General features: G+C 70.0%; 213 protein-coding genes, 7 pseudogenes and 1 riboswitch (2 of these 221 only partly in view). Of the genes and pseudogenes, 107 read left to right on the forward strand and 113 right to left on the reverse strand.

Annotated elements, in window-relative coordinates; all coding sequences use genetic code 11:
* The 3 genes in view from MTAB308_RS10175 to MTAB308_RS10185 are tightly spaced (at most 10 nt apart) and all read left to right on the forward strand, a layout consistent with a single transcriptional unit that may run on beyond the window.
* Positions 1–423: the 3' portion of a coenzyme F420-0:L-glutamate ligase gene (locus MTAB308_RS10175; protein WP_108637304.1), read on the forward strand. Its footprint begins 930 nt before the window's first position; 423 of the gene's 1,353 nt are visible here — the last part of the coding sequence; its start codon lies off the left edge, out of view; it ends in the stop codon at positions 421–423.
* Between the two features lie 10 nt (positions 424–433).
* Positions 434–2,008 carry an Eco57I restriction-modification methylase domain-containing protein gene (locus tag MTAB308_RS10180; protein WP_077099334.1) on the forward strand — a complete coding sequence of 525 codons (1,575 nt, stop codon included), beginning with the start codon at positions 434–436 and terminating at the stop codon, positions 2,006–2,008.
* Positions 2,005–2,565 (forward strand): NUDIX hydrolase, encoded by a 561-nt coding sequence (locus MTAB308_RS10185; RefSeq protein WP_077100106.1) that lies wholly within the window; start codon positions 2,005–2,007, stop codon positions 2,563–2,565. Before MTAB308_RS10180 ends, MTAB308_RS10185 begins: the two co-directional genes overlap by 4 nt.
* A gap of 8 nt (positions 2,566–2,573) precedes the next feature.
* On the opposite strand, the gene MTAB308_RS10190 is transcribed toward MTAB308_RS10185, so the two are convergent.
* From MTAB308_RS10190 to rfbD, 4 genes are all read right to left on the reverse strand, one after another.
* Positions 2,574–3,428, reverse strand: coding sequence for a hypothetical protein (locus MTAB308_RS10190; RefSeq protein WP_077099335.1), 855 nt, complete (start codon positions 3,426–3,428; stop codon positions 2,574–2,576).
* Positions 3,429–3,534: 106 nt separating this feature from the next.
* The gene (gene manB / locus MTAB308_RS10195; RefSeq protein ID WP_077099336.1) at positions 3,535–4,614 is read right to left on the reverse strand and encodes a mannose-1-phosphate guanylyltransferase; all 1,080 of its coding nucleotides are present in this window, start codon (positions 4,612–4,614) and stop codon (positions 3,535–3,537) included.
* A gap of 1 nt (position 4,615) precedes the next feature.
* Positions 4,616–5,515, reverse strand: a complete 900-nt coding sequence (locus tag MTAB308_RS10200) for a glycosyltransferase family 2 protein (RefSeq protein WP_077099337.1) — start codon at positions 5,513–5,515, stop codon at positions 4,616–4,618.
* Complete coding sequence (gene rfbD, locus MTAB308_RS10205; RefSeq protein WP_077099338.1) at positions 5,508–6,410, reverse strand: dTDP-4-dehydrorhamnose reductase; 903 nt, start codon at positions 6,408–6,410, stop codon at positions 5,508–5,510. Before rfbD ends, MTAB308_RS10200 begins: the two co-directional genes overlap by 8 nt.
* A 75-nt stretch (positions 6,411–6,485) precedes the next feature.
* Here rfbD and MTAB308_RS10210 point away from each other — a divergent pair, with 75 nt between their 5' ends.
* From MTAB308_RS10210 to MTAB308_RS10235, 6 genes are all read left to right on the forward strand, one after another.
* Positions 6,486–7,964: an LCP family protein gene (locus MTAB308_RS10210; RefSeq protein ID WP_425436232.1), complete on the forward strand. Its 1,479-nt coding sequence runs from the start codon at positions 6,486–6,488 to the stop codon at positions 7,962–7,964.
* Positions 7,952–8,668: a TIGR03089 family protein gene (locus MTAB308_RS10215; protein WP_216823658.1), complete on the forward strand. Its 717-nt coding sequence runs from the start codon at positions 7,952–7,954 to the stop codon at positions 8,666–8,668. The genes MTAB308_RS10210 and MTAB308_RS10215 overlap by 13 nt, the downstream gene beginning before the upstream one ends.
* A 98-nt stretch (positions 8,669–8,766) precedes the next feature.
* Positions 8,767–9,048, forward strand: a complete 282-nt coding sequence (locus tag MTAB308_RS10220) for a DUF1490 family protein (protein ID WP_077099340.1) — start codon at positions 8,767–8,769, stop codon at positions 9,046–9,048.
* A gap of 58 nt (positions 9,049–9,106) precedes the next feature.
* Positions 9,107–11,203 carry a manganese-exporting P-type ATPase CtpC gene (ctpC, locus tag MTAB308_RS10225; RefSeq protein ID WP_108637305.1) on the forward strand — a complete coding sequence of 699 codons (2,097 nt, stop codon included), beginning with the start codon at positions 9,107–9,109 and terminating at the stop codon, positions 11,201–11,203.
* A 149-nt stretch (positions 11,204–11,352) separates the two neighbouring features.
* Positions 11,353–12,060 carry a hypothetical protein gene (locus tag MTAB308_RS10230; protein WP_157900935.1) on the forward strand — a complete coding sequence of 236 codons (708 nt, stop codon included), beginning with the start codon at positions 11,353–11,355 and terminating at the stop codon, positions 12,058–12,060.
* A gap of 12 nt (positions 12,061–12,072) precedes the next feature.
* The gene (locus MTAB308_RS10235; RefSeq protein WP_077099343.1) at positions 12,073–13,941 is read left to right on the forward strand and encodes an ABC transporter ATP-binding protein; all 1,869 of its coding nucleotides are present in this window, start codon (positions 12,073–12,075) and stop codon (positions 13,939–13,941) included.
* An 8-nt stretch (positions 13,942–13,949) separates the two neighbouring features.
* Here MTAB308_RS10235 and MTAB308_RS10240 read toward each other — a convergent pair whose 3' ends face one another.
* Positions 13,950–14,606, reverse strand: a complete 657-nt coding sequence (locus MTAB308_RS10240; protein ID WP_077099344.1) for a cation efflux transmembrane domain-containing protein — start codon at positions 14,604–14,606, stop codon at positions 13,950–13,952.
* Between the two features lie 73 nt (positions 14,607–14,679).
* The gene (locus MTAB308_RS10245; RefSeq protein ID WP_077099345.1) at positions 14,680–16,284 is read right to left on the reverse strand and encodes an AMP-binding protein; all 1,605 of its coding nucleotides are present in this window, start codon (positions 16,282–16,284) and stop codon (positions 14,680–14,682) included.
* Positions 16,285–16,395: 111 nt separating this feature from the next.
* Here MTAB308_RS10245 and MTAB308_RS10250 point away from each other — a divergent pair, with 111 nt between their 5' ends.
* A complete protein-coding gene (locus MTAB308_RS10250; protein WP_077099346.1) occupies positions 16,396–17,310 on the forward strand; it encodes a class I SAM-dependent methyltransferase in 915 nt (304 codons plus the stop codon).
* A gap of 11 nt (positions 17,311–17,321) precedes the next feature.
* Positions 17,322–18,515 carry a CoA transferase gene (locus tag MTAB308_RS10255; RefSeq protein ID WP_077099347.1) on the forward strand — a complete coding sequence of 398 codons (1,194 nt, stop codon included), beginning with the start codon at positions 17,322–17,324 and terminating at the stop codon, positions 18,513–18,515.
* Between the two features lie 8 nt (positions 18,516–18,523).
* On the opposite strand, the gene MTAB308_RS10260 is transcribed toward MTAB308_RS10255, so the two are convergent.
* The 6 genes from MTAB308_RS10260 to MTAB308_RS10285 form a co-directional block, all read right to left on the reverse strand.
* Positions 18,524–18,973 (reverse strand): response regulator, encoded by a 450-nt coding sequence (locus tag MTAB308_RS10260; RefSeq protein WP_077099348.1) that lies wholly within the window; start codon positions 18,971–18,973, stop codon positions 18,524–18,526.
* On the reverse strand, positions 18,948–20,504 hold the full coding sequence (locus MTAB308_RS10265) for a sensor histidine kinase (protein WP_083746539.1): 1,557 nt from the start codon (positions 20,502–20,504) through the stop codon (positions 18,948–18,950). Before MTAB308_RS10265 ends, MTAB308_RS10260 begins: the two co-directional genes overlap by 26 nt.
* A gap of 71 nt (positions 20,505–20,575) precedes the next feature.
* A complete protein-coding gene (locus tag MTAB308_RS10270) occupies positions 20,576–21,772 on the reverse strand; it encodes a PP2C family protein-serine/threonine phosphatase (protein ID WP_077099349.1) in 1,197 nt (398 codons plus the stop codon).
* Between the two features lie 246 nt (positions 21,773–22,018).
* Positions 22,019–23,185 (reverse strand): acyl-CoA dehydrogenase, encoded by a 1,167-nt coding sequence (locus MTAB308_RS10275; protein ID WP_077099350.1) that lies wholly within the window; start codon positions 23,183–23,185, stop codon positions 22,019–22,021.
* A gap of 14 nt (positions 23,186–23,199) precedes the next feature.
* On the reverse strand, positions 23,200–23,715 hold the full coding sequence (gene purE, locus MTAB308_RS10280) for a 5-(carboxyamino)imidazole ribonucleotide mutase (protein ID WP_077099351.1): 516 nt from the start codon (positions 23,713–23,715) through the stop codon (positions 23,200–23,202).
* Entirely contained in the window at positions 23,708–24,925 is a 1,218-nt protein-coding gene (locus MTAB308_RS10285) for a 5-(carboxyamino)imidazole ribonucleotide synthase (protein WP_083746496.1), read from the reverse strand. The genes purE and MTAB308_RS10285 overlap by 8 nt, the downstream gene beginning before the upstream one ends.
* 108 nt (positions 24,926–25,033) lie before the next feature.
* Between MTAB308_RS10285 and MTAB308_RS10290 the strand changes: the two genes are divergently transcribed.
* Positions 25,034–25,693: a GtrA family protein gene (locus MTAB308_RS10290; protein ID WP_077099352.1), complete on the forward strand. Its 660-nt coding sequence runs from the start codon at positions 25,034–25,036 to the stop codon at positions 25,691–25,693.
* Here the strand turns inward: MTAB308_RS10290 and MTAB308_RS10295 are convergent.
* Both MTAB308_RS10295 and MTAB308_RS10300 read right to left on the reverse strand, forming a co-directional pair.
* Positions 25,648–26,166 (reverse strand): PH domain-containing protein, encoded by a 519-nt coding sequence (locus MTAB308_RS10295; RefSeq protein WP_077099353.1) that lies wholly within the window; start codon positions 26,164–26,166, stop codon positions 25,648–25,650. The genes MTAB308_RS10290 and MTAB308_RS10295 overlap by 46 nt on opposite strands.
* Positions 26,167–26,185: 19 nt before the next feature.
* A complete protein-coding gene (locus MTAB308_RS10300; RefSeq protein WP_077099354.1) occupies positions 26,186–26,989 on the reverse strand; it encodes a biotin--[acetyl-CoA-carboxylase] ligase in 804 nt (267 codons plus the stop codon).
* 51 nt (positions 26,990–27,040) lie between these two features.
* Here MTAB308_RS10300 and MTAB308_RS10305 point away from each other — a divergent pair, with 51 nt between their 5' ends.
* The 7 genes from MTAB308_RS10305 (at position 27,041) to MTAB308_RS10335 (ending at position 33,473) form a co-directional block, all read left to right on the forward strand.
* Positions 27,041–28,681 (forward strand): acyl-CoA carboxylase subunit beta, encoded by a 1,641-nt coding sequence (locus MTAB308_RS10305; RefSeq protein ID WP_077099355.1) that lies wholly within the window; start codon positions 27,041–27,043, stop codon positions 28,679–28,681.
* Positions 28,678–28,917: an acyl-CoA carboxylase subunit epsilon gene (locus MTAB308_RS10310; protein ID WP_077099356.1), complete on the forward strand. Its 240-nt coding sequence runs from the start codon at positions 28,678–28,680 to the stop codon at positions 28,915–28,917. The genes MTAB308_RS10305 and MTAB308_RS10310 overlap by 4 nt, the downstream gene beginning before the upstream one ends.
* Positions 28,914–29,567 carry a Maf family protein gene (locus tag MTAB308_RS10315; protein ID WP_077099357.1) on the forward strand — a complete coding sequence of 218 codons (654 nt, stop codon included), beginning with the start codon at positions 28,914–28,916 and terminating at the stop codon, positions 29,565–29,567. The genes MTAB308_RS10310 and MTAB308_RS10315 overlap by 4 nt, the downstream gene beginning before the upstream one ends.
* An 85-nt stretch (positions 29,568–29,652) precedes the next feature.
* Entirely contained in the window at positions 29,653–30,546 is an 894-nt protein-coding gene (locus tag MTAB308_RS10320; RefSeq protein ID WP_077099358.1) for a sulfurtransferase, read from the forward strand.
* The gene (locus MTAB308_RS10325) at positions 30,543–30,962 is read left to right on the forward strand and encodes a SufE family protein (protein WP_077099359.1); all 420 of its coding nucleotides are present in this window, start codon (positions 30,543–30,545) and stop codon (positions 30,960–30,962) included. The genes MTAB308_RS10320 and MTAB308_RS10325 overlap by 4 nt, the downstream gene beginning before the upstream one ends.
* A gap of 118 nt (positions 30,963–31,080) precedes the next feature.
* Positions 31,081–32,874, forward strand: a complete 1,794-nt coding sequence (locus MTAB308_RS10330) for an acetyl/propionyl/methylcrotonyl-CoA carboxylase subunit alpha (protein WP_077099360.1) — start codon at positions 31,081–31,083, stop codon at positions 32,872–32,874.
* Between the two features lie 179 nt (positions 32,875–33,053).
* The gene (locus tag MTAB308_RS10335) at positions 33,054–33,473 is read left to right on the forward strand and encodes an STAS domain-containing protein (RefSeq protein ID WP_077100109.1); all 420 of its coding nucleotides are present in this window, start codon (positions 33,054–33,056) and stop codon (positions 33,471–33,473) included.
* Here the strand turns inward: MTAB308_RS10335 and MTAB308_RS10340 are convergent.
* Positions 33,444–34,232, reverse strand: coding sequence for an RNA polymerase sigma factor SigF (locus tag MTAB308_RS10340; protein WP_077099361.1), 789 nt, complete (start codon positions 34,230–34,232; stop codon positions 33,444–33,446). The two genes, MTAB308_RS10335 and MTAB308_RS10340, sit on opposite strands and share 30 nt — an antisense overlap.
* Complete coding sequence (locus MTAB308_RS10345) at positions 34,229–34,666, reverse strand: ATP-binding protein (protein ID WP_077099362.1); 438 nt, start codon at positions 34,664–34,666, stop codon at positions 34,229–34,231. The genes MTAB308_RS10340 and MTAB308_RS10345 overlap by 4 nt, the downstream gene beginning before the upstream one ends.
* Positions 34,667–34,911: 245 nt before the next feature.
* Between MTAB308_RS10345 and MTAB308_RS10350 the strand changes: the two genes are divergently transcribed.
* Entirely contained in the window at positions 34,912–35,292 is a 381-nt protein-coding gene (locus MTAB308_RS10350) for a hypothetical protein (RefSeq protein WP_077099363.1), read from the forward strand.
* Positions 35,293–35,314: 22 nt separating this feature from the next.
* On the forward strand, positions 35,315–35,650 hold the full coding sequence (gene usfY / locus MTAB308_RS10355) for a protein UsfY (protein WP_077099364.1): 336 nt from the start codon (positions 35,315–35,317) through the stop codon (positions 35,648–35,650).
* Between the two features lies 1 nt (position 35,651).
* Here the strand turns inward: usfY and MTAB308_RS10360 are convergent, their stop codons facing one another.
* Positions 35,652–36,035, reverse strand: coding sequence for a hypothetical protein (locus MTAB308_RS10360; RefSeq protein WP_077099365.1), 384 nt, complete (start codon positions 36,033–36,035; stop codon positions 35,652–35,654).
* Positions 36,036–36,286: 251 nt separating this feature from the next.
* Between MTAB308_RS10360 and MTAB308_RS10365 the strand changes: the two genes are divergently transcribed.
* Genes MTAB308_RS10365 through MTAB308_RS10380 form a run of 4 tightly spaced genes read left to right on the forward strand, consistent with a single transcriptional unit; the run spans position 36,287 to position 42,723 of the window.
* Positions 36,287–36,952 carry a TetR/AcrR family transcriptional regulator gene (locus tag MTAB308_RS10365; RefSeq protein WP_077099366.1) on the forward strand — a complete coding sequence of 222 codons (666 nt, stop codon included), beginning with the start codon at positions 36,287–36,289 and terminating at the stop codon, positions 36,950–36,952.
* A gap of 45 nt (positions 36,953–36,997) precedes the next feature.
* Positions 36,998–41,599, forward strand: coding sequence for an ATP-dependent helicase (locus tag MTAB308_RS10370; RefSeq protein WP_077099367.1), 4,602 nt, complete (start codon positions 36,998–37,000; stop codon positions 41,597–41,599).
* 13 nt (positions 41,600–41,612) lie between these two features.
* Positions 41,613–42,368 (forward strand): endonuclease VIII Nei2, encoded by a 756-nt coding sequence (nei2, locus tag MTAB308_RS10375; RefSeq protein ID WP_077099368.1) that lies wholly within the window; start codon positions 41,613–41,615, stop codon positions 42,366–42,368.
* 31 nt (positions 42,369–42,399) lie between these two features.
* Positions 42,400–42,723: a DUF732 domain-containing protein gene (locus tag MTAB308_RS10380; RefSeq protein ID WP_077099369.1), complete on the forward strand. Its 324-nt coding sequence runs from the start codon at positions 42,400–42,402 to the stop codon at positions 42,721–42,723.
* Here MTAB308_RS10380 and pstS read toward each other — a convergent pair.
* Both pstS and MTAB308_RS10390 read right to left on the reverse strand, forming a co-directional pair.
* A complete protein-coding gene (gene pstS, locus MTAB308_RS10385) occupies positions 42,718–43,830 on the reverse strand; it encodes a phosphate ABC transporter substrate-binding protein PstS (RefSeq protein WP_077100110.1) in 1,113 nt (370 codons plus the stop codon). The genes MTAB308_RS10380 and pstS overlap by 6 nt on opposite strands.
* Positions 43,831–43,911: 81 nt before the next feature.
* The gene (locus MTAB308_RS10390) at positions 43,912–44,838 is read right to left on the reverse strand and encodes an extracellular catalytic domain type 1 short-chain-length polyhydroxyalkanoate depolymerase (protein ID WP_077099370.1); all 927 of its coding nucleotides are present in this window, start codon (positions 44,836–44,838) and stop codon (positions 43,912–43,914) included.
* A gap of 162 nt (positions 44,839–45,000) precedes the next feature.
* On the opposite strand from MTAB308_RS10390, the gene MTAB308_RS10395 reads away from it, so the two are divergent.
* Positions 45,001–45,357: a DUF732 domain-containing protein gene (locus MTAB308_RS10395; RefSeq protein ID WP_077099371.1), complete on the forward strand. Its 357-nt coding sequence runs from the start codon at positions 45,001–45,003 to the stop codon at positions 45,355–45,357.
* 114 nt (positions 45,358–45,471) lie between these two features.
* Entirely contained in the window at positions 45,472–45,780 is a 309-nt protein-coding gene (locus tag MTAB308_RS10400) for a DUF732 domain-containing protein (protein ID WP_077099372.1), read from the forward strand.
* Between the two features lie 308 nt (positions 45,781–46,088).
* Here MTAB308_RS10400 and MTAB308_RS10410 read toward each other — a convergent pair whose 3' ends face one another.
* The 3 genes from MTAB308_RS10410 to phoU are packed head-to-tail and all read right to left on the reverse strand — an operon-like array spanning position 46,089 to position 52,347.
* Complete coding sequence (locus MTAB308_RS10410) at positions 46,089–49,004, reverse strand: arylsulfatase (protein ID WP_108637306.1); 2,916 nt, start codon at positions 49,002–49,004, stop codon at positions 46,089–46,091.
* Complete coding sequence (gene mgtA, locus MTAB308_RS10415) at positions 48,998–51,622, reverse strand: magnesium-translocating P-type ATPase (RefSeq protein ID WP_083746540.1); 2,625 nt, start codon at positions 51,620–51,622, stop codon at positions 48,998–49,000. The genes MTAB308_RS10410 and mgtA overlap by 7 nt, the downstream gene beginning before the upstream one ends.
* A 59-nt stretch (positions 51,623–51,681) precedes the next feature.
* Positions 51,682–52,347 (reverse strand): phosphate signaling complex protein PhoU, encoded by a 666-nt coding sequence (gene phoU / locus MTAB308_RS10420; protein ID WP_077099375.1) that lies wholly within the window; start codon positions 52,345–52,347, stop codon positions 51,682–51,684.
* Positions 52,348–52,610: 263 nt separating this feature from the next.
* Between phoU and MTAB308_RS10425 the strand changes: the two genes are divergently transcribed.
* Positions 52,611–53,216 carry a DUF5994 family protein gene (locus tag MTAB308_RS10425; RefSeq protein ID WP_077100112.1) on the forward strand — a complete coding sequence of 202 codons (606 nt, stop codon included), beginning with the start codon at positions 52,611–52,613 and terminating at the stop codon, positions 53,214–53,216.
* Between the two features lie 12 nt (positions 53,217–53,228).
* On the opposite strand, the gene MTAB308_RS10430 is transcribed toward MTAB308_RS10425, so the two are convergent.
* Together MTAB308_RS10430 and MTAB308_RS10435 are read right to left on the reverse strand one after the other, a co-directional pair.
* Positions 53,229–54,755 (reverse strand): FMN-binding glutamate synthase family protein, encoded by a 1,527-nt coding sequence (locus MTAB308_RS10430; RefSeq protein ID WP_077099376.1) that lies wholly within the window; start codon positions 54,753–54,755, stop codon positions 53,229–53,231.
* Complete coding sequence (locus MTAB308_RS10435; RefSeq protein ID WP_077099377.1) at positions 54,752–55,183, reverse strand: CBS domain-containing protein; 432 nt, start codon at positions 55,181–55,183, stop codon at positions 54,752–54,754. The genes MTAB308_RS10430 and MTAB308_RS10435 overlap by 4 nt, the downstream gene beginning before the upstream one ends.
* Before the next feature lie 181 nt (positions 55,184–55,364).
* On the opposite strand from MTAB308_RS10435, the gene MTAB308_RS10440 reads away from it, so the two are divergent.
* Positions 55,365–57,683, forward strand: coding sequence for a heavy metal translocating P-type ATPase (locus MTAB308_RS10440; protein ID WP_077099378.1), 2,319 nt, complete (start codon positions 55,365–55,367; stop codon positions 57,681–57,683).
* Here MTAB308_RS10440 and MTAB308_RS10445 read toward each other — a convergent pair.
* The 3 genes and pseudogenes from MTAB308_RS10445 to MTAB308_RS10455 all read right to left on the reverse strand — a co-directional run.
* Entirely contained in the window at positions 57,672–58,805 is a 1,134-nt protein-coding gene (locus tag MTAB308_RS10445; protein WP_077099379.1) for a PPE family protein, read from the reverse strand. The genes MTAB308_RS10440 and MTAB308_RS10445 overlap by 12 nt on opposite strands.
* A gap of 69 nt (positions 58,806–58,874) precedes the next feature.
* Positions 58,875–60,011, reverse strand: coding sequence for a PPE family protein (locus MTAB308_RS10450; protein ID WP_077099380.1), 1,137 nt, complete (start codon positions 60,009–60,011; stop codon positions 58,875–58,877).
* A 198-nt stretch (positions 60,012–60,209) separates the two neighbouring features.
* A pseudogene (locus MTAB308_RS10455) lies at positions 60,210–60,468 on the reverse strand (MBL fold metallo-hydrolase); the annotation flags it as partial.
* Between the two features lie 10 nt (positions 60,469–60,478).
* Between MTAB308_RS10455 and MTAB308_RS29265 the strand changes: the two are divergent.
* Complete coding sequence (locus MTAB308_RS29265; protein ID WP_173842135.1) at positions 60,479–60,646, forward strand: hypothetical protein; 168 nt, start codon at positions 60,479–60,481, stop codon at positions 60,644–60,646.
* On the opposite strand, the gene MTAB308_RS10460 is transcribed toward MTAB308_RS29265, so the two are convergent.
* From MTAB308_RS10460 to MTAB308_RS10470, 3 genes are read right to left on the reverse strand one after another with little or no spacing between them, the layout of a single operon-like run.
* A complete protein-coding gene (locus tag MTAB308_RS10460; RefSeq protein ID WP_077099381.1) occupies positions 60,643–61,503 on the reverse strand; it encodes a pseudouridine synthase in 861 nt (286 codons plus the stop codon). The genes MTAB308_RS29265 and MTAB308_RS10460 overlap by 4 nt on opposite strands.
* Entirely contained in the window at positions 61,500–63,224 is a 1,725-nt protein-coding gene (locus MTAB308_RS10465) for a glycerol-3-phosphate dehydrogenase/oxidase (protein ID WP_077099382.1), read from the reverse strand. Before MTAB308_RS10465 ends, MTAB308_RS10460 begins: the two co-directional genes overlap by 4 nt.
* Positions 63,225–63,275: 51 nt before the next feature.
* Entirely contained in the window at positions 63,276–64,691 is a 1,416-nt protein-coding gene (locus tag MTAB308_RS10470; RefSeq protein ID WP_077099383.1) for an NAD(P)H-quinone dehydrogenase, read from the reverse strand.
* Between the two features lie 84 nt (positions 64,692–64,775).
* On the opposite strand from MTAB308_RS10470, the gene MTAB308_RS10475 reads away from it, so the two are divergent.
* Together MTAB308_RS10475 and MTAB308_RS10480 are read left to right on the forward strand one after the other, a co-directional pair.
* A complete protein-coding gene (locus MTAB308_RS10475; RefSeq protein ID WP_077099384.1) occupies positions 64,776–65,255 on the forward strand; it encodes a gamma-glutamylcyclotransferase family protein in 480 nt (159 codons plus the stop codon).
* Between the two features lie 11 nt (positions 65,256–65,266).
* Positions 65,267–65,908: pseudogene (locus MTAB308_RS10480) on the forward strand (PE family protein); the annotation flags it as partial.
* A gap of 88 nt (positions 65,909–65,996) precedes the next feature.
* On the opposite strand, the gene MTAB308_RS10485 reads toward MTAB308_RS10480, so the two are convergent.
* The 3 genes from MTAB308_RS10485 to MTAB308_RS10495 all read right to left on the reverse strand — a co-directional run bounded on the left by MTAB308_RS10485 (position 65,997) and on the right by MTAB308_RS10495 (position 69,366).
* A complete protein-coding gene (locus MTAB308_RS10485) occupies positions 65,997–66,878 on the reverse strand; it encodes an endonuclease domain-containing protein (protein ID WP_077099386.1) in 882 nt (293 codons plus the stop codon).
* A 119-nt stretch (positions 66,879–66,997) separates the two neighbouring features.
* A complete protein-coding gene (locus MTAB308_RS10490) occupies positions 66,998–68,167 on the reverse strand; it encodes a M20 family metallopeptidase (RefSeq protein ID WP_077099387.1) in 1,170 nt (389 codons plus the stop codon).
* Positions 68,164–69,366 (reverse strand): amidohydrolase, encoded by a 1,203-nt coding sequence (locus MTAB308_RS10495; RefSeq protein WP_077099388.1) that lies wholly within the window; start codon positions 69,364–69,366, stop codon positions 68,164–68,166. The genes MTAB308_RS10490 and MTAB308_RS10495 overlap by 4 nt, the downstream gene beginning before the upstream one ends.
* A gap of 174 nt (positions 69,367–69,540) precedes the next feature.
* Here MTAB308_RS10495 and MTAB308_RS10500 point away from each other — a divergent pair, with 174 nt between their 5' ends.
* Positions 69,541–71,007: a PPE family protein gene (locus tag MTAB308_RS10500; protein ID WP_083746498.1), complete on the forward strand. Its 1,467-nt coding sequence runs from the start codon at positions 69,541–69,543 to the stop codon at positions 71,005–71,007.
* Here MTAB308_RS10500 and MTAB308_RS10505 read toward each other — a convergent pair.
* Positions 71,004–71,621: a cutinase family protein gene (locus MTAB308_RS10505; protein ID WP_216823664.1), complete on the reverse strand. Its 618-nt coding sequence runs from the start codon at positions 71,619–71,621 to the stop codon at positions 71,004–71,006. The two genes, MTAB308_RS10500 and MTAB308_RS10505, sit on opposite strands and share 4 nt — an antisense overlap.
* 88 nt (positions 71,622–71,709) lie before the next feature.
* Here MTAB308_RS10505 and MTAB308_RS10510 point away from each other — a divergent pair, with 88 nt between their 5' ends.
* On the forward strand, positions 71,710–72,516 hold the full coding sequence (locus MTAB308_RS10510) for a purine-nucleoside phosphorylase (protein WP_077099390.1): 807 nt from the start codon (positions 71,710–71,712) through the stop codon (positions 72,514–72,516).
* Positions 72,437–74,032 (forward strand): annotated as a pseudogene (locus MTAB308_RS10515) (phospho-sugar mutase); the annotation flags it as partial. The gene MTAB308_RS10510 and the pseudogene MTAB308_RS10515, both read left to right, overlap by 80 nt.
* A 1-nt stretch (position 74,033) precedes the next feature.
* On the opposite strand, the gene upp reads toward MTAB308_RS10515, so the two are convergent.
* On the reverse strand, positions 74,034–74,657 hold the full coding sequence (gene upp / locus MTAB308_RS10520; protein WP_077099391.1) for a uracil phosphoribosyltransferase: 624 nt from the start codon (positions 74,655–74,657) through the stop codon (positions 74,034–74,036).
* A 95-nt stretch (positions 74,658–74,752) separates the two neighbouring features.
* Here upp and MTAB308_RS10525 point away from each other — a divergent pair, with 95 nt between their 5' ends.
* The 3 genes from MTAB308_RS10525 (at position 74,753) to MTAB308_RS10540 (ending at position 78,424) form a co-directional block, all read left to right on the forward strand.
* A complete protein-coding gene (locus MTAB308_RS10525; protein WP_483869902.1) occupies positions 74,753–75,604 on the forward strand; it encodes an alkaline phosphatase family protein in 852 nt (283 codons plus the stop codon).
* 424 nt (positions 75,605–76,028) lie between these two features.
* Positions 76,029–77,375, forward strand: a complete 1,347-nt coding sequence (satS, locus tag MTAB308_RS10535; protein ID WP_077099392.1) for a protein export chaperone SatS — start codon at positions 76,029–76,031, stop codon at positions 77,373–77,375.
* 65 nt (positions 77,376–77,440) lie between these two features.
* Positions 77,441–78,424 carry a VWA domain-containing protein gene (locus tag MTAB308_RS10540; protein ID WP_077099393.1) on the forward strand — a complete coding sequence of 328 codons (984 nt, stop codon included), beginning with the start codon at positions 77,441–77,443 and terminating at the stop codon, positions 78,422–78,424.
* A 13-nt stretch (positions 78,425–78,437) separates the two neighbouring features.
* Here MTAB308_RS10540 and MTAB308_RS10545 read toward each other — a convergent pair whose 3' ends face one another.
* On the reverse strand, positions 78,438–79,445 hold the full coding sequence (locus tag MTAB308_RS10545; RefSeq protein WP_077099394.1) for a VWA domain-containing protein: 1,008 nt from the start codon (positions 79,443–79,445) through the stop codon (positions 78,438–78,440).
* Positions 79,446–79,527: 82 nt separating this feature from the next.
* On the opposite strand from MTAB308_RS10545, the gene MTAB308_RS10550 reads away from it, so the two are divergent.
* Both MTAB308_RS10550 and MTAB308_RS10555 read left to right on the forward strand, forming a co-directional pair.
* Complete coding sequence (locus MTAB308_RS10550; RefSeq protein ID WP_077099395.1) at positions 79,528–80,673, forward strand: amidohydrolase family protein; 1,146 nt, start codon at positions 79,528–79,530, stop codon at positions 80,671–80,673.
* 81 nt (positions 80,674–80,754) lie between these two features.
* Positions 80,755–81,156, forward strand: a complete 402-nt coding sequence (locus MTAB308_RS10555) for a DUF4189 domain-containing protein (RefSeq protein ID WP_157900937.1) — start codon at positions 80,755–80,757, stop codon at positions 81,154–81,156.
* A gap of 20 nt (positions 81,157–81,176) precedes the next feature.
* On the opposite strand, the gene MTAB308_RS30270 is transcribed toward MTAB308_RS10555, so the two are convergent.
* Both MTAB308_RS30270 and MTAB308_RS29740 read right to left on the reverse strand, forming a co-directional pair.
* Positions 81,177–81,452, reverse strand: coding sequence for a DivIVA domain-containing protein (locus MTAB308_RS30270; RefSeq protein ID WP_281253106.1), 276 nt, complete (start codon positions 81,450–81,452; stop codon positions 81,177–81,179).
* Positions 81,429–81,554: pseudogene (locus MTAB308_RS29740) on the reverse strand (DivIVA domain-containing protein); the annotation flags it as partial. The gene MTAB308_RS30270 and the pseudogene MTAB308_RS29740, both read right to left, overlap by 24 nt.
* A gap of 133 nt (positions 81,555–81,687) precedes the next feature.
* Between MTAB308_RS29740 and MTAB308_RS10565 the strand changes: the two are divergent.
* Positions 81,688–81,972, forward strand: coding sequence for a GlsB/YeaQ/YmgE family stress response membrane protein (locus MTAB308_RS10565; RefSeq protein ID WP_077099398.1), 285 nt, complete (start codon positions 81,688–81,690; stop codon positions 81,970–81,972).
* Between the two features lie 34 nt (positions 81,973–82,006).
* On the opposite strand, the gene MTAB308_RS10570 is transcribed toward MTAB308_RS10565, so the two are convergent.
* From MTAB308_RS10570 to MTAB308_RS10580, 3 genes are read right to left on the reverse strand one after another with little or no spacing between them, the layout of a single operon-like run.
* On the reverse strand, positions 82,007–83,089 hold the full coding sequence (locus MTAB308_RS10570) for an adenosine deaminase (protein WP_077099399.1): 1,083 nt from the start codon (positions 83,087–83,089) through the stop codon (positions 82,007–82,009).
* Entirely contained in the window at positions 83,086–84,384 is a 1,299-nt protein-coding gene (locus tag MTAB308_RS10575) for a thymidine phosphorylase (RefSeq protein ID WP_077099400.1), read from the reverse strand. Before MTAB308_RS10575 ends, MTAB308_RS10570 begins: the two co-directional genes overlap by 4 nt.
* Positions 84,381–84,779: a cytidine deaminase gene (locus MTAB308_RS10580; protein WP_077099401.1), complete on the reverse strand. Its 399-nt coding sequence runs from the start codon at positions 84,777–84,779 to the stop codon at positions 84,381–84,383. The genes MTAB308_RS10575 and MTAB308_RS10580 overlap by 4 nt, the downstream gene beginning before the upstream one ends.
* A 231-nt stretch (positions 84,780–85,010) precedes the next feature.
* Between MTAB308_RS10580 and sdhC the strand changes: the two genes are divergently transcribed.
* From sdhC to MTAB308_RS10600, 4 genes are read left to right on the forward strand one after another with little or no spacing between them, the layout of a single operon-like run.
* Positions 85,011–85,349, forward strand: a complete 339-nt coding sequence (sdhC, locus tag MTAB308_RS10585; RefSeq protein WP_245831403.1) for a succinate dehydrogenase, cytochrome b556 subunit — start codon at positions 85,011–85,013, stop codon at positions 85,347–85,349.
* The gene (locus tag MTAB308_RS10590) at positions 85,346–85,813 is read left to right on the forward strand and encodes a succinate dehydrogenase hydrophobic membrane anchor subunit (protein WP_077099403.1); all 468 of its coding nucleotides are present in this window, start codon (positions 85,346–85,348) and stop codon (positions 85,811–85,813) included. Before sdhC ends, MTAB308_RS10590 begins: the two co-directional genes overlap by 4 nt.
* Positions 85,814–85,823: 10 nt before the next feature.
* Positions 85,824–87,578, forward strand: coding sequence for a succinate dehydrogenase flavoprotein subunit (sdhA, locus tag MTAB308_RS10595; RefSeq protein WP_077099404.1), 1,755 nt, complete (start codon positions 85,824–85,826; stop codon positions 87,576–87,578).
* On the forward strand, positions 87,578–88,378 hold the full coding sequence (locus MTAB308_RS10600; RefSeq protein ID WP_077099405.1) for a succinate dehydrogenase iron-sulfur subunit: 801 nt from the start codon (positions 87,578–87,580) through the stop codon (positions 88,376–88,378). Before sdhA ends, MTAB308_RS10600 begins: the two co-directional genes overlap by 1 nt.
* Positions 88,379–88,426: 48 nt before the next feature.
* On the opposite strand, the gene MTAB308_RS10605 is transcribed toward MTAB308_RS10600, so the two are convergent.
* Both MTAB308_RS10605 and MTAB308_RS10610 read right to left on the reverse strand, forming a co-directional pair.
* Entirely contained in the window at positions 88,427–88,684 is a 258-nt protein-coding gene (locus MTAB308_RS10605; protein WP_077099406.1) for a hypothetical protein, read from the reverse strand.
* Between the two features lie 128 nt (positions 88,685–88,812).
* Complete coding sequence (locus tag MTAB308_RS10610; RefSeq protein ID WP_077099407.1) at positions 88,813–89,877, reverse strand: GGDEF domain-containing protein; 1,065 nt, start codon at positions 89,875–89,877, stop codon at positions 88,813–88,815.
* 100 nt (positions 89,878–89,977) lie between these two features.
* Here MTAB308_RS10610 and MTAB308_RS10615 point away from each other — a divergent pair.
* The 3 genes and pseudogenes from MTAB308_RS10615 to MTAB308_RS10625 all read left to right on the forward strand — a co-directional run.
* Positions 89,978–90,571 (forward strand): annotated as a pseudogene (locus MTAB308_RS10615) (carboxymuconolactone decarboxylase family protein); the annotation flags it as partial.
* Positions 90,572–90,590: 19 nt separating this feature from the next.
* Positions 90,591–91,322, forward strand: a complete 732-nt coding sequence (locus tag MTAB308_RS10620) for a helix-turn-helix domain-containing protein (RefSeq protein ID WP_077099409.1) — start codon at positions 90,591–90,593, stop codon at positions 91,320–91,322.
* Between the two features lie 46 nt (positions 91,323–91,368).
* Positions 91,369–92,460, forward strand: a complete 1,092-nt coding sequence (locus MTAB308_RS10625; protein WP_077099410.1) for an alpha/beta hydrolase — start codon at positions 91,369–91,371, stop codon at positions 92,458–92,460.
* On the opposite strand, the gene MTAB308_RS10630 is transcribed toward MTAB308_RS10625, so the two are convergent.
* Positions 92,404–93,306, reverse strand: coding sequence for a sigma-70 family RNA polymerase sigma factor (locus tag MTAB308_RS10630; protein ID WP_077099411.1), 903 nt, complete (start codon positions 93,304–93,306; stop codon positions 92,404–92,406). The genes MTAB308_RS10625 and MTAB308_RS10630 overlap by 57 nt on opposite strands.
* 26 nt (positions 93,307–93,332) lie before the next feature.
* Here MTAB308_RS10630 and MTAB308_RS10635 point away from each other — a divergent pair, with 26 nt between their 5' ends.
* Positions 93,333–94,664: an aspartate aminotransferase family protein gene (locus MTAB308_RS10635; protein WP_108637263.1), complete on the forward strand. Its 1,332-nt coding sequence runs from the start codon at positions 93,333–93,335 to the stop codon at positions 94,662–94,664.
* Here the strand turns inward: MTAB308_RS10635 and MTAB308_RS10640 are convergent.
* Positions 94,639–94,890, reverse strand: coding sequence for a hypothetical protein (locus MTAB308_RS10640; RefSeq protein WP_077099413.1), 252 nt, complete (start codon positions 94,888–94,890; stop codon positions 94,639–94,641). The genes MTAB308_RS10635 and MTAB308_RS10640 overlap by 26 nt on opposite strands.
* Positions 94,891–95,125: 235 nt before the next feature.
* On the opposite strand from MTAB308_RS10640, the gene dacB1 reads away from it, so the two are divergent.
* From dacB1 to nagA, 3 genes are read left to right on the forward strand one after another with little or no spacing between them, the layout of a single operon-like run.
* Positions 95,126–96,367: a D-alanyl-D-alanine carboxypeptidase DacB1 gene (gene dacB1, locus MTAB308_RS10645; protein ID WP_077100115.1), complete on the forward strand. Its 1,242-nt coding sequence runs from the start codon at positions 95,126–95,128 to the stop codon at positions 96,365–96,367.
* Positions 96,364–97,725: a sugar porter family MFS transporter gene (locus MTAB308_RS10650; RefSeq protein WP_077099414.1), complete on the forward strand. Its 1,362-nt coding sequence runs from the start codon at positions 96,364–96,366 to the stop codon at positions 97,723–97,725. The genes dacB1 and MTAB308_RS10650 overlap by 4 nt, the downstream gene beginning before the upstream one ends.
* Positions 97,716–98,837, forward strand: coding sequence for an N-acetylglucosamine-6-phosphate deacetylase (gene nagA, locus MTAB308_RS10655; RefSeq protein WP_077099415.1), 1,122 nt, complete (start codon positions 97,716–97,718; stop codon positions 98,835–98,837). Before MTAB308_RS10650 ends, nagA begins: the two co-directional genes overlap by 10 nt.
* Positions 98,838–98,843: 6 nt before the next feature.
* On the opposite strand, the gene MTAB308_RS10660 is transcribed toward nagA, so the two are convergent.
* Positions 98,844–99,320 carry a nitroreductase family deazaflavin-dependent oxidoreductase gene (locus tag MTAB308_RS10660; protein WP_077099416.1) on the reverse strand — a complete coding sequence of 159 codons (477 nt, stop codon included), beginning with the start codon at positions 99,318–99,320 and terminating at the stop codon, positions 98,844–98,846.
* Positions 99,321–99,332: 12 nt separating this feature from the next.
* A complete protein-coding gene (locus tag MTAB308_RS10665) occupies positions 99,333–99,962 on the reverse strand; it encodes a TetR/AcrR family transcriptional regulator (RefSeq protein WP_342744149.1) in 630 nt (209 codons plus the stop codon).
* A 124-nt stretch (positions 99,963–100,086) separates the two neighbouring features.
* On the opposite strand from MTAB308_RS10665, the gene MTAB308_RS10670 reads away from it, so the two are divergent.
* A complete protein-coding gene (locus MTAB308_RS10670) occupies positions 100,087–100,974 on the forward strand; it encodes an alpha/beta fold hydrolase (RefSeq protein WP_077099417.1) in 888 nt (295 codons plus the stop codon).
* The gene (locus MTAB308_RS10675) at positions 100,949–101,812 is read left to right on the forward strand and encodes an alpha/beta fold hydrolase (protein ID WP_077099418.1); all 864 of its coding nucleotides are present in this window, start codon (positions 100,949–100,951) and stop codon (positions 101,810–101,812) included. The genes MTAB308_RS10670 and MTAB308_RS10675 overlap by 26 nt, the downstream gene beginning before the upstream one ends.
* Positions 101,813–101,829: 17 nt before the next feature.
* Here MTAB308_RS10675 and yhjD read toward each other — a convergent pair whose 3' ends face one another.
* Both yhjD and trpS read right to left on the reverse strand, forming a co-directional pair.
* A complete protein-coding gene (gene yhjD / locus MTAB308_RS10680; RefSeq protein ID WP_077099419.1) occupies positions 101,830–102,858 on the reverse strand; it encodes an inner membrane protein YhjD in 1,029 nt (342 codons plus the stop codon).
* Positions 102,859–102,866: 8 nt separating this feature from the next.
* A complete protein-coding gene (gene trpS, locus MTAB308_RS10685) occupies positions 102,867–103,886 on the reverse strand; it encodes a tryptophan--tRNA ligase (protein ID WP_077099420.1) in 1,020 nt (339 codons plus the stop codon).
* Between the two features lie 74 nt (positions 103,887–103,960).
* On the opposite strand from trpS, the gene MTAB308_RS10690 reads away from it, so the two are divergent.
* Complete coding sequence (locus tag MTAB308_RS10690) at positions 103,961–104,815, forward strand: alpha/beta fold hydrolase (protein ID WP_083746500.1); 855 nt, start codon at positions 103,961–103,963, stop codon at positions 104,813–104,815.
* Here MTAB308_RS10690 and MTAB308_RS10695 read toward each other — a convergent pair.
* Both MTAB308_RS10695 and MTAB308_RS10700 read right to left on the reverse strand, forming a co-directional pair.
* Positions 104,804–106,033 carry an NADP-dependent isocitrate dehydrogenase gene (locus MTAB308_RS10695; RefSeq protein ID WP_077099421.1) on the reverse strand — a complete coding sequence of 410 codons (1,230 nt, stop codon included), beginning with the start codon at positions 106,031–106,033 and terminating at the stop codon, positions 104,804–104,806. The genes MTAB308_RS10690 and MTAB308_RS10695 overlap by 12 nt on opposite strands.
* 28 nt (positions 106,034–106,061) lie before the next feature.
* Entirely contained in the window at positions 106,062–108,299 is a 2,238-nt protein-coding gene (locus MTAB308_RS10700; protein ID WP_077099422.1) for an NADP-dependent isocitrate dehydrogenase, read from the reverse strand.
* 179 nt (positions 108,300–108,478) lie between these two features.
* Positions 108,479–108,596, forward strand: a riboswitch (SAM riboswitch).
* 143 nt (positions 108,597–108,739) lie between these two features.
* Here MTAB308_RS10700 and MTAB308_RS10705 point away from each other — a divergent pair.
* From MTAB308_RS10705 to MTAB308_RS10715, 3 genes are read left to right on the forward strand one after another with little or no spacing between them, the layout of a single operon-like run.
* A complete protein-coding gene (locus MTAB308_RS10705) occupies positions 108,740–110,128 on the forward strand; it encodes a bifunctional o-acetylhomoserine/o-acetylserine sulfhydrylase (protein WP_077099423.1) in 1,389 nt (462 codons plus the stop codon).
* Positions 110,129–110,138: 10 nt separating this feature from the next.
* Complete coding sequence (metX, locus tag MTAB308_RS10710) at positions 110,139–111,287, forward strand: homoserine O-acetyltransferase MetX (protein ID WP_077099424.1); 1,149 nt, start codon at positions 110,139–110,141, stop codon at positions 111,285–111,287.
* Positions 111,284–112,015 (forward strand): class I SAM-dependent methyltransferase, encoded by a 732-nt coding sequence (locus tag MTAB308_RS10715; protein WP_077100118.1) that lies wholly within the window; start codon positions 111,284–111,286, stop codon positions 112,013–112,015. The genes metX and MTAB308_RS10715 overlap by 4 nt, the downstream gene beginning before the upstream one ends.
* On the opposite strand, the gene MTAB308_RS10720 is transcribed toward MTAB308_RS10715, so the two are convergent.
* The 4 genes from MTAB308_RS10720 to MTAB308_RS10735 form a co-directional block, all read right to left on the reverse strand.
* Complete coding sequence (locus MTAB308_RS10720) at positions 112,012–112,863, reverse strand: SDR family oxidoreductase (protein ID WP_077099425.1); 852 nt, start codon at positions 112,861–112,863, stop codon at positions 112,012–112,014. The two genes, MTAB308_RS10715 and MTAB308_RS10720, sit on opposite strands and share 4 nt — an antisense overlap.
* Positions 112,860–114,113, reverse strand: a complete 1,254-nt coding sequence (locus MTAB308_RS30275) for a PE-PPE domain-containing protein (protein WP_083746501.1) — start codon at positions 114,111–114,113, stop codon at positions 112,860–112,862. Before MTAB308_RS30275 ends, MTAB308_RS10720 begins: the two co-directional genes overlap by 4 nt.
* A 112-nt stretch (positions 114,114–114,225) precedes the next feature.
* Positions 114,226–115,611, reverse strand: a complete 1,386-nt coding sequence (locus MTAB308_RS10730) for an HNH endonuclease signature motif containing protein (RefSeq protein WP_083746502.1) — start codon at positions 115,609–115,611, stop codon at positions 114,226–114,228.
* A 76-nt stretch (positions 115,612–115,687) separates the two neighbouring features.
* On the reverse strand, positions 115,688–117,121 hold the full coding sequence (locus MTAB308_RS10735) for an FAD-dependent oxidoreductase (protein ID WP_216823665.1): 1,434 nt from the start codon (positions 117,119–117,121) through the stop codon (positions 115,688–115,690).
* Between the two features lie 278 nt (positions 117,122–117,399).
* Between MTAB308_RS10735 and MTAB308_RS10740 the strand changes: the two genes are divergently transcribed.
* Positions 117,400–117,876 carry a DUF732 domain-containing protein gene (locus MTAB308_RS10740; RefSeq protein ID WP_077099428.1) on the forward strand — a complete coding sequence of 159 codons (477 nt, stop codon included), beginning with the start codon at positions 117,400–117,402 and terminating at the stop codon, positions 117,874–117,876.
* A 19-nt stretch (positions 117,877–117,895) separates the two neighbouring features.
* Here MTAB308_RS10740 and MTAB308_RS10745 read toward each other — a convergent pair whose 3' ends face one another.
* Both MTAB308_RS10745 and MTAB308_RS10750 read right to left on the reverse strand, forming a co-directional pair.
* The gene (locus MTAB308_RS10745) at positions 117,896–118,171 is read right to left on the reverse strand and encodes a DUF3017 domain-containing protein (protein WP_077099429.1); all 276 of its coding nucleotides are present in this window, start codon (positions 118,169–118,171) and stop codon (positions 117,896–117,898) included.
* Between the two features lie 3 nt (positions 118,172–118,174).
* Positions 118,175–119,023, reverse strand: coding sequence for a bifunctional methylenetetrahydrofolate dehydrogenase/methenyltetrahydrofolate cyclohydrolase (locus MTAB308_RS10750; RefSeq protein WP_077099430.1), 849 nt, complete (start codon positions 119,021–119,023; stop codon positions 118,175–118,177).
* Positions 119,024–119,062: 39 nt separating this feature from the next.
* On the opposite strand from MTAB308_RS10750, the gene MTAB308_RS10755 reads away from it, so the two are divergent.
* The 3 genes from MTAB308_RS10755 to MTAB308_RS10765 are packed head-to-tail and all read left to right on the forward strand — an operon-like array spanning position 119,063 to position 125,495.
* Entirely contained in the window at positions 119,063–120,280 is a 1,218-nt protein-coding gene (locus MTAB308_RS10755; RefSeq protein WP_077099431.1) for an NADH:flavin oxidoreductase, read from the forward strand.
* 29 nt (positions 120,281–120,309) lie between these two features.
* On the forward strand, positions 120,310–122,994 hold the full coding sequence (locus MTAB308_RS10760; RefSeq protein WP_077099432.1) for an ATP-binding cassette domain-containing protein: 2,685 nt from the start codon (positions 120,310–120,312) through the stop codon (positions 122,992–122,994).
* A complete protein-coding gene (locus tag MTAB308_RS10765) occupies positions 122,994–125,495 on the forward strand; it encodes an ATP-binding cassette domain-containing protein (RefSeq protein WP_077099433.1) in 2,502 nt (833 codons plus the stop codon). Before MTAB308_RS10760 ends, MTAB308_RS10765 begins: the two co-directional genes overlap by 1 nt.
* On the opposite strand, the gene MTAB308_RS10770 is transcribed toward MTAB308_RS10765, so the two are convergent.
* Genes MTAB308_RS10770 through MTAB308_RS10790 form a run of 5 tightly spaced genes read right to left on the reverse strand, consistent with a single transcriptional unit; the run spans position 125,492 to position 130,256 of the window.
* Positions 125,492–126,046, reverse strand: a complete 555-nt coding sequence (locus MTAB308_RS10770) for a pentapeptide repeat-containing protein (protein ID WP_077099434.1) — start codon at positions 126,044–126,046, stop codon at positions 125,492–125,494. The two genes, MTAB308_RS10765 and MTAB308_RS10770, sit on opposite strands and share 4 nt — an antisense overlap.
* A 7-nt stretch (positions 126,047–126,053) precedes the next feature.
* Positions 126,054–126,629, reverse strand: coding sequence for a GTP-binding protein (locus tag MTAB308_RS10775; RefSeq protein ID WP_077099435.1), 576 nt, complete (start codon positions 126,627–126,629; stop codon positions 126,054–126,056).
* Positions 126,610–126,984, reverse strand: a complete 375-nt coding sequence (locus tag MTAB308_RS10780; protein WP_077099436.1) for a DUF742 domain-containing protein — start codon at positions 126,982–126,984, stop codon at positions 126,610–126,612. Before MTAB308_RS10780 ends, MTAB308_RS10775 begins: the two co-directional genes overlap by 20 nt.
* 6 nt (positions 126,985–126,990) lie before the next feature.
* Positions 126,991–127,416 (reverse strand): roadblock/LC7 domain-containing protein, encoded by a 426-nt coding sequence (locus MTAB308_RS10785; protein ID WP_077099437.1) that lies wholly within the window; start codon positions 127,414–127,416, stop codon positions 126,991–126,993.
* The gene (locus MTAB308_RS10790; protein ID WP_077100120.1) at positions 127,413–130,256 is read right to left on the reverse strand and encodes a sensor histidine kinase; all 2,844 of its coding nucleotides are present in this window, start codon (positions 130,254–130,256) and stop codon (positions 127,413–127,415) included. Before MTAB308_RS10790 ends, MTAB308_RS10785 begins: the two co-directional genes overlap by 4 nt.
* Positions 130,257–130,517: 261 nt before the next feature.
* On the opposite strand from MTAB308_RS10790, the gene MTAB308_RS10795 reads away from it, so the two are divergent.
* Both MTAB308_RS10795 and MTAB308_RS10800 read left to right on the forward strand, forming a co-directional pair.
* A complete protein-coding gene (locus MTAB308_RS10795) occupies positions 130,518–130,982 on the forward strand; it encodes a tRNA (cytidine(34)-2'-O)-methyltransferase (RefSeq protein ID WP_077099438.1) in 465 nt (154 codons plus the stop codon).
* Positions 130,983–131,021: 39 nt separating this feature from the next.
* Positions 131,022–131,348 carry a YciI family protein gene (locus tag MTAB308_RS10800; RefSeq protein ID WP_077099439.1) on the forward strand — a complete coding sequence of 109 codons (327 nt, stop codon included), beginning with the start codon at positions 131,022–131,024 and terminating at the stop codon, positions 131,346–131,348.
* 1 nt (position 131,349) lies between these two features.
* Here MTAB308_RS10800 and MTAB308_RS10805 read toward each other — a convergent pair whose 3' ends face one another.
* Positions 131,350–131,994 carry a nitroreductase family protein gene (locus MTAB308_RS10805; protein WP_077099440.1) on the reverse strand — a complete coding sequence of 215 codons (645 nt, stop codon included), beginning with the start codon at positions 131,992–131,994 and terminating at the stop codon, positions 131,350–131,352.
* Positions 131,995–132,017: 23 nt separating this feature from the next.
* On the opposite strand from MTAB308_RS10805, the gene MTAB308_RS10810 reads away from it, so the two are divergent.
* Positions 132,018–132,428 (forward strand): TIGR03667 family PPOX class F420-dependent oxidoreductase, encoded by a 411-nt coding sequence (locus MTAB308_RS10810; RefSeq protein WP_077099441.1) that lies wholly within the window; start codon positions 132,018–132,020, stop codon positions 132,426–132,428.
* A gap of 20 nt (positions 132,429–132,448) precedes the next feature.
* Here MTAB308_RS10810 and MTAB308_RS10815 read toward each other — a convergent pair whose 3' ends face one another.
* Complete coding sequence (locus tag MTAB308_RS10815; protein ID WP_077099442.1) at positions 132,449–135,742, reverse strand: error-prone DNA polymerase; 3,294 nt, start codon at positions 135,740–135,742, stop codon at positions 132,449–132,451.
* A 144-nt stretch (positions 135,743–135,886) separates the two neighbouring features.
* Between MTAB308_RS10815 and MTAB308_RS10820 the strand changes: the two genes are divergently transcribed.
* The 3 genes and pseudogenes from MTAB308_RS10820 to MTAB308_RS10830 form a co-directional block, all read left to right on the forward strand.
* Positions 135,887–137,194 (forward strand): wax ester/triacylglycerol synthase domain-containing protein, encoded by a 1,308-nt coding sequence (locus MTAB308_RS10820; RefSeq protein ID WP_077099443.1) that lies wholly within the window; start codon positions 135,887–135,889, stop codon positions 137,192–137,194.
* Positions 137,195–137,235: 41 nt separating this feature from the next.
* Positions 137,236–138,381 carry a trehalose-phosphatase gene (gene otsB, locus MTAB308_RS10825; RefSeq protein ID WP_077099444.1) on the forward strand — a complete coding sequence of 382 codons (1,146 nt, stop codon included), beginning with the start codon at positions 137,236–137,238 and terminating at the stop codon, positions 138,379–138,381.
* A 120-nt stretch (positions 138,382–138,501) separates the two neighbouring features.
* A pseudogene (locus MTAB308_RS10830) lies at positions 138,502–139,214 on the forward strand (PE family protein); the annotation flags it as partial.
* A 14-nt stretch (positions 139,215–139,228) separates the two neighbouring features.
* Here the strand turns inward: MTAB308_RS10830 and MTAB308_RS10835 are convergent.
* Positions 139,229–140,101, reverse strand: coding sequence for a MaoC family dehydratase (locus MTAB308_RS10835; protein WP_077099446.1), 873 nt, complete (start codon positions 140,099–140,101; stop codon positions 139,229–139,231).
* 102 nt (positions 140,102–140,203) lie between these two features.
* Between MTAB308_RS10835 and MTAB308_RS10840 the strand changes: the two genes are divergently transcribed.
* Genes MTAB308_RS10840 through MTAB308_RS10865 form a run of 6 tightly spaced genes read left to right on the forward strand, consistent with a single transcriptional unit; the run spans position 140,204 to position 146,351 of the window.
* Positions 140,204–140,908, forward strand: a complete 705-nt coding sequence (locus tag MTAB308_RS10840; RefSeq protein WP_077099447.1) for a histidine phosphatase family protein — start codon at positions 140,204–140,206, stop codon at positions 140,906–140,908.
* A gap of 16 nt (positions 140,909–140,924) precedes the next feature.
* The gene (locus MTAB308_RS10845) at positions 140,925–142,928 is read left to right on the forward strand and encodes an SDR family oxidoreductase (RefSeq protein WP_077099448.1); all 2,004 of its coding nucleotides are present in this window, start codon (positions 140,925–140,927) and stop codon (positions 142,926–142,928) included.
* A 45-nt stretch (positions 142,929–142,973) separates the two neighbouring features.
* Positions 142,974–143,405, forward strand: a complete 432-nt coding sequence (locus MTAB308_RS10850; protein WP_077099449.1) for a VOC family protein — start codon at positions 142,974–142,976, stop codon at positions 143,403–143,405.
* A 41-nt stretch (positions 143,406–143,446) separates the two neighbouring features.
* Positions 143,447–144,187: a 2OG-Fe dioxygenase family protein gene (locus MTAB308_RS10855; protein ID WP_077100121.1), complete on the forward strand. Its 741-nt coding sequence runs from the start codon at positions 143,447–143,449 to the stop codon at positions 144,185–144,187.
* 1 nt (position 144,188) lies between these two features.
* Entirely contained in the window at positions 144,189–145,157 is a 969-nt protein-coding gene (locus MTAB308_RS10860) for a nucleoside hydrolase (RefSeq protein WP_108637265.1), read from the forward strand.
* Positions 145,158–145,196: 39 nt separating this feature from the next.
* Positions 145,197–146,351 (forward strand): alpha-hydroxy-acid oxidizing protein, encoded by a 1,155-nt coding sequence (locus MTAB308_RS10865; protein WP_077099451.1) that lies wholly within the window; start codon positions 145,197–145,199, stop codon positions 146,349–146,351.
* Positions 146,352–146,357: 6 nt separating this feature from the next.
* Here MTAB308_RS10865 and MTAB308_RS10870 read toward each other — a convergent pair whose 3' ends face one another.
* Both MTAB308_RS10870 and MTAB308_RS10875 read right to left on the reverse strand, forming a co-directional pair.
* Positions 146,358–147,899, reverse strand: a complete 1,542-nt coding sequence (locus tag MTAB308_RS10870) for a DNA polymerase Y family protein (RefSeq protein ID WP_077100122.1) — start codon at positions 147,897–147,899, stop codon at positions 146,358–146,360.
* A 39-nt stretch (positions 147,900–147,938) separates the two neighbouring features.
* Positions 147,939–148,613: a hypothetical protein gene (locus tag MTAB308_RS10875; RefSeq protein ID WP_077099452.1), complete on the reverse strand. Its 675-nt coding sequence runs from the start codon at positions 148,611–148,613 to the stop codon at positions 147,939–147,941.
* A gap of 100 nt (positions 148,614–148,713) precedes the next feature.
* Between MTAB308_RS10875 and MTAB308_RS10880 the strand changes: the two genes are divergently transcribed.
* On the forward strand, positions 148,714–149,301 hold the full coding sequence (locus MTAB308_RS10880) for a hypothetical protein (protein WP_108637266.1): 588 nt from the start codon (positions 148,714–148,716) through the stop codon (positions 149,299–149,301).
* A gap of 63 nt (positions 149,302–149,364) precedes the next feature.
* Here MTAB308_RS10880 and guaA read toward each other — a convergent pair whose 3' ends face one another.
* Genes guaA through MTAB308_RS10900 form a run of 4 tightly spaced genes read right to left on the reverse strand, consistent with a single transcriptional unit; the run spans position 149,365 to position 154,609 of the window.
* On the reverse strand, positions 149,365–150,957 hold the full coding sequence (gene guaA, locus MTAB308_RS10885) for a glutamine-hydrolyzing GMP synthase (RefSeq protein ID WP_108637267.1): 1,593 nt from the start codon (positions 150,955–150,957) through the stop codon (positions 149,365–149,367).
* Positions 150,958–150,966: 9 nt separating this feature from the next.
* Entirely contained in the window at positions 150,967–151,356 is a 390-nt protein-coding gene (locus MTAB308_RS10890) for an SRPBCC family protein (RefSeq protein ID WP_077099454.1), read from the reverse strand.
* On the reverse strand, positions 151,353–154,184 hold the full coding sequence (locus MTAB308_RS10895) for an MMPL/RND family transporter (RefSeq protein ID WP_077099455.1): 2,832 nt from the start codon (positions 154,182–154,184) through the stop codon (positions 151,353–151,355). The genes MTAB308_RS10890 and MTAB308_RS10895 overlap by 4 nt, the downstream gene beginning before the upstream one ends.
* On the reverse strand, positions 154,181–154,609 hold the full coding sequence (locus MTAB308_RS10900; protein WP_077099456.1) for an MmpS family transport accessory protein: 429 nt from the start codon (positions 154,607–154,609) through the stop codon (positions 154,181–154,183). Before MTAB308_RS10900 ends, MTAB308_RS10895 begins: the two co-directional genes overlap by 4 nt.
* 194 nt (positions 154,610–154,803) lie before the next feature.
* Here MTAB308_RS10900 and MTAB308_RS10905 point away from each other — a divergent pair, with 194 nt between their 5' ends.
* The 4 genes from MTAB308_RS10905 (at position 154,804) to MTAB308_RS28865 (ending at position 157,274) form a co-directional block, all read left to right on the forward strand.
* A complete protein-coding gene (locus MTAB308_RS10905; RefSeq protein WP_077099457.1) occupies positions 154,804–155,607 on the forward strand; it encodes an SDR family NAD(P)-dependent oxidoreductase in 804 nt (267 codons plus the stop codon).
* Between the two features lie 12 nt (positions 155,608–155,619).
* The gene (locus MTAB308_RS10910) at positions 155,620–156,456 is read left to right on the forward strand and encodes an SDR family oxidoreductase (RefSeq protein ID WP_077099458.1); all 837 of its coding nucleotides are present in this window, start codon (positions 155,620–155,622) and stop codon (positions 156,454–156,456) included.
* Positions 156,457–156,468: 12 nt separating this feature from the next.
* The gene (locus MTAB308_RS10915) at positions 156,469–157,035 is read left to right on the forward strand and encodes a TetR/AcrR family transcriptional regulator (protein ID WP_077099459.1); all 567 of its coding nucleotides are present in this window, start codon (positions 156,469–156,471) and stop codon (positions 157,033–157,035) included.
* Between the two features lie 86 nt (positions 157,036–157,121).
* Positions 157,122–157,274: a hypothetical protein gene (locus tag MTAB308_RS28865; RefSeq protein ID WP_157900938.1), complete on the forward strand. Its 153-nt coding sequence runs from the start codon at positions 157,122–157,124 to the stop codon at positions 157,272–157,274.
* An 8-nt stretch (positions 157,275–157,282) separates the two neighbouring features.
* On the opposite strand, the gene MTAB308_RS10920 is transcribed toward MTAB308_RS28865, so the two are convergent.
* The gene (locus MTAB308_RS10920; protein WP_077100124.1) at positions 157,283–157,828 is read right to left on the reverse strand and encodes a TetR/AcrR family transcriptional regulator; all 546 of its coding nucleotides are present in this window, start codon (positions 157,826–157,828) and stop codon (positions 157,283–157,285) included.
* A gap of 106 nt (positions 157,829–157,934) precedes the next feature.
* Here MTAB308_RS10920 and MTAB308_RS10925 point away from each other — a divergent pair, with 106 nt between their 5' ends.
* Both MTAB308_RS10925 and MTAB308_RS10930 read left to right on the forward strand, forming a co-directional pair.
* Positions 157,935–159,038, forward strand: coding sequence for a cytochrome P450 (locus MTAB308_RS10925; protein WP_245831369.1), 1,104 nt, complete (start codon positions 157,935–157,937; stop codon positions 159,036–159,038).
* Complete coding sequence (locus MTAB308_RS10930; RefSeq protein ID WP_077099461.1) at positions 159,035–159,547, forward strand: peroxiredoxin-like family protein; 513 nt, start codon at positions 159,035–159,037, stop codon at positions 159,545–159,547. The genes MTAB308_RS10925 and MTAB308_RS10930 overlap by 4 nt, the downstream gene beginning before the upstream one ends.
* Here MTAB308_RS10930 and MTAB308_RS10935 read toward each other — a convergent pair.
* Positions 159,523–160,170, reverse strand: coding sequence for a winged helix-turn-helix transcriptional regulator (locus MTAB308_RS10935; protein ID WP_077099462.1), 648 nt, complete (start codon positions 160,168–160,170; stop codon positions 159,523–159,525). The two genes, MTAB308_RS10930 and MTAB308_RS10935, sit on opposite strands and share 25 nt — an antisense overlap.
* 79 nt (positions 160,171–160,249) lie before the next feature.
* On the opposite strand from MTAB308_RS10935, the gene MTAB308_RS10940 reads away from it, so the two are divergent.
* The 4 genes from MTAB308_RS10940 to MTAB308_RS10955 are packed head-to-tail and all read left to right on the forward strand — an operon-like array spanning position 160,250 to position 164,359.
* On the forward strand, positions 160,250–161,785 hold the full coding sequence (locus MTAB308_RS10940) for an MFS transporter (protein ID WP_077099463.1): 1,536 nt from the start codon (positions 160,250–160,252) through the stop codon (positions 161,783–161,785).
* Positions 161,786–161,814: 29 nt separating this feature from the next.
* Complete coding sequence (locus MTAB308_RS10945; protein WP_077099464.1) at positions 161,815–162,651, forward strand: class I SAM-dependent methyltransferase; 837 nt, start codon at positions 161,815–161,817, stop codon at positions 162,649–162,651.
* Entirely contained in the window at positions 162,648–163,469 is an 822-nt protein-coding gene (locus MTAB308_RS10950) for a class I SAM-dependent methyltransferase (RefSeq protein WP_077099465.1), read from the forward strand. Before MTAB308_RS10945 ends, MTAB308_RS10950 begins: the two co-directional genes overlap by 4 nt.
* Positions 163,470–163,474: 5 nt before the next feature.
* Complete coding sequence (locus MTAB308_RS10955; RefSeq protein ID WP_077099466.1) at positions 163,475–164,359, forward strand: alpha/beta fold hydrolase; 885 nt, start codon at positions 163,475–163,477, stop codon at positions 164,357–164,359.
* A 328-nt stretch (positions 164,360–164,687) separates the two neighbouring features.
* On the opposite strand, the gene MTAB308_RS10960 is transcribed toward MTAB308_RS10955, so the two are convergent.
* Positions 164,688–165,803 carry an NmrA family NAD(P)-binding protein gene (locus MTAB308_RS10960; protein WP_077099467.1) on the reverse strand — a complete coding sequence of 372 codons (1,116 nt, stop codon included), beginning with the start codon at positions 165,801–165,803 and terminating at the stop codon, positions 164,688–164,690.
* 110 nt (positions 165,804–165,913) lie between these two features.
* On the opposite strand from MTAB308_RS10960, the gene MTAB308_RS10965 reads away from it, so the two are divergent.
* The 3 genes from MTAB308_RS10965 to MTAB308_RS10975 all read left to right on the forward strand — a co-directional run bounded on the left by MTAB308_RS10965 (position 165,914) and on the right by MTAB308_RS10975 (position 169,745).
* Entirely contained in the window at positions 165,914–166,537 is a 624-nt protein-coding gene (locus tag MTAB308_RS10965; RefSeq protein WP_077099468.1) for a TetR/AcrR family transcriptional regulator, read from the forward strand.
* Between the two features lie 104 nt (positions 166,538–166,641).
* Positions 166,642–167,382 (forward strand): beta-phosphoglucomutase family hydrolase, encoded by a 741-nt coding sequence (locus MTAB308_RS10970; RefSeq protein ID WP_077100125.1) that lies wholly within the window; start codon positions 166,642–166,644, stop codon positions 167,380–167,382.
* Entirely contained in the window at positions 167,379–169,745 is a 2,367-nt protein-coding gene (locus MTAB308_RS10975) for a glycoside hydrolase family 65 protein (RefSeq protein WP_077099469.1), read from the forward strand. The genes MTAB308_RS10970 and MTAB308_RS10975 overlap by 4 nt, the downstream gene beginning before the upstream one ends.
* Here the strand turns inward: MTAB308_RS10975 and MTAB308_RS10980 are convergent.
* Complete coding sequence (locus MTAB308_RS10980) at positions 169,739–170,317, reverse strand: TetR/AcrR family transcriptional regulator (protein ID WP_077099470.1); 579 nt, start codon at positions 170,315–170,317, stop codon at positions 169,739–169,741. The two genes, MTAB308_RS10975 and MTAB308_RS10980, sit on opposite strands and share 7 nt — an antisense overlap.
* A gap of 62 nt (positions 170,318–170,379) precedes the next feature.
* Between MTAB308_RS10980 and MTAB308_RS10985 the strand changes: the two genes are divergently transcribed.
* Complete coding sequence (locus tag MTAB308_RS10985) at positions 170,380–171,288, forward strand: TauD/TfdA dioxygenase family protein (protein ID WP_077099471.1); 909 nt, start codon at positions 170,380–170,382, stop codon at positions 171,286–171,288.
* A 20-nt stretch (positions 171,289–171,308) separates the two neighbouring features.
* Here the strand turns inward: MTAB308_RS10985 and MTAB308_RS10990 are convergent, their stop codons facing one another.
* The 3 genes from MTAB308_RS10990 to guaB form a co-directional block, all read right to left on the reverse strand.
* A complete protein-coding gene (locus tag MTAB308_RS10990; protein WP_077099472.1) occupies positions 171,309–173,045 on the reverse strand; it encodes a GMC oxidoreductase in 1,737 nt (578 codons plus the stop codon).
* A 132-nt stretch (positions 173,046–173,177) separates the two neighbouring features.
* Positions 173,178–174,305 (reverse strand): GuaB3 family IMP dehydrogenase-related protein, encoded by a 1,128-nt coding sequence (locus MTAB308_RS10995; RefSeq protein WP_077100126.1) that lies wholly within the window; start codon positions 174,303–174,305, stop codon positions 173,178–173,180.
* Between the two features lie 14 nt (positions 174,306–174,319).
* Positions 174,320–175,927, reverse strand: a complete 1,608-nt coding sequence (guaB, locus tag MTAB308_RS11000) for an IMP dehydrogenase (RefSeq protein WP_077100127.1) — start codon at positions 175,925–175,927, stop codon at positions 174,320–174,322.
* Positions 175,928–176,078: 151 nt separating this feature from the next.
* On the opposite strand from guaB, the gene MTAB308_RS11005 reads away from it, so the two are divergent.
* Complete coding sequence (locus MTAB308_RS11005) at positions 176,079–176,492, forward strand: DUF5319 domain-containing protein (protein WP_066907738.1); 414 nt, start codon at positions 176,079–176,081, stop codon at positions 176,490–176,492.
* 106 nt (positions 176,493–176,598) lie between these two features.
* Here the strand turns inward: MTAB308_RS11005 and MTAB308_RS11015 are convergent, their stop codons facing one another.
* From MTAB308_RS11015 to MTAB308_RS11025, 3 genes are all read right to left on the reverse strand, one after another.
* Positions 176,599–177,411, reverse strand: a complete 813-nt coding sequence (locus tag MTAB308_RS11015) for an anti-sigma-D factor RsdA (protein ID WP_083746503.1) — start codon at positions 177,409–177,411, stop codon at positions 176,599–176,601.
* A complete protein-coding gene (gene sigD / locus MTAB308_RS11020; protein WP_066907839.1) occupies positions 177,404–177,979 on the reverse strand; it encodes an ECF RNA polymerase sigma factor SigD in 576 nt (191 codons plus the stop codon). The genes MTAB308_RS11015 and sigD overlap by 8 nt, the downstream gene beginning before the upstream one ends.
* Positions 177,980–178,060: 81 nt before the next feature.
* The gene (locus MTAB308_RS11025; protein ID WP_077099474.1) at positions 178,061–178,873 is read right to left on the reverse strand and encodes a hypothetical protein; all 813 of its coding nucleotides are present in this window, start codon (positions 178,871–178,873) and stop codon (positions 178,061–178,063) included.
* A 365-nt stretch (positions 178,874–179,238) separates the two neighbouring features.
* Here MTAB308_RS11025 and MTAB308_RS11030 point away from each other — a divergent pair, with 365 nt between their 5' ends.
* Positions 179,239–179,547, forward strand: coding sequence for a WhiB family transcriptional regulator (locus MTAB308_RS11030; protein ID WP_077099475.1), 309 nt, complete (start codon positions 179,239–179,241; stop codon positions 179,545–179,547).
* Positions 179,548–179,636: 89 nt separating this feature from the next.
* Here the strand turns inward: MTAB308_RS11030 and MTAB308_RS11035 are convergent, their stop codons facing one another.
* Positions 179,637–180,056 carry a nuclear transport factor 2 family protein gene (locus MTAB308_RS11035; protein ID WP_077099476.1) on the reverse strand — a complete coding sequence of 140 codons (420 nt, stop codon included), beginning with the start codon at positions 180,054–180,056 and terminating at the stop codon, positions 179,637–179,639.
* A 110-nt stretch (positions 180,057–180,166) separates the two neighbouring features.
* Here MTAB308_RS11035 and MTAB308_RS11040 point away from each other — a divergent pair, with 110 nt between their 5' ends.
* Together MTAB308_RS11040 and MTAB308_RS11045 are read left to right on the forward strand one after the other, a co-directional pair.
* On the forward strand, positions 180,167–180,895 hold the full coding sequence (locus MTAB308_RS11040) for a superoxide dismutase family protein (RefSeq protein ID WP_077099477.1): 729 nt from the start codon (positions 180,167–180,169) through the stop codon (positions 180,893–180,895).
* 14 nt (positions 180,896–180,909) lie between these two features.
* Positions 180,910–181,275, forward strand: coding sequence for a hypothetical protein (locus MTAB308_RS11045; RefSeq protein WP_083746504.1), 366 nt, complete (start codon positions 180,910–180,912; stop codon positions 181,273–181,275).
* A gap of 14 nt (positions 181,276–181,289) precedes the next feature.
* Here the strand turns inward: MTAB308_RS11045 and MTAB308_RS11050 are convergent, their stop codons facing one another.
* Positions 181,290–181,568 (reverse strand): hypothetical protein, encoded by a 279-nt coding sequence (locus MTAB308_RS11050; RefSeq protein ID WP_157900939.1) that lies wholly within the window; start codon positions 181,566–181,568, stop codon positions 181,290–181,292.
* Between the two features lie 118 nt (positions 181,569–181,686).
* Here MTAB308_RS11050 and MTAB308_RS11055 point away from each other — a divergent pair, with 118 nt between their 5' ends.
* Positions 181,687–182,088 (forward strand): hydrogenase, encoded by a 402-nt coding sequence (locus tag MTAB308_RS11055; RefSeq protein ID WP_077099479.1) that lies wholly within the window; start codon positions 181,687–181,689, stop codon positions 182,086–182,088.
* A 13-nt stretch (positions 182,089–182,101) separates the two neighbouring features.
* On the opposite strand, the gene MTAB308_RS11060 is transcribed toward MTAB308_RS11055, so the two are convergent.
* Complete coding sequence (locus tag MTAB308_RS11060) at positions 182,102–183,202, reverse strand: ferritin-like domain-containing protein (protein WP_077099480.1); 1,101 nt, start codon at positions 183,200–183,202, stop codon at positions 182,102–182,104.
* A 516-nt stretch (positions 183,203–183,718) separates the two neighbouring features.
* Here MTAB308_RS11060 and MTAB308_RS11065 point away from each other — a divergent pair.
* The gene (locus MTAB308_RS11065; RefSeq protein WP_077099481.1) at positions 183,719–185,014 is read left to right on the forward strand and encodes a fatty acid desaturase family protein; all 1,296 of its coding nucleotides are present in this window, start codon (positions 183,719–183,721) and stop codon (positions 185,012–185,014) included.
* A 337-nt stretch (positions 185,015–185,351) separates the two neighbouring features.
* Positions 185,352–185,999, forward strand: coding sequence for a trimeric intracellular cation channel family protein (locus tag MTAB308_RS11070; RefSeq protein ID WP_077100129.1), 648 nt, complete (start codon positions 185,352–185,354; stop codon positions 185,997–185,999).
* Between the two features lie 61 nt (positions 186,000–186,060).
* Here MTAB308_RS11070 and MTAB308_RS11075 read toward each other — a convergent pair whose 3' ends face one another.
* The gene (locus MTAB308_RS11075; RefSeq protein WP_077099482.1) at positions 186,061–186,633 is read right to left on the reverse strand and encodes an NADPH-dependent FMN reductase; all 573 of its coding nucleotides are present in this window, start codon (positions 186,631–186,633) and stop codon (positions 186,061–186,063) included.
* A gap of 204 nt (positions 186,634–186,837) precedes the next feature.
* Here MTAB308_RS11075 and MTAB308_RS11080 point away from each other — a divergent pair, with 204 nt between their 5' ends.
* Together MTAB308_RS11080 and MTAB308_RS11085 are read left to right on the forward strand one after the other, a co-directional pair.
* Positions 186,838–187,293 (forward strand): lipocalin-like domain-containing protein, encoded by a 456-nt coding sequence (locus MTAB308_RS11080; protein WP_216823659.1) that lies wholly within the window; start codon positions 186,838–186,840, stop codon positions 187,291–187,293.
* 91 nt (positions 187,294–187,384) lie between these two features.
* Positions 187,385–188,128 (forward strand): SDR family oxidoreductase, encoded by a 744-nt coding sequence (locus MTAB308_RS11085; protein ID WP_216823660.1) that lies wholly within the window; start codon positions 187,385–187,387, stop codon positions 188,126–188,128.
* A 139-nt stretch (positions 188,129–188,267) separates the two neighbouring features.
* On the opposite strand, the gene MTAB308_RS11090 is transcribed toward MTAB308_RS11085, so the two are convergent.
* Positions 188,268–188,612, reverse strand: a complete 345-nt coding sequence (locus MTAB308_RS11090) for a UBP-type zinc finger domain-containing protein (RefSeq protein ID WP_077100130.1) — start codon at positions 188,610–188,612, stop codon at positions 188,268–188,270.
* An 87-nt stretch (positions 188,613–188,699) separates the two neighbouring features.
* Here MTAB308_RS11090 and MTAB308_RS11095 point away from each other — a divergent pair, with 87 nt between their 5' ends.
* Entirely contained in the window at positions 188,700–190,397 is a 1,698-nt protein-coding gene (locus tag MTAB308_RS11095) for an FAD-dependent oxidoreductase (protein WP_077099485.1), read from the forward strand.
* 117 nt (positions 190,398–190,514) lie between these two features.
* Positions 190,515–191,774: an amidohydrolase gene (locus MTAB308_RS11100; protein ID WP_077099486.1), complete on the forward strand. Its 1,260-nt coding sequence runs from the start codon at positions 190,515–190,517 to the stop codon at positions 191,772–191,774.
* A gap of 59 nt (positions 191,775–191,833) precedes the next feature.
* Here MTAB308_RS11100 and MTAB308_RS11105 read toward each other — a convergent pair whose 3' ends face one another.
* From MTAB308_RS11105 to glmS, 14 genes are all read right to left on the reverse strand, one after another.
* Positions 191,834–192,301 (reverse strand): cupin domain-containing protein, encoded by a 468-nt coding sequence (locus tag MTAB308_RS11105; RefSeq protein ID WP_066907668.1) that lies wholly within the window; start codon positions 192,299–192,301, stop codon positions 191,834–191,836.
* Positions 192,302–192,585: 284 nt separating this feature from the next.
* Positions 192,586–194,214, reverse strand: a complete 1,629-nt coding sequence (gene groL / locus MTAB308_RS11110; RefSeq protein WP_077099487.1) for a chaperonin GroEL — start codon at positions 194,212–194,214, stop codon at positions 192,586–192,588.
* A gap of 85 nt (positions 194,215–194,299) precedes the next feature.
* Complete coding sequence (gene groES / locus MTAB308_RS11115; RefSeq protein ID WP_007167930.1) at positions 194,300–194,602, reverse strand: co-chaperone GroES; 303 nt, start codon at positions 194,600–194,602, stop codon at positions 194,300–194,302.
* A gap of 288 nt (positions 194,603–194,890) precedes the next feature.
* The gene (gene tsaD, locus MTAB308_RS11120) at positions 194,891–195,934 is read right to left on the reverse strand and encodes a tRNA (adenosine(37)-N6)-threonylcarbamoyltransferase complex transferase subunit TsaD (RefSeq protein WP_077099488.1); all 1,044 of its coding nucleotides are present in this window, start codon (positions 195,932–195,934) and stop codon (positions 194,891–194,893) included.
* The gene (gene rimI / locus MTAB308_RS11125) at positions 195,931–196,428 is read right to left on the reverse strand and encodes a ribosomal protein S18-alanine N-acetyltransferase (RefSeq protein ID WP_077099489.1); all 498 of its coding nucleotides are present in this window, start codon (positions 196,426–196,428) and stop codon (positions 195,931–195,933) included. Before rimI ends, tsaD begins: the two co-directional genes overlap by 4 nt.
* Complete coding sequence (gene tsaB / locus MTAB308_RS11130) at positions 196,425–197,054, reverse strand: tRNA (adenosine(37)-N6)-threonylcarbamoyltransferase complex dimerization subunit type 1 TsaB (RefSeq protein WP_077100132.1); 630 nt, start codon at positions 197,052–197,054, stop codon at positions 196,425–196,427. Before tsaB ends, rimI begins: the two co-directional genes overlap by 4 nt.
* Positions 197,051–197,521: a tRNA (adenosine(37)-N6)-threonylcarbamoyltransferase complex ATPase subunit type 1 TsaE gene (tsaE, locus tag MTAB308_RS11135; RefSeq protein WP_077099490.1), complete on the reverse strand. Its 471-nt coding sequence runs from the start codon at positions 197,519–197,521 to the stop codon at positions 197,051–197,053. The genes tsaB and tsaE overlap by 4 nt, the downstream gene beginning before the upstream one ends.
* On the reverse strand, positions 197,514–198,566 hold the full coding sequence (locus MTAB308_RS11140; RefSeq protein ID WP_173842152.1) for an alpha/beta fold hydrolase: 1,053 nt from the start codon (positions 198,564–198,566) through the stop codon (positions 197,514–197,516). The genes tsaE and MTAB308_RS11140 overlap by 8 nt, the downstream gene beginning before the upstream one ends.
* A gap of 52 nt (positions 198,567–198,618) precedes the next feature.
* On the reverse strand, positions 198,619–199,785 hold the full coding sequence (gene alr / locus MTAB308_RS11145) for an alanine racemase (protein WP_216823661.1): 1,167 nt from the start codon (positions 199,783–199,785) through the stop codon (positions 198,619–198,621).
* Positions 199,786–199,887: 102 nt separating this feature from the next.
* On the reverse strand, positions 199,888–201,270 hold the full coding sequence (gene gad / locus MTAB308_RS11150) for a glutamate decarboxylase (RefSeq protein WP_077099492.1): 1,383 nt from the start codon (positions 201,268–201,270) through the stop codon (positions 199,888–199,890).
* Positions 201,271–201,283: 13 nt separating this feature from the next.
* Positions 201,284–202,705 (reverse strand): bifunctional ADP-dependent NAD(P)H-hydrate dehydratase/NAD(P)H-hydrate epimerase, encoded by a 1,422-nt coding sequence (locus MTAB308_RS11155; protein ID WP_077100133.1) that lies wholly within the window; start codon positions 202,703–202,705, stop codon positions 201,284–201,286.
* A gap of 20 nt (positions 202,706–202,725) precedes the next feature.
* A complete protein-coding gene (locus MTAB308_RS11160; RefSeq protein ID WP_077099493.1) occupies positions 202,726–204,576 on the reverse strand; it encodes an alpha/beta hydrolase family protein in 1,851 nt (616 codons plus the stop codon).
* Positions 204,577–204,578: 2 nt separating this feature from the next.
* Positions 204,579–205,286 carry a rhomboid-like protein gene (locus MTAB308_RS11165; RefSeq protein WP_108637270.1) on the reverse strand — a complete coding sequence of 236 codons (708 nt, stop codon included), beginning with the start codon at positions 205,284–205,286 and terminating at the stop codon, positions 204,579–204,581.
* A 90-nt stretch (positions 205,287–205,376) separates the two neighbouring features.
* Positions 205,377–207,242 (reverse strand): glutamine--fructose-6-phosphate transaminase (isomerizing), encoded by a 1,866-nt coding sequence (gene glmS, locus MTAB308_RS11170; protein WP_077099494.1) that lies wholly within the window; start codon positions 207,240–207,242, stop codon positions 205,377–205,379.
* Positions 207,243–207,783: 541 nt separating this feature from the next.
* Here glmS and MTAB308_RS11175 point away from each other — a divergent pair.
* The 3 genes from MTAB308_RS11175 to MTAB308_RS11185 all read left to right on the forward strand — a co-directional run bounded on the left by MTAB308_RS11175 (position 207,784) and on the right by MTAB308_RS11185 (position 210,326).
* Positions 207,784–207,987 carry an Rv1535 family protein gene (locus tag MTAB308_RS11175; protein WP_077099495.1) on the forward strand — a complete coding sequence of 68 codons (204 nt, stop codon included), beginning with the start codon at positions 207,784–207,786 and terminating at the stop codon, positions 207,985–207,987.
* Between the two features lie 25 nt (positions 207,988–208,012).
* Positions 208,013–208,852, forward strand: coding sequence for a dienelactone hydrolase family protein (locus MTAB308_RS11180; RefSeq protein ID WP_077099496.1), 840 nt, complete (start codon positions 208,013–208,015; stop codon positions 208,850–208,852).
* 430 nt (positions 208,853–209,282) lie between these two features.
* Positions 209,283–210,326 carry an LLM class F420-dependent oxidoreductase gene (locus tag MTAB308_RS11185; protein WP_077100135.1) on the forward strand — a complete coding sequence of 348 codons (1,044 nt, stop codon included), beginning with the start codon at positions 209,283–209,285 and terminating at the stop codon, positions 210,324–210,326.
* 4 nt (positions 210,327–210,330) lie between these two features.
* On the opposite strand, the gene MTAB308_RS11190 is transcribed toward MTAB308_RS11185, so the two are convergent.
* The 9 genes from MTAB308_RS11190 to eccCa all read right to left on the reverse strand — a co-directional run bounded on the left by MTAB308_RS11190 (position 210,331) and on the right by eccCa (position 220,232).
* Positions 210,331–211,671: a hypothetical protein gene (locus tag MTAB308_RS11190; RefSeq protein ID WP_077099497.1), complete on the reverse strand. Its 1,341-nt coding sequence runs from the start codon at positions 211,669–211,671 to the stop codon at positions 210,331–210,333.
* 2 nt (positions 211,672–211,673) lie between these two features.
* Positions 211,674–211,961: a hypothetical protein gene (locus MTAB308_RS11195; RefSeq protein ID WP_077099498.1), complete on the reverse strand. Its 288-nt coding sequence runs from the start codon at positions 211,959–211,961 to the stop codon at positions 211,674–211,676.
* A gap of 47 nt (positions 211,962–212,008) precedes the next feature.
* A complete protein-coding gene (gene glmM / locus MTAB308_RS11200) occupies positions 212,009–213,346 on the reverse strand; it encodes a phosphoglucosamine mutase (RefSeq protein WP_077099499.1) in 1,338 nt (445 codons plus the stop codon).
* A 138-nt stretch (positions 213,347–213,484) separates the two neighbouring features.
* Complete coding sequence (gene rpsI / locus MTAB308_RS11205) at positions 213,485–214,009, reverse strand: 30S ribosomal protein S9 (protein ID WP_077099500.1); 525 nt, start codon at positions 214,007–214,009, stop codon at positions 213,485–213,487.
* Positions 214,006–214,449, reverse strand: coding sequence for a 50S ribosomal protein L13 (gene rplM / locus MTAB308_RS11210; RefSeq protein WP_066907613.1), 444 nt, complete (start codon positions 214,447–214,449; stop codon positions 214,006–214,008). Before rplM ends, rpsI begins: the two co-directional genes overlap by 4 nt.
* Positions 214,450–214,686: 237 nt before the next feature.
* Positions 214,687–214,983 carry a WXG100 family type VII secretion target gene (locus MTAB308_RS11215; protein ID WP_077099501.1) on the reverse strand — a complete coding sequence of 99 codons (297 nt, stop codon included), beginning with the start codon at positions 214,981–214,983 and terminating at the stop codon, positions 214,687–214,689.
* Positions 214,984–214,994: 11 nt separating this feature from the next.
* Entirely contained in the window at positions 214,995–215,306 is a 312-nt protein-coding gene (locus tag MTAB308_RS11220) for a WXG100 family type VII secretion target (protein ID WP_216823662.1), read from the reverse strand.
* Between the two features lie 49 nt (positions 215,307–215,355).
* The gene (locus MTAB308_RS11225) at positions 215,356–216,597 is read right to left on the reverse strand and encodes a type VII secretion-associated protein (RefSeq protein ID WP_077099503.1); all 1,242 of its coding nucleotides are present in this window, start codon (positions 216,595–216,597) and stop codon (positions 215,356–215,358) included.
* A complete protein-coding gene (gene eccCa, locus MTAB308_RS11230; protein WP_077099504.1) occupies positions 216,594–220,232 on the reverse strand; it encodes a type VII secretion protein EccCa in 3,639 nt (1,212 codons plus the stop codon). The genes MTAB308_RS11225 and eccCa overlap by 4 nt, the downstream gene beginning before the upstream one ends.
* Before the next feature lie 129 nt (positions 220,233–220,361).
* Between eccCa and eccD the strand changes: the two genes are divergently transcribed.
* Together eccD and mycP are read left to right on the forward strand one after the other, a co-directional pair.
* Entirely contained in the window at positions 220,362–221,714 is a 1,353-nt protein-coding gene (gene eccD / locus MTAB308_RS29755; RefSeq protein WP_077100136.1) for a type VII secretion integral membrane protein EccD, read from the forward strand.
* Positions 221,711–223,009 (forward strand): type VII secretion-associated serine protease mycosin, encoded by a 1,299-nt coding sequence (gene mycP / locus MTAB308_RS11240; protein ID WP_077099505.1) that lies wholly within the window; start codon positions 221,711–221,713, stop codon positions 223,007–223,009. The genes eccD and mycP overlap by 4 nt, the downstream gene beginning before the upstream one ends.
* Here mycP and eccB read toward each other — a convergent pair.
* Entirely contained in the window at positions 222,974–224,365 is a 1,392-nt protein-coding gene (gene eccB, locus MTAB308_RS11245) for a type VII secretion protein EccB (protein ID WP_077099507.1), read from the reverse strand. The two genes, mycP and eccB, sit on opposite strands and share 36 nt — an antisense overlap.
* Positions 224,366–224,492: 127 nt before the next feature.
* Here eccB and MTAB308_RS11250 point away from each other — a divergent pair, with 127 nt between their 5' ends.
* Positions 224,493–225,332, forward strand: a complete 840-nt coding sequence (locus MTAB308_RS11250; RefSeq protein ID WP_077099508.1) for a cutinase family protein — start codon at positions 224,493–224,495, stop codon at positions 225,330–225,332.
* Positions 225,333–225,382: 50 nt separating this feature from the next.
* Positions 225,383–226,009, forward strand: a complete 627-nt coding sequence (locus MTAB308_RS11255; protein WP_245831406.1) for a cutinase family protein — start codon at positions 225,383–225,385, stop codon at positions 226,007–226,009.
* Here MTAB308_RS11255 and truA read toward each other — a convergent pair.
* From truA to MTAB308_RS11270, 3 genes and pseudogenes are all read right to left on the reverse strand, one after another.
* Positions 226,006–226,926, reverse strand: a complete 921-nt coding sequence (gene truA / locus MTAB308_RS11260; protein ID WP_083746506.1) for a tRNA pseudouridine(38-40) synthase TruA — start codon at positions 226,924–226,926, stop codon at positions 226,006–226,008. The two genes, MTAB308_RS11255 and truA, sit on opposite strands and share 4 nt — an antisense overlap.
* An 85-nt stretch (positions 226,927–227,011) precedes the next feature.
* Positions 227,012–227,572: pseudogene (rplQ, locus tag MTAB308_RS11265) on the reverse strand (50S ribosomal protein L17); the annotation flags it as partial.
* Positions 227,573–227,689: 117 nt separating this feature from the next.
* Positions 227,690–228,044: the final stretch of a DNA-directed RNA polymerase subunit alpha gene (locus MTAB308_RS11270; protein ID WP_068227101.1), read on the reverse strand. The gene runs 689 nt beyond the window's last position; only the last 355 of its 1,044 coding nucleotides appear in the window; the start codon falls outside the window, past its right edge; the stop codon is at positions 227,690–227,692.

Genomic DNA, 228,044 nt, shown 5'->3' on the forward strand with positions numbered 1-228,044 from the left:
CTGCTGGACCGCATGAAGGACCAGTGGCGCTCCGACCTCGCCGGGGACGGCCGGCCCGCCGACGCGATAGAGCGCCGGGTGGCGCGCGGCCAGATCCTCTACGACGCACCCGAAATGGTGATCCCCTTCCTCGTCCCCGAGGGCGCGCACGCCTACCCCGACGCGGCCCGCACCGACGCCGAGCACACCATGTTCACGGTCGCGGTCGGCGCGGCCGTGCAGGCCCTGCTGGTGGCGCTGGCGGTGCGGGGGGTGGGCAGCTGCTGGATCGGGTCGACGATCTTCGCCGCCGACCTCGTGCGCGCCGAGCTGCAGCTGCCCGCCGACTGGGAGCCCCTGGGCGCCGTCGCGATCGGCTACGCCGAGGACCCGCCCGGGCCGCGCGACGCGCCGGACCCCGGGGATCTGCTGCTGCGCAAGTAATACTGAGCCCATGCATTTCGCGGGCAAGGCCGCGGCGTCGGCCGCCAAGGTCCGCGGCGGCTACTACACCCCCGCCCCGGTGGCGCGATTCCTGGCCGGCTGGGTCCGCGGGGCCGGCCCGCGCATCGTCGAGCCGTCCTGCGGCGACGGCCGGATCCTGCGCGAGCTGGCCGCCCTCGGCGGCCGGGCGCGCGGCGTGGAGCTGATGCCGGACGAAGCGGCCAAGGCCCGGCAATTCGCGCCCGTCGACGCCGAGAACCTGTTCACGTGGCTGGCGCGGGCCGAGCCCGGCGGCTTCGACGGCGTCGCGGGCAACCCGCCCTACATCCGCTTCGGCAACTGGGCATCCGATCAGCGGGACCCGGCCCTGGAGCTGATGCGCCGCGCGGGCCTGCGCCCCAGCCGGCTGACCAACGCCTGGGTCCCCTTCGTCGTCGCGAGCGCGGTCCTGGCACGCGACGGCGGACGGGTCGGGCTGGTGCTGCCGGCCGAGTTGCCCCAGGTCGGCTACGCCGCCCAACTGCGCGAGTATCTGCTCGGCCGGTTCCGCGAGATCACGCTCGTGACGTTCGAGCGGTTGGTGTTCGACGGCATCCTGCAGGAGGTCGTGCTGTTCTGCGGTGTGGTCGGGGCGGGCCCGGCGCGCATGCGCACCGTCCACCTCACCGACGCCGGCGCGCTGGCGGGCGCCGACCTCGACGCCGAGTGGGCGCCGGCGCTGCTGCACGAGAAGGAGAAGTGGACCAAGTACTTCCTGGACCCCGCCGCGATCCGGCTGCTGCGCACGCTCAAGGGATCGCCGGCCATGACCCGGCTCGGGTCGCTCGCCGGCGTGGACGTCGGGATCGTGACGGGCCGCAACAGCTTCTTCACGTTCACCGACGCGGACGCCGACGCGCTGGGGCTGCGGCCGCACTGCGTCCCGCTCGTCTCGCGCAGCGCGCAGTTGTCCGGACTGGTCTACGACACCGACTGCCGGGCGAGCGATGTCGCGGCGGGCCAGCGGACCTGGCTGCTCAACGCGCCGCCCGAACCGACCGGCGCCGCGCTGCTCGCGCACGTCCGCGCCGGTGAGGCCGCGGGCGTGCACAACGGCTACAAGTGCTCGATCCGCAAGCCGTGGTGGACCACCCCGTCGTTGTGGGTTCCCGATCTGTTCCTGCTGCGCCAGATCCACCGGGCCCCGCGGCTGACCGTCAACGGCGCCGCGGCGACGAGCACCGACACCGTGCACCGGGTCCGCGTGGCGCCCGGCGTCGATCCGACGGCGCTGGCCGCGGTGTTCCACAACAGCGTGACGTTCGCGTTCGCCGAGATCCTGGGCCGCAGTTACGGTGGGGGCATCTTGGAGCTGGAACCCAAAGAAGCCGAACAGCTTCCGATCCCCGCGCCGGCGCGCGCCGGCGCCGAACTCGCCTGCGACGTCGACCTGTTGTTGAAGGCGGGCGAGGTCGACAAGGCGCTCGACCTCGTCGACCGGCGCGTGCTGATCGACGGGCTCGGGTTGTCTCCCGAGGTGGTCGCGGGGTGCCGCGCGGCCTGGGTTTCGCTGCGGGACCGCCGGACCAGGCGCGGATCCCGTTGAGCCTGCGCGAATCCGCGATCTCGCTCCTGAGCGACTGGCGGCCCACGGATCCGGCGCAGGATTCGCTGCGGCACGCCGTGCTGGCCTTCGTGCACGCCCGCCCCGACGCCTGCCGCCGCGCGTGCGCGGCCGGCCACGTCACCGCCTCGGCGCTGGTGCTCGACCACACCGGTGCCCAGGTGCTGCTGACGCTGCACCCGCGGCTGGGCCGCTGGGTGCAGCTGGGCGGGCACTGCGACGAGGACGACGCCGACGTCGTCGCGGCCGCGTTGCGCGAGGCCACCGAGGAGTCTGGCATCGCCGGCCTGCGCATCGATCCCGAGCTGGCCGCCGTGCACGTCCACCCGGTCACCTGCTCGCTCGGCGTGCCGACCCGCCACCTGGACCTGCAGTTCGTGGCGCACGCGCCGCCCGGCGCCCGGATCGCCATCAGCGACGAGTCCGACGATTTGCGGTGGTGGCCGGCCGACGCGCTGCCAGAGGGCACCGACCACGCCCTGGCCTATTTGGTGGCTCGCGGCATCGAAATCGACGCCGCCGCGCAGAAGTGCGAGTAACTCGCGCGCTAACGTCGATCTCGGCGATAACCACGGTGGACGAGAGCCTCATGCGCACGGCGGACGATCTCGTCGGGTCGATGCTCGGCGACGACCCGGATCACGGTCCAGCCCAATTCGGAGAGCTTCCTGAGCCGGTCGATGTCCTTGACGAATTGCCTTCGATCCGTGCGGTGTTGGTCGCCGTCATACTCCAGCGCGACCATGTAGTCCTCCCAGCCCATGTCCAGCAATCCGACCAATCGCCAACCCTCGCTGACCGGTATCTGCGTAGTCGGTGTGGGCAGGCCGGCGTCGATGAGAAGCAGCCGCAGCCAGCTTTCCTTCGGCGAGGCCGCGCCCCCGTCCACCAGCGGCAGCACCTCCGCCAGCCGTCGCAGGCCACGGGCGCCTTTGTACCGCTTCGTCAAGACGGAGACGTCTTCGAATGAGTACGGCTTTGCTCGCATCAGCGCGTCGAGGCGCGCCAGCGCGCGACCCCGCGGCAGATGGCGGCCAAGGTCGAAGGCGGTGCGGGCAACAGATGTCACCGGCAGCCGCTTGACGACGGTCACTTCGTCGTCAGCCACCGTCTCGTTGCGAACGATCAGCCCGCGCTGGGGCCGGGCGCTCTTCGAGATGAGCTCGACGGGCGCATCCGCGTCAACCCACCGCGCGCCGTGCAGCGCGGAGGCCGACGCGCCCGCGATCACCGCTCGCCGTCGCGACCACAGCCAGGCGCCGAGGATGCGGTCATCCAGCGACTGCTCGTGCCGCTTCGGGACGTAGACGCCGCGAAAGATCGGCCGATACCACCGGCGCAGCTGGTGTTCGGTCAGCGTCGCGGCCGCGACCGCGTCGCTGCCCAAGAACACCTCCGCCATGCAGAGATGGTGGACGAGACCACCGACACGCCCCGCCGAGATCGACGCCGGCGCGGAGAAGTTCGAGTGGGCGTCACGTTAACGTCGATCTCGACGCAAAAACGCCCTACACGTCGCTCGAGTAGCGGATCCCGCCGTCGGGAATGGCGACGCCGGGCCACACGCGGGCGCCGCGCAGCAACTCGCAGCGCGCGCCGATGTCGGCGCCGTCGCCGATCACCCCATCGCGGATCAGCGCCCGCGGGCCGATCCGCACGCCGAACCCGACGATCGAGCGCTCGATCACGCTGCCGGCCTCGACCTTGGCGCCGTCGAAGATCACCGCGCCGTCCAGCCGCACGCCGGGGCCGATCTCGGCGCCGCGCCCGACGACGGTGCCGCCGATCAGCACCGCGCCCGGGGACACCGCCGCGCCGTCGTGCACCAACTGCTCGCCGCGGTGGCCGCGCAGCGCCGGGGACGGTGCGATCCCGCGGACCAGGTCGGCCGATCCGCGGACGAAGTCGTCCGGGGTGCCCATGTCGCGCCAGTAGGTGGCGTCGACGTAGCCGCAGACCTTGACTTTCGCGTCGGACAGCAGGGCCGGGAACACCTCGCGCTCCACCGAGACCTCGCGGCCCCGCGGGATCCGGTCGATGATCGCGCGCTGGAAGACATAACAGCCGGCGTTGATCTGGTCGGTCGGCGGATCCTGCGTCTTCTCCAAAAACGCTGTGACCCTGCCCGTTTCGTCGGTCGTCACGCAGCCGAAGGCCCGCGGGTCGCCCACCCGCACCAGGTGCAGGGTGACGTCGGCGGAGTTGGTCCGGTGGAACTCCAGCAGCTGGCCCAGGTCGGCGCCGGAGAGCACGTCGCCGTTGAACACCATCACGGTGTCGTGGCGCAGGTGCCCGGCGACGTTGGCGATGCCGCCGCCGGTTCCCAGCGGCGAGTCCTCGGTCACGTACTGGATCTGCAGGCCCATCTTGGAGCCGTCGCCGAACTCGGCCTCGAACACCTGGGCCTGATACGACGTGCTCAGGATGACGTGCTCGATGCCCGCCGCGGCGATCCGCGACAGCAGGTGGGTCAGGAACGGCAGCCCGGCGGTGGGCAGCATCGGCTTGGGCGCCGAGAGCGTCAGCGGCCGCAACCGGGTGCCCTTGCCGCCGACCAGGATGACGGCGTCGACCTCGGGGCGCGCCACCTCAGCGCCGCCCTTCCGCCAGGTTGCGCCTGCGGCTGCGCAGCGAACTGCGCACCATCAGGCGCGATCGCACCGCCAGCGAGGCGCGCAGCGTCCAGCGCAGCGGCGCACGCCGCCAACCGGAATTCCGGTCGGCCAGGAAGAGATAGGTGCTCCTGTGGTGGGCCGCCAGGTGGCTCGCCGGGTCGTGCCCGGTGGAGTGGCCCTTGTGGTGCAGGACCTCGGAGGAGGGCACGTAGACGCTCAGCCAGCCGGCCTTGCCCAGCCGGTCGCCGAGGTCGACGTCCTCCATGTACATGAAGTAGCGCTCGTCGAAGCCGCCGACCTGGCGAAAGGCCGACCGCCGCACCAGCAGGCACGACCCCGACAGCCAGCCCACCGCGCGTTCGCTGGGCTCCAGCCGCTCCTGGCGGTAGGCCGCCGTCCACGGGTTGCGCTTCCAGAACGGGCCGATCACCGCGTGCATGCCGCCGCGGATCAGGCTGGGCAGGTGGCGCGCCGACGGATACACCGACCCGTCGGGGTCCCGGATGAGCGGGCCCAGCGCGCCGGCGTGCGGCCAGCGGGCGGCGGCGTCCAGCAGGGCGTCGATGCTGCCCGGCCCCCACTGCACGTCGGGGTTGGCCACGATCACCCAGTCCCCGTTCTCGTCCAGGCTTTCGTCCAGCTGCGCGACCGCGCGATTCACCGCGGTCCCATACCCGAGGTTCGCGCCGGTGTCGAAGAGCCGCACGTTCGGATAGCGCTCGATGGCGGCCTGCGGGGTTCCGTCGGTGGAGCCGTTGTCGGCCAGCAGCACGCTGACCGGACGCTCGGTGGCCAGCGACAGGGAGGCCAGGAACCGCTCCAGGTGCGGGCCCGGCGAGTAGGTCACCGTCACGACCGGCAGGATGTCAGTCACGCGTAGAGGGTAACGGTCGGTCGCTGCCCGATGCGGCCAGCGCCGCGACAAGCGCAGCGCGCCAGGGCCTTAGCGGTGTCAGGCCCGCCGCCGCGGACTCCCGGCCGCCCAGCGCGGAGTAGGTCGGCCGCGGCGCCGGGCGCGGGAACTCGTCGGTTTTGACGGGCCGCACCCGGTGGGGGTCGGCGCCGCACTCGGAGAACACCGCGCGGGCCTGCTCGAAGCGCGACACCGCTCCCTCGTTGGCGGCGTGCAGGATCGGACCCGGCACGCGATCGTCGGCGACCTGCAGCAGCGCGACGGCCAGGTCGGCGACGTAGGTCGGCGACCCGGCCTGGTCGTCGACCACGTTCACCGGCCCGTCCCCGGCGGCCAGCCGGCGCATGACCGCGACGAAGTCCTTGCCCGTTCCGCCGGTGTAGAGCCAGGCGGTCCGCACCACGACGGCCGACGGCAGCGCGTCCAGGACCGCCTCCTCGCCGGCGAGCTTGGACAGCGCGTACACGCCCTTCGCGTCGGTCTTGTCGCTGGGCTCGTAGGGACGCGGCTCGCCCGGACCGGGGTCGCCGGTGAACATGTAATCGGTGGAGACGTGGATCAGGCGGGCACCCTCTCGCGCGCAGGCCCGCGCGAGGATTTCCGGACCGGTGGCGTTGACCGCGTAGGCGCGCGCCTCGTCGCTCTCGGCGCCGTCGACGTCGGTGTAGGCCGCGCAGTTGATCACCACGTCGCCGGGGCGGATGATCCGGTCCGCCGCCGCCGGGTCGGTGATGTCCCACTGCGACGACGTCAGCGCCAGGACCTCGCGCCCCCGCTCGGTCGCCAGCGCCGCCAAACAGCTGCCCAGTTGCCCCCCGGCTCCAGTGATCACGATTCGTTCCGAGCTGCCCGACATGTCGTCGAGTCTGGCACGGCCCGGGCGCGCCGCCCCCGGCTACCCGTGAAGCCGCTGTGTCGCAAGTAACCTATTGTGATGCCTGTGCAACGTGTGGTTCGTGTGGTTGCCGCTGTGCTGACCGTCGCGGTCGTTGTCGGCACCGGAATGGCCTGGGGCAACGTGCGCGCCTTCGAGGACGGCATCTTCCACATGTCCGCGCCCTCGCTGGGCAAGGGCGGCGACGACGGCGCGATCGACATCCTGCTGGTCGGCCTGGACAGCCGCACCGATGCGCACGGCAATCCCCTGTCTCAGGAGGAGCTGGCCACCCTGCGGGCCGGTGACGAGGAAGCGACCAACACCGACACGATCATCCTGATCCGGATACCGAACAACGGGAAGTCGGCGACGGCGATCTCGATCCCCCGCGACTCCTACGTCGCGGCCCCCGGGCTGGGCAAGACCAAGATCAACGGCGTCTACGGCCAGACCAGGGAGGCCAAGCGCGCCACCCTCGTCAAGGCCGGCGCCTCCGCGGCCGAGGCGGCCGCCCAGGGCACCGAGGCCGGCCGCGAGGCGCTGATCAAGACCGTCGCCGACCTCACCGGCGTCACCGTCGACCACTACGCCGAGATCGGCCTGCTCGGATTCTCGCTGATCACCGACGCGCTCGGCGGCGTCGACGTGTGCCTCAAACAGCCCGTGTTCGAACCGCTTTCGGGCGCCGACTTCCCCGCCGGGCAACAAAAACTCGACGGCCCCGAGGCGCTGAGCTTCGTGCGCCAGCGCCACGACCTGCCGCGCGGCGACCTGGACCGGGTGGTGCGCCAGCAGGTGGTGATGGCGTCGCTGGCCCACCGGGTCATCTCCGGCAAGACGCTGTCCAGCCCCACCACGCTGCGGCGCCTCGAGGCGGCCGTCCAGCGCTCGGTGGTGATCTCCTCGGGTTGGGACGTCATGGATTTCGTCCAGCAGATGCAGAAGCTGGCCGGCGGCAACGTCGCCTTCGCCACCATCCCGGTGCTCGACGGGGCCGGCTGGAGCGACGACGGCATGCAGAGCGTGGTGCGGGTGGACCCGCACCAGGTCGCCGACTGGGTCGCCGGCCTGCTGCACGACCAGGACCAGGGCAAGACCGAGGAGCTGGCCTACACCCCGGCGAAGACGACCGCGAGCGTGGTCAACGACACCGACATCAACGGCCTGGCGGCCGCGGTGTCGCAGGTGTTGAGCGCCAAGGGATTTGCCACCGGCGCCGTCGGCAACAACGATGGCGGCCACGTGAAGAGCAGTCAGGTTCGCGCCGCCAAGACCGACGATCTGGGCGCCCAGCAGGTCGCCAAGGAGCTGGGCGGCTTGCCCGTCGTCGCCGACCCGGCCCTCGCCGCCGGATCGGTGCGGGTGGTGCTGGCCAACGACTACACCGGGCCGGGATCGGGCCTGTCCGGCGGCCCGAACAGCCAGGTGGTGCCGGCGGGCGCCTCGGGACCGGGGTCGGCCCCTGACCCGAACGTGCCGCCGCCGTCGCCGATCCTGACCGCCGGGTCCGACAAGCCCGAGTGCATCAACTGAGCACGCTGGCCGGGGCCGTCCTGGATCCGATGTTGCGGGCCGACCCGGTCGGCCCGCGCATCACCTACTACGACGACGCGAGCGGCGAGCGCATCGAGTTGTCCGCGGCCACACTGGCCAACTGGGCCGCCAAGACCGGCAACCTGTTGCGCGACGAGATGGGCGCCGGGCCGGCGAGCCGGGTCGCGATCCTGTTGCCGGCGCACTGGCAGACGGCGGCGGTGCTGTTCGGGGTGTGGTGGATCGGGGCCGAGGCGGCGCTCGAACCGGGGGCCGCCGACGTGGCGCTGTGCACCGCGGAGCGGCTGGACGAGGCCGACGGCACGGGCGCCGGCGAGGTGGCCGTGCTGTCGCTGGACCCCTTCGGCCGCCCGGTGCCCGACCTGCCGCTCGGCGTCACCGACTACGCCACCGCCGTGCGGGTCCACGGCGACCAGATCGTCGGCGAAGCCCGGCCCGGTCCGGCGCTGGCCGGGCGATCGGTCGAGGAGGTCCTGGCCGACTGCGAAAGATCGGCCGCCGCAAGGGGATTGACGGCCGCCGACCGGGTACTGTCCAGCGCTTCCTGGGCGGGACCCGCCGAAGTGGTGGACGGCCTGCTGGCGATCCTGGCCGTCGGCGCGTCGCTGGTGCAGGTGGCCAATCCGGACCCGGGGGCGGTGGCGCGCAGGATCGACACGGAAAAGGTGACCCGGGTCCTCTAGATCGGACCGGCGCCCCCGACACATGTTGATATCGCAATATTTCGATGTTAACGTCGTGCGAGAATGGGCTGACGCGGCGACGACGGGAAGGCGAGGCGATGGCGGTGTACGGGCTCTTGGCGAAGGCGGCGGGCACGGTGGTCACCGGCCTGGTCGGCGTGACGGCCTACGAGGTGGTGCGCAAGGCCATGGCCAAGGCGCCGCTGCACGAGACGGCGGTGTCGGCGGCGGAGTTGGGCTTGCGCGGCACCCGCAAGGCCGAGGAGGCCGCCGAGTCGGCGCGCCTCAAGCTGGCCGACGTGATGGCCGAGGCCCGCGAACGCATCGGCGAAGAGGCGCCCACGCCCGCGGTCGCCGACGCCCACGAGCACGAGCACTGATCGCTTGACGCCGGCGGAAAGCCCCGCGCTGCATGTGGTTTCGGATGCGGCGGGGCGCATGCGGGTGTCGGTCGACTGGGTGCGGGGCGACTCGCGTCGTGCGGTGGCGGTCGAGGAGGCCGTAGCTCAGCAGCAGGGGGTGCGCGCCGTGCACGCGTACCCACGCACCGGCTCGGTGGTGGTCTGGTATTCGCCCCGGCGCGCCGATCGCCCCGCGGTGCTGGACGCGATCGGCGGCGCCGCCCACGTCGCCGCCGAGCTGATCCCGGCGCGCGCGCCGCATTCGTCGGAGATCCGCAACACCGACGTGCTGCGCATGGTGATCGGCGGCGCGGCGCTGGCCCTGCTCGGCGTGCGCCGCTACGTGTTCGCCCGGCCGCCGCTGCTTCCCCCGAGCGGCCGGCTGTTCGCCACCGGCGTCACCGTCTTCACCGGCTATCCGTTCCTGCGCGGGGCGCTGCGCTCGCTGCGCTCCGGCCGGGCCGGCACCGATGCCCTGGTGTCGGCGGCCACCGTGGCGAGCCTGGTGTTGCGGGAGAATGTCGTCGCCCTGACCGTGCTGTGGCTGCTCAACATCGGCGAGTACCTGCAGGACCTGACGCTGCGGCGCACCCGGCGGGCCATCTCGGAGCTGCTGCGCGGAACCCAGGACACCGCGTGGATCCGCCTGCCCGACGGGCAAGAGATCCAGGTCCCCATCGACAGCCTGCAGATCGGCGACGAGGTGGTGATCCACGACCACGTCGCGATACCCGTGGACGGCGAGGTGGTCGACGGCGAGGCGATCGTCGACCAGTCCGCGATCACCGGCGAAAACCTGCCCGTCAGCGTCACGGTCGCTTCGCGGGTGCACGCCGGCTCGGTCCTGGTGCGCGGACGGCTGGTGGTGCGCGCCCGGGCCGTCGGGAACCAGACCACCATCGGCCGCATCATCACCCGGGTCGAGGAGGCCCAGCACGACCGGGCGCCGATCCAGACCGTCGGCGAAAACTTCTCCCGCCGTTTCGTTCCCACGTCGTTCATCGTGTCCGCGATCACCCTGGCCGTCACCGGCGACGTGCGCCGGGCGATGACCATGCTGCTGATCGCGTGCCCGTGCGCGGTGGGACTGGCCACCCCGACCGCGATCAGCGCCGCGATCGGCAACGGCGCGCGCCGCGGCATCCTGATCAAGGGCGGCTCCCACCTCGAACAGGCGGGCCAGGTGGACGCGATCGTGTTCGACAAGACCGGCACCCTGACCGTCGGACGACCGGTGGTCACCAACATCGTTGCGATGCATAAGGATTGGCAGCCCGAACAAGTGCTCGCCTATGCGGCCAGCTCGGAGATCCACTCCCGGCACCCGCTGGCCGAGGCGGTGATCCGCTCCACCGAGGAACGCCACATCAGCATCCCGCCGCACGAGGAGTGCGAGGTGCTGGTGGGGCTGGGCATGCGGACCTGGGCCGACGGCCGGACCCTGCTGCTGGGCAGCCCGTCGCTGTTGCGCGCCGAAAAGGTGAAGGTGTCGAAGAAGGCCTCCGAGTGGGTGGACAAGCTGCGGCGCCGGGCCGAGACGCCGCTGCTGCTCGCCGTGGACGGCATTCTGGTCGGCCTGATCAGCCTGCGCGACGAGGTGCGCCCGGAGGCGGCCGACGTGCTGAATGAGTTGCGGGCCAACGGGATTCGCCGCATCGTGATGCTCACGGGCGACCACCCCGACATCGCCGAGGTGGTCGCCGCCGAGCTCGGCATCGACGAGTGGCGCGCCGAGGTGATGCCGGAGGACAAACTCACCACGGTGCGCGAGCTGCAGGACGAGGGCTTCGTCGTCGGCATGGTCGGCGACGGCATCAACGACGCCCCGGCGCTGGCCGCCGCCGACATCGGGATCGCCATGGGCCTGGCCGGTACCGATGTGGCCGTCGAGACCGCCGACGTGGCGTTGGCCAACGACGACCTGCATCGCCTGCTCGACGTGCGGGACCTGGGCGCGCGCGCCGTCGACGTCATCCGCGAGAACTATGGCATGTCCATCGCCGTCAACGCCGCCGGGCTGATCATCGGCGCGGGCGGCGCGCTCTCCCCCGTGCTGGCCGCGATCCTGCACAACGCGTCGTCGGTGGCGGTGGTGGCCAACAGCTCACGGTTGATCCGCTACCGCCTGGACTGAAATTCAAATAACAAACCCATAGCTTTTCACAGCGCCCCATAATTGTTCGCGCCGAATTTCGTCGGTAGTGTCCGGTGGCAGCTACGGAATTCCCTGCCGCGGAATGCCTTCCGTAATTGCTTTTCGGCCGGATTGGAACGGAGAAAATGATGCTCACCTTGCGCGACCATGATGTCGATGATTATGCGGCGTTACGCGACATGGACAGCACCGATGTGGGTGTGCTGGACCAGGCCGACCGCGCCTGTCTCGACGAATTGGGAGAATATCTCGTCTCCAGCGACACTTGGCGGCGATTCTCGATCTGGCTGCTGCACAAACACTTTGAACCGGACTCCGGAGAAGTCTTCGCGGAAAGGGTCGTCACGGCGCCCCGCGGAACGCGAACCGCGCCCGTCGCGCGGTGCACCGCGCCGGACTTGAGCGCGACATCGATGCGGTTCGACGCCGACGTCAGCGCCGGCCTCGGGATCACCGGCATGGAGTTCGCCGCCCCGGCCGACTTCGGCTCCTCCGCGGCGGTGAGTGCCGACGACGAGCCCGTCCTGGCCGGCATCGCCGAACGGCTGCGGGCCCATGGCAAAACGGAACGATTTGGCGTGCGGCTCATCCGCAACCCGCTCGGCCTGTCCGACGACGAAGTGCTCCTCGAAACCTGCGACATCGCGCAGCGCACCCTGCACTGCAGGGTCGGCGCGCGGGGCGCCACCGCCAACGCCGTCGAGACGACCTGGCAATGGCGGCCGGGCCCCGGCAAGTTCGGGCCCGCGGTGCATCGGTACTGCCTCAATCAGTGCACCATGGACGCGGGCAACAACCATTTCATCACGGGCCACACCAACTACCCGGACTCCTAACCGCCGCGCGCCGTGACGGCCCCGCTGCAGTCCCACGATTTCACCGGCTCCGCGATCAGGCTGCTGAAACGGCTTGGCCCGCAACGCGAGCGCGTCGGCGCCGTCCTCGTGCTGGCGGTGATCGCGGTGGCGACCGCGGCGGCTGGCCCGCGGGTCCTGGGGCACGCCACCGACCTGATCTTCGAGGGCGTCATCGGCCGCCGGCTGCCCGCGGGAATCACGAAGGATCAGGCCGTCGCGGCCGCTCGCGCCCGCGGTGAATCCACCTACGCCGACTTGTTGTCCGGCATGAACGTCGTGCCCGGCAGGGGCGTCGACTTCGGCGCGGTCGGCCGCACGCTGGCGCTCGCGATGGTCCTGTATCTGTCTGCGGCACTGCTGGTTTGGCTTCAGGCCCGGCAGCTGAACGCGATCGTGCAGCGCACCATGAAGGCGCTGCGTTGCGATGCCGAGGACAAGGTGCACCGGTTGCCGCTGTCCTACTTCGACGGCCGGCAGCGCGGCGAATTGTTGAGCCGGGTCACTAACGACATCGACAACGTGCAGACGTCCCTGTCGACCATCCTCGGCCAGGCGGTGTCCGCGGTGCTGACGGCGGTGGCCGCCGTCGCGATGATGGCCGCGATCGCGCCGCTGCTGGCCGGCATCGTCCTGTTGACCGTGCCGCTTTCCCTCGCCGCGACCCGGGCGATCGTCCGGCGGTCGCGGCGGCTGTTCGTCGACCAGTGGATCAACACCGGACGGCTCAGCGCCCACCTCGAGGAAACCTACAGCGGTTTCACCGTGGTCAAGACGTTCGGGCACCGCGCCGAGGCGCTACGGCGGTTCCGCGAGCTCAACGACGAGTTATACCGGACCAGTTTCGGCGCCCAGTTCTTCTCGGGCCTGGTATCGCCGGCGATGACGTTCGTCGGCAACCTCGGCTACGTGGCGGTGGCGGTCGTCGGTGGCGTGCAGGTGGCGACCGGCCGGATCACTCTCGGCAGCATCCAGGCCTTCGTGCAATACGCGCGTCAGTTCAACCAGCCGCTCGCCGCGGTCGCCGCCATGTACAACACGGTGCAGTCCGGGATGGCCAGCGCCGAGCGGGTTTTCGAGCTGCTCGACGAGCCCGAGGAAGCACCGGATGGTGGGCCGGCACTGGCGCAGTCCGGCGGGGAGCCGCGCGGGCGGGTCGAGTTCCGGCATGTGAGTTTCTCCTACCGCCCGGGCACCCCGGTGATCAACGACCTGTCCCTGGTCGCCGAACCGGGCAGCACGATCGCGATCGTCGGGCCGACGGGGGCGGGCAAGACCACGCTGGTGAACCTGCTCATGCGCTTCTACGAGGTCGATTCGGGCGAGATCCTGGTCGACGGTGTCGACATCGCGTCGGTGAGCCGGCGCTCGTTGCGGTCGCGGATCGGCATGGTGCTGCAGGACGCCTGGTTGTTCGACGGGACGATCGCGGAAAACATCGCCTACGGGCGACCGGGCGCGAGCGAAGCGGACGTGGTCGCGGCCGCCGGGGCGGCCCACCTGGACCAGTTGGTGCGCACCCTGCCCGACGGTTACCAGACCCAGCTGCACAACAACGGCGACAACGTCAGCGCCGGCGAGCGGCAGCTCATCACCATTGCGCGAGCCGTTCTCGCCCGCCCGCAGCTGCTGATCCTCGACGAGGCAACCAGTTCGGTCGACAGCCGCACCGAACTGCTCATTGCGCGCGCGATATCGGCGCTTCGTCACAACCGCACGAGTTTCGTCGTCGCCCACCGGCTTTCGACCATCCGCGGTGCCGACCACATCCTGGTGGTGGAGGCGGGCCAGGTCGTCGAGCAGGGCAACCACACCGAGCTGCTGGCCCGCCGGGGCGCCTACTACCGGATGACGCGAGCCTGACCCCCCGATCAGCAGCCGCAGTCCTGGCCGCGCCAGGCCCGGACGCCCTGCCAGGCCGCGACGCCGGCGATACCGAGTCCCACGGCGGGGTCGACCCACCAACCGCCCGGCCAAAACCCCGTCAGCGCAAGGGTGATCAGGACCCCGGCGGCCTGCGCGCCGCACAGGTAGTTCTGCATCCCTTCGGCCTCCGTGGCCCCGGAATCCAGCCGCGCGCCGAGCCGGCGGTTGGCCCGGCCGAGAATCGGCATCAGCAGCAACCCGAAGGCCGTCAACCCGATGCCGATGACCGACACCTCGGCGTGGTGCGCAGCGGCCAGGTCATGCAGGGATTCGGCGGCGATGTACGGCGCGGTGAGCCAGAACGACACGGCGACGCCGCGTTGTGCGCGCCGCTCGGCGACCGGCGAGGAGGCGCGCGCGCCGCTGAACCGCCACACCACCATCGCGCTGGCGAGGGCCTCCGACGCCCCGCCCAGGGCCCATCCGGTCAGCGCGACGGAGCCGACGGCCAGTCCCTGCCACAAGCCGATGGCGCCCTCGACGAGCACCACCGCCAGGCCGATCCAGGCCAGCCGCCGGGCCCACCCGGCGCTGCGCTGCCACCCGGCGTCGCGCGCCGCGACGACGCCGCATTCGTCGGCGATGAGGGGAAAAGTGGTCATGGCGCGAGGCTAGCGACGGCGGGGCGGGGACGCGCCCTGCACACGCCGCCGTAACACAACCGTGTCTAGGCGGTCACACGGGCAGCAGCCGTTTGAGCACCTTCCCGCCGGCGTTGCGCGGCAGCGCGTCGACGAACACCACGTCCCGCGGAACCTTGAAGCGGGCCAGGCGATTTCGGATGTACTCCTTGACGTCGCGCTCGGTCAGGGAGGCGTCCGGGCGCGCCACGACGTAGGCGCGCAGCCGCTGCCCGAACTCCTCGTCGCTGACGCCGAGGACCGCGGCGTCGAGGATGCCGGGGTGCTGCACCAGCGCCTCTTCGACCTCGCCGGGGTAGACGTTCTCCCCGCCGGAGACGATCATCTCGTCGTCGCGCCCGTCGATGAACAGCCGGCCGGCGGCGTCGAAGTGGCCGACGTCGCCGGTGGCCATCAGGCCCCGGATCGACTCCTTGGTGCCGCCGCCGGTGTAGCCCTCGAAGGCCAGCACGTTGCCGACGAAGATGCGCCCGGGCGTCCCGGCGGGGACCTCGCGCCCGTCGGCGGCGAAAACCTTGACCACCGAGCCGGGCACCACCGCGCCCACACATCCCGGCGCGACGGCCAGGTCGGCGGGCGTGGCGATGGTGGCGTAGGCGACCTCGGTGGAGCCGTACATGTTGTAGACGACGGGCCCCAGGTCCCGCAGGGCCCGGGTGGCGAGCGCGGCACCCAGCTGGGATCCGCCGACGAACACGATGCGCAGCGACGACAGGTCACGCTCGGCCAGGGCCGCCCAGCCCAGGTCGAGGATGCGCCGCAGCATGACCGGCACGACGATCATGGCGCTGGCCCGATGCGCGGCCACGCTGTCCAGGGCCTGTTCGGCATCGAAGTGGCGATGCAGCACCAGCGTCGAGCCCAGCACCATCGCGTACATCGCGTGGCTGAATCCCATCGAATGAAACAGCGGCACGCAGCATTCGGTGACTTCCCGCCCCCGGAACGGCACCTTGCCGAGCAGGCCGCCGACCGGTATCAGCGAGTAGGGCTCCGAGCGCAGGGCGCCCTTGGGGACCCCGGTCGTCCCGCTGGTGGAGATGACGATCTTGGGCCGGCCACCGGAGCGGGGCGGCGGGCCCGGATCGCCGCGCTCGATCAGGGTGTCCAGGGTGTCGGTACCCGGCGCGTCGGCCCAGGCCCGAAAGCGACCCAACCGCGGACGGACTTCGGCGACCGCGGCGGCGTACTCGTCGTCGTACACCAGGAGGTCGGCGCCCTCGCGGGCCAGCATCTCGGCGAGCTGCGTGGGGCCGAAGCCGGTGTTGAGCAGCAGGATCTCGGCGCCGCACTTGGCGGCCGCGTACACCGCGTCCAGGAAGCCCCGGTGATTGCCCGTCAGGATGGCCACGCTCGCGCCCGGGCCCAGCCCGAGCCGGCGCCACTCGTTGGCCAGCGCGTTGGTCCGCGCGTCCAACTCGCCGAAAGTCGTCGGACCGCGCTCATCGATGAGCGCCAGGCCGTCGCGGTCTCGGGCGGCGGCGATCACCGTCGCCGCGCCCATCAGGCCGTAGCGGTCGAGCGCCCGCAGCACCGCCGCGATCCGGCCGGGCGGGATCAATCGCAACCCCCCCGACCGGGCGTACATCAGCAGCGACGCGGTTTCCAATTCGAGACGCCGGAGCGTGTGCGCGGTCATAGACCCGACTCTGCCGATCGGTCGCGGCGCCGTTTAGGGCGCAACGCCACCGGCGGCGGGGCCTTTGGTCACCGTTATTGTGGCTAACGAGTAGACCGGGGAAGGGATGAGATGGCGCGCACCGACAACGACACCTGGGACCTGGCGACCAGCGTGGGAGCCACCGCGACCATGGTGGCCGCGGGCAGGGCCCGGGCCACCCGGGACGCGCTGATCGACGACCCGTTCGCCGAGCCGCTGGTGCGGGCGGTGGGGGTGGACTTCATGACCCGCTGGGCCACCGGCGAATTGAGCTCCGCGGACGTCGACGTTCCCGGCGCCCCGTGGGGCATGCAGCGCATGACCGACATGATGGCCGCCCGCACCCGCTTCATCGACGCGTTCTTCGCCGAGGCCGGCGAAGCGGGCATCCGTCAGGTCGTCATCCTGGCTTCGGGCCTGGACGCCCGCGCCTACCGGCTGCCCTGGGCGGCGGGCACGACGGTGTTCGAGGTCGACCAACCCGAAGTCATCGCGTTCAAGTCCGCCACCATCTCCGAGCTCGGCGCCACGCCCGCGGCCGACCTGCGGGCCGTGCCGATCGACCTGCGCCACGACTGGCCGTCGGCGCTGCGGCGGGCCGGATTCGACACCGGGCGGCCGGCCGCCTGGGCCGCCGAGGGCCTGCTCGGGTTCCTGCCGGCCGAGGCCCAGGACCGGCTGCTCGATCAGGTCACGCAGCTCAGCGCCGACGACAGCCGGCTGGTGGCCGAGGTGTTCTGGAACACCGGGGTCAGCGGGGATGCGCTGAACGCCGCGAGCGAGAAGTGGCGGGAGAACGGCCTCGACATCGCCCTGGGCGAGCTGGGCTTCCCCGGCGAGCGCAACGACGTGGCGGCCTACCTGGCCGACCGCGGCTGGCGGCCGGTCCGCACGCCGTTGAATCGGCTGTTGGCCGACAACGGATTACCGTTGCAGCCCGAGGGCCCCGACGCGCCGTTCGCCAGGAACTACTACTGCACCGCGGTGCTGCACAAGGCGGGTTAAGGAAGGCCGACATGCCAAACGCCACGCCCCCCAAGCCCCTGGACGGCTACCGGGTGCTCGACTTCACCCAGAACATCGCCGGGCCGCTGGCCGGGCAGGTGCTGGCCGACCTGGGTGCCGAGGTGATCAAGGTCGAGGCCCCCGGCGGCGAGGCGGCCCGGCAGATCACCGTGGTGTTGCCCGGGCGCCCGCCGCTGCCCACGCTGTTCTGGCCGCACAACCGGGGCAAGAAATCGCTGGCGGTCGATTTGACCTCGGACGACAACAGGCAGCAGATACTGCGGCTGGCCGACACGGCCGACGTCGTCCTGGAGGGGTTTCGCCCCGGCGTGATGGAGCGCCTGGGGCTGGGGCCCGACGACCTGCGGTCGCGCAATCCCAGGCTGATCTACGCGCGCCTGTCGGCCTACGGCGGCAACGGCCCGCACGGCAGCAGGCCGGGCGTCGACCTGATGGTCGCCGCCGAATCGGGCATGACCACCGGGATGCCCACGCCGACGGGCAAGCCGCAGATCATCCCGTTCCAACTCGTCGACGCCGCCAGCGGCCACGTGCTGGCCCAGGCGGTGCTGGCCGCGCTGCTCAACCGGGAGCGGCACGGGGTGGCCGAGATCGTCCGGGTCGCGATGTACGACGTCGCGGTCGCGCTGCAGGCCAGTCAGCTCACCATCCACCTGAACAAGCCGAGCGAGGCGCCCAAGCCCGACCCGGAGCCAAAAGCGAAGAAGCGCAAGGGGGTTGGGTTCGCCACCCAGCCGTCGGACGCCTTCAAAGCCGCGGACGGCTACCTGGTGATCAGCGCCTACGTGCCCAAGCACTGGGCGAAGCTGTGCCAGATCATCGGCCGCCCGGATTTGGCGGAGGACGAGCGGTTCATCGATCAGCGGTCGCGCGCAATGAATTACCCGGAACTGACCGAGGAACTCGAGTCGGCGCTGGCGGCCAAGACCGCCGCCGAATGGGTTGAGCTGCTGCAGGAGGGCGGCCTGATGGCCTGCCTGGCCTACACCTGGAAGCAGGTGGTCGACACCCCCCTGTTCGCCGAGAACGAGCTGGCCCTTCGGCTCGGCAGCGGTGAGGGGGCCATCACCGTGGTCCGCATGCCCGCGCGCTACTCGAGCTTCGACGCCGCGGCCACCGATCCGCCGCCCGCCCCCGGGCAGCACAACGAGGAGTTCCTCACCGCGCCGGAACCCGCCTCCTAGCCCGGGTCTTACATGCCCGGGAGCCGCACCACCTGAACGAAGAACTCGTCGATCTGGCGGACCGCGCTCATGAACTGGTCGAGGTCGACCGGCTTGGTGACATAGGCGTTGGCGTGCAGTTCGTAGCTGCGCAGGATGTCCTCCTCGGCCGAGGAGGTCGTCAGCACTACCACCGGGATGCGGGCCAGGTCCGGGTCGGACTTGACCTTCTCCAGCAGCTGCCGGCCGTCGTATTTCGGCAGGTTCAGGTCGAGCAGAATCAGGTCGGGCCGCGGCGCACCCTCGAATCGGCCGCGGCGGTAGAGGAAGTCCAAGCCCTCCTCCCCGTCGTGCGCGACGTGCAGGTTGTTCTTGAGCTTGTTGTGCTCGAACGCCTCCCGGGTGATGAGCTCGTCGCCCGGATCGTCTTCGACGAGCAGGATTTCGATCGCCCTACCGGCCGACGTCGTTGATGACAACGTGGTTTCCTTCCGAGGTGACTGGTCTTGCCGCGCCCGCACCCACCGGCGCGGGAATCGGCAGGGTGAACTGGAATCGGGTTCCGTCCTGATAGGACGTGTCGACCCAGATCGTGCCGCCGTGGTGCTCGACGATCTTCTTGCACAGCGCAAGGCCGACACCGGTCCCGGAGTACACCTCGCGGCCATGCAGGCGCTGGAAGATCACGAAGACCTTCTCAATGAACTCCTCGGCGATGCCAATGCCGTTGTCCGACACCGACAATAACCACTCGTCACCGTGTTCGCCGGTGCGGCGTTCGCAGTCGATGACGACGCGGGGCCGGCGATCCTTGTGCCGGAACTTGATCGCATTGCCGATCAGGTTCTGCCACAGCATCGTCAGCAGGGTGGGATCCCCGATGACCTGCGGAAGGGGCTGAGGTGGCCGCACGATCTCGGCGCCGGTTTCCTCGATCGCGGCGGCGAGGTTGGCGACGCCGGCGTCCAGCGCCGCGTCTAGTTCGACTTCGGTTTCCGACGTGCCCAGCCGGCCGACGCGCGAGAAGGTGAGCAGGTCGTTGATCAGCACCTGCATGCGCTTGGCCCCGTCGACGGCGAATCCGATGTATTCGAGTCCGCGGCCGTCGAGCTGGTCGCCGTATCGCTTTTCGAGCAGCTGGCAGAACGAGGCGACCTTGCGCAGCGGTTCCTGCAGATCATGCGACGCGACGTAGGCGAACTGCTCCAGTTCGGCGTTCGAGCGCCGCAATTCGGCCGCCTGTTCGTCCAGAAGCGTTCGGGCCGAGCGGGATACCTCGAGCTCTTCGACGAGCCGTTCCCGCATGTTCTCCACGTCGATGGCCATGTCGCGGATGTCCCGGGGACGCTGCGGGGGCGTAATGGTTTCGTCGAAGCTGCCCCGGGTGATCCGCCGGCATGCGGCGGCCAGGGCGGCGATCGGGCGCGTGACGGCGTCGCGCATCAAAATCCCCAGCGCCGCGGCGGTGCCGAAGAACACCAGCACCATCGCCCCCAGCACCCTGTCCCGCCAGGCGTCGGTGTGCCGGAGGTCGTCGACCGCGCGGTCGCGCGCCGCGGCGAGGTTCGCGTTTTGCGTGTCGAAAAGGGCACGCAGGTGGTCGAATTCGGCCTTGCCGCGCTCGGCCGCCGGGCGGTTGGTGACATTCCGGCCATTCGGGGCCACGCTGTCGATCGACGGCTCGGCATAGCTGGCCCGCCAGTTAGCGGCCGCCTTCTCGACCCCGTCGAGATCCGCGATCAGGTCGGGCCGCTGGCTCAGCCGGCGCCGCATTTCCGCGGCGGCCGCCTGCTCCTCGTGTTGCCCGTCGTAGTACGGGGTGAGGAACTGGCGATCGTCGGTGATCACGTAACCGCGAATCCCCGTTTCCTGGTCCCGCAGCGCCGCCTGCAGCTGGCCGGCGGCCACCCGCGCCGGTGCAATGCCGTCGATCACGGCACGGGTCATCTGGTCGGTGCGCTGCAGCAACGCCCAACCGATGATCGCGCCGGCGAGCACCATCACGCCCATCGTCAAGAGGACCAGGAACTGCCAGCCGCGCACGGTGAGCTGCGCCAGGCGCGGCGCCCGCCGGGCGGCGCTCACGCCGTCGTCCGCTCGACGCGCACCACGGCGATGTCATCGGTGAGCCCGCCGCGCGGCTCGGCGAGGAGCTGGGCCCCGTCGATCAACGCGTCGACGAACGCCGGGCCGGGCAGGTGCGCGTGCCCGCGCGCCAGCCCGAGCAAGCCGTCCTCGCCCAGCCGCTGGTTGCCCTCGCCGGAGTAGCCCTCGAAGAGCCCGTCGGTCAGCAGGAGCAGGCCCTGGCCCGCCGGTAGGTCCAGGTCGTGCCGCGGCCAGTCGTCGGCGCGCAGGCCCAGCGCCGGCCCGGCCGGGGGCTCGACCCATTCGACCGAGCCGGCGACCGCGTTCTGCAGCAGCATCCCCGGATGACCGGCGCGCACCACGGTGACGCGCGGGCCGTCGGGGTGAATCGCCAGGCTGAGCACCGTCGCGAAGATGCCCGTCCCGGTTCGTTCCGAGTGCAGCACCCGTTCGAGCTGCCGCATCGCCTCCACGCCGTGCACGCCGGCAAAGGTGAGCGCACGAAACGCGATGCGCAGCGCCGCGCCCAGGGCCGCCTCGTGCGGTCCGTGGCCGGCGACGTCGCCGATGAGGACGTGCACCACCCGGTCGGGCGTCTGCACGACGTCGTAGAAGTCGCCGCACAACAACGCGTCCTCGCGGCTGGGGCGGTACCGGGCGACGATGTCGACGCCGGGCTCCTCCAGCAGCAGCGGCGAGGGCAGCAGGCCGCGTTCCAGCAGCGCGTTTTCGCGGGCGCGTAGCCGGCTGGCATGCAGGTCGGCGGAAATGAGCTCGGCCCGTTTGCGCTCGATCGCGTAAAGCAGCGCGCGCCGCAGCATTTCGGGCTCGACGCGCCCCTTGACCAGGTAGTCCTGCGCTCCGGCCGCGACCGCGGAAGCCCCGAAGTATTCGTCGTTGAGCCCGGTCAGCACGACGATCGGCACGGTGGCGTCGCGCTTGGCGATGCGGTCCAGCGCGTCCATCCCGCTGGCGTCGGGCAGGTGCAGGTCGAGCAGCACGCAGTCGGGCCGGGCCGTCGCGAGCTCGCGCTCCGCGTGCGCCATCGACTGCGCCCAGGTCACCCGGATATCGGCGACCGCGTCCGCGATCAGATCTTCGACGAGCACCGCGTCGGCGCGGTCGTCCTCAACCAACAACAACGACAATGACCGCCAATGGGCGGCCGGGGCGACTGGAGCACGCACGGGCATCAATTTCCGGTCATCCGAGATGCGCCTGGGTGGCCGCGTTTTTCACATAGACCCCCTGGCCGCGGTAAGACCCTTTGCTGTCTAACGAAGGTCGATGGATGTCGGTGCCTGCTTACCGACTCTGGGTTCGGTCTCACCAGTCCAAATGGTTGCCGACGGCGATCCTATTCGGTGCGCCCGTGAGTTCCCAAGAGGGCCTCGGGTTTGTCGGGCCCACGCGCATAAACCAGGCGTCGGCACGGTTTGTCAGCGCAACAGCGCCCGCGACATCACCACGCGCTGAATCTGATTGGTGCCCTCGTAGATCTGGGTGATCTTGGCGTCGCGCATCATCCGCTCGACCGGGAAGTCGGTGGTGTAGCCCGCGCCGCCGAACAGCTGGACCGCATCGGTGGTCACCTCCATCGCCACGTCGGAGGCGAAGCACTTCGAGGCCGCCGAGATGAAGCCGAGGTTGGATTCGCCCCGCTCGGCGCGCGCGGCCGCCTGGTAGACCATCATCCGCGCGGCCTCCACCTTCATCGCCATGTCGGCCAGCATGAACTGCACCGCCTGGAAGCTGCTGATCGACTCGCCGAACTGCTTGCGGTCCTTGGTGTAGGCGATCGCGGCGTCCACCGCGCCCTGGGCGATGCCCACGGCCTGGGCGCCGATGGTGGGGCGGGTGTGGTCCAGCGTGGCCAGCGCCGTCTTGAAGCCGGTGCCCGGCTCGCCGATGATGCGGTCGCCGGGGATGCGGCAGTTCTCGAAGTAGAGTTCGGTGGTCGGGGAGCCCTTGATGCCGAGCTTGCGCTCCTTCGGCCCGACGGTGAACCCCTCGTCGTCGCGGTGCACCATGAACGCCGAGATGCCGTTGGCGCCCTTGTCCGGGTCGGTCACCGCCATCACGGTGTACCAGCTCGACTCGCCGCCGTTGGTGATCCAGCACTTGGCGCCGTTGAGGATCCAGTCGTCGCCGTCGGCCTTGGCCCGGGTCCGCATCGATCCCGCGTCGCTGCCGGCCTCGCGCTCGCTCAAGGCGTAGGACGCCATCGTCCCGCCGGCGATGGCCGGCAGGACCTGCTTCTTCAACTCGTCGGAGCCCCGCAGGATCAGGCCCATGGTGCCCAGCTTGTTCACCGCCGGGATCAACGACGCCGAGGCGTCCACCCGGGCGACCTCTTCGATCACGATGCACGCCGCCACCGAGTCCGCGCCCTGCCCGCCGTACTCCTCGGGCACGTGCACGGCGTTGAACCCCGAGGCGTTCAGCGCCTCCAGTGCCTCCCGCGGGAACCGCGCGTTCTCGTCGACGTCGGCCGCGTGCGGAGCGATCTCCTTCTCCGCCAGCGCGCGAATCGCCGCCCGCAACTCCTGGTGTTCCTCGGGCAACTGGAACAAATCGAACGACGGGTTTCCGGCCCATCCAGCCATGACATTCTCCTTAACTACTGGCCGGTAACTTTACCCTGGCGCTCCTGCAGCGCCGCGTCCTTGGCCCGCACGGTCTCGGCAAGGCCCTCCTGGAACGCCACCATCCGCGCCCGCAGTGCCGGGTCGGAGGACGCCAGGATGCGCACGGCCAGCAGCCCCGCGTTGCGGGCGCCGCCGATGGAAACCGTGGCCACGGGAACGCCGGCGGGCATCTGCACGATCGACAGCAGGGAGTCCAACCCGTCCAGGCGGGCCAGCGGCACCGGCACCCCGATCACCGGCAGCGGCGTGGCGGAGGCGACCATCCCGGGCAGGTGGGCGGCGCCCCCGGCGCCGGCGATGATCACCTGCAGGCCGCGGTCGGCCGCGCCGCGGGCGTAGTCGAACATCGCCTGGGGCGTGCGATGCGCCGAGACCACCCGGACCTCGGCGGGTATGCCGAACTCGGCGAGCGCCTCGGCGGCGTCGGACATCACCGACCAGTCGCTGTCGCTGCCCATGATCACCCCGACGCGAGGAGCGTTAGCCATGCGGATCCCATCCGTCCGTCCACTGCCCGTGTGACAACCAGTGTGCCGCCAACTCGGCGCGCTCACGCAGCCTGGGGAGTTCCGCCGGGTCGGCACCCAGGAAGTTGACGTGCCCGACCTTGCGTCCGGGCCGTTCGGCCTTGCCATAAAGGTGGACGCGGGCGTCGGGCATCCGCGCGAACAGGTGGTGCAGCCGCTCGTCGGCGGACATCGCGGGCTGCTCCGCGGCGCCGAGGACGTTGGCCATCACCGTCACCGGCGCGATGGCGTCGGTGTCGCCGAGCGGATAGTCCAGCACCGCGCGCAGGTGCTGCTCGAACTGGCTGGTGCGCGCGCCGTCCATGGTCCAGTGCCCGGAATTGTGCGGCCGCATCGCGAGCTCGTTGACGAGCAGGCCGCCGCCCGCCGTCTCGAACAGCTCGACCGCCAGCACACCGACCACGCCCAGCTCGGCGGCCAACCGCAGCGCGAGCCGCTGGGCCGCCGAGGCGACGTCGCCGGGCAGGTCCGGCGCCGGCGCGATCACCTGCACGCAGATCCCGTCCCGCTGCACCGTCTCCACGACCGGCCACGCGGCGCCCTGCCCGAACGGCGAGCGCGCCACCAGCGCCGACAGCTCGCGGCGCATGTCCACCTGCTCCTCGGCCATCACCGGCACCCCCTCGGCGAGGAAGCTCTCGGCGATTTCGCGGGCGTGCGACGGGTCGCGGGCCATCCGCACCCCGCGCCCGTCGTAACCGCCACGGACCGCTTTGACGACCACGGGGCCGCCCATCGAGCGCGCGAAGGCATCGAGTTCGTCGACGCTGCGGATCTCGGCATACCGCGGCACGGGCGCGCCGAGGGCCTCCAGGCGCCGCCGCATCACCAGCTTGTCCTGGGCGTGCACCAGGGCCTGCGGCGGCGGCGCGACGTTGACGCCCTCGGCGACCAGCTTCTCCAGCAGCTCGGCGGGGACGTGCTCGTGGTCGAACGTGAGCACGTCGGCCCCGGCGGCGACCCGGCGCAGGTCCTCGAGATCGGTGTGCGAACCGATCACCACGTCGGGGGTGACCTGCGCGGCCGATTCGTCGGGGGCGGTGGCCAGCACCCGCAGCGTCTGGCCCAGCGCGATCGCGGCCTGGTGGGTCATCCGCGCCAGCTGCCCGCCGCCGACCATCGCCACGGAAGGGGTTCGGGAAGGACGGCGTCTGCTCGGCACGGCCATCATCGTGTCACGGCCCGCGGTGTCGGCTTAAGGCGTGGTGACCGGCCGGTAAGCCCGATCGTTAGGTAACATTTTGCGTCGATTTCGAGTCCGTCCGTACACTGACGTGTTGTGTCCTTCGCCGATGCCGCAATCTCGCGCTTGCCCGAGGCCTTTCAGCCGTATTTGCTGCGCCATCACGAGCTGATCAAATTCGCGATCGTCGGCGGCACCACGTTCATCATCGACTCGGCGATTTTCTACACGCTGAAGCTGACGGTTCTCGAGCCCAAGCCGGTCACCGCCAAGGTCATCGCGGGCATCGTCGCGGTGATCGCGTCCTACGTCCTGAACCGGGAGTGGAGCTTCCGCGACCGCGGCGGCCGCGAGCGCCACCACGAGGCGCTGCTGTTCTTCGCGTTCAGCGGCGTGGGCGTGCTGCTTTCCATGGCGCCGCTGTGGGTCTCGAGCTACGTCCTGCAGCTGCGGGTGCCGACGGTGTCGCTGACCGTGGAGAACATCGCGGACTTCATCTCGGCCTACATCATCGGCAACCTGCTGCAGATGGCGTTCCGCTTCTGGGCGTTCCGGCGCTGGGTGTTCCCCGATGAATTCGCCCGCAACCCCGACAAGGCGCTGGAATCCGCGCTGACCGCCGGGGGTTTCGCGGAGGTGCTCGAGGACGAGCTCGAGGTCGGGAACGTGACGCTGCTGCGGTCGTGGCGGAAAAGGGCGAGCCGGTTCGGTCAGCTCGGCGACTCCTCAGAACCCAGGGTGTCGAAAACCTCGTGATATAGCAGCGAGTGCACCTCGCGCAGCCGCGGAATGTCGTAGAACTCCAACGGATCCTGTGACGCCGACTCGATGATCAGCGTGCCGGTGCGAAACATCCGCTCGGTGAGCTTGTCCCGGAATTCCACGCTGTTGATCCGCGCCAACGGGATGTCGATGCCGCTGCGGGTCAGCACCCCGTGCCGGAACATCACGCGCCGGCTGGTGACGACGAAATGCGTTGTCAGCCAATCCAGGAACGGCCACAGCGTCAGCCAGCCGACGATCACCAGCCAGATCCCCCAGATGACCCCGTAGATGATGTTCTTGGCGAGCTGCTCCCAGTGCGTCGAGTTGAGATAGCCGGATCCGAACGCGGCCAGCGCCGTCGCCAGCACCAGGACCACGACGGGGGTGATCAGGCGCTTCCAGTGCGGGTGGCGGTGCAGGACGACCTGCTCGCCGGCGGCCAGGGCGTTGTCCGGATAGCTCACGTGAGCGAAGCTACCGCCGCTAGCGCAGATGCACCACGTCACCGGCCGAAACGACGACCGTTTGGCCCCCGGCCTCGAGACACAGCCTGCCCTGGTCGTCGACGGCGGTCGCGGTGCCGACGACCTCCTTGCCGCCGGGCAGCTGGGCGCGCACGGCGTGGCCGATGGTCAGGCTGCGGGCCCGGTAGTCGGCCGCCAGCGCCCAGTCGGCGCCGCGCGCGGCCCGCCAGCCCACGATCCGCCTGCCGAGTTCGGTCAGCACCGCGCACACCAGCCGGTGGCGGTCGGGCGCGGTGACGCCGAGGTCGAAAAGCGACGTCGCCCCGGGGCCGTCGATTTCGTCGGGGGCCTGAGTCACGTTGAGCCCCAAGCCAATTACCACGACCGGCCGCGCGACCTCGGCGAGGATGCCCGCCAGCTTCCCCCCGTCCGCCAAGACGTCGTTGGGCCACTTGAGGCCCGCCAGCACCCCGGTCACCTGCCGGATGGCGTCGACGATCGCCACGCCCGTGGCCAGCGACAGCCAGCCCCACCCCTCGGTGGGCACGTCGACGATGCTGACGCCCATCGACATCGTGATCTGGGCTCGCGGGGTGGCCGACCAGCCGCGGCCGTGCCGCCCGCGTCCGGCCGTCTGGTGCTCGGCGATCAGCACCGCCCCGGCGACGTCGGTCCCGGCGGCCGCGCGCGCCAGCAGGTCGGCGTTCGTGGATCCGGTCCGCTCCACGACGTCGAGCTGCCGCCAGCCCAGGCCGGTCCCGATCAGCTCGGCGCGCAGCGCGGCCTGATCCAACGGTTGCCGAAGCGAATCGCGATCCGTCACTCCACCCAGCCTAAAACTGCGGCGTCGGGCCTGCCGATACCATCGAGTCCCATGACAAGCACTACCGACCACACCGCCGAGCCCGCCGCCGAGCACACCATCGACATCCACACCACCGCGGGCAAGCTGGCCGAGCTGCACAAGCGGCGCGAAGAGTCGCTGCACCCGGTGGGCGAAGAGGCCGTCGAGAAGGTGCACGCCAAGGGCAAGCTGACCGCCCGCGAGCGCATCTACGCCCTGCTGGACGAGGACTCCTTCGTCGAGCTCGACGCGCTGGCCCGGCACCGCAGCAGCAACTTCGGCCTGGAGGCCAACCGCCCGCTCGGTGACGGCGTGGTCACCGGGTACGGCACCATCGACGGCCGCGACGTGTGCATCTTCAGCCAGGACGCCACGGTGTTCGGCGGCAGCCTGGGCGAGGTCTACGGCGAGAAGATCGTCAAGGTCCAGGAGCTGGCCCTCAAGACCGGCCGCCCGCTGATCGGCATCAACGACGGCGCCGGCGCGCGGATCCAGGAGGGCGTCGTCTCGCTGGGCCTGTACAGCCGGATCTTCCGCAACAACATCATCGCGTCCGGGGTCATCCCGCAGATCTCGCTGATCATGGGCGCCGCCGCGGGCGGGCACGTCTACTCGCCCGCGCTGACCGACTTCGTGGTCATGGTCGACCAGACCAGCCAGATGTTCATCACCGGGCCCGACGTCATCAAGACGGTCACCGGCGAGGACGTCACCATGGAGGAGCTCGGCGGCGCCCACACGCACATGGCCAAGTCGGGCACCCTGCACTACGTCGCGTCCGGCGAGCAGGACGCCTTCGACTGGGTGCGCGATTTGCTGAGCTACCTGCCGCCCAACAACGCCACCGACCCGCCGCGCTACGCCGTGCCCGCCCCCGACGGCGCCATCGAAGAGAACCTCACCGACGAGGACCTCGAGCTGGACACGCTGATCCCGGACTCCCCCAACCAGCCCTACGACATGCACGAGGTGATCACCCGGATCCTCGACGACGACGAGTTCCTGGAGATCCAGGGCGGTTACGCGCAGAACATCGTCGTCGGGTTCGGCCGCATCGAGGGCCGGCCGGTCGGGATCGTGGCCAACCAGCCCACGCAGTTCGCCGGCTGCCTGGACATCAACGCCTCGGAGAAGGCGGCCCGCTTCGTGCGGACCTGCGACTGCTTCAACATCCCGATCATCATGCTGGTGGACGTCCCGGGCTTCCTGCCGGGCACCGGCCAGGAATACAACGGCATCATCCGCCGCGGCGCCAAGCTGCTGTTCGCCTACGGCGAGGCCACGGTGCCCAAGATCACCGTCATCACCCGCAAGGCCTACGGCGGCGCCTACTGCGTGATGGGCTCCAAGGACATGGGCTGCGACGTCAACCTGGCCTGGCCGAGCGCCCAGATCGCCGTGATGGGCGCCTCGGGCGCGGTGGGCTTCGTCTACCGCAAGCAGCTGGCCGAGGCCGCCCGCAACGGCGAGGACGTCGACACGCTGCGGCTGCGGTTGCAGCAGGAGTACGAGGACACCCTGGTCAACCCCTACGTCGCGGCCGAGCGCGGCTACGTCGACGCGGTGATCCCGCCGTCGTACACCCGCGGGTACATCGGCACGGCGCTGCGCCTGCTGGAACGCAAGATCGCCCACCTGCCGCCCAAGAAGCACGGGAACATTCCGCTATGACAGACGACACCTCGCACCCCCACGCGCACGAGCCGCACATCCAGGTCCTCAAGGGCAAGCCGACCGACGAGGAGCTGGCCGCGCTGGTCGCCGTGCTGGGCGGCGTCGGCGGCGGCGTCCCCGAGCCCGCCGAGCCGGAGCGCACCCGCTGGGGGCTCCCCGTCGACCGGCTGCGGTATGCGATGTCCAACTACCAGCGCCTCACCATGCAGCAGATGACGCACATGAAGCTGTGACCCGCCTGGTGCTGGGGTCAGCCTCTTCGGGTCGCCTGAAGGTGCTGCGCCAGGCCGGCGTCGATCCGCTGGTCGTGGTGTCCGGCGTCGACGAGGATGCGATCACCGCGAGTCTGGGACCGGGCGCCTCGCCCGCCGAGGTGGTGTGCGCCCTGGCGGCCGCCAAGGCCGAGCGGGTGACCGGCGACCTGGACGCCGCCGTCGCGGCGGATTGCGTTGTGCTCGGCTGTGATTCGATGCTCTCGGTCGACGAGCGGCTGTGCGGCAAGCCCGGCTCGGCCGAGGCCGCCTTACGCCAGTGGCGCCTGATGGGCGGCCGGTCCGGGCGGTTGCACACCGGGCACTGCCTGCTGCGGCTGAGCGACGGCACCATCACCGGCCGCGAGGTCGAATCCGCTTGCACCACGGTGCATTTCGCGTCTCCGACCGAGGCGGACCTGCGGGCCTACGTCGCGGCCGGCGAGCCGCTGGGCGTGGCGGGCGGATTCACCCTGGACGGGCTGGGCGGCTGGTTCGTCGACGGGATCGACGGGGACCCGTCGAACGTGATCGGCGTGAGCCTGCCGCTGCTGCGCGCACTGCTGGGCCGGGTGGGCGTGTCGGTGGCCGCGCTGTGGGCGGCCGGGCCCTCCCATCTCCGCGAGACATAATCCATTGCGACGCGCCGCGGCGTGTCGTCGCAAACGTTTATGTGTCGCTGCATGGGCTTTCGGCGCCAGCGGTAGGCTCGGAGACGTGTCATTACCCGCCGATCCACACCCCTCCCTGACGGAATACGCCCACCCCGAACGGCTCGTCACGGCCGACTGGCTGTCGGCCAACATGGGCGCCCCCGGCCTGGTGATCGTCGAGTCCGACGAGGACGTGTTGCTCTACGACGTCGGCCACATCCCCGGCGCGGTCAAGATCGACTGGCACACCGACCTCAACGACCCGAGGGTCCGCGACTACATCGACGGCGAGCAGTTCGCGGAATTGATGGACCGCAAGGGCATCGCCCGCGACGACACCGTGGTGATCTACGGCGACAAGAGCAACTGGTGGGCGGCCTACGCGCTGTGGGTCTTCACGCTGTTCGGCCACCCCGACGTCCGCCTCCTCAACGGCGGGCGCGACCTGTGGCTGGCCGAGCGCCGCGAGACCACCCTGGACGTCCCGACCAGGACGTCGACCGGCTACCCCGTGGTGCAGCGCAACGACGAGCCCATCCGCGCCTACAAGGACGACGTGCTGGCCATCCTGGGCAGCGAGCCGCTGATCGACGTGCGCTCGCCCGACGAGTACACGGGCAAGCGCACCCACATGCCCGAGTACCCCGAGGAGGGCGTGCTGCGCGGCGGGCACATCCCCACCGCCCGGTCGATCCCGTGGGCCAAGGCCGTCGACGAGAGCGGCCGGTTCCGCAGCCGCGCGGAGCTCGAAGAGCTCTACGGCTTCCTGCAGCCGGACGACAGGACCGTCGTCTATTGCCGCATCGGCGAGCGTTCCAGCCACACCTGGTTCGTGCTCACGCATCTGCTGGGCAAGCCCGGGGTCCGCAACTACGACGGATCGTGGACCGAGTGGGGCAACACGGTGCGCGTGCCGATCGTCGCGGGCCCCGAACCGGGGGCCGTGCCGGTCCCATGAGCATGCCCGCGCCCCTGGCCGAGGTGGTGTCCGACTTCGCCGAGGTCCAGGGCCAGGACAAGCTGCGGCTGCTGCTGGAGTTCGCCAACGAGCTGCCCGCGCTGCCCCCGGAGTTGGCGGAGGCCGCGATGGAGCCGGTGCCCGAATGCCAGTCGCCGCTGTTCCTGCACGTCGACGCCAGCGACCCGGACCGGGTGCGGCTGCACTTCAGCGCGCCCGCCGAGGCGCCGACCACACGGGGGTTCGCGTCGATCCTGGCCGCCGGTCTCGACGAACAACCCGCAGCCGACATCCTGGCGGTGCCCGAGGATTTCTACACCGATCTGGGCCTGGCCGCTCTGATCAGCCCGCTGCGGCTGCGCGGCATGTCAGCGATGCTGGCCCGGATCAAGCGCCGCCTGCGCGAGGCGGCCTGACCACAAACGGATTGGAGACCGGGTTTCAGGGCGCACGGCGCGCCGCATAAACTTCCCCGGACAAGACTTGTAAGAAAATCTCTTAGAGACGAAGACGTCCAGCCAAACAGGAGGCGCAGTGGCCAGTCACGCCAGCTCGAGGATTGCCAAGGTGCTCGTCGCCAACCGCGGTGAGATCGCCGTCCGGGTGATCCGCGCGGCCCGCGATGCGGGCCTGCCCAGCGTGGCGGTGTATGCCGAGCCCGACGCGGACGCGCCGCACGTGCGCCTGGCGGACGAGGCGTTCGCCCTCGGCGGCCAGACCTCGGCCGAGTCCTACCTCGACTTCGGCAAGCTGCTCGACGCCGCGGCGAAGTCCGGCGCCAACGCCGTCCACCCCGGCTACGGCTTCCTGTCCGAGAACGCCGACTTCGCCCAGGCGGTGATCGACGCCGGCCTGATCTGGATCGGGCCGAGCCCGCAGTCCATCCGCGACCTGGGTGACAAGGTCACCGCGCGCCACATCGCGGCCCGCGCCCAGGCCCCGCTGGTGCCCGGCACGCCCGACCCCGTCAAGGACGCCGACGAGGTGGTGGCCTTCGCCAAGGAGTACGGCGTGCCCATCGCGATCAAGGCCGCGTTCGGCGGCGGCGGCAAGGGCATGAAGGTCGCCCGCACCCTCGAGGAAATCCCCGAGCTGTACGAGTCGGCCGTCCGCGAGGCCGTGTCGGCGTTCGGCCGCGGCGAATGCTTCGTGGAGCGCTACCTGGACAAGCCGCGCCACGTCGAGGCGCAGGTGATCGCCGACCAGCACGGCAACGTCGTCGTCGCCGGCACCCGCGACTGCTCGCTGCAGCGCCGCTTCCAGAAGCTGGTGGAGGAGGCGCCCGCGCCGTTCCTCACCGACGCCCAGCGCAAGGAGATCCACGAGTCGGCCAAGCGGATCTGCAAGGAGGCCCACTACTACGGCGCCGGGACCGTCGAATACCTGGTCGGCCAGGACGGGCTGATCTCCTTCCTGGAGGTCAACACCCGCCTGCAGGTCGAGCACCCCGTCACCGAGGAGACCGCGGGCATCGACCTGGTGCTGCAGCAGTTCAAGATCGCCAACGGCGAGAAGCTGGACATCACGGAGGACCCGACGCCGCGCGGGCACGCGATCGAGTTCCGGATCAACGGCGAGGACGCCGGTCGCGGGTTCCTGCCCGCGCCCGGGCCGGTCAGCAAGTTCCACCCGCCCACCGGCCCCGGCGTGCGGCTGGACTCCGGGGTGGAGACGGGCTCGGTGATCGGCGGCCAGTTCGACTCGATGCTGGCCAAGCTGATCGTGTACGGCGCCGACCGGCACGAAGCGCTGGCGCGCGCCCGGCGGGCCCTGGACGAGTTCGAGGTCGAGGGCCTGGCGACGGTGATCCCGTTCCACCGCGCCGTGGTGTCCGACCCGGCGTTCATCGGCGACGACAACGGCTTTTCGGTGCACACCCGCTGGATCGAGACCGAGTGGGACAACACCGTCGAACCGTTCACGGGCGGCGAACCCCTCGACGAGGAGGACACGAGGCCCCGCCAGAAGGTGGTCGTCGAGGTGGGCGGCCGCCGGCTCGAGGTGTCGCTGCCCGGTGACCTGGCAATGTCCAACGGCGCCGCGGACCCGGCCGGGGTCATCCGGAAGAAGCCCAAGCCCCGCAAGCGCGGGTCGCACGCGGGCGCGGCGGCCTCCGGCGACGCGGTGACCGCGCCCATGCAGGGCACCGTGGTCAAGGTCGCCGTCGAGGAAGGCCAGGAGGTGGCAACCGGCGACCTGGTGGTGGTCCTCGAGGCGATGAAAATGGAAAACCCGGTCACCGCGCACAAGGACGGCACCATCACCGGGCTCGCGGTGGAGGCCGGCGCGGCCATCACCCAGGGCACGGTCCTCGCCGAGATCAAGTAACCGTTCGGTCACCAAACGTTGTAGGCCCGCCCCGCCACGGGTAGGGTTCAGATGAGGTTGAGTTCACAGCCGCCCGGATGACGTTGGGGGCCGCCGCGCATGCGAACTCCCGGGTCTTGAACCATCACCGACCGCCTGACGTCATCCACAGCAGGATCCTCCTAATGACGGAGACAAGCATGTCTGTGGCCCAATCTTGGCAACAAAGCCGCACGGCCCAATTCACCGCTCGCTGGAGCGCGGTGGGCACCGTGATCACCGCCGATGGCGAGCTCGACGCCGCCAACGCCGATCAGCTCGCGGCCTACGTGCAACGCAGCGTCCGGCGTTCGCGGCGCATCATCCTGGATCTGCGCGGGCTGGAATTCATTGGCACAGCTGGCTTTTCGGCGATACACCGGATCAATGTCGCGTGCTCGGCGGCCCAGGTGCACTGGGCCATGGTGCCCAGCCCGGTGGTGGAGCGGTTGCTGCGCATCTGCGACCCCGACGGCACCCTGCCGGTGACGACGCCCCACGCCGAGCAGCTGTTGAAGCCGACCCGGGCCGACGGGTCGGGGTCGCGACCGCTACTGCAACTGGTCCCGCAGCCGCGTTAGCGACTTGGCCAGCAGCCGGGACACGTGCATCTGGGAGATGCCCACCCGCTCGGCGATCTGAGTCTGCGTCATCGATTCAAAGAACCTGAGCACCAACACCATTCGTTCCCGCTCGGGCAGCGCCTCGAGCAAGGGGCGCAACGCCTCCCGATCCTCGATGCGGTCGAGGCCGGCGTCCACGTCGCCCAGGGTGTCCGCGATGGCACGGGCGTCGTCGTCGTCGCTGCCGCCACCGGTGTCGATGGACAACGTGTTGTAGGAGCTGCCCGCCACCAAGCCCTCGACGACCTCGTCGCGTTCCATCCCGAGTTCCACGGCGAGTTCGGTCGCCGTCGGCGCCCGGCCCAGCCGCTGCGACAGATCGGCGGTGGCGGTGCCCAGCCGCAGATGCAGTTCCTTGAGCCGCCGCGGAACCTTGACCGACCAGCTGTTGTCCCGGAAGTGCCGGCGGACCTCCCCCATGATGGTGGGCACCGCGAAGGAGACGAAGTCCGATCCGGTCTCGACGTCGAAGCGGACCACGGCGTTGACCAGGCCGACCCGGGCCACCTGAACCAGGTCGTCGCGGGGTTCGCCCCGGCCCTCGAACCGCCGGGCGATGTGATCGGCCAGCGGCAGGCACCGCTCCACGATCTTGTCGCGCCGGCGCTGGAATTCCATCGAGTCGGCGGCGACGCCGGCCAGTTCACGGAACATGTCCGGAACGTCGGCGTACTCGTTCGGCCGCGAGACCGAACCGCCTGCAGCTCGCGCTGTCACCTGCTAGAGGCCGCCCGTCGCGCGGTCAGCGTGATCCCGAAAACGCTGCCCGTTTCGTTGGGCTCGCGACCATCGTGGAAAGTCTGGACGTCGTCGGCCAGGGACGTCAGGACGTGCCAGCTGAAGCTGCCGGGCGCCACCACGTCGTGGGTGTCGCACGCCGCGGACGCCTCCACCACCAATTCGTCGTCGTGCGGGTCCACCACGACGATCAGCGTGGCGTCCGGTGTGGCCGAGCGGATCAGGCGGGTGCACACTTCGTCCACCGCGAGGCGCAGGTCGGCGACCGCATCGAAATCCAGGTCCTCGAAGGTGCCGATGGCACCGACGAGCGTGCGCAACATCGCCAGGTTCTCCAGGCGTGCCGCGACGTGCAATTCGACGGCGCGATGGCCGCGTTGACGCGCGTGAGCGCGCGATCCCGCATCGGTCATATGGTCTCCCGGCAATGTCGGCTCGACACTACTACTGCTGCGCAGCCCGCCGTCGACCGTCGGTTCCAACCGGTTGGTCATGCGGCACGACCGGGATCGCTCGGGTGCTGGTGATCGCTGTGGCGGTAAGCGGGAACGGTTCCGGCATTCATGGTCTAGAGCTGATACCCACTTGCGGCGGCGAATAACCCGGCGAGACGCGTTAGCTGCTTAACAGTCGCAACGCCGGGAACTACACTTGTCGCATGAAGCAGGCTCTGCTTCGCGCGATTGTGCTTCTTGCGTCATGGTCGATCGGACTGCTGGTGGCGGCCCGGGTCGTGCCCAACGTTTCGGTGTCGGTTTCGGGGTTCGTCGTCGCCGTCGTGTTGTTCACCGCCGCTCAGGCCACGCTGTCGCTGGCGATCGTCAGGCTGCCGCGCGCGTACGCGTCGCTGCTCCTCGGGGGCACCGGCCTGGTGCTGACGCTCGTCGCGCTGGCGCTGGCCGCGGTCTTCACCGACGGCCTCACCATTCGCGGCGCCGCGTCCTGGGCCGCCGCAATCGTGGTGGTCTGGCTGATCACCACCATCGGGGCGATATCGCTGCCCGAGGTGCTCGCTCGCGATCGGGCCGTCCCGGCCTGACCGGACGACGAAGGGAGGCGTTATGGGCGACAGGCATCGCGATCCGACGGATCATTTCCGGACCACGCAACCGCACGCCGGTTTCTCGATGAAGGACAACCTTTACTGGCCGGGGTTCATCCTGCTGATCGTCGCGTTGGGCGGGATGATCAGCACGACGGCCGCCGCCGCCTACGGGCACTACGAGTGGCTCGCCACGACGAGCCTGGTCGCCGTGCTCGGAGTGGTCGCGGCGGCGTTGTGGTTCGTCGTGGAGCATCGCCGGGTGGCCCGCATCGACGAGCAGTGGCAGCCCCTCGCCGAAGCCAACGCCGCACAACGCCGGCGCGCCGTCAGCCAGGAGCCCGCCGGGTCCTGAGCTACAGCGCCAGCACCGGTCCCGTGATGGGCGAAACGCCCAGGCCGAGCGCCACCACCATCAGCGTGAACAAGAACCAGCCGGCACCGTGCCACCCCCACCAGGTGCCCTGCGCCTTCCACACCCGGTAGGTGCGCACGAACGCCCACAGGCCACCGGCAAACAGAATCAGCGGCCCACCGAATGCCAGCATCGTCCGCTGCGGCGCGCCGCAGGCCACCGTGTCGACGCCCGTCCCCGGGCAGGTGCTGACCCACAGGGCCGCAAGGACCACGAAGCCGACCCCGGCGGCGGCGGCCAGGACGGCAAACCGGATGGCGGCGTGCACCTCGCCGTCCTCTTGCCCCAAGCGGTCGCCGGGTGACCGCTCACCCGCTTTGTGCATCGCTGCCCCTCGTGTCCCGCTGCCAGCCTGCCACTAGTCCATCGTTCGCCGCGCCGAATTAGTTACCCAGGCCCCGCCGCCACACCCACCCCGGGCGACGGAATCGCATGGGAGCAAATACCCGGTGGCGGACCCCGGCAAACGGCCGCGTCGCCCTCACGAGACCGCCCTGAGCAGGGCAATCGGGTCGGATGAGCCGCAAACGCGCTGGTGTGGCGGTCGTCTCATTTCATTTGAGTACTATCTGACACATGCCGACAGCCAGGAGGCGGTTATCCCCCGAGGATCGACGCGCCGAGCTGCTCGCTTTGGGGGCAGAAGTCTTTGGGAAGCGACCCTACGACGAGGTCCGCATCGACGAGATAGCCGAGCGCGCGGGGGTGTCGCGTGCGCTGATGTATCACTACTTCCCCGACAAGCGGGCGTTCTTCGCCGCCGTCGTCAAGGACGAGGCCGACCGGCTGTACGAGGCGACCAACAACCCGCCGCCCGCCGGCCTGACGATGTTCGAAGAGATTCGGATGGGTGTGCTGGCCTACATGGCCTATCACCAGCAGAATCCGGAGGCCGCGTGGGCCGCCTACGTGGGCCTGGGCCGGTCCGACCCGGTTCTGCTCGGCATCGACGACGAGGCCAAGAACCGCCAGATGGAACACATCATGTCCCGCATCGGCGAGGTCGTCAGCGGCATGCCGGACACCAGCGCGCTGCAGCCCGAAGTCGAGCGGGACCTGCGGGTGATCATCCAGGGCTGGCTGGCCCTCACCTTCGAGATCTGCCGGCAGCGCATCATGGACCCCACGACCGACGCCGACCGGCTGGCCGACGCCTGCGCGCACGCGCTGCTCGACGCCATCGCCCGGGTGCCCGAGATTCCGAAAGAGCTGTCGGAGGCCATGGCCACCGCGAGGCTCTGACAAGGCCCGCACTATCTTGTCGGTGCGCGTTGGCACCATGGTGAGGTGAACACTCGCGCCGGCCCCGGGCCGGACCCGCTGGGCCGGTTCAGCGCGATCACTCGCGAGTGGTTCCAGGCCACCTTCGCCGCGCCGACCAGCGCCCAGGCGCAGGCCTGGGACGCCATCGCGCGGGGCGACAACACCCTGGTGATCGCGCCGACCGGATCCGGCAAGACGCTCGCGGCGTTCCTGTGGGCCCTGGATAGTCTCGCCGGGTCGGCCGAACGGCCGGCCGGCACCGGGGTGCTGTACGTGTCCCCGCTCAAGGCGCTCGCGGTCGACGTCGAGCGCAACCTGCGCACCCCGCTGGCGGGGCTCACCCGGATCGCCGAGCGCCACGGGCTGCCGGCCCCCGACATCAGCGTCGGCGTCCGCTCCGGCGACACCCCGCCGGCCGCGCGCCGCCAGCTCATCGCGCACCCGCCCGACGTGCTGATCACCACCCCGGAGTCGCTGTTCTTGATGCTGACCTCGGCCGCGCGCGACACCCTGGCCGGCGTGCAGACGGTGATCGTGGACGAGATCCACGCCATCGCGGGCGGCAAGCGCGGCGCGCACCTGGCGGTGTCGCTGGAGCGGCTGGACGACCTGCGCCACGCCTCGTCCGGGGAGCGGCCCGCGCAGCGCATCGGGTTGTCGGCGACCGTGCGCCCGCCCGAGGAGCTGGCGCGGTTTTTGTCCGGGGGCGGCCCCACCGCTCGGACGACCATCGTCGCCCCGCCGTCGGCCAAGACCATCGAGCTCACCGTGCAGGTGCCGGTGCCCGACATGGCCAACCTGGCGAACACTCCCCCGCAAGCGGGAGGTGCCCCCAGCATCTGGCCCGACGTCGAGGCGCGCCTGGTCGACCTGATCGAATCGCACTCCTCGACCATCGTGTTCGCCAACTCCAGGCGACTCGCCGAACGGCTTACCGCGCGGCTCAACGAGATTCACGCGGAGCGCTGCGGGATCGCGCTCGGAACCGACCTCAACGCTCAGGTGCCCGGCGGCGCGCCGGCCCACATCATGGGCAGCGGCCAGACGCTGGGCGCCGACGCCGTGCTCGCGCGCGCCCACCACGGTTCGGTCAGCAAGGAGCAGCGCGCCCTGGTGGAAGAGGACCTCAAGCGCGGGCTGCTCAAGGCGGTGGTGGCGACGTCGAGCCTGGAGCTGGGCATCGACATGGGCGCCGTCGACCTGGTGATCCAGGTGGAGGCGCCGCCGTCGGTGGCCAGCGGCCTGCAGCGCATCGGGCGGGCCGGCCACCAGGTCGGCGAGGTGTCCCGGGGCGTGCTGTTCCCCAAGCACCGCACCGACCTGATCGGCTGCGCGGTGACGGTGCAGCGGATGCTCGCCGGCCAGATCGAGACGATGCGCGTGCCCGCCAACCCGCTGGACATCCTGGCCCAACAGACCGTGGCGGCCGCCGCGCTGGAGCCGCTGGACGCCGACCGGTGGTTCGACACCGTGCGGCGCGCCGCCCCGTTCGCGACGCTGCCGCGCAGCGTGTACGAGGCCACCCTGGACCTGTTGTCCGGCAAGTACCCGTCCACCGAATTCGCCGAGCTGCGCCCGCGCCTGGTCTACGACCGCGACGCCGGAACCCTGACCGCGCGCCCGGGCGCGCAGCGGCTGGCGGTCACCTCCGGCGGCGCCATCCCCGACCGGGGGCTGTTCACCGTCTACCTGGCCTCGGAGGCCGAAAAACCCTCGCGGGTGGGCGAACTCGACGAGGAGATGGTCTACGAGTCGCGCCCCGGCGACGTCATCTCGCTGGGTGCCACCAGCTGGCGGATCACCGAGATCACGCACGACCGGGTGCTGGTGATTCCCGCGCCCGGCCAGCCGGCCCGGCTGCCGTTCTGGCGCGGCGACGACGCCGGCCGCCCGGCCGAGCTCGGCGCCGCGCTCGGCGCGTTCACCGGCGAGCTGGCCGGACTGAAGCGCGCGGCGTTCGACAAGCGTTGCGCCGCTTTGGGTTTCGACGCGTACGCGACCGACAACCTGTGGGGACTGCTGGACGAGCAGCGGACCGCGGCGGGGGTGGTGCCCACCGACACCACCCTGCTGGTCGAGCGGTTCCGCGACGAGCTGGGCGATTGGCGGGTGATCCTGCATTCGCCGTACGGGCTGCGGGTGCACGGACCGCTCGCGCTGGCGGTGGGGCGGCGGCTGCGCGACCGCTACGGGCTCGACGAGAAGCCGACCGCCTCCGACGACGGGATCGTGGTGCGCCTGCCCGACACCGGGTTTTCCGGCGGCGACGACGCACCGCCCGGCGCCGAGCTGTTCGTCTTCGACGCCGACGAGATCGACCCGATCGTCACGGCCGAGGTGGGCGGCTCGGCGCTGTTCGCCGCGCGGTTCCGGGAATGCGCGGCCCGCGCGCTGTTGCTGCCGCGCCGGCACCCCGGCCGCCGCTCGCCGCTGTGGCACCAGCGCCAGCGCGCGGCCCAGTTGCTGGACGTGGCGCGCAAGTACCCCGACTTCCCCGTGGTGCTGGAGACCATCCGCGAATGCCTGCAGGACGTCTACGACGTGCCCGCCCTCGTCGGGCTGATGACGGGCATCGCCCAGCGCAAGGTGCGGGTGCTCGAAGCCGAAACGATGAAGCCCTCACCATTCGCGGCGTCCCTGTTGTTCGGCTACGTCGGCGCGTTCATGTACGAGGGGGACACGCCGCTGGCCGAGCGCCGGGCCGCGGCGCTGTCGCTGGACAGCACGCTGCTGGCCGAGCTGCTCGGCCGCGTCGAGCTGCGCGAGCTGCTCGATCCCGACGTCATCGCCGCGACCGGCCGGCAGTTGCAGCACCTGTCGGCCGACCGGGCCGCCCGCGACGCCGAGGGCGCCGCGGACCTGCTGCGACTGCTGGGGCCGCTGACCGAGGCCGAGCTCTCGGCGCGGGCCGGTGGCGCCGACGTCGGGGGCTGGCTGGAGGGGTTGCGCGGCGCCCGGCGCGCCCTGACGGTGTCCTTCGCCGGGCGCAGCTGGTGGGTGGCCATCGAGGACATCGGGCGGTTGCGTGACGGGGTGGGCGCCGCGGTCCCGCTGGGCGTGCCGACCGCCTTCACCGAGGCGGTGGCGGACCCGCTGGGCGAGTTGCTGGGCCGCTACGCGCGCACGCACACCCCGTTCACCACGAGCGAGGCCGCCGCCCGGTTCGGCCTGGGGCTGCGGGTCACGGCCGACGTGCTGGGGCGGCTGGCCGCGGACGGCAAGCTGGTGCGCGGCGACTTCGTCACCGCGACCGAGGTGTCCGGCGCCGCCGGGGGCGGCGAGCAGTGGTGCGACGCCGACGTCCTGCGCATCCTGCGGCGGCGCTCGCTGGCGGCGCTGCGCGCGCAGGTGGAGCCGGTGAGCACCGCCGCCTACGGGCGGTTCCTGCCGGCCTGGCACCACGTGTCGTCGCCCCAGACGGGCATCGACGGGCTGGTCTCGGTGATCGATCAGCTGGCCGGTGCCCGGGTGCCGGCCTCGGCGCTGGAACCGCTGATCCTGGCGCCCCGCATCCGGGACTACTCGCCTGCGCTGCTCGACGAGCTGCTCGCCACCGGCGAGGTCACCTGGTCGGGCGCCGGCTCGATCTCGGGCAGCGACGGCTGGATCGCGCTGCACGCGAGCGATTCCGCGCCGCTGACGCTGTCCGCACCCGCCCCGCTCGACCTCACCGACGCCCATCGCGCGATCCTGGACACGCTGGCCGGCGGCGGCGCGTACTTCTTCCGCCAGCTCGCCGAGACGCCGATCCCCGACCCCGAGCTCAAAGAGGCGCTGTGGGAATTGATCTGGGCCGGCTGGGTCACCGGGGACACGTTCGCGCCGGTCCGCGCCGTCCTCGGCGGCGCGGGAGCCCGCAAGCGGTCCGCGCCTGCGCACCGCACGCAACGCCCGCCACGGCTGAGCCGCTACAGCGTCGCGCACGCGCAGCACCGCAGCACCGACCCGACCGTGGCCGGGCGCTGGTCGATCGTGGCGGCCCCGGAACCGGATTCCACGGTGCGGGCCCACTATCAGGCCGAGCTGCTGCTGAACCGCCACGGCGTGCTCACCCGGGGCGCGGTCGCGGCCGAGGGAGTGCCGGGCGGCTTCGCGACGATCTACAAGGTGCTGAGCACGTTCGAGGACGCCGGCCGGTGCCAGCGCGGCTACTTCGTCGAGTCGCTGGGCGGCGCCCAGTTCGCCGTCGCGTCCACCGTCGACCGGCTGCGCAGCTACACCGACGGAATCGACCCCGAACGGCCCGAATATCGGGCCGTCGCGCTGGCCGCCGCCGACCCGGCCAACCCCTACGGCGCCGCGCTGGCCTGGCCCGCCGCGGGCGCCGAAGGCGCGCGGCCCGGGCGCAAGGCGGGCGCGCTGGTCGTGCTGGTCGACGGCGAGCTGGCGTGGTTCCTGGAGCGCGGCGGGCGGTCGCTGCTGACGTTCACCGACGACCCGGCGGCCGACCACGCGGCCGCCGCGGCGCTGGCCGACCTGGTCGCCGCCCGGCGGGTCGCGTCCATCCTCGTCGAACGCATCGACGGGACGCCGGCGCTGCAGCCGCACGACGGGCCCGCGCGGGTAGCGGACGCCTTGCACGAGGCGGGATTCGCCCGGACCCCACGCGGAATGCGGCTGCGATGACCCCCGCCGAGTAATGCCCGAGGGCGACACCGTCTGGCATACCGCGGCCCTGCTGCGCGAGCACCTGGCCGGTCGCACGCTGACGCGTTGCGATGTCCGGGTGCCGCGGTTTGCCACCGTCGAGTTGACCGGGCAGGTCGTCGACGAGGTGCTCAGCCGCGGCAAGCACCTGTTCATCCGGGTCGGGCGGTCCAGCATTCACTCGCATCTGAAGATGGACGGCAGCTGGCGCGTCGGTAACCGGCCGGTGCGGGTTGACCACCGGGCGCGAATCATCCTGGAGGCCAACGATATTCGCGCTGTCGGCGTCGACCTGGGCGTGCTGGAGATCTTGGAGCGTGACCGCGACGGCGAGGTGGTGGCGCACCTGGGACCCGACCTGCTGGGCCCCGACTGGGACCCGGTGCGCGCCGCCGCCAACCTGGCGGCGCGCCCAGACCGGCCGATCGGCGAGGCCCTGCTGGATCAGCGGGTGCTGGCCGGCATCGGCAATGTCTATTGCAACGAACTGTGTTTCGTCAGCGGCCACCTGCCGACCGCACCGGTGAGCGCGCTGGCCGACCCGCGCCGGCTGGTCAGCCGCGCCCGGGACATGCTGTGGACCAACCGCTTCCGCTGGAACCGCTGCACCACCGGCGACACGCGGGCGGGCCGGCAGCTGTGGGTCTACGGGCGCGCCGGGCAGCCCTGCCGCCGCTGCGGCACCCTCGTCCGCTTCGACGACCGCGGCGAGCGGGTGGCGTACTGGTGTCCCTCCTGCCAGCGCTGAACTTCCGATCGCGCCATGCAATGATCTTTCGGTGTCAGCAACCACCGGGACATTGCGCGGCCTGGGCGCGGTCGTCACGCTGCTCGGCCTGGCGGCGCTAGCCTGCCCGGCCGCATACGCCGACGCGGTCGACAACGCGTTCGTGACGGCGGTGAAGAACAAGGGCATTCAATTCGCGTCACCGGAAGCCGCGATCGTCGCCGGTCACGAGGTCTGCGACGAACTCGATCTCGGTAAGCAGAAGTCCGACATCGCCTCCGAAGTGATGACCAACAGCAACCTGGACGGCTACCGCGCCGGGTACTTCATCGGCGCGAGCGTGGCGGCGTACTGCCCGCGCTACCGCGTGTCATGAGATCGCGTCGATCGCGGCCGACAGCCGCGGCTTGAACTCCTGCGGGATGGGGATGTACCCGTTGCCCGCCAGGCCGTCCTGCCCGGCACCGATCGTGCTGCGCAGGAAGGCCTTCACGGCCGCAGCGACCTGCGGGTCGGGATACTTCGAGCACACGATCTCGTAGGTCGCCAGCACGATCGGGTAGGCGTCGGGCTGGTTCGGCCGGTAGAAGGAGATGGTGTCGAGGGCCAGGTCGTTGCCCTGCTTGATGAACCACGCGGCGGAGATCGTCTTGCCCACCGAGTCCGCGCCGATCGCCACCGGGTCCGGGCCGGCCGACGTGATGACCTTGGCCATGTTCAGCTGCTGCGCCTGGGCGAACGACCATTCGTTGTAGGTGATCGACCCCTCGGTGCCCTTGACGGCGGCGGCGGCCCCGTCGTTGCCCTTGGCGCCCTCGCCGACCCCGCCCTTGAAGGCCTTCCCGGCGCCCTTGCCCCAGGCGCCGTTGGACGCGGTGTCGAGGTAGCGCTGGAAGTTGTCCGTGGTGCCGGACTCGTCGCTGCGGAACACCACCCGGATCGGCTCGGCGGGCAGGGGGACGCCGGGGTTCAGCGCCTGGATAGCGGGATCGTTCCAGGTCGCGATGCCGCCGTTGAAAATCCTGGCCGCGGTGGCACCGTCGAGGCTCAACCCCGTCACGCCGTTGACGTTGAAGGCGATCGCGATGGGGCCGAACACCACCGGCAGGTTCCACGCGGGCGACCCGCATCGTTGCTGCGCCCTGGCATACTCGTCCTGGCTCAGCGGCGAGTCCGAACCGGCGAAATCCGTCTGTTTGCCCAGGAATTCGCTGATCCCCGCGCCGGAACCGTTGGGCGTGTAGTCCAGCGACTGCCCGGCGCAGGCCTGTTCGAAGGCCTTGACGAAGCGGGTCATCGCGTTCTGCTGGGCGGTGGAGCCGCTGGCCCGCAGCGTCGGCTTGCCACCGCAGGCGACCTTCGCCGGGGACGCGCTCGTCGTCGCCCCGGCACCGGTGGTGTGATGGTTACCACCGCAGGCCGACAACAGCGCGGCAGCGGTGGCCAGAATGCTCGTAGCGACGCCGAATCGATTGAGCTTCAAGCGAATTCCCGTCAAGAGATCCGATGAGACGATCGCCGCCATGAGGCATAGTAACAAGATCGGCCCGCGGCCGCCTCCGGGCTAATCGCGCGCGTGGGCGAGGAAAAACTGCGCGATGACCTCCGAGGCGTCCAGCGCGCGCGAGGTGCGCCCGATGATCGCCTGGGGCAGATACTGTTTGCCTCCCGGCCAGGTGTGCCCGCCGTTGTCGATCTGGTAGAAGATCACCTCGCTCGACGCAGCGCACGGCGCGGAGTCGTAGCGGTGCACGACGGTGCCGTCGCCGACGTTGGGCAAAACCTGCGTCGACGGATCGCCTTGGCAGCCATCGGCCGAGCGCCACGTGTTCATCATGTTGGTCGCCGCCACCGAGTGACTGACGCCCCCGCGGCCCCGCACGTCCCCGCCGTTGAACGGCACCAGCGGGTCGGCGGTGCCGTGTGCCGCGAGCACCGACACCGGCCGCGACGGATGGCAGGCCACGCCCGTGCCCAGCGTGCCCGCCACCGGCGCGATCGCGGCGAAGACGTCGGCGCGTTCGCACGCCAGCTTGTTGGTCATGAACCCCCCGTTGGACATGCCGGTGGCGAAGACGTGCCCAGGCGCGATGTTGTAGTCGCGTTGCAGCTTTCCGGCCAGCGCGACCAGAAACCCGACGTCGTCGATGTGGTGGCGATCCGCCGGTGACGCCCCCCGCCCGTCGGCCCAGCTCTTGTCGAAACCGTCGGGATAGGCCACCAGCAGGTGGTTGGCGTCGGCAATCGTGTCGAAATCGGTCAGGCCCTGCTGCCCCGTTCCGGTGCCGCCGCCACCGTGCAGGCTGAGCACCAGGCCGACGGGATCGCCGGGCGGCACGTGCAACGTGTACGTGCGGTCCATGCCGCCGGAACGCAACGTGGCGGACAGGTCTCGGGCGCTGGCCGCCGACACGGGCCGCTCACCGCAGCCCGCCGCGCACACCGCGCATGCCGTCAGGACGGCGAGCGTCAGCCAGCGCGCGTACGGCATGCCGTCAAGTTACCGAGCGCGCTCGGACGACATAACCAATGTTGCGATGTTCGCAAGATCTACGATGATTGGAGGATGCCTGGCTGTAACCTACCTGCAACGTTTTAGGTCGAACCTTCAGTCGTCGAACACCGGATCTTAGGACCCTTGGGGGTATCAAAAATGACGCGCACCCGCAGCCGCAAGGCCCGCCTGCTGCTCCCGCTGCTGGCGGCCGGCTTCGTGCCCGCCGTCGCGCTGCTTGGCCCGCTGGTCACGGCCCCGACCGCGCAGGCCGACGGTAACGACGACGCGTTCATCGCGGCGCTGCACGCCCACGGCATCGCCCACGAATCGCCCAAGTCCGCGATCGCGGCAGGCCATCTGGTCTGTCACCAGCTCGACATGGGCAAGACGCAGGAACAGATCGCGACGGACGTGATGAACAGCAGCACCCTGGATGGCGACAATGCCGGGTTCTTCGTCGCCCTGGCCGAACGCGCGTACTGCCCGCAGTACGCGGATGTCCCAGCGGCATAACGCACGGCGTCTCGCGCAACGTCGTCAGGTTTGCCTCGCCCTGATTGCAATTTGCGGTCGTTGCACTGTGCGAAGCTGTAACGTGCAACATTCGCGGCTAAGGGAGGACGGGACATGTCACGCGTGTGGGCCGCCCTCGTGCTCGTGCTGGCCGCGCCCGCGCCCTTCGCGTCGGCCCCCGTCGCCCATGCCGACGCGGTCGACGACGCCTTCCTGGGGGCCCTGACCGCCAAGGGCATCCACTTCGGGACGCCGGAGAAGGCCATCATCGCCGGTCATGAGGTCTGTGACGAGCTCGACAACGGCAAGACACCGGCCCAGGTCGCGTCCACCGTGCAGGCCAACAGCGGCCTGGACGGCTATCACGCCGGCTACTTCGTCGGCGCGGCCATCCGGGCTTACTGCCCCGTGCATTCTTCTTAACGCGATCGCAACGCGGCGCTTGCAGGGAATCGACTTTTGGCAACCTAGAGTTTCCGGTACCAACTAGTGCGGAGACCAACGAGTGGTATCGAGAATCATTGCCTGCGCCGCCCTTGCTGTCGGGGCTGCGGTGGCGATCGCGGCGCCCGCGGGCGCCGACCCCAGCGTTTTCAACGACCTGAGCTGCAGCTGCCCGCAGACCGTCTCCAACGGCGGGTCCTCCGTGGCGGACCAGATCGATCGGGGCATTCGATCCGGTCTTGGCGGCGCGAATGTCGTTCGGGCCCAACAGTAGTTGACCCGCGGCATCAGCCCGCGGCGCCCCGTCCCACGGATTGGACCGCCGCGTGCTCGTGCAGCGCCCGCTCGGCTTCGGGCGCAACGGGTTTGAGGTCGAAGACGACCTCCTTGACCGTTCCGGTGAACGCGTACGGCGCCTTGTCCTCGTAGTGGCGGTCGACGACCAGGCCGTTGTCGCGGCTGATGTCCATCCCGGCGTAGGACGTGAAGGCCAGCGGCACCGTCTGGGGCATCTCGCCCTCGCCGATCAGCCGATCGCCGGCCCACAGCGTCACCCGGCCGCCGGAGCCGGGCACCGGCTGGTCGGATTCGAACAACATCCGCACGGTCACCTCGCCCGTCGGGACCGGCTCGGAGGACACCTGGCGGTAGGTGTCCACGCCGAGCAGCGAATAGGTGTGGCGCAACCGCCGTTCCTCGTCCACCCACAGGGCGAATCCGCCGATGAAGTCGCCGTTGGCGACGATCACGCCCTGCGCGCGCTCGTCGGGGACCACCAGCCGCGCCTCGATGGCATAGGAGCGGCCGAAGATGCGTGGCCCCGTGCCGCGCTGGATGTTCTGCACGTCGCCCTTGAAGGCGAACCGGGTGGTGGTGGGCAGCGGCGGCAGGCTGCCGAACATCACCGCCAGGCCGCCCAGCAGCGGCAGCACCCGGTTGCGTTCGGCTTCGGCCCACCACAGCCGGGTGAGTTCGGCGACCCGGTCCGGATGCTCGGCCGCAACGTTTTTCGCCTGCGAGAAATCGTCGGGCAGGTAGTACAGCTCCCACACGTCGTCGTCGGGGTCGTAGCGGCCGGGCGCGAACCGCTGCAGTGTCTCCGGCGACAGATCCCAGGGCGCCTTGTCGAGTCGGGTGCACGCCCACCAGCCGTCCTTGTAAATGGCGCGGCTGCCGAACATTTCGAAGTACTGCACGGTGTGACGCTCTTCGGCCGCGGAGTCGTCGAAGGTGTGGACGAAGCTGACGCCGTCCATGCCTTCCTGCTCGAAGCCGTCGACGTGGGTCGGCGCGGGCAACCCGATGGCCTCCAACACGGTCGGCACCACGTCGATGCAGTGGGTGAACTGAGATCGCAGCGCGGTGTCGGGCCGGATCCGGGCCGGCCAGGCGACCACCATCGGATCGCGGGCGCCACCGAGGTGGCTGGCCATCTGCTTGCCCCACTGAAACGGGGTGTTGTTGGCGTGCGCCCAGGCGCTGGCGAAGTGCGGCGCGGTGTGCTCGTCGCCCAGGGCCTCGATGCCGCCGTACTGGTCGATGAGCTCGAGTTGATGGTCGGCGTCGAGCAGCAGCCCGTTCAGGAACGTCATCTCGTTGAAGGAGCCGGTGACGGTGCCCTCCATGCTGGCGCCGTTGTCGCCCCAGATGTAGAAGACCAGCGTGTTGTCGGACTCGCCGAGGTCCTCGATCGCGTCGAGCAGCCGGCCCACGTTCCAGTCGGCGTTTTCCGAGAACCCGGCGAACACCTCCATCTGGCGCGCATAGAGCCTTTTCTCGTTGTCCGACAGGCTGTCCCACGCGGGGAACAGGTCGGGCCGCTCGGTGAGCTCGGTGTCGGGCGGAATGACCCCGAGCTCCTTCTGCCGTTCGAATGTCTTGCGCCGGTAGACGTCCCAGCCCTCGTCGAACTCGCCGCGGTACTTGTCGGCCCATTCTTTGAACACGTGGTGCGGGGCGTGGGTCGCCCCGGTGGAGTAGTACATCAGCCACGGCTTCTCGGCGTCCTGGGCCCGCACGCCGTGCAGCCACTCGACGGCCTTGTCGGTGAGGTCGTCGGGGAAGTAATAAGGTCGGCCGCCTTGAAGGGCCGAGCCCTGCGGCACCCCGATCACCGTGTTGTCTCCGGTGATGATGGGGTCGTACTGACCCGCGGCGCCGGTCAGAAAGCCCCAGAAGTGGTCGAAGCCCCAGCCCAGCGGCCAGTTGTCGAACGGTCCCGCCGCCCCCTGGACGTTGTCGGGGGTCAGGTGCCACTTGCCGAAACCGCCTGTGACGTAACCGTTGTCGCGCAGGATGCGGGGCAGAGCCGCGCAGCTGCGCGGCTTGACCGACGAATACCCCGGGAAGGGTCCCGGGAACTCGCAGACCGAGCCGAAGCCGACCCGGTGGTGGTTGCGCCCGGTCAGCAGCGCCGCCCGGGTCGGCGAACACACCGCCGTGACATGAAAGCGGTTGTAGCTCAGCCCACGTTGCGCCACCCGGGTCAGCGTCGGGGTGCGAATGGCACCGCCGAAGGTGTCCGGGCCGCCGAACCCGGCGTCGTCGATGAGCACGATCAGCACGTTCGGCGCGGAGTCCGGCGCCTTCGCCCCGGGAACGATCGTCCAGTCTCCGACCGAGTCCGCCATGGTGCGACCGATGGTGCCGCCGAAGCCGCGCTGCGGCAACGGCAGCCGGGTGCGGTCGGGGTTGAACTTCCCCATCGCCTCTTCCAGCGCCGCACCCAGGCTCCGCAGCGTCGAATGGCTCAGCTCGGCAACCGATTTCATCGGCGAACCACCCAACGCCTGTTCGACACCCAGCCGGCCGCCCGCGGGCGTCACGGCGATGACGAGGCCGCTGCCGGCGGCCAGCGCCTGGCCGATCTTGTCGGCCAGCCCGCTCTTGATCCGCTGCTGGGCGAAGGTGCCGGCCAAGGCCCCCGCGGCCGCGCCGACCGCCGCGGAGGCCAGCAGCGCCGGCGAGAACAGTCCGACGGCCAAACCCGCCCCGGCGCCCCACGCGGCGCCCCGGCGGCCGAGCCGATTGCCCGTGTCCACCAGGACGGGGTTGCCGTCGGCGTCCTTGCCGACCAGCACCGCGCCCCGCAGCGGGACGTCCTTGGCTTTGGTCGCTGCGTTGAGGGCTTCGAAATCCCGGCGAGCCGAGTCGAGGTCCTGATAACCGGCGACAATGACCAGCGCGTGCTCTTCACTCATGATCCCGGAGCGTAGTGGAAGCGCGCGGCGCGGCGTCGGATGCGATGGGCGTCCCCGCGGGTGCGCCGCGGCTGCCCGGTGTGGTTCGTCGGCTCGGCGTAGAACATCAGCTTGGCGAGCTCCACCAGGACCAGGTAGACGGCGACGAAGCCGCCGAGCACCGCGAAGAACTGCCACGGCAGCGTCGTGAACCCCAGCATGTGGGCCAGCGGCGAGACCGTGAGTAGGGCTCCGATGGCGACCACAGTGAGGCTGGTTATGGTCAGCGGGACGCTCGCCCGACTGCGGAAGAACGGCACCTTGCGGGTGCGGATCGCGAAGATGATCAGCGTTTGCGTCGCAAGCGATTCCACGAACCAGCCGGTGCGGAACTCGATGGCGCCGGCGTGCAGCACGCCCAGCATCAACCCGAAGGTCAAGAAGTCGAACAGCGAGCTGATCGGCCCGAAGATCAGCATGAACCGGCGGATGAACGCGACGTCCCAGTGCGACGGCGCGTGCAGCTGTTCCTCGTCGACCCGGTCGGTCGGGATCGCCAGTTGCGAGCTGTCGTAGAGCAGGTTGTTCAGCAGGATCTGGCTGGGCAGCATCGGCAGGAACGGCAGCAGCGCCGAGGCGGCGGCGGCGCTGAACATGTTGCCGAAGTTGCTCGAGGTGCCCATCAGCACGTACTTGATGGTGTTGGCGAAGATCCGCCGGCCCTCGGCGACGCCCGTGGCCAGCACGCCCAGGTCCTTCTCCAGCAGCACCACGTCGGCCGCGTCCTTGGCGACGTCGGTGGCGCTGTCGACCGAGATCCCCACGTCGGCGGCGTGCAGGGCCAGCGCGTCGTTGACGCCGTCGCCGAGGAAGCCGACCGAGCGCCCGTTGCGGCGCAGCGAGACGATCAGCCGCGCCTTCTGCTCGGGCGAGATGCGGGCGAAGATGGTGTGGTTTTGCGCGGCGTCCACGAACCCCTCGTCGTCGAGGGGCTCGAGCTCGGCGCCGGTGACGGTGCCCTTGGACGCCAAACCGAGGTCCGCGCAGACCTTTTCGGCGACCCGCGCATTGTCTCCGGTCGCGATCTTGAGTTCGATGCCCAGCGCCGCCAGCTGCGACAGGGATTGGCGCGCCGCCTCTTTGGGTTCGTCGGCGAAGACCAGGAAGCCGGCCAGCGTCAGGTCACGTTCGTCGGAGGCGGTGATGCCGGTACGCTCCGTCAGATCCGCGGCGGGCCGGCTGGCGACGGCGACCACCCGGCGCCCGGCGGCGAACAGACCCGCGAGGGTCTCCTGCGCGACGGCGGCCGTCGCCTGGCAGCGATCAAGCACCTGCTCGGGCGCGCCCTTGACGACGAGCAGGCGCGTTCCGTTGTCGTCGACCAACACCGACGACGCGCGGCGCTCGTGGTCGAACGGCAGCGTCGCGACCCGGTCCACCGCGTCGCCCACCAACTGTCGTGGCAGGGGCGACTCCCAGAGCGCGGCATCGAGCGGATTGGCGCTCATGCCACCGGATTCCAGGTCGACGTCGGTGGCCAGCAGTCCGAGCCGCCGGACAGGTTCGGCGGGGGTGCCGGCGGGATCGATCGCCTCGACCAGGCGGATCCGGCCCTCCGTCAGGGTTCCGGTCTTGTCGGTGATGAGGATGTCGATGTCGCCCAGGTCTTCGATGCACACCAGGCGTTTGACGAGGACCTTGGCCTTGGCCAGCTGCCGCGACCCCGTCGCCAGGCTGGTGCTGACCACGGCGGGCAGCAGCTGCGGCGTGATGCCGACCGCGATCGCCAGGGAGAACAGCACCGAATCGATGATCGGCTTGTGCAGCAGCAGGTTGCTGGCCAGGATGACGACCATCAGCGCGATCGCGACCTGCAGCAGCAGATAGGAGAACCGGCGCAGGCCGACCTGGAAGTCGGTCTCCGGTTGCCGTTTGTCCAAACCCGCTGCGATGCGGCCGAATTCGGCGTCCTTGCCGGTGGCGTACACCACGCCGGTGCCCTCCCCGGCGCTGACGATGGTGCCCATGAACGCCAGGTCCGTCGATTCCGCCAGCTCCGCACCGGCGGGCACCGCCTCCGGCGATTTCTCCGAGCCCATCGACTCCCCGGTCAGGATGCTCTCGTTGCATTCCAGGCCGGTGACCTCGATCAGCCGGACGTCGGCGGGCACGGCCTCACCCAGCGAGAGGCGGATCACGTCACCGCGCACCAGGTCGGTGACGGGGACCGTGACGAATTTCGAGTCGCGCCGCGCCAGGGCGTTGTGGTGCACACCCGCGTGCAGGTCGGCCGCGGCGCGCTCGGCGCGATATTCGTTGACGAAGCCCAAACCTATGCTCGCCGCGAGGATTATGCCGATGATGACGGCCTGCATGCTGTCGCCCAGAAAGTACGAGACGATCGCGGTGCCGGCCAACAGGATCAGCACCGCGTTGCGCAGTTGACGGCCCAGCACCGCGAGCGCGTTGACGTGGTGGGTGCGCACCGCGTTCGGCCCATACCGCGCCAGCCGGTCGGCCGCCTCAGCGCTCGAGAGCCCGGCGGACGAACTGTCCAGCCATTGCAGGACCTGCTCGGCCGGGGCCGCGGCGACGCGGCCGGCGGTCAGCGCCGCCGCGTCGGGCGCGTCGCTCGTTGTCAGAGACACTGCCGGGCTCCCCTAGGTCGATCGCACGAAACCGGTTGTTCAACTGCCGTCAATCAGTAGGTCGATATCTCGTCCTCGGCCGGCAGCTCGCCGGTGACCGCGAAGACGACGCGGCGGCCGACTTCCACGGCGTGGTCGGCGAAGCGCTCGTAAAAGCGGCCCAGCAATGCCGTTTCGACGCCCACCGAGATGTCGTGCCGCCAATCGTCGTCGATCAGCAAGCCGAACAATCCGCGATACAGGTCGTCCATCGCGTCGTCTTGTTCGTGAAGTCGGGCCGCGCCCTGCGGATCACGGGACACCAGCACCTGTTTTGCGCTGTCACCCAAGGCTATTGCCACCTTGCCCATGTCGGCGAAGCATTGGCGGACTTCCTCGGGAAGTACTCGCTTCGGGTGCTCCCGTTCGGCGATCTTGGCCACGTGCACGGCCAACGCACCCATTCGCTCCACGTCGGCGATGATCTGGATAGCGGCGAAGACCTCCCGCAGCTCACCGGCCACCGGCTGTTGTAAGGCCAAGAGCGCGAACGCCTCTCGCTCGGCCTGCGCTCGCATCGCCGCGAGCCGATCGTGGTCACCGATCACCTGCTGCGCGGCCGCATTGTCGGCCTCCAGCAAAGCCTGGGTCGCGCGCTTCATGGCGATCCCGGCCAGTCCGCACATCTCCCCCAGTTGCGCGGCCAAGTGGTCTAGCTGCCCGTGATACGCGGTTCGCATGGATCAAAGCCTTTCCTCCTCTCGGCACTTTTCGCAAGTGACAAAAGCCATCCGAACGGTGTCTAAATGGCTCCTCTCAGCGCGCCACCGCCGGTCTAGCGTTCGACACATGCCGCGAACCCGCCTGCTGACAGCGCCGCCGCGCGCGGTCGCTGGTCACGGCCGCTCGTGTCGCGGGTTGGCCCGCAACCCCTTACCGTTGGACGCAGCATGCCCGGCGCTGTGCGCGACGGTCTGACGACTCAGCGAATCAGGTGATGGAGATGGAGCACGAAAGTCGGGTGCAGCTCAAGCCCTTTCGGCGTGCGGCTGAGCACATCGACGGGGCCTGGTGGCCACGGTCGAGGCACCTGGTGGAGGAGCTGCCGGACCTGGTGGCGTCGGTGTCCGACCGGCTGGGGCAGGTCGTCATGATCGGTTACCGCCGCAACGGCTGGGACGAGACGCCGGCCCTGGTCGAAATCGGCGGTCACACCGTCGAATTGCTGGGATTCACCAGTGACGAGCCGGCCAGCGTCATCCTGATCGGCGCGGACGGCCGCCACCTCACGCTGCGCGTCATCCGGCCGGACACCGGCGAACAGGCCGCACGACGAGCGCTGGACGAGGCGCGGGGAACCGCCGACGCCGCCGACGCCCCGGCCGGTGTGCCCGCGGCGTCGAAGTCGGTGGCCGACGTCGCCACCAAGCTGGCCCGCCACGAGGGGCGCGATGAACCGGAGCGCACCGCTGAGATCCTGCGCTGGTGCGAGGAGGCCGCGCGACAATTCGTCGACGCACCGGTGCAGGCCTTCGTTCCCATCCTCGTCGAGCACATCGTTCGCAACCGCATGATCGAGTCCCGCGCGGCGACCGCGGCCACTGGCTGAGCCGGCCGCCGGCTACGCCATCGCGGCGCTGATCGCCGCGATGTCGGCGGGGCCGGGCATGCCCCAGCCGGGCTCATAGCCGAGCAACTCATCGGCCCGCACCGTCTTCAGGTCGACGTCGAGCAGCTCGATCGCGTCCAGCGGCACCAGTGCGGGATGGACATGCCCGCAGGCGCGGGCCAAGGACACCAGCTCGAAGCGCAGGCTGGCGAGGTAGTTCGCGCAGCGCACCGACTTCAGGGCCGGGTCCAGGCCGTGCTGCAGCCACGGTGACTGGGTGGCGACGCCGGAGGGGCAGCGGCCGGTGTGGCAGCGCTGGGCCTGGATGCACCCGATGGAGAACATGGCGGTCCGCGCGACGTTGACCATGTCGCAGCCCGCCGCCAGGGCCAGCAGGGCGTTCTCCGGGATGCCCAGCTTGCCCGAGCCGATGAACACCACGTCGTGGTGCAGGCCCGCCTCGGCGAACGCCCGGTAGACACGCGGGAAGGCCCACTTGAAGGGCAGCGCGACGTGGTCGCTGAAGACCAGCGGCGCCGCGCCGGTGCCGCCCTCGCCGCCGTCGACGGTCACAAAGTCGACCCCGGTGCCGGTGCGGGCCATGCGGTCGGCCAGCTGTAGCCAGAACGGCTCCTCCCCGACCGCCGACTTGATGCCCACCGGCAGGCCCGTCTCGGCGGCGATGGTCTCCACCAGCTCGAGCAGCCCGTCGACGTCGTGGAAGGCGGAGTGGCCGGCGGGGCTCTTGCAATCCACCCCGACCGGAATGCCGCGGATAGCGGCGATCTCGGGCGTGACCTTCGCCCCGGGCAGCATGCCGCCCAGCCCGGGCTTGGCGCCCTGGCTCAGCTTGATCTCGATGGCCCGGATGGACGTCGTCGCGGCCACCCGGTCGATCAGGCGGGGCAGGCTGAAGCTGCCGTCGTCGTTGCGGCAGCCGAAGTAGCCGGTGCCGATCTGCCAGACGAGGTCGCCGCCGCCCAGGTGATACGGCGACACCCCACCCTCGCCGGTGGTGTGCAGGGCGCCCGCCAGGGCCGCGCCCTTGTTGAGCGCCGTGACGGCCGAGCCGGACAGCGAGCCGAAGCTCATCGCCGAGACGTTGACCAGCGACGCGGGCCGGAAGGCCTTGGCACGACGGCGCGCGCCGCCGAGCACCTTGGCCGCCGGCAACGGCACTGCCGGGTCGGGATGCTCGGGTTCGCCGGCGGGGGTGGGCGCGGGGAACGCCGCGTGCTTGATGACGGGGTAGTTGTGGACCCGTTCCAGGTCGTTGTCGGTGCCGAACCCGAAGTACCGGTTGGACAGCTTCGCCGACGTGTACACCCAGCGCCGCTGGTCGCGGCTGAAGGGCCGCTCGGCGTCGTTGTCGGTGACGATGTACTGGCGCAGCTCCGGGCCGACCGCTTCGAGCAGGAACCGCAGGTGCCCGATGACCGGGTAGTTGCGCAGGATGGTGTGGCGGCGCTGCAGCAGGTCCCATCCGGTCAGGCCGGCCACGCCGCCTCCGACGACGTAGGCCAGCCGACGCCGCTTCACGCCGAATCGAGATCGGCGTCGGCGTAGGCGCTGTACACGCCGAGCAGGTCGCGGGCCGAGACGATGCCGGCCAGCACCCCGTCGTGCTCCACCAGGACGTGGCGGATGTAGTGATCCATCATCCGGGCCGACACCTGATCGACCGTCGCGGCGGCGTCGCACCACACCAGCTTGGTGCTGGCCACGTCGGCGGCCGCGACCCGACCGGGATTCTGCCCGCGGGCCACCACCCGAACGACGTCGCGCTCGCTCACCAGCGCCGCGGGCCGGGTGTCGTCGCCCACCACGACCGCCCCGGCGTCGACGGCCACCAGGGCCTTGGCGACGTCGGCAACCGTGGCGTCGGCGGCGACGCGCGCCACCGGCTCGCCGATGAGGGTGGAGATCGGGATGGCTCCCGCGGAAGTCGGGGCAGGCAAATCGGTCACGCCAGCAATGTTCACCGGAACTTGCCCGCCCTTTCTAGTGACCTCAGTCCCCAATTCAAGTGGCGGTGGTACTCGCAATTGCTGGCCTCAAGATCTGCCAGTCATGTGACACCCGGCCCTAGTCGGCGCGGCGAATGCCGTTCACGCTGGCGAAAGGCCTGTATTTCCCGGAGGGAACGGTGTGGGCGGCAAGGGATTTGCGGTTTTACTGGCGCTGAGCGTCGGCGCGTTGGCATCCGGCGGTATCGCCTGGCTGGCCGGCGCGCGCGACGTCGCCGACGCGTGCTGGATCGCGGGGACGGTGGCGGCCCTGGTTCCGGCGACGGCGTGGGTGCTGGCGGCGCTGCGCCACGGCCGGTTCGGGGTCGACCTCATCGCGATGCTGGCGCTGGTCGGCACCCTGCTGGTCGGCGAGCACCTCGCCGGCGCGTTGATCGCGGTGATGCTGGCCGGTGGCCGGGCGCTGGAGGCCGCGGCCGAGCGCCGCGCGTCGCACGACCTGCGGGCCCTGCTCGAACACGCCCCGCGGTTCGCCCGCCGCCGAATCGGTTCGACGGTGACCACGATCGAGGCGGCCGACGTGGCCATCGACGACCTGCTGGTCGTCGGCCCCGGCGAAGTGGTGCCCGTGGACGGGCGCGTCGCCAGCGCGGCGGCGGTGCTCGACGAGTCGGTGCTGACCGGCGAGCCGCTGCAGGTCGAGCGCGCTTTCGGCGAGCCGGTGCGCAGCGGGGTCATCAACGCCGGCGGTGCGCTCGACATGCGTGCCACCGCCACGGCCGAAGACAGCACGTACGCCCAGATCGTGCGGCTGGCCGCGCAGGCCGGGGCCCAGAACGCGCCGGTGGTGCGGCTGGCCGACCGGTTTGCGGCGTGGTTCTTGCCGTTGGCCCTGTTGGTCGCCGGCGGGGCGTGGCTGGCCGGCGGGTCGGCGGTGCGGGCCGTCGCCGTGCTGGTGGTGGCAACGCCGTGCCCGCTGCTGCTCGCCGCCCCGGTGGCGATCGTGTCCGGGCTGTCGCGGGCGTCGCGGCGGGGCGTGCTGGTCCGCGGCGGTGCCGCGCTCGAGAACCTCGGGCACGCAACGACTTTGGTGATGGACAAGACGGGCACGCTGACCATGGGACGCCCGGTCGTCATCGACGTCGCGGCCGCGCCGGGGCGCGATGCCATCGACATCCTGCGGCTGGCGGCTTCGGTGGACCAGCTGTCCCCACACGTGCTCGCCGAGGCGATCGTCACCGAGGCGCTCGCCCGCGGCCTGCGGCTGTCGCTACCCACCGAGGTGGTCGAGCAACCGGGGCGCGGCGTCACCGCGACCGTCGGCGACCAGCTCATCTACGTCGGCAAACTCCGCGGCGACACGCCCACGGAGTGGGCCCGCGCGGCGGTGAACCGCGCGCTGCTGGACACCGCCGCGATCGCCTGGGTCTGTGTCGACGGGCGACCGGCCGGCGCGGTGCTGTTGCGCGACCCGCTGCGCCGCCACGCACCGCGCACCGTGCGCCGGTTGCGCGGCGCCGGGCTGCGCCGACTGGTGATGCTCACCGGCGACCGCGCCGAGCCGGCCCGCGAGGTCGCCGCCGTCTTGGGGCTCGACGACGTCTACGCCGAGCAGAGCCCGGCCGACAAGGTCGCCGCCGTGCGCGCCGAACAGGACCGCGCGGTCACCGTGATGGTCGGCGACGGGGTGAACGACGCCCCCGCGCTGGCCGCCGCCGGCGTCGGCGTCGCGATGGGCGCGCGCGGTGCCACCGCCTCCTCGGAGGCCGCCGACATCGTGTTGACCACCGATCGGCTGGAGCGCCTCGCGGACGCGATGGACATCGCGCGGTGGTCGCGGCGCATCGCCGTGCAGAGCGCGGTCGTCGGCATGGGCCTGTCGCTGGCCGCGATGGCTGTCGCCGCCCTCGGGTGGCTGCCGCCGGCCGCCGGCGCGCTGCTGCAGGAGGGTATCGACGTGGCCGTGATCGGTAACGCGCTGCGGGCCCTGCGCGGCGACCCGTCCCTCGAGGTCGACCTGCCCGCGCGAACCGAACGGATGCTGCGCCGCTTCGACGCCGAACACGACGAACTGCGCGACACCGTCGGCCTCCTGCGGGAGGCGGCCGACCGACTGGCCGACGCGCCGGATCAGGCTGCGCTGCAAGCGATTACACGCGCCCACGGTTTGCTCGTGGACCGCATTCTTCCCCACGAACGCGCCGAGGAAACCCAGCTCTACCCGGCCCTGGCCCATCCGCTGGGCACGGGTGAGGCCACCGCCACGATGAGCCGGACCCACGCCGAGATACAACGGCTGTCGGACCGGATCGGCGCGCACCTGGCCCTGGCCCAAAGCGGCGGCTGCATCGCCCCGGACCAGGTCGACGACCTGCTCGCCTGCCTGTACGGGCTGTACGCGTTGCTGCGCCTGCACTTTCTGCAGGAGGAGGAAAACTACTTCACCCTGGCCACCGCCGAGTCCGCCGAGTCCGCCGAACCGGGGGCGTCAGCCCGCTGAGGGCGGCCGGGTCATGAAGGTGCCCTTGATCTCCAGCCCGATTTCGATGTCGTCGTATTTGCCCCCCTCGCGCTTGCCCTTGTTGCGCGGCGCGACCGGCGGCATCATGGGCGGCGGCATGAAGGGGAAGCCGGATTCCCCGGCCGGGAGCGGGGACACCGCCGCGGCCAGCTGCACCGGCGTCTTCGCGGCGGCCAACATTCCGACGGCGGCGGGCGGCATGGTCAGCCTTCCCATCGACACCCCCACGCCGATCGCCCCCGCGGGCGCCGCCGCCGACCCGACGCCCCTGACCGCGGCGGCCAGATCCGCCCCGGCCGCCGACAGGGCCGACTCGCCCTCGGCCAGGCCCTGGCCGACGTCCCCGCCCACGCTCTGCAGCGCCTGCGCGGTGTTCAGCTGCGCCAGATAGCTGAGCAGGTTGATCGGGATCCCGCCCGCGATGAACTGGTTCGCGTAGGTGTTGGCCAGCCCGAACCAACCGGTCTGGGGGTTGAATCCGAACGGGGTGCCGACGATTGACTCCAGGATTTGGCCGATCGATTGCGCCGGGGCGGCAGCGGCGGGCGCGGCGGCGGCCTGCGCGGCGGCGGCCGCCGGATTGGCTATTGCCGGGGGCGAGGAGAACTGGGGCAGCCGGGTGGCCTGGGCCGTGGTTGCCGCATAGCGATACATCGCCGCCGCGTTGTTCACCCACATGCCCTCGTACTGGGCGTCGGTCTCGGCGATCGCCACCGAGTTGGTGCCGAGCCAGTTGGTCGCGATCAGCTGGGCCAGCCGGGTCCGGTTGGCGGTCACCTGGACCGGGAAGACCACCGTGCGGCAGGCCAATTCGAACGCCGCCGCCGCGGCCTGCATCGAGGAGGCGACCCGTTCGCACTGTTGCGCGGTGGTGCCCAACCAAACGAGATAGGGCTCGACGGCCTGCACCGTCGCCGCGGAGGACGGACCCTGCCAGGTTTCGGTCATCGTGGACAGCACCGAGGCGTAGTTGGGCAGGGATTCCTCCAGCTCGGTGCCGAGCCGATCCCATGCGGCGGCGGCCTCGATCAGCGAACCCGCACCGGGTCCGGAGTGGATCAGCGCCGCGCTGATCTCTGGGGGCAACGTCGCGAAGTCCATGACGTCTCAACCCGCCAACTCTGTGGCAGTTCTCAACTGCCTTGTGCGGCAGGACATTTCGGTCGTCCCTTATCCCGCCGACGGCGGTGGGCGCATCACTTTCCCCTTGACCTCCGCGCCAACCTGGAGATCCTCGGGAGTGGGTTGTTTGCGCTTGCGCCAGCCGCTGCCCGCCGAGATGGGCGGCGGCATCAACGGCGGCAGCATGGGGAACCCGGCGTCCGCGCCGTCCAACGGGGATGCCGCCGAGGCCAGTTGGACCGGCGTTTGCGAGGCGGGCAGCAGCCCCACCACCGCGGGCGGCGCGGTCAGCTTGCCGATCGACACTCCCACGCCCATCGCCCCGGCGGGCGCCGCCGACCCGGCCGCCCTGACGGCGCCGGCCAGGTTTGCCCCCGCCGCTCCCAGCGCCGACTCGCCCTCCGAGAGGCCCTGGCCGATGTCGCCGCCCACGCTTTGCAGCGCCTGGGCCGAGTTGCTCTGCGCGACGTAGCTCAGCAGGTTGATGGGGAAGCCGGACGAGATGAACTGGTTCGCGTAGGTGTTGGCCAGCCCGAACCACCCCACGTTGGGGTCGAATCCGAACGGCGTCCCGACGATCGACTCCAAGAACTGGCCGATTGACTGCGCCGGGGCGGCCGCGGCGGCGGACGTGGCGGTGGCCTGGGCGGCCGTCCCCGCCGGATCGGTGATCGACGGCGGCGACAGGAACTGTTGCAGGTCGAGCGCCTGGGTCGTGGCCGCCTGGTAGCGGCTCAGCGCCGCGGAGTTGGTCGCCCACATGGCCTGGTACTGGTCTTCGGTCGCGGCGATGGCCGGAAGGTTGCGGCCGAACCCGTTGGTGGCGATCAATTGCGCCAGCCGCGTCCTGTTGGCGGTGACCGCCGCGGGCTGCACCACCGTCGCTTGCGCGGCGTTGAACGCCGCCGCGGCGGCCTGGGTCGATTCGGCCAGCTGCTGGGATTGCTGCGCGGTGTTGCGCAGCCAGGCGACGTAGGGCTGGACGGCCTCGACCATCGCGGCCGACGACGGCCCCTTCCACGACTCACTCAGCGCGGACAACGCCGACGTGTACGTGGCGGCCGAGTTCTCCAATTCGGTGGTCAGGCGCTGCCACGCGGCGGAGGCTTCAATCAGCGAGCCCGCTCCGGGTCCGGAGTGGATGAGCGCCGAGGTCACCTCGGGAGGCAGCGCTAGAAGATCCATGACATCTCACATTCCGTATGCGGGCAACCACCCGGCAAAGTCGCGTTGACCGCGCCGCGACCGGCGCTGAAACACTGCACGTCGACACCACACGCCGGGCCCCCAGATCTGTGTTCGTTCGAGTACCGGATGAGACGAACGATATACCGACGAGGTTAGCCAGCGAAGTAAATCAGCAGCTAGGCGGCCCCGCGGCGATCACAGGGTCGTTGCGGCGCCGCGGTCCAATTCGACGATTCGATCGCCCATGCCGCGGCGCCGCATCTCCGCGACGAAGTCCGCCGGCGGCGAGGCGAACACGCCGTAATCGTCGAAGCGGACGGGGATCATTTTGGGCAGCGCGAGCTTTGCCACCAGCTCCGCGCCCTGGCGGCCGTCCATTGGTTACCGTCAGCCCGAACGGAAGCCGCCCGCCGGCCGGCAGCCGCGTCCCGCCCAGGTGCAGGAAGTTCGGATCGGTCACCAGCGTGAGCCCGCCGGCGCTGATCAACGTGGTGGCTTTGCCGACGAAGGTGACGGTGATGTCCATGACCGCGGGCTACCCGGCCCCGCGATATTCGCGCGGTTGGTTGGTGGGTAAAGGCGATTGCGACATGGGGTGCCGCCGCGACGACGCCGGGCGCGCGACGGGCTAGGGGCCGGGGCGCCGGCTGACGAACTCGCGGCGCACACCGGTGAGCGGGTCGTCGAACTCGATGCGCTGCGCCAGCAACCGCAGCGGGGTGCTGAAGTCGTCGGCGGCGACGTCAATCACGTTGGGATACAACGGGTCACCCTCGATCGGCAGCCCCAGCGAGGCCATGTGCACCCGCAGCTGATGGGTGCGCCCGGTGCGCGGGCTCAGCCGGTACAGGCCGTCCGGGGAGACCAGTTCCACCAACGTCTCCGCGTTCGCCGTGCCCGGCTCGCAGAACGCCTGCAAAACGCCGCGGCGCTTGACGATCCGGCTGCGCACCACCCGCGGAAAAACCAGAGCGGGGTCGACGGCCGCACGCGCCAGGTAGGTCTTGCGCACCGCCCCCGCCGAAAACAGCGTCTGGTAGGCGCCGCGCACCTCGCGGCGGGTGGTGAGCAGCAGCACCCCGGCCGTCAGCCGGTCGAGCCGGTGCGCAGGGCTCAGCTCGGGCAACCCCAGGTCGCGGCGCAGCCGCACCAGCGCGGTCTGCGCGACGTGCCGGCCGCGCGGCATGGTCGCCAGGAAGTGCGGCTTGTCGACGACGACGATGTCGTCGTCGCGATGCAGCACGGGAAGCTCGAAAGGCACCGGGACCTCGTCGGGCAGCTCGCGGTAGAGGTACACGAACGACCCGCCGCGCAGCACCGTCGCGTCGTCGACCACCGCGCCGTCGGCGTCGACCACCTCCCCGGCCAGCACCTTCGCGCGGGCCGGCGCGCCGAACCGTTCGGTCAGCTCGGCCAGCACCGGGCCGCCGCGCAGCCGCACCCGCGCCGGGCCGAGCCCGTCGCGCACGGGGAGCGGCGCGGGCCTCAACTGAGCGGCACCGGCTCGAGGAGCTCGGCGCGCGCCTCGGGCGCGCTGGCCCGCAGTTCGTCGGCCGACACGTCGTCGGGCTGGGCCTGCGACAGCACCTCGGCCTCCACCCGCGCGGTGTAGTTGGCCACCTCGCGGTCGACGTCCTCGGCGGTCCAGCCCAGCACCGGCGCCACCACCTCGGCCACCTCGCGGGCGCAGTCGACGCCGCGGTGCGGGTACTCGATGGAAATGCGCGTCCGGCGCGCCAGGATGTCCTCCAGATGCAGGGCACCCTCGGTGGTGACGGCGTAGAGGGCCTCGACCCGCAGGTAGCCCGGCGCCTCCTTGATCGGGCTGAGCAGGTCGGGGGTTTCGGCCGCCAGCTCCAGGACCTCGCCGATCAGCGAACCGTAGCGGTCCAGCAGGTGGCGCACGCGGTACGGGTGCAGGCCCTTCAGCGTCCCGACGTGTTCGACCTGGTTGACCAGCGCGAAGTACCCGTCGGCGCCCAGCAGACTCACCTTCTCGGTGATCGACGGCGCCACCCGGGCCGGAATGAACTGGGCCGCGGCGTCGATCGCGTCGGCGGCCATCACCCGGTAGGTGGTGTACTTCCCGCCGGCGATCGCGACCAGCCCGGGCGCGGGCACCGCCACGGCGTGCTCGCGGGACAGCTTGGAGGTTTCCTCGCTCTCCCCCGCCAGCAGCGGGCGCAGCCCGGCGTAGACGCCGTCGATGTCGGCGTGCGTCAGCGGGGTGGCCAGCACGGTGTTGACGGTCCCCAGGATGTAGTCGATGTCGGCCTTGGTGGCCGCCGGGTGGGCCAGGTCCAGGTTCCAGTCGGTGTCGGTGGTGCCGATGATCCAGTGGCTGCCCCACGGTATGACGAACATCACCGACTTCTCGGTGCGCAGGATGATCGCGACGTCGCTGACGATGCGGTCCCGCGGCACCACCACGTGCACGCCCTTGGACGCGCGGACCTGAAACCGCCCGCGCTGCTTGGACAGCGACTGGATCTCGTCGGTCCACACCCCGGTGGCGTTGACCACGACGTGGCCGCGGACCTCGGTGATCGCGCCGTCCTCGGAATCACGGACCCGCACACCGGTCACCCGATCGCCCTCGCGCAGCAGCGCGACCACCTGCGTGGAGGACCGCACCACCGCGCCGTAGTGCGCCGCGGTGCGCGCGACCGTCATCGTGTGGCGCGCGTCGTCGACGACGGTGTCGTAGTAGCGAATCCCGCCGATCAGCGACGTGCGCTTGAGGCCCGGGCTCAAGCGCAGGGCGCCCGCCCGGGTCAAATGCTTTTGCGCGGGAACGGATTTCGCGCCGCCGAGGCGGTCGTAGAGGAAGATGCCGGCCGCGGTGTAGGGGCGCTCCCAGACCCGATGCGTCAGCGGGAACAGGAAGGGCATCGGCTTGACCAGATGCGGCGCCAGCTTGGTCAGCGACAGCTCGCGCTCGTACAGCGCCTCGCGGACCAGTCCGAACTCCAGCTGCTCGAGGTAGCGCAGGCCGCCGTGGAACATCTTCGACGACCGGCTCGACGTGCCGGACGCGAAGTCGCGCGCCTCGACCAGCGCCACCTTCAGCCCGCGCGTGGCGGCGTCCAGGGCGCACCCGGATCCCACCACGCCGCCGCCGATGACCACCACGTCGAACTGCTCGGCGCTCAGCCGCTCCCAGGCCAGCGTGCGTTGCTGCGGTCCCAGCGCATCGATCGGGTCGCTCACTGCGGGGGCTCCTGTCCGGTTACTCGTCGGTAGCGCTACCCAGGCTAGGCCCTAATCGAGATCGTCGTGGGCCATCAGCCGGCGCGCGGCCTCGGTGATCGAACCGGACAGCGACGGATAAACGGCCAGCGTCTGCGCCAGTTCGTTGACGGTGATGCGGTTTTGCACGGCCACGGCGATCGGCAGGATCAGCTCGGAGGCGATCGGCGCCACCACCACGCCGCCGATCACCACGCCGGTGGACTTGCGGCAGAACATCTTGACGAACCCTTGCCGCAGGCCCGACATTTTCGCGCGCGCGTTGGTGCGCAGCGGCAGCATGATCGTCCGGGCCGGCACCGAACCGTCGTCGATCATCGACTGCGGCACCCCGACGGCGGCGATCTCGGGCCTGGTGAACACCGTCGCCGCCACCGTGCGCAGCCGGATCGGGCTGACGCCCTCGCCCAGCGCGTGATACATCGCGATCCGGCCCTGCATGGCCGCGACAGACGCCAACAGCAGCAGCCCCGTGCAGTCCCCCGCGGCGTAGATGCCGGGCACCGAGGTCCGCGACACCCGGTCGACCCGCAGGTAGTCCCCGCGCCCCAGCTCGATGCCGACCCGTTCCAGCCCGAGGTTGCCGGTGTTGGGAACCGACCCGATGGTCATCAGGGCGTGGCTGCCCTCGACCGTGCGCCCGTCGGTCATGGTGACCAGCACCCCGGCGTCGGTGCGGGTGACCGACTCGGCGCGGGCGTTCTTGACCAGCTGGACGCCCCGTTCGGAGAACGACTCCTCCAGGACCAGCGCGGCGTCGGCGTCCTCGTACGGCAGCACCCGGTCGCGGCTGGCCGCCACGGTCACCGGGACGCCCAGCTCGGTGTAGGCGCTGACGAACTCGGCGCCGGTCACCCCGGAGCCCACCACGATCAGGTGCTCGGGCAGGGCCTCCAGGTCGTAGAGCTGCCGCCAGGTCAGGATGCGTTCGCCGTCGGGCTGAGCCGACGGCAGGATCCGCGGGCTCGCGCCGGTGGCGATCAGCACGACGTCGGCCTCGTGCTCACTGGTCGTCCCGTCCGCGGCGGTGGCCCTGATGCGGTGCTTGGCCAGCCCGGGCGTCGGGTCGATCAGCTCGCCCCGGCCCGCGACCACTTGCACACCCACGGCGAGCAGCTGGGCGGTGATGTCGGCCGACTGCTCGGCGGCCAGCGTCCGCACCCGCGCGTGGATCTGCGGCAACGAGATCTTGGCGTCTTCGATGTCGATGTCGAAGCCCAGCCGCGGGGCGCGGCGCAGTTCGGTGCGCAGCCCGGTGGAGGCGATGAACGTCTTGGACGGCACGCAATCATCCAGCACGGCCGCCCCGCCGACCCCGTCGGAGTCGATCACGGTGACGTGGGTTGTGTCGGGGTGTGAGGTGGCGGCGACCAGAGCGGCTTCGTAACCGGCCGGCCCCCCACCCAGGATCACGATGCGGGTCACCACATGGCCCAACCTATCTGCGCGGCGGGAAGCCCGCTAAACGCTCGGGTGAATACCGCGCGAGCGTGCGACGTTTAAGCTTTCCCCGTGCCGCTCTACGCCGCGTACGGATCGAACATGGATCCCGAGCAGATGCTCAAGCGCGCGCCGCACTCGCCGATGGCCGGAACCGGCTGGCTGCATGGGTGGCGGTTGACGTTCGGCGGCGAGGACATCGGCTGGGAAGGCGCCCTGGCGACGATCGTCGAGGACCCCGGTTCCAAGGTGTTCGTCGTGCTCTACGACATGACGCCGGCCGACGAGGTCAACCTCGACCACTGGGAGGGCTCCGAGTTCGGGGTGCACAAGAAGATCCGGTGCCGGGTGGAGCGCATTTCGTCGGACACCACCACCGATCCCGTACTGGCGTGGTTGTACGTGCTCGACGCGTGGGAGGGCGGGCTGCCGTCGGCGCGATACCTCGGTGTGATGGCCGACGCCGCCGAAATCGCCGGTGCGCCAGCGGATTACGTGCACGACCTGCGCACCCGCCCGGCCAGCAACGTCGGCCCGGGGACCAGCGCCTAGGGAGGTGCGGCATGTCGTTCGTCATCGCCGCGCCAGACATGGTCGAGTCCGCGGCGGCAGACCTGGCGGGCATCGGTTCGACAGTCGCGGCGGCCAGCGCGGCCGCCGCGGCTCCCACGACGGGGGTGCTGGCCGCGGCGGCCGATGAGGTCTCCAAGGACATCGCGGCGTTGCTGGGCGCGCACGGCGCCGCATACCAGGCACTCAGCGCCCAGGTGGCGGCGCTGCACGGCGAATTCGCGCAGGCCGTGGCCGCGGGCGGTGCCTCCTATGCCCTGGCCGAGGCCGCCAACGCCTCGCCGCTGCAGACCCTGCAGCAGGACCTGCTGGGCGCGGTGAACGCGCCCACCCGGGCGCTGCTGGGGCGCCCGCTGATCGGCAATGGCGCCAACGGGACGACCATCGCCGGGGTGGGCCAGCCGGGCGGTCCGGGGGGCCTGCTCTACGGCGACGGCGGCAACGGTGGGCCGAGCACGCTCGCCGGGGTCCCCGGCGGCGCGGGAGGGGCCGGCGGCCTGTTCGGCAACGGCGGTGCCGGCGGCGCAGGCGGAATCGGCGCGACGGGAGGCGCCGGCGGGGCCGGCGGGCTGCTGTTCGGCCGGTCAAGCAGCAGGCCGGGCGGCGCCGGGGGCCTGCTGCTCGGCGCGAACGGCCTGCCCTAGCGAGTCCGCCTCGCGAGCGTGCGTGTTGGTACGGCGACACGCCGCAGTGGCCGGCAACCTGCGCACCCTCGTCGCGGCGTCACGCGGCCTTTCGGAGCTGCGTCTCGAGCCGGCGGACAAGTTCGCGCGGCCGGTATCTGACGTCCTCGGCGACGATGGGCACTATCAACCACCCCAGCTCTTGGAGTGCCGAAGCCCGGCGGCGGTCTCGGAAAAAAGCCTCCGGCCCGCTGTGCCAGTCGATGCCGTCGTATTCAGCGGCGACCCGAAGTACCGGCCACGCGAAGTCGAGGCGCCAGAGGCGTCCCTGCGGGTCCAGGACCTCGTACTGCAGCACGGGCTCGGGCAGGCCGCCGTCGATCATGACCAGCCGTGCCTCGCTCTCCATCGGCGACTCCGCCTGCGGGGACGCCAGGACAACCAGCTCGCGCACGGTCACGATCCCGCGCCGCCCGGCCTGCTGCTTGACCGCCCGCTCCAGGTCTTCGCGGCTACAGGTGCCGCTGCGCAGCGCGGCATCCAGCGTCGCGAGGGCTCTGGGGCGGCGCAGGCCACGGGCGACTTCGATCGCCGTCCATGCGGGTGTGGTGGCGGGTCTTCCGCCGACCAGTGCCTGCGGCGCGCCCTGACGCCGGTGCACGACGAGGCCCTCGCACGACCGCAGTTGCCGGCCGGGCGGATTGAGCACGTGCAGATCCGCCGTTCGTTCGGTGTCGAACCCGTATACCGCCGCAGCGGTGCCCAGGCACGCGACGATCGTCGTATCGGCGGCCAGATCCAGCCCGCGCAGTCGCAACGCCGTGGTGACCTGGCCACGGCCGTAAACGCCGTGCCAAACCTTCTGCAGCGCACCGCTATTCACGTGGGCCTCCAGCCCGCGGCGGGTGAGGAACCTCAGCGCCTGCGCGGACGTCACCACTTCGCCTTGCGCGTCGAGCAGTCGACATAGGTCTGCGTGCATGCCGGCTATCGTGTGGGCGCCGCGGATTCCCCACAATTCACTGCGCCGAGCGTGCGCAGAATGCCGGCTGCGGCGGCGTGTCGCTGTACAAACACGCACGCTCGCGCGGGATTTCTGCCCTAGAAGAGTGCGGCCTGCTCGACGATGTTGACCATCACGCGCAGCCCGATCGCCAGGGCGCGCTCGTCGAGATCGAAGTTGGGCTGGTGCAGATCGAGCTGCGGGCCCTCGCCGGACCACACGCCCAGGCGCGCCATCGCGCCGGGGATCTCCTCCAGATACCAGGAGAAGTCCTCACCGCCGCCGGACTGCCGGGTGTCGGCGAGCGCGTCGGGGCCGACGGCTTCGATGGCATGGGTGAGGATGCGCGTCGAGACGTCCTCGTTGACCACAGGGGGCACCCCGCGCCGGTACTGCAGTGTGTGTTCGATCGCCAGCGGGGCCAGCAGCGCGGACACCGTCTCGCGGATGATGTCTTGCATGGCGACCCAGGTCTGGCGGCTGGCGGTGCGCACGGTGCCGGCCAACACGCCCGTCTGCGGGATCGCGTTGGGGGCCACCCCGGCATTGACGGCGCCCCACACCAGCACCGTCCCGTTGCGCGGGTCGATGCGGCGCGACAGCACCCCCGGCAGGCCGGTGATCAGGGTGCCGAGGCCATAGACCAGGTCGGCGGTCAGGTGCGGCCGCGAGGTGTGCCCGCCCGGGGAATACAGCGTGATCTCCAGCTGGTCGGCCGCCGAGGTGATCGGGCCTTGCCGCACCGCGATCTTGCCGACCTCCAGCCGGGGATCGCAGTGCAGGGCGAAGATCCGCGACACCCCCGACAGCGCCCCGGCCGCGATCGCGTCGATCGCCCCGCCGGGCATCAGCTCCTCGGCGGCCTGGAAGATCAACCGCACCCCGATCGGCAGCTCCGGCACCGACGCCAGCGCGAGCGCCGTGCCCAGCAGGATGGCGGTGTGCGCGTCGTGCCCGCAGGCGTGCGCGACGTTGGGCATCGTCGAGGTGTACGGCGCGTCGGTCCGCTCGGCCATAGGCAGCGCGTCCATGTCGGCCCGCAGCGCGATCCTCGGCTCGTGCTCGGGCCCCAGGTCGCAGACCAGCCCGGTCCCGCCGGGCAACACCTTGGGGTTCAGCCCCGCGTCGGCCAACCGTTCGGCGACGAACTGGGTGGTCGCGTACTCCTGGCGGCCCAACTCCGGATAGCGGTGGATGTGCCGGCGCCACGAGACCAGGTCGTCGTGGTGCGCGGCCAGCCACGACTCGGCGGTGTCGACGAGGCTCATGCTCGGGCCCCGCTCGCCCTGCGCTCCTGCGCCGCCAGTACCCGGTCTCGTTCTTCGCGGGTCTGGGCGAGGTGAACGACGGTGCGCGCCAACATGATCGCCCCGTCGACGACCGCGCGGTCGGCGCTGGGGCCCGCCGCGGCGGCGGCGAAGGCGCGTTGGTGAACCGTGGCACCGCCGGCGTCGACGCCGATCACCGGGTGAATGCCGGGCAGCACCTTGGTCACGTTGCCCATGTCCGTGCTGCCCATCGGCAGCGCCGCCTCGACTTCGGCCGCCACCGGCTCGCGTCCGAGTCGGCGCATCTCGTCCCGGACGACGTCGGCCAGCCAGGGATCGGGGTCGAGCTCGGCGTATGGCGGTGAGGGGCTGTCGATCTCGTACTCGCAGCCGGCGGCCAGCGCGCCCGCGGCAAAGCACGCGTACATCCTGCCCTCGAGCTGGCGCAGCGATTCGGCGTCGAGCGCCCGCATCGCGTACTGCAGCGTGGTGTGCCCGGGGATGACGTTGACCGCCTGCCCGCCGTTGGTGACGATCCCGTGCACCAGTTGTCCCGGCGCCAACTGCTGGCGCAGCAGCCCGACGGCCACCTGCGCGACGGTCAGGGCGTCGGCGGCGTTGAGCCCGAGGAACGGCGCGACGGCCGCGTGCGATTCCTTGCCCCGGTAGTCCACCGTCGCTTCCGACAACGCCAGCGAGCGCGCCGCGGCGATATCGGTCGGCCCGGGATGCACCATCACCGCCACCGCGACGTCGTCGAACGTCCCGGCCTCGAGCAGCAGCGCCTTGCCGCCGCCGGCCTCCTCGGCGGGAGTGCCCAGCAGCGCGACCCGCAACCCCAGGTCGTCGGCCACCTCGGCCAGCGCCAGCGCCGCCCCCACCGCCGATGCGGCGATGATGTTGTGGCCGCAGGCGTGCCCGATCTCGGGCAGCGCGTCGTACTCGGCGCACACCCCGACGACCAGGGGTCCGCTGCCGAAGTCGGCGCGGAACGCGGTGTCCAGACCGCCCGCGCGCGCGGTGATCTCGAAACCGCGCTCGGCGACCAGCGCCTGGACCTTGGCGCAGCTGCGGTGCTCGTCGAACGCGAGCTCGGGCTCGGCGTGGATGGCGTGGGACAACGCGACGAGGTCGGGGCCACGTCGCCGCGCGACATCCTCAACGCGACCTAGCGGGTGGTCTGACGAGCGAGCGGGCACCCTCGCAGTATCCCACCGCCGCGATTCGGTCCCGACACGCGAAGTCCTTCCGGAACCCGGCGCGCGCTTACCAAACCGATTACTATGTTGTTCGCCACTCCTGTGGACTAAAAGTATGAAACTCTGCTATCTATATGACATCCGTTTAAGACAGTCTCGGCCGAAGGATTCGCGATGAGCTTTTTGGTGCTGCCCCCGGAGATCAACTCGCTGCGGATGTTCGTCGGCGCGGGGTCGGCACCAATGCTAGAGGCCGCGGCGGCGTGGGACGGCCTGGCCTCCGAGCTGTCCTCGGCGGCATCGTCTTTCGCGTCGGTGACCTCCGGGCTCACGCAGCAGGCCTGGCAGGGCCCGGCGTCGGCGGCGATGATGGCGGCGGCCACCCCCTACGCGGGTTTCCTGAACGCGGCCGCGGCCCACGCCCAGAACGCGTCCGCGCAGGCCCAGTCCGTCGCGGCGGTGTTCGAGTCCACGTTGGCGGCGACGGTGCACCCGGCCGTGGTTGCCGCCAATCGCACCGACCTGGTTTCGCTGGTGATGTCGAACCTGTTCGGCCAGAACGCCCCCGCGATCGCGGCCACCGAGGCCGAGTACGAACAGATGTGGGCCCAGGACGTCGCCGCGATGGTCGACTATCACGCCGGCGCGTCGGCGGCGGCCGACCAGCTGCCTTCGGCGCTTCAGCCCCTGGACGGCATCGTCGGGTTCCTGGACAACATCCCGGGATTCAACGTCCTCGGAATCGGCAACTCGAAGCTGCTGACCCTGGGGATCGGAAACCAACTCGCGTGGAACCTGGGCAGCGGCAACAACGGCCAGATCAACCTGCTGGGCAGCGGCAACATCGGCGACGTCAACCTCGGCAGCGGCAACTTCGGCTTCTGGAACCTGGGCAGCGGCAACATCGGCAGCGCCAACTTCGGCAGCGGCAACAACGGCAGCTGGAACCTGGGCAGCGGCAACATCGGCGGCTTCAACCTCGGCTTCGGCAACAGTGGCAGCAACAACTTCGGCTTCGGCAACTTCGGCTCCGGGAATTTCGGCTTCGGCAACAGCGGCAACGGAAACATCGGCATCGGGCTCACCGGCGACCATCAGATCGGGTTCGGCGGGCTGAACTCGGGCACCGGCAACGTCGGCTTCGGCAACTCGGGCACCAACAACGTCGGGTTCTTCAACTCGGGCAACGGCAACATCGGCGTCGGCAACTCGGGTCAGTTCAACTCCGGCCTCGCCAACTCCGGAGCGTTCGCCACCGGGCTGTTCAACTCCGGATCGACCGACACCGGGATCTTCAACTCCGGCGACTACAACACCGGTGGCTTCAACGCCGGCAACTACAACACGGGTTTCTTCAACTCGGGCAGCATCAACACCGGCGTCTTCAACTCCGGCGACCTCAACACCGGAGTGGGCAACCTGTTCACCGGGTCCGGCGCCAGTTCGGGTTTCGGAAACTCGGGCGTCGACAGCTCGGGCTTCAACAACTCCGGCGACAACGCCTCCGGGATAGGCAACGCCGGCGACTACGTCTCGGGCCTGTTCAACTCCGGCGTCGCCGAGATCAGCGGCATCCTGAACAACGCGCCGACGGGCTTCACCTCGGGCATCTCCAACCTGCGCAACATCCTGGCGGGTTAGACCAGCCCGGCGATGAAACCCGCCGCCTGGCCGGGGTAGGGCGGTGCCTCGTAGTCGTGGTGCGCGTCGCGGTCGCGGCCGCCGACGACGCACACGGGATCACCGGGGCTGCACAAGTCGATGGCGCGACCGGCGAACGCACCGGTCGTCGACAGGGGCGTGTCGAAGCGGTTGCCGGGATTGCCGAACACCGCCACCGCCCGGACCTTGTCGGCCAGACCGGGATCCAGCGCGGGAGCCGATCCGAAGTTGCCGATGCGCTGCCCGATCGGCGGGACCCCCGCCAGCATCGACACCGCGGCGGCGCCCTGCGAGAAGCCACCGAGCACCAGCCGCGTCGCCGGGCACTGGTCGACCATCGCGGCGATGTGATCGCGCGCGTCGTTGGCGCCGTCGGCGGTCGTCAGAAAGTTATAGCTGGCCGGATAGTTCACCGGATAGGCATCGACGCTGCGCGCGCCGAGGGCGGGCCGCAGCGCGGCGAACAGCGCATCGCCCACCGCCCCCAGGCCGGGCGGCTCGGCGGTGCCGCGGGCGAAGATCAGTTGGACATCCGGACACCCGTCGGCCCCTGCCGCCGGTGCCGGTCCGCTCGTGAGCGTGGCGACCGACACCGCGACGGCGACGACCCGACCAAAAAACGACCACCTAGGACGACGCATACGGCAGATCCTCACATACGCCGGGCTAAGCTCGCCGACTGTGGCCGAACCCCCGCTCGATCCCGACGAACTCGCCAGGCAGGCGGCGCGGGCCATCGCCGAGCGGACCGGGGTAGCCGAGCACGACGTCGCCATCGTGCTCGGATCGGGTTGGCGGCCCGCCGCGGCGGCGCTGGGCACCCCGACCGCCACGCTGCCTCAGGCCGAACTGCCGGGGTTCGCCCCGCCGACCGCCATCGGGCACACCGGCGAGCTGTTGTCGATGCGCATCGGTGCGCAGCGGGTGCTGGTGATGGTCGGTCGCGTGCACGCCTACGAGGGGCACGACCTGTGCCACGTCGTGCACCCGGTGCGGGCGGCCTGCGCGGCGGGCGCGCGCGTCGTCGTGCTCACCAACGCGGCCGGCGGGCTGCGCCCGGACATGGCCGCGGGCCAGCCCGTGCTGATCAGTGACCACCTGAACCTCACCGGCCGCTCCCCGCTGGTCGGCCCGCGCTTCGTCGACCTCACCGACGCCTACGCGCCGCGGCTGCGCGAGCTGGCCCGCCGGGGCGATCCGGCGCTGACCGAGGGCGTCTACGCCGGGCTGCCCGGGCCGCACTACGAGACCCCCGCGGAGGTCCGGATGCTGCAGACGCTGGGGGCCGACCTGGTCGGCATGTCGACGGTGCACGAGACGATCGCGGCCCGCGAGGCCGGCGCCGAGGTGCTGGGCGTGTCGCTGGTGACCAACCTGGCCGCCGGGATCAGCGGCGCGCCGCTCAGCCACGCCGAGGTGCTGGCCGCCGGCGCCGCGGCGGCCGGCCGGATGGGCGCCCTGCTGGCCGACGTCGTGGCGCGGTTGTAGCGCCGTGGCACCGGCCCGCCCACTCCGATTCGGCACCGCGGGGCTGCGCGGCCCGGTGCGCGACGGGCCCGACGCCATGAACGCCGCGGTGGTCGCGCGCGCGACCTGGGCGGTGGCGCGCGTGCTCACCGAGGGGGGCGCGGCCGGCTCGCTGGTGATCGTCGGCCGCGACGCCCGGCACGGCTCGGCGGCGTTCGCCACCGTGACCGCCGAAGTGCTTGCCGCCCAGGGCTTTTCGGTGCTGCTGCTGCCCGGGCCGGTGCCCACCCCGGTGGTCGCCTTCGCGGTGCGCCACACCGGCGCCGCCGCCGGGGTGCAGATCACGGCGTCGCACAACCCGCCGACCGACAACGGCTACAAGGTGTACTTCTCCGGCGGCATCCAGATCGTCTCCCCCGTCGATCGCCGGATAGAAGCGGCGATGGCCGCCGCTCCCCCGCCCGCCGAAATCGCCCGGCAACCCGTGGCTCCCGCGGCGACCGACCTGGTCGAGCGCTACGTCGAGCGCGCGGCGCGGGTGCGGCGCGGCACCGGTTCGGTGCGGGTGGCGCTGACGCCGCTGCACGGGGTCGGGGGCGCGGTGGCCGTCGAAGCCCTGCGGCGCGCGGGATTTCACGAGGTGCACACCGTCGGGGCGCAGTTCGCGCCCGACCCCGACTTCCCGACCGTCGCGTTCCCCAACCCCGAGGAGCCCGGCGCCAGCGACGCGCTGCTCGCCCTGGCCGCCGAGACGACGGCCGACGTCGCGATCGCCCTGGACCCCGACGCCGACCGGTGCGCGGTGGGCATCCCCTTGGAGAAATCCGGCGCCTCCGGCTGGCGGATGCTGTCCGGCGACGAAACCGGTTGGCTGCTGGGCGATTACATCCTGTCCCGCGAACCCGCCGCCGACACCGCGGTGGTGGCCAGCACCGTGGTGTCATCGCGGATGCTGGCGGCGATCGCCGCGCGCTACGGCGCGACGCACGTCGAGACCCTCACCGGCTTCAAGTGGCTGGCGCGCGCCGACTCCGACGCGCCGGGCAAAACGCTGGTGTACGCCTACGAGGAGGCGATCGGCCACTGCGTCGATCCGGATGCCGTGCGCGACAAGGACGGCATCAGCGCCGCGGTGCTGGCGTGCGACCTCGTGGCCGCGCTGCAGGCGCAGGGTCGTTCGGTGCCCGACCTGCTCGACGACCTGGCCCGCCGCCACGGCGTGCACGACGTCGCGGCGGTGTCGCGCCGCGTCGCCGACGCCGACGAGGCCGCCGGCCTGATGCGGCGGCTGCGCGCGGACCCGCCCCGCCGGCTGGCCGGCTTCGCCGCCGACCTCACCGACATCACCGACGCGCTGATCTTCGCCGGCGGCGACGACGCGACGTCGGCCCGGGTGGTGGTGCGACCGTCGGGCACCGAGCCGAAGTTGAAGTGCTACATCGAGATTCGCTGCGCGCCGACCGATGACCTGCGGTCCGCCCGGCATCGCGCGCGGGCGCTGCGCGACGCGCTGGTCTCAGACGTTCGCACCTGGTGAACTAGCGGGGCCCGAACTGACGATCGCCCGCGTCGCCCAGGCCGGGCACGATGTAGGCGATCTCGTTGAGCCCGTCGTCGACGGCCACCGTGAAGAGCCGCGTTCCGGGTGCCGCTTTATCCAGCGCCGCAACGCCTTCCGGCGCGGCCACCACGCACAGCACGGCGATGTCCGACGCGCCGCGGCGCTGCAGCAGGCCGATCGTGTGCGTCAGGGACCCGCCGGTGGCCAGCATCGGATCGAGCACCAGCACCGGGGTTCCGCTCAGGTCGTCGGGCAGCGACTCCATGTACCCGCTCGGCAGGTGGGTTTGCTCGTCGCGGGCCACGCCGACGAACCCCACCCGCGCCTCGGGCAGCAGCGCGAGCGCCTGGTCGACCATGCCCAGCCCGGCCCGCAGCACGGGCACCAGCAGCGGCGGGTTGGCCAGCCGCACCCCGAGCGTGTCGGCCAGCGGCGTGCGGATCGGGAAGGTCTCGCGGCCGGCGTCCCGGGTGGCCTCGTACACCAGCATCGCGGTCAGGTCGCGCAAGGCCGCGCGGAAGTGGGCGTTGTCGGTGCGTTCGTCGCGCAGGGCCGTCAGCCGCGCCAGGGCCAGCGGGTGATCGACGACGCGCACGTCCACGGGAAGTGACCCTATATAACGATTGCGACCGGTAACGCTGACACGCTCGCGCGACGCCGTCCGCGGGCCAAGTCCGCTCATATACTCCCGACGTGCTGAGCGCAATCAAGAGCCTCGCCGGCGCGGCCGCGCTGGCGGCCCTGGTGGTCATCCCGGCGGTCCCCCGGGTCAGCCTCGCGGCGGCAGCGATGCCGCAGCCGTCGCACGTGGTGATCGTCATCGAAGAGAACCGCGCCCAGGCCCACATCATCGGCAACTCCTCGGCGCCGTTCATCAACGCGCTGGCCGCCGGCGGAGCCAACATGGCCCAGTCGTTCGCCGAAACGCACCCCAGCGAGCCGAACTACCTGGCGCTGTTTGCCGGCAGCACACTCGGGGTGACCAGCGACTCGTGCCCGGTCAACGGCGGCGCGACTCCGAACCTGGCCTCCGAATTGCTTTCCGCCGGTTACACATTCGCCGGTTACGCCGAGGGCCTGCCCGCCGCGGGCTCGACGGTGTGCAGCGCCGGCAAGTACGCACGCAAGCACGTGCCGTGGGCGAACTTCACCAACGTGCCGGCTGCCAGCTCGCTGCCGTTCTCCGCCTTTCCGATGGGCAATTACGCGGCGCTGCCGACCGTGTCGTTCGTCATCCCCAACAACGACGACAACATGCACGACGGCTCGATCGCGCAGGGCGACGCCTGGCTCAGCCGTGAGCTGTCGGGCTACGCCAACTGGGCGGTGGCCAACAACAGCCTGCTCATCGTGACGTGGGACGAGGACGACGGCGGGCCGCGCAACCAGATCCCGACGGTCATCTACGGCGGGCACGTGCAGCCCGGCACCTACACCGAGCAGATCAACCACTACAGCGTGCTTGCCACGCTCGAACAGATGTACGGGCTGCCCAAGATCGGCTACGCCGCCGGCGCCGCGCCGATCGCCACCATCTGGGCCGCCTAGCCCGACGGCCCGCTCCTTACTCGCGCCGTTCCGGCGCTCGCCGTCGCCGGGCTGGCCCGACGGCCCGCTCCTTACCCGCGCCGTTCCGGCGCTCGCCGTCGCCGGGCTGGCCCGACGGCCCGCTCCTTACTCGCGCCGTTCCGGCGCTCGCCGTCGCCGGGCTGGCCCGACGGCCCGCTCCTTACTCGCGCCGTTCCGGCGCTCGCCGTCGCCGGGCTGGCCCGACGGCCCGCTCCTTACCCGCGCCGTTCCGGCGCTCGCCGTCGCCCTGGCCCGACGGCCCGCTCCTTACCCGCGCCGTCCCGGCGCTCGCCGTCGCCCTGGCCCGACGGCCCGCTCCTTAACCCGCGCCGTCCCGGCGCTCGCCGTCGCCGGGCTGGCCCGATGGCCCGCTGCTGACCCGCCCGTCGCTATTGTGTGCCGCATGGCTGCTGACCTCGTGCCCATCCGCCTGAGCCTGTCCGAGGGCGACCGCTACACCGTGTGGGCGCCCCGCTGGCGCGACGCCGGCGACGAGTGGGAGGCGTTTCTCGGCAAGGACGAGGACCTCTACGCGTTCGAGACCGTTGCCGACCTGGTCGCCTTCGTGCGCACCAACACCGACAACGATCTGGTGGACCACCCGGCATGGCAGGAGCTGACCTCGGCGCACGCGCGCACCTTCGAACCCGCCGCTGACAGGCAGTTCGATCTGGTCGCCGTCGAGGAGCTGGTGGCGGAGAAGCCCACCGAGGAGTCGGTGACCGCGCTGGCGGGCACGCTGGCGATCGTGTCGTCCATCGGATCGGTGTGCGAGCTGCCGGCGGTGGCGAAATTCTTCAACGGCAACCCCACCCTGGGCACGGTGGCCGGCGGTATCGACACCTTCGCCGGGAAGGCGGGTCAGAAGCGCTGGAATTCGATCGCCGAGGTCATCGCGGGCGGCTGGGACGACGTGCTCGGCGCGATCGACGAGATCGTCAGCGCTCCCGACGTCGACGTCGAGTACGCGGCCAAGGCCGCCGAGGAACTGGCCGAGGAGCCCGAGGAACCGGAGATCGAAGAGGACACCGAGGAGGGCGACGAGGCCACCGTCGACGCGGCCAACGTCGACGCGGCGGCCGAGTCCGCGGCGGAGGACGACTCGGGGGCCGACGAGGAGCCCGCGGACGAAGACGATGAAGATGACGGCGAAGAGGACGAGCAGGACCGCGCCGCCGGTGACACCGTCGTGCTGGGCGGCGCCGAGGACTTCTGGGTCCAGGTGGGCATCGACCCGATCCGGATCATCACGAGCGCCGGCACCTTCTACACGCTGCGCTGCTATTTGGACGACCGCCCGATCTTCCTGGGCCGCAACGGCCGCATCAGCGTGTTCACCTCCGAGCGGGCGCTGGCCCGCTACCTCGCCGACGAGCACGACCACGACTTGTCGGACCTGAGCACGTACGACGACATCCGCACCGCCGCGACCGACGGCTCGCTGTCGGTCGACATCACCGACGACAACGTTTACGTGCTGAGCGGGCTGGCCGACGACTTCGGCGACGGGCCGGACGCGGTGGATCGGGATCAGCTCGATTTGGCCGTGGAGCTGCTCCGGGACATCGGCGACTACTCCGAGGACCCCGCGGTGGAAAAGGCGCTCGACACCGGCCGGCCCCTGGGCAGGCTGGTGGCCTCCGTGCTGGAGCCGGAGACGGTCACCAAGCCCGGCCCGCCCTACGCCGCGGCGGTGCGCGAATGGGAGAAGCTGGAGCAATTCGTCGAGGGGCGGCTGCGGCGGGAATAGCCGGCGAATAGGCGCGCGAGCCGCCCCGTTTGACGGGCCCCCAAGACTGCTCTTTACTGGCGCAGGTGTCACTTCCCGGCATCGGCCCGCTGCCCCTGTACGGGTTGCAGCGTCCGGTCATGCTGCTGTTTGCCTTGGTCCCGCTGGCGCTGCTCGCCGTCTACGTCCTGGCGCAGGCCCGGCGCCGGCGGCGCCTGCGCCGGTTCACCGAGTCCGAGGTTCCGCAATCGTGGTGGCGGCACCTGCCGATCGCGGTTGCGCTGCTTTCCCTGCTGCTGTTGACCGTCGCCCTGGCCACGCCGACCCACGACATGCGCATCCCGCGCAACCGCGCCTGCGTCGTGCTCGTCATCGACATGTCGAACTCCATGCGCGCCACCGACGTCGACCCCAACCGGCTCAAAGCGGCCGAGCAGGCGGCCAGCCAGTTCGCCAGCCAGCTGACGCCGGGCATCAATCTCGGCCTGGTCGGGTTTGCCGGGACGCCCTACCTGCTGGTGCCCCCGACCCCGCAGCACCAGGCGACCCTCGACGCGCTGAAGAAGCTCGAGTTCGGCGACGGGACGGCCACCGGCGAGGCGATCTTCACCGCGCTGCACGCGGTCGGGGCCGCGGCCATCACCGGCGGGGACACCCCGCCGCCGGCCCGCATCGTGCTGCTGTCCGACGGCGGCGAGAACAAGCCGACCGATCCCGGCGACCCCCACGACGGCGCCTACACCGCCGCGCGGCTGGCCAAGGACCAGGGCGTGCCCATCTCGACGATCTCGTTCGGCACCAAGGGCGGCGAGATCGAGATGAACGGGCAGCGGGTCGCCGTTCCCGTCTCGACCGACCAGATGCGCACCATCGCACGGCTGTCGGGCGGGCAGTCCTATACCGCGACCAACATCGCCGAGCTCAACAAGAGCTACAACGCCATCGAGAACGATATCGGGTTTCGCACCGTGGCCGGCCCCGGCAGCTCCGGGTGGCTGCGCCTGGGCGTCCTCGCCGCCCTGATCGCCACGGCGCTGGCCCTGCTGATCAACCGGCGATTGCCGATCTGATCGACGACCTGAGTCAGGAAGGCAACCTGCTGTTGAGGGCCACACCGGCCAGGATGGCGCCGGCCAGGACCACCGCGCCGAGCAGCATCCACGCGAGGCTGGCGTCGCCCTTCACCGTCTCGTAGCCGATCTGGCGCTGCAGCGTCGAATAGACCTGCTCCAGCGATTCCAGACTGTCGGCGTGGAACGCCTGGCCGTCGGTGATCTTGGTGATCTCCTGCAGCGTCTGGTCGTCGACGGGGACCGGGATGGTGGCGCCCTCGTAGTCGACGGTGCCGTAGGGCGTGCCGAAGGAAATCGTCGAGATCTGCACCTCCTCGGCCTTGGCCGCGCGCGCCGCGGTGAACGCGCCCTGCGGGGCGTTGGGGTCCAACGGCACGTTCTCGGCGCCGTCGGACTCCAGCACGATGCGCGCCGGGGGCGGCCCGTCGCCGCCGCCCATCACCGAGCCGACGGTCGCGATCGCCTGCAGCGCGGTGAAGATGCCCTCCCCGGTCGCGGTTTTCGGCGCCGGCTTGAGGCCGTCGATCGCCGCCTTGACGGCCTGGCGGTTCGTCGTCGGCGACACCAGCAGCGACGCGTTGGCCGCGAACTCCACCAGGCCCAGGTTGATGGCCGGAGTCAGCTCGTCGGCGAATTTCTTGCCGGCCTCCTGCGCGGCGGCCAGCCGGGTTGGGGCGACGTCGGTGGAGGCCATCGATTCCGACACGTCGATGACCAACACCACGACGGCGCGGTTGAGCGGAATCCGGATGTCGGACGTCGGCCCGGCCATCGCGGTGGTCAGCAGCGCCAACGCCGCGGCCAGCAGGATCGTCGGCACGTGCCGCCACCGGCCGGAGCGCAGCGGCGCGACTCGCTCCAGCACCTCCATGTTGGCGAACCGCAGCACCCGGCGCCGCCGGGCGAATTGCACCGCCACGTAGATCCCTATCACCAGCAGGACGACCAGCAGGACCAGGAAGAACCAGGCGTTCTGGAAGCCCGTCAGGGACACCGGGCCCAGCAGCGGCAGCTTCATGTCCAGCCACAATATGCGGCGAACGTCGACCCTGCACGGGGGTCCCTTGACGCGGCGGGGTGCCGGTGGGACAACTGGCGGTGTGACCCGCATCGTCGACTCGGACCAGCACCTCTACGAGAGCCGTTCGCTGTGGGCAGAGCACATCGACCCGGCGGCGCGCGCGGACGCGCTGGGCCTGGCCGACGACGAGCTCGGCTACACCTGGCTGAGCTGGCGCGGCGAACGCCTCGCCCTGGCGGACGTCCACCTGCCCGGCGACACCGCGTCCTGCGGGGAGCACCGCAAGCGGCAACGCGCGGGCGAGCCCGCCTCCTACCGGTACGACGAGGCGTTGCCGGCCGCGTACTGGGAGCCGGCGGCGCGCCTGGGATGGCTCGACGGCGCCGGTCTCGACGAGGCGGTCCTGTTCCCCAACTTCGGCCTGCTCTGGGAGCGGCGCCTGTCGCCGTCGCTTCCGGCGATGACCGCGAACATGACGGCGTGGAACCGATGGTGCGCAATCGTGCGGGCGGAGGGCGGCGGCCGGCTGCACCCGGTCGCGCACCTGACGTTGCGCGACCCGGAGTGGCTCGAGGCCGAGCTCGACGCGCTGGCGGGCGCCGGGGTCACGCTGGCCATGATCGGCGCCGGGCCGGTGGACGGCCGGGCGCTGTCGCACCCCGGGCACGACCGGATCTGGGCCGCCCTCGCCGACCACGCCGTCACGCCGGTGTTCCACGTCGCCGATCAGGTGCGGGTCTTCGACGACTGCTGGTATTCCGACGATCCGGGCGACGATCTGGTGCCGGCCACCGAGGCGGTGTTCCTGTGGGTGCCGCCGGCGCTGGCGCTGTCCGACCTGATCCTGCACGGCGTGTTCGACCGGCATCCGCGGCTGCGCTTCGGCGTGGTCGAGCTCAGCTCCGCCTGGGTGCCGCAGTTTCTGCTGATGCTGGACGGCGCGGCCGCCTTCACCACGCAGCTCAACGGCAAGCCGGTGACCCCGCTGGCCCGGCGGCCGAGCGAGTATTTCCTCGACCACGTGCGGGTGTCCTCCTTCTCCTACGAGAACCCCAAGCAGCTGGCCGCCCTGAGCGGCGACGTGTTCATGTTCTGCAGCGACTACCCCCACTCCGAGGGGACCGCGACCCCACTGGACGACTACCGGCGGATGGGCTGCGCGGAGCCCGACATGCCCGGGCTTTTTCACGCCAACGCCGACGCGCTGCTCAACCCGGCGTTCTAACGGGCCTCAGGGCGCCTTCTCATCGCGCTCCGAGCTACGGCTGCGATGGTGATCCGGGGGGCCGTACACGAGGTCGTGACCATGAGGAACGTTGCGCTGCCCGCCGTGATCGGTCTTTTCATCGCCGCCGCACCGGCGGTGGGGGCCCCGCCGGTGGCCCGGGCCGACGTCGACTTTTACTGCAGGCCCGGTTGCTGGGGGGCGATCGCGGCGTCGACCTCGACCGGGCAAGTGGCGATCCGACAGAACTATCGCACCAGAAACCAGGCCGAAGACGCGGCCGTCTTGTGGTGCGACGTCACCGGTAAGACGAACGACTGCGAGGTGATCATCTCGGGGCTGGGCTGTCTTTCGGTCGCGGAGAGCGGCGACGGAAAAACGTTGGCGGGACGCCAAGCGTTCTTCCAAGACGCGGCCGACGCGGCGGCCCTGGAAGGTGCGGGAGCCGGCTCGAAGATCGACCTCAACGGCTGCAGCGGCTGACGCCGCCGCGGCGGCCGCCGTCAGTCGACGATCCACCGGACGAGGCCGGCGACACCGTTGAGCAACCGGCGGCCCCTCGACTCGCGGGCGGGACCGCGTGCGTGCGACCACCCGACGGACGCCGCGCCGGATCCCGGCTGCAGCTGCGCCGCAACGGCTTCGAGGAATCGGTCGACCTCGTCTTCGTGATAGCCACGCATGCCGATCGGCGGCTTGGAGAAGGCCACGTTGCGAACCTGGTCCGCGGTCAGCGCGCGGCCGGCCGGATCTCGCAGCGCCGCCTCGACGACATCCAAAAACGCGTCGACCTCGTCTTCGTTATAGCCACGCATGCCGATGGGCGGCTTGGAGAAGGCCACGTTGTGGACCTGCTCGGGGGTGAGGCGGCCTGGCTCCATCACCACATGGTCTCACCGGAAAAGCCCGGGCGACAGAGATCGTTCGGGGGCACAAGGGGTTACAAGCCCGGCCGTTCGGGGAACCCGCAATCAGACGGCGCCCACTCGGGGAGCCGCTAGGACAGGAGCTGCAATGATCGGATCAATCATCCTGGCGATCATCGTGGGCGCGATCATCGGTGTGGTGGCCCGCCTCGTGATGCCGGGCAAGCAAAGCATCGGCATGATCATGACGGTGGTGCTGGGCGCCGTGGGCGGCCTGATCGGCTCGGCCGTGGCCGGGCAGTTCGGATACCACAACGCCAACGGCGGAATCGCCTGGATTCCGTTCTTCGTCGGCGTCGGCGCCGCGATCGTCCTCATCGCCATCTACGAGGCCGTGACGGGCCGCCGCAGCCACACCGGGATGCCCCGCTAGGTCTCCGTTTTCGACGACGGCTGGCGGTCGACGACTAACCGATCAGCACCGCGTACCGCGGCTTGATCACCTCGTCGATGATCGCCAGCCGTTCGTCGAACGGGATGAACGCCGACTTCATCGCGTTGATGGTGAACCTCTCGAGGTCGCTCCACCCGTAGCCGAAAGCCTCGACCAGCCGGTGCATTTCGAGGCTCATCGTGGTGTCGCTCATCAGGCGGTTGTCGGTGTTGACGGTCACCCGGAACCGGGCGCGGGCCAGCAGGTCGAACGGGTGCTCGGCGATGCTGTTGACCGCGCCGGTCTGCACGTTCGAACTCGGGCACAGCTCCAGCGGAATTCGCTTGTCCCGCAAGATCGATGCCTGCTGGCCCAGCCGGACGCCCCCGCCCTCGAGAACCTCGATGTCGTCGACGATGCGCACCCCGTGCCCCAGCCGGTCGGCCCCACAGAACGCGATCGCCTCGTGGATGGACGGCAGCCCGAACGCCTCGCCGGCGTGAATGGTGAAGCGCGCGTTGTGGTCTCGCATGTACTCGAAGGCGTCCAGGTGACGCGTCGGCGGGTTGCCGGCCTCCGCCCCGGCGATGTCGAACCCGACCACTCCCTTGTCGCGGAAGCGAATTGCCAGCTCGGCGATCTCGCGGGACACCGCGGCGTGCCGCATGGCGGTGACCAACAGCCGCACCTTGATCGGGCGCCCCGCGGCAGCGCAAGCCTTCTCACCGGCGGCGAACCCCTCCAGCACGGCGTCGACGATCTCGTCGAAGGACAGCCCGCGGTCGATGTGCAGCTCCGGGGCGAAACGCACCTCGGCGTAGACCACGGCGTCGGCGGCCAGGTCCTCGACGCACTCGTAGGCGACGCGGTACAGCGCGTCGGGCGTCTGCATCACCGCCACGGTGTGCGAAAACGGCTCCAGGTAGCGCTCCAGCGAGCCGCTGTGCGAGCGGGTGCGAAACCACGTGGCCAGCTCGTCGACGTCGGTGGCGGGCAGGCCGTCGTAGCCGGTCTGACCGGCGATGTCGATCACGGTCGACGGGCGCAGCCCGCCGTCGAGGTGGTCGTGCAGCAGGGCCTTGGGCGCCTTCTTGATCTGCTCTAGATCCAGTTTCACGTGGCGATCCGATCGATGATCAGCGGCCGGCGAGCCGGTGGCGTGTCACCGACGCTGAAGCCACCGTCCAGCTCGGCCAGCGCGGCGCCGAACCGCTCGGGGGTGTCGGTGTAGAGGGTGAACAGCGGCTCGCCGGCCGCGACGGGCTCCCCGGGGCGGCGGTGAATCCGGACGCCCGCGCCCGGCTGCACCGCTTGGCCCGGGCGGGATCGCCCCGCGCCCAGCCGCCATGCCGCCTGCCCCACTGCCATCGCGTCGATATCGCCCATTGTGCCGCCCCGGCCGGCGGTCACGGTCTCCGAACACGAACCGACGGGCAACGGGACCGACAGGTCGCCGCCCTGGGCCGCGACGAGCCGGCGGAACCGGTCCATCGCCGTGCCGTCGCGCAGCGCCCGGGCGGGATCGCGGTCGTCGATCCCGGCGAGCTCGAGCATCTCGGTGGCCAGCCGCACCGTCAGCTCCACCACGTCGGGCGGCCCGCCGCCGGCCAGCACCTCCAGCGACTCGGCGACCTCGAGCGCGTTGCCCACCGTGGCCCCCAGCGGGCGGTTCATGTCGGTCAGCAGCGCCCGGGTGGGCACGCCGTGCGCCGCGCCGAGCCCCACCATGGCGTGCGCCAGCTCGCGGCTGGCCGCCTCCGAGGGCATCAGCGCCCCGGACCCGACCTTCACGTCGAGCACCAGCGCGCCCGCCCCCTCGGCCAGCTTCTTGCTCATCACCGAGCTCGCGATCAGCGGCAGCGACTCGACGGTGGCGGTGACGTCGCGCAGCGCGTACAGCTTGGCGTCGGCCGGCGCCAGGTCGCCGGCGGCGAAGATGGCCGCGCCGACGTCGCTGAGCTGCTCGCGCCCCCGCCGGCCGGACAGCGCGGCGGAAAAGCCGGCAATGGCCTCCAGCTTGTCCAGCGTGCCGCCGGTATGCCCGAGCCCGCGGCCCGACGCCTGGGGCACGGCCGCGCCGCACGCGGCGACGAGCGGGACCAGCGGCAGGGGGATCTTGTCCCCGACGCCGCCGGTGGAGTGCTTGTCCACGGTCGGTAGGGGCAGGTCGCGGAAGTCCAGGCGCTCGCCGGAGGCCAGCATCGCCGCCGTCCACCGCGCGAGCTCGCCGGGGTCCATGCCGCGCCAAAAGATCGCCATCAGCAGCGCCGACATTTGTTCGTCGGCGACCAGGCCGCGGGTGTACGCGCCGACGACCCAGTCGATGGCCGCGTCGGACAACCGGCCGCCGTCGCGCTTGGTCCGGATCACCGTGGGCGCGTCGAAAGCCGCGTCGGATTCGACGCCGGTCAAGGGCGTTCCCGGGGCAACTCGGCGGTGAAGGCTTCCGGCAGCAGCTCGCCCAGCCGGCGGGGCCGCACCGGGTGGTCGATCAGCAGCTCGGGGCCGCCGTGCTCCAGGAGCACCTGACGGCACCGCCCGCACGGCATCAGCGGGGCGCCCTGGGCGTCGACGCAGGCGAGCGCGACCAGCCGGCCCCCACCGGTGGCATGCAGGGCGCACACCACACCGCACTCGGCACAGAGAGCAAGGCCATATGAGACGTTCTCCACATTGCAGCCGGTGACCACGCGGCCGTCGTCGACCAGCGCCGCCGCCCCGACCGCGAATCGCGAGTAGGGCGCGTAGGCCCCCGTTGCGGCCTGGATTGCCTTGTCGCGCAGCGCATTCCAATCGATGTCGGGCATCCTCACCTCCCTGGAATCCCCCTGTCGACGGCCGGCTCGAGACCGTCACCCTAACTCTGACACGACAGTTCGCCCGGCGGACTGTTCGGCACGACCCTCTAGCTGGCAGGGTTAGGCTGAATTGCCCGGCTTGACTGTCGTTTCAACGTTAAGGGCGGTGAGGACTTGGTGAGTGCTGCCACCGCGCGCAAGCGGCGAGCGCCCCGGACCCTGTATCGGGGCGACCCCGGCATGTGGTCGTGGGTGCTGCATCGCATCAGCGGCGCGACGGTCTTCTTCTTCCTGTTCGTCCACGTCCTGGACGCCGCCATGCTGCGGGTCAGCCCGCAGACCTACAACGCGGTGATCCACGACTACCAGACGCCGGTCGTCGGCCTGATGGAGTACGGCCTGATCGCCGCGGTGCTCTTCCACGGCCTGAACGGCATCCGGGTCATCCTGATCGACTTCTGGTCGCAGGGCCCCCGCTACCAGCGGCTGATGTTCTGGATCGTCGGCATCGTCTTTTTGCTGCTCATGGTTCCCGCCGGCGTGGTGACCGCCATCCACATCCTGGAGCACTTCCGATGAGCAGCCCCGACCTCCAGCTCGGCCGCGGCCAGGCGGCGCCGGTCAAGCAGCGCTTCTACGACCGCCCCGCCAGCCTGGACAATCCCCGATCGCCGCGCCGGCGCGCGGGCATCCCCAACTTCGAGAAATTCGCGTGGCTGTTCATGCGGTTCTCCGGGATCGCGCTGGTGTTCCTGGCGATCGGGCACTTGTTCATCATGCTGATGTGGGACGACGGCGTGTACCGCATCGATTTCAACTACGTGGCGCAGCGCTGGCATTCGCCGTTCTGGCAGATCTGGGACATGGCGCTGCTGTGGCTGGCCGAGCTGCACGGCGGCAACGGGCTGCGCACCATCATCGACGACTACAGCCGCAAGAACTCCACCCGGTTCTGGCTCAACAGCCTGCTGCTGTTGTCGATCGGGTTCACGCTGGTGCTGGGCACCTACGTGCTGGTGACCTTCGACCCGAACATCTCGTGAAAGGCGAGCCGTGATCTCCCAACACCGATACGACGTGGTGATCGTCGGCGCCGGGGGCGCCGGGATGCGCGCCGCCGTCGAGGCCGGGCCCCGGGTGCGGACCGCGGTGCTGACCAAGCTCTACCCCACCCGCAGCCACACCGGCGCCGCCCAGGGCGGCATGTGCGCCGCGCTGGCCAACGTCGAAGACGACAACTGGGAATGGCACACGTTCGACACCGTCAAGGGCGGTGACTACCTCGCGGACCAGGACGCCGTCGAGATCATGTGCAAGGAAGCCATCGACGCGGTGCTCGACCTGGAGAAGATGGGGATGCCGTTCAACCGCACCCCCGAGGGCCGCATCGACCAGCGCCGCTTCGGCGGTCACACCCGCGACCACGGCAAGGCGCCGGTGCGCCGGGCCTGCTACGCCGCGGACCGCACCGGCCACATGATCCTGCAGACGCTGTACCAGAACTGCGTCCGCCACGACGTGCAGTTCTTCAACGAGTTCTACGCGCTGGACCTGGTGCTCACGCAGACCCCGAGCGGGCCGGTGGCCACCGGCGTGGTCGCCTACGAGCTCGCGACGGGCGAGATCCACGTCTTCCACGCCAAGGCCGTCGTGATCGCCACCGGCGGCTCCGGCCGGATGTACAAGACGACCTCCAACGCGCACACGCTGACCGGCGACGGCATCGGCATCGTCTTCCGCAAGGGACTTCCGTTGGAGGACATGGAGTTTCATCAGTTCCACCCGACGGGACTGGCCGGCCTGGGCATCCTGATCTCCGAGGCGGTGCGCGGCGAGGGCGGCCGGCTGCTCAACGCCGAGGGCGAGCGGTTCATGGAGCGCTACGCCCCGACGATCGTCGACCTGGCGCCCCGCGACATCGTCGCGCGCTCGATGGTGCTCGAGGTCCTTCAGGGCCGCGGCGCCGGCCCCAACAAGGATTACGTCTACATCGACGTCCGCCACCTCGGCGCCGACGTGCTCGAGGCCAAGCTGCCCGACATCACCGAGTTCGCCCGCACCTATCTGGGCGTGGACCCCGTGCACGAGCTGGTGCCGGTCTACCCGACGTGTCACTACGTGATGGGCGGCATTCCGACCACCGTCACCGGACAGGTGTTGCGGGACAACACCTCCACCGTCCCCGGGCTGTACGCCGCGGGCGAGTGCGCGTGCGTGTCGGTGCACGGCGCCAACCGGCTGGGCACCAACTCGCTGCTGGACATCAACGTCTTTGGCCGCCGGGCCGGCATCGCCGCGGCGAGCTACGCCCGGGGACACGACTTCGTCGACATGCCGCCCGACCCGGCGGCCATGGTCGTCGGCTGGGTGGGCGACATCCTCTCCGAGCACGGCAACGAGCGCGTCGCCGACATCCGCAACGCGCTGCAGCAGTCGATGGACAACAACGCCGCGGTGTTCCGCACCGAGGAGACGCTGAAGCAGGCGCTCACCGACATCCACGCGCTCAAGGAGCGCTATTCGCGAATCACCGTGCACGACAAGGGAAAGCGCTTCAACAGCGACCTGTTGGAGGCCATCGAGCTGGGCTTCCTGCTGGAGCTGGCCGAGGTCACCGTGGTCGGCGCGCTGAACCGCAAGGAGTCCCGCGGCGGGCATGCCCGCGAGGACTACCCGAACCGCGACGACGTCAACTACATGCGCCACACCATGGCGTACAAGCAGGGCACCGATCTGCTCAGCGACATCGCGCTGGACTTCAAGCCCGTCGTGCAGACCCGCTACGAACCCAAGGAACGGAAGTACTGATGGCCGCAGACGTCGAGCCCGGCCTGGAGCCTCCCCCGCCGCCGATCCCCGAGGGCGCGGTGATGGTGACCGTGAAGATCGCCCGGTTCAACCCCGACCAGCCCGAGGCCTTCGCGAAAACCGGTGGCTGGCAAAGCTTTCGGGTGCCATGCCTGCCCAGCGACCGGATGCTCAACCTGCTGATCTACATCAAGAGCTACCTGGACGGCACGCTGACCTTCCGGCGGTCCTGCGCGCACGGGGTGTGCGGCTCGGACGCCATGCGCATCAACGGCGTCAACCGGCTGGCCTGCAAGGTGCTGATGCGCGACCTGCTGCCCACGCCGAAGAAGGGCAAGCCGGCCAAGCCGCTGACCATCACGGTCGAACCGATCCGCGGGCTGCCGGTGGAGAAGGACCTGGTGGTCGACATGGAGCCGTTCTTCGACGCCTACCGGGCGGTGAAGCCGTACCTGATCACCAGCGGCAACCCCCCGACGCGGGAACGCATCCAGAGCCCGACCGACCGCGCCCGCTACGACGACACCACCAAGTGCATCCTGTGCGCGTGCTGCACCACCAGCTGCCCGATCTTCTGGCACGAGGGCAGCTACTACGGGCCGGCGGCGATCGTCAACGCCCACCGCTTCATCTTCGACAGCCGCGACGAGGCCGCCGCCCAGCGCCTCGACATCCTCAACGAGGTCGACGGGGTGTGGCGGTGCCGGACCACGTTCAACTGCACCGAATCCTGCCCGCGCGGCATCGAGGTCACCAAGGCGATCCAGGAGGTCAAGCGCGCGATCATGTTCTCGCGCTGAACGCTTCAGGTCTTTGATTCCCCGCCCCGGGCGTCGACGGTTGCGCCCCTACTGGCGTCCCTCGTACGGCGGGACGGCGCTCCCCGTGTCCTGCGGCGGCAACTCGCCGGTGCCGCCGTAGGTGTCCGACGCGGCGGGATCGCTCATCGGCGGGTTCGCGTCCTCGTCAACGGTCCCGACGGGCCGGTCCCCGCGGCCCTGCTCGGGCGTGTCGGGGCCGGTGTCCCGCGCGCCGCTGCCCGGCTGCGGATCGTCGAAATGCTCCAGCCGCCCGTTTTCCGATCCTTGATCATTTTGAGAGGTCATCACTGTCTCCTCACCCTCTCCCACCCTGCCGCACTGGATGGCGGCGCGGGTAAGACACGGGTACCCGAACTCCGCGCGCCGAACACGTCGTGCCCCGGCCGGTCGATCGCCGGAGCTCGCGGGCGCGGTCAGCAAAGTTCGTGGTGGTGACTTCGGTTGCCCCCCAACCGTTTGGCCTGATACATCGCGGCATCCGACGCGCTGATCAACTCGCCCAGCAGTGCGTGCGGTTCGGGTGCGGTGTCGTCCAGACGAGCGCAGGCGGTGCCGATGCTGGCGGTGACCCCCGCGGCCGAGTCCGCGATGGCCCGGCACATCCGCGCGGCCAACGATTCGGCGTTGCAGCCCGCCGAAGTGCCCGCCAAGAGGAATTCCTCACCCCCGCTTCGCGACACCACCGCCTGGTTGTCGGCCGCGGCCAGCAGCGCCTGGGCGACCTGCACCAGCGCGTGGTCCCCCGCGGCGTGGCCACACCGGTCGTTGAGGGCTTTGAAGTTGTCCAGATCGATCAGCATCACGACCAGGTGGGAATCGATGCCGCGTCGCGCCAGGATCATGCCCAGCGCCTCGTGCTGGAACGCGCGCCTGTTCAGCAGGCCCGTCAACGGGTCGCGGTCGGCGCGCAGCAGGTCCCCGGACAAGGCGCGCACCAGGACGCGGATGGCCAGCGGCAGGGCGATGTTGACCTCGATCACCAGCCACAGATCCACGCCCGCGAGGCTGGGGTGGCCCGATCTCGCCAGCGACAAGGCCTCCCACGAGCCGACGGCGGCGGCCAGCGCGAAGTTGTACAGCACGAACCCCGTGGTGTGAAAGAACGCGAGGTAGGCGCCGAAGGTCGCGAAGGCGACGCACCCGATCAGTGCGGCCAGCGGGTTCGGGTGCGCCAGGCACGCCAACGCGACGGCGGTGTTGCACGTCATGGCGAACACCAGCGATTGCGGGCGCGTCGGCCAGCGCCATATCCACAACAACATTCCCGCCACCCCGCCGGCGACGGCGACCCACATCATCGCCACCGGCACCGGGCCGCGGGGACCGTCCGCACCGGCCAGCAGCGCGACGAGGCACAACACCATCGACGCGGAGATCAGCGCCATCACGGCCCGGGTGGCGCCGCTGATGCCGCGCGAAGCCAGGTAGCCGGAGAGCCAGTCATACTGATCGGCCCCCCGGCTAAACAGCGCGGTCATCGTCGACTCTCACTCGCTCCCCATCGCCACCGCCCGTCCAGCGGCTAGCCGCATCCTACGGCCCTATCGCGGCAGCCCGTCACACTTTCGCACCCCGTCCCGTCAGAGGGATATGACTCAGAAAACCCGCATCGAGCCCCTATCCCCCAGGCGCGCCGGGCTGCTGACCCGGGCCATGTATCGCGTCGCCAAGCGGCGCTACGGCCAGGTTCCCGAGCCGTTCGCCGTGTCCGCGCACCATCGCAAGCTGATGCTCGCCGGCGCCGTGCACGAAACGATGGTCGACCGGGCGTCCAGGACGCTCCCGGTCGGCGTGCGCGAACTCGCGGTGCTGTGGGCCGCGCGGGCGATCGGCTGCTCGTGGTGTGTCGACTTCGGGTCCATGCTGCAGCGGCTGGACGGCCTGGACACAGAGCGGCTCAGGGACATCGACAACTACGCAACCTCGCCGCTGTTCAGCGACGACGAGCGCGCCGCCATCGCCTACGCCGACGCGATGACCGCCGACCCGCACACCGTCAGCGACGAGCAGGTCGCCGACCTGCGCGCCCGCTTCGGCGACGCCGGCGTGTACGAGCTGACCTATCAGATCGGGCTGGAGAACATGCGGGCGCGGGTCAACTCCGCGCTGGGCATCACCGAGCAGGGCTTCAATTCCGGTGACGCCTGCCGCATCCCGTGGTCGAGCCCGTAACCGGCGCTAGAGTGGCGGCATGCGCGTCTGGGACTTGGGCCCGGGTCGGCTCATGGTGGCCGGCGCATTCTCCGATCTCGCGCCGCACCACCACCCCGCCGTTCAGGTCACGGTTGGCGCCGGGGGTCCGTTGACGGTGACCCGGGCGGGCGGCCGGCGCGACGTGTGCCGGCTTGTCGTGGTCGGCAGCGGGGTGCGGCATGCGGTGCGCTCGGACGCGAAATCCGGGGCGGTGACGCTGTACTTCGGGCTGCAGACGCCGCAGGGCGTCGCGCTGAACGGCCTGGCGCGCCAGCGCGTCTGGGTCGTCGACGACGGACGACCGCTGGCCGAGGCGGCGGCCGCGCTGCTGGGCGACGAGGGCCCGCACGCCGCCGCTGATTTCCTGGTCGCCCGGCTGTGCGGACAGCACGACGGGCCGCGGTCGGTGCACCCGCAACTGCGGCAGGCGATCGAAGTCGTGTCGAGCCGGGTGCCGAGCCACGTCGACGTGGCCGCGGTCGCGAATACCGTTGCGCTGTCACCGGATTACCTCGGTCGGCTGTGCAAGCAGCAGACCGGGGCGTCGTTGTCGGCCACGATCCGCTGGGTGCGATTGGTGGCCGCGATCGGACACGTGATCGAGGGCCGCTCCGTCACCGACGCCGCCCACCTGGCCGGGTTCGCCGACGGCTCGCACGCCACCAGGGTGTGCTGGGAGATGACCGGGTCGGCCCCGCGCGACCTCGCGCGGGCGGTCCACGAATCCTGACGGATCCGTACAAGCGTTCCCGGCGCGATCGACCCACGCTTGGGATATGTCAGCACTAGGCATCCGGGCGGCGGCCGTCCGCGCGGTGTTCGGCTTGCCCCGGCCGGTCCGGCGGCAGTTGGCGGGTCCGCCGGTCCGCATCGACGGCCAGGAGCTGGACCTGGACGCCCAGCTGTTCATCCGTCTCAAAAACCGCTCGGGCTCCGACGTTTTCACCGATCCCGTGGACGAGGCGAGGGCGCGGTATGAACAGCTGCCGCGGCTCATCGCCTACGAGTCACCCGTGCGTGTCGCGGCGAGCGAAATCGGGGTGCCAGCCGAGCACGGCGGCATCGCGGCCACCCTGTACACCCCGGCCGGCCTGCCCGCGCCGTCGGGGCTGCTGGTGTATTTCCACGGCGGCGGCTTCTCCGTCGGCTCCCGAATCAGCCACGACCCGGTCGCCCGTTACCTGGCCGGCCGCGCGGGCGCGCGCGTGCTGTCGGTCGAGTACCGGCGCGCGCCCGAGCACCCGTTCCCCGCCGCCGTGCAGGACGCGATCGCCGCGTTCGATTACGCGCACCGCCACGCCGCCGAGCTGGGCGCGGATCCCGACCGCATCGCGGTCGGGGGCGACAGCGCCGGCGGGAACCTGGCGGCCGTGACGGCCCAACAGGCGGTGCGGCGGGGCGGCGCCATACCCGCGTTTCAGCTGCTGATGTATCCGCCGACCGATCTCGGCACGCGGCGGGCATCGCACGACCTGTTCAACCGGGCGTCCACGTTCACGGACGCGAATCTTCGCTGGGCGCTGGCCAACTACATACCGGACGGAACCGACCCGAGCGATCCCAGGCTGTCACCGCTGCGCGGCGACGTCACGGGCCTGCCGCCCGCGTACGTCGGCAGCGCCGGCTTCGACCCGATCCGCGACGACGGGATCGCATACGCCGAAAAGCTGTGCGCGGGTGGGGTTTCGGTGGCGCTGAGCCGCCAGTCCGACCTGCCGCATGCGTACCTCAACTTCGTCGGGCTGGGCGGCCGGTTCGCCGAGGCCGCCGCCGAGGCCGCCGGCGCCTTGCGGCTCGGCCTCGCGCTGGCTTCAGGGACGGCCCAAGGGAGAGCCGGTGAACTTGTCCGGGTTGGCGACATCCCATAGGGCGCAGACCTTTCCGTCGCGCACCGTGATCGCGAGGATCCGCGGCCGCATCGCCCAGTGACCGTCGTCGCCGGGCCCGCCCGCCGTGTAGGCGCCCAGTTCGCCGTTGACCAGCGCCAGTTGGTTGGCCGTGAAGAACGCCGGCCCGTAGCGGCGGGCCAGGCCGAACATGAAGCGAGCCACCTTGTCCGCCCCGCGAATGACGTGAACCGCGGTGGGCGCCTTGCCGTTTGAATCGCCGGTGAAGACCACGTCGGGATGCAGCAGCGCCACCACGGCCGCCAGGTCGCCGGTGGCCATGGCGGCCATCAGCCGGCCGACCACCTCGTTGTGGGAGGGATCGGGTTCCGGCGGCGGCTGCGCGCTGAGGGCCTTGCGGGCCCGCGACGCCAGCTGCCGCGCGGCGGCCTCGCTGGTTCCCAGCACCTCGGCCACGTCCGCGAACGGCACGGCGAAGCCGTCGTGCAGCACGAACGCGACCCGCTGGTCGGGCGACAGGCGCTCCAGCACCACCATCGCCGCGAACCGGGCGTCCTCGCTGGCCACCACGGCCGACAGCGGGTCGCCCCGGTCGAAGCCCGTGACCACCGGCTCGGGCAGCCAGTTGCCGGTGTAGGTCTCGCGGCGATGCGCGGCCGAGCGCAACCGGTCCAGGCCCAGCCTGCTCACCACGGTGGTCAGCCACGCCCGCAAGTCCGAGATGTCCTGGTGCTGCCCGTGCCAGCGCAGCCAGGCCTCCTGAACGATGTCCTCGGCGTCGGCCACGGTGCCGGTCAGCCGGTAGGCGACGGACATGAGATGTGGCCGCAGGGCCTCGAACTGGCTGACCTGCTGCGCTGCGGTCATACCGCGAGGCTACGCTCGCGAACGAGATGGCTGACAACCTGTGGCTCCACTTCGCCCGGCACGGACCCGACATCACCCCGCCGATCATCACGCGCGGCGAAGGGGTCAGCATCTTCGACGACCGCGGCCGCAGCTACCTCGACGGGTTGTCGGGGCTGTTCACCGTGCAGGTCGGCCACGGCCGCGCCGAACTCGCCGAGGTCGCCGCGAGGCAGGCCGCCACGCTGGCGTACTTCCCGCTGTGGGGGTATGCCACCCCGACCGCGATCGAGCTGGCCGGGCGCCTCGCACGCTACGCGCCGGGCGACCTGAACCGGGTCTTCTTCACCACCGGCGGCACCGAGGCCGTCGAGACCGCGTGGAAGGTGGCCAAGCAATACTTCAAGCTCACCGGCAAACCCGGTAAGCACAAGGTGATTTCGCGGTCGGTCGCCTACCACGGCACCACGCAGGGCGCGTTGGCGATCACCGGGCTGCCGCGGTACAAGGCGCCGTTCGAGCCGGTGACCCCGGGCGGCTTCCGGGTGCCCAACACCAACCTCTACCGCGCGCCCGAACCTTTCGATTCCGACGCCAAGGCCTTCGGCCGCTGGGCCGCCGACCGCATCGCCGAGGCGATCGAGTTCGAGGGGCCCGACACCGTCGCCGCGGTCTTCTTGGAGCCGGTGCAGAACGCGGGCGGCTCGATCCCGCCTCCCCCAGGCTATTTCGAACGGGTGCGCCAGATCTGCGATTCCTACGACGTGCTGCTGGTCTCCGACGAGGTGATCTGCGCGTTCGGCCGGATCGGGTCGATGTTCGCCTGCACCGACTTCGGCTACGTGCCCGACATGATCACCTGCGCCAAGGGCATGACGTCCGGCTACTCGCCGCTGGGCGCGATGATCGCCAGCGAGCGGTTGTTCGAGCCGTTCAACGACGGCAAAACCATGTTCCCGCACGGCTATACGTTCGGCGGTCACCCCGTGTCGGCCGCCGTGGCGCTGGCCAACCTCGACATCTTCGAGCGCGAGCGCCTCAACGAGCGGGTCAAACACCACGCCCCGCTGTTCCGCGCCACCCTGGAGAAGCTGTACGACCTGCCGATCGTCGGCGACGTGCGCGGCGAGGGCTATTTCTACGGCGTGGAACTGGTCAAGGACCAGGCGAGCAAGCAGACCTTCACCGACGACGAACGGCGGCCGCTGCTCGGCCGCGTCTCCTCGGCGCTGTTCGACGCCGGGTTGTACTGCCGCACCGACGACCGCGGCGATTCCGTCATCCAGCTGGCCCCGCCGCTGATCAGCGGGCAGGCCGAGTTCGACACCATCGAGGCCGCCCTGCGCGGCGTGCTCAGCGAGGAGTGTCGGCGCCTGTAGCGAGGACCCGGTTGACCTCGTACGAGGCCAGCAAGACCTCCCGCGAATGCGCGGTGCTCGGGCTGCTCAGCAGCCGCGTTTGCGCGTTGCAGAGCCAGGTGAGCGCCGACCGCAAGTCGGCATCGGTGGCGCTGTCGCGATGCAGCTTCAGCTCGTCCAGCACGCGCTCACCCCCCGAGTGCCGCACCTGGGTGCCCTTCTCGACCTGCTTGAGCAGTTGGTCCAGCGATCGCGGACCGTCACCGTCGCGCCGCCGCCCGGAGAATGTTCGAGACCAAAATCCGTTGTTCTGAATGGGCAGACCCTTCGGTGGAGGTAGTCAAGCCGACCGGATGACAGCGTAATGCCTCGACGTTCGCGGCTCTATCAGGGGATTTGCAACATCTGCCCCACCAGTCACAGCGCGGCTCCCGAAAATCGGGCGCCCGATCGCCTAGTCTGCACACACGATGCCCCGCTCAATCGCTCTCGTACGCTCCGCGTCGTGCCTGGCAGCGGCCGTTTTCTTGGTCGTTGGGCCCGCCGCGTGGGGCGTGCCGACCGCGTTCGCCGAACCGGCCCCCGGCCCCAACGCCGGTCCGGGAAACTGCCCGTATCAGGTGAACACCCCGCCCGCGGTGGATTCCTCGGAGGTCCCGGCCGCCGGCGACCCGCCGATGCCGCTGGCGGTCCCGCCCAAGCCGGTCGGGGGCGAGGCGCTGAGCAGCTGCGGCATCGTCGCGGCGCCCGACACCGCCCCGCTGCCCGGCGACGTGTCCGCCGACGCGTGGCTGGTGGCCGACCTGGACAGCGGCGCCGTCATCGCCGCCAAGGATCCGCACGGGCGGCACCGCCCCGCGAGCATCATCAAGGTGCTGGTCGCGATGGCATCCATCAACGCGTTGCCGCTCAACAAGTCCGTCCAGGGCACCGCCGACGACGCGGCGGCCGAGGGCACCAAGGTCGGGGTGCAGGAGGGCGGCGTTTTCACCGTCAACCAACTGCTGCACGGGTTGCTGATGCACTCCGGCAACGACGCCGCCCACGCGCTGGCCATGCAACTCGGCGGCATGCAGCAGGCGCTGGACAAGATCAACGTGCTGGCCGCCAAGCTCGGCGGCCGGGACACCCGGGTGGCGACGCCGTCGGGCCTGGACGGACCGGGCATGAGCACGTCGGCCTACGACATCGGCCTGTTCTACCGCTACGCCTGGCAGAACCCCACCTTCGCCGACATCGTCGCGACGCGGACCTTCGACTTCCCCGGCCACGGCGACCACCCCGGCTACGAGCTGGAGAACGACAACCAGCTGCTCTACAAGTATCCCGGCGCGATGGGTGGCAAGACCGGCTACACCGACGACGCCGGCCAGACCTTCGTGGGCGCGGCCAACCACGACGGACGACGGCTGATGGCGGTGCTGCTGCACGGCACGCGGCAACCGATCGCGCCGTGGGAACAGGCGGCGCACCTGCTGGACTACGGGTTTTCCACGCCGCGCGGCACCCAGGTGGGCACGTTGATCGAGCCGGATCCTTCGCTGCTGCCGGCCCACCACGACGCCGCCGCCGACCGGCCGGGCGCCGGCGCCCAGGCCGCCGGGTTCATGCCGTCGGCCGACGCGCTGCCGGTGCGGGTGGGCGTCGCGGTGATCGGAACGATCATCGTGTTTAGTTTGATCATGGTCGCACGCTCGATGAACCGCCGACCGCAACACCGTTGAGCGCCGCCTCGCGGCGGGGCCTGAGCGTCGGGCTCACCGCCGCCAGCGTCGGCGTCATCTACGGGTACGACCTGTCCATCATCGCGGCCGCGCAGTTGTTCGTCACCGAGGACTTCGGCCTCACCACCCGCCAGCAGGAACTGCTGACGACGATGGTGGTGATCGGTCAGATCGCCGGGGCGCTCGGCGCCGGCGTGCTCGCCAACGCCATCGGGCGCAAGAAGTCGATGGTGCTGATCGCGGTCAGCTACGCGGTGTTCGCGGTGCTGGCCGCGCTGTCGGTGTCGCTGCCGATGCTGTTGGCGGCGCGGTTTTTGCTCGGCCTGACCATCGGCGTGACGGTGGTCGTCGTCCCGGTGTACGTGGCGGAATCGTCCCCGGCGGCGGTGCGCGGCTCGCTGCTCACGGCCTATCAACTGGCGATCGTCAGCGCGCTGATCCTCGGCTACCTGACCGGTTACCTGTTGGCCGGCACCCACAGCTGGCGCTGGATGCTGGGGCTGGCCGCGGTGCCCGCAACCCTGCTGCTGCCCTTGCTGATTCGGATGCCCGACACGGCCCGGTGGTACCTGCTGAAGGGCCGGGTCGACGACGCCCGGCGGGCCTTGTTGCGCATCGAGCCGGACGCGCAGGTCGACGAGGAACTCGCCGAGATCGGCCGCGCCCTGAGCGAAGGGAGCGGCGGCTTCTCCGAGATGCTGCGCGGGCCGTATCTGCGGGCCACCGTCTTCGTGGTCACGCTCGGTTTCCTGATCCAGATCACCGGCATCAACGCGATCATCTACTACAGCCCGCGGATATTCGAAGCGATGGGCTTCACGGGCAATTTCGCGCTGCTGGGGTTGCCGGCGCTGGTTCAGGTCGCCGGCCTGGCGGCCGTGTTCACCGCGTTGCTCCTCGTCGACCGGGTGGGCCGGCGCCCGATCCTGTTGTGCGGCATCGCCATGATGATCGTCGCCGACGTCGTGCTGCTGGCCGTGTTCGCCCAGGATCGTCTCGGCGGCGCGGGCCTGGCTTTCGGCTTCGCCGGCATCCTGCTGTTCATCGTCGGCTACACCATGGGTTTCGGCTCGCTGGGCTGGGTGTACGCCAGCGAGAGCTTCCCGTCGCGGCTGCGGTCCATCGGGTCGAGCGCGATGCTGACGTCCAACCTGGTCGGCAACGCGATCGTCGCCGCCGTTTTCCTGACGATGCTGCATACCCTGGGCGGCGCGGGGACTTACGCGGTGTTCGCGGGTCTCGCGGTGGCGGCGTTCGGCTTCGTCTACCGGTACGCCCCGGAGACCAAGGGGCGCCCGCTCGAGGAGATCAGCCGCTTCTGGGAAAACGGCGGCCACTGGGAGACCCAGTGCGAGTGATCTCGGCGGGCACCGCCGTCATCGACGGTCAGGTCCGCCGGCCCGGGTGGCTGCAGGTCTCCGACGGGCGGATCCTGGACTGCGGGGGCGGCCCGTCGCCGTCTCCGGCCGACGAGGATTTCCCCCATTGCATTGTGGTTCCCGGCTTTATCGATATGCACGTGCACGGCGGGGGTGGCGCGTCGTATACCGACGCCGACGGCGTCGGCGTCGCCGCCGGATTCCACCTGCGGCACGGCACCACCACGACGCTGGCCAGCCTGGTCACCGCCTCCCCGGCGGAGCTGATCGGCGGCGTGCGGGCGCTCGCCGCGGCCACCCGGCGCGGCACCCTCGCGGGCATCCACCTGGAGGGGCCGTGGCTGAGCCGGGCGCGCTGCGGCGCCCACGACCCCGCCCGGATGCGCGACCCGGATCCCGCCGAGATCGACGCCGTGCTCACCGCCGGCGGCGGCGCGATCCGGATGGTGACGCTGGCGCCCGAACTGCCGGGGGCCGACGACGCGATCCGGCGCTTCCTGGACGCGGATGTCGTTGTGGCCGTGGGCCATACCGATGCGACCTACGAGCAGACGAAGCGGGCCATCGCCGCGGGCGCGACGGTCGGCACCCATCTGTTCAACGCGATGCCGCCGCTGCACCACCGCGAACCGGGGCCCGCGCTCGCCCTGCTGCAGGACGCGGGGGTGACCGTCGAACTGATCGCCGACGGGGTGCACGTGCACCCGGAGGCGGTGCGGGCCGTGGTCCGGGCCGCGGGTCCCGACCGGGTCGCCCTGGTGACCGACGCGATCGCCGCGGCCGGCCGCGCCGACGGGACGTTTCGGCTCGGCGCGGTGCCCGTCGACGTCGAATCGGGAGTGGCGCGGGTACATGGCACGTCGACGATCGCCGGCAGCACCGCCACGATGGACGCGATCTTCCGCAGCGTCGCAGCGGACGTGGGACTGGCCGACGCGGCGCGGATGACCGCCGCGACGCCCGCGCGGGCCCTCGGGCTGCACCGGGTGGGCGCCCTGCGGGCGGGCTACGACGCGAATCTGGTTGTGCTGAACGGCGATTGGGAAGTCTTCGCCGTCATGGCCCGCGGCGAGTGGGTGGTGAACGGGTAGCCAGGCCTACCGCGGCTCGAGAACGACAACGGGGATCTCGCGGTCGGTCCAGCTCTGGTACGAGTCGAAATCGGCGTAGCCGTCCACCAGGCGGGGCCACAGTCGCGCCCGTTCCTCGGAGTCGGCCCGATGCGCCGTGACGGCGCGGCGCTCGGCACCGATCGTGACGTCGGTATCGGGATGGGCCAGCAAGTTGCGATACCACTGCGGGTTCTCGTCGCGTCCTGCCGCCGAGGCGACGACGATGACGTTGCGACCGTCGTTCATGTACAGCAGCGGCGTGGTGAAGCGCTTGCCGGAGGTGCGCCCCAGATGGTCCAGCAGCAACGTCGGCGCCGGATTGCGGAAGCCGGCCCCGACGCGGAAGTTGCCGCCCAAACGCCCGCGGCTGATGCGGTAGGTGAAAGCGTGGGCCCGGCTGAGGTAGCGCGACGCCACTAGGACGAATCGCGAGTTGAGCTGTTTCGGTTTCTGCAAAGCCATTGGGTGTCCTCTCTAAGACCGGCTTTTCACGCTCAGGAGGTCGAGCGCGGCGCTGATGCCCGCGGCGAGCACGTCGCCCGACAGTGTCGGGTCGGTGACGGCCCGCGCGAGTTGCAGGCTGCCGACGAGAACGGTGAATAGCCCGGTCGCCCTGCTCAGTGCGGCCGCCGGGTCGTCCGGCGACAGGTGGGTCGCCACCGCGTCGATGATGGCCCGCGCGCCCTCGGTGTAGGAATCGCGAATCTGCCGGTCGCAGCGGCCGATTTCGTCCAGCAGCGCCGCCGACGGACAACCGGTCGCGGGGTGGTCGCGGTGATCCGGGGAGAGGTATTCGCGGATGAACTGCTCGAGGGACTCCCGCCCGGGCGGGAGCGCCGCCATCGTGGCCGCTTGGGTTGCCAGTTGGTCAGCCACCACGCGGGCCACCAGGTCGTTCTTCGATCCGAAGTGAGCGTAGAAGGCGCCGTTGGTGAGCCCGGCGTCCGACATCAGCGCCGCAATGCCGGCACCGTCGATACCGTCGCGCTTCAGCCGTTGACCGGCCCGCTCGATGATCCGGCGGCGCGTCTCGCCCTTGTGCGTCTTGTCGTATCTCGCCACCGTCGTCCTCTCCGCCGAGTAGCTCGTCGCTTGACTCACCATACCCTATTAGCTTACGGTCATAATATTATGATCGACAGCCAAAGGATGCAGGGTCGGCGATTCACCGCACGCCCGACGTCCGTCCCGCCACGTCGTACGCGGACACCACGCCAAAGGGGATGACATGACCACGTGGAAAGACGCGCCGACGCGCAGGATTCGCGCCGCCGGTGTGGACTTCGCCTACCGCGAGCTCGGAACCGACACCGGTGTTCCCGTGGTATTCCTGCACCACCTGACGGCGGTGCTCGACGACTGGGATCCGCGGGTCGTCGACGGCATCGCGGCGCACCGCCGCGTCATCGCCTTCGACAATCGTGGCGTAGGCGCGACGAGCTCCAAAGTGCCCGGCAACATCGACCAGATGGGCGCGGACGCGATCGCGTTCATCCGGGCGCTGGGCCTGTCGAAGGTCGATCTGCTGGGGTTCTCACTCGGCGGCGGCGTCGCCCAAGTGGTCGCCCTCCAAGCGCCGGACCTGGTGCGACGAATGATCCTGGCCGGCACCGGGCCGCGCGGCGGAGGAGGCATCGAGCGGATCACCAGGATCTTCGTCATCGCCTACCTCAAAGCCGCGCTCACCCGCAGCGATCCCAGAAACTTCCTCTTCTTCCCCCGGACCCCGGAAGGCAGGCGCGCCGCGTCCGACTACCTCGGCCGCCTCAAAGAACGCACGCACCAACGCGACACGCCGATATCGATCCAAGCCCGCGTCGCACAACTCAGGGCGATTCGGCGGGCCGGCCTGAGTGCTCCCGACGACCTGTCGGCGATCACCCAACCGGTCCTCGTCGCCAACGGCGACCGTGACCTGATGGTCGACAGCAGCCTGTCCGACGACATCGCGCGCCGAATTCCCAACGCGGAGTTGAAGATTTACCCCCGCTCGGGCCACGGCGGGGTGTTCCAGCACCATGAGACCTTCGTCGCCGATGTGCTGCGCTTTCTCGGCGGCGAATCAATCAGCGAAGATAAGGGAGTGTCCAATGAGCAATACGCACCACAAAGATGACCTGATCCTGTCCTACCGCGATGCCCCGGCGCGCTCGTTCAGCGCCGGAGGTGTGAACTTCGCCTATCGCGAACTGGGCCCCAAAGGTGGTGTGCCCGTGGTGTTCCTCGTCCATCTCGCCGCGGTCCTCGACAACTGGGACCCCCGCATCATCGATGCCATCGCCGCGCATCACCACGTCATCGCCTTCGACAACCGCGGCGTCGGCGCCTCCAGCGGCGAGGCGCCGCTGAGCGTGGAGGAAATGGCCGACGACGCCTACACGTTCATCACCGCGCTGGGCCATCGCAAGGTCGACATCTTCTCGTTCTCCCTCGGGGGGATGGTCGCCCAGGCGCTCGTGCTCAAGCACCCGGAGCTCGTCCGCAAGCTGATCCTGACCGGCACCGGACCCGCCGGCGGCAAGGGGATCGACAAGGTGGCCGGGGTTACGTACTACGACTTGGTTCGCGCCACTCTGCGGCGGGTCGATCCCAAGGAGTTTCTGTTCTTCAATCGCGACGCCACCGGCCGCCGGGCGGGCCGCGAGTTCGTCGAACGACTCGAGGAACGCACCGAGGACCGCGATATCCCGATCAAGATCAAAGCGCTGCGGCGCCAACTCAAAGCGATCAAACGATGGGGGCGCTCGACACCGGCCGACTTGTCCAGGATCACCCAACCGACCCTCATCGCCAACGGCGACCACGACCGGATGGTGCCCACCACCCTCTCCGACGACATGCACCGCAGAATCCCCGGCTCGCAACTCATCATCTACCCGAACTCCGGCCATGGCGGCATCTTCCAGTACCACGAGGACTTTTCGTCGAGGGCGGTCGCGTTCCTGGCCGACTGAACGGGTCCCGGATCCGCCTACCGCAGCCGGCGGGCCAGCCGCGAAAACGCCAGCGCCCCAGCGGCTCCCAGGCCCATCGCGGTCAGCGTCTGCCGGTTGGACAACCCCTCGTCCACGTGCACCCGCGGGGCGATGATCGCCGCCGGCGGGGGATCGACGGGCTTGGCCCGGGGATCGGTCGACGCGGTGGCGGCCCAGGCGGCGGCGAACAGCACCAGGTAGGCGGTGATGTAGGAGAACACCATCAGGCCCAGCACCGGCCCGAAGGTGGCCCCCGCCGGGCTGCGCAGCACCACCTTCAGATAGATCGACGCCACCTGCTTGAACAGCTCGAAGCCGACGGCCGCCAGCAGCCCGCCCCGCGCCGAGTGCACCAGGCTGACTTTCTGGCGCGGCAGCCGGGCGATCATCCAGGTGAACAGCAGCCACGACACCAACACCGCGATCAGTATCGAGACCAGCCAAAAAAGCCAGTCGAGCACCGAAAACTGCGGTATACCCAGCCATTTCAGCACGGCGGCCAGCGGCGCCTCGTGACCGAAAGTGGTGATGGCGATGGTCGCCATGGTCACCCCGAAGGTCCCCAGCAACGCCAACAGATCGGAAAGCTTGTTGCGCACAAAGCCCGGCGACTCGATGCGCTGATCCCACCACATCTCGGTCAAGGCCGCCCGCAGGTGCGATATCCACCCCAAACCCGCCCAGGCGGCGGTGGCCAGGCCGATGACGCCGACCGAGGTCCGCGCGTCGATCGCCGAGTTCATCAGGTCGATCAGCTGCTGCCCCAAGGCTCCGGAGACCGACGACCGGATGTGGTCGTCGATCGTGGCCAGCAGCTGTGGCCGGCGCGACAGCACGAACCCGAACGCCGCGAAACCGACCATCAGCAACGGGAATAGCGCGAAGATCGTGTAGTACGAGAGGCCGGCCGCGTAGAAGCCGCCGTTGCGTTCGTCGAAGCGCCCGTAGGCGCGCATGACGTGGTCGAACCATCCGAACCGGGCCCGCAACCGATCCAGGACCCCGGGCTTGGCCGGCTCGCTCATGGTGAAACCTATCCCCGTTGCGGAAGAAACCCTAACCGATCGTAAACCCGCCGAACGGTTTTCCCGGCCACCTCCTCGGCGCGCTGCGCCCCGGCCGCGAGCACCGACTCCAATTCGGCGCGGTCGGCCATCAATTCGTCGACGCGCGCCTTGATCGGGCCGACGAACTCGACGACGGCCTCCGCGGTGTCCTTCTTCAGGTCGCCGTAGCCGCGCCCGGCGTAGCCGTCGACGAGCTTGTCGATGCCGACCCCGCTCACCGCCGACTGGATCGTGAGCAGGTTCGACACCCCCGGTTTGGCCTCGGTGTCATACCGGATCTCACGCTCGCTGTCGGTCACGGCCGAACGAATCTTCTTGGCCGACAGGGCCGGATCATCGAGCAGGTTGATCAACCCGGCGTCGGTGGACGCCGATTTGCTCATCTTCGCCGTCGGCAGTTGCAGGTCGTAGATCTTGGCGGTGGCCTTGGGGATGAGCACGTCGGGAACCACGAAGGTGTCCGGGAAGCGGGCGTTGAACCGCTGCGCGACGTCGCGGGCCAGCTCGAGGTGCTGGCGCTGATCCTCGCCCACCGGCACCAGGTCGGAGTCGTAGGCGAGCACGTCGGCGGCCTGCAGCACCGGGTAGGTGAACAGGCCGACGGTGGTCGCGTCGCTGCCCTGGCGCGCCGACTTGTCCTTGAACTGCGTCATCCGCGACGCCTGCCCGAAACCGGTGAAGCAGCCGAGCACCCACGCCAGCTGCGTGTGGGCGGGCACGTGGCTCTGCACGAAGACGGTGCTGCGGCGGGGGTCGATGCCCAGCGCCAGGTACTGGGCGGCGGTGACCAGGGTGCGGCGCCGCAGTGCCTCGGGGTCCTGCGCGACGGTGATGGCGTGCAGGTCGACGACGCAGAAGAACGAGTCGTGGCCGTCCTGCAGCGTGACCCACTGGGTGATGGCGCCCAGCGCGTTACCCAGGTGAAGCGAGTCGGATGTGGGCTGCACGCCGGAGAAAAGCCGGCGCGATCCGGTAGCGGTGCTCATGATGCCCCGATCTTTTCACGCGCGGACCGGCCGTTGTTTGCAGTACCGGCGGTACCGCCATTACTGTCGGATCCATGGGGAGCAACGTGGGGACCCGTCCGCCGATCCACCTCGGTTCCGGAGAACCGATCCTGCTGCTGCATCCGTTCCTGCTGTCGCAGGCGGTGTGGGAGGACGTCGCGCAGCGCCTGGCCGACACCGGGCGCTACGAGGTCTTCGCCCCGACGATGGCCGGCCACAACGGCGGGCCCAAGGCCGGAACCTGGTTCCTGTCGTCCGAGGTGCTCGCCGATCACGTGGAGCGCCAGTTGGACGAACTGGGCTGGAAGACCGCCCACATCGTCGGCAACTCACTGGGCGGCTGGGTGGCCTTCGAGCTGGAGCGGCGCGGCCGGGCCCGCAGCGTCACCGGGATCGCCCCGGCCGGCGGGTGGACGCGCTGGACCCCGGCGAAGTTCGAGGTGATCGCCAAGTTCATCCTCGGCATCCCGCTGCTGCTGGCGGCCTGGGCGTTCGGGCCGCGCGTGCTGCACCTGCCGTTCAGCCGCCATCTGGCCACCTACGCGATCAGCGCCAAGCCGGACGGCGTCAGCGATCGCCAGCTGTCGGGCATCATCGACGACGTCGCGCACTGCCCCGCCTACTTCCAGCTGCTGGTCAAGGCCACGCTGCTGCACGGCCTGCGGGAGGTCGCCCAGAACGCCGTTCCGGCCCACCTGGTGATCTGCGAAAAGGACCGGATCCTGCCCGCACCCAGGTTCAGCCGGCATTTCACCGACCACCTGCCCAAGGACAGCCACCAGGTCACCAAGCTCGACGGCGTGGGGCACATACCGATGTACGAGGCGCCCGAGCGCATCACCCGGGTGATCACCGAGTTCATCGAGGAATGCTGCCCGGCCCCGGGCCGGGAGGAATCAACCGGCTAGGGCCTTCTCCAGGTTCTCGGCGATGGAGTTCAAGAACTCCTCGCTTTGCTGCCACTCCTGGTCGGGACCGATGAGGATGGCGAGGTCCTTGGTCATCTTGCCGCCCTCGACGGTGGCGATGACGACCTCTTCCAGCTTCTGGGCGAACTCGATCACCTCGGGGGTGTCGTCCAGCTTGCCGCGGTGCTGCAGCCCCCGGGTCCAGGCGAAGATCGACGCGATCGGGTTCGTCGAGGTCGGCTTGCCCGCCTGGTACTGGCGGAAGTGGCGCGTGACGGTGCCGTGCGCCGCCTCGGCCTCGACCGTCTTGCCGTCGGCCGTCATCAGCACCGACGTCATCAACCCCAGCGAGCCGTAGCCCTGCGCGACGGTGTCGGACTGCACGTCGCCGTCGTAGTTCTTGCAGGCCCAGACGTAGCCGCCCTCCCACTTGAGGCAGGCCGCCACCATGTCGTCGATGAGCCGATGCTCGTAGGTCAGGCCCTCGGCTTCGAACCGCTCCTTGAATTCCTCGTCGTAGATGCGTTGGAACTCGTCTTTGAACATGCCGTCGTAGGCCTTGAGGATGGTGTTCTTGGTGGACAGGTACACCGGCCACTTGGCGTTGAGGCCGTAGGCGAACGAGGCGCGCGCGAAGTCTCGGATGGAATCCTTGAAGTTGTACATCCCCATCACGACGCCGCCGTCCTCGGGGATGGATACCACCTCGTGCACCATCGGCTCGCTGCCGTCGGCGGGCGTGAAGGTCAGCGTGACGGTGCCCGGCTTGTCGACCTTGAAGTTCGTCGCCCGGTACTGGTCACCAAAAGCGTGACGGCCGATGACGATCGGCTTGGTCCAGCCCGGAACCAGGCGCGGCACATTGGAGATCACGATCGGCTCGCGGAAGATGGTGCCGCCCAAGATGTTACGGATGGTGCCGTTGGGCGACAGCCACATCTTCTTCAGGTTGAATTCGTGGACCCGCGCCTCGTCGGGGGTGATGGTGGCGCACTTGACGCCCACGCCGTGCTTCTTGATCGCATAGGCCGCGTCGATCGTCACCTGGTCGTCGGTGCGATCGCGGTGCTCGATGCCCAGGTCGTAGTACTCCAGGTTGATGTCGAGGTGGGGAAGGATCAGCATTTCCTTGATCATCTTCCAGATGACGCGGGTCATCTCGTCGCCGTCGAGCTCGACGACCGGGCCCTTGACCTTGATCTTGGCTTCGCCTGTCATATCGAGCTCGACTTTCCTCTCGCGGCGCTCAACCCTGCGAAGCTGCCAGCGCTTCGTTGAACGTTTTGCTCGGCCGCATCACTGCAGTCGTCTTCTCTGTGTCCGGGCGATAGTAGCCGCCGATGTCGACCGCCTCGCCCTGCGCCTCCGCGAGCTCGGCCACGATGGCTTCCTCGTTGCGGCTCAACTCCTCGGCCAGCGTGGCGAAGTGCGCGCGCAACTCCTCGTCGTCGGATTGCGCGGCGAGTTGCTCGGCCCAGTACAGCGCCAAGTAGAACTGGCTGCCGCGGTTGTCGAGTTCGCCGGTCCTGCGCGACGGGCTCTTGTTGTTCTCCAACAGTTTGCCGATCGCCGCATCCAGCGTCTTGCTCAGGATCTTGGCGCGCTCGTTGTCGGTCTTGATACCGATGTCCTCGAAACACGCTCCCAGAGCCAGGAATTCACCGAGGGAATCCCAGCGCAGGTGGTTTTCTTCGACGAGCTGGTGGACGTGCTTGGGTGCCGAGCCGCCCGCGCCGGTTTCATACATTCCGCCGCCGGACATCAGCGGCACGATGGACAGCATCTTGGCGCTGGTGCCCAGCTCCAGGATCGGGAACAGGTCGGTGAGGTAGTCGCGCAGGATGTTTCCGGTCGCGGCGATGGTGTCCTGTCCGCGCATCGCGCGCTCCAGCGTGTACCGCATGGCCCACACCTGCGGCATGATCTGGATTTCGAGGCCCTCGGTGTCGTGCTCCTTCAGGTACGCCTTGACCTTCTTGCGCAGCTCGACCTCGTGCGGCCGTTCGGTGTCCAGCCAGAACACCACGGTCATGCCCGAATTGCGGGCCCGGGTGACGGCCAGCTTGACCCAGTCGCGGATCGCTTCGTCGGTGACGACGGGCATCCGCCAGATGTCGCCTTCTTCCACGTTCTGGGTGAGCAGGACTTCCCCGGTGTCGAGGTCGACGATGTTGGCGACCCCGTCCTCGGGGATCTCGAACGTCTTGTCGTGCGAGCCGTACTCCTCGGCCTGCTGCGCCATCAGCCCGACGTTGGGAACCGTGCCCATCGTCCGCGGATCGAACTGCCCGTGGGTCTTACAGAAGTTGATGATCTCTTGATAGATGCGGGAGAAGGTGGACTCCGGGTTGACGGCCTTGGTGTCCTTCTGCCGCCCGTCGGCGCCCCACATCTTGCCGCCCGCGCGGATCATCGCCGGCATGGACGCATCCACGATCACGTCGCTGGGCGAATGAAAGTTGGTGATGCCCTTGGCCGAATCGACCATGGCCAGCTCGGGGCGGTGTTCGTGGCAGGCGTGCAGGTCGCGGATGACCTCCTCGTGCAGCGAGGCGGGCAGCGACTCGATCTTGTTGTAGAGATCGACCAGCCCGTTGTTGACGTCGACGCCGAGCTCGTCGAACAGCTCCTGGTGCTTGGCGAAGGCGTCCTTGTAGAAGACCTTCACCGCGTGGCCGAAGACGATGGGGTGCGACACCTTCATCATGGTCGCCTTGACGTGCAGCGAGAACATCACGCCGGTCTCGTAGGCGTCCTGCATCTGCTCCTCGTAGAACTCGACGAGGGCCTTTTTGCTCATGAACATGGAATCGATGACGTCGCCCTCGCGCAGCTCGACCTTGGGCTTCAGCTCCAGGGTCTGCCCGCTCTTGGTCTCCAGCACCATCTTGACGTTGCGCGCGCGGTCCAGCGTCATCGACTTCTCGCCGTGGTAGAAGTCGCCGTGCCGCATGGTCGCGACGTGCGTGCGCGACGCCGGCGACCAGTCCGCCATGCTGTGCGGGTGCTTGCGGGCGTACTCCTTGACGGCCTTGGGGGCGCGCCGGTCCGAATTGCCCTGCCGCAGTACCGGGTTGACGGCGCTGCCGAGGCATTTGGCGTAGCGCGCGCGGATTTTCTTGTCCTCGTCCGTCTTTGGGCTCTGCGGAAAGTCCGGGATCTTGTACCCCTTGCCCTGCAGCTCCTTGACGGCGGCGATCAGCTGGGGAACCGAGGCGCTGATGTTCGGCAGCTTGATGATGTTGGTGTCGGCCAGCTCTGTCAGCCGGCCCAGTTCTGCCAGGTCGTCGGGCACCCGCTGCTCGTCGGTCAGCTGATCGGGGAACTCGGCGAGGATCCGGGCGGCCAGCGAGATGTCACGCGCCTCGACCTTGATGCCCGCCGGTTCGGCGAAGGTTCGCAAGATCGGCAGGAACGCGTACGTCGCCAGCAGCGGCGCTTCGTCGGTCAGCGTGTAGATGACGGTCGGCTGTTCGGCGCACACGGTCCATCTCCCGGCGTCATTGGTCAGTTATTTGAGGGGGCTCAGCGTTCTGGTTGCCACGTTATCAAGGGTGTTTGGACACCTGTCGACCTGCAGGCCAGGGCGCTGAACTGCGGCGTCGACGGCTCCCGGATCGGCCCGGTGGCATCGACTCGCCGCAATGAGATAGGCTTCACATCGGTCATGAGCGCCAGCGCTAAGCCCCGGCTTGCTGGCCGGCAACCCTCCAACCGCGGTGGGGTGCCCCGGGTGAAAGACCAGGTCTAGTAGCCACAGGCTGCGCGGCAAGCGCGGGTCCGCCATACCGGACCCCTGACTAGAGGGGAAACGTGATGCGCATCCATCAAGCTCATTCGCGTCGCTTTGCCTGCCGTCGTTAGTTCGACCGCGCACTTCCCGATACCGAATTCATGCCCTTCTGAGAAGAAAGCACACCGCACGTGAGCTCCCAAAACAACGAATCCAGTCCCGAGGCCGATCCCACCGCGCATCCGCCGTTCGAAACGTGGTCCTTCGAGACGAAGCAGGTCCACGCGGGTCAGAGTCCTGACCCCGCGACCCACGCCCGCGCCCTGCCGATTTACCAGACCACGTCCTACGTCTTCGACGACACCGCGCACGCCGCCGCCCTGTTCGGGCTCGAGGTTCCGGGCAACATCTACACCCGGATCGGCAACCCGACCACCGACGTCGTCGAGCAACGCATCGCCGCGCTCGAGGGCGGAGTGGCCGCGCTGTTCCTGTCCTCCGGACAGGCCGCTGAGACATTCGCCATATTGAACCTCGCAAGTGCCGGAGATCACATCGTCTCCAGCCCGCGGCTCTACGGCGGGACGTACAACCTGTTCCACTATTCGCTGCCGAAGCTCGGCATCGAGGTCAGCTTCGTCGAGGACCCCGACGACCTCGATTCGTGGCAGGCGGCGGTGCGGCCGAACACCAAGGCGTTCTTCGGCGAGACCATCTCCAACCCGCAGATCGACATCCTGGACATCCCGGGGGTCGCCGGGGTCGCCCACGCCAACGGCGTCCCGCTGATCGTCGACAACACCATCGCGACGCCCTACCTGATCCAGCCGTTCAAGCACGGCGCCGACATCGTGGTGCACTCGGCCACCAAATACCTGGGGGGGCACGGCTCCGCGATCGCCGGCGTCATCGTCGACGGCGGCACCTTCGACTGGACCCAAGGCCGGTTCCCCGGATTCACCACGCCCGACCCCAGCTACCACGGCGTGGTGTTCGCCGAGCTGGGGCCGCCGGCGTACGCGCTCAAGGCCCGCGTGCAATTGCTGCGTGACCTGGGCTCGGCCGCCGCGCCGTTCAACGCGTTCCTGGTGGCGCAGGGCCTGGAGACGCTCAGCCTGCGCGTCGAGCGGCACGTCGCCAACGCGCAACGGGTCGCCGAGTTCCTGGCCGGCCACGACGGGGTGCTGTCGGTGAACTACGCGGGGCTGCCCAGCTCGCCGTGGTACGAGCGGGGAAAGAAGCTGGCGCCCAAGGGAACCGGGGCCGTGCTGGCGTTCGAGCTGGCCGGCGGCGTCGAGGCCGGCAAGGCGTTCGTGAATGCGCTGCAGCTGCACAGCCACGTCGCCAACATCGGCGACGTGCGCTCGCTGGTGATTCACCCGGCGTCGACCACGCACGCCCAGCTTTCGGCCGAGGAGCAGCTGGCGACCGGCGTCACCCCCGGGCTGGTGCGGCTGGCGGTCGGCATCGAGGGCATCGACGACATCCTGGCCGACCTGGAACTCGGCTTCGCGGCGGCCCGCAAGTTCGGCGCCGGAGCCGACGGGGCGGCGGACCCGCAGGCCGTGGCGGCGTTCTGAGGGCCCTGACATGACGATCTCCGACGTTCCGACGCAGACGCTGCCCGCCGAGGGCGAGGTCGGGTATGTCCACATCGGCTCGCTGGTCACCGAAAGCGGCGCGGTGATCGACGATGTCTGCATCGCCGTCCAGCGCTGGGGCGAGCTGTCGCCCACGCGCGACAACGTGGTGGTGGTGCTGCACGCGCTGACCGGGGACTCACACATCACCGGGCCCGCCGGCGCCGGGCATCCCACTCCCGGCTGGTGGGACGGCGTGGCCGGCCCGGGCGCGCCGATCGACACCAACCGCTGGTGCGCGGTGGCCACCAACGTGCTCGGCGGCTGCCGGGGGTCCACCGGCCCGAGCTCGCTCGCCCGGGACGGGAAACCGTGGGGCTCGAGGTTTCCGTTGATCTCGGTGCGCGACCAGGTGCAGGCCGACGTCGCCGCGCTGGCCGCGCTGGGCATCGACCGGGTGGCCGCGGTGGTCGGCGGATCCATGGGCGGCGCAAGGGCTTTGGAGTGGATCGTCGGCCATCCCGACCGGGTGCGGGCCGGCCTGCTGCTCGCCGTGGGCGCGCGCGCGACCGCCGACCAGATCGGCACCCAGGCCACCCAGATCGCGGCGATCAAGGCCGACCCGAACTGGCAGGGCGGCGACTACCACGGCACCGGACGCAAACCCGATGCCGGTCTGACGATCGCCCGCCGCTTCGCGCACCTGACCTACCGGGGCGAGGTGGAGCTCGACACCCGGTTCGCCAACCACGCCCAGGGCGGGAAGGATCCGGCCCCCCCATTTGGCGGCGGGCGCTACGCCGTGCAGAGCTACCTGGAGCACCAGGGCGACAAGCTGCTGGCCCGCTTCGACGCCGGCAGCTACGTCATCCTGACCGAGGCGCTCAGCAGCCACGACGTTGGCCGCGGGCGCGGCGGGGTGGACAACGCGCTGCGCGGGTGCCCGGTGCCCGTGGTGGTCGGCGGCATCACCTCCGACCGGCTCTACCCGCTGCGCCTGCAGGAGGAGCTGGCCGAGCTGCTGCCCGGCTGCAACGAGCTGCACGTCGTCGACTCCGTCTGCGGGCACGACGGCTTCCTGGTGGAATCCGAGGCCGTCGGCGAATTGATCCGCAAGGCACTGGATTTGGCGGACTCGGCTGATAGGGGTTGGCGGTGATCCGCTCCGGACAGGACCGCTCGCTTTCGTTTGGCTCGGCGGCTGCCGCCTACGAGCGCGGCCGGCCCTCCTATCCGCCGGAGGCGATCGACTGGCTGTTGCCGCGCGGCGCTCGCCGGGTGCTCGACCTCGGCGCGGGCACCGGCAAGCTCACTACCCGGCTGGTGGAACGCGGCCTGGACGTCGTCGCCGTCGACCCGATTCCCGACATGCTGGAGGTGTTGCGCAGCTCGCTGCCGGAGACCCGCGCCCTGCTGGGCACGGCGGAAGAGATTCCGTTGGAGGACAACAGCGTTGACGCCGTGCTGGTCGCCCAGGCGTGGCACTGGGTGGATCCCGAGCGGGCGATTCCCGAGGTGGCCCGCGTGCTGCGGCCGGGCGGGCGGCTCGGGCTGGTGTGGAACACCCGCGACGAGCGGCTGGGCTGGGTGCGCGAGCTGGGCGAGATCATCGGCTCCGACGGCGACCGGGGGCGCTTCGACGTGACGCTGTCGGAGTCGTTCACCGAGCCCGAGCGCCATCAGGTCGAGTGGACGAATTACGTTACGCCGCAAGCCCTGATCGACCTGGTCGCGTCCCGCAGCTACTGCATCACGTCGCCGACCGAGGTCCGCACCCAAACGCTGGACCAGGTGCGCCAGTTGCTGGCCACCCATCCGGCGTTGGCGAACTCGAACGGCCTGGCGCTGCCGTATGTCACCGTGTGCATCCGGGCGGCGCTGGGCTAGGACTCGGCGACCGGCAGGCCGGAGGGATCCCGCCCCTCGTAGAGCATCGGCAGGTAGGCCGCGAGGAAGCCCTCGACGTCCCGGCCGTGGTTGACCACCCACTCCTCGTTCTCCGGGTGCGTGAGGATGAGGAAACGTTCCTGCCGGATGGCGGCGACGACCCGCTCGGCGGCGGCGTCGGGCTGGATGGGGCGCAACAGGTGGGGCGGAAAGTTGATCCATCGGGGGTCGTCGATCCCGATCATGCGTGCGCTCTCGCCGATGTTGGTGGCCACCAGCTCCGGGCACAGGACCGAAACCCCAATGCCTTTGGGCCGCAGGTAGAGATACAGGCCCTCGGTGATCCCGACCACGGCATGCTTGGCGCCGATGTAGGGGATGTTGTCGTAGCCGTGGGCGTACAGGCCCGCGATGGACGCCGTGTTGATGATCCAGCCGTGGCCCTGTTCGAGCAGGATGGGTACGAACGCGCGGATGCCCCGCACGACGCCGAACACGTTGATGTCGAACAGCCGCTGCCAGTCGGCCATCGGGACCCGTTCCGGCGGGCCGAGCAGCGCCACGCCGGCGTTGTTCATGACGATGTCCACTTTGCCGAATTCGGAGAGCACCACCCGCGCCAGGCCGTCGACATCGGCATCGGAGGTGACGTCGCAGCGAACCGCCAGTGCCCGTCGCCCGAACTCGCCGATGGCCGCCACCGTCTCGTCCATCCGCTGCTGGTGGATGTCGCCGACCACCACGTCGGCCCCGGCCCGCGCCAGCGCGAGCGCCGTGGCCCGGCCGATGCCGGAAGCACCGCCGGTGATGACTGCGACCGCGCCGGAAATCTCCACCGTTCGCGTCACCAGAAGAGGTTCGGCAAGGGGGGCAGGCCGATCAACGACCCCTGTGAAAAGTACGGCCCGGCACCGGGCGTCAGGGACGAATAGCCGTCGTTGACGACCGGCTGCAGAAACGAGTTGAGGCCGTTGACGATTGGCTGCGGGACGCCGAGCTGCTCGAGCGGGAACAACATCGGCAGAGTCGGCGACGGGACCATGTACGTGGTGACCGTGCCGCCCAAGGACGTGGTCGTGCTGGAGACCTGCACGGCGTCCGACATCGAGACCAGTGATGTGGTGTTGTGGTTGTAGATCCCGGCGAACAGCGAGTTCACCCACGCCGGGAGATCCCACGGCCGGTCGGGCGGATTGCCGAAAAAGTCGTATTGGCCGAACACCACGCTGACGTCGTACTGGGTGTTCGGCAGGCCCTGCGCGGTGTAGTTAACCAAAGGCACGGTCAACCCATTCGGCAGGTAGATGTGCAGCAAGCCGGTCTCGGGGCCGTTGAACATGGCGAACTGCAGGGCGCTGGACGGTGGGGCGGTCGGGTCGGCCGCCAGGTACGCCAATTCGCGGTTGACGACGAGGGTTCCCTCCGACAGCGCGGCGATGCGCACCGGAGAACCGTTGCCGTTGGCGAACGCATTCATGATTTGGTCGTTGAGCGCTCGCTGCCCCATGGCGACGGCTTGGTTGACGCCGGGAGCGGCCAGGCTGCCGCTCACGAGGCCGATGCTGGCCGGGTAGTCGACCACCTGAGGGGTGGTGCCGGGAAACCAGTTCTGCCCGATGGCGTGGTTCAGGAGGTCGTACCCCTGCAGGATTGATACGGAGGCGGGGCCGGGGATGCTGCCCGCGTATACCAGCTGCCCCAGGTAGGGCAGTTCGGTGAGGAAGTTTGGGAAGTAAAGCGGTCCCGCGCCGGGAACCGTGATCCGCGTACCCGCCGCTGCTGCCGGGATCGGCTGGCGCCCCAACAGCGTCTGGGCCGCCGCGGTCTCGGTGGTCAGATACGTGTTCGCGTTCCCCGCCAAGGTGAGCGCGAAGCTCCCCTGCAATTGCGCCACTTGGGCGGTGGCCGCCTGGAATTCCAAGGCGTGCGCGCCGAACAACCCGGCAATGCACGTCGACACCTCGTCGGCGCCCGCGGCCAACAACGACGTGGTGGAGTTCGCGGCCGCCGCGTTCGCCGCGTTGACCGCGGACCCGATCCGGACCAAATCCTCAGCAGCGCTCGACAACAACTCAGGCGTTGCGAGGACATACGACACTGGCGCCTCTTTGCGGAGCGAACACGGTCGCTGTGGAGGGTACTCGCAGCCGCGCGGCCAGGCGTGGCTTTCGTCTTCGTCGGCGCCGGTTCATGCTCGCCACCCGGGCGCGCTAGGACGCTGCCCGCTCGCCCTCGCCGTCTTCGTCGTCGTCTTCGGGATGGAGGAGTTTCTCGGGGTGATGGAAGGTGTTGGTTCGGGGTTGCCCGCGGTCGAGGTGGGGTGGGGGTATCCATTCGGTTTCGCCGCGGGCGTTGGTGCGGGTGGTCCAGCCTTGTTCGGCGAGTCGGTTGTCGGGACCGCACGCCAGGGCGAGGTCGTCGATGTCGGTGCGGCGCGTGGCCGCCCATCCCCGGATGTGATGGACCTGGCTGTGATAGGCGGGGGCGTCGCAGCCGGGCTTGGTGCAGCCGCGGTCCCTGGCGTACAGCATGATGCGCTGCGCGGGGGAGGCCAGCCGCTTGGTGTGATACAGCGCCAGCGACTTGGCTTGATCGAAGATGGCCAGATAGTGGTGGGCGTGGCCGGCCCAGCGGATCACATCGGAGATGGGGACCAGGGTGCCGCCGGCGGTGAGGGCTTTGCCGGTGGCGGCCTCGAGATCGGTGAGCGTGGTGGTCACCACGATCGACACCGGCAAGCCGTTGTGTTGGCCCAGCTCCCCGGAGGCGAACAGGGCACGCAGCCCGGCCAGGAAGGCGTCGTGGTTGCGCTGGGATTGGGAGCGGTGATCGCGCCGTGCCGCTTCCTCGTCTGGGGTGGCGTCGACGACCGGGATTTCGTCGTCGGGGTTGCAGGCCCCGGGGGCGGCCAGCTTGGCCACCAAGGCCTCGATGGCGGCCCGCAGCTCCGGCGTGATGAGCCCGCTGAGGCGCGACATGCCGTCAAATTGCTGGGCGCCCAAGATGATGCCGCGCTGGCGGGCGCGCTCGTCCTCGCTGAAGTCCCCATCGGGATGCAGCACGCCCATGAGTCGCTGGGAGTATTTGGCCAACTCGTCGGGGCGATACCCGCGGGCCTTGCCCGCCAGGTCGGCTTCGGCGGCCAGCCGTGTAAACACGTCGACCTCGGCGGGCAGATGGGCAAAAAAGCTGCGGATGATCTTGATGTGCCCCTCACCGATCAGCCCCTGGCGTTGGCCGGCGGCGGTCGCGGCCAGTTGCGGGGCCAGCGGCTCACCGGTCAGCGCCCGACGCACGCCCAAGTCCTCGGCTTCGTCGATGCGCCGGCTCGCCTCCGTCTTGGTGATGCGCAACCGGTCGGCCAACGCCGACCGCAGCGTGCCGCCCAATTCTTGCGCGCTGGCCTGCGCCCCGAGCTGATTGATCAAGCCGTGTTGGGCGGACCGCAGCCGGCGTGCCTCGCATTCAAGGCGCTCCAGGGCCCGCAACCGTTCGGGGGTGGTGAACACGTCGAAAGACAAGCCGCACAAGCGGTCCAGGTCCGCGCGCAGCGCGTCGAAGACCTCGACGATCTCGTCACGACTGCTCGCATCCATGACCCAGACAATACGAACGCCCACCGACAAAACCGGCCGCCTTGGGACCAGTGGAACCACAGTGGCTTAAGTTGACTCAGAAGTTCAGCCCCGAGTACATCACCCGGTTGGGATCGTACTTCTGCCGCGCCGCCGTGAGCTGTGACAGGTTCGAGCCGAAGTAGCGCGCCGCCGAGCTGTTGGCCTCCAGGTAGTTGACGTATCCACCGACCGAAAACTGTTGCACGGCTTGGTGCGCGGAGTTCAGCCACTGGGTTGCGGCGGACACCTGGTTGCCGGCGGGCTCGACGTACCACTGCAGCAGCGCGGACTGCTTGCGCCACGGAAACGCGGTGTCCCCGGGCGCCACGTCGCCGGCGGCGCCGTCCAGGGGGTCGACGAGCACCGACGCTTTGCCGCCGGAGGCCGGCCACTGCCCGATGGCCGTCGCGATGGCCTTCGCCGCAGCGGAATTCAGCGTCGAGAGCACGTCGGAGCCCGCCACGAATCCGACGGGTGAGCCCGTCGAACTGCCGCCGGCCAGGTAGGTCACCAGGTCCATGTGACTCAGGGTCTTGTTCACCACCGCGGTCGGGGCCACGCCCACCGCGGACTTGATGGCGTCGACGACGCCGGCACCGGCGCCCGCGGGGCAGGTGGCCAGCACGTGGCAGTTCGGCTGGCTGCCGACCGAGAGATCGACTATCCCCCAGGTGTTTCGGTCCGCGGCGCTCAACCAGGACTGCCAACCCACGAGCACCTGCACCGCCGACGCCGGCGGGAAGTCGAGCCGCACGACGTCGTTGTCAGCGGTCGGGAACGTGGCGAAGGTCATCGACGTCGTCACCCCGAAATTGCCCCCGCCGCCACCGCGCAGCGCCCAGAACAGATCCGGATGGTCGTTGGCCGACGCGGTGACGACGTCGCCGCTCGGCAACACCACCGTGGCCGACTGCAGCGCGTCACAGGTCAGGCCCGCGTGGCGGCAATCGGCCCCCACCCCACCGCCGAGGGCCAGGCCGCCGATCCCGATGCTGGGGTAGGTCGCGGTGGGGATCGCGCGCCCCGCACCGGCCAACGCTTGGTGCACCGCGTAGACGGTGGTCGCGGGCGTGACCGTAGCGTTGCCGGCGCCGTCGACGTTCACCCCGCCGGGCAGCTTGCGCAGGTCGATGACCATCGCGCCGTTGGCGCTCGACGCGCCGATATACGAATGCCCACCCCCGCGCGGGGCGATCTTGAGCCCGTTCGCCGTCGCGAACGAGACGGCCTTCTGCACGTCGGACTGCGACGACACCGTGACGACCGCCGCCGGATTGGAGTTGTTGTAGAACGAATTGAAAACCTGTTTGCCCGAGGAGAATTGGGCGCCGTTGCCGGGCAACGCGACGCTCCCGCCGATGGAGGAGGCGAGGCCGCCCCAGCCGGCGGTGGGGTCGGCGGCCGCCCGCGCGGTGCCGAACACCGCCCCGGTCGCCAGCATCCCGACGGCCCCGCGAAGAAAGGTCTGGCGCGAAACCTCATGGTCCAGCGGACGGCTGCGATTCGTCGTCATGAGCCGGATTCTGGTCCAATCGACACTCGAAAATCCGGCCCCGGCGCGAGTGTCGGGTCACAGTGTGGCCTCGATCCGCCGGCGCGGCGGCGGGCGGCTTTCGGCCCAATAAGCCACGTCGGGCGCCCGATGCCCTTACAAAACACTTATTGTGCAAAGCTTTATCGCACCGTGTTGTAAACGTGACAGTCGTAGACCAGAGTTCCCTATGTGACTGGAGTGCCGTCGGCGCATTCCGAGACAGGGAGGCTGGCATGAAGGCACTGGCGGAAACTCAGCGATGGATCTGGCTGTTTCGTCACCAGCCCCTGACCATTCGCCTTTTGGCCGGTGCCGCCGGCCTCCTCACGGTGGCCGCGGCGTTCGCGGCGCCGGCCGAGGCGGACCCGGCGACCGACGATGCCTTCATCGACGCGCTGAACCACGCCGGCATCGACTTCGGCGAGCCGGGCAACGCGATGTCCGTGGGCGAGTCCATCTGCCCGATGCTCGCCCAGCCGGGCGGGAACTTCGCCGCGGCCGCGGCGAGCGTCACCAACCGCGGCCTGTCACCGGGGATGGCCAAGATGTTCACCACCATCGCCATTCAGATGTACTGCCCGCAGGAGATGGCCAACATTGCCAGCGGCAACCCGACCGCCGGCATTCCCGGGGGCCTGCCGGGGCTTGCCGGCGGCCTGCCCGGCGGGATCCCCGGCATCCACCAAATACCCGGAATGCCCGGCGCGTAGATAGTTGGATGGCGACCCGCTAGCGCGTCCCCAGCGGGTCGATGGTCGAGGCGATATAGACCATCGCCGCCGCGACAGTCGCGGTCGTGATGAAGTCGGTTCCCTTGCCGCGGACGACCAACAGGCCGGCCCGGTCCTCGGACAGCACCAGCCGCAAAACCGCCGCCACGCCCACCCCGATGCCGATCAGCAGGGCACCGCGACGCCAGAAGTTGGCCCCCGCCAACACAAATGCCGCGGCGAAGATCATGCCGACCACCAGGATCGGCCATTGGGCCCGCAGCGTCGCGCGCACCGGTTATTGCCGTCCCTCGGCCAATTCGACGACATTGCTCAGCAGGAACGCGCGGGTGAGGGGGCCCACGCCGCCCGGATTCGGTGACACGTGGCCGGCCACCTCCCAGACGTCCGGATGCACATCGCCGACGAGGCCGTCCTCGGTGCGGCTGACCCCCACGTCGACGACCGCGGCGCCGGGACGCACCATCTCGGCGGTCAGCAGGTGCGGCACCCCGACCGCGGCCACGACGATGTCGGCCTGCCTGGTCAGCTCGGGCAGGTCGCGAGTTCCGGTGTGGCACAAGGTAACCGTGGCGTTCTCCGAGCGGCGGGTCATCAGCAGCCCCAGCGGCCGGCCGACCGTCACGCCGCGGCCGATGATGACCACGTGCGCCCCGGCGATCTCGACGTCGTAGCGCCGCAACAGGTGCACGATGCCGCGCGCGGTGCAGGGCAGCGGGGCGGGGGTGGACAGCACCAGGCGGCCCAGGTTCGTCGGGTGCAGCCCGTCGGCGTCCTTGGCGGGGTCGACGCGCTCGAGCGCGGCGTTCTCATCCAGGTGCTTGGGCAACGGCAGCTGGACGATGTAACCGGTGCACTCGGGGTTGGCGTTGAGTTCGTCGATGGTCTCGTCGAGCTGGGCGGTGCTGATGTCGGCGGGCAGGTCGCGGCGGATCGACGTGATGCCGACCTTGGCGCAGTCCGCGTGCTTGCCGCGAACGTAGGCCTGCGACCCGGGGTCGTCGCCGACCAGGATGGTGCCCAGCCCGGGCGTGCGACCCGATGCCGTCAGTGCGGCGACTCGTTGCTTGAGGTCGACGAAGATTTCGTCCCGGGTGGCCTTGCCGTCCAGCGTGATTGCGCCCACGCCTGACAGTCTGGCACGCGACACGATTAAGCTCCTGGCATGTCTACCCCTCCAGACGTGTTGTCGCCGGCCAAGCTGGGCCCGATCGCGCTGCGTAACCGCACCATCAAATCCGCCACCTTCGAGGCGCGCACGCCCAACGCCCTGGTGAGCGACGACCTGATCGAATACCACCGGCTGCCGGCGGCCGGCGGGGTCGGGATGACGACCGTCGCGTATTGCGCGGTGTCCCCCGGCGGCCGCACGGAGGGCAACGGGATCTGGATGCGCCCGGAGGCGGTGCCCGGGTTCCGGCGCCTCACCGACGCGATCCACGCCGAGGGCGCCGCGGTGAGCGCGCAGATCGGGCACGCCGGCCCGGTCGCCAACGCCAAGTCCAACAAGGCCACCGCCCTGGCGCCGGTGCGGTTCTTCAACCCGATCGGGATGCGCTTCGCCAAGAAGGCCACCCGCGACGACATCGACGACGTCATCGAGGGGCACGTCAACGCGGTCCGGCTCGCCATCGAAGCCGGCTTCGACGCGGTCGAAATCCATTTGGGCCACAACTATCTGGCGAGCGCGTTCCTGTCTCCGCTGATCAACCGCCGCACCGACGAGTTCGGCGGATCGCTGGAGAACCGGGCCAAGGTCGCCCGAGGGATCGTCATGGCGGTGCGGCGCGCGGTGGACAAGGAGGGCACGCCGATCGCGGTCACCGCCAAGCTCAACATGTCCGACGGGGTGCGCGGCGGCATCAGCACCGAGGAATCGCTGATCACCGCCAAGTGGCTGCAGGACGACGGCGGGCTGGACGCGATCGAGCTCACGGCGGGCAGCTCGCTGGTCAACCCGATGTACCTGTTCCGCGGCGACGCGCCGCTCAAGGAATTCGCCGGTGCCTTCAAGCCGCCGCTGCGCTGGGGCATGCTGATGACGGGCAAGAAGTTCCTCCGCGAGTACCCCTACCGCGAGGCCTACTTATTGCGCGACGCCAAGCTGTTCCGCGCCGAGCTCACGCTGCCGCTGATCCTGCTCGGCGGCATCACCAACCGGGAAACGATGGACCTCGCGATGGCGGAGGGATTCGATTTCGTCGCGATGGGCCGGGCGCTGCTGGCCGAACCGGACCTGATCAACCGGATCGCGGCCGACGGCGCCGCGCACACCGTGCTTTCGGCGTGCACGCACTGCAATCGGTGCATGCCGACGATCTACACCCGCACCCGCTGCGTGGTCACCGGCGCCCCCGACGCGGTCACTCAGCCCACAGGGTGAAAACAGGTGCACCCGCTACAGTTGTGGCGATGAGTGCACCAGCCCCGCCAGCGCTGACCGTTCGCCATGACGGGTCGGAACGCACGTTCGCGGCGGGCCACGACGTGGTGGTCGGGCGCGATCTGCGGGCCGACATGCGCATCACGCACCCGCTGATCTCGCGCGCCCATTTGTTGCTGCGCTTCGACCAGGGCCGGTGGCTGGCGATCGACAACGGCTCGCTCAACGGAACTTTCGTCAACGGCCGCCGGGTGCCGGTGGTGGACATCCACGACGGCCAAACCCTCAACATCGGAAATCCGGACGGGCCGCAGCTGACCTTCGAGGTGGGTCGCCACCAAGGGATGGCCGGGCGCCCGCCCCGCACCGAATCGATGGGCATCCCGGTGGCCGCGCACGCGGGAACGGCGTGGCCGGCCTCGCAGCCGGGGGGTCCTCCCGTCGCCGCGCCGCCCGCTCCACGCCGGACCCCGAACTGGGCCCAACCGGCGACGCGGCGCCCGCATCCGGGCCCGCCGCCGCCGGCGTACCCGCCGAGCGGAGGGGGGCGGCCCCCCGCCTACCCGACCAGCGCGCCGCCGCCGGCGAATTTCCAGCCGCACCCCCAGATGTCCGCGCCGGCGGGGCCGCACACGAATTCGCCGCACACCGAGATGTCGCCGAACCTCGCCAAGCCGCCGGAGGTCGCCAACCTGGCGACCAAGATGTTCCAGGCGCTGATGCCCGGCCGGTCCGGCGCGATGCCGAAGCCGAGCGGCGCGCTCACGATCGGCCGCGCCACCGACAACGACATCGTCATCCAGGACGTCCTGGCCTCGCGCCACCACGCGTTTTTGACCCAGACCCCGCTGGGCACCGAGATCCGCGACGCGCACAGCGTCAACGGGACCTTCGTCAACGGCGTGCGCGTCGGCTCGGCGGTGCTGACCGAGGGCGACGTGGTCACGATCGGCAACGTCGACCTGGTCTTCACCCGCGACACCCTCGTCCGTCGCACCGAGGCCGCGACCCGCACCGGCGGCCTGGAGGTCAAAGGCGTCTGCTTCGAGGTCGACCACGGCAAGCAGCTCCTCGACCACATCTCGCTCACCGCCCGCCCCGGGACGCTGACCGCCATCATCGGCGGGTCCGGCGCCGGCAAGACCACGCTGTCGCGGCTGATCGCCGGCTACACCAGCCCCACGTCCGGCTCGGTGACCTTCGAGGGCCACAACATTCACGCCGAATACGCGTCCATGCGCAGCAGGATCGGGATGGTCCCGCAGGACGACGTCGTGCACCGCCAGCTGACCGTCAGCCAGGCGCTGGGCTACGCCGCCGAGCTGCGGCTGCCGCCCGACACGAGCAAGGCCGACCGCGAACAGGTCGTCGCCCAGGTGCTCGAGGAACTCGAGCTGACCAAGCACGCCGACACCCGCGTCGACAAGCTGTCGGGCGGCCAGCGCAAGCGCGCGTCGGTCGCGCTCGAGCTGCTGACCGGGCCGTCGCTGCTGATCCTCGACGAGCCCACCACCGGCCTCGACCCGGCGCTGGACCGTCAGGTGATGATGATGCTGCGCCAGCTCGCCGACGCCGGCCGCGTGGTGCTGGTGGTCACCCACTCGGTGGCCTACCTGGACGTCTGCGACCAGCTGCTGCTGGTGGCGCCCGGTGGCAAGACCGCGTTTCTGGGGCCGCCCAGCCAGATCGGCGCGGCCATGGGCACCACCAACTGGGCCGACATCTTCGCCAACGTGGGCGCCGACCCCGACGAGGCCAACCGCCGCTTCCTGGCCGAGAACCGGCAGCCGGAGATGCAGGCCCCGTCCGAGGCCAGCCCGGGCGACTTGGGCGAACCGGTGCACACCGACGTGCTGCGCCAGTTCTCCACGGTGGCGCGCCGCCAGGTGCGGCTGGTCATCTCCGACCGCGGCTACACGGTGTTCCTGGCGCTGCTGCCGTTCCTCATCGGTGTGCTCACCCTGACCGTTCGCGGCAAGACCGGGTACGGCATGGGGGACCCGACGAGCAACTCGCCCAACCAGCCCGACCAGATTCTGGTCATGCTCACCGTCGGCGCCGTGTTCATGGGCACCGCGCTGACCATTCGCGACCTGGTCGGCGAGCGCCCCATCTTCAAACGCGAGCAGGCCGTCGGGCTGTCGACCGCGTCATACCTGGCCGCCAAGGTGGTCGTGTTCAGCGCGTTCGCCGTCATGCAGGCGGGCATCGCGACCGTGATCTCGGTGATCGGCTGGGGCCAGCCGATCGCCAACGCCGTGGTGCTGGGCAACGTCAGCTTCGAGCTGTTCGTCGACGTGGCGCTGACCTGCGTCGCCTCCGCGCTGCTGGGGATGGCGCTGTCGGCGATCGCCAAGTCCCAGGACCAGATCATGCCGCTGCTGGTGGTCGCCATCATGTCGCAGCTGGTGTTCTGCGGCGGGTTGATCTGGGTGACCAACCGGCCCGTGCTCGACCAGTTGTCCTGGCTCACGCCGGCCCGGTGGGGCTACGCGTCGGCGGCGTCGACGATCGACACCCACCGCCTGGTGGTGGGCCCGACCGACCCGAAGGATCAGCACTTCGACCACAAGGCGAGCGCCTGGCTGTTCGACATCGGGATGCTCCTGGCGCTGTGCGTGGCCTATAGCACCATCGTGTGGTGGAAGATCCGGCTCAAGGGGCACTCCGGGGCCGGCCGCACTCGCCTGTCGAGGAATCGATCGAAGCGCTGATGAATCAGCCCGTGCAGCCAGTGCTGACGGTGCGGTCGCAGCGATGGGAAGGGAACTTCGCGCCGGGACGCGACGTGGTCGTCGGCAGCGACGTGCGCGCCGACCTGCGCGTGGCGCACCCACTGGTCGCGCGCGCGCACCTGCTGCTGCGCTTCGACAACGGCCGGTGGGTCGCCGTCGACAACCATTCGCTGAACGGGGTCTTCCTCAACGGCCAGCGGGTTCCCGCGGTCGACATCCGGGACGGCCAGAGCGTCAACATCGGCAAGCCCGACGGGCCCCTGATCACGTTCCACGTCGGGCAGCACCGGGGCACCGTCGGGCTGTTGCCGCCGACGGAAACGGTCCCGACGATCGCGGCGCCCACCGGTCCCCTGCCGGTGCGTCCCAGGAGCCCCGCGCCGCGACCGCCGGGCCCGCCCCCGCGCGACGAAACGCCGCGTACCACCGCCATTCCGATCGTCCCGCCGGCCGCGCCCCCCGACGATGAGAACCCGCCCACGCAGATCGGCGTGAGCGGCGAGCTCGCCGAATTCCCGACCACCAAGGTCAAGGCCCTGGGGTCGGGCAGGCTCGAGCGACCGGTCACCGGCGCCGCCTGGATCGGTCGCTCGCTCGACAACGACGTCGTCGTCCACGACGTGCTGGCCTCGCGCCACCACGCGTTCTTGACCGCGACTCCGGTCGGCACCGAGATCCGCGACGCCCACAGCATCAACGGCACCTTCGTCAACGGGATCCGGGTGGGGTCGGCGGTGCTCGCCGAGGGCGACGTCGTCACGATCGGCAACGTCGACCTGGTGTTCACCGGCGGCGTCCTGGTGCGCCGCCAGGAGGTGGCGGCGCGCACCGGCGGCCTGGAGGTGCGCGAGGTCAACTTCAGCATCGGCGAGAAGAACCTGCTGGAGCGGGTGTCGCTGACCGCCCGGCCCGGGACCCTGACCGCGATCATCGGCGGGTCCGGCGCCGGCAAGACCACGCTGTCGCGGCTGATCGCGGGGTACGCCACCCCGACCACGGGGTCGGTCACGTTCGAGGGCCACAACATCCACACCGAGTACGGGTCGTTGCGCACCAGGATCGGGATGGTCCCCCAGGACGACGTCGTGCACCGCCAGCTGACGGTCAATCAGGCGCTGGGCTACGCCGCGGAGTTGCGGCTGCCGCCCGACACCAGCAAGCCCGACCGCGCGCTGGTCGTCGCGCAGGTGCTCGACGAGCTGGGGCTGACCGGGCACGCCGACACCCGCGTCGACAAGCTCTCCGGCGGGCAGCGCAAGCGCGCGTCGGTCGCGCTCGAGCTGCTGACCGGGCCGTCGCTGCTGATCCTCGACGAGCCCACCTCCGGCCTGGACCCGGCGCTGGACCTGCAGGTGATGACCATGCTGCGCCAACTCGCCGACGCCGGCCGGGTCGTGCTGGTGGTCACCCACTCGCTGACCTACCTCGACGTGTGCGACCAGGTGCTGCTGATGGCGCCCGGCGGCAAGACGGCCTACCTGGGCCCGCCCGACCAGATCGGCGGCGCCATGGGGACCACCAACTGGGCCCAGATCTTCGCGAAGGTCGGCGCCGACCCCGACGAGGCCAACCGCCGCTTTCTGGCGCAGAACAAACCCCCGCCACCGGTGGCGTCGGCGCCGGCCGACCTCGGCGCCCCGGCGCACACCAGCGTGCGCCGCCAGTTCTCCACGATCGCCCGGCGCCAGGTCCGGCTGGTCGTCTCCGACCGCGCCTACTTCGTGTTCCTGGCGCTGCTGCCGTTCGTCCTGGGCGCGCTGTCGCTGACCGTCCCCGGCAACACCGGGTTCGGCATCGCCCCACCGACCGGCGGGACGCCCGACGAAGCCGCTCAGATCCTGACCCTGACGTCGGTCGCCGCCGTCTTCATGGGCACCGCGCTGACGATCCGCGACCTGATCGGCGAGCGCGCCATCTTCCGGCGCGAACAGGCGGTGGGCCTGTCGACGGGCGCCTACCTCGCCGCGAAGCTCGCGGTGTTCTGCGCGTTCGCGATCGTGCAGGCCGCCATCGTGACGGCCATCGTGCTGGTGGGCAAGGGTGCGCCGACGCGGCCGGCGGTGCTGTTCGGCTCCTCCAAATACGCGGCGAGCTTCGAGCTGTTCGTGACCATCGCGGCGATGTGCGTGGCCGCCGCGGTCCTCGGGTTGGTGCTGTCGTCGCTCGCGCGCTCCAGCGAGCAGATCATGCCGCTGCTGGTGGTGTCGCTGATGCTGCAGCTGGTGCTCGCCGGCGGCATGGTCCCGGTGACCGGCCGGATCTTCCTCGACCAGCTGTCCTGGCTGCTGCCCTCCCGCTGGGGCTACGCCGCGTCGGCGTCCACGGTCGACGTGCGGCTGCTGGTGCCCGGCTCGCTGGTGCAACAAGACAGCCACTGGGCCCACACGCCCGGGGCGTGGCTGCTCGACATGGGGATGCTCGTCGCGCTGTCGGCGATCTATGCCGCGATCGTGCGCTGGCGCATCCGGCTCAAACGCTAATCGCTTGCGCCCAGGCGCAGCCCGTGCGCCAGCGCGAAGGCCACCGCGTGGTCGACGTCCACGCGGGCGCCCGCCAGCGCGGCGGTGCGCCACACCGACGGGTCCACCGTGGCGCCGCGCAGGTCGGCGTCGTCCAGCCGGGTGCCCGTGGTCCGCACGCCGGACAGGTCGGCACCGCGCAGCACGGCCTTGCGCAGGTCGGTCTCGACCAGGCTGGTCTCCCGCAGCCGGCACCCGCTCAGGTCGACACCGCGCAGGTCGTTGCCGCCGAGCACGGCGAGCGTGAAATCCACCTCGTCGAAGGTCATCGGGCGCATCCGGCATCCCACGAAGACCGAGCCCAGCATGCTGCACTGCGCAAACGTACTGTGCCACAACAGCGTTCGCTCGAACGTGCAGTTGCGAAACGCCGAACCGTTGTGGTGGGACTCGGCCAGGTTGACGCCGCTGAAGTTGCACTCGCTGAACACCACCCGCTCGGTGCGCAGCCGGCTGAGGTCGTCGTCGCGAAAGTCGGTGCCGGTGAACTCGCGGTCGACCCAGTGCTGCAACGCGGGATCAGCTCGCGGCCAGGGTTTCCAGGGCGTACTCGCTGACGGCGATGAGCGCGTCGGTCGCCGAGCGGCGATCGCGGGCGTCGACCGTGATCACCGGGATGTGCCGGGGCAGCGTCAGCGCCTCACGCACCGCCTCGACGGGATAGCGTGGGGCGCCGTCGAATTCGTTGACCGCGATCAAAAACGGCAGGTTGCGGTGCTCGAAGAAGTCGACCGCGGCGAAGCTGTCCTGCAGGCGCCGGCAGTCGACCAGGACGATCGCGCCGATCGCGCCGCGCACCAGGTCGTCCCACATGAACCAGAACCGGCGCTGACCCGGGGTCCCGAACAGGTAGAGCACCAGCTCCTCGTCCAGGGTGATGCGGCCGAAGTCCATCGCGACCGTGGTGGTCTTCTTGTCCGGGGTGGCCTCCAGCGCGTCGACGCCGGTCGACGCGTCGGTCAGCATCGCCTCGGTGCGCAACGGCATGATTTCCGAGACCGCCCCGACGAACGTGGTCTTGCCGACACCGAACCCGCCCGCGACGACGATCTTCGTCGAAGCGTGCGCTCCGCGTTCAGAGTGCTCGAAGACCACGCAGTGTCCTTCCTATGAGTTCGTGGCGCTCATCGGTGGTGGAGCGCTCGGTCAGCGTCCTATGCACCCGAAGGTAGCCGGACAGCACGAGATCGCCGACCAGGACGCGCGCGACACCGACCGGTAAATCCAGCCGGGCCGAGATTTCCGCGACCGACGGGCTTTGAACGCACAGTTGGATGATTTTGCCTCTCGTGTCGTTGGGTGGCCACCGGTGGGCCAGGCCGTCCGGCAGCGTCTGGATCGGCGCTTCCAGCGGAAGGTCGACGTTGGTGTCCGTCCGGCCCGACGTCAGGGTGTACGGACGGACCAGGTTCGCCTCACGGGAGGCTGGCCAGGGTTCGCGTCGGTCCATCGCGGCTCACGAGTGCGTGGCGGATCGGCGGCTGGACTGCACCACGCCCCCCACCCGTTCGACGAGGATGGCCATCTCGTAGCCGATCTGGCCGATGTCGCAGGACGTCACGGCCAGCGTGGCCAGATGCGAGCCGTCGCCCACCCGCATCAGCAGCAGGTAGCCGTTTTGCATCTCGACCACGGACTGCAGCACCTGGCCGCCCTCGAACAGCTGCGCGGCGCCGGTCGCGAGGCTGGCCAGCCCCGAGGCGACCGCGGCCAGCTGATCGGCCCGTTCCCGCGGAAGGTGCTCGCTGGCGGCGACGGGCAGCCCGTCGACGGACACCAGCAGCGCGTGCGCCACCCCGGGAACCTCGCGGGCGAACTTTGTCACCAGCCAGTCCAGCGTGGGGGCACCGCCCGCTTGCGGGGGATTGCCGGCAGACGTCATTGCTGATCGGATCCTTCACTCGTCTCGCGGGCGTGCGACCGTCCCGTGCGCACGCCACCGAAATGGCTACTGAACGAGGCCCGCACCGCCTCGGGGTCCCGCGCCGCCGCGTGGGACCCGACGAGGGAACCCTGGCCCTCATCCTGCTCGTCGTTCTCGGCGACGCTCTTCCCGTTGGCCGTGCCGGGCACCAGCCGGGCGCCCGGCGTGCGCACGGGCAGGCCGTGCTCGGTTTGCGACTCGACGGGCTTGTCCTCGGCCGCCGCGGCGAGCGACCAGCCGCGGTCCCACACCGACTGCCAATCCAGGTCTGGGCTGTTGACCAGGTCGTGCGGGTCGCCCAGCATCTCCGCCAGCATCCGACGGTAGATGACGTCGTCATCGGGCGGGGCCTGGGGAGCCCCGGCGGCCTTCGGGACCCTGGGGGCCTCCGGGGCCTTCGGAACCATGGGGGCCTCCGGGGCCTTCGGAACGGTCGGGATCGACGGGGCTTCCGGCGCGCGGGTCTCGGCGCCTTGGGCGCCCTGGGAACGCGCGGCGAAGAACGCCGAGGTGTCCGACGCCGCCGCGGGTTTGGCCGGCGGCGGTTTCGGCGCCTGGTCCGGCGGGGACTGCGCCTCGGCCCGTTGCCCGGCCTCCCACCACGGGGTGGCGAGCTCGCGGCGGTGTCGCCGGGGCAGCTGCGCGGCGGGCGCCTCGGGAATCTCGGGAACTTCGGGTGGGCTCGCCGCCACATCCGCGATGCCGCTGGAACCGGGGTTGCGGCGCGGCAGCAGGGTGACCGACGGTCCCGACGCCTCGGCACCGTTCTGGTTCGCCGGCCGGTGTCCGGCGGGCTCCCCCGCGGGGTCCGTCGTCGCGATGGCGTTGGCGAGTTTGGTGCTCGGCGATGCCACGGCGCCGGCCCGGCCCCGTGGCTCGGCCGCCGGGGCCGCCCCCGCGAGCAGCGCCGGCGGGAGGTAGATCTCGGCGGTCGTCCCGGCGCCGGCCTCGTTGGCCGCCGGGCCGCGCAGCCCTACCCGGATGCCGTGCCGGGCGGCGATGCGGCCCACCACGAAAAGGCCCATGTGGCGGGCGTTATCGGGGGTGACGTCGCCGCCGGCATGCAGCCGCATGTTGGCCATGCGGCGGTCGGCGTCGTTCATGCCCAGGCCGGAGTCGGAGATCCGCAGCATGACGCCGCCGTCCCCGCCGCGCGCCGCCGAGACCCGGACGGTCGTGGTCGGCGGCGAGTAGCGCAGGGCGTTGTCGATAAGCTCCGCGAACAGGTGAATGGCGCCGCCCGCCGCCGCCCCGATCAGCATGCAGTCGGGCAGGCCGGTCACCTCGACCCGCCGGTAGTCCTCGACCTCGGACACCGCGGCGTTGATCACCGTCGTCAGCGGCACCGGCTCACGCTGATCGCGCGCCAGCTGCGCGCCCGCGAGCACCAGCAGGTTGGCGCTGTTGCGGCGCAGCCTCGCCGCGAGGTGGTCCAGCCGGAACAGGCTGTCGAGGCGCTCGGGATCCTCCTCGTTGCGCTCCAGCCGGTCGATCAGCGTCAGCTGCTGGTCGACCAGCGAACGGCTGCGCCGCGACATGGTCTCGAACATGTCGTTGACCAGCAGGCGCAACCGCGCCTCGTCGCCGGCCAGCAGCAGGGCCCGCGTGTGCAGTTCGTCGACGGCGTGGGCGACCTGGCCGATCTCCTCGGTGGTGTGCACCGGCAGCGGCTGCGGGATGGGTTCGGCGCCACCGGCCTTGACGCGGGCCACCTCCTCCTCGAGGTCTTGGTGGGCGACCTTGAGCGCGCCGTCGCGCAGGACGCGCAGCGGCCGCACCAGCGCTCGCGCGACCAGCAACACGACCAGCAGCGCGATCACGATGGCGGCCAGCACCAGCACGGTGTCGGTGATCGCGGCGTTGCGGCGCTCGGTGGCCTCGGCGTGCACCGACTTGGTCACCGACGCGGTGGCGTCGGCGACGACCTGTTCGGCGATCCCGTCGGTGGTCTGGATCGAGCGCAGCAGCTCGGGGTTGTCGACGAGCACGCTGGCCGGATCCGACATGATCGCCATCCGGGTGACCATCTGCTGCTGCAGCGTCTTGGCTTCGGGCGACCCGGCGCCCAGCACCTCGCTCATGCCGAACAGCGTCGACGGTTCGGTGCCGGCCAGCGCCATCATCGAGGTCCGCAGCTGCGGCTCGGGCAGGTCGGACCCGCGGGTCACCAGGATCTCCTGCATCGTCATCTGCCCGCGGGCGCCGACGGCCCGGCTCAGGCCCTGCGCCTCGGCGCGGATCCGCTCGTTGCCGACGCGGACCGACGCGTTGATCACGTCCTCGGCGGTCAACAGGAGCGGGGCGTAGGTGGTCACCCGGTCCCGCAAACCGATGCTGTTGTCGGCCACCTTGTCCAGCAGCCCCTGCCCGCCGTTGAGCAGCGTGCTCACCCCGGACCGGACGTCGGGGGTGACATCGGTGTCCGCCAGCCGCTGCGCAAGCTCGTGCTTGCGCGCCTCGTAGTTTTTCCTGGCGCCGTCGACGTCGCGTCCGGTGGAGCTGGCCAGCAGCGCGACATCCAGCGCCGACATGTACTTGGTGATCGCCGGCAGCACGTCGGCGCGCGCGGCGGCCAGCTTGAGGCCGCCGGCGTTGGCCATCGCGTCCTTGATGCGCAACCCGCCGAACGCCGTCGCCAAAATCAGCGGTACCAGCACGATCGCCAGGACCTTGTAGCGAACGGGCCAGTTGCTCGGCGACCAGGTCGGCGGGCGCTTGGCCCGCGACGCCCCGGTGGCGGGGGCGTCATCGAACCCGGGTGTGCCCGCCTCGGCCGCGTGGGCCGGGCGGGTGAACATGGTCACGTGCCGGCGGCCGCGCGGCCGGCCGCTGCGCCGATCGTGGGCGCTCGGTGAAACGAGAGACTCATGAGACTTCCTGATTTATTCGCCTGCCACGCGCAGAGGGACGCGAGAGTTAAACGCCTGGCAATCCGACGAGTATGACAGCCCGCGGCCGAGGTCTCCACAATTCCTACTGAGTACGCAGAGCCCTCCAAGGTAAGCCGGTGCGCGGGGATGCAAGTCTGGCAAACAAATTGGCTTTGTCATGATCGGCAGATGTTCCGGCTGCTGTTCGTCACTCCGCGCATCGCGCCCAACACCGGCAACGCCATTCGGACGGCGGCCGCGACAGGCGCCGAATTGCATCTGGTCGAGCCGCTCGGCTTCGATCTGTCCGAACCCAAACTGCGGCGGGCCGGCCTGGACTATCACGACCTCGCGTCGGTCACGGTGCACCCGTCGCTGCCGGCCGCCTGGGACGCGCTGGCGCCGGCGCGGGTGGTCGCGTTCACCGCGCACGCGACCACGCCGTTCGCCGACGTCGACTACCGGGCCGGGGACGTGTTGATGTTCGGGCCCGAGCCCGACGGATTGGACGAGGCCACCCTGGCCGACGCGCACGTCACCGCCCAGGTGCGCATCCCGATGCTGGCGGGCCGGCGCTCGCTGAACCTGTCCAACGCCGCCGCGATCGCCGTCTACGAGGCCTGGCGCCAGCACGGGTACGCCGGCGCGGTGTAGCCGCGATGACTTCCCGGCGTTGCGCGGGTCAGCACCGATATGGCTACCTTCATCACGATCGGATACGGGGCCGCGGCCGGATACCACCGCGTGAGCGACGAATGCAGAGCGGCCGCGCACGCGCGCGACGACGCTTTACGCGCGGCCGGGGCGCTCATCGGCATCGCCGAAGGCCCCGTTCAGGTGCGCAATCCGGAGAGCGCCGGCGTGCGGATCGAGCACGGGCAGTACCTGCGGTCGGCGCTGCCGATCGCAGGGTTCGCGGTGTTCGAGGCCGACGATCTCGACGCGGCGATCGAACGCGTCAGCCAAACCCCGTGCGCGGTCGCGCACGGGGTGGTCGAGGTGTGGCCGCTGACGACCTGACCTACCAGGCGTTCCAGTGCGTCAACTGCTCGGCGGGCAGCCGCTTGGCCGGCCGGAAGTCGGTGCCCTTGGTGTAGGCGATCGGGAACAGCCCGGCCTGGCTGTATTTCTCGTAGGGAATGCCGAGCACGTCGGCGGCCCGCTGCTCGCCGTCGCGCAGGAGGTGCAGCGTCGTCCAGCAGGAGCCAAGGCCCCGCGAGCGCAGCGCCAAACAGAAGCTCCAGACGGCCGGGAACAGCGACGCCCAAAACGACACCCCGCCCAGCGGGGTCTTGTCCTCGCGGCCCTCGATGCACGGGATCATCAGCACGGGCGCCTCGTGCATGTGCTCGGCGAGGTAGGTGGCGGAGTCGCGCACCTTGCCCATCCGCTCCCCACGGGTGTCGCCCTCGGCGTATTGGGCCCCGGGGGCGCTGAGGTAGCCGCGCGCGTTGGACAGGTAGATGTCGCCGAGCGCCTTCTTCTTGTCGGCGTCCTCGACGAACACCCATTGCCAGCCCTGCGAATTCGAACCCGTCGGCGCCTGCAGCGCCAGGTTCAGGCATTCCATCAGCACGTCGCGGCCCACCGGCTTGTCGAAGTCGAGTCGCTTGCGGACCGAGCGGGTGGTGGTGAGGACTTCGTCGACGGACAGGTTGAGGGTCATGTGTGGAGACTACATTCGGCCCCATGAGCGTCGAACTGACACAAGAGGTTTCCAGCAGGCTTATCTCGGACCACTACGGGTGGCTGACGACGGTCGCGAAGTCGGGACAACCCGTCCCGCGGTTGATCTGGTTCTACTTCGACGGGGCCAGGCTGACGGTGTACTCCATGCCGCAGGCCGCGAAGGTTGCCCACATCAAGGCACACCCCAAGGTGAGCCTGAACCTGGATTCCGACGGCAACGGCGGCGGCATCATCGTCATCGGCGGGATCGCCACGGTGGACGCGACGGGCGTCGACTGCCGCGACGACGAGCCGTACTGGGGGAAGTACAGCGAGGACGCGGCGAACTTCGGCTTGACCGAGGCGATGGGCTCTTACAGCACCCGGCTGACGATCACCCCGACCAAGGTGTGGACCACGCCGACGGGCTAGGGCCCGCGTGGTGGAACGGGTCAGCGGAAGTCGCGCGACTTCGATCCCACCGCCAGCGTGATGCGGCCCAGGCGCTCGGCCACGACGGTGACGGCGCCGCTGGCGTTTTGCACCTGGCCGCGCACCAGCAGCGCCGGCGCCGTGTTCGCCAGCTTGCGGTGGCGCGTCCACACCCCCGGCGTGCAGAGGACGTTGACCATCCCGGTCTCGTCCTCGAGGTTGAGAAACGTCACCCCCTGGGCCGTCCCGGGCCGCTGCCGGTGGGTCACCGCGCCGGCGATCAGCACGCGGTCGCCGTCGGGCACGTCCAGCAGGGCCTCGGCGGGCACCACTCCCATCGCGTCCAGGTGCTCGCGGAGGAACTGAGTCGGATAGCTGTCCGGGGAGATGCCGGTGGCCCACACGTCGGCGGCGGCCAGCTCCAGCTCGCTCATCCCCGGCAGCGCCGGGATGTGCGATGACGAGCCCACGCCGGGCAACCGGTCCGGGCGCTGGGTGGCGGCCGCCCCGGCCGCCCACAACCCCTCGCGCCGGGACATGGAAAAGCAGCCCAGCGCCCCGGCCGTGGCCAGCGCCTCGGTCTGCGGCACGCTCAATTGCAGCCGGGTCGTCAGGTCCAGCAATGATGCGAAGGGGCCGTTGGCCTTTCGCTCGTCGACCAGCCGCTCTGCGAGGTCGTCGCCGATGTGGCGGACGGCGCCCAGACCGAGCCGCACCTGGGTCCCGGCGTTCTCGAGCGTGGCGTGCGCCAGGCTCGCGTTGACGTCCGGGCCGTGTACCGTCACGCCATGCCGGCGCGCGTCGGCCACCAGCGACTGCGGCGAATAGAAGCCCATCGGCTGCGCGCGCAGCAGCGCCGCACAGAACGCCGCGGGGTGGTGCAGCTTGAACCACGACGAGTAGAACACCAGCGACGCGAAGGACAGCGCGTGGCTTTCGGGGAAGCCGAAATTGGCGAAGGCCTCCAGCTTTTCGTAGGTGCGGTCGATCACCTCGTCGGTGGCGCCGTGCAGCGCGCGCATGCCGTCGTAGAACCGGCCGCGCAGCCGCCGCATGCGTTCGGTCGAACGCTTGGAGCCCATGGCCCGGCGCAGCTGGTCGGCCTCGGCGGCGGAAAAGCCGGCGCAGTCGACCGCGAGCTGCATCAGCTGCTCCTGAAAAAGCGGCACCCCCAGCGTCTTTCGCAGGGCGGATTCCATGGACGGGTGATCGTAGACGACCGGGTCGACGCCGTTGCGCCGCCGGATGTAGGGATGCACCGACCCGCCCTGGATGGGCCCGGGCCGGATCAGCGCGACCTCCACCACCAGGTCGTAGAACACCCGCGGCCGCAGCCTCGGCAGGGTGGCCATCTGTGCGCGGGATTCCACCTGGAACACGCCGACCGAATCGGCGCGGCACAGCATCTCGTAGACCGCCGGCTCGGAGAGGTCGAGGCGAGCCAGGTCCACCCGCAGGCCCTTGTGCTCGGCCACCAGGTCGATGGCGTAGTGCAGCGCCGAGAGCATGCCGAGGCCGAGCAGGTCGAACTTCACCAAACCGATTGCGGCGCAGTCGTCTTTGTCCCACTGCAGCACGCTGCGGTTCTCCATGCGCGCCCACTCCACCGGGCACACGTCGGCGATCGGCCGGTCGCAGATCACCATGCCGCCTGAATGGATGCCCATGTGCCGCGGCAGGTTCCGGATCTGGGTGGCCAGGTCGATCACCTGCTCGGGAATGTCCTCGATGTCGGGCGCTGGGTCATTTGAATTGGGGCCAAGCCCGTTCCAGTGGCCGATCTGCTTGCTCCACGCGTCCTGCTGCCCCTGCGAAAAGCCCAGGGCGCGGGCCATGTCGCGGACCGCGATCCGGCCCCGGTAGGTGATGACGTTGGCGACCTGGGCGGCGTAGTCGCGGCCGTATTTGTCGTAGACGTACTGGATCACCTTCTCGCGCTGGTCGGACTCGATGTCCATGTCGATGTCGGGCGGCCCGTCGCGGGCCGGCGACAGGAAGCGCTCGAACAAAAGCTCGTTGGCCACCGGGTCCACCGCGGTGACACCCAGGGCGTAACAGACCGCGGAATTGGCCGCCGATCCCCTGCCCTGGCACAGGATGTTGTTCTGACGGCAGAACCGGGCGATGTCGTGCACCACCAGGAAATAGCCCGGAAATGTCAGCTGCGCGATGACTTTCAACTCGTGCTCGATCTGGGCGTAGGCGCGGGGCGCGGCATCGGCGGGCCCGTACCGCTCGCGCGCCCCGGCCATCGTCAGCTGCCGCAGCCAGCTGTCCTCGGTGTGCCCGTCGGGCACGTCGAACGGCGGCAGCTGCGGCGCGATGAGCGCCAGCCCGAACGCGCACTGCTCGCCGAGCTCGGCGGCGGCGCTCACCACCTCGGGGCGCCACGCGAACAGCCGGGCCATCTCCTCCCCGGACCGCAGGTGCTCACCGCCCAGCGGGGCCAGCCACCCGGCGGCGGTATCCAGCGACTGCCGGGCCCGGATGGCGCCCATCGCCATGGCCAGCCGGCCGCGCGACGGGTGGGCGAAATGCGCCCCCGTGGTGGCGACGACGCCGACGCCGAAGCGCGGCGCGAGGGCGGCCAGCGCGGCGTTGCGTTCGTCGTCGAGCGGGTGACCGTGCCGGGTCAGCTCGACGCTGACCCGGTTCGCCCCGAACCGGTCCACCAGGTCGGCCAGCGCCCGCTCGGCCGCGTCCGGTCCTTGCGACAACGCCTGGCGCACATGGCCTTTGCGGCACCCGGTCAGGATATGCCAGTGCCCGCCTGCGGCCTCGGCCAGCGCGTCGAAGTCGTAGCGCGGCTTGCCCTTCTCCCCGCCGGCCAGATGCGCCGCGGCCAGTTGCCGCGACAGCCGCCGGTAACCTTCCGGACCGCGGGCCAGCACCAGCAGGTGCGGGCCGGGCGGATCCGGCGTCTCGGTGCGCGCGCCCGGCCCCAGCGACAGCTCGGCGCCGAACACGGTGCGCAGGTCGAGTTCGGCGGCGGCTTCGGCGAACCGCACCGCCCCGTACAGGCCGTCGTGGTCGGTGAGCGCCAGGGCGCGCAGGCCCAGCCGGGAAGCCTCCTCGACCATCTCCTCCGGGGTGCTGGCGCCGTCGAGGAAGCTGAACGCCGAATGCGCGTGCAACTCGGCGTACGGAACGGCCGAGCGGGCCGGCCGGGTGTCGCCCGGCGGCTGGTACGTCCCGCGCTTGCGTGACAGCGGGGCGTCCTCGTGGGGTTCCGCCGGCGCGCCGGCGTGGCGCGGCTTGCCGTCGAGCACCCGCTCCATCTCCGCCCAGCTCGGCGGCCCGTTAAACCAGCCCACGTTGCCAGCTTACTCGAATATATGTTCGAATATGAGCGGCCCTGTTAAACGGGTCTAAACACGTTCTTAACGCCGCCGGACTACCGCCCGGCAGGCGCCGCGCAGATACTGGTACGAGGGAGAAAAACGACGGCGGGACTGAGCATGGCGCAAGCGAAGGCACTGGACACGGCGTACCTCAAGGCTCAGGATCCCGAACAGCACGCGAGCCTGGCCATCGGTGCGGTCGCCATTGTCGACGGCCCGGCCCCCGATCCCGGCCTGCTGAAAGCGCTTCTGGTGGAACGGTTCCGGTCGGTACCGCGCTGCACACAGTTGCTACGGGCGCAGAACTTCGAGTGGATCGACTGTCCGGAATTCGACGTCGCCCATCATGTGCGGCGGGTGGCGATTCCGCGCCCGGGTGACGACACTCAGCTGTCCCGGGCCATCGCCTTCGCCCTGGAGCGTCCCCTCGACTTGAACCGCCCGCCGTGGGAGTGCTGGGTCATCGAGGGCCTGACGGGCGACCGGTGGGCGATTCTGATGAAGACCCACCACGACGTCGCCGATGCCGCCCACCTGCTCACCAGGCTCTGCGACGACGCCGCCGCGGGCGACTTCCCGAGCGACGTTGGCGCCGCGCAGGTTTCGTCGGCACCGCGACCCGGCTGGGCCGGCGCCCTGGGCCGGGCCGCCGCGCTGGCCGGCACCCTCGTCGAGGCGATGTGGCCCGCCGAACGGCTGTCGGTCGACCCGGTCATGCGGCGCTACGGCACGGTGCGGGTGCCCGCCGTCGACGTCGACAAGGTGTGCCGCAAATTCGGTGTGACGGTCAACGACGTTGCGCTGGCGGCCATCACCGAGGGCTTCCGGCGCGTCCTGCTGCGCCGCGGCGAGGAGCCGCGCGAGGACTCGCTGCGGACCCTGGTGCCGACGCCGGTCCGTTCGGCCATGCTGCCGTATCTGCCCGTCGAGCACGAGGACCCGGTCCAGCAGCTACGCACGGTGCATAGCCGGTGGAGGGTCCAAAAGCGCGAACCCGGCATCGTGGAGGCGGCGCTCAACTGCCTCCCGGCGCTGTTGCGCAGCAACGTATTACAGCTGCTGGCCCGGTTGCCGCACGCCGGCATCGTGACGCTGGGAACGCACACGCCGGGGCCACGCCATCAGCTGCGGCTGATGGGCCGGACGATGGAGCGGCTGTTGCCGATCCCCCCGACCGGCGTGCGCCTGAGCACGGGGGTCGCGGTGCTCAGCTACGGCGACGACGTGGTGTTCGGGATCACGGCCGAATACGACGCCGCGGCCGACGTCAAGGAGTTGGCGGCCGGCATCGAACTGGGCATGGCGCGGATGGTGGCGCTCAGCGGAGATTCGGTGCTGCTGTTCGGCAAGGACCACCGACGCAGGCGCGCGGCCCGCAGGCACCCGAGCCAGGCGTATCGCGCGCGCCCGTCGGCGCGTTCCTGACCCGGGCCCGGCGGCGCCGGGCACCGTGAGAAGGTTGGTGCATGCCGGTCAGCATCGACCCGCGCCGCCACGACGCGGTGCTGTTCGACACCGGGTTGGGCGACGCGCAGGCGCTGGTCGGGCGGCTGCGTGACGCGGGCGTCGGCGCCGGCGCGTTCTCGTCGGGCGGCACCCTGCGCGCGGCGGCCGACGAGCTCTCGGTGCGCCCGGGCCGATGCGCCGTCATCACCGACGACCCGGCGGCCGTCCAGGCCGCGCGCGAGGGCGGTTTCGCGTTGGTCGTCGGTGTCGAGGGCACCGGGGCCCCGGAGGTGCTGGAGCGTTCGGGCGCCGACGAGGTGGTCGCCGACATGCGTGAGCTCGGCGTGCGGACCGGGGACCGCCGGATGTCCGAGCTGCCCGACGCGTCGGAGGCTTTGGGCGCGCTGACCGAGCGCGGGCCGGCGGTGTTCTACGACTTCGACGGAACCCTGTCGGACATCGTCGACGATCCCGACGCGGCCCGGCCCGTCGCCGGCGCGGTGCAGGCGCTGCAGGAGCTCGCCGCGCAATGTCCGGTGGCGGTGCTGTCCGGCCGCGACCTGGCCGACGTGCGGAAGCGCCTCGGCGTGCCCGGCATCTGGTACGCCGGCAGCCACGGTTTCGAGCTGACCGCGCCCGACGGGACACACCACCAGAACGAGGACGCGGCGGCTGCCATACCGGTGCTGGAACAGGCGGCGGGCGAACTACGCGACGCGCTGGGCCCGATTCCCGGCGTGGTGGTGGAGCACAAGCGTTTTGGCGTGGCGGTGCACTACCGCAACGCCGCACGGGATCGCGTCGGCGAGGTGGCCGCCGCGGTGCGCGCGGCGGGCCGGCGCGACGCGCTTCGGGTGACCACCGGCCGCGAGGTCATCGAGCTGCGCCCCGACATGGACTGGGACAAGGGCAAGACCCTGCGCTGGGTGATCGACCACCTGGACCGGGCCACCGCCGGTCCCCTGCTGCCGATCTACCTCGGCGACGACATCACCGACGAGGACGCGTTCGACGCGATCCGCGCCGACGGGATCCCGATCCTGGTGCGGCACAACGAGGACGGCGACCGCGCCACCGCCGCGCGGTTCGCGCTGGACAGTCCGGCAGGCGTCGCGGAGTTCACCGCCGGGCTGGCGCGGCGGTTGAGTGACGCCCGCCTGAATTGACTTACGACCGTTGGTCATTGAATCGAGGACTTTGCCTGCGAAGGCCCTGAAAAGTCCCCCGATTCTATGACACCCGGTATCCGGCCGCGTTAATATTTTCGCCGACTCGGGAGGTCAGACATGTCTTTTGTGATCGCATCGCCGGACACGATGGTGGCCGCCGCAACGGATTTGGCGGCGATTCGCTCGTCGATCGCGACGGCAAGCGCCGCCGCGGCGGGCCCGACGGTCCAGATCCAAGTGGCCGCCGCCGACGAGGTGTCGACGGCCATCTCGAAACTGTTCGGCCAGTACGCCCAGGCGTATCAAGCGTTCAGCGCCCAGGCGACCGCGTTTCACGACCAGTTCGCCGTGGCCCTGAGCGGCGCCGGAGCGTCGTACGCGCGCACCGAGGCCGCCAGCGCGCAGCAGAACGTGCTCGACGCGATCAACGCGCCGACCCAGACGCTGCTGGGGCGCCCGCTGATCGGCAACGGCGCCGACGGGACGGCGGCCAGCCCGAACGGCGGGGCCGGCGGGCTGCTGTACGGCAACGGCGGCAACGGCTACTCCCAACCGGCCGCGTCCGGCCTGCCCGGCGGCAACGGCGGCGCGGCCGGGCTGATCGGCAACGGCGGCGTCGGCGGCAACGGCGGCGCGGCGGCCAACGGCGGCGCCGGCGGCCGCGGCGGCTGGCTGTCGGGCAGCGGCGGCGCCGGCGGGGCACTGGCGGTGCTGGAGGCAACGGCGGCAACGGCGGCACCGGCGCCACCCCCGGAGCCGGTGGGCTCGGCGCGGCCGGCGGCACCCGCGGGGCGCTGTTCGGCACTCCCGGCACCAACGGCACCGACGGGACCTAGCCCGTCAGCTAGGCCTGCGCGTACTCGGCGGCGCCGTCGTCGAGCACCACCCGGGCGGGGCTGCCCTCGGCACCCGACGCCTCGGTCCGGAAGACGGCCTTGCCGGGCTCGGTCCGCCAGATCAGCGTCGTCAGCGTCTCGCCGGGGAACACCGGCGAGCTGAACCGCGCGTCGATCGAGGTGACGTTGGCGGCCACGCCCTTGCCCAGCTCGGCCACCAGCGCCCGGCCCGCCACGCCGTAGCTGCACAGCCCGTGCAGGATCGGCCTGGGGAACCCGGCCAGCTCCCGGGCGAACCACGGGTCGCTGTGCAGTGGGTTGCGGTCACCGGAGAGCCGATAGATCAGCGCCTGGTCCTCGCGGGTGGGCAGCGGGATCCGGGCGTCCGGCTCGCGGTCCGGGATCTCCGGCGCTATCGGCCGCTGCCCCGGCGCTCCCCCGAACCCGCCCGCACCCCGGACGACGAAGGTCGTCGACGTTTCGGCGATCAGCGTGCCCGAGTCCGGGTCGGTGCCGCGGCCGCGCAGCATCACGACCGCGTTCTTGCCCTCGCCCTTGTCCTGAATGTCGGTGACCTCGGAGACCACGGACAGCTTCCCCGCCGGGGGCAGCGGTGCATGCAACCGGACACCCTGCGATCCGTGTAAGAGCATGGCCCAGTTGAACGTGCCGATCTTGCCGGCCGCCCCGAAGGCCGGGGAGCAGATCACCGCGTAGGTGGGCAGCACTTGCTGGGCGATGTCGTGGCTGTTCTCGGTCGTGAAGGACAGGTCGTCGATGCCGCACCCGACGCCGAGCGCATACAGCATCGTGTCCTTGTCGGTCCATTCGAACAGCATCGGATCGCTCACCGCGCCGACGGCGCTCGGGTCAATGGCCATACGAGTCTCCTCATTGATGGAATCGCGCTTTTTCGTACCTGAACCATTTCAGACCATCGCAAACCCTTCCCCCCGGCACCCCCGGCAGGGCAGGCTATCGGCATGCGCAAGGGGAGCGTGATCGCAAAGGCCATAGCAGTGCTCGCCGCGGCGGTGATCGTCGGTGCGTGCGGCGGCCCGCCGCAGCCGCGCAGCATCACCCTGACGTTCATCCGCCACGCGCAGTCGGAGGCCAACGCCAGCGGGATCATCGACACCTCGGTGCCGGGCCCCGGCCTCAGCCCCGAAGGCAAGGGGCAGGCCGAACAGGTCGCCCACCAGCTCGCCCACAACAAGTACGACGCCGTCTACGCCTCGACGATGGCGCGCGCCCAGCAAACCGCCGAGCCGCTGGCGTCCGAACTGCACAAGCAGGTCGAGGTGCTGCAGGGCATCCAGGAGATCGGCGCCGGGTGGTTCGAGGGCAAGCCGGTCTCGATGGATCCCTCGACCTACCTGCTGGCGCCGGCCGATTGGCTCAACGGCGACGTGCAAAACAGCATCCCCGGCTCGATCACCGGCAAGGAGTTCAACGACCGGTTCACCGCCGCCGTCCAGAAGGTCTACGACAGCGGACACGACAACCCGGTGGTGTTCGCGCACCTGTACTCCATCGAGTACTGGGTGCTGATGAACGTGAAGAACGCCAAGGACAGCCTCCGGACCACCCACCCCCTGCCCAACACCGGCCGCGTGGTGATCACCGGCAACCCGATGACGGGTTGGACGCTGCAGGAATGGGACGGCATCCGCGACTTCAGCGGCTGACGGCTACCATGTCCGCATGCGGTATGTCGTTACCGGCGGTACCGGGGTTATCGGGCGCCGCGTCGTGTCTCGTCTCCTGGAAACGCGCCCCGACGCGCAGGTGTGGGTGGTGGTGCGCCGCGGATCGCTGGGGCGCTTCGAACGCCTCGCCGTCGGGTGGGGGGAGCGGGCGAAGCCGCTGGTCGGCGAGCTGCCCGGGCTGAGCCTGACCGACGAGACCCTGGCGGATCTCGGCCGGGTCGATCACCTCGTGCACTGCGCGGCGATCTACGACATCACCGCCGGCGAGGCCGAGCAGCGGGCCGTCAACGTCGAGGGCACCCGGGCCGTGATCGAGCTGTCGCGGCGGCTGGACGCCACGCTGCACCACGTGTCGTCGATCGCCGTGGCGGGCGAGTTTGCCGGCGAATACACCGAGGACGACTTCGACGTCGGGCAGCGGCTGCCCACCGCCTACCACCAGACGAAGTTCGAGGCGGAGGCGCTGGTCCGGTCGACGGCCGGGCTGCGCTACCGCGTCTACCGGCCCGCGGTCGTGGTCGGCGATTCGGTCACCGGCGAGATGGACAAGGTCGACGGGCCGTACTACTTCTTCGGCGTGCTGGCCAAGTTGGCGGTGTTGCCCAAGCTGACGCCGATCCTGCTGCCCGACACCGGTCGCACCAACATCGTCCCGGTCGACTACGTCGTCGACGCGCTGGTCGCACTGATGCACGGCGACGGCTACGACGGCCGCACCTTCCACCTCACGTCACCCAAAACCATTGGGCTGCGCGGCATTTACCGCGGCGTGGCCAAGGCGGCCGGGTTGCCGCCGCTGCGCGGGTCGCTGCCCCGCGCGGTGGCGGCGCCGGTGCTCAAGGTGCGCGGGCGCGCCCGGGTGGTGCGCAACATGGCGGCCACCCAGCTCGGGATTCCGGCCGAGATTTTCGACGTCGTCGACTTGAAACCCACCTTCGTCAGCGACGAGACCCGAAAGGCGTTGCACGGCACCGGTATCGAAGTGCCCGAATTCGCGAGCTACGCGCCCGAGCTGTGGTGGTACTGGGCCGAGCACCTCGACCCCGACCGGGCGCGGCGCGACGACCCGTCAGCGCCGCTGCGGGGCCGACACGTCATCATCACCGGCGCGTCCAGCGGGATCGGGCGGGCGGCCGCGATCGCCGTCGCCGAGCGGGGCGCGACGGTGTTCGCGCTGGCCCGCAACGCCGACGCGCTGGACGCGCTGGTCACCGAGATCCGCGCGGGCGGCGGGCAGGCGCACGCGTTCACCTGCGACGTCACCGACTCCACCTCGGTGGAGCACACCGTCAAGGACATCCTGGGCCGCTTCGACCACGTCGACTACCTGGTGAACAACGCCGGCCGGTCCATCCGCCGCTCGGTGGTCAACTCGACCGACCGGCTGCACGACTACGAGCGGGTGATGGCGGTCAACTACTTCGGCGCGGTGCGGATGGTGCTGGCGCTGCTGCCGCACTGGCGCGAGCGCCGGTTCGGCCACGTGGTCAACGTCTCCAGCGCGGGCGTGCAGGCCCGCAACCCCAAATACAGCTCCTACCTCCCCACCAAGGCGGCCCTCGATGCGTTCGCCGACGTGGTCGGCTCCGAGACGCTCTCCGACCACATCACGTTCACCAACATCCACATGCCGCTGGTCCGCACGCCGATGATCGCGCCGTCGCACCGGCTCAACCCGGTGCCCGCGATCAGCCCCGAGCGGGCGGCGGCGATGGTGGTGCGCGGCCTGGTCGAGAAGCCGGCGCGCATCGACACCCCGCTGGGCACCCTCGCCGAGGCCGGCAACTACTTCGCGCCGCGGACGTCGCGGCGCATCCTGCACCAGCTCTACCTGGGCTACCCCGATTCCGCCGCGGCGCGCGGCGTGCCCACCGAACCGGCCGCGGTCAGCGCGGCGCCGCGCAAGCCGCGGCGGCCCGCCCGCGCGGTCACGGGCGGCATCCGGACACCGCGCCCGGTCAAGCGGCTGGTGCGGCTGGTGCCCGGGGTGCACTGGTAAACATGAATCGCTTTGTCTAGCCGACCATCTGAGGAAGAAAGCGGCATGGTTGCCATGCACCTCGAGGTCCACGTCGTCCCCGTGTCAGACGTCGACCGCGCGAGGCAGTTCTACGAAAACTGGGGGTGGCGGTTTGACGGCGACACCGCGCCCGCAGAGGGCGTGCGCGTCGTCCAATTCACGCCGCCGGGCTCCGCCTGCTCGGTCACCTTCGGCGAGGGTGTCACGCCGTCGGCGCCCGGGACGGCGCAGGCGGTGCTGACCGTCCCCGACATCGAGGCGGCCCACGAGGACCTCCTCGGCCGCGGCGTCCGCGCGAGCGACATGTGGCATGGCGTGCCGTTCCCGCCGGAAGCACGGCTGCCCGGGCCCGACCCCGGGCGCGCCAGTTACCAGTCTTACTTCTCCTTCACCGATCCGGACGGCGATACCTGGCTGGTCCAGGAGGTCACGGCGCGGCTTCCCGGCCGGGACTGACACTCCGTTTCAGGGCGGCCCGATTGCGGTATCCCGGCGCGATGGTCCTGTGCGAAAAGTGGAAGGACGCCGATCCGGTGGCCGCCGCGGCCCGGCTGGTCACGAAGACGGGGGTCGCGGTGCTGCCCTCGCTCGACGTGACGCGCAGCCTTGGGGTGGGCCGCGAAGAATGGACCCGGTTCGCGCGCCACTGGCGGGATCTGGCGCCGGACCCCTATGCGGCGGAGCTGGGGGTGCGGCGGCTGCGCCGGTACGGCCGGTACTCGTTTCGCGACGGGGTGCTGCGCCCGCTGCCCAAGCTCGCGTTCGTGCAGCCGGAGGACTCCAATCCCCTCTACATCGGCAAGGACCGTGAGTTCGCGTCGCTGACCGATGCGTTCACCGCGGATCCGTTGCTGCACAAGGTGATCACTCTGCTGGCCCGGGTGGCCGCGGCCCTCGACGGCGACGTGGCCGACTGGAACGTCAAGGTGCATCCGTTCCGGATTCGATGCTGCGGGGACCAGGACGGCCATCCGACGCCCGAAGGCCTGCACCGCGACGGCGTCACCCTGGTCAGCTCGCTGCTGATCGGGCGGCGCAACGCCATCGGCGGCGAGAGCACGGTGTGCGACCTTGAGGGCCGGCGGTTGCTGGCGACGACGCTGGCCGAGCCGGGGACGCTCATGCTGGGCGACGACCGCCGCACCCTGCACCGCGTCTCGCCGATCCGGCCGATCGACGCCTCCGGGCCGGCGCAGCGCGACGTCCTGGTGATCACCTTCGCGTCGGCTTGGCCGTAAAATCACCGCGGTGAACCCCGTTTTCGTCGACGTCGACACCGGCATCGACGACGCGATGGCGTTGATCTACCTGCTGGCCAGCGCCGACGCCGACGTCGTCGGCATCGCCTCGACCGGCGGCAACATCCACGTCGACCAGGTCTGCGCCAACAACCTGGCCCTGCTCGAATTGTGCCGGGCCCCAGCCATACCCGTGTCCAGGGGCGCCGACGAGCCGCTGTGCGGGCACTGGCCGCACCATTCGAAGTTCCACGGCCCCAAGGGTTTAGGCTATGCCGACCTTCCCCGCGCCGGACGCGTGCTCACCGGTCACGACGCCACCGCGGCGTGGGTGTCCGCGGCGCACGCACATCCCGGCGAACTGGTCGGCCTGGTCACCGGACCGCTGACCAACCTGGCGCTGGCGTTGCGCGCCGAACCCGCGCTGCCGAGGATGCTGCGCCGGCTGGTGATCATGGGCGGCGCGTTCGGCGGCGACGGCGTCGAGGTCAACCCGATGGCCGAGTGGAACATCCGGGTCGACCCCGAGGCCGCCGGCGAGGTCTTCGCCGGCTGGGCCGGGCAGCAACAACTTCCGATCGTGTGCGGCCTGGATCTCACCCGGCGCGTCGCGATGACGCCGCAGATCCTGGCCCGGCTCGCCGCCGCCTCGGGCCCGTCGCCGTTGCTACCGGTGATCGAGGACGCGATGCGGTTCTACTTCGAGTCGCACGAGGCCCGCGGGCACGGCTACGTCGCGTTCATGCACGACCCGCTGGCCGCGGCGGCGGCGCTGGAACCGCGGCTGATCGCGACTCGGGCGGCGACGGTGGACATCGAACTGGCGGACACCCCGACCCGGGGCGTGACGACACCCGATTGGTCGGGCGAGCGAAAAGCCAACGCCCTGATCGGCGTTGACGTGGACCCCGCGGCGTTCTTCGAGGAGTTCATCGAGCGGGTCGGGGCGTTCGCGCGCGGCCTCGGCTAGCGCCCGTTTGGCGACCCGGTCGCCGGGTATGCGCGAGCCATGCCTTTCGCCGACTATCAAACCGAGCTCTATGACCAGGGGCAGGCCGGCCGGCAGCCGCCCTACCCCATCACATTCGCCGACCTGGAGGCCAAGGCGGCCGCGGCGATGCCACCGAAAGTGTTAGGTTACGTCGCCGGTGGGGCCGGTGACGAGCACACCCAGCGGGCCAACTGCGACGCCTTCAAGCGCTGGGGCCTGTTCCCCCGCATGGGAATCGCCCCCGAGCAGCGCGACATGTCCGTCGAGCTGTTCGGGATCTCGCTGCCGTCCCCGATCTTCATGGCCCCCATCGGCGTCATCGGCGTGTGCGCCCAGGACGGCCACGGCGACCTGGCCGCGGCGCGGGCCTCCGCCCGCACCGGCGTGCCGTTCTTCGTGGGCACGCTCACCTCCGACCCGATGGAAGAGGTCGCCCCGGAACTCGGCGACACCCCCGGCTTTTTCCAGCTGTACACGCCGCCGGACCGCGAGATGGCCGCCAGCCTGGTGCACCGCGCCGAGGCGTGCGGTTTCAAGGCCATCGCGGTCACCCTCGACACGTGGGTCACCGGCTGGCGCCCGCGCGACCTGAGCGCCGGGAACTACCCGCAGGTGCCCAGCGGATGCCTGAGCAACTACACCTCCGACCCGGTCTTCCGCGCGAGCCTGCAACCGGGCGAGGACGCCACCGAGGCGGCGGTGCGCAAGTTGCCCATCTTCGGCGGCCCGTTCCGGTGGAGCGACCTGGAGTGGCTGCGGGCGGAGACCAGCCTGCCGCTGCTGGTGAAGGGCGTCTGCCACCCCGACGACGTGCGCCGCGCCAAAGACATTGGCGTGGACGGCATTTACTGTTCCAACCACGGCGGCCGGCAGGCCAACGGGGGGCTGGCCTGCCTGGACTGCCTGCCCGGGGTGGTGGAGGCCGCCGACGGGATGCCGGTGCTGTTCGACTCGGGGGTCCGCAGCGGCGCCGACATCATCAAGGCGCTGGCGATGGGCGCGACGGCGGTGGGGATCGGCCGCCCCTACGCCTACGGCCTGGCGCTCGGCGGTGTCGAGGGCATCGTGCACGTGCTGCGCTCCCTGCTGGCCGAGGCGGACCTGATCATGGCCGTGGACGGCTACCCCTCGCTCAAGGACCTGACGCCCGAGGCGCTGCGGCCCACGGGATAAGCACCGTCACTCGTAGCTCCCCTCCAAATACCAGCGCCGCTGGCGGTAGCACACCAGAAACGCCCGCTCGTCCTCCAGCAGGACCTGCGCGCGGGCGGTGCGGCTCCCCCCTTGACCGCCCGGCCGGTCGTCCCACCACCGCTCGTCGACCGGCCAGGGCCCGGCCCACCAGCGCAGCCGCTCGTCCCGGCCGCGCATGGTCAGCCGGGAGGGGTCGGCCGAGAACATCCCCCGGCCGGTCACCCGTATCGAATCCCCCTTGGCGTCAAGCAATTCCACCGGGTCGTCGAGCAGCACCGCCGGCGACGGCTGGGGCAGTTGCCCGGGCCACGGCGGGCCCGGGTCGGCATGCGGCACCGGCTCGTCGCCCAGGGGGATCAACGTGATGCGTTCGGCGGGGCCGCGGCCGCCGGCCAGCACCGGCACCCGCACCGCCTCCGGCCCGAGCAGGCCCTGGACCCGCACCAGCGCCCGGCGGGCCCGCAGCCTGTCCTCCTCGCCCAGGCCACCCCAGAGCGGCAACTGCAACGCCCCGGCCGACACCACCTCCACGGCCTGCAGCCGCAACAGCGTCACCGCCGCCGTCGGGCGGGGATTGCGGCCGGTCCGGTTGCTCAACCACCCGTCGAGCTGCCAGCGCACCCGGTCGGCGGTGGCGTCCTCGGTCAACGGCTCGGCGCCCCGCCACACCCGTTGCAGCTCTTCGCCGTTGGCGGTGACGGCGTGGATGGCCAGCCGGGTGCAGCCCACCCCGGCGGCCATCAGCGCCTGGTGCAGCTCGCCGGCCAGCGAGCGCCCGGCGAAGGCCGCGGCATCGACGCGCTCGATCGGCGGGTCGCAGTCCAGCACGGCCTCGAGTTCGGGCGGCGGCTCGCGCCCGGACGGCCCCCGCTCGGGTTCGCCGCGGGCGAACCGGTGCGCGGTCACCCCGTCGGCGCCGAACCGGGAGGCCACGTCGGTGCGCGACAGCGCGGCGAACTGCCCGATGGTGCGAATCCCCATCCGCCACAACAGGTCCGTCAGCTCCTCTCGCCCCGGACCGGACAGGCTCGGCTCGGTGGCCAGCTGCCGGATCGACAGCGCCGACAGGAACCTCGCGTCGCCCCCCGGCGGGACGATCCGGCCCGCCCGCGCGGCGAAGACCGAGGTGGACAACTGGTCGGCGATGCCCGCCTGGCACTCGGCACCGGCGGCGGCCACCGCGTCGATCAGCCGCTCGGCGGCCTGCTCCTCGGACCCGAAATAGCGGGCCGCCCCGCGCACCGGCAACACCAGCAGGCCGGGCCGCAGCACCTCGGCGCGGGGCACCAGGTCGTCCACCGCGGCGATCACCGGTTCGAAGAAGCGGGCGTCGCGGTCGGCGTCGGCGGTCGCGACGTGCAGCTGCGGGCACCGCGCCGCCGCCTCCCGTCGCCGCAGCCCCCGCCGCACCCCCGCCGCGCGGGCGCCCGACGAGCAGGCGATCACCCGGTTGGCCAAGGTGATCGCGATCGGGGCCGTCACGGGCAGGCCCGCCGCTGCCGCCGCCGCGACCGCGGGCCAGTCCATGCACCAGATCGCCAGCGCGCGTGAGGAAGCCACCCGAATTCACCCGGCTCGCGACCGGCCGATCACCCGCCTGCCCGCGCACACCCCACCGATCCGCAGCCGCACCCTGCTGATGCGCCCGAAGCCAGGGGCGGGCGTTCCCCGATGAGCCGGGGTGATTTCATAGCCGCAGACCCGCGCCTCCAGCCGCGTCGGCGCCCCTTGCCAGTCGCCGTCGGTGACCAGCAGGGTGCATCCCTTGTTGCGGGCCCGCGCCACCACCGCCCGCGCCCGGGTGTGCGGCACCTGGCGCCCGCCCAGGCCGAGCACCACCAGATCCATGCCGTCGACGAGCACCGCGGCCACCTCGACCGGATCGGTTCCGGGGTCCGGTATCACCGCGACCCGACTCAGGTCCGCCCCCATCTCCACGGCGGCCAGCAGCCCGATGTCGGGCTGACCGACGATGGCGACGTTGCCCCCGGCCGCCGTCACCGCGGCCACCACGCCCAGCACCAGCGACCGGGCCCCGGACAGCACCGCCACCGTTCCCCGCGGCAACGGCACCGGCAGCGCCTCCGCGAGCCATCGCGGGAGCGCCAGCCCGGATTCCGAATCCGGCAGCAGGTCGTCGGCGGGGGCGCCGCCGGGGGCCTTGCCGGAGATCTCAGCCATCCGTCGGCGCAGCGATTCCAGCTGCTCAGCGCGGTGATCGGAGGCCAAAGCCGCAGTCATACCCGCCTCCCAGCGCCGCTCTTTTCGAAAGTATGTTCGATACATTGGCGAGTAAACACCCACCCTCCGACAACCGTCAAGCGACGTGAGAGGCTGCTTTATGCGGTCGGTGCTGGTGTGGCTGGTGGTGCTTTTTTGCACCACTTTTCCGGCGCCGGCCCACGCCGAGCCCTGTCAGCAGGCCGAGCTGTTCGCCGCCGACACCGATCCCCTGTTCGAGGCGCGGGCCACCGTGACGATCGCGCTCAGCGGCGCGGCGGTGACGGGATCGACCCCGCTCGACGGGGTGTACTGGTCGGACGCGCTGCAGCGCAACACCCGTGAGCGCTCGCTCGAATTTCACCTGTGCGGCGCCGACGGCGCGTCGCACTCCGCCGCCGAGGCGCTGCGCCGCCAGTTCGACCAGGAAGCGGTGCTGGCCTTCGACTACCTTCCGCAGCGCGCGGGGGACGCGATCATCGTCGCGGTGCCCGGTGTCGACATCGCGCGCTTCGGCGACGCGCTGGCGGCCGATCCGGCCGCCCGCGATCGCATCCGGGGCGGGTCCGTCACCACCACCGACCACACCCTGATCCTGGTCGCCGGGGGCGACGACCGAGACGTCGCCCGCCGGCTCGTCGCCGAGGCCGGCGGGAACTGGGATGCGGCCACGATCGCCTACGGGAGGCGCGAATTCGTCGAGACATAAACCAGTGCGAGGTTTTCCGGCGTGTCTTCGCAACTGGTTATGTGTCGCGAAAACGGCGAGGGGCTACTCCCACTCGATGGTGCCGGGCGGCTTGCTGGTGACGTCCAGCACCACGCGGTTGACCTCGGGCACCTCGTTGGTGATCCGGGTCGAGATGCGCTCCAGCACCTCGTAAGGCACCCGGGTCCAGTCGGCGGTCATCGCGTCCTCGCTGGACACCGGCCGCAGCACGATCGGGTGCCCGTAGGTGCGGTTGTCGCCCTGCACCCCGACCGAGCGCACGTCGGCCAGCAGCACCACCGGGCACTGCCAGATCTGGTTGTCCAGGGCGGCGGCGGTCAACTCCTCGCGCGCGATCGAGTCGGCGCGCCGCAACGTGTCCAGCCGCTGCGCCGTGACCTCGCCGACGATCCGGATTCCCAGCCCCGGCCCCGGAAAGGGCTGGCGCCCAACGATTTCCTCCGGTAGGCCCAGCTCGCGCCCGACGGCGCGCACCTCGTCCTTGAACAGCAGCCGCAGCGGCTCGACGAGCTTGAACTTCAGATCGCCCGGCAGCCCGCCGACGTTGTGGTGGCTCTTGATGTTCGCGGTGCCGCTGCCCCCGCCCGACTCCACCACGTCGGGATACAGCGTGCCCTGCACCAGGAACTCGACCCCGTTTTCAGCGGACCCGTTGTCGCCCAGGATGTCTCGCACCGCGCCCTCGAACGCCCGGATGAATTGCCGCCCGATGATCTTGCGCTTGCCCTCGGGGTTGGTCACCCCCGACAGCGCCTGCAGGAAGGTCTCCGCCGCGTCGACGGTGACAAGGTTGGCGCCGGTGGCGGCCACGAAGTCGCGCTGCACCTGGTCGCGCTCGCCGGCGCGCAACAGCCCGTGGTCGACGAACACACACGTCAGCCTGTCGCCGATGGCGCGCTGCACCAGCGCGGCGGCCACCGCCGAATCCACCCCGCCGGACAGCCCGCAGATCGCGTGGCCGTCCCCGATCTGCGCGCGCACCTGCTCGACGAGCGCGTCGGCGATGTTGGCGGGCGTCCAGTCCGCGCCGAGCCCGGCGAAGTCGTGCAAAAACCGGCTCAGCACCTGCTGGCCGTGCGGGGTGTGCATCACCTCCGGGTGGTACTGCACGCCGGCCAGGCGCCGCCCCCGGTTCTCGAAGGCGGCCACCGCCGCGCCCGCGCTGGAAGCGACCACGTCGAATCCGTCCGGTGCCGCGGTGACCGCGTCGCCGTGACTCATCCACACCGGCTGGATCTCCGGCAGGCCCGAATGCAGCTCGCCGCCAAGCACTTTCAGCTCGGTGCGGCCGTACTCGCTGGTGCCGGTGTGGGCGACGGTGCCGCCCAGGGCCTGCGCCATGGCCTGAAACCCATAGCAGATGCCGAACACCGGCACCTCGAGGTCGAACAGCGCCGGATCGAGCTGCGGGGCGCCCTCGGTGTAGACGCTGGCCGGTCCACCGGAGAGCACGACCGCCACCGGGTTGCGGGCCTTGATCTCCTCGACCGTGGCGGTGTGCGGGATGACCTCGGAAAAGACCCGCGCCTCGCGGACGCGCCGGGCGATCAGCTGCGCATATTGCGCGCCGAAGTCGACGACCAGCACGGGCCGGTCGACCGGCCCGGCCGCCTCGGAGTCATCAGGTTTCGCCACGCCGCAAGCTTAGTGGCTGGGCTCGCCTTCCCCGAGCCAGCTCCTGGTGTGGCGCAACAGGGTGCCGGCGGTCCCGTCGGGCTCGGGGAGTAGCCGGAATTCGACGGACATGGTGGGCAGGTGGGGGGCGTACTGCACCCAGCACAGCCGCCGGGGCGGCAGCAGCGAGGTCACGCGGCACAGCGCGGTGTCGTCGCCGCCGACGCGGTGACGGATCAGGCGAAACGACGTGCCCACCTGGAGCCGTTCATCGTCGGCGGCGTGCTCGACGGCGTCCCAGGTGTCGTACCACTCCGTGATGCCGGCGACGGTGGTGATCAGCTCCCACACCCGCTCCGGCGGCGCGGCGATGCGGATCGAGTCGGACAGCGTCTGCGGGGTGGCGCGGCGGAGGTTCATGAGTGCACGCTTTCGGGGGCGCTCTGGGTCAAAACGGTGTCGGGCCGCTGCGCGCGACGGCCGATGCCCACCCGCCGGGGCCACCAGAACCAGCGCCCGAGCAGGGCGGCGATCGCGGGTGTCATCAGCGACCGCACCACCAGCGTGTCGAAGAGGAGCCCGATGCCGACGGTCGTGCCGAACTGACCGATGATCCGCAGATCGCTGACCACGAAGGACGACATGGTGAACGCGAACACCAGGCCCGCCGAGGTCACCACCGCACCCGTTCCGCCCATCGCGCGGATGATGCCCGTCTTGATGCCGGCCCCGATCTCCTCCTTGAACCTCGACACCAGCAACAGGTTGTAGTCCGATCCCACGGCCAGCAGGATGATGACGGCCATCGCTATCACCAACCAGTGCAACGGAATACCGAGGATGTCCTGCCACACCAGCACCGACAGTCCGAACGAGGCGCCCAACGACAGCACCACGGTGCCGATGATGACCAGGGCCGCGATGACGCTTCCGGTGATGACCAGCATGATGATAAAGATCAGGCAGGCCGCCGCGATTCCGGCGATCAGCAGATCGTATTTGGCCGCGCCGCTCATGTCCTTGTACGTCGGCGCCGTGCCGCCCAGGTAGATCTTGGCCTCTGCCAAGGGAGTTCCCTTGACGGCGTGCCGCGCGGCCCGCTCGATCGCGTCGACGCGCGAGATGCCTTCGGGGGTGGCGGGATCCCCTTCGTGGGTGATGATGAGGCGGGCGGCCTTGCCATCGGGCGAGAGGAACATCGCCAGGCCGCGTTTGAAGTCGGGGTTGTCGAAGACCTCCGGCGGAAGGTAGAAGGAATCGTCGTTTTTGGCCGCGTCGAACGCCTGCCCCATCGCGGACGCGTTCTGCTGCGCGGCGTCCATCTGGTCCAACAGGCCCGCGAACGTGCTGTACATCGTCATCGTCATCGTGCGCATGGTCGTCGTGGCGTCGATGATCGGCGGCAGCAGCGAGACCAGTTGCGGCAGCAGGCTGTCCAGCCGGTCGGTGTCGTTGACCAGACCGCCCAGGTCGTCGGTGACCTTGTCGACGCCGTCGAGCGCATCGAACGCCGATCGCAACGCCCAGCAGACGGGAATGTCGAAGCAGTGCCGCTCCCAATAGAGGTAGCCGCGCAGCGGCCGGAAGAAATCGTCGAAATCGGCGATCCGATCGCGCACTTCGCTCGTGTCCGCGACGATCTGCTTCGTCCGGCCCGCGACGTCGTGGGTGGTGCCGGCGAGCTGACGCATGAGGGCGAGCATGCGTTGCATGGTGTCGATGACGCCCGTCATTTGATCGGCGATGGCCCGCATGTCGGCCATCCGGTCGTGCAGGTACTTCATGTTCTCGGTCAGCGTGGTCCCCTGCATGCTGATCTGAAAGGGTATGGAGGTGTGCGTGATCGGGGCGCCCAGCGGCCTGGTGATGGACTGGACCCGCGCGACGCCGTCGGCCCCGAAGACGCCTTTGGCCACCCGGTCCAGGACGAGCATGTCGGCGGGATTGCGCATGTCGTGGTCGGACTGGATCAACAACAGGTCGGGATTGAGCCGCGCGGGCGAGAAGTGCCGGTCGGCCGCGGCGTACCCGATGTTCGACGGTGTGGTCCGGGGAAGGTAATTGCGGTCGTTGTAGCTCGTCGTGAACGACGGCAGTGCCAGTAGCCCGACGAGCGCGGCCGCGGAGGTCGCCGCGAGTATCGGTGCGGGCCAGCGGACGACGGCGGTTCCCACCCGTCGCCACCCCCGCGTCTTGATCTTGCGTTTCGGATCGAAAAGGCCGAAGCGGCTGCCCAGCGTGATGATGGCCGGACCCAACGTGAGCGCGCTCGCCACCAGCGTGAACATCCCGATCGCGCACGGCGCGCCCAGGGTTTGGAAATAGGGCAGCCTGGTGAAGCTCAGGCAGAACATCGCGCCGGCGATGGTCAGGCCCGAGCCCAGGACCACATGAGCGCTGCCGCGAAACATGGTGTAGTAGGCGGCTTCTGTGTCCTGGCCCGCCTGACGGGCCTCCTGATATCGGCCCACGATGAAGATCGCGTAATCCGTGCCCGCGGCGATCGCGAGGATCGGAAGGATTTGCACCGCAAAGGTCGAGAGCCCGAGGACGCCGCGGTCGCCGAGGAATGCGATCACCCCCTGCACGGCCGGCAATTCGATGAAGACCATCAGCAGCGTCAGCAGGACGGTGACCAGCGAGCGGTACACGATCAGCAGCATCGCGACGATGACCGCGACGGTCACGCCCATCACCTTGCGAGCGCTCTTGTTGCCGAATTCGAGCTGATCGGTGGTGACGGCCGCGGGGCCCGCGACGTAGGCCCTGATGCCGTTGGGCGCCTGCGCGTTTGACACGATGCGCCGCACGGCGTCGACGGACTCGTTGGCCAGCGTCTCGCCTTGGCGACCGGCGAGGAAAACCTGGACGTAGGCGGCCTTGCCGTCGGCGCTCTGTGACCCGGCCGCGGTGAGCGGATCGCCCCAGAAGTTCTGGACGTGCTCGACGTGCTTGTGATCCTGCCCGAGCTTGCGGACTAGGTCGTCGTAAAACCGGTGCGCCGGATCGCCCAGCGGCGTTTGGCCCTCGAGGACGACCATGACCGCGCTGTCGGAGTCGAATTCTCCGAACAGCCGGCCGATCCGCTTCATCGCCTGGATCGCCGGGGCGTCGTCGGGGCTCATCGACACGGCGTGCGCTTCCCCGATCGCCTCCAGTTGCGGCACAGCGATATTGGTGAGCGCCGCAAGCCCCAGCCAGAACAGCAGGATCGGCACCGAAAGCCGGCGAACCGTCCGCGCGATCACGCCGACTTCACCAGGCAGAAGGTCTGGGGGTGGATTCCCGCCATGGTGCGCTGGGCCTTGATATCGCCGTTCACGATGATTCGGCAGCCGATGTTGTCATCGTCGCCCTGCGCCACGACGTTGACGCTGACCGCGGGCGCGGTCGTGGCCACGCTGTACGTCCATGGCAGCCGCGTGCCGTCGACGCGCTGCGGCACGGCGTCGACATCGAGGTAGTTGATGTCGGCAACGCTGCCCGCCGGGCCGAAGACCTCCATCGTTACGTGCTTGGGATTGAAGGGTTTGATGTCGTCGGCGCGGGCGCCGACGGCCGACGCGGCGACCCGAGCGCCGAAGACGCCGTGCAGCCGGTAGACGGCGAAACCCGCGAGGGCGACCAGGACCACGACGACCAGCGGGATCCACGCGCGTTTGACGACAGCCATCCCCACTCCAGGTCTTTGGGCACTAGTAAGTCAGCTGACCAACACAGTAGCGGCGCGGGTGCGTGCGCGCAATCGGTTTGTGGAGCGCATATGCGTTCCGGCTGTTCTACGTCTTGTCAGCTGGTCGCGTCCAGTAGTAAGTTGTGTAACTAACTCTGAACATCCCCTAAGGGGCCGACGAAAGGTCAACCACCATGAGGATCAACGCACATCGGTTCGGCCCCTGGGCGGTCGTGACGGGGGCGTCATCGGGGATCGGACGCGAGTTCGCTCACCAGCTCGCCGACGCTGGCATCAACGTGGTCCTGGTGGCGCGGCGCCTGGCCGTGCTGCAGGAACTGGGCCCGGCGCTGGCCCGTGGCTACGGTGTCGACTATCGCGCCGTCGGCGTCGACCTGTCCGACCCCGGCATGCTGACCCCGATCATCGAGGCCACCAACGACATCGACGTCGGATTGCTGGTGTCCAACGCCGGCGAGGCGCTGCCCGGGCCGTTTGTGGAATCCGATCTGCAGGCGCAGCGGGCGATCCTGCGGCTCAATACCGCCGCGCATCTGGGCCTGAGCCACCACTTCGGCGAACGAATGGCGCGGCGCGGTCGCGGCGGCATCGTGCTGGTCTCCGCGCTGGGGGCCACTCATGGCGTGCCCTACCTGGCGCACACCGCGGCGACCAAGGCCTATGTGTCGAGCCTCGGCGCCGGCCTGCACGGCGAGCTGGCGAAGCAGGGGGTGCACGTCACGGTGCTCCACCCGGGGCCCACCCGCACGCCGGCGCTCGCCGTGTTCGGGCTGGACCCCGACAAGATGCCGATATCGCCCATGGCACCGGAGGTTTGCGCCCGCGAGGCGTTGCGCGCGCTGGAGCGCAATCGGGCGAACTGCATACCGGGCCGGGTCAACCGGGTGACCGCCGCGCTCGTGCCGGCGTCGGTCACCCGCTCGATGATGTCGCGGATGTTGCTACGGCCCAGCCGCGTCGAGACGGCCAGCCGATAGGTCCTGGATACGATGGACAAGCCGATCTGCCTCATCACCGGGGCCACCGACGGCATTGGCAAGGTCACCGCGGCGGCGCTTGCCCGCGAGGGCTACACCGTCGTGCTGGCCGCGCGCAGCGAGGCCAAGGCGGCGGCGGTGACGTCCGAAATCGTGGCGGCCACCGGCAACCGCGACGTCGATTACCTCACCGCCGACCTCCGGTCGCTTTCCCAGCTGCACCGGCTGGCCGACGCGTTCACGGCACGCCACCCGCGGCTGGACGTCCTGCTCAACAACGCCGGCGTCGTCATGCCGCGACGCGAGCTGACCGAGGACGGCTACGAGACGACGTTTCAGGTCAACTACCTCGCGCACTTCTATCTCACCCAGTTGCTGCTCGGCGCACTGGAAGCGAGCCCGCAGGGCAGGGTCATCAACCTGAGCTCGAGCGTGTACCGGGCCGGCAAGTTCGAGCCGGACAACCTGCAGGGCGAACGGCGGTTCTCCACCATCGGCGCATACGCCGCGTCCAAACTGTGCGTGCTGCTGTTCACCATCGAGCTGGCGCAGCGGCTGGGACCGGCCCGCGTGACGGCAAACGCCGTGCACCCCGGCGTCGTCAGGACGCCGATGATGCGCGGGGCGGAAGGGATCTTCCGCGCGATCTCCTATGCCGCGCTGCCGTTTTCACGGTCCGCGGAAAAGGGCGCCGCCACGTCGGTATTCCTCGCCGGCTCTCCGGACGCGTCGCGCGTTTCCGGGCAATACTTTGCTAATGCCAAGCCGAAGAAGGTCAAGACCGCCCACAACACCCCGGAGAACCGGGACCGGCTGTGGAACCTGAGCATGGACGCGTGCCGTCTATAGTCCGTGAGTGATATGGCTGACTCAACCGGCAAGCGGGAGCGACTGATCGCCGCCGCATGCGACCTGTTTTACCGCCAGGGCATCGCGGGCACCACACTCGCGCACATCGCGGAGGCCGCCGAGGTGCCCCTGGGCAACGTGTACTACTACTTCAAGACCAAAGACGACATCGTGGCCGCCGTCGTCGAGGCGCGCACCGAGGAAATCCGCTCCGCGACCGCGGCCCTGCAGCGCCGGCACGGCAGCCCCAAGGCTCGCCTCAAGGCGCTCGTGGCAATGCTGTCCGAGTCCCGCGACACGATCGCCGAGCACGGCTGTCCGCTCGGGAGCCTGTGCACCGAACTCGGCAACCAGCCGGGCCAATCCCCCGCCCTGACCGCTCCAATCATGCAGACCCTGCTGGACTGGGCCGAGCAGCAGTTCCGGGACATGGGCCGTCGCGACGCCCGCGACCTGGCGCTCGAACTCGTCATCGCCTACGAGGGCAGCGCCGTGCTCACCAATGCCCTGGCCAAGCCCGAAGTCATGGCCCACCAGGCCCGCCGGCTCGAAAAGTGGATCAACTCCTTGCAGGTCTGACGCCACGATCGATAATCGGGTGCCGGCGTCACGTCGGTTTCGATCGTGCCGCGTCGTCGTCCGACGCCGCGGAAATCCGGAAGCAGATGCGGCGCGAAACACGCACGGCCATGACGATGTTCGCCTTCGACCTCGCCCGCACCGGAAAGCTTCGGGTCGGCGCCACACACGCGCGCGACGTCCCGTGGACGTACCACGCGCCCGAGCTCTACGACGGGATCGACGCCCCGCTCGGCTAGCGCGAGCCCTACGGCGAGCCCGAGGCGGCCTGGATCACCGCGTCGACGACGCTGCGGATTCGAGCGGCGGCCCGGTCCGGGTCGGGCTGACCGGCGTCGAGCCAGGCGATGACGGCGTCGATCGTCATGGTGGGCAGCAGTCGCGCGGCCCAGTTGCGCCATTGGTCGTCGGCGATGCCCGCCAGGTGGCGGCGGGTGATGTCGGCCGAACCCTCGACGAGGGTGTCGATCATGTCGCGAAACTCCGCTTCGGTTGCGGCATAACGGTAGAGCAGCCGGAAGGTGTCCGGATCCGCTGCGGCAGCGCGGATTAGCGCCGGGATACTGGCGTCGTCGAACTCATCCGGCCCGGTGGCTTCGCGAAGCCGCGCGTGGCCACTCTCGATGACTTCCCGATACAGGTCGGCCTTCGATGCGAAGTGCCGGTACAGGATCACCGGGGTCACGCCGGCTTCCGCCGCGATGGCATCGAGCCCCGTGTTCGCGAAGCCGCCACGGGCGAAGGCGCGCGTGGCGGCCTCGAGGATCTGCTCCCGGCGCTGGGCGCGGGGCATCCGCCGGGTCGACTCGGATCGGACCACCGTCACCTCAAACCCCTCTGTTGTCTAGAGCGCAGTGTACAAGTAATCTTGTATATCTGACCCTATACAAGGCGGTCCGATGACACCCATGCATCCGGTGCGCACGCCGATGGGCGGCGAGGCCTGGCTGGTCACGGACTACGCCCAGGTGCGACGGTTGCTCGACGACGATCGCCTCGGTCGCTCCCATCGGAAGCCCGAAACGGCCTCGCGCACGGGGGAATCCGCGCTGTTCGGTGGCCCGCTGGGCGACTTCGACACCGAGGATGCCGACCACGCGCGGATGCGGGCGCTGCTGCAGCCCCATTTCTCGCTCCGGCACCTGCGGTCGCTGGAACCCAGGGTCGCGGCGCTCACCGCCGGCCTGTTGGACGACCTGGCGAATCAGGGCCCCCCGGCCGATCTGCTCGCGCGGCTGGCGGTGCCGCTGCCGATCCTCGTGATCTGCGAACTGCTCGGGGTGCCGTATTCCGACCGCGATCAGTTCCGCGCGTGGGCGGAGGAAGCCGGCAACGTGCGCGACCACGCCCGCTCCGAGCGCGGGCTGGCCGAACTGTTCGATTACGGCCGCGGGTTGGTCGAGCGGAAGCGCACCCAGCCCGGCGACGACGTGATATCGCGGCTGTGCGCGACCGACGGTGTCTCCGACGAGGAGGCCGCCATGATGTCGATGTTCCTGCTGTTCGCCGGGCATGAGACCACGGTGGTCCAGATCGGGCTCGGAACAATGCTTTTGCTCACCCATCGCGATCAGTGGCAGGCGCTCGTCGATGACCCTGCGCGGATCCCGCACGCCGTCGAGGAGCTGTTGCGGGCGGCGGAGAGCGGCGGCGGGGTGGGCGGTGTTCCTCGCTACGCGCGCACCGACTTCGACATCGAGGGCGTCACCATCCACGCCGGAGATCTCGTGCTCCTGGACATCGGAGCCGCCAACCACGACCCGGCGGCGTTCGCTCACCCCGAACGAGTCGACGTCGCCCGCAAGGAGACCGCCCACCTCACGTTCGGGCACGGCGCACGTTACTGCATCGGGGCCCCGCTGGCGCGCATAGAACTCAAAACGGTCTTCGGGCAATTGATTCCACGATTCCCGTCCATGCGCCTGACCGTCGATCCCGCAACGCTGCCCACGCGGCGCGACGTGCTCGCCGGTGGCCTCGTCGAACTTCCGGTGTCCTGGTGAGGCTCGTCGCACCGCGCGAGGTGCTCAGCGTTTGTGGCGAGGCTGTCGCGATTCCGGATCCGAAGCGACGCGTCCATCTGCAGTTTCGGCGCTTCGCCGGCTGCCCCATCTGCAACGTTCACCTGCAGTCGATCGTCCGACGGCACGACGAGATCGCCGGTGCCGGGGTGCGCGAGGTCGTCGTATTCCACTCGACCGACGAGGAGTTGCGGCGCTATGTCGGCGAACTGCCGTTCGCGGTGATCGGCGACCCGGACAAGGCGCTCTACGCCGAGTTCGGCGTCGGCACCTCGCCGCGTTCCGTATTGCACCCCCGCGCACTGGCAGCGGCGATCCGCGGTGGGATGGGCACGGTAAACATGCATCCGACCGGCGGCCATCTGGGGTTGCCGGCCGACTTTTTGATCGGCCCGGACGGCCGGGTCCTGGCCTGCAAGCGCGGCCGCCACGCCAACGACCAGTGGACGGTTGACGAGGTGCTGGCCTACGCAGGCAGCGCGAACGCCTGACGCACCGCGCGAACCGCCTCGGGGTCGCCTTTGAATTCGACGCGCCGCAGCGCCGCCTTGCGTTTGGCCTCGCTCGGCCCGAGGCGGGCGGTGACCAGGTCCGCGGCGCTGGCGGTCAGCGTCACCGAGGGCTCGCCGCGAGCGCCGGCGAGCCGACCCTGCGTCACCGCGAATTCGAAACGGCGGCCGTCGATTTCGATGCGAATCGTCGCTTCCAGGCCGGCTGCGCCACCCGAATCGAAGCCGAGCAGGAAGCCGGCCAGAAATCCGTTCAGTGGCGATGCCGGGCCGTCCCCGATCGGGTCCAGCCTGTCCAGCCCGAACCACGCGAAGCTGCGCAACACCGGCAGCACGCGCTGCCAGCCCATGTCGGAAAGCGTGTACACGGTGCGCCCGATCGGGGCGGGCAGATCGGTCCGGTCGATCACCCCGGCCTCTTGTAATTCCTTGAGGCGCTCGGCGAGCAGATTGGTCGCGATCCCGGGCAACGCGTCGCGCAGGTCCCCGTATCGGCGGGGTCCGCCGACCAGCTCGCGCAGGATCAGCAGCGTCCACCGCTCGCCGAGGACGTCGAGGCCGCGCGCGATCGGGCAGTTCTGGTTGTAGTTCCTGCGGGAAGCCACCAGGCCAGCCTACCTGCGGAAGACATCTTTTTCAACTTACTACTTGATTTATTTGTCTATTAGCTTTAGCGTCTTGTCCATGCGTACAGACCCGCTATTCCGGAACCGGCCGATCGCCGCGCTGGGTGTCATCTGCCTCGGCGTCTTCGTCATCAGCGTCGACGCCACCATCGTCAACGTCGCGCTGCCAACCCTGTCGCGCGAACTCGGCGCCGACACCGCCCAGCTGCAATGGATCGTCGACGCCTACACCCTGGTCATGTCGGGCCTGCTGCTCTCGGCCGGCAGCCTGTCCGACCGCTTCGGCAGGCGGGGGTCGCTGAGCCTGGGCTTGGCCCTGTTCGCCCTGACTTCCGGTGTTGCGGCACAGGTGAATTCGGCCGACGCGCTGATCGCGGCCCGCGCCGCGATGGGTGTGGGCGCGGCGGTGATCTTCCCGACCACCCTGGGGCTGATCACCAACATCTTCACCGACCCGGGGCCGCGCGCCAAGGCCATCGGGCTGTGGGCCGCGATGGTGGGTGTCGGGGTGGCCGTGGGACCGATCAGCGGGGGCTGGCTGCTCGCCCACTTCTGGTGGGGCTCGATCTTCATGGTGAACATTCCGATCGCGGCACTGGCCATCCTCGGCGGCGCCTTGTTCGTCCCGACCTCGCGCGACCCGGCGGCGCCCCGCATCGACGTCGGCGGCCTGGTCCTGTCGACCGCGGGAATCACGACGCTGGTCTACACGGTGATCGAGGCGCCCACCTGGGGGTGGACCAACGTCCGGACCGCGGCCGGGTTTGCGCTCGCCACAGTCGTTCTCGCCGGGTTCGCCGCGTGGGAACGGCGCAGCACCCACCCGATGCTGGACGTATCCGTGTTCGGCAACCGCCGGTTCTCAGGCGGCAGCCTGGCGGTGACCGCCGGCTTTTTGACGCTGTTCGGCTTCATCTTCGTCATCACCCAGTACTTCCAATTCATCAAGGACTACACGGCATTTCAGGCCGGCGTGCGCCTGCTGCCCGTCGCCGCCTCGATCGCGCTGGCCAGCATCGCGGGTCCCCGGTTGGTGGAACGGGTCGGCACCACCGCCGTGGTCGCCGCCGGCCTGACCGTCTTCGCCGCCGGGCTGGCCTGGGCATCCACCGCCGACGCCGCGACGCCGTACACCCAGATCGGCGTGCAGATGCTGCTGCTCGGCGGCGGACTCGGCCTGACCGTTTCGCCGGCCACCGAGGCCATCATGGGATCGCTGTCCGCCGACAAGGCCGGCATCGGCTCAGCCGTCAACGACACGACCCGCGAACTCGGCGGCACCCTCGGCGTGGCCATCGCCGGCAGCATCTTCGCGTCGGTGTACTCCGGGCGGCTCGGCACCACGGCCTTGCCGGGCTTGCCCGCCGAGGCCATGCGGCACTCGATGGCGTTGGCGCACACCGTGATCCAGCGACTGCCCGCGCAACAGGCGGGCTACGTCCGCGGCGCCGTCAATCATGCGTTCCTGGACGGCCTACAGGTGAGCTCGCTGGTCTGCGCCGGCATCGCGCTGGGCGCGGCGATCGTCGTGGCCTGGCTCTTGCCGGCACGCGCGCCGCAAGAGGATCCGTCCCCCGCACTGGCCACGACCTAATACCCCCGACGAAGAAAGGCACGAAAAGCATGACCACAACGCCATCCGCCGCAGCGAGCGGCAGCACATATGTCCTGGGGCACGCCGACGCCGAGGTGCAGCGGCTGCTCCTGCAGGGCCGGCTGTACGACCGCTACACCGAGCACGCGCTGCGCGTCGCCGGGCTGCGGCCGGGCATGCGGGTGCTCGATATCGGCAGCGGGCCGGGTGACGTGTCGTTCGTCGCCGCCCGGCTCGTCGGTACCGCGGGAAGCGTCCTGGGAGTGGACGCCGCTCCCCAGATGGTCGAGCTGGCCCGCGCCCGCGCCGCCGAACAGGGCCTGTCCACGGTGCATTTCATCCACTCCGCAATCGACTCGATCGAACTGGACGAGCCCGTCGACGCGATCATCGGCCGGTTGATCCTGATGCACCTGCCCGATCCGGCCGCCGCGCTACGACGGCTCAGCTCGTTCGTGCGACCCGGCGGCGTGATCGCGTTCTCCGAGAACGACATCGCCGCGGCGTACACCGTTCCGGACCTTCCGCTGTTCGGCCAGGTGATAGGCGGCATCGTGCGAGCCTTCGAGGCCATGGGGCTCAGCGGGCGGTTCGGCACCACGCTGCACGCGATCTTCGCCGACGCCGGCCTGGGCACGCCCCGGCTGACGCTCGGCGCCCCGGTCGGCACGGCGGACGATGCCGACATCCTGGCCTACGCCGCGGAGGTCTGGCGGCTGGTGTCCCCCATCGAACAACAGGGCGGCTTCGCCATCGACGAGGTCGCCGACATCGACAACTTCGTGCCGCGCTTCCGCGAGCAGGCACTCGCGGCCGACGCCCTCATTACGATGCCCCCCATCATCACGGCGTGGGTGCGGAAATGAGCAACGCAATCCAGGAGCAGTATTCGACCGGCCTGTCGCGCGCCAACATCGAGCGTGCGCTGCGCTCCGCCGGGAAGGACCTCGATCGCCTCGCACCCGCCGACCTGGCGCTGTTGGAGGACTTCCACACCATGGGCCGCATCGCCACCGCCCAGCTGGTGGACCTGGCGCAGATCACCGGCCAGAGCGCGGTGCTCGACGCCGGCAGCGGGGTCGGTGGCACCGCCCGCTACGTCGCCGACCGGTACGGCTGCGAGGTCACCGCCGTCGACCTGACCGACGAGTACTGCGACACGAACCGCTGGCTCAATCGCCTTGTCGGCCTCGACCGCCTCATTTCGGTTCACCGCGCCGACGTCACCGAGTTGCCCTTCGCCGACGCCACCTTCGACGTCGCCGTCAGCCAGCACGTCCAAATGAACATCCCCGACAAGGCGCGCCTGTACGCCGAGGCGCGGCGGGTACTCCAGGATGGCGGGCGGCTTGCGTTGTGGGACATCACGATTGAAAGACCCGGGACGCTCGGAGACGGCGACGAGCTCGACTACCCGCTGCCCTGGGCCGACCACCCGGACAACAGCCACCTGGCCACTCCCGACGAATTGCGCGCCGCCGTCGAGTCCGCCGGGTTCACCGTCGACCGCTGGAACGACCTCACCGAGGATGCGGCCGCGATCATGCGGACCGTCCTGGCCCAACCCGCCAATCCGCTGGGCCTGCACGCCTTCGTCACCGACTTCCAGCGGAAGGCCGAGAACCTCACCACCGCGCTGGCGGACGGACGGCTTCGGGCCGTCCAGGCCGTGGCCAAAGTTTGAGCGCCATGCGGACCCACGACGTTCCGGACCAGCGCTACACGCTCACCTGGAGCGGCGGGCGCGGCGCGGTCACGTTCCTCCCGCGCTCCGACGGCACCCGGTTGCGCTACTACCAGGCGGGAACCGGCCCCCCGCTCGTCCTGCTCCATACCGTGCGCACCCAGCTGGACTACTTCCGTCGTGTGATACCCGCGCTGTGGGACGAGTTCACGCTCTACGCGCTCGATCTGCCCGGTATGGGTTGGTCCGACATCGTGCCCGGCGCCCGGTACGGCGAACCCGAATTACGCGCCGCCATCGTAGAATTCATCACGGCGCTCGACCTGAATCACGTCACTTTGGCCGGCGAATCGATGGGGGGCGCGCTCGCGCTGTTGGCCTCGATCGAGCTCAAGGACCGGGTGCGCAACGTGGTGGCCTTCAACCCCTACGACTACCCGAGCGGCCTGGAACGCGGCAACTGGTTTGCCCGCCTGATCGGGACGGGCGTCCGCCTGCCCGGATCGGGGCCCATCTTCGCGCGCCTGGAAAACCGGCCCATCCTCGAAGGCGTGCTGCGGGGCGGTTTCGCCGACCACCACGCGTTGCCGAAGGACCTGGTTGCCGAACTGCGCCGAAGCGGCCGGCGGCCCGGCTATCCCAGGGTGAACCGGGCCATCATGCGCATCCTCACCGGGCTGATCGACGCGAAAAGCCGCTACGCGCAGGTGGAGACACCGGTCACGTTGGTCTACAGCGAGCACGATTGGTCGCGCCCGGCGGATCGCGAGCAGGTCGCACGCCTACTCGGTGTCCGGGCCATCACGGTGGGCGGCGCGGGCCATTTCTCGGCCCTCGAACGCCCGACCGACATGGTCCGCATCATCCGGGACGGCCGACCCGGTTCATGAACCAAAGCCGCGCGAGGGCGTGGCTGCCGGTGATCCGGTCGACCGCCATCGGGACCTGCTGTTCTTCGTGCCCGACCTCTTGTTGGCGGTGACTCGCCGACCCGCTCTTCGACTGGGACGCCGCTCGACCCATTCGCCAACCGACTCCTCCTCGACTTCGACCCCTCCGGGAACGCCGCGCACTTCGGCGCGACGCTCACCATGGCCACCGCGATGCGCGACGAGCACCGCAGCGCGCCGGCGTGGTCGTGCTCGGGCTGCTCACGGCCGTCCGGTGGCCGCACGCCGGCCTCGGCCCTGCGCGACCGCGCTCTCGCGGCGCGGGCGACTAGGACGACGGGATCGCGGCCCGGCCAAACCGATATTGGGCGGGGTCAGCCGACGGGTCGTGCTCGTTGTGCCACACTGCCGACTCGCCCGAATACCGGGGCCGCGCAGGCTGGGGATGCTGCTGGCGCCGGTCGAAGCGATCGAGCCGGTGCGCCGGTATCAACCCGGTCAACATGAGATTTCCGATCTCGCGCAGCACTTTTCCCGCGGTGCGCCGGGTGTCCGCCGCTTTGACGTAGCGGCGCGCGACGGTGAGAAAGTCTTCGGGTTCGACCCCGGTGACATCACGCACATGAGTGGTCGGTCCGCCCACCTCCCAGCTGCCCAGGGCGGTCTCGGGCAGGTAATGGCGCAAGCCGGACTCGAAGTACATGTCGGCGCCGAGTCGCTTGGCGTTCAGGCGCACCGCTCGCATGAACATCCACGGGGGAATTTCCATGAGCCGGACCGGGCGGCCCAACGCCTCGCTCACCGCGTCGGCAACGTCGGCACCGGACAACAGCTTTGGCCCGGTTGGACGGTAGGCGCGACCGTCATGGCGGTGCGGGTCGAGCAACGCGCCCACCGCGACCCGGGCGATGTCCTCGTTGGACGGGGGCGCGTTCAGTCGTCCCCCGGTCCTTGGCGTCGGCAACACCCCGAGTTGGGCCGCGACCGGCAGCACCTGGAAATAGTTGTCCGCGAAGAATCCGGGATCAACCGCGACGTGGGCGGTGTCGGGCAGCAACTGAAACAGCTTGTCGGACAACCAGTGCTGGCGCGTCATCAGCGACGGATGCTCGGGGCTGGCCAGCCACTGACCCAACGCGACCACCGCCTCCACGCCGGCGCCGCGCGCGGCCACGGCAAAGGTGACCGCACTGTCGAGTGCGTGCGGGTGGTACGGAGGGTTGAAAAACAGTCGATCCACGCCGTCGACCGCGGCCCGAACCTGTTGGATGTCCAGCATATCCGCCACAACGACCTCGGCCCCCAAGGCGCGCAGCCGAGCGCTGCGCGCGTCGTCGCGACGCACCAATGCCCTCGTAGCAACGCCCTTTTCCAGTAATTGGGCCGCAACCGCGCCGCCAATCCTTCCCGTCGCGCCGGTGACCAGCACACGTGTGTTTTGCATGGGAGTTCCTTCCTGTCAGATCCGCGACAATGTGACCAATGGTTACATCTGCAGTATGCGGCCGAGATGTGACCGTTGTCAACATTGCGGTGACGTGAGATCGTGATGGCATGAGTTCGCCCGGCACCCCCGCCAAAAAGGGCTACCACCACGGCGCATTGCACTCGGCCCTGATCGAGGCGAGCATCGCCTTGGCCCGCGAGGGCGGACCCGATCGGGTGATCCTGCGTGAGGCGGCCCGGGCCGCCGGGGTGTCACACTCGGCCGCCTACCGCCACTTCGCCGACCGCGAGGAGCTGCTGGCCGAGGTGTCAAGCTATGCGCGCGGCGAGCTCGCCGCGCAAATGCGCCGACGCGTCAATCGCACGAGCGACCCCCGCAAGAGGCTGCGCGCGGTCGGCGCCGCGTATATCGACTTCGCGATGTCGGAGCCGGGACTGTTTCGCACCGCGTTCACCTCGCATCCCGCGACATCCCCCGGCGCGGAGCGCGATCAAGCGACAACGGGCCCGGACCCTTTCGAGGTCCTCGGTCAAGTGCTCGACGAAGCCCAAGCCGCCGGTCTGCTGGATGCTCGCCGCAGGCCGGGGGCCGAGGTGGCCGCCTGGTCGGCGGTGCACGGCCTGGCCGGCCTGCTACTGGATGGACCGCTGCCCAGGAGCCCCGCGGCCGTCCGATTCGCGCGGGCCCAGGTGTTCGACCTCATCGAGCGCGGCTTGCTCAACGAGACGTAAGCGGCCTTCGCAAGGGCAGGCGACCATTGGCGGCACGCATCCCGGCATGGTGGAGTGGGTATCGCACCAAGTAGCCGCCCACCGCCGAGAGAGTGAGGTCCACCGTGCTGGGTCTGCCAGAGAAGGTCCACGCCTGCCTGTTCGACCTCGACGGTGTGCTCACCGATACCGCGAGCGTCCACACGAAGGCCTGGAAGGCCATGTTCGACGCCTACCTGTCCGAACGGGCCAAGCAAACCGGAGACGAGTTCGTCCCGTTCGACCCGGCCACCGACTACCGCAAATACGTCGACGGCAAGAAGCGCGAAGACGGGGTGCGTTCGTTTCTGGAAAGCCGCGGCATCGAGCTGCCGGACGGCGACCCCGACGATCCGGGCGACGCCGAGACGGTCTACGGCCTGGGCAACCGCAAGAACGACATGTTCCAAAAGGTCCTGCACGACGACGGCGTCGAGGTCTTCGACGGCTCGCGGCGCTACCTGGAGGCGGTCTCGGCCGCGGGCCTCGGGATCGCCGTGGTGTCCTCCAGCGCCAACACCCGCGACGTCCTCGAAATCACCGGTCTGGACCGGTACGTCCAGCAGCGGGTCGACGGCGTCACGCTGCGCGAGGAACACATCGCCGGCAAGCCGGCCCCGGACTCCTACCTGCGTGGGGCCGAGCTGCTCGACGTCGGCCCCGACGCGGCGGCCGTGTTCGAGGACGCGTTGTCGGGCGTGCAGGCCGGCCGGGCCGGTAACTTCGGCTACGTGGTGGGCGTCGACCGGGTGGGCCAGGCCGAGGACCTGCGCCGCAACGGCGCCGACGTCGTGGTCACCGACCTCGCCGAGCTGCTGCAGTCATGATCACCGAGGAGGCGTTTCCGGTCGAACCGTGGCAGATCCGCGAGACCCGCCTCGACCTGAACCTGCTCGCCCAGTCCGAATCCCTGTTCGCGCTGTCCAACGGGCACATCGGGCTGCGCGGCAACCTCGACGAGGGCGAGCCGCACGGCCTGCCGGGAACGTACCTGAACTCCTTCTACGAGATCCGGCCGCTGCCCTACGCCGAGGCCGGCTTCGGCTATCCGGAGGCCGGCCAGACGATCGTCGACGTCACCAACGGCAAGATCATCCGGCTGTTGGTCGAGGACGAGCCGTTCGACGTCCGCTACGGCGAGTTGCTCTCCCACGAGCGGGTGCTCGACCTGCGAGCCGGGACCCTGACCCGGCGCGCGGACTGGCGCTCGCCCAACGGCAAACAGGTGAGGGTCGTGTCCACCCGGCTGGTCTCCCTGGCGCAGCGCGGCGTCGCGGCCATCGAGTACGTGGTGGAAGCGGTCGAGGAATTCGTGCGGGTGACCGTGCAGTCCGAACTGGTCACCAACGAGGACCAGCCGCAGACCTCCGACGACCCGCGGGTGTCGGCGATCCTGGAAAACCCGCTCGAGGCCGTCGACCACGAAAACACCGAAACCGGAGCGCTTCTCATGCACCGGACCCGGTCCAGCGCGTTGATGATGTCCGCCGCGATGGATCACGAGATCGACGTCCCCGGGCGCGTCGAGTTCAGCACCGACGCCCGCCCGGACCTGGCCCGGACCACGGTCATCTGCGGGCTGCGCAAGGGCCAGAAGCTGCGCATCGTCAAGTACCTGGCGTACGGCTGGTCGAGCATGCGCTCGCGCCCCGCGCTGCGCGACCAGGCCGCCGCCGCGATCCACAGCGCCCGCTACACGGGCTGGCAGGGGCTGCTGGACTCGCAACGGGCCTACCTGGACGACTTCTGGGAGAACGCGGACGTCGAGGTGGAGGGCGACCCCGAATCCCAGCAAGCCGTCCGGTTCGGGATGTTCCACCTGCTGCAGGCCAGCGCCCGCGCCGAACGCCGCGCGATCGCCGCCAAGGGGCTCACCGGAACCGGCTACGACGGCCACGCCTTCTGGGACACCGAGGCCTATGTGTTGCCGGTGCTGACCTACACCGCGCCGCACACCGTCGCCGACGCGCTGCGCTGGCGGGCGTCGACGCTGGAACTCGCCAAGGAGCGCGCGGCCGAACTCGGCCTGGAGGGGGCCAGCTTCCCGTGGCGCACCATCCGCGGGCAGGAGTGCTCGGCGTACTGGCCGGCCGGCACGGCGGCCTGGCACATCAACGCCGACATCGCGATGGCCTTCGAGCGGTACCGCACCGTCACCGGCGACCACGACCTGGAGCGCGACTGCGGCCTGCGGGTGCTGGTCGAGACCGCCCGGCTGTGGATGTCGCTCGGGCACCACGACCGGCACGGCGTCTGGCACCTCGACGGCGTCACCGGACCCGACGAGTACACGGCGGTCGTGCGCGACAACGTCTTCACCAACCTAATGGCCGCGCACAACCTGGTGACCGCCGCCGACGCCTGCAACCGCCACCCGGAAGAGGCGACGGCGCTGGACGTCACCACCGAGGAGGCCGCCGCCTGGCGCGACGCGGCCGACGCCGTCAACATCCCCTACGACTCCGAACTGGGCGTCCACCAACAGTGCGAGGGGTTCACCACCTTCGCCGAATGGGACTTCGAAAAGAACACCACCTATCCCCTGCTGCTGCACGAGGCCTATGTGCGGCTCTACCCCGCCCAGGTGATCAAGCAGGCCGACCTCGTGCTGGCGATGCAATGGCAGAGCCACGCCTTCACGCCCGAACAGAAGGCGCGCAACGTCGATTACTACGAGCGGCGCATGGTGCGCGACTCGTCGCTGTCGGCCTGCACCCAGGCGGTGATGTGCGCCGAGGTCGGCCACCTGGAGCTGGCCCACGACTATGCCTACGAGGCCGCGCTGATCGACCTGCGCGACCTGCACCACAACACCCGCGACGGGTTGCACATGGCCTCGCTTGCCGGGGCCTGGATGACGCTGGTCGTGGGGTTCGGCGGCCTGCGCGACGACGAGGGCATCCTCTCGCTGGATCCCCAACTGCCCGACGGCATTTCGCGGCTCCGGTTCCGGCTGCGGTGGCGCGACTTTCGGCTCACCGTCGACGTCAACCACTCCGAGGTCACCTACGCCGTGGACGACGGACCCGAGCACGAACTCACCATCCGGCACGCCGGCGAGCAACTCACGCTGAACACCGATGCGCCGACGACCGTCGCCGTGCGCGTTCGCAAACCCCTGCTGCCGGCGCCGCAGCAGCCGCCGGGCCGCGAGCCGCTGCACCGGCGCGCCCTGGCCCGCACTCAGTGAGGTCCGAGGACCCGGGCCATCTCGCCGACGATCGCCTGGCGCAGTTCGGCGTCCGGTAGGTCATCGATGCCGACCGCCGAGCGTAAAAAAGGGGCAAACAATCGCCAACCAAACTGCAGCGCAAAGGCGTTCGCCACCGCCAGGCGCGCGCTGAGATCTCCGTCGGGGCCGGGGGGGTGCTTCGGGCGGATGTCGTCGTACAGCTGCGAGGCGCCGGGAAACCGGGACTGCAACTTCCCCGCCGGGTAGCCGTCGAGCAGGGTGCGGGCCATGACCCGCAAATGCCGGTCCAACGCCCGCTCCGCCTCCTCGGGGGTCGGGTCGCTCTGCAGCAACGCGGTCGTGGTCGCGCCGAGGTGATCGAGCACGGCGCCCACGAGTTGGTCCTTGGTGCCGAAGTGCCGAAACACCAGGCCGTGGTTGACCTTTGACCGGGCGGCGATGTCGCGGATCGACGTCGCGGCCGGCCCGCGCTCGGCGAACAGGTCGGTGGCGGCCTCCAGGATGGCGGCGCCGACCTCTTCTCGCCCGGTGGGATTTTTCCGGTTGACACTTGCCGAACGTGTAGTCACGTGACTACACTAACCCATGTAGTCAGTTGACTACACCAGATCTCCGCAAAAGGACGAAAGAAATGACCGACTCCATCACCGTCACCAAGCTGGGCAGCCGGATCGGCGCCCGACTCGACGGCGTGCGCCTGGGCGGCGACCTCGACCCGGCCGCCGTCGACGAGATCCGCGGGGCGCTGCTGGCCCACAAGGTGATCTTCTTTCGCGGGCAGGACCACCTCGACGACGAAGGGCAGCTCGCGTTCGCGCGGCTGCTGGGCACCCCGATCGGGCACCCCGCCGCGAAGTTCCTCGCCGCCAAGAACGCGCCGATCATCACGCCGATCAACTCCGACTACGGCAAGGCGACGCGCTGGCACACCGACGTCACGTTCGCCGCGAACTACCCCGCCGCCTCGATCCTGCGCGCGGTCACGCTGCCCAGCTACGGGGGCTCGACGCTGTGGGCCTCCACCGCGGCGGCCTACGAGCACCTGCCCGAGCCGCTGAAGTGCCTCGTCGACGACCTGTGGGCGCTGCACACCAACCGCCACGACTACATCACCGAAGAAGCCTTGACCGACGCGCAGCGGGCGTTCCGCCAGGCGTTCGACAAGCCGGACTTCCAGACCGAGCATCCCGTGGTTCGGGTGCACCCCGAGACCGGTGAGCGGACGCTGGTGCTGGGCGATTTCGTGCGCGGGTTCGTCGGCCTGGACGGCTACGAGTCGAGCGTGCTGTTCGAACTGCTGCAACGCCGAATTACCATGCCCGAGAACACCATTCGCTGGAGCTGGAGTTATGGCGACGTCGCCATCTGGGACAACCGGGCGACGCAGCACCGGGCGATCGACGACTACGACGGCCAGCATCGGCTGATGCACCGGGTCACGCTGATGGGCGACGTGCCGGTCAACGTGCACGGGCAACGCAGCCGGGTCGTCAGCGGCGCCCCGCTCGACGTGACCAGCCCGGAGGAGATCGCGAGCTGAGCGCGGGCCGCGACGAGGGGTCAGCCCGCGGTACTGACCGGGTCGATCGGTAGCCAGCGCAGCGCGCCGGGAGCGTGCGCCGGCACCACCGGGTGATCGGGCGGGATCGGGGACAGCCTGCGGTAGGTGTCGCCCTGCAGCGGCCGCAGGTCGTTCTCCCCCTTGTTCGGCCACATCGAGGCGGCCCGCTCGGCCTGCGCGGTGATGGACAGCGAGGGGTTGACGCCCAGGTTCGCCGAGATCGCCGCGCCGTCCACCACGAACAGTGTCGGGTAGCCGTAGACCCGGTGATACGGGTCGATGACGCCGTGTTCGGGGCCGTCGCCGATCACCGCGCCGCCCAAGAAGTGGGCCGTAAGCGGGATGTTGAACAGCTCGCCCCAGGTGCCGCCGGCAACGCCGTCGATCTTGGCGGCGATGCGGCGGGTGACCTCGTTGCCGACCGGGATCCATGACGGGTTCGGCTCGCCGTGCCCCTGTTTGCTGGAATACCAACGGATTCCGAGCTTGCCCCGCTTGGTGAACGTGGTGATCGAGTTGTCCAGGTGCTGCATCACCAGTGCGATCACCGTGCGTTCGCTCCACTGGCGCACGTTGATCATGCGCAGGATGCCGCGCGGGTCCTCCCGGCCCTGCTCCAGCAATTGCTTCCACCGCGGCGTGTCGGTGCCCTCGGGACCCTCGCCGTCGGTCATCAGCGTCTGCAGCAGCCCCATCGCGTTGGAGCCCTTGCCGTAGCGCACGGGCTCGACGTGGGTGTCCGAGGTCGGGTGGATCGACGACGTGATCGCCACGCCGTGCGTCAGGTCCAGGTCGGGCTTCACCTCGAGCGTCGCGGCGCCGACGATCGACTCGGAGTTGGTCCGGGTCAGCACGCCCAGGCGCTTCGACAGCCGGGGCAGCTTGCCCCTGTCGCGCATGTTGAACAGCAGGTGCTGGGTGCCCCAGGTGCCGGCGGCCAGGATCAGGTTTTCGGCGGTGTAGGTGCGCCGGTCGCGGCGCAGCCAGCTTCCGGTGCGCACCGTGCGGACCTCCCACAGGCCGTCGGGGCGCTGCTCGAAGCCCTTCACCGTCGTCATCGGAATGACCTGCGCGCCATGGGATTCCGCGAGGCCGAGGTAGTTCTTCACCAGGGTGTTCTTGGCGCCGTAGCGGCATCCGGTCATGCAGCAGCCGCATTCCAGGCAGCCGGTGCGGTCGGGCCCGGCGCCGCCGAAGTACGGGTCGGGCACGGTCTTGCCCGGCGCCTTGGTGCCGTCCGGGCCGAAGAACACCCCGACGGGCGTGGGCACCCAGGTGTCGCCGCAGCCCATGTCGTCGGCGACTTCCTTGACGAGGCGGTCGGCGTCGGTGAACGTCGGGTTCTCGACCACGCCCAGCATCCGCTGGGCCTGCTCGTAGTGCGGCATCAGCTCGTCACGCCAGTCGGTGATGTGCGCCCACTGCTGGTCTTTGAAGAACGGCTCCGGCGGCACGTACAGGGTGTTGGCGTAGTTGAGCGAACCCCCGCCCACGCCCGCGCCGGCCAGGATCATCACGTTGCGCAGCGGGTGGATCCGCTGGATGCCGTAGCAGCCGAGCTTGGGCGCCCACAGGAACTTGCGCAGGTCCCACGACGTCTCGGCGAACTCCTGGTCGGAGAAGCGGCGGCCGGCCTCCAGGACGCCCACCCGGTAGCCCTTTTCCGTCAGCCGCAGCGCGCTGACGCTGCCCCCGAATCCCGAACCGATGATCAGGACGTCGTAATCCGGCTTCATTTCACCAGTATGGCCGTACCGGCCGGTAACTAACCAGGGGGTGCTGCCGCCCGCTCCGGCACCCGGCGTGCGGCTGGCCGCACATTCGGAGCCGAGCGTGCGGCTCGCCGCACATTCGCCGGGCGGCAGCGCTCAGCTACCGACCGCCAGGCCGACCTTCTGGAATTCCTTGAGGTCGCAATAACCGGCCTTGGCCATCGACCGGCGCAGGCCGCCGACCAGATTCAGGCTGCCGAACGGGTCGTCGGACGGACCGCCCAGCACCTGCCGCAGCGGCGGGCGCTCGCCGACGGCGATCTGCAGCAACGCCCCGCGCGGCAGGGACGGGTGCGCCGCCGCGGCGGGCCAGAACCATCCGCCGCCGAGCGCCTCGGCGGACTCGGCCAGCGGCGTGCCCAGCACCACCGCGTCGGCGCCGCACGCGATGGCCTTGGCCAGCTCGCCCGAGGTGTGGATGTCACCGTCAGCCAGCACGTGCACGTAGCGGCCGCCGGTCTCGTCGAGGTATTCGCGGCGCGCGGCCGCGGCGTCGGCGATCGCGGTGGCCATCGCCACATTGATCCCCAGCACCTCGTCGCTGGTGGTCACGCCCCGGGTGGAGCCGTAGCCGACGATCACGCCGGCGGCGCCGGTGCGCATCAGGTGCAGCGCCGTGCGGTGGTCGAGCACCCCGCCGGCGACCACGGGGACGTCGAGCTCGGAGATGAAGGTCTTCAGGTTCAGCGGCTCACCGTCGCTGGCCACCCGTTCGGCCGAGACGATGGTGCCCTGGATGACCAGCAGGTCGATCCCGGCCTGCAGCAGCGCCGGGGTCAGCGCCTGCGCGTTTTGCGGGCTGACCCGCACCGCGGTGGTGACGCCCGCCTCGCGGATGCGCGCGACCGCCGAGCCCAGCAGTTCGGGGTCCAGCGGCGCGGCGTGCAGCTCCTGCAGCAGCCGGATCGCCGCCGACGGCTCCGGCTCCTTTTCGGCGGCCTCGAGCAGCTGCGCGATCTTGGCCTCGACGTCGGCGTGGCGGCCGATCAGCCCCTCGCCGTTGAGCACGCCCAGCCCGCCGAGGCGGCCCAGCTCGATGGCGAACTCCGGCGACACCAGCGCGTCGGTCGGATGCGCGATGACTGGGATCTCGAACCGGTAGGCGTCCAGCTGCCACGCCGTCGATACGTCCTGGGACGAGCGGGTGCGCCGCGACGGCACGATGCTGATCTCGGACAGTTCATAGGTGCGACGGGCGGCGCGGCCCATCCCGATCTCGACCATGGCCAGTTCGCTGTTCACCGCGCGAAGTAGTTGGGCGCTTCGACGGTCATGGCGACGTCGTGTGGGTGGCTCTCGCGCAGACCGGCGGCCGTGATCCGGACGAACTGCGCCTGTTGCAGCGCCTCGATGGTGGGCGAGCCGGTGTATCCCATCGCGGCGCGCAGGCCGCCGGTCAGCTGGTGGATCACCGATGACAGCGGGCCGCGGAACGGCACCCTGCCCTCGATGCCCTCGGGCACCAGCTTGTCCTCGGAGAGCGCGTCGTCGGCGAAATAGCGGTCCTTGGAGTAGGACTTGGCTTGCCCTCCAGAGCCCCTGCCCGCCATGGCGCCCAGCGAGCCCATGCCGCGGTAGCTCTTGAACTGTTTGCCGTTGACGAAGATCAGTTCGCCGGGCGCCTCGGCGGTGCCGGCCAGCAGCGAGCCGAGCATGGCCGTCGACGCGCCGGCGGCCAGCGCCTTGGCGATGTCTCCGGAGTATTGCAGTCCCCCGTCGGCGATCACGGGCACGCCCGCCGGCCGGCACACCGCGACGGCCTCCAGAATCGCCGTGATCTGTGGCGCGCCGACGCCGGCCACCACGCGCGTCGTGCAGATCGATCCCGGTCCCACCCCGACCTTGACCGCGTCGGCGCCGGCGTCGATGAGCGCCGCGGCCGCCGCCCGGGTGGCGACGTTGCCGCCGATCACCTCGACGCGGTCGCCGACCTCGGCCTTGAGCTTGCCGACCATGTCGAGCACCAGCCGGTTGTGCGCGTGCGCGGTGTCGACGATCAGCACGTCGACCCCGGCGTCGACCAGCATCATCGCGCGCACCCAGGCGTCCCCGCCGACGCCGACGGCGGCGCCGACCAGCAGCCGGCCGTCGCTGTCCTTGGTGGCCAGCGGGTGTTGCTCGGTCTTGACGAAGTCCTTGACGGTGATCAGCCCGGTCAGCCGGCCGTGGCCGTCGACGACGGGCAGCTTCTCGATCTTGTTGCGCCGCAACAGTCCCAGCGCCGCGTCGGCGCTGACGCCCTCCTGGGCGGTGATCAGCGGGGACTTCGTCATGACCTCGGCGACCTGCTTGGTCTGGTCCACCTCGAACCGCATGTCGCGGTTGGTGATGATGCCGACCAGCGAGCCGGAATCGTCGACCACCGGCAGCCCGGAGATCCGGAACCGGGCGCACAGCGCGTCGACCTGAGCCAGTGTGTTGTCGGGCCGGCAGGTGACCGGGTCGGTGACCATGCCGGCCTCCGAGCGCTTCACCATCTCGACCTGCCCGGCTTGTTCGGCGACCGGCAGGTTGCGATGCAGCACGCCCATGCCGCCGGCCCGGGCCATCGCGATGGCCATCCGCGACTCGGTGACGGTGTCCATCGCCGAACTGACCAGGGGCACCTTGAGCCGGATCTTCCTGGTGAGCTGGCTGGAGGTGTCCGCGGTGGCGGGGACCACGTCGGAGGCCGCGGGCAGCAGCAGGACGTCGTCGAAGGTCAGGCCGAGCATCGCGATCTTGTACGGGTTGTCGCCCCCCGTCGGCACGGGTTCGTCGGCCAGTCCCGCGAGATGCGGGTCGCGCACGTACGGGCCGACAACCAGGTCGGAGCTGTCTTCTAAGTGGGACATGCCACGGGTCATCGGGAGGCCCTCCATACGCGCGCGGAGTGAGAAGCCCATCCTATCGGCTCCCGGGACCCCCGGACCCGCTTGCCCGGGCGTGCCGCGGACGCCGGATGGTGGGGCATGTCCCTGCTGGCGCTATGACGGCCCCCCTGCGTAGGCTAGGGGCGTGCGTGACCACCTCCCGCCGGGTTTGCCACCCGACCCGTTCGCCGACGACCCCTGCGATCCGTCGGCGGCGCTCGAGGCCGTCGAGCCGGGACAACCGTTGGATCAGCAGGAGCGCATGGCGGTCGAGGCCGACCTGGCCGATCTGGCCGTGTACGAGGCCCTGTTGGCGCACAAGGGCATTCGCGGACTGGTGGTGTGCTGCGACGAATGCCAGCAGGATCACTACCACGACTGGGACATGTTGCGGGCCAACCTGCTGCAGCTACTGATCGACGGAACGGTCCGCCCGCACGAGCCCGCCTATGACCCCGAACCCGACTCCTACGTCACGTGGGACTACTGCCGGGGATACGCCGACGCCTCGCTCAACGAAGCGACGTCGTCAGACGCGGACGGCTTCCACCGCCGCTAGGTCGATGGCGGCGACCCGCCACACCCGGCTCCGCCACGCTCGCGATCGCCGCTAGGTCGATGGCGGCGACCCGCCACACCCGGCTCCGCCGCGCTCGCGATCGCCGTTAGGGCGTTTCGTCCGGTGCCGCCGAGGACGGCGTGGACGAGTGGCCGTGATGCCGGTGCCGACCCGAGGACGGGCTCGTCGAGGGAGTCACCGTGGGGCTTGCCGGGCTCGTCGATGCGTTCGGCGTCGGAGCCGTCGTGCTGGCCACTGTCGGCGGCGTGGTCGTCGGACTGGGCGACACCGGCGACGTCGACGAAGCGGCCGGCGCCTTGGGCTTTGGCGCGGCGGGCGGCACCGTCGCGTTCGGGTTGCGCGCTTCCACCCGGGTGTTGAGCAGGTTCACCTCGTCCAGCAGGTCGTTCCTGCTGGCCCCGTCGTTCATCGATTGGACCGTGGTGCTGACCTGGGCCAGCTGATTCTGGGCCTGCGTCCACTGACCCTGGTCGATCATTTGCTGAACCTTCGCCAGTTCGGCCTTCGCGGACAGCTCGATCTGGCTGTCGTTGACCCTCGGCTGGTCGAAGAACATCGCGTGCATCCCGTACAGCGCGTCCCCGGGACGGGCCTCGACCACCATGGCGCCAAACCCGCTCAGCGCCAGCAAGGTCGCGGCGACCGACCCGACCGTCGCCAGGCCGCGGCGCGCGCGCCTGCGCTCGGCGAGCCCGATGTGCAGCGCTTCGATCGCCTCCTCCGGCGACACCAGCGCGCTGGCCGGCGGCCACCGCAGGTCGTCGCGCCAGTCCTCCAGCAGGACGGCGAGCGCTTCGAAATTGGGGTCGTCGGCGTCGTCGAGGTCCACCGAGCTGCGTTCGGCCAACGCGTCGAGCAGCAGGTCGGTGCGCGCGAACTCATCCAAAGATTCAGGCATAGTCACCCGCCGCGACGATTTCGGATTTGAGCCGTGACAGCGCCCGGTGCTGGGCCACGCGGACCGCTCCGGTGGTGCTGCCGACGGCGGCGGCGGTCTCCTCGGCGGACAGCCCGACGACCACGCGCAGGATCAGGATCTCGCGCTGCTTGGCGGGCAGGATCTCGAGCAATTCGTTCATGCGGCTGACCGAATCGGCCTCGATGGCCCGCTGTTCCGGCCCCGCCTCGGGAGACCAGCGCTCCGGAACGGTCTCCGCGGGGTAGGCGCGGTCACGGCCGGCCGCCCGGTGGGCATCGGCGATCTTGTGCGCCGCGATGCCATACAGGAAAGCCAGGAACGGGCGCCCGCGCTCGCGGTACCGCGGCAGCGCCGTGATGGTGGCCAAACACACCTCCTGAGCCACGTCGTCTGCTGAAAGGCCACCCCGTTCGACTGTGCCGACGCGCGCCCGGCAATATCGCACGACGATCGGACGGATGGTCTCCAGCACCTCCCGTAGGGCGTTCCGGTCTCCCGCCACGGCCTCCGCAACCACAGCGTCGAGACGTTCCCCTTGAATTGTCATCGACGGCGGTATCTCCAACGTTACGAATGGGACACATCGCGGGCTAACTGTCGAAATGACAATAACGGGCCGAAGGCCGATTTAAGCGCAACGCCACGCGCCCCCGGCGCGCCGCACCTGGCCTGCGCAGATATCGCGAATTTCGCGCAGTTTTTGTGCCGAAAACGTGACACTTTCGATGTCGATCAGCAAGCAAGCCAACGCCCAGCGAAGCGGTGTCAGGCCCAGGCGGCCGGCGGCGTCCAGCGCCGCCTCCGCGACCGCGCGGGCCCGCTCGTTCGCGCCGGCACTGCACAGCGCGGCGGCCAGCACCACGTCGCTTTTCACCCGGTGCCGAGCCGACGCCGGGCCCATCGCGCCGGCCAGCTCCACCGCCTCCTCGGCGTGCCGGACGGCCGATGCGCCGTCGCCGGAGGCCATCGCCAGCTCGGCGGCCACCCACCCTCGGCGCACCGGCAGCCGGTCGGGGACCGCACCGGGCGCCAGTTCCACGCGACGCAACAACGTTGCGGCGGCGGCGAACCGGCCGATGCCCAGCGCGTCGGCGGCAAGCCCGATCAGCGCGTCGGCGCGGGCCTCGGGATCCCCGCCGGCCAGCGCCATCGCGCGCCCGTCCCAGCCCCGCGCCAACGTGTGCCAGCCGAGCTGGCGCAGGAACGACCCCTGGGTGCTGTGCGCCAACGACACCCACCGACCATCCGTGACGCTGCGCCGCAGCACCGCCAGGTCGCGGTAGGCGCTGCCGTAGCGGCCCTGCCCGCCCGCCGCGACGGCGCGCAGCCACAGTTGCTCCGGGCCGGTCGCGGCAGGCAGCGGCCAGCTTCCGGGCCGGTCCCCGAACGCGGCGGCGGCCAGTGTGCGCTGAATCACCGAAGTGTGACGAGTTTCAATCACGGTGATAGTAGTAAACACTTCGTGGTGTCCGTGTTACCGAACTGTTAATCACCATCCGCCACGTACTAATTACTCCGGCCACCACCCCGGCCGCTGAGCTGGGGAATCGCGGCTGGGCCAACTGCCTGGTAGCACGGCTTTCGGTCGTCAAATGGGTGGCAGATGAACGGCGAGTTAAATTTGCTACAACGCTTACATACTTTGCCAACCTAAGTGGCTATTGACGGAAATTCGTCCGCGCCCCTAAGTTCTAACTCTGTCGGGTAGTCATCGGTGACGCCACTCCAAAATCAGTTGCACAACCGCTTTTCGGGCGCTTCGCGACCTGTCCTTCTGGGCGTGCCGTGCAGAGAGGGAACGATCCAATGCCACAGCCTGAGCAGCTACCCGGGCCCAACGCCGACATCTGGAACTGGCAACTGCAAGGCCTGTGCCGCGGCGTCGACTCGTCGATGTTCTTCCACCCCGACGGCGAGCGCGGCCGCGCTCGGATGCAGCGCGAGCAGCGCGCCAAGGAAATGTGCCGGCAGTGCCCTGTCATCCAGGAGTGCCGTTCGCACGCGCTGGAAGTCGGTGAGCCCTATGGCGTCTGGGGCGGGCTGTCGGAAGCCGAGCGCGACATGCTCCTCAAGGGCGACATCGGCCGCAGCCGCGGCATCCGGCGCTCGGCCTAGACCGGCCCCTTTTCCCCTAGCCGCTGCGCGGCTGGGGGTGCCCCACCTCATCCCGCTACGCGGGCCGCATCGTCGCCGGGCCGCCCGGCTCAGCTCGCCTCGCCGGTCTCCACCGTCCACTGCGCGTATTCGTTTCCGGCCGAGAGGTCCCAGAACGTCGAGGTGTGCAGGGAGCCATCGTCTCCGAATTTGTAGATCTCGATGCTCTGAATGACCGCCGATTCGCCGTTCACGGTGCCCGAGTTGCGGATGACGGCCGCGCCGGTCGCGCCGCACACCTGGAGCAGATCGATGCCCAGCTTCCACTCGGCGTTCGGCGAGGCGTCCCACACCTCCCCCATGACGTCCCACCCGCGCTTCACCGGCGTGCCGACGGGGTCTTCCATCGTGACCTCACCGGGCACGACGCGCTTCCAGTGCGCGAGCCACGCCTCCTTGTCACCGGCGTTCCACAACTCCACGTGGCGCTCGACCGCGGCGCGGATCTCCTCGGCCTTGGGTGCTGACATCTCGTCCTCCTAGCGCGGTCCCCACCCGCGATCAGCATGGCGCGCAGGGGCGAATTTGCATAGGGCGCCGGGTCCGTTTCGACCTTCGCCAATCGGGGTAAATCCGGCCAATGAATAAGGGCTTGGTGTCTGCCGCCGCGGCGCTGACCGCCACAATCGCACCATTAGCTGCGTGTGCAAACCAGAGCGGTAACCAGTCCACCGCGTCGTCCAGCGCGCCGCCGGGCACCGAGCGGATGACCACCCAGGTGAAAAGCGCCGACGGGACTCAGGTCGCCAACGCCACCTTCGATTTCGCGAACGGCTACGCGACGGTGACGGTGGAGGCCGGGCCCAACCAGGTCCTGAGCCCCGGTTTCCACGGGCTGCAGATCCACGCGGTGGGCAGATGCGAGGCCGACTTCAGCTCCGCGGGGAGCGTCTATCAGGCGCCGGGCCACACGGGTTATCCCGCCAGCGGCGACCTGACGGCGTTGCAGGTGCGCTCCGATGGCTCGGCGAAACTCGTCACCACCACCAACTCGTTCACCGCCGCGGACCTGCGAAACAGCTCCGGCACCGCGCTGGTCATCCACCAGGACGCCGACAACCTCGGCAACGCTCCCACCGGCGAGTCGAGCAAGCGCATTGCCTGCGGGGTGATCGCCGCGGCGGCCGCGACGACGACCTCGTCGACCACGGAGACAACGAGCGTCACCACCGTCACGACCACGACCGCCGTGCCGCCGCCGTCGACGAGCACCAGCACCAGCACCGTCACGGTCACCAGCTCTCCGACGGTCACGTCGACGCCGAGCTATACCGTGACGACCCCTCCTAGCCTTCCCCCCAGCCGCTGAGCCTGCCGACCGACGTGGTCGATCCGGTGAGTGGCAACGGCGATCTGGTCCACCCCGAAAACCCGGGGGCGAACGTCGCGGTCGTCGGGTCGGTGGGGACCGTGGCCAGCGCCGCCGTCGCGGGGTCGGCGGGGACCGTGGCCAGCGCCGCCGTGGCCGGGTCGGCGGCGACCGTGGCCAGCGCCGCCGTGGCCGGATCGATCGCCACGGCCGGCAGCGCGGCCATCGCGGGCAGCATCGCGTGCGTGGCGTGCGCCTTCTGCAAGCGTTGTGTCGCGTGCCTGGGCTGCTTCGGCTGCACCAATTGCGTCGGGTGCGTCGGGTGCTACAACTGCTCGGGCGTGCGGTTCGCCGCCGGGCTTCGCGACGTGCACGTCTGAGACCCGTTGGCGGGTCAGAGATTTGTCGGCTCGTCGAGCGTGCCGGGTTCGCGCGGCGCACGACCGGTGAGCAGCAGGTGCATCTTGGTGGCGTCCCGTGCGGCGGCGACGGCGGCCCGCACGTGCCACTCGTCACCGTCCGTCGTATAGGCGACCATCTGCCGGGCGGCAAAGCTGTAGAGCGACTGGATCATCGGCAGGTTCCTCTTGGCGGCCACGTCGGCGATCCACAGGTAGCTCGAGGCCTGCCTGAGGGCTTCGGCCAACTGCGGTTCGGGGACCACAAAAGACACGCTCGCACATTCCGATGCGTGGGAATGCGGCCGGCACGCGGCTCATACGCCTCTCCTATTTTTGCCGTGATCGGCGAAGGCCACGCCGAGGGCGGCCCGACGCCCCTACTGTGCTGACATGCAGACGGTGCTGTTCACACTCGGGTTGGTCCTGTTCCTCGTCGGCTTGCTCACCGGGTTCGCCATCCCCGCATTGCGGAACCCGCGCATGGCGCTGTCCAGCCACCTCGAGGCGGTGCTCAACGGCATGTTCCTGGTGCTGCTCGGCCTGCTCTGGCCACACCTGCACTTGCCCTGCGCGTGGGGAGTGACGGCGGTAGGACTGATCGTCTACGCCGCGTATGCGAACTGGTTGGCGACGCTGCTCGCCGCCGCCTGGGGCGCCGGCCGCAAACTCGCGCCGATCGCGGCGAGCGACCACGTGGCCTCGGCGGGAAAGGAAGCGTTCGTCAGCTTTCTGTTGGTGTCGCTCGCGGTGTCGATCGTGGTCGGCGTGGTCATCGTCATCGTCGGGCTCTGACGACCACGACCCTTTAACTCGCGCCCGCCGCGATCGCCTCGTCCACCTCGAGGGCCCGGTCGGCCATCTCGGCGTGCGCCTTGTCCAGCGCCTCGGCCTGGTCCTCGTCGGCCTTCATCAGCGCCTCGATGTCGAAGCCGGCCATGTCGTGGACGCCCATGTCGCGGAAGGCCTTCTGCACCTTGTCGCCCCACAGCCCGATGTCCTTGACGATGGGCACGATGCGGCTGAACAGGTGCGAGCGGAACTGGATCATCAGCGGCGACGTGTCGACCCACTCGGCACACGCTTTCACATCGAGGCCGAGGGTCTCGAAAACCTCCTCGGCGCGGAACCGGTCGCGCATCAGGTAGCAGGCGTCCACGACGAACTCTTCACGCTCGTCCCGTTCGGCTTCGGTCAGCGCGGAGTAGTAGTCCTTCAACGAGATTCGGCCGAAGGCCACGTGCCGGGCCTCGTCCTGCATGACGTAGGCCAGCAGTTGCTTGGCCAGTGAGTCGGGTGCCGCCAGGTCACGCAGCACCCCGAAGGCGGCGAGTGCCAGGCCTTCGATGAGCACCTGCATGCCGAGATAGGGCATGTCCCAGCGCGAGTCGCGCAAGGTGTCGTCCAGCAGCGCGGTCAGGTGGGTGTTGATCGGGTAGACCAGGCCGACCTTCTCCTGCAGGAACCGCGAGAAGGCCTCGACGTGGCGGGCCTCGTCCATGGTCTGGGTGGCCGCGTAGAACTTCGCATCCAGGTCCGGGACCACCTCGACGATCTTCGCGGCGCATACCATCGCCCCCTGCTCGCCGTGCAGGAACTGCGAGAACTGCCAGGCCTGGGAATGCAGGCGCATCTCGGCGCGGCGTGCGTCGTCGGCCGCTTCCCACATCGGGCTGCCGAACAGCGGATGGAACTCGTCGGGCAGGCCGACCGGGTTCGTCGGGTCGACGTCTTGCGCCCAGTCGATGCGCGACTGAGCATCCCACTGCTTGTCCTTTCCCTTTTGATACAGGGAAAGGAGGCGGGCGCGGCTGTCGTCGTACTCCCAGGTGAAGCGCGCGTCGCCGGCGCTGGGAACCTCCCACGAGTACGGCGCGGGCACCTCCGTGTATTTGTCCCTCGTGGTCATGAACGGCCGCCTTTCTGCCACGTGTGACCAGTGGTCATATGACCAGTATCACAGTGCACCCGAGTGCGGCGGCGCGTCAACCCCGAACCGACGAAGGCTCGGCGAGGACCGTGCTCGTCGGCCAACGCGACACGTAAATCTTTGCGAAGACGCGCCGCGTTCGCCCTCAACGGCTTCAGTTTCGAGGAAAGTCCGTCGCCATAACGATGCACCCCAGACCGGGGCCGTGCTCGCGTGCGCCCGTGGTGCCGCACCAAGGGGTAGCGTTGGTGTCGCTGAGTCCCTCAGCCGGTCGGGAAGCGAATGTGGCCGTACTCCGGTGAATTTGATGAGCGTCTGCTCGTGCGACGGATTCCCATGAGTCCGCAGAAGGAACCACAGAACTCCTTAAGCATGCGCGGCTGAAGCCCGCAGTGACTGGTCGCTGGCCAGTGGCTCGCCGCAGCGCTGCGGCGGTTCTGAGTCGCTCGTAGCCGACCGCTGCGAACCGGACATCAGCCCGACAGAGAGGACACGATGGCGATCACCGACATACCGGCCTTCGCTCACCTGACCGACGCCGACATCGCGAATCTCGCCGTCGAGCTGGATGCGATCCGGGTGGACGTCGAGGATTCCCGCGGTGAGCGCGACTCGCGCTACATCCGTCGCACCATCGCCGCGCAACGTGCCGTCGAGGTCGTGGGCCGGCTGATGCTGGCCGGCAGCTCGAAACGCTCCGCGTGGTGGGCGGGAACGCTGACCCTGGGCCTGGCCAAGATCATCGAGAACATGGAGATCGGCCACAACGTCATGCACGGCCAGTGGAACTGGATGAACGACCCCGAGATCCATTCCACTACCTGGGAATGGGACATGAGCGGGGCATCAAAGCACTGGATTTCTTCCCACAACTTTCAGCACCACAAGTACACCAACATCCTCGGCATGGATGACGATGTGGGCTACTTCATCCTGCGGGTCACACGTGACCAGCCCTGGCAGCGCTTCAACATCGGCAACCTACTGTTCAACGCCATCCTCGCGCTCGGGTTCGAGTGGGGAATCGGCTTGCAGACCGTCGATTTCGAGAAGCTCTTGAAGGCCGGCCCGGAGCGCGACCTCACCCTTGCGCGGACACGCGAGTTCTCGGTCAAGGCCGGTAGGCAGGTGCTCAAGGACTATGTCGCGTTCCCGGCGCTCACGTCGCTGTCGCCGGCGGCGACCTACAAATCGACCCTGAAGGCCAACGTGGTCGCCAACGTGATCCGCAACATCTGGGCCAACGCGGTGATCTTCTGCGGGCACTTCCCCGACGGCGCAGAGAAATTCACGAACACCGACATGATCGGCGAATCAAAGGGCGAGTGGTACCTGCGCCAAATGCTGGGCAGCGCGAACTTCGAGGCCGGCCCGGCGATGCGGTTCCTGAGCGGTAACCTGTGCCTCCAGATCGAGCACCACCTGTACCCCGATCTGCCCAGCAACCGGTTGCACGAGATCTCCGTGCGCGTGCGGGCGCTCTGCGACAAGTACGACCTGCCCTACACCACGGGTTCGTTCCTGGTGCAGTACGGCAAGACGTGGCGCACCATCGCAAAACTGTCGCTGCCGGACCGCTACCTGCGGGACACCGCCGACGACGCTCCGGAGACCCGCAGCGAGCGGATGTTCACCGAACTGGGGCCCGATTTCGCCGGGACGGACCCAACGACAGGCCGCCGCCGCGGGCTCAAGGCGGCGATCGCGGCGTCGCGACGCGTGCGTCGGCGTACTTCCCGACGGACACGCCCAATAAAACCGGCCCTGCCAGAACCCCGGATGGCCGATTAGAGGCGAATCGTTTCAGTCGGCGCGTTGTTGCGGCGGGACCGAGACCAAGCCTCACACCAGAACATCCCCGACCGTGTGGCCAAGGGACACGGAAGTGGTTGGAGTACGTACATAGGCCCCACCGTCGGGCATCAACCAATAGTGATGGTGACGGCCGTGGTCGTGTTCGTCCCCGTCGGCGGGCTCTCGACACTTGCCGCATCGGTGGCGCTCGATGTAATCGCCGGCTCGGCATATGTGCTAAGCCGTCGAAGACCGCCGCCGGCGGTCATGTCGGCCTCCGGATGCCGAGGCCCCCGCAAGAAGTGGTTTGGTCGCGCGGGTATATACCTCGTCGGTGCCCGCCGAAACGCCGCTGCTGTTCGCGCTCGACCTCACCGGCACCTTTGTCTTCGCGCTCAACGGTGCGCTGACCGCCGTGCACGCTGAACGCCTTGACCTCGTCGGGGTCATCGCGCTCGGCATGTTCACCGGTCTGGGCGGTGGGACGATCCGCGACATTCTGCTCAATGCCTTGCCGCCGGCAACGTTCCTCGACTGGCGTTACCTGGCGCTGGCAGCCGGAGGAGGCCTGATCGCGTTCCTTCTCAGTCGTCGACTGGAGAAACTAGGCATGCCGATCAACGTTCTCGACGCCGTCGGATTAAGTGTCTTCGCCGTGCTCGGTGCCGACAAGGCACTCGATATGGGATTCGGTGTGGTGCAGGCGATGATCGTGGGCACGATCACCGCCGTCGGCGGGGGAACAATTCGGGACGTGATGATCCGACGGATTCCCACCGTGCTCCGCAGCGAGCTTTACGCCATTCCGGCCTTGATCGGCGCCGGCTGCGCCGCTATAGCCAACGGGCTCGGTTTTCACGGCACGCTGGCCGCGCTGGGCGCGGCGACGGCGTGCTTCGCGATCCGGATGATCGGAGTGCGCTTCGACCTCAACGCGCCGCGGCCGCCCGGCACCGCCGACGTCGGTGAGACACCCGACTAGAACCTGGGCGGTTCGCCTACCTTCGAGGCGACGAGGGAATGTGGCTCCTAGACCGAGATTTTCAGCGCTGCGGCGGCAAAACGGTGAGCACTCGCGCCACGTGGACGCCGAATTCGGCCATGTAGTTGCGGAGGAACCGCGCGGTGTTCTCGTCGAGCACCTCGCCGTCCTCGGTGAAAACGTCCGGGTGATATTGGATGTAGGCCTCTGGTGAGTTCATTTGCGGGGAGTTGCAGAAGCCAAGCACGCTGCGCAAGCTCTGCTGGGCGACCGCGGTACCGATCTTGCCGGGAGACGCCCCGATCACCGCCGACGGCTTGTGCGTAAACGAGTTGTCTCCCCACGGCCGGCTCGCCCAGTCGATGGCATTCTTCAGAGCGCCGGGGATCGAGCGGTTGTACTCGGGCGTAACGAACAACACCGCGTCCACCGCGGCGATGGCGTCTTTCAGGGCCCGGCCTTCGGGAGGGTAGTCGGCGTCGTAGTCGTGGTTGTACAGCGGAAGGTCCTTGATAGGGACCTCGGCGAACTCCAACTCCGGGGGCGCCAGGCGGATCAGCGCCTTGGACAATATGCGATTGATCGACTTCTGCGACAGGCTGCCGACGATGTAGCCGACCCTATACGTAGTCACGATTCCTCCTCAGAGCGTCAGCACATTCCTGCAATATGTCAGGAAATCTTGCGCCTTCGAGGTTGACGATGCGCGACGATCCTGACGATAATTGGCCCAGCCCGGCCGACCCTTACAGGCCGTTTTCGACCGTCGCTTGGGACTGTGGTCGTGATATTTGTCGACCGGCCAATCACCCGATGACCCAGGCCGTGGGAGGCAGTGGTGCCGGAAGCATTGCGGGACAGGCTGATCGGTGCCTGGAAGTTGGTGTCGTACCTCGAATTCCCGGTGGACGGGTCGGACCCGTTCGAGCCGCTGGGCCATCAACCGCGCGGCATCATCATGTACACCCCGGACGGGTATATGTCCGCGCAGCTCTCCAAGATCGACCGTCCCCACTTCGCCTCTGGAGATTGGTTCGCCGGCACCCGTGAGGAATACGCGTCGGAGGCGTCGTCTTACATCGCCTACTCCGGACCTTTCCATGTAGACGAAGACAAGCAGACGCTCACCCACTCGATGTTCGTATCGCTGTTCCCCGACTGGACCGGCCAGACACAGCCGCGGCGGGTCGAGCTGGATGGCGACACTCTGAAGCTAGGGACTGCCTCACCCATCCAATCGAGCGGCAGAACCGTCAATTCCGTACTCACCTGGCGACGCGCCGAACCGAGTTGAACTGCACGACGACCATGGGGATTGGGCGGCACGGGAACCCGCATGGGCGACTAGAGGGGAAGCGGCTATGAACGGCGGACGACGGGTCGTAGTGACGGCCGCGGCCGCCGGAATCGGGCTCGCGGTCGCGAAGACCTTCGCGGCTAACGGGGACCGAGTGCACATCTGTGATGTCGACGAGCAGGCCCTCACGCGCTTTAGCCATGAAAATTCGGCGATCACCGCAACAGTCTGTGACGTGTCCGATCGCTCCGCAGTCGAGGCTTTCGTCAGCTCCGCTGTCGATGTGCTGGGTGGTATCGACGTGCTGATCAACAACGCCGGTATCTCGGGACCGACCTCGTCGGTGGAGGATATGGATCCCGAGCAGTGGGATGCAGTGCTCGCGGTCAACCTGACCGGCACCTTCAACGTCACGAGGTTGTCCATCCCGTTCCTGAGGAGGTCTGACGCCGGCGTCGTCATCATCATGTCCTCCGTCGGCGGCAGGTTCGGCTATCCCCAGCGCAGTCCCTACGCTGTCACCAAAAGGGGATTGATCGCTCTCACAGAGACGCTGGCCATCGAACTGGGAGGCCACGGGATACGCGTGAACGCCATCGCCCCGGGCGCGGTGGCGGGCGACCGCATCCAGCGCGTGCTCAAAAGCCGCGCCCAGTCCACCGGACAGAGTCTGGAAGAGGTGACCGCGGACGCCATGAGCATCCAATCCATCAAACGCTTCGTCGACCCCGACGACATTGCTGCCCTGGCGGTCTTCCTCGCCTCCGACAGCGCAAGATCCATTACCGGACAGACCATCCCCATCGACAACGGCTCCACGGCCGCCGAATGATACGGCCGCTTGAGCGACATCGTTTCAGCTCACGGCGATCCGCATCGAGCACCGCATTCCCTGGCATGGCCTCATGCCGCGCCCGACGTTCCGTGGTCACGCTGCGAGCAATGATGCGCCAGAGCCCGTTGGCGCAATGTCAACGCAGCAGCTGTTGCCAGTCGGCGGGGACACGCCCGGCTGGTCCCGGCGTCGGCTGGTCCAGCGGGTGATGTTCTGGGGGCGCAAGTCGCGGGCCGTCATAGAACTGTTGGTCCCGGTAGTCGTAAAACCAGTCTTCGCCCGGCTCATAGCTGGCGATCACGGGATGCCCGGTCGTGTTGGCGTGGGCGCTGGCGTGCTGGCCCGGCGAGTTGTCACAGCAGCCGACATGGCCGCACTCGGCGCAGCGGCGCAGATGAAACCACCAGCCGAGTTGGTGGTCGCACTCCACGCACCCCGGGCCGCTGGGCGAGACGGTGGTGTCGATGCCTACGTCGCTCACCCACCCATCGAACGCCGAGTCGTGCCGCGGGCGCAATATGCTCGGGCAATCGCCGTAGCGGAAACTCCGCCGTGCCTACAGTGAGACATGTCTTCCGATGACATCGAGGCGGACCGACCGCCGCCTGAAACGCCGGACAGCCATGAGGCTTTCCCGTGTCTGAGTGCGGACCAATTGGACGTGCTTCAGTCGTGGGGCCAGCGCCGACCCATCGCGGTCGGAGACGTTCTCTACCATCCCGGACAGCGTGTCGGCGAGGTCCTGGTGGTGCTGAGCGGACGGGTCGGCATCGTAGAGAGTGATCCCGACGACGACCGAACGATCCAGGTTCATGGACAAGGCGGGATCCTCGGCGAGTTGGGCATGCTGGAGGGACAGCCGGCCATCTTCGGTGCACGGGCGGTGCAGGCCGGGGAGATACTGGCGGTCCCTGTAGGCCGCCTCAGCGACGTCGCGTTGCAGGATTCGGTGCTCGGGGAAACGATTCTGCGGGCTTTCTTAATCCGGCGTTCGCGCCTGATCGAGCGCGGGGCCGGAATGCGTATCATCGGCTCCGGTCACGTCCCCGATACCCGCAGGCTACTGGAGTTTTCGGCTCGAAATAGATTGCCGCACAAGTGGATCGACCTTGAGAAGGATTCACGCGTCGATGCCTTCCTGCGAAGAATGAACGTGGACCCGCAAGAAACCCCGGTGGTTATTCTCGGACGCGGCAAGCTGCTGCGGAACCCCTCCAATTCCGCGGTCGCCGCTGAGCTCGGCATGTTCGCATCGCCCGGGCCCGCCGCGGTCTGTGACCTGCTCGTCGTCGGTGCGGGGCCCGCCGGGCTCGCCGCCAGCGTTTACGGCGCCTCGGACGGTCTGAGCGTCACCGCCGTCGATGCCGTCGCCGTCGGCGGTCAGGCCAGCACCACCTCACGGATTGAGAACTATCTCGGCTTTCCCGCGGGCATTTCCGGGGCAGAGCTGACCGAACGCGCCTTCGTCCAGGCGACCAGGTTCGGCGCGCAACTGCTGGTGCCGGCCACCGTGACCGCGCTGGCGTTCCATGACGGTTATTTCCGGGCGGATCTGGGCGGCGACCACGTCGTGCACGCCCGCACGGTCGTCGTCGCGTCGGGTGCACGCTATCGGCGCTTGGACGTGCCGGGTTTGGACCGGTTCGAGACCGCCAACGTGTATTACGAGGCTACGGTCAACGAGCGGCAGGCCTGCGGCGTCGAACCGGTGGCAGTCATCGGCGGGGGTAATTCGGCCGGACAGGCGGCTGTGTTTCTGGCCGATACCGCCCGGCGCGTCTACCTCCTGGTGCGCGACAGCGACCTGGGCGCCAAGATGTCGCGATATCTCGCCGACCAGATCTCCCGCGACCACCGCATCACGGTGATGACACACACCGAGGTGCGCGAGCTGCGCGGCGACGACGTTTTGACCTCAATCGTGGTGGAAGACAACGAAAATGGATCGCGCACCGAACTGGCGGTCCGGACATTGTTTGTCTTCATCGGCGCGCAGCCGCAGTCGGCGTGGCTTGCCGGTGAGGTGGCGCTCGACACGCACGGGTTCGTATTAACCGGCTCAGATCTCGACAGCGGAGAGGATCGGATGGACCGGGCGCGGCATCCGTCGATTCTGCAAACAAGTCAGCCGGGGATATTCGCGGCAGGAGACGTTCGCCGGGGGGCGACCCGACGTGTGGCCGCGGCGATGGGCGAGGGAGCCATCGCGGTGGCATCGGTCAACCAATACCTCGCGGATGTTGGGCACGCGGTCCGACACCCGTGACTAACCGGGCGGCGTGGGCACCAGTGCAGCGATTGCCTCGGATCGGTGCGCGGGTAGCCGGAGGTAACGGCTCCACCGTCGGCGTGCCCGGGAGGCACCGAGAGATCGAAGGGAAAAATGACCACCGCATCGAAGCGCGCCGCCGAAATCCTCAAGGGCCTGGCGGAAATCCGCCCCTGGCAGGAAAACCTTTATCGCGACATCCACCGGCACCCCGAACTGTCCCATCAGGAACATCGCACGGCGAACCTGGCCGCGGACAAGTTGCGCGGATTGAGCTATGAAGTGCGCGACGGAATCGGCGGCACCGGCGTCGTCGGCGTGCTGCGCAACGGCGCCGGCCCCACCGTGCTGATGCGCGCCGACATGGACGCGCTGCCCGTAGAGGAGGCCACCGGCCTTCCCTATGCCAGCACCGTGCGCGCCTCCGACGCCGCGGGCAATGAAGTCCCCGTGATGCATGCGTGCGGCCACGATGTGCACGTCACCTGTCTGCTTGGCGCTGCGGCATTGCTCGCCGGGGGCAGCGATCACTGGAACGGAACCGCGATCGCGCTGTTTCAGCCCGCCGAAGAAGTCGGCGATGGCGCCTCGGTCATGGTCGACGACGGGCTGACTACCGCCGTTCCACCGGTCGACGTGGCCCTTGCCCAGCATGTGCTTCCGGCACCAGCCGGCCATGTTGGCACCCACCGTGGGCCAGTGCTCTCGGCCGCCGACAGCATGCGCATCACGGTGTATGGCCGCGGCGCCCACGGTTCGATGCCGCAGGCCGGGGTCGACCCGGTGGTTCTCACGGCGATGATCGTGGTGCGTCTTCAAACCATCGTCTCGCGTGAGGTCGCCCCCACCGACACCGTGGTGCTCACGGTCGGCAGCATCCACGCCGGCACCAAAAGCAACGTGATCGGTGATCAGGCAGTGCTCGAACTCAATCTGCGCACCTATGACGAATCCACGCGAAGCGCGGTGCTCGCCGCGATCCGCCGCATCGTGATCGCTGAGTGCCAGGCGTCCAATTCCCCAAAGGCACCGGTCTTTGAGCTCTACGACCGCTTCCCGCTCACCGTTAACGATGCTGAGGTCACCGAGCGGGTCAGTGACGCGTTCGCCGGATTTTTCGGTGAACGCTTCCAACCGATGGCGGCGCAGTCGGCCAGTGAGGACTTCAGCGATATCCCGAAAGCACTAAAAGCCCCTTACACCTATTGGGGCATAGGAGGAATCGATAATGAGCTGTACCGCAAGGCTCTCGACGCCGGACGAGTTAGTCAAGACATCCCGGTGAACCACTCGCCGACGTTCGCCCCGGTCATTCAGCCGACCCTGGACACCGGCACGCAAGCGCTCGTCGTCGCCGCACTGGCCTGGCTGTAAAGCGACCAATCTCCCCCCGGGCACCAGTGCGGGACGGGCCTCCCCGGATGAGTGCGCGGTCAGCGCGGAGGGCCGAGAATGACCTGTCCGAACTTGTCCGCTCCCTCGGCCATCCGTGCGGGTGAGATTTCGAAACCGTCCGGGCGCGGCGTCGCCTTGTCACGGCCGGCGTAGCGGAACATACCTTCGATCCCCGCGGGGGTGTTGACCATGAGCAGATCCGCCTTCTTGGATGTGATGCGATAGGCGTGCGGAATGTTCTTGGGCAAGAAGACGATACCGCCTTCCGAGAGCTCCATCTCCTGGTCGTCGTACCAGAGCAACGCGGTCCCCTTGATCAGCATGAAGACCTCGTCCTCACGCGTGTGTTTGTGATACGGGGGTGCTTCGCCCTCGCTGACATCGAAGCGTCCGATCATCAACTGGCCATCGGTGGCCTTGCCGTCGAGCAAGATCGCCAGCGTGCCGCCGTCGAGCCATTCCAACTGCTGCTGCTGCTCCGGCTGCGCCAGGTATGCCATGCTCATGCATCGTCTCCATTCGTGATGGGCGAGAGCTACCACGTTGCTCCCGAGTGGATCCGTTGGGCGACTTCAATGTCCGTGCTCGAGAGTATGCATGCGCGCGAGCGGGGATGCATTGCTGTGCTGCTCGAGCTGCGCCCACCGGCCGCCTGTGCCTCACAGGATCAGAAACCGAAACGCCCCGGCGAATAGCCGGGGCGTTCGATAGTCCAGATGCCGACCGTGGGGCCTACGCACGAAAACCGTTGAGTTTTCCTACCGAAGGCCCACGGTCGGGCATCTGTCGCTCAGTGGTGGTGGTGATGGCCGTGGCCGTGGCCGTGGTCGTGCTCGTCCGCGTCGGCGGGTTTGTCGACGATCGCGGTCTCGGTGGTGAGCACCATTCGGGCCACCGACGCCGCGTTGACGACGGCCGAGCGGGTCACCTTGACCGGGTCGATGACGCCGGCGCCGAGCAGGTCGCCGTAAGCGAGCGTCTCGGCGTTCAACCCCTGCCCGACGGGCAGCTCGCTGACCTTGTTGACCACGACCGAGCCGTCCAGCCCGGCGTTGGTGGCGATCCAGTACAGCGGGGCCGCCAACGCCTCGAAGAACACGTCGACCCCGAGCGCCTGGTCGCCGCTCACCGTCCCACGAAGCTGCGTCAGCGCTTTGCGGGCGTGGATGAGCGCCGTTCCGCCGCCCGCGACGATGCCCTCCTCGACGGCCGCCTTGGCGGCCGAGACGGCGTCCTCGACGCTTTCCTTGCGCTCCTTGAGCGCGGTCTCGGTGGCGGCACCGACCTTGATGACGGCCACGCCGCCGGCCAGCTTGGCCAGCCGTTCCTGCAGCTTCTCGCGGTCCCAGTCCGAGTCGCTGTTCTCGATCTCGGCGCGCAGCTGCTTGATGCGGGCCTCGACCGCGTCCTTGGAGCCGCCGCCCTCGACGACGATGGTGTCATCCTTGCTGACCACCACGCGACGGGCCGAGCCCAGCACGTCGGTGTCGACCTCGCGCAGCAGCAGCCCGGCGTCGGGGTTGATCACCTGGCCGCCGGTGACCACCGCGAGGTCCTCGAGGAACGCCTTGCGGCGATCGCCGAAGAACGGCGCCTTGACCGCGACGGCCTTCAGCGTCTTGCGAATCGAGTTGACCACCAGGGTCGCCAGCGCCTCGCCCTCGATGTCCTCGGCGATGATCAGCAGCGGTTTGCCCGATTCGGCGATCTTCTCGAGCATCGGCAGCAGGTCGGGCAGAGAGCTGATCTTCTCCTGGTGCAGCAGGATCACCGGGTCGTCGAGCACGGCCTCCTGCGAGTCGAAGTCGGTCACGAAATACGCCGACAGGAAGCCCTTGTCGAAGCCGACGCCCTCGGTGAACTCCAGCTCGGTGCTCAGGGTCGAGGATTCCTCGACGCTGACCACGCCGTCGGCGCCGACCTTGGTCATGGCCTCACCGACCAGCTCGCCGATCTGCTGGTCGCGCGACGACACCGTCGCCACCTGGGCGATGCCCTCCTTGCCGGCCACCGGGGTGGCCTCCGCGAGCAGCGCCTCGGACACCGCGTCGCCGGCCTTGCCGATCCCGACGCCCAGCTCGATGGGGTTGGCGCCGGCGGCGACCATGCGCAGGCCGTCCTTGATCAGCGCCTGCGCCAGCACGGTCGCCGTGGTGGTGCCGTCGCCGGCGACGTCGTTGGTCTTGGTGGCCACCGACTTGACCAGCTGGGCGCCGAGGTTCTCGAACGGGTCGTCCAGGTCGATGTCGCGCGCGACCGTGACGCCGTCGTTGGTCACCGCCGGCCCGCCGAACGCCTTGGCCAGCACCACATGCCGGCCGCGCGGGCCCAGCGTCACGCGTACCGCGTCGGCGAGCTTGTTCACGCCCGCCTCCATGGCGCGGCGCGCGGTTTCGTCGTACTCAATGATCTTGCTCATCAGTCTCCTTCACCCGCTACGAACGCATGCCGCCCCGGAAATCACCCGCGGTGTGCGCGGGGATCGCCGGGGCGGAACACGGTCCTTACTTGGATACGACAGCCAGCACGTCGCGGGCGGACAGGATCAGGTACTCCTCGCCGTTGTACTTGATCTCGGTGCCGCCGTACTTGCTGTAGATGACGGTGTCACCCTCCGAAACGTCCAGCGGGATCCGCTTCTCGCCGTCCTCATCCCACCGGCCGGGGCCGACTGCGACGACGGTGCCTTCCTGCGGCTTCTCCTTGGCGGTGTCAGGAATGACCAGACCGGACGCGGTCGTGGTCTCGGCCTCGTTGGCCTGCACGAGAATCTTGTCCTCGAGTGGCTTGATGTTCACCTTCGCCACGATTGGAGCCCTCCACTAGTTAGTCGGGTCCGGGGCCTTCGCCCCGGACATTTGTAGATCTCGGTCCGGGGCGTTCACCCCGGCCGGAGTTGGCGGTCGGTCCGGGGCAAGCCCCGAACCGCCCGAATATCAGTTGACCCAGCATCCATCCGTTGCCCGAGCGCCGTCGTCGCGGGTGCCGGCACAGGGCTTGGCCGATTGCCACCTAGCACTCTATACATGCGAGTGCTAGCACTCAAGGCCGCCCCGGTGCTTCTGACGCATTGGCGTGTCCGCGCTGAGCGAACATCAGCCCACCTGCGCTTTTACCACCGGCAGGCCGGGGTCGCTGGGCACGTCCAGGGGCGACGGCGGCGCCCCCGCGGCAACCAGGTGCGCGGCGAAGGCGGCGATCATCGCGCCGTTGTCGGTGCACAGCCGCGGCCGGGGGATGCGCAGCGTCAGCCCCGCGGCCGCGCAGCGCTGCGTGGCGAGCTCCCGCAATCGCGAGTTCGCGGCCACTCCCCCGGCGATCAGCAGGGTCGAGACGCCCAGTTCGGTGGCCGCGCGCACCGCCTTGCGGGTGAGCACGTCGGCGACGGCCTCCTGGAAGCCGGCGGCGATGTCGGGGGTCGCCGCGTCGGGATGGCTCTCCACATACCGGGCGACCGCGGTCTTGAGCCCGGAGAAGCTGAACGCGTAGGCGTCGTCGGCCGGGCCCGTCATGCCGCGCGGGAACGCGGGGATCTCTGCGGCCTCCCGGTCGCAGGTGCGGGCCAGGTCGTCGAGCGCCTTGCCGCCCGGATAGCCCAGCCCCAGCAGCCTGGCCACCTTGTCGTAGGCCTCGCCGGCGGCGTCGTCGACGGTGCTGCCCAGCTCGACGATCGGTTCGCCGAGCGAGCGGACGTGCAACAGGTGGGTGTGCCCGCCGGACACCAGCAGCGCCACGCATTCGGGCAGCGGCCCATGCTCGTGGACGTCGGCGGCCAGGTGCCCGCCCAGGTGGTTGACGGCGTAGAACGGCACGTCCCACGCGGCCGCGTACGCCTTGGCCGCGGCGACTCCCACCAACAGGGCGCCGGCCAGCCCGGGCCCGATGGTGGCCGCGACGATGTCCGGTTTGTCATCGGGCTTGTCCAGGCCGGCGGCCGCCAGCGCGCGGCGCATGGCGGGGCCCAGCGCCTCGAGGTGGGCGCGCGAGGCGATCTCGGGGACGACGCCGCCGAAGCGGACGTGTTCGTCGACGCTGGACGCGACCTCGTCGGCGAGCAGGGTCACGCCGCCGTCATCATCGAGGCGCGCGATGCCGACTCCCGTTTCGTCGCAGGAGGTTTCGATGGCGAGGATGATCATGTGAGCGCTCCCCCGCAAGCGGGAGGTGCCCCCGCCCGCCGCATGGTGTACGCGTCGGCGCCGCTGACCCGGTAGTAGCGGCGGCGCAGGCCGATCTGCTCGAACCCGGTGCTGCGATACAGCGCGATGGCCGCCTCGTTGTCGGTGCGCACCTCCAGGTAGACCGCGCCGCCGGCGGCGAAGGCGAGCAGCTCGTCGAGCAGGCGGCGGCCGATGCCCTGGCCCTGATAGTCCGGGTCCACCCCGATGGTGTGCACCTCGTACTCGAACGGGGGGGTGCGGCCCAGCCGCGAGATGCCGGCGTAGCCGACCAGCCTGCCGGCGGCGACGCGCGCGGCCACGTAGTGATTGTGTTTGGCGTCCAGTTCCCGGTTGAACGCGACCGCGGGCCACGGGTCGTCGCCGGGGAACAGCTGGGCCTCCAGCTCGGCGCAGCGCTCGGCGTCGGCGGGCGTCAACGCGCCGAGCGTCACGGGCTCGCGGCAGGCCGTCACCGGGGGGCCGCCAGGGGCTTGGCGTCGGGGCGCCGGAGATAGAGCGCGACGAGCGGCGGCGGGGGCTCCGACCAGTCGGGCACCGCGGCGACGAGGCCGGCCGGCGGCGGGTGGACGGGCCCCCGGACCGGCAGGCCGAACAGCGCCGCGTGTTCGGGCGAGCCCGCCACCGCCCGCGCCGGTCCGGGGTCGACATCGGCGGGGGCGTTGACTGCCGGCCCGGCCGTGCGGAACCCGTCGCGGTAGCGGGCCCAGTAGACCTCGCGGCGGCGGGCGTCGGTGACCACCAGGACGTCGCCGCTGGTGCGCACCCCGATGGCGTCCAGGCTGCACACCCCGTGCACCGGGATGCCCAGCGCATGCCCGTAGGCGGCCGCCGTCGCCATCCCGGCGCGCAGCCCGGTGAACGGCCCCGGCCCGCAACCCACCACGACGGCATCGAGATCGGCCATCGTCAGCGCGGCGTCGGCGAGGGCGGCGACCACGTTGGGCGTCAATCGCTCGGCGTGCGCGCGGGCGTCGACGGTGACCCGCTCGGCCAGCACGGTGTCGACGCCGCGCTCGATCCGTACCAAGCCCGCCGTGACGGCCGGGGTCGAAGTGTCCAGGGCCAGAACGAGATTCACGGGCGGCCCCACTCCCAGGTGGCGATCCGCACGTCGGAGTGGCTGACCCGCTCCAAACGGATGTCGAGGTGTCGCTCGGCGAGGCGTTCGGCGAGCCCCTCGCCCCACTCGACCACGACGACCGCGTCGTCGAGATCGGTGTCGAGGTCCAGGGAGTCGAGCTCACCCAGCAGGTCGGCGCGTCCCTGGTCGAGGAGCCGGTACATGTCGACGTGGATCATCGCCGGCGCGCCGGACCGCCGCGGCGGATGCACCCGGGCCAGCACGTACGACGGCGACGTGACGGGCCCGTCGACGTCCATCGCCGCGGCAATCCCCTTGGCCAGCACGGTTTTTCCCGCCCCGAGCGGACCGGAGAGCACCACCACGTCGCCGGCCCGCAGTTCGCGGCCCAGCCGCGAGCCCAGCGCTACGGTGTCCTCGACGCGCTCGCAGGTGGCCGTGCCGCCGCCATCGGACTCAGCCATCGCGCCGCAACCGTTGCTGGAGTCGCCGGTAGCGCAGGGCCATCTTGCCCGGGACGGCCCGGTGGACGAGCCGGACCAGCCCGTCGTTGATGGCCTCGGGCTTGTCCAGCAGCGCCAGGTGGCTCGCCCCGGCGACGATGACCAGCTCGGAGCGCGGCAGCGAGGCGGCCATCTTGCGCGAGTATTCGTCCGGGGTGAGCAGGTCGTGATCGCCGCACGCGATCAGGGTGGGCACCTTGAGCAACGTCCACAGCCCGGCGGTTTCGTCGTGCTTTTCCAGGGCGTCCAAAAAGCCCACCATGGTGGCGATCGGGGTGCCGTTCATCATCCGCTGGGAGAACGCGTCCAGGCTCCGGCTGACCTGCAGGTCACTGTAGGACGCGGCGCGCAGGATCGGCCCGATCAGCGACCGCGACACGTTGCGGCCGCGGTGCATCAGCTTGGGCGCGGAGCGGGCGGTGAACCGGAAGGCTTCCAGCGCAGGGTTTTTCAGGATCTCGCCCAGGGGGGACCGGGTAACCCCTTCGGCCGCGGAGGAAATGATCGCGGCGCCGACGATCCTGCCGCCGTAGTGCTCGGGGAACTGGCGAGCGTGCGCGAGCACCGTCATGCCGCCCATGGAATGCCCGACCAGCACGACCACCCCGCGGGGGGCGACCGCGCGCAGCACGCTTTCCAGGTCCTCTCCCAGTTGGGTGAGCGTGTACGTCTCGGGCTCGCCGGTGCCGGAGCGCCCGTGCCCGCGCTGGTCGTAGAACACCATCCGCACGGGCGCACCCAACCGGTTGGGCAGGCGGGTCCGCTGGAAGTGGAAGGCGCCCATGCGCAGGCAGAAGCCGTGGACGAAGACCATGGTCACGTGCGCGTCCACCGGCCCGGCCTCGCGGACTGCCAGCGGCACCCCGTCGGGTGTGGTCACCACGTAGGCGCGGTCACGGTCGATCCGCTCGAAATCCTCGTCGGCGTAAGGGTCTTCGACGGCGCTGGCACGCTGGGTCATCGACCGGCGGGCGGAGGCGCCGACGATGGTGGCGACGGCGGCCACCCCCGCTCCCCCCGCAAGCCAGGCCCTGCCCCTGTGGCGCCTGCGGGTCCTGTCAGCGCTCAACGGTTCCGGCCTCGCGATAGGTTCTGGTGATCCGCCCCCGAGGGCTGGTGACCACTTCGTAGTGGATGGTGCCGAGCAGGTCGGCCCAATCCTGCGCGATGGGTTCGCCGCGGGTGCCGGGCCCGAACAGGATCGCCTCGTCGCCCTCGGCCACATCGACCGGCCCGGGACCCAGGTCGACCATGAACTGGTCCATGCAAATCCGGCCGGCGCCGGGCCGGCGCCTGCCGTTGATCAGCACCTCGAGGCGCCCGCCCAGCGAGCGGAACACGCCGTCGGCGTAGCCGATCGGCAGCAGCGCCAGGGTGGTGTCCCGTTGCGCCGTCCACGTGTGCCCATAGGACACGCTCTCGCCGGCGCGAATCGACTTCACCAGCGCGACCGGGCATTTCACCGTCATCGCCGGGACCAGCCCCATGTCGCCGAGCCCGGGAACCGGGCTCAGCCCGTACACCGCGATGCCCGGCCGCACCAGGTCGAAGGCCAGGTCGGGCCGCGACATGGTGGCCGCCGAATTCGCCAGGTGGGCAACCCCGAACCGCACCCCCTTGGCGCGCGCCAGCGCCAGCATCTCGGAAAGCCGTTGGGCCTGAACGTCATTGATGGGGTTGTCGGGCTGATCGGCGTACACCATGTGCGACATCAGCCCGCGCGGCCGGATGGCGTCCTGGGCGACGGCGGCGCGCAGCGCGCTCAGCATCGCCGGATACTGCGCCGGGGCGACGCCGTTGCGGTTCAATCCCGTGTCCACCTTGACGGTCACCGTGGCCGTCCGCCCGGTCCGGCCCACCGCGTCGGCCACCTCGTCGAGCTGGCGCACCGAGGACACGGCGATCTCCACGTCGGCCAGCAGCGCCGGCCCGAAGTCGATGCCGGGCGGGTGCAGCCAGGCCAGCACCGGGGCGGTGATGCCGTCGGCGCGCAGGGCCAGGGCCTCGTCGACGGTGGCCACGCCCAGCTCCGCCGCCCCGGCGGCCAGGGCCGCGCGGGCGACGTGCGTCGCGCCGTGGCCGTAGCCGTCGGCCTTGACGACGGCCATCACCTGCGCGCCACCGGCGTGCTCGCGCAGCACCCGCACGTTGTGCGCGATGGCGCCCAGGTCCACGACGGCCTCGGCGAGCATGCCGGGCGTCAGAGATATCGGCGTAGCGGCCACGGCCGCCATTGTCCCAGAAGTGCGCGGAACGTCGCCGAGCGTCGACTCGTTGTAGCGCATTCGGCCTGATCAGCGCAGCAAGTCGACGGTCGGCGCCGAAGATCAGTGCGCGAAATGCTGGGCGTCGTAGTGCCCGCCGGGCTTGAGCTTGTCCAGCGACGCCAGCGCGCTGCGGGCGTCGTCGTGCAGCGCCCTGGCCAAGTCGGCGGACAGGCCTTCGCGCACCACGATGCGCAGCACCGAGATGTCGGTGGCGTTCTCGGGCATGGTGTAGGCGGGCACCTGCCAGCCGTAGCCGCGCAGCTCGTGGGAGACGTCGAACTCGGTGTAGCCACGGTCCTTGGCCAGCCGGAAGCTGACCACCGGGATGGCCGAACCGTCGGAGATCAGCTGGCAGTGGTCGCCGTCGCGGAGCTGCTCGCCCAGCCAGCGCGCCGTCGACGACAGCGTCCTCATGACCTGCGTGTAGCCCTCGCGGCCCAGCCGCAGGAAGTTGTAATACTGGCCGACCACCTGGTTGCCGGGGCGGGAGAAGTTCAGCGTGAAGGTCGGCATGTCGCCGCCCAGGTAGTTCACGTGGAACACCAGCTCCTCGGGCAGATACTCCTTGCTGCGCCAGACGACGAACCCGACGCCCGGGTAGGTCAGCCCGTACTTATGGCCGCTGACGTTGATCGACACCACCCGCGGCAGCCGGAAATCCCACTTGAGTTCCGGGTGCAGGAAGGGGACGACGAAGCCGCCGCTGGCGGCGTCGACGTGCACGGGGACGTCCACGCCGCCGCCGGCGGCCAGCTTGTCCAGCGCCGCGCAGATCTCGGCGATGGGTTCGAGCTCACCGGTATAGGTGGTGCCGAGGATCGCCACCACCCCGATGGTGTCCTCGTCGACGGCGTCGACCACCTGCTCGGGGGTGATGACGTAGCGGCCCTCCTCCATCGGCAGGTAGCGCGGTTCGACGTCGAAGTAGCGGCAGAACTTCTCCCACACCACCTGGACGTTGGAGCCCATCACCAGGTTGGGCTTGCGGGCCTCCCAACCCTTCCCGATCTTCGCCCGCCAGCGCCATTTCATCGCCAGCCCGCCCAGCATCACCGCCTCGCTGGAGCCGATGGTGGACACCCCGCAGGCGCTGGACGGATCGTCGTCGCGCAGGTCGTCGGCGTGGAACAGGTCGGCCACCATGCACACGCAGCGCTGCTCGATCGCGGCGGTCACCGGGTATTCGTCCTTGTCGATCATGTTCTTGTCGAACGTCTCGGCCATCAACTTCCCGGCCTCCGGATCCATCCAGGTGGTCACGAAGGTGGCCAGGTTGAGCCGGGAGCTGCCGTCGAGCATCAGCTCGTCGTGGATGAAGCGGTAGGCGGCCTCTGGGTCCATCGACTCCTCGGGCAGCCGCAACGCCGGCACCGGCGTGGTGAACAGGCGGCCGGTGTAGGCCGGGGCGATGGAGTGCGCGGGGACGGACGGGTGTTGGGGCACTGCGAATTCCTCTCTAGAGGGCGGCCAGGGCCGCCCGGATGTGCGGAACCATGCGCGACGACGACGTCGGCGCCTCACCGGGCCCCGGGTCGGCGGCCGAGCAGGCCGCCGCGCGCGCGTGCACGAGCGCCGCGGCCGCGGCCGCCTCGGCGGCCGGCAGACCGGAGGCCAGCAGCGCGCCGATCATCCCGGACAGCACGTCGCCGGACCCGGCGGTGGCCGCCCAGGACTGCCCGGCGGGGCTCAGGTACACCGGGCCGCCGGGGTCGGCGATGATGGTCACGTTCCCCTTGAGCAGCACCGTCGCGCCGAACGCGTCGGCCAGCTTGCGGCACGCGCCGACGCGGTCGTCCCCCGGCGGACTACCCGCCAGCCGGGCGAATTCACCGGCGTGCGGGGTGAGCACCGTCGGCGCGGCCCGGTTCGCCACCAGTTCGGGGTGGGCCGCCAGGATGGTCAGGCCGTCGGCGTCCACGATCACCGGCAGGTCGGTGTCGAGCGCGAACCACAGCGCCGCGGCCCCGGTCTCGTCGGTGCCCAGGCCGGGGCCCACGACCCAGGACTGCACCCGCCCGGCCGCCGCCGGGGTGGGTGAGGCGATTACCTCGGGCCACCGGGCGAGCACCTCGCGGTGGGCGCTGCCGGCGTAGCGGACCATGCCGGAGGTGGCCGCGACCGCGGCGCCGGTGCACAGCACGGCCGCGCCGGGATAGGTCGACGAGCCGGCCATCACCCCCGTCACGCCCTGGGTGTACTTGTCGTCGTGCGGGCCGGGCACCGGCCAGCGCGAGACGACGTCGGCGGCCTGGAAACCCAACACATCGGTGTGGGGTAGGTCGAGGCCGATGTCGATCAGCTTGACGCGCCCGCAATCGGCCAGCGCGTGCACGGGTTTGAGCCCGCCGAAGGTGACGGTCAGCGCGGCGCGGACCGCGGGGCCGGTGATCGCCCCGGTCGCCACGTCGATGCCGCTCGGGATGTCCACGGCGACGACGGGGATGCCCGCGTCGTCCACCGCGGCGAACACCTCGGCCGCCGCCGGCCGCAGCGGGCCCGAACCGGAGATCCCCACCACCCCGTCGATGACGAGATCGGTTGTCGGCGCGACGCTTTCGACGATTCGGCCCCCGTCCTTGCGGAACGCGGCCAGCGCCTTGCGGTGGGTGCGCTCGGGGTTGAGCAGCACCGCGTCGGCGGCCGCGCCGCGGCGGCGCACGAAGGTCGCGGCCCACAGCGCGCCCCCGCCGTTGTCCCCCGAGCCGACGACCGCGCACACCCGGCGCCCGGCGACCCCGCCCGCGCGGGCGGTCAACTCGGCGAGGATCTCGGTCGCCAGCCCGAACGCCGCGCGCCGCATCAGTGCGCCGTCGGGCAGGCTGGCCAACAGCGGAGCTTCGGCGTCGCGGATCGCGTCCACGCAGTAGTAATGCCGCATCACCGCAAGCATTCCATGCCCTAGGCGGGCCGGGCGAACGCCTCGGTCAGCCATTCGGTCATCGCCGCGGCCAGCGCCGCGTGGTTCTCGCGCTTGACGATCTCGTGGCCGTCGTCGGCGAACAGCAGGTACCGCACGTCGCGACCGGCGTGCCGCAGCGCCGCGACGATCTGCTCGGATTCGCTGACCGGCACGTTGGTGTCGCGGGCGCCGTGCACGACGAGCAGCGGCGCGGTCAGGCCGTCCACCCGCCGCAACGGCGACAGCCGCTCGAGCAGTTCGCGGTCGTAGACCGGGTGGCCGTACTCCGGGTAGGCGGCATCGGCGATCCACGGCTCGGTGTTGCGGTAGAAGGTGGTCAGGTCGCTCATCCCGCAGATGGTGACGCCCGCGGCGAACAGCTCCGGGTAAAACGTCATGGCCGCCATCGTCAGGTAGCCGCCGTAGGACCAGCCCGCGCAGGCTATCCGGCTCGGGTCGGCCACCTCGTTGTCCACCAGAAAGCGCACGCAGTCGGCAACGTCATCGATGGCCGCGAAGCGCTTCTCCTTGTTGTCGGCGTGCACGAAGGAGCGGCCCAGCCCGCCGGAGCCGCGCACGTTCGGCGTCAGCACGCTGATACCGGCGTTGAGCACCTCCGGGAAGATTTCGCTGTAGTCGGGCCTGGCCTGCCCTTCCGGGCCGCCGTGCAGGTACACCAACGCGCCTGCGCCGCAACCATTTACCGACGACCGGTACAGCCACGATGGCAGGTTCAGCCCGTCGCGCGCGGTGATCGTCTCCCGGGTGGGCCGGGCGGAAAAGCCCCGGGCCAGCGGGCCGCGGCTGGGTTCGCGGTCCACGAGCTGCCATTCACCGGTGCGCGGGTCGACCAGCTCGACGGTGCGCGGCATCGCCGGGCCCTGCACGGTCATCGCCACCATCGAGCCGCCGGCGCTCAGCGACAGCTCGCCCGCGACGTCGCCCGGCAATGCAATCGGTTCGGCCAGCGTGTAGTCGGTGTGATCGAGGATCTGTAACTCGCTGCGGCCCTGCAGGTTCCACAGCAGGGCGACGGTGGACATGTCGGCGCTGACGGCGAACTCGTCGAGATCGCAGTCGGGGCGCTCGGCCACCACGAAGTAGCTCACCCCGTCCAGCGTGGCGATCACCTCCAGCAGCCGGGCGTGTTCACAGCCGTTGTCGCTGATGAGCAGCGCGCGAAAGTATCCGTCGGCGCCCACGCCGGGGTTGTACAGCCTGGTCAGTTCGCCGGTCGGGCCGTAGCGCAGGCGGCGGGGGTGGTGATCGTCGAGGATCGCGCCGTACGCCGTCACCGAGCCGGGATCGGAAGGCAACAGGGCGATTTCGGTGTCCCCGTGCAGCATTACCATCTCGCGGTAGCCGCGCGGCCCGACCCGGATCAGCGACGCGCCCGCCCACGCGTCGACGAGCCGGGCGCCGGAGCGGCGGTCCAGCACGGTGCAAGCGCCGTCGGCCGGATCGATCAGGCACGACCGTCCCACCCCGTCCTCGCCCGTCAGGATGGCCGCGATCCGGGTGCCGTCCCAGCCGATCAGCTCGGCGGTCCCGTCCTCCTCGCGGTCGGCGCGCCACGCCATCCGGTCCTCGGGATCTGTGGTGACCACCCAGATCTGCCTGCGGGTGCCGCCCTCGGGGGCCACCTCGCAGGCCAGCCAGTGGCCGTCGGCGGAGTGGATGACCCGCGAGACCGGGCCCCGCACCGGAAGTTCGACGTTGCGCGCGGAGCTGAACTGGCGGCCACGCAGGAAGCGCTGGACCGCGTGGGGATAACCGCCGTCGTCGACCAGGTGGGCGAAGGCGGTGGCGTCGGGTGACAGCGATGCGCCGTAGAGCGCGCGGACCCCCATCGCTACCCCTCGCGCGAACCGACTCGCCGGAAAGCGGCTCGCAGGTGCGCCGGGTTCAACGCCGGACGCTTGCGTTCGCGCGCCATCGGATAGAAGCACAGGCCGATGAGGATCGCGGCGAAGTGACCGATCGCGGTGAAGTTCAGCTCGTGGCGGTTCATCGTCAGCAGCGGAAAACCGAAGATGACGAGCAGCACGCCGAGGTAGCCCCAGCGCCACGGCCGCGCGATGTGGTACGTCAGCACGGCCATGACGCCGACCAGGAAATAGCTAACCCCGATGTCGCGGGCGTGCACCAGCCGCTCGGACGCCTCGTGTTCCTCGATCGCGAAGTACAGGATGCCCTCGCTGATGTAGGTAGCGAGGATGTGGGAGGTCAATCCGATGGTGAGCCAACGCAATTGGCCGAGCCAGTGCTCGGCGGGAGCGAGAAACAGGGTGAACAGCAGCAGGTACGGTTCCAGGTCCTTGCCGTCGAGCCAGAGCAGGCTGGAAAACAGCACGTCGAGCGGATCGGTTCCCAGCGCGTGAATGTTGGTGGACCGGTGCAGCAGCACCGAGTGCAGCTGGCGCCCGGGGAGTTCGTTCTGGATGATCGTGGTGATCGTCAGCACCAGCAGCCAGCTGTAGGTCAACGGCGCGCCGGTGACGAAATGCCACACGGCGAGCCAGATCCGCCGCAGCCGTGTCCCCACCGATGCGTTTGCCACGGGTTCAACTTTGGCACGCCGGGCTGTGGGCCGTACAACTTCGCCCAATACCGCCGGCGTTTCCGCCGAGAGGACCGCAGCGGCGAGCGCCTACTCGACGGTGACGGACTTGGCCAGGTTTCGCGGCTTGTCGACGTCGTAGCCGCGGGCCTGCGCGACCGACGCGGCGAACACCTGCAGCGGGATGGTCGACAGCAGCGGCTGCAGAAGCGTTGACACGGAGGGGATTTCGATCAGGTGGTCGGCGTAGGGACGCACGGTGTCGTCGCCCTCTTCGGCGATGACGATGGTCACCGCGCCGCGGGTCTGGATCTCGCGGATGTTGGACAGCAGCTTGGCGTGCAGCGTGGCCTGCCCCTTGGGCGAGGGCATCACGACGATGACGGGCAGGTCGTCTTCGATCAGCGCGATCGGGCCGTGCTTGAGCTCGCCGGCGGCGAAGCCCTCGGCGTGCATGTAGGCCAGTTCCTTGAGCTTCAGCGCGCCTTCCAGCGCCACCGGGTAGCCGACGTGGCGACCGAGAAACAGCACGGTCGAGGACTGGGCGAACCGGTGCGCCAGCGCGGCCACCGGCTCGATCATCCCCAACACCCGGGCCACCAGGTCGGGCATCGCCTCCAGCTCGCGGTACTCGCGCTCGACCTCGTCGGGGTACTTGGTGCCGCGGGCCTGCGCCAGCGCCAGGCCGACCAGGTAATTGGCGGCGATCTGGGCCAGGAAGGTCTTGGTCGAGGCCACGCCGATCTCCGGGCCGGCGCGCGTGTAGAGCACCGCGTCGCACTCCCGCGGAATCTGCGAGCCGTTGGTGTTGCAGATCGCCAGCACCTTGGCCTTCTGCTCCTTGGCGTGCCGGACCGCTTCGAGGGTGTCCGCGGTCTCGCCGGACTGCGAGATGGCGACGACCAGCGTGCTGCGGTCCAGCACCGGGTCTCGGTAGCGGAATTCGCTGGCCAGCTCGACCTCCACCGGCAGCCGGGTCCAGTGCTCGATCGCGTACTTGGCCAGCAGCCCCGAGTGGTACGCGGTGCCGCAGGCCACCACGAACACCTTGTCGATCTCGCGCAGTTCCTGATCGGACAGGCGCTGCTCGTCGAGGACGATCCGGCCGTCGACGAAGTGCCCGAGCAGGGTGTCGGCGACCGCGGTGGGCTGCTCGGCGATCTCCTTGAGCATGAAGTACGGATAGCCGCCCTTTTCGGCGGCGGCCAGGTCCCAGTCGATGTGGAATTCGCGGTACTCGACGTCGACGTTGCCGTGGAAGTCGGTGATGCGGTAGCCGTCGGCGTTGATCACGACGGCCTGGTCCTGGCCGAGCTCCACGGCGTTGCGGGTGTGCTCGATGAACGCGGCCACGTCGGAGCCGACGAACATCTCGCCGTCCCCGACGCCGATCACCAGCGGCGTCGAGCGGCGGGCCGCCACGATCGTGCCCGGCTCGTCGGCGTTGGCGAACACCAGGGTGAAGTGACCCTCGAGCCGGCGCAGCACCGCCAGCACCGAGGCCACGAAGTCACCCGCGGTCTCGCCGTGGCGGTAGGCCTGGGCCACCAGGTGCACCGCCACCTCGGTGTCGGTGTCGCTGGCGAACTCCACGCCGGCCGCCTCCAGCTCGTGGCGCAGGGCCGGGAAGTTCTCGATGATGCCGTTGTGGACGACGGCGATCTTGCCGGCGGCGTCGCGGTGCGGATGCGCATTGCGGTCGGTGGGACGGCCGTGGGTGGCCCAGCGGGTGTGGCCGAGCCCGGTGGTGCCGACCTTGGACGCCGGGGCCATCTCGGCCACCGCCTCTTCCAGGTTGGCCAGCCGGCCGGCGCGGCGCCGGACGGTGAGTTTGCCCTGGCCGTCGACCAGCGCGAGCCCCGATGAGTCGTAGCCGCGGTACTCCATCCGGCGCAGCGCGTCCATGACGACCTCGCAGGCCGGGCGGTGCCCGACGTAGCCGACAATCCCGCACATCCTGAACAGGGTAGTGCAGCGATCGGGCCGGACCCGCCAGCACAAGCCCGACCTGCGGATACGGCCCGCCCGCGGCGCCAAGAATTCGTTGAGGATCCCTCCAGGCGCGGGCGCGAGGCTGTGGTCAGCGAAACCGGCAGGGGAAGGACCGCAGCGATGCATTCACACCGCAGTCACACACGATCGCCGTTTATTTCACCCGATGTAGTCGTGTCGTTCCCATTGACGTCCGCCGTTCAGCAACCGTCCCACTTACACTGCGAAATGTCGGGTAACAGCTGGCAACAACCCGCGGCCAGCGGAGAGAATAACGGGGGTGACGCTCGGCCTCTACCGGCGGATCCACCTGCAAAACAAGGATTTAACGCGACGATGCAGCGCCGAAAATCCGGCCGGTAATCCTTCAAGATAACTTTTCAATAGCGGCCAACGCCAATAGTTCAACTATTCGTAAACCTTACGCAAATGACCATCTAGCAAATGTTAATAACGGAAATCCGGGAGTCGGTGAACGACCCGTAAAAATCTTCAGGAGGGAATCATGACCGCTGTTCTGTTCGACGAAGTGGTGTCCGCCGCCGCCGCGCCGCGGCCGACCGTGGCGCCCGCGCCGAGGCGGGCCCCTCTCCAGCCGGTCGCCGGGGGTGACCCGATGGTCGACGCCGCCTCTCGTTTGCTGAGCATCCCGCTGCGCCACCTGTACGCGGCGCTGTGGCGGGTGGGTGTCATCGAGGTCACGGCCTAGCGGGGCCATGCGCTAACGTCGACGGGTGGCTCGGATCCGGAAGCTCGTCGCAGCCCTCAGCCGCCGTGGCCCGCACCGGGTTTTGCGCGGTGACCTGGACTTCGCCGGTTTGCCGGGCGTGGTGTACACGCCCGAAGCGGGGCTCAATCTGCCGGGCGTGGCGTTCGGCCACGACTGGCTCACCGGCGCCGCCCGCTACGCGGGCCTGCTCGAGCACCTGGCGTCGTGGGGCATCGTGGCCGGAGCGCCCGACACCCAGCGGGGCCTGGCGCCCTCGGTGCTGAACCTGGCTTTCGACCTCGGCACCGCCCTCGACATCGTCGCCGGGGTGCGGCTGGGGCCCGGCAACATCAGCGTGCATCCCGCCAAGCTCGGCGTGGTGGGCCACGGTTTCGGCGGCTCGGCGGCCGTGTTCGCCGCGGCCGGCATGCCCGACAAGCCCGCGGCCGTGGCGGCGCTCTTCCCGTCGGTCACCACGCCCCCGGCCGAGCAGCCCGCCGCGACGCTGCGGGTCCCCGGTTTGATCCTTGCCGCGCCGGGGGATCCGAAATCGCTGAACTCCAACGCCCTTGCGCTGAACGCCGCGTGGGACACCGCGACGCTGCGCGTTGTGCACAAGGCCGAATCCGGCGGGCTGGTCGAGGGCCGCCGACTGGCCAAGGTCGTCGGGCTGGCCGGCCCGGACCGGCGCACGCAGCGCTCGGTCCGGGCGCTGCTGACCGGCTACCTCCTCTACGCGCTGGGCGGGGACAAGACCTACCGCGCCTTCGCCGATCCCGACGTGAAGCTGCCACGGACCGATCCAACCGATCCCGACGCCGAACCGATCGCCCTCGAAGAAAAGGTCGTCGCGCTGCTCAAGTAGCCACGCGCCGTGAGCGCATCAGCTTCACGCATCTCCCAGGCAGTGGCCATGGTCTTTGAGGATCGTCCCGCCGTGGGCGGCGGCCAATGCCGCGGCCTCGGCTTCGTCGCTCGTCGGACCCCGGCCCCCTGGTGAGCACACGACGGTCGCTGACCCGCTTGCGACAGTCCGACATCACGAACTGCTCGGCGGCGGATTGGCTGGCCTGTCCCGCATCGACACCGGAGATGCGCCCGGTGGAATCCGACATCGTCGCCGCTACCAGGTACTTCATGCGCTTTTCCGCTCCTTTTTCTTTTGCCCGAACTGTTGCCGCGCAAGCAAAAGACAATTACTGGGCGCACATCTCGCGACGGGAGCAATTTGCCGGCGCCGGCGCGCGCACCCTGCCGATCGCGGCGTGCCGCCGCCGTCGTGGTATCTGTCGTGGATGCGAATCGGGATCGCTCTGGACTACTCGGGCGGCTTTCACGAGGGCGTGGACCGCATCGTCGAACTCGAGAAAGCCGGCATCGACGTCGCGGTGGTCGCCGAGGCCTATTCGTTCGACGCCGTCAGCCAGCTCGGGTATCTGGCCGCCAAGACCAGCACCGTCGAGCTGGCGTCGGGGGTGTTTCCGATCTACATCCGCACGCCGTCGCTGCTGGCGATGACCGCCGCCGGCCTGGATTTCGTGTCCGGCGGGCGGTTTCGGCTCGGGATCGGCACCTCCGGACCCCAGGTGATGGAGGGATTCCACGGCGTCGAGTTCGACGCCCCGCTGGGCCGCACCCGCGAGATCGTGGAGATCTGCCGGCAGGTGTGGCGCCGCGAGCGAGTGCAATACTCCGGCGAGCACTACCAGATCCCGCTGCCCGCCGACCGCGGAACGGGCCTGGGCAAGGCCCTGCAGCTCATCAATCACCCCGTGCGCGAACGCATTCCGATCTCCATCGCCGCGCTGGGCCCCAAGAACGTCGAACTCACCGCCGAGATCGCCGAGGGCTGGCAGCCCGTCTTCTACCTTCCGGAGAAGGCCCACTTGGTGTGGGGCGAGGCGCTGGCCACCGGGGCGGCCAAACGGGACCCGGCGCTGGGCCCCCTCGACGTCATGGTGCACGCATCGCTGGCCATCGGCGACAACGTCGAAGAGCGGCTGGCTTGGGTCAAGCCGCAGCTGGCGCTCTACCTGGGCGGGATGGGCGCCAAGGGCCGCAACTTCTATCACAACCTGGCCACCAGGTACGGGTTCGGCGAGGTCGCCGACCGGATCCAGGAGCTCTACCTGTCGGGCCGCAAGGCCGAGGCCATCGCCCTGGTGCCCGACGAACTGGTGCGCGGGATGTCGCTCGTCGGCCCCCGCGGGTACGTCGCCGAACGCCTCGCCGCCTTCGCCGAGGCCGGCGTGACCACGCTGTTGGTGAGCCCGCTGGCCGCCGACGCGCGCGAAGGCGTGCGCTTCGTCGAGGACGCACTCGCGCTGCGACCCGCCTGAGCCCTCATCGCCCCGCCTGCGGAAGCTGGTCGGCGGCGATCTGGCACGGCGTCGACGCCTCGGTTGCCGGGGGCGGCGGCTCGGCAACCGGGGCCGGAGACTCGGCAACGGGGGCCGGAGCCTCGGCAACCGGCGCGGGCGGATCGGCCCGTGCGCCCGGCGCATCGACCGGTAGTGCCTCGTCGGCGGGCTTGGCCGCCGCGGTGTCCGGCACCTTCTCGGCCTCTTTGACCCCTTCCGGCCCGTGGGGTTGGTCCTCGGCGTCCTCGACGTCCTCGGCGTCCTCGACGTCATGGGGCTGGAACGGGTCCCCGTCGCCGAGGGCATCGGCGGTGTCGGCCGGGGCTACCGCCGAAGCCAGCAGGGAACCCATCGCCTCGACGATCCGGTTGGCGAGCCCGCCCAGACCGCCGAGGCCGCCGCCCCCTTCGCCCGCGGGCACGGCGGAGGCGCTCCCCAGGTCGGGTAGGGGCGGCGGGATCGCCGCAGTCGGCGGCGGGATCGCCGCAGTCGGCGCCGGGATCGCCGCAGTCGGCGCCGGGATCGCCGGAGGGGGCGCCGCAACGGGGGCCGCCGGCGGCCCGGAAAACGCGGCGGGCGTGACCACCGCGGGCGGACCCGGCGGGCTTGCCTGGCGCGGCTGATAGCCGGGCCCGAGATCGCCGGGCACCTCGAAGCGCACCGGGGGCGCGGCGGCCATCCTGTCGATGACCATGTCGTAGGACGTGTCCACGCCGTCGACCGTCGACCGCATCGTCGTCAGCCAGTCGTCGCGAATCTCGTTGTCCACGTAGGGCTGTATCTGCTCGCGGACCAATCCCTCGGCGCTCGCGCGGTCCCCCACCCCGCTGGTGATCGCGGCGGCCGCGGCCAACCACGCCGGTTGCTGCGCCCGCGTGCGATCGTCGATGGCGATGGCCGCCGCGACTTTCGAATCGACCAGGTACCACAGGTTGTCGCGCAGGGACTCACATCGCTGGGCCGCCGCGCGGACTTCCGAAGCCACCGCGCTCGCGGCGTCGCAATGACGTTCCAGAAACCGAACCGCGGACTCGCCGCCCGGGCCCGCCCATGCCGCGGCCAGGTCGGCGAGCTGGGCGCGCTGCAGCCGCAGCGCTTCGGCGACCGCCGCGCCCGCCGCCCGCAGTTCGGTGCAGTCGCGATCGAGCGCGCGAAGGTCGAGGCCCTCTTCGCTGTCGTACCACTCACGAATCCGCAAGGGATGCGACGTCATCGCGGGGTACTGGTAGCCGAGCGCGTGGCAGGCCCGCACGTAGGCCTGGGTGTGCTCGACGGCGGCCTGGCCCTCGGCGAGGCGCTCGGCGACGTCCAGCCGTTCGGCCACGGTCAGGCGATCCGCGCCGCGGCGTACAGTTCGGCGTCGGCGTAGCGGTCGGCGCCGGCGCGCAGGGCGGCCGCGGTGTCGGTGGCCGCCCGCGACCACCGCGTCACCTCGGCCGTCAGTCGCTCCAGCTGGACGCGCAGGGCGTCGCCGCGAGCGGTGTGCGCCCGGCCCGCGCTGGCCCCACCGAAAGCCAACCGCGCCAAGTGATCTCCCACGACACGGTCAAGGAGTTCGGCGGCCGCGCCCAGCTGGTCGGCGACCCTGTGTACCCCCGCGCTATCGAGTCTCATGCCTAATCCGACGCCGGGCTCCGCGTCGCGGTTCCCGCACCGGTGGATCAGCGCGCGGCGCTCACCGCTTCGGCGACCGCGGTGGCCACGCGTTGCGCCGTGCCCTCCTCGGGCGCCTCCACCATGACCCGGATCATCGGCTCGGTTCCGGAGGGGCGCAACAGGATTCGGCCGGTGTCGCCCAGTTCGGCCTCGGCCTTTTCGACGGCGCTCTGCACCGAGGGCGCCGCGGCGGCGGTGGCCTTGTCGGCGACCTTGACGTTGATGAGCACCTGTGGCAGCGACCGCATCACCGAGGCGAGGTCGGCCAGCGACGCGCCGGTCTGCACCATGCGCGTCATCAGCCGCAGCCCGGTGACGATGCCGTCGCCGGTGGAGCCGACCGCGGGCATCACGATGTGGCCGGACTGCTCGCCGCCGAGGCTGTAGTCGCCGGCGCGCAGCTCCTCCAGGACGTAGCGGTCGCCGACGCCGGTGGTGCGCACCGCGATGCCGGCCGAGCGCATCGCAAGGTGCAGCCCGAGGTTGCTCATCACGGTGGTCACCAGCGTGTCGGAGGCCAGTTCGCCGGCGTCGCGCATCGCCAGCGCGAGCACCACCATGATGTGGTCGCCGTCGACGAGGTCACCGTTGGCGTCGATGGCCAGGCAGCGGTCGGCGTCGCCGTCGTGTGCCAGGCCCAGGTCGGCCCGGTGCTCGATGACCGCCGCCTTGAGCGAGTCCAGGTGGGTCGAGCCGCAGCCGTCGTTGATGTTGAGCCCGTTGGGGTCGGCGTTGATCGCGATCACCCGGGCGCCCGCGGCGCGGTAGGCGCGCGGGGCCACCGACGACGCGGCGCCGTGGGCGCAGTCGACCACGACGGTGAGGCCGTCCAGGCGCAGCGTGCAGGTCTTGGACAGGTGGCGCAGGTAGCGGTCGGCGGCGTCCTCGGCGTCGATGCGGCGACCGATCCCGGCCCCGACCGGGCGCAACCCGGGTCCGGCCGCGACCAGCTCCTCGATCTGATCCTCGGTGTCGTCGTCCAGCTTGTGGCCACCGGGGCCGAAGATCTTGATGCCGTTGTCGGGCATCGGGTTGTGCGACGCCGAGATCATCACCCCGAAGTCGGCGTCGTACGCGCCGGTCAGGTACGCCACCGCGGGGGTGGGCAGCACCCCGACCCGCAGCGCGTCGACGCCCTGGCTGGTCAGCCCGGCGATCACGGCGGCCTCCAGCATTTCGCCGCTGGCCCGCGGGTCGCGACCGATCACGGCGACCCGCCGGCCGGGCCCGTCCGAACTCGCCAGGTGCCGGGCCGCCGCGGCGCCCAGGGCCAGCGCCAGCTCGGCGGTCAACTCGCGATTGGCGACCCCGCGGACACCGTCGGTGCCGAATAGTCGACCCATGCGCTAAAACCTCTCACAATTGCCGGTCGTTCACCTAACGTGCCCGTTCTTTTCTGACCGAAAACGCACGTCTGGGTGCGCAGACACGCCGCACACCCGTGCAAAAGTTGCCAAGTTGCGGCCAGAAAGGGACGCGGATCAGCGCTTGCTGTACTGGGGCGCCTTGCGCGCCTTCTTCAGCCCGTACTTCTTGCGCTCGGTGGCACGCGGGTCACGCGTGAGGAAGCCGGCCTTCTTCAGGGCGGGCCGGTCGTCCGGCGAGGCCACGATCAGCGCCCGGGCGATGCCCAGGCGCAGCGCGCCGGCCTGACCCGACGGGCCGCCGCCGTGCAGCAGGGCGAAGACGTCGAAGCTTTCCACCCGGTCGACGGTCACCAGCGGGGCCTTGATCAGCTGCTGGTGCACCTTGTTGGGGAAGTAGTCCTCCAGGCTGCGGCCGTTGAGGTCGAACTTGCCGGTGCCGGGCACCAGGCGCACCCGCACCACGGCCTCCTTGCGGCGGCCGACGGTCTGGATGGGCCGCTCGAAGACGAACGCCTCGGCGGGCCGGGCGGGTGCAGCCTCAGTGGTGGTCTCCGCGGTCTCCGGCGCCTCCGGGGTCGCTGTGGCCTCTGTGGTCTCTGTGGTCTCTAAGGCCTCGGAGGCCTCGGTTGTTTCGGTCACTGGGCCACCTGCTTGATCTCGTACGGAACCGGCTGCTGAGCGGTGTGGGGATGCTCCGGGCCGGCGTAGACGCGGAGCTTGCGCTGGATCTGACGGCTGAGCTTGTTCTTGGGCAGCATGCCGACGATCGCCTTCTCGACGACGCGGGTCGGGTGCTTTTCCAGCAGCTCGCCGGTCGTGCGCGAGTGCAGGCCGCCGGGGTACCCCGAGTGGCGGTAGGCCAGCTTCTGCTGCAGCTTGTCGCCGGACAGGGCGACCTTCTCGGCGTTGATCACGATGACGAAATCACCGCCGTCGACATTGGGCGCGAACGTCGGCTTGTGCTTGCCGCGCAACAGGTTGGCTGCTGCGACGGCAAGGCGGCCAAGCACCACGTCCGTGGCGTCGATGACATACCACGACCGCGTGGTGTCACCCGCCTTTGGCGCGTAGGTGGGCACAGCGCTTACCACTCTTTCTCTGCGAGCCCCGTTCTCGAGGCTATGGATCCCGGGTCGAGCCGGGTGCCGGTCAGGCGTTCGCGGTGGGGGTTTGATCTCGGCGACCGACATTGACCCGAGGCCCCGGCGTACCGCACGCCAACCGAGCAGCATACCGATGCGCATCCCCGCAGGTCAAAATGACTGTGTGGTCCCGGCGGCTCTCCACCGCCGGGACCACACAGGGGCCAGAAGCAATTAGCTTGCCCAGACGCCGGCGGCCCGGCGGTCGGCGGTCGCCATCTCCTCCGCGCCGTCGCGGACCGCATTTCCCAGGTCGACCAGGATCTCGTTCAACGCCGTGGCCGCCTGGTGCCACTTCAGCTGCTCCACCTGATACGCGGCGGCCGCCTCGCGGGTCCACAGCTCTCGCAACGGGGCAATCTGCGAGCGCAACTCGTCCAGCGCGGCGTTGAAACGGGCAGCCGTCGCATGGATTTCCTGGCGGATCGAGTATTCGATTTCGCCGAAGTTGTAGGACAGGGCCTGATCCACAGTCGATCCCCCTAGAGGCTTCCGCCGGCGGCGGCGATGCGGTGGGCGTGGTTCTCGCCGGCCTCCAGCAGCACGGCCTCGTTCTGCCGGATCGTCTCCGCGATCGTGTGCAGGACGTGGAAGAGCCGCGTCGACTCGGCATTCCAGCGATCCACCACGTCTTTGAACCGCGCGGCCGCGAGACCACCCCACACAGAGTGCGGCACCGTGTTCATGCGGCCGATGAAGGCCTGCAGCATCGCCCGGATCTCGTCGTTGCGCGCGTCCGTCGTCGCCGCGACCGAGCGCATGAGGCCGAAGTCGGTGCTCAATGTGTTCGCCATATCAGATTGGACCGCACCAGACGGCATTCGGTTCCGTCCGCTTCTCGGCTCAACCGATCGCGTGGGCGGACCGCACCGCCTGTTCGCACGGCCCGCGGACGGCCCCCTCGTCCGCGGGACGGCTCTGGCATCCGACGCTGATCCGGACCGGCCCGTCCAGCAGCACGGTCCATCGCACGTGGTGTGTGGCGCGCACTTCCCGGTAGGTGACCGCCGGGCGGCCCACGCTGCTTCCCGAGGGGTTGAAGTCGACGAACACCCCGGTGGGCTCCGCGTCTATCGCGCGTTTCAAACGCTCGGCGGTGCCGCTCAGCGTTTCGCCGGGCACCGGCGACTGCGTAACGTGCAACGCCACTTCGGGATCCGACGGGGACGTGACCTGGACCCGGGCTGAGCCGGGCCCGGTGATCACCCGCTGCGTGGACCAGTCCGCGGGCACCGCGAGCGCCACGCGGCCCTCGACCAGAAACGTCGCCGGCGCCACCGGCACCGTGGCCGACGGCGATAGGCCCTGGGCACCGCGCGGCGCCCCACCCGAGATCGCCAGCGGCAAGGCCGTGAGCACCAGGGCGGCCGCCGCAAGCCCGCCGGCCGTCCGCGCGCGGGATCGAACATCACCTGCGCGGACCGCCGATTCGCGCACGTCCGGCAGCGACGCCGACTGCGCCAACCGTGCCAGCCGGGTGTCTCCGATCTCGACCGCCACGCGGCCGCTCTCGCGTACGGCGGCACCGATCGATGCCGCAAGGGCCGGCGCGCCGGTCACCGTGCCGGGCGCGTCGATCAGGATCACCGCGCCAGTCGTGCCGGCGACGACCGTGGCGACCTCCTCGGCAACCGAATGCGCTTCCGAAGCGCGCGGTACCGCGGCGACCTCGGCCCCGCTGATCGCCACGAGGCGCTCGGCGATCTCCACCACCACGGTTGCCCCAGCGTCGGTTCGGGCCTCGGGTCGCCGCGCCAGCAGCCACGACCTGGGGCGGACCAGCGCGTCCTCCCCGAAGGCCTTGGCGGCGCGGGTCACCCGGTCGACGCGCGCCGCCGGCCACCACGACGGATGCAGGACGAGCAGGCCGGCGCAGTCGGCGCATTTCACCGACCGCAGCGCGGCGCGCCACAGGGAATCGACGTCGACCGGGCGGCACTCGACCAGCGCCACCCGATCGTCTACGGCGGCCAATGCCTCCCGCACGATCTCGCCGTCATCGTCATCGGCGGACTCGCCTGTCCCACAACACAATCGGCGGATCGTGCCCGGCCCGGCCTCAATGACCGCCCGATGGCGTGTCACGGGGGCGGGCTCCAGGCCACGTGCACGAGCTGTCCGTCACCGGCGCCGGTGCTCAGAACACCACGTCCGGCCGGCATCGGCTGCGCGCGCCCGAAACCAAACGAGGCGCCGTCGTCCGGGCGCCTGCTCATCATCAGCGTCATGCAGCCGAGGTCGCGCAACCCCGCCAACAATGGCTCGAACAGCGCGCGCTCGACACCGCCGCTGCGCCGCGTCAGCACCACGTGCAATCCCAGATCCCGCGCGTACGGCAAATATTCGACGATGGCCCCGAGCGGGTTGCCCGCCGAGGTTGCCACCAGGTCGTAGTCATCCACCAGGACGTAGAGGTCCGGCCCGGACCACCACGATCCGGCGCGCAGCTGCGCCTGGCCGACGTCCGGCGGCGGCATCCGGCGCCGCAGCGTTTCGAGCAGACCCGGCAGCAGCCCGCCCAGCGCGGCCGAGGACATGGCGTAGCCGCCGAGGTGTTCCGAGTCGACGACGCCCAACAGGGTGCGGCGGAAATCGACGATCAGCAGCTGGGCTTCCGCGGCGGTCTTGGTCCGAACGATCTCGCGACACAGGGTCCGCATCGTGGCCGTCTTCCCACACCCGTTGTCCCCAATGATCAACAGGTGCGAACGTTGACCGAAATCCAATGGGACCGGGGCTAATCGGCGCTCCTGGACGCCGAGCAGGATCCGCGCCGCGAGCTGCGGACCCGCCCGCTGGACGACGACGTCGTGGTCGACATGCGGGGGGAGCAAAGGTATCGGCGGCGCGGCCTTTCCGCCGTGACAGATCCGCTCGGTGGGCAACGCGATGACCATGTGCAGGCCCTCGCGGGACAGCCCGCGGCCCGGACGGTCGAGGGGTACCTGCTGCGCCCGCCTGCGGTCGATCTCGGAATCCGCGGGATCGCCCAGCCGCAACTCGACGCGGGTGCCGATCTGATCACGGAGTGAGGGCCTGATCTCGGCCCAACGCGATGCCGACAACGCCACGTGCACACCGAACGAAAGCCCCTGTGCCGCAAGAGCGGCGATCGGCGCCTCGAGTTCCTCGAAGTCCTGCCGCAGGCTCGCCCATCCGTCGACGACGAGGAAGACGTCGGGGAAAGGATCGCTGTCCGGCGCCGCGCGGCCTTGACGGTGCTCCCGCTGGCGGACAATGGATTCCAACTCCGCGACGACGCGCCGGGCCAGCTCCGGATCGGCCCGTCCGGCGACGGCGCCCACATGCGGCCAGGCGCGCACCGAGCCCAGCGCTCCGCCACCGAAGTCCAGGCAGTAAAACCGCACCCGCCCCGGGCCGTGGGTGGCCGCCAGCGCCGTGATGAGTGTGCGCAGTGCCGTCGACTTGCCCGATCGGGGCGCCCCCACGATCGCCACGTTGCCCGCGGCTCCCGACAGCTCCACCATCAGAGGCGTGCGGCACTGCTCGAAGGGCCGGTCGACAATGCCGATCGGTGCGGTGAGGCCGCCCGTCGCCGCTGGGGCGTCGCCCAACAGGGTGTCGAGGGCCGGCGCCGCTCCCAGCGGTGGCAGCCAAACTTGGTGAGCGGGCGGCCCATGTCCGGTCAGCCGGTCCAGGACGGCTTCCAAGACGGTCCGGGTGGCCGGGTCATCCCGGCCGGACGTGCGCGCCACCGCGCCGGCCGGCCGAGTGCTGAATACCCGCACCGCCGCCGTCGGCGCGGGCGTCTGCGTGGCAGCTGGCGCCCGTCCCGAAACAAAGGAGGCCTGGAAGCGGATCGGCTCGCCGCCGCCCGCACGCAGGAACCCCGCGCCGGGCGTGTTCGGCAGTTGGTATGCGTCAAGCGTTCCCAGAAGCGCGCGTGATTCGGCGGCGGACAGGGTTTTCAGGCAGACCCGATAGGAGAGGTGGGCGTCCAGGCCGCGCAGCCGGCCCTCATCGAGGCGCTGACTGGCCAGCAGCAGGTGGATGCCCAACGACCGGCCGAGCCTGCCGATCGCTACGAACATGTCGGCGAACTCGGGGTGCCGGCTGAGCATTTCGGAGAACTCGTCGACGATGATCAGCAAAGTCGGCAGGGCGCCCAAGCGGCCGCCGGCCCGGCGCGTGTCTTCGTAGGCCGCGACGCTGGCACACCGCGCCGCTCGCAGCAGCCGTTGCCGACGGTCCATCTCGCCGGCCAGCGCATCGTGCATGCGCGCCACCAGCGGCGCCTCGTCGGCGAGATTGGTGACGACGGCGGCGACGTGCGGCGCCCGCGCCAAATCGAGAAACGTTGCGCCCCCTTTGAAGTCGATGAGCAGCAGGTTGAGCGCCGCCGGCGAGTTCCGGGCCATCATCCCCAGCGCGATGGTGCGCAGCAGCTCCGACTTGCCCGAGCCGGTGGCGCCCACACAGAGCCCGTGCGGGCCCAGGCCGTTTTCCGCCGCCTCTTTGATATCGAGTTCCACTGGCGCGCCGTCGAGCGTGATCCCGATGGGAACTCGCAGCCGATCGCGGTGATCTTGGCTGCGCCACAACGCCGCCGGATCGAAATCGGTGAGATCGCCGAGCCCCGCCGAGTCCCGCCCAAGGCCGTGCGGCGCTGACCCGATCCGATACCCCGCGAGCCGGCGGGCGCACGTCAGCGTGTCCACCATGTCCATCCGGTCCGGACAGTGCAGCGGTTCGGCCTCGTCGCCGCGTCGGATCGTCAGCGGCATGCCGTCGCCGCCAGCACCGACCTCGAGCAGGGTGGCACCCGTGATCGCGCCGGGGGTCACAGGCCCACCGAGGTCCGCGACGACGATCGCGTGGGGCCCCACGTCGGCGAGGGCGCGCCGGACCTCCGCCGGACTTCGATACACCATCCGGGCGGAACCCACCGCGTCCGTGGCGGCCGGATGTTGATTGTGCGGCAACCACTTCAGCCAGTCCCAGTGCTCTCGATTCGCGTCGCCTACCGCCCCGACGATCAGCAATTGATCCGGCGGGTGCAGGACGGCGAGCTGGCAGATCATCGCACGCAACAGTGCGCGCACCGAGGTCGCATCGCCGTCGATCGTGACCGTTCCGCCGCTGGGCAGGCCGATTGCGACGGGCGCGTCCGCCACCGTCGAATGCGCTCGGAGGAAGCGACTCAGGGCCGTGGCGGCGACGGGATCCGGGGGCTCATGGGACGTGGGCTGCGGGGCGACCAACCGGGTGGGCAGCGGCGGGCTTCCGACGCCGACGCGGGCGAGGCAGAAGTCGGGGTCGGACGCGCTGCGCTCCCACATTCGCGCGCCGCCGATCAACGTCCACAGCGTGTCGGGGTCCGGATGGCTGCGGATCAGCGACCGGCGTTGTGCCACAGCGATTTCGGTTGCGGTGAGGCGGAGCCGGCTCAGGTACCAGAGGTAGTCTAAGCGGTCGGCGTCGATGCCTCGTCCCTGCCGTTGGCGACGCCCGGCGGCCACCGACACCGCCATGGAAACGAGCGTCATGGCCGGAAATGCCGCAAGCGCCGGGTTGCGAGTGACCGTCGACCCCGAGTAGAAGGCCGCCGCCATAACGCCGAGGCCCGCCACCGACACCACCACGGGTAGCCATCCCGGTGATCGTGGCGGCGGCAGACCTGGCGGCGCGTCGATGACGATATCGACGGGCCCGACCGCCGGCGCCGGCCGCCGCGCCACGGGCACGAAACACTGAGTCATCGCGGCACCTCCCCACCGTTGGGGCGACGGTATGCAGTACCCGAAATCGGCTGCAAGTCGGCTGTGGATAGCCGGATCCCGCGCGACGGGGAAACCGGTTACCGTGCCATCCGACGGAAGGAGGCATCGTTGCCGGGGACCGATCGGGGGCTGCGCCGGGTGTCGGTCCACGCCGGCACCGCCGCCGTCGACGTGGCCCTGCCCGCGGGCGTGCCGGTCGCCGTCCTCGTGCCGTCGATCATCGACCTCCTCGACGGGCGCGGCGACTCCGGTTCGGACGGGTCTGAGGCGAGGCGTTACCGATTGGCCCGGCCCGGCGCGGCCGCGCTGAGCGCATCGGCGACGTTGGCGCAGCACGGCATCCGAGACGGTGAGGTGCTGGTTCTGACCGAGTGCGCCACGCCGCCGCCCGCTCCGCGTTACGAGGACGTGGCGGAGGCGGTGGCTGCGCTGCGGGACTCAACGGCCCACCCTCAGAGCGGCTTGCGGCCCGCGCCCCGCCTGACCGGCGCGATCGCGGCGGGCGTGCTGACCGGTATCGGCGGGCTGACGCTCGTCCGAAACGCGTTCACCGCCAACGCCACCGGCGCCGCCGTCGGCGTCACGGTGTCCGCCGGTCTGGTGGCCCTCCTCTGTGCGGGGGTTGCGCACCGCACGTATGGGGATGCGTTGGCCGGGCTCACGCTGAGCCTGATCGCCACCGCTTTCAGCGCGGTCGCCGGCTACCTCGCGGTGCCCGGTGTCCCCGGTCTTCCCAACGTGGTGCTGGGGGCGATGTCGGCGGCGGTGACCTCGGTCCTGGCGCTGCGCGTATCTGGCTGCGGCGCGGTCACCTTGATCGCCCTCGGGTGCGTCGCGACGCTCGTGGCGGCCGCGGCATTTGTCGGTGTGATCACCGCCGCACCGCCGCAGGCCGTCGGCTCGGTATCCGCGCTCGTGTGCCTCGGCCTGCTCGGCGTGGCGGCGCGGTTATCGCTCGCGCTGGCAAGGCTAGCGCCGCAGCCGCCACCCGCACCGGACCTGGACGCCAGGGCGATCCGCGCCTACACATGGTTGACCAGCCTGCTCGTCGCGTTCGGGTGCGGGGCCTCGGTGGGCGCCGCCGTGACCGTGCTCGCGGGCGCGCCGGGGCCGGCCCGCATTGCTTTCGGCGCGCTCGCGGGCGCGTTGCTGATCCTGCGCGCTCGTCGCGGCGACGGCAGGGTCGGTCCGGTGTTCGCCGCGTGCGGAACCGCGATTATCGCAACGACTTTCGCCGCCTTCGCCGTCGCCGTTCCAAGCGGGGCATCGACGGCGACGATCACGGCAGCGCTGGCCGGCGCGGCGATGTGCTTGGGCTTCGCTGCGTCGGCGGCGTCGCCGTCACCTGTGCTGCGCCGCGTCGTCGACGTGCTGGAGGGTGCGGCCCTGGTCGCGTTGGCGCCCATCACGTGCTGGGTGTGCGGCCTCTACGGGGCCGCCCGCGGCTTGAACCTCACGTGAACGCGTCACGCGCCGCGCGGCTCTTGGCGGTGTCGGCACTGGCAGCGCTACCCCACCTGGGAACCCCGACCGCGCAGGCGGTTTCGCCGCCGAGCATCGACGACACGTGGCTGCCCAAGCCGGCCTCGCCCGCACCGCCGTGGCCGACCCTGCAACGCGAGAGTTGCGCGGCGATGATCACGGACCCGACAAGCGGCGGCGGTCGGCTGCCAGGTGTCGGCGACCTGCGCCGGGTCTGGCAACTCACGCGCGGCGCGGGACAACGGGTCGCGGTCATCGACACCGGTGTCTCACCGCACCCGAGGCTGCCCGACGTGTTGCCCGGCGGCGACTACGTGTCGACCGGCGACGGCACCCAGGACTGCGACGCGCACGGCACCCTGGTGGCCGGAATCATCGCCGCCGCGGCCGATCCCAAGCCCGACGGCTCCGCCGGGGTGGCTCCTGAAGCCACCGTGATCAGCATCCGCCAGTCCAGTTCGAAATTCGCCCCCAGAGGCGACCGTTCGCGCACCGGGGTCGGCGATGTGGACACCATGGCCAAGGCCGTCCGCACCGCCGCCGACCTCGGCGCGTCGGTGATCAACATCTCCTCGGTTGCCTGCGTTCCGGTCGGCTCGACGCTCGACGATCGGGCGCTGGGAGCCGCCCTGGCCTATGCGGTCGACGTCAAGAATGCCGTCGTCGTGGCCGCGGCCGGCAACAGCGGCGGCACCGCCCAGTGCCCGCGTCAGCGGTCCGACGCGACCTGGCAGACGGCCACCGTCGTGGTCAGCCCGGCCTGGTATGACGATTACGTGCTGACCGTCGGTTCCGTCAACGCCGACGGGACGCCGTCGGAGTTCACCCTTGCCGGCCCCTGGGTCGATGTCGCCGCCACCGGCGAGGCCGTGACTGCGCTGGGCGCACAACCGGTTTCGGGCACCAGCTACGCGGCGCCGGTCGTCAGCGGGCTGGCCGCGCTGATCCGGTCCCGCTTCCCCGCGTTCACCGCGCGACAGGTGATGCAGCGCATCGAGTCGACCGCGCACCACCCGCCCGCCGGGTGGGATCCGCTCGTCGGCAACGGCACCGTCGATGCGCTGGCCGCGGTGAGCACCGACTCCAGCCCGCCCGAAACCAGCGGGCCGACACCGGCGCCCGTGCCGATCGTCGCGCCGCCGTCACCGGCACCGCCAGATCGGCACGCCCGTGACATCGCACTGCGGGGCGCGGCCGGCTGCCTCGTCGCGCTGGCGGCACTCCTGGCGGCCGGACGGTTACGGGCCCCCGCCAACCGCGTCACGGGCGACTGACGCGGCCTGCCTGCTCAATTCCGGTCCGGACGGCAGGGCCGCCAACACGGGCCACGGCGCCACGAGCGGCGCCGGAAGGCCGAGAGCGCGCGCGGCGTCGTCGTCGTGGATGGCAAACCGCACCCCGGTGTCGGTGACGAGGTAACGCGTGCCGGTTCGGTTACCGCCCCGCACATAGGCGCTCCGGCCGGGCGGCAGGAACACCCCGTCCAGTGCGGGCCCGCGGCCGTCGGCCTGAGACAGGGTCACCGGCGTCCGACCGGCCGCCACCGGCAGCGCGGCACCGATCAGGAACGCGGTGTCGAAATCTCCGGCCGGCGCGGGCCGCGACGTGACGCACAAGGTGCTGCCAACGTCGAGTTCCGGTGCCCGGTCGGGGAACCCGGCCACCGGCAGCACGTTCGCTACCGCCGCGGCGCGGATGGCGTCGGGTGCCACGGTGATGGCGTTGGCGGTGCCCTGCGAATCGCTGAAGCGCAGGAGGTCGGCGGCGACGCGCCCGATGCGCTGGACCCCGGCGGGCAAGACGACGTAGTACTCGTCGGCATCGCCGCGCGCGATGCGCAACACGCTGCCGACCGAGAACCCGGGCAGCCCGATCGCGGCGGTGCCCAGCCCGCGAATCCGCGGGGCGCGTAGCGGCGGACCCTCGGGCACCGCGTTGAGCAACGCCTGCGAAACGTGTCGCGGCGCGTGGCCCTCCAGCCGGAGTGCCCGCACCACCGCGGCATCGGAAAGATCCGTCACCGCGCGCTGCCCGTCGAAGAGCAGGTAGGCCGGCGAGCCCGACGGCGGCGCGACCAGGATCGCATGGTCGAAAGCCAGGCGGTGGACCGCCGAGCCTGCGGTGGGCCCTACGACGACGGTCGTCGCGCCGCTCCCGTCGGTATCGCAGATCGTCCACGCCGATTCGTCCGCTCGCAGCGGCGCGCCGATCGACTGTGGCGCGCCCGGAATACCGAGCGACGGACCGCGCCTGGTACGCGCCAAATCGAACTCCGGAACCGGTTGCGGGTTCGCGGCGGTCGCCGCGATCAGCCGCGCCGACGCCAAGTTCAGCACCGGATGCCAGGCGTCGCCCACCCGCACATACAAGGCCCCGGATTGTTGGCCCATGACGATTCCGGCCTGTCCCAGATCCGCTTGCGGCCGCAGCACACCCAGCAACGCGCATCCCGCCACCCCGATGGCCGCCAGAACGCACCCGGCCCCGAGCGCCGCCGACTGCGCCCGCAGCGATGCGTTCGCGGCGTAGATGTCCCGGCCCAGCAACGCACACTCGAGGCGGCGCAGCAGGAATCGGTAACCGCTGACCTGTAGCCGGGTCGTTGGCCGGCGCGGCTGTGAACGGTCCAAAATACCCTCGGCAAATTTGTGGAATCCGTCTCCCCGCTCCAGTTAAGCCGCAGGTAGACGGCGGCCGCGACCGTTATCCACAGGTGACCGAATTTGGGTTCGCGCTGGTTGCGGGTAAAATTTCGGCGTGTCTTCCCACCGCATAGGTCGCTGGGTGGGCCCGGGGGTTTCCGCAGTGCTCACCGCCACCGGCCTGCTCCTGTCCCCGACGGCGACGCCGGTCGCCTCCGCCTTCGACTGCCCGGACGTCGAGGTCATCTTCGCCCGCGGCACCAACGAGCCGCCCGGCCTCGGCCGGGTTGGCGACGCGTTCGTCGACTCGCTGCGCCAGCAGACCGGCCTGAACATTCTGCCCTACGGGGTCAACTACGCGGCCAGCAAGCTGCAGCTGCACGGCGGTGACGGCGCCAACGACACCATCGACCGCGTCAAGAAGAGCGTGGAGACGTGCCCGAACACCAAGATCGTGCTGGGCGGCTACTCCCAGGGCGCCTCGGTGATGGACATCGTGGCCGGCGTTCCCATCGGCGGCATCAACTGGGGCAATTCGCTGCCGCCGCAATACGCCAGCAACATCGTGGCCGTCGCCACCTTCGGTGACATCGCCGACCGCGCCGGCGGCACGCTGCCGGCCCAGAGCGCGCTGCTCGGGTCCAAGGCCATCGACTTGTGCAATCCGCAAGACCCGATCTGCCACGCCGGTCAGGGCAACGAGTGGAGTGGCCACACCGAGGGTTACGTGCCCGCGTACACCACGCAGGCGGCGGCCTTCGTCGCGTCCAAGCTGATGGCCGGGTCCAACCCGCAGGTGCCCGGCTACGGGCCCCAATACGCTCCTCAAACACCCGATTATGGCCCGCAGGCGCCCGGATACCCGCAGACGCCGGGTTCCGGCCCGTCGGCGCCCGGCAACGTCCCGGTACCGAACGCGCCGGTCACGCCGAATCCTCAAGCGCCGCTTGTCTAAATCGTTACCGGGCCTTGACCCTGGGCCCGTAGCCTCGTCGTGTGAGGCTTATCCGCTTGGGGCTGACCGCCGCATTCCTCGCGGCGGTCGCGCTTTTCGTCGTCGGAAAGCTGTTGCCGCTGGCCTCGGCGGCGTGCCCGGACGTCGAGGTGGTGTTCGCCCGCGGCACCGACGAGCCCCCCGGCGTCGGGAAGGTGGGCCAGGCCTTCGTCAACTCGCTGCGCCAGGACACCCGCAAAAGCGTTGGCGCGTACGGGGTTAACTACCCAGCCAACAAGGACTTCCTGGCGGCCACGGACGGCGCGAACGACGCCAGCAACCACGTCCAGCAGATGGCCAACAACTGCCCGAAAACCAAGATGGTGCTCGGCGGCTACTCCCAGGGCGCCGCGGTCATCGACATCGTCACCGCCGCACCGCTTCCCGGCCTCGGATTCCACCAGCCGTTGTCCGCCGCCGCGGCGGATCATGTCGCCGCCGTCGCCCTGTTCGGGAACCCGTCGGCCCGGGCCGGCGGGCTGATGAGCGCCCTGACCCCGGACTTCGACGGCAAGACCATCGACCTGTGCAACACCGGCGACCCGATCTGCTCGAGTGGAAACAAGTGGAGCGCCCACCTGGGTTACGTGCCCGGATTGACCAACCAGGCCGCCAGTTTCGTCGCGAGCCGGGTCTAGCCCGGCGTGCGCAGATCCCGCGTGATCAGAATCCGCGCGGCCAGTTGGTCGTCGGGCGGGTAGTCGACGCCGACCAGGGTCAGCCCCTGCGCCGGCGCGGCGGCGAAGTCGCTGGATCGGTCTGTGGCCGAAAGCAATTCGCGGCACCAGGGCACGGGGCGCCGATGCTCGCCGACGGCCAGCAGCGCCCCGACCAGCGACCGCACCATCGACCAGCAGAACGCGTCGGCGGTGACGTGCGCGGTGACCCGGTCGCCGTCGCGTGACCAGTCCAGCCGCTGCAGGTCGCGGATGGTGGTGGCGTTCTCCCGCTGGCGGCAGAACGCCGCGAAGTCGTGCAGCCCCAGCAGGTCCCGCGACGCGGTGGCCATCGCGTCGACGTCCAGGTCGCGCGGCCACGCGGTGACGTAGCGGGCCAGCTGAGGCTCCGCCCCGTAAGGCGCCGTCGACAGCCGGTACACATAGTGACGTCGCAGCGCCGAGAACCGCGCGTCGAAACCCGCTGGGGCCCGGGCGATGTCGAGCACGCGGACGTCGGTGGGCAAAAACCGGCCCAGGCGGCGCACCAGCGGCAGGAACTCCGGCTCACCGGCGCGCGGGGCGCGCGGGTACGCGTGGGGCAGCGCGTCGGCAGGCACGTCGACGTGGGCCACCTGCCCGGTGGCATGGACCCCGGTGTCGGTGCGCCCGGCCGCGCGCACCCGCACTGGAGCGCGAAAGACCGTCGTCAGCGCCTCGTCGAGCACGCCGGCGACGGTCCGCTGCCCGGCCTGGGCAGCCCAGCCCGCGAATTCCGTTCCGTCGTAGGCGATGTCGAGCCGCAGACGGACCTGAAGATCCGGGTCGCTAACTCTCGTCAGCCTCGTCGTCCGCCTCGGCGGCCTCGGCCTCTGCCCGCGCGGCCACGGCCTCGTCATGCTTTTCCTCAGCGGCGGCCTCGGCCTTTGTGGCTTCGGTCTCCGTGGCCTCGGCCTTTGTGGCTTCGGTCTCCGTGGCTTCGGCCTCCGTGGCTTCGGCCTCCGTGGCTTCGGCCTCCGTGGCCTCGGTCTCGGCCGGCTCGGTGACTTCCGAGACCTCCTCGGCCGTCGGACCCTCCGCCGCCTCGGGCTCGACCGCCGCCTGCGGCGCGGCCGCCGCCGCGACGGGCGCGTCGACCTTCTTCGACGCCTTGACCCGTCGCGCCCGGTCGGCCTCCGACGTCACGGTCTTCTCGCGCACCAGCTCGATCACGGCCATCGGGGCGTTGTCGCCCTTGCGCGCCTCGACCTTGATGATGCGGGTGTAACCGCCGTTGCGGTCGGCGAAGAACGGCCCGATCTCCTCGAACAAGGCGTGCACGACGTCCTTGTCGCGGATCTTCTTGAGAACCTCTCGACGGTTGTGCAGCGTGCCCTTCTTGGCGTGCGTGATCAGCTTCTCCGCGTACGGCCGCAGCGCACGAGCCTTCGGCTCGGTCGTCTTGATCCGGCCGTGCTCGAACAGCGACGTGGCCAGGTTGGCCAGCAGGGCCTTCTGGTGCGAGGACGACCCGCCGAGGCGAGGGCCCTTGGTGGGCTTGGGCATTGCACTATCTCCTAAGTGGGGCCGACCCCCGTATCAGGTAGGGCCGGGACGGACTTCTGTTAGAGGTCTCCGGTTCCTCCGCGGCCGCTGCACGGCAGCATCGTCACCGGACGGGCGTTACAGCTGTTCGGTTTCCGCGTAGTCCTGGTCGTCGTAGGCGGCCTCGGTGGACCAGGTGCCGGTGGCGACGTCGTAGCCGGCGACCTCCGACGGGTCGAAGGTCGGCGGGCTGTCCTTGAGCGACAGGCCCAGCTGGTGCAGCTTGACCTTCACCTCGTCGATGGACTTCTGGCCGAAGTTGCGGATGTCGAGCAGGTCGGACTCGGTGCGGCTGACCAGCTCGCCGACGGTGTGCACGCCCTCGCGCTTGAGGCAGTTGTAGGACCGCACGGTCAGGTCCAGGTCGTCGATCGGCAGGGCGAACGACGCGATGTGGTCGGCCTCGGCCGGCGACGGCCCGATCTCGATGCCC

Source organism: Mycobacterium terramassiliense (assembly GCF_900157385.1).
Lineage (GTDB): Bacteria > Actinomycetota > Actinomycetes > Mycobacteriales > Mycobacteriaceae > Mycobacterium > Mycobacterium terramassiliense.

Coding starts and splice junctions, on each gene's coding strand:
- MTAB308_RS10350 (WP_077099363.1), top strand. CDS start 34,912: ATGAAGCAGGCTCTGCTTCGCGCGATTGTGCTTCTTGCGTCATGGTCG.
- MTAB308_RS10255 (WP_077099347.1), top strand. CDS start 17,322: ATGCCAAACGCCACGCCCCCCAAGCCCCTGGACGGCTACCGGGTGCTC.
- MTAB308_RS10425 (WP_077100112.1), top strand. CDS start 52,611: ATGGAGCACGAAAGTCGGGTGCAGCTCAAGCCCTTTCGGCGTGCGGCT.
- guaB (WP_077100127.1), bottom strand. CDS start 175,927: ATGACCCGTGGCATGTCCCACTTAGAAGACAGCTCCGACCTGGTTGTC.
- MTAB308_RS10670 (WP_077099417.1), top strand. CDS start 100,087: ATGACCACGTGGAAAGACGCGCCGACGCGCAGGATTCGCGCCGCCGGT.
- MTAB308_RS10265 (WP_083746539.1), bottom strand. CDS start 20,504: ATGGGCGTGATGGTGCTCGCCGGCGCGATCATCGGTTGGGCGTTGCTG.
- MTAB308_RS10835 (WP_077099446.1), bottom strand. CDS start 140,101: ATGGCCATTGACCCGAGCGCCGTCGGCGCGGTGAGCGATCCGATGCTG.
- otsB (WP_077099444.1), top strand. CDS start 137,236: ATGCCGGTCAGCATCGACCCGCGCCGCCACGACGCGGTGCTGTTCGAC.
- MTAB308_RS10890 (WP_077099454.1), bottom strand. CDS start 151,356: ATGAACCTCCGCCGCGCCACCCCGCAGACGCTGTCCGACTCGATCCGC.
- MTAB308_RS10665 (WP_342744149.1), bottom strand. CDS start 99,962: ATGGTGAGTCAAGCGACGAGCTACTCGGCGGAGAGGACGACGGTGGCG.
- MTAB308_RS10365 (WP_077099366.1), top strand. CDS start 36,287: ATGCCGACAGCCAGGAGGCGGTTATCCCCCGAGGATCGACGCGCCGAG.
- MTAB308_RS10945 (WP_077099464.1), top strand. CDS start 161,815: ATGACCACAACGCCATCCGCCGCAGCGAGCGGCAGCACATATGTCCTG.
- sdhC (WP_245831403.1), top strand. CDS start 85,011: ATGTGGTCGTGGGTGCTGCATCGCATCAGCGGCGCGACGGTCTTCTTC.
- MTAB308_RS10950 (WP_077099465.1), top strand. CDS start 162,648: ATGAGCAACGCAATCCAGGAGCAGTATTCGACCGGCCTGTCGCGCGCC.
- MTAB308_RS10390 (WP_077099370.1), bottom strand. CDS start 44,838: ATGCCGTACGCGCGCTGGCTGACGCTCGCCGTCCTGACGGCATGCGCG.
- MTAB308_RS10180 (WP_077099334.1), top strand. CDS start 434: ATGCATTTCGCGGGCAAGGCCGCGGCGTCGGCCGCCAAGGTCCGCGGC.
- MTAB308_RS10490 (WP_077099387.1), bottom strand. CDS start 68,167: ATGAGCCTCGTCGACACCGCCGAGTCGTGGCTGGCCGCGCACCACGAC.
- MTAB308_RS10695 (WP_077099421.1), bottom strand. CDS start 106,033: ATGACAGGCGAAGCCAAGATCAAGGTCAAGGGCCCGGTCGTCGAGCTC.
- MTAB308_RS10660 (WP_077099416.1), bottom strand. CDS start 99,320: ATGGCTTTGCAGAAACCGAAACAGCTCAACTCGCGATTCGTCCTAGTG.
- MTAB308_RS11220 (WP_216823662.1), bottom strand. CDS start 215,306: ATGGCGAACACATTGAGCACCGACTTCGGCCTCATGCGCTCGGTCGCG.
- MTAB308_RS10960 (WP_077099467.1), bottom strand. CDS start 165,803: ATGCAAAACACACGTGTGCTGGTCACCGGCGCGACGGGAAGGATTGGC.
- MTAB308_RS10780 (WP_077099436.1), bottom strand. CDS start 126,984: ATGGACCGACGCGAACCCTGGCCAGCCTCCCGTGAGGCGAACCTGGTC.
- glmM (WP_077099499.1), bottom strand. CDS start 213,346: ATGGGTCGACTATTCGGCACCGACGGTGTCCGCGGGGTCGCCAATCGC.
- rfbD (WP_077099338.1), bottom strand. CDS start 6,410: ATGTCGGGCAGCTCGGAACGAATCGTGATCACTGGAGCCGGGGGGCAA.
- MTAB308_RS10445 (WP_077099379.1), bottom strand. CDS start 58,805: ATGGACTTCGCGACGTTGCCCCCAGAGATCAGCGCGGCGCTGATCCAC.
- MTAB308_RS10905 (WP_077099457.1), top strand. CDS start 154,804: ATGAGGATCAACGCACATCGGTTCGGCCCCTGGGCGGTCGTGACGGGG.
- MTAB308_RS11015 (WP_083746503.1), bottom strand. CDS start 177,411: ATGCCTGAATCTTTGGATGAGTTCGCGCGCACCGACCTGCTGCTCGAC.
- MTAB308_RS11160 (WP_077099493.1), bottom strand. CDS start 204,576: ATGGGGGTCCGCGCGCTCTACGGCGCATCGCTGTCACCCGACGCCACC.
- MTAB308_RS10810 (WP_077099441.1), top strand. CDS start 132,018: ATGAGCGTCGAACTGACACAAGAGGTTTCCAGCAGGCTTATCTCGGAC.
- MTAB308_RS10765 (WP_077099433.1), top strand. CDS start 122,994: ATGAATCAGCCCGTGCAGCCAGTGCTGACGGTGCGGTCGCAGCGATGG.
- truA (WP_083746506.1), bottom strand. CDS start 226,926: ATGACGAGGCCGTGGCCGCGCGGGCAGAGGCCGAGGCCGCCGAGGCGG.
- MTAB308_RS10485 (WP_077099386.1), bottom strand. CDS start 66,878: ATGCACGCAGACCTATGTCGACTGCTCGACGCGCAAGGCGAAGTGGTG.
- MTAB308_RS10920 (WP_077100124.1), bottom strand. CDS start 157,828: ATGCCCCGCGCCCAGCGCCGGGAGCAGATCCTCGAGGCCGCCACGCGC.
- MTAB308_RS10755 (WP_077099431.1), top strand. CDS start 119,063: ATGTCTACCCCTCCAGACGTGTTGTCGCCGGCCAAGCTGGGCCCGATC.
- purE (WP_077099351.1), bottom strand. CDS start 23,715: ATGGCTAACGCTCCTCGCGTCGGGGTGATCATGGGCAGCGACAGCGAC.
- MTAB308_RS10555 (WP_157900937.1), top strand. CDS start 80,755: ATGAGGAACGTTGCGCTGCCCGCCGTGATCGGTCTTTTCATCGCCGCC.
- MTAB308_RS10605 (WP_077099406.1), bottom strand. CDS start 88,684: ATGACCTCTCAAAATGATCAAGGATCGGAAAACGGGCGGCTGGAGCAT.
- MTAB308_RS10245 (WP_077099345.1), bottom strand. CDS start 16,284: ATGACCGCGCACACGCTCCGGCGTCTCGAATTGGAAACCGCGTCGCTG.
- MTAB308_RS10955 (WP_077099466.1), top strand. CDS start 163,475: ATGCGGACCCACGACGTTCCGGACCAGCGCTACACGCTCACCTGGAGC.
- MTAB308_RS10395 (WP_077099371.1), top strand. CDS start 45,001: ATGACGCGCACCCGCAGCCGCAAGGCCCGCCTGCTGCTCCCGCTGCTG.
- MTAB308_RS10630 (WP_077099411.1), bottom strand. CDS start 93,306: ATGACCGCAGCGCAGCAGGTCAGCCAGTTCGAGGCCCTGCGGCCACAT.
- MTAB308_RS10675 (WP_077099418.1), top strand. CDS start 100,949: ATGAGCAATACGCACCACAAAGATGACCTGATCCTGTCCTACCGCGAT.
- trpS (WP_077099420.1), bottom strand. CDS start 103,886: ATGAGCACCGCTACCGGATCGCGCCGGCTTTTCTCCGGCGTGCAGCCC.
- MTAB308_RS10275 (WP_077099350.1), bottom strand. CDS start 23,185: ATGGCTGGATGGGCCGGAAACCCGTCGTTCGATTTGTTCCAGTTGCCC.
- MTAB308_RS10855 (WP_077100121.1), top strand. CDS start 143,447: ATGGTCCTGTGCGAAAAGTGGAAGGACGCCGATCCGGTGGCCGCCGCG.
- MTAB308_RS10240 (WP_077099344.1), bottom strand. CDS start 14,606: ATGACCACTTTTCCCCTCATCGCCGACGAATGCGGCGTCGTCGCGGCG.
- MTAB308_RS11105 (WP_066907668.1), bottom strand. CDS start 192,301: ATGAGCATGGCATACCTGGCGCAGCCGGAGCAGCAGCAGCAGTTGGAA.
- MTAB308_RS10990 (WP_077099472.1), bottom strand. CDS start 173,045: ATGAAGCCGGATTACGACGTCCTGATCATCGGTTCGGGATTCGGGGGC.
- groL (WP_077099487.1), bottom strand. CDS start 194,214: ATGAGCAAGATCATTGAGTACGACGAAACCGCGCGCCGCGCCATGGAG.
- usfY (WP_077099364.1), top strand. CDS start 35,315: ATGGGCGACAGGCATCGCGATCCGACGGATCATTTCCGGACCACGCAA.
- MTAB308_RS10915 (WP_077099459.1), top strand. CDS start 156,469: ATGGCTGACTCAACCGGCAAGCGGGAGCGACTGATCGCCGCCGCATGC.
- MTAB308_RS10450 (WP_077099380.1), bottom strand. CDS start 60,011: ATGGATCTTCTAGCGCTGCCTCCCGAGGTGACCTCGGCGCTCATCCAC.
- MTAB308_RS10580 (WP_077099401.1), bottom strand. CDS start 84,779: ATGCCCGACATCGATTGGAATGCGCTGCGCGACAAGGCAATCCAGGCC.
- MTAB308_RS10875 (WP_077099452.1), bottom strand. CDS start 148,613: ATGACTGCGGCTTTGGCCTCCGATCACCGCGCTGAGCAGCTGGAATCG.
- MTAB308_RS10610 (WP_077099407.1), bottom strand. CDS start 89,877: ATGACCGCGCTGTTTAGCCGGGGGGCCGATCAGTATGACTGGCTCTCC.
- MTAB308_RS10740 (WP_077099428.1), top strand. CDS start 117,400: ATGAAGGCACTGGCGGAAACTCAGCGATGGATCTGGCTGTTTCGTCAC.
- MTAB308_RS11175 (WP_077099495.1), top strand. CDS start 207,784: ATGACCGCTGTTCTGTTCGACGAAGTGGTGTCCGCCGCCGCCGCGCCG.
- MTAB308_RS10870 (WP_077100122.1), bottom strand. CDS start 147,899: ATGGACTGGCCCGCGGTCGCGGCGGCGGCAGCGGCGGGCCTGCCCGTG.
- MTAB308_RS10400 (WP_077099372.1), top strand. CDS start 45,472: ATGTCACGCGTGTGGGCCGCCCTCGTGCTCGTGCTGGCCGCGCCCGCG.
- MTAB308_RS10785 (WP_077099437.1), bottom strand. CDS start 127,416: ATGACGTCTGCCGGCAATCCCCCGCAAGCGGGCGGTGCCCCCACGCTG.
- MTAB308_RS10620 (WP_077099409.1), top strand. CDS start 90,591: ATGCGCGTCTGGGACTTGGGCCCGGGTCGGCTCATGGTGGCCGGCGCA.
- MTAB308_RS10760 (WP_077099432.1), top strand. CDS start 120,310: ATGAGTGCACCAGCCCCGCCAGCGCTGACCGTTCGCCATGACGGGTCG.
- MTAB308_RS10975 (WP_077099469.1), top strand. CDS start 167,379: ATGATCACCGAGGAGGCGTTTCCGGTCGAACCGTGGCAGATCCGCGAG.
- yhjD (WP_077099419.1), bottom strand. CDS start 102,858: ATGAGCGAGCCGGCCAAGCCCGGGGTCCTGGATCGGTTGCGGGCCCGG.
- MTAB308_RS10850 (WP_077099449.1), top strand. CDS start 142,974: ATGGTTGCCATGCACCTCGAGGTCCACGTCGTCCCCGTGTCAGACGTC.
- MTAB308_RS10600 (WP_077099405.1), top strand. CDS start 87,578: ATGGCCGCAGACGTCGAGCCCGGCCTGGAGCCTCCCCCGCCGCCGATC.
- MTAB308_RS11055 (WP_077099479.1), top strand. CDS start 181,687: ATGCAGACGGTGCTGTTCACACTCGGGTTGGTCCTGTTCCTCGTCGGC.
- MTAB308_RS10625 (WP_077099410.1), top strand. CDS start 91,369: ATGTCAGCACTAGGCATCCGGGCGGCGGCCGTCCGCGCGGTGTTCGGC.
- MTAB308_RS10360 (WP_077099365.1), bottom strand. CDS start 36,035: ATGCACAAAGCGGGTGAGCGGTCACCCGGCGACCGCTTGGGGCAAGAG.
- MTAB308_RS11195 (WP_077099498.1), bottom strand. CDS start 211,961: ATGAGACTCGATAGCGCGGGGGTACACAGGGTCGCCGACCAGCTGGGC.
- MTAB308_RS10220 (WP_077099340.1), top strand. CDS start 8,767: ATGGCGGTGTACGGGCTCTTGGCGAAGGCGGCGGGCACGGTGGTCACC.
- phoU (WP_077099375.1), bottom strand. CDS start 52,347: ATGCGAACCGCGTATCACGGGCAGCTAGACCACTTGGCCGCGCAACTG.
- nei2 (WP_077099368.1), top strand. CDS start 41,613: ATGCCCGAGGGCGACACCGTCTGGCATACCGCGGCCCTGCTGCGCGAG.
- MTAB308_RS10565 (WP_077099398.1), top strand. CDS start 81,688: ATGATCGGATCAATCATCCTGGCGATCATCGTGGGCGCGATCATCGGT.
- MTAB308_RS10940 (WP_077099463.1), top strand. CDS start 160,250: ATGCGTACAGACCCGCTATTCCGGAACCGGCCGATCGCCGCGCTGGGT.
- MTAB308_RS10795 (WP_077099438.1), top strand. CDS start 130,518: ATGTTCCGGCTGCTGTTCGTCACTCCGCGCATCGCGCCCAACACCGGC.
- MTAB308_RS10995 (WP_077100126.1), bottom strand. CDS start 174,305: ATGGTCGAGATCGGGATGGGCCGCGCCGCCCGTCGCACCTATGAACTG.
- ctpC (WP_108637305.1), top strand. CDS start 9,107: ATGCGGGTGTCGGTCGACTGGGTGCGGGGCGACTCGCGTCGTGCGGTG.
- glmS (WP_077099494.1), bottom strand. CDS start 207,242: ATGTGCGGGATTGTCGGCTACGTCGGGCACCGCCCGGCCTGCGAGGTC.
- MTAB308_RS10880 (WP_108637266.1), top strand. CDS start 148,714: ATGCGGTCGGTGCTGGTGTGGCTGGTGGTGCTTTTTTGCACCACTTTT.
- MTAB308_RS11155 (WP_077100133.1), bottom strand. CDS start 202,705: ATGCGGCATTACTACTGCGTGGACGCGATCCGCGACGCCGAAGCTCCG.
- MTAB308_RS10900 (WP_077099456.1), bottom strand. CDS start 154,609: ATGGCTGTCGTCAAACGCGCGTGGATCCCGCTGGTCGTCGTGGTCCTG.
- MTAB308_RS10800 (WP_077099439.1), top strand. CDS start 131,022: ATGGCTACCTTCATCACGATCGGATACGGGGCCGCGGCCGGATACCAC.
- MTAB308_RS10910 (WP_077099458.1), top strand. CDS start 155,620: ATGGACAAGCCGATCTGCCTCATCACCGGGGCCACCGACGGCATTGGC.
- MTAB308_RS10805 (WP_077099440.1), bottom strand. CDS start 131,994: ATGACCCTCAACCTGTCCGTCGACGAAGTCCTCACCACCACCCGCTCG.
- eccCa (WP_077099504.1), bottom strand. CDS start 220,232: ATGACTCAGTGTTTCGTGCCCGTGGCGCGGCGGCCGGCGCCGGCGGTC.
- MTAB308_RS11095 (WP_077099485.1), top strand. CDS start 188,700: ATGTCTTCCGATGACATCGAGGCGGACCGACCGCCGCCTGAAACGCCG.
- MTAB308_RS10865 (WP_077099451.1), top strand. CDS start 145,197: ATGCCTTTCGCCGACTATCAAACCGAGCTCTATGACCAGGGGCAGGCC.
- MTAB308_RS10985 (WP_077099471.1), top strand. CDS start 170,380: ATGACCGACTCCATCACCGTCACCAAGCTGGGCAGCCGGATCGGCGCC.
- MTAB308_RS11035 (WP_077099476.1), bottom strand. CDS start 180,056: ATGTCAGCACCCAAGGCCGAGGAGATCCGCGCCGCGGTCGAGCGCCAC.
- MTAB308_RS10310 (WP_077099356.1), top strand. CDS start 28,678: ATGACAGACGACACCTCGCACCCCCACGCGCACGAGCCGCACATCCAG.
- MTAB308_RS10190 (WP_077099335.1), bottom strand. CDS start 3,428: ATGGCGGAGGTGTTCTTGGGCAGCGACGCGGTCGCGGCCGCGACGCTG.
- MTAB308_RS10925 (WP_245831369.1), top strand. CDS start 157,935: ATGACACCCATGCATCCGGTGCGCACGCCGATGGGCGGCGAGGCCTGG.
- sigD (WP_066907839.1), bottom strand. CDS start 177,979: ATGACAATTCAAGGGGAACGTCTCGACGCTGTGGTTGCGGAGGCCGTG.
- satS (WP_077099392.1), top strand. CDS start 76,029: ATGGCTGCTGACCTCGTGCCCATCCGCCTGAGCCTGTCCGAGGGCGAC.
- MTAB308_RS11065 (WP_077099481.1), top strand. CDS start 183,719: ATGGCGATCACCGACATACCGGCCTTCGCTCACCTGACCGACGCCGAC.
- MTAB308_RS10730 (WP_083746502.1), bottom strand. CDS start 115,611: ATGGATGCGAGCAGTCGTGACGAGATCGTCGAGGTCTTCGACGCGCTG.
- MTAB308_RS10690 (WP_083746500.1), top strand. CDS start 103,961: ATGGGGAGCAACGTGGGGACCCGTCCGCCGATCCACCTCGGTTCCGGA.
- metX (WP_077099424.1), top strand. CDS start 110,139: ATGACGATCTCCGACGTTCCGACGCAGACGCTGCCCGCCGAGGGCGAG.
- MTAB308_RS11185 (WP_077100135.1), top strand. CDS start 209,283: ATGCGAATCGGGATCGCTCTGGACTACTCGGGCGGCTTTCACGAGGGC.
- MTAB308_RS10250 (WP_077099346.1), top strand. CDS start 16,396: ATGGCGCGCACCGACAACGACACCTGGGACCTGGCGACCAGCGTGGGA.
- MTAB308_RS10305 (WP_077099355.1), top strand. CDS start 27,041: ATGACAAGCACTACCGACCACACCGCCGAGCCCGCCGCCGAGCACACC.
- MTAB308_RS10500 (WP_083746498.1), top strand. CDS start 69,541: ATGAGCTTTTTGGTGCTGCCCCCGGAGATCAACTCGCTGCGGATGTTC.
- MTAB308_RS28865 (WP_157900938.1), top strand. CDS start 157,122: ATGCGGCGCGAAACACGCACGGCCATGACGATGTTCGCCTTCGACCTC.
- MTAB308_RS10270 (WP_077099349.1), bottom strand. CDS start 21,772: ATGCCCGTGCGTGCTCCAGTCGCCCCGGCCGCCCATTGGCGGTCATTG.
- MTAB308_RS11030 (WP_077099475.1), top strand. CDS start 179,239: ATGCCACAGCCTGAGCAGCTACCCGGGCCCAACGCCGACATCTGGAAC.
- tsaE (WP_077099490.1), bottom strand. CDS start 197,521: ATGGCTGAGTCCGATGGCGGCGGCACGGCCACCTGCGAGCGCGTCGAG.
- MTAB308_RS10345 (WP_077099362.1), bottom strand. CDS start 34,666: ATGACCGATGCGGGATCGCGCGCTCACGCGCGTCAACGCGGCCATCGC.
- MTAB308_RS10335 (WP_077100109.1), top strand. CDS start 33,054: ATGTCTGTGGCCCAATCTTGGCAACAAAGCCGCACGGCCCAATTCACC.
- tsaD (WP_077099488.1), bottom strand. CDS start 195,934: ATGATCATCCTCGCCATCGAAACCTCCTGCGACGAAACGGGAGTCGGC.
- MTAB308_RS10590 (WP_077099403.1), top strand. CDS start 85,346: ATGAGCAGCCCCGACCTCCAGCTCGGCCGCGGCCAGGCGGCGCCGGTC.
- MTAB308_RS10845 (WP_077099448.1), top strand. CDS start 140,925: ATGCGGTATGTCGTTACCGGCGGTACCGGGGTTATCGGGCGCCGCGTC.
- MTAB308_RS10325 (WP_077099359.1), top strand. CDS start 30,543: ATGAGCATGCCCGCGCCCCTGGCCGAGGTGGTGTCCGACTTCGCCGAG.
- MTAB308_RS10965 (WP_077099468.1), top strand. CDS start 165,914: ATGAGTTCGCCCGGCACCCCCGCCAAAAAGGGCTACCACCACGGCGCA.
- MTAB308_RS10545 (WP_077099394.1), bottom strand. CDS start 79,445: ATGAAGCTGCCGCTGCTGGGCCCGGTGTCCCTGACGGGCTTCCAGAAC.
- MTAB308_RS10230 (WP_157900935.1), top strand. CDS start 11,353: ATGCTCACCTTGCGCGACCATGATGTCGATGATTATGCGGCGTTACGC.
- MTAB308_RS10820 (WP_077099443.1), top strand. CDS start 135,887: ATGGCGCAAGCGAAGGCACTGGACACGGCGTACCTCAAGGCTCAGGAT.
- MTAB308_RS10635 (WP_108637263.1), top strand. CDS start 93,333: ATGGCTGACAACCTGTGGCTCCACTTCGCCCGGCACGGACCCGACATC.
- MTAB308_RS10285 (WP_083746496.1), bottom strand. CDS start 24,925: ATGATGGCCGTGCCGAGCAGACGCCGTCCTTCCCGAACCCCTTCCGTG.
- MTAB308_RS10790 (WP_077100120.1), bottom strand. CDS start 130,256: ATGTTCACCCGCCCGGCCCACGCGGCCGAGGCGGGCACACCCGGGTTC.
- MTAB308_RS11100 (WP_077099486.1), top strand. CDS start 190,515: ATGACCACCGCATCGAAGCGCGCCGCCGAAATCCTCAAGGGCCTGGCG.
- MTAB308_RS11040 (WP_077099477.1), top strand. CDS start 180,167: ATGAATAAGGGCTTGGTGTCTGCCGCCGCGGCGCTGACCGCCACAATC.
- MTAB308_RS10840 (WP_077099447.1), top strand. CDS start 140,204: ATGCGCAAGGGGAGCGTGATCGCAAAGGCCATAGCAGTGCTCGCCGCG.
- MTAB308_RS11060 (WP_077099480.1), bottom strand. CDS start 183,202: ATGACCACGAGGGACAAATACACGGAGGTGCCCGCGCCGTACTCGTGG.